This is a genomic window from Faecalibacterium taiwanense, from assembly GCF_036632915.2.
Taxonomy (GTDB): Bacteria; Bacillota; Clostridia; order Oscillospirales; family Ruminococcaceae; genus Faecalibacterium; species Faecalibacterium taiwanense.
Genome location: NZ_CP155552.1, coordinates 2,233,923 through 2,464,608 on the forward strand (window position 1 = coordinate 2,233,923; position 230,686 = coordinate 2,464,608).

The window sequence follows — 230,686 nt, forward strand, 5'->3', positions numbered from 1 at the left end:
GGCAAAGTTTGAGAGTGCGGTTTCCGGCTGCGTCGTCGCTTACGGCGGCATTAACGTCGAGAACGACACCAAGCTCCGTAAGGAGCTGCGTGAGGCAGGCGTCGATTACATGGTCGTGAAGAACACCATGCTGCGTCTGGCTGTCAAGGGTACCTCTCTGGAGGGCCTGGCTGAGCAGTTCAAGGGCGATACCGCTATCGCTTTTGCTCACGAAGCGGATCCCATGTCCGCTGCCCGCATCCTGTGCAAGTATCAGGATGGCGATAAGTCCAAGAAGTTCGTCGTGAAGGCTGGCTTCATGGAAGGCAAGGTCATGGACGCTGCCGAGACCAACGCAATCGCAAAGCTGCCCAACCGCGAAGGCATGCTGTCCATGTTCGCAGGCGCCCTCACCAGCACTCTGTCTGGTCTGGCCGTTGCAATGCAGGCTTATGCCGACAAGCAGGAGGAGCCTGCAGCCTGATTGCTGCATGACCGCTGCTTAAACAAAACAAGAAACTAACAAACAAAACCATTGATATTGGAGGGTTACTACTATGGCTTCTGAGAAGATTACTGCCATCATCGACTCCGTTAAGGAGCTGTCCGTTCTGGAGCTGAAGGAACTGATCGACGCTTACTGCGAAGAGTTCGGTGTTTCCGCTGTTGCTGCTGCTGCTCCCGCTGCTGCTGGCGCTGCTGCTGCCGCTGAGGAAGAGAAGACTGAGTTCGATGTCATCCTGGCTGAGGCTGGCGCTACCAAGATGCAGGTCATCAAGCTGGTGAAGGAGATCACCGGTCTGGGCCTGAAGGAAGCTAAGGCTATCGTCGATGGCGCTCCCAAGGCTGTCAAGGAGAAGGTCTCCAAGGCTGAGGCTGAGGACATCCAGAAGAAGCTGACCGAGGCTGGCGCTAAGGTCGAGGTCAAGTAATTGAACCTCTTCTGAGAGTCGTTCATTCTTGAACAATGAGGTGCCCGTACCGAAAGGTGCGGGCATCTTTTTGTTGTGCAAAATTATTAGCAGCCTCGCCCTCTCCGTCATTGCTGACGCAATGCCACCTCTCCCAAAGAGAGAGGCCTTGGCATGGCGGCAAAGTTTCCGGCTCAACTGCAAAGTGTGCGGGAGAGCTGCCGAACAAAGTGAGGCTAAGATGGCGAGCCCGTGATCCAAATGCAATTCGCCTTTTCTGCATTCAAAAACTATGCTATACTGTTCTCAACAGGAGGAACGGCAGAGCCTTTGTCCCCTCTGCCGCAAAAAGAGAGTTTATGGAACACCGCAACTGGAACAAAAACAACATCCGCACTTCCCTTTTGGGTTACGGCTGTATGCGTTTTCCCACCAAAGCCGACGGCACCATTGACGAAGAGCGCGCCGAAGCTTTGCTGAACACCGCTAAGGCCGCCGGTGTCAACTACTTCGATACCGCCTATCCCTATCACAACGGCCAGAGTGAGCCGTTTGTGGGCCGCGTGATCGCCAAATGGGACCGCAGCAGCTTTTATCTTGCCACCAAAATGCCGCTGTGGAAATGCAAAAGCCTGGACGATGCCAAGCGCATTTTTGAAGAGCAACTGCAGCGGCTGGGCGTGGACTACATCGACTTCTACCTGCTGCACTCCCTGCACAAGGCCCGGTACGAAAAGGCAAAAGCCATGGGCCTTGTGGACTGGCTGTGGCAGCAGAAGGCCGCAGGACGCATCCGGAACTTTGGGTTTTCCTGCCATGACAACTCTGCCGGATTTGAGTATATTCTGCGCGACCAACCGTGGGATTTCTGCCAGCTGCAATACAATTATCTGGACCGGGACGACCGTGCCGAGGAGATCAGCGGTGACCGGGGCTATCAGCTGACCGAAGAATGCGGCGTGCCGCTTATCATCATGGAGCCCATCAAGGGCGGCACTCTGGCATCCCTGCCTGCAGACGCCGCCGCACCGCTGCACGCCCTGCGTCCGGATGCCACCGATGCCTCCTGGGCGCTGCGCTGGGTGGGCAGCCACAAAAACGTGCATGTGATCCTCTCCGGCATGAGTGCTGAGGATCAGCTGACCGACAACCTTGCCACCTTTAACCATTTTGAACCGCTTTCCCCCGCCGAGAATGCCGCTGTGGAAAGCGTAGCCAACGAGCTGCACCGCCGCATCAAGATTGGCTGCACCGGCTGCCGGTACTGTATGCCCTGCCCCATGGGGGTGGACATCCCGGACAATTTCAGCATCTGGAACAAGCTGGGCATGTTCGGCCAGAAAGATGCCATCAAGGCCCAGTGGACCACCTGCTTCCCGGACAGCGAAAAGGCCCTGCACTGTGTGCGCTGTGGTAAGTGCGAAGCCGTCTGCCCGCAGAAGCTGCCCATCCGTGATTCTCTGGCACAACTGCAAAAGGAGCTGGACGCACTGTAACTCCTTCCGTCATCGCTGCGCGATGCCACCTCCCTCAAAGAGGGAGGCTTTAAGGCCCCATCTCTGAGGGGGCTGTCGCCGCAGGCGGCTGGGGGAGTTTCATAACAAAAAAGACCGTCACACGTTTTTCGTGCAACGGTCTTTTTTATGCAGTTCTTACCACAGCCGGATGACCTTGATCACACTTTCAGCCTTATCGCGGGCCAGCTCCAGATGGCGCTGCAGGGAATCTGCCGCACTGTCCCAGTTGTCGGCCAAAGCGGCATCCAGAATTTCCAGATGTTCGTCACAGGTCTGCTCCTGATTGATCATGCTCACCTTGCCGGTCATGATGCGGAAGCGGGTGTTCAGACCGGTGATGCGGTCATACGCCGAACGCAGGTACTTGTTGGGCAAAGTGCTCATGAGCAGTTCGTGGAACTCATCGTCCGACTCGCAGAAGTCGGTGATGCTGTCCGGGTGATGCATCAACTCGGCAAATGTCTCCAGCTGTTCCCGCGGGATGCCGCTGCCATAAGTACGCAGGGCGTAAGGCTCCACCAGCAGGCGCATCTCGAACATGCTGTGCACGTCCTCCTCGGTGATGCCGGAAACCATCAGGCCCTTCTTGGGCAGAATGGTGATCAGGCCTTCCTGCTCCAAGCGGCCAAGAGCATCCCGCATGGGGGTGCGGCTGATGTTGCCCATCTCGGCACAAAGCTTCTGCTCGTTCAAAAACTCGTTGGGCCGGTACTCGCAGTTCAGGATCTTGGTCTTAAGGTACTGGTATGCCTGCAGCTTCAGGCTCGTTTTGGTCTGCGACTCCATTTCTTTCATGTTCTGCACAACTCCTATTCCCTTTTCCCTTGCAAAGGAAAAGGTTCTTCTCCTATAATACTCTGGGGCGCATGCTTTCTAACTTCAAAGCATCTTGTATTCTTGCTGCAATCCAAGTAGTATTCCAGTTCTATTATTTCATAATAGGGCAATTATTACAATACTTTTTTGTGAACTTTAGCGCGTTTTATGTTTTATCTAATTTTTATGTCCCATTTTTGCCAAAATCAACAAGTTTTTTTGTGCTTGTAGCCAATGCCGCTTCTTTTGGCCCGGTTCTTTTGCATCCAATGCAAAAATATGCTACAATGTAAAAAATATTGAAAAGGGTGTGGATCTCTCTTATGGCACGAAGCGACGGCTACAATACCAAGACCCGTCAACTGATTTTAGATTATCTCATCAACAACCGGCAGCACGCGGTGAGTGCTTCCAACATTCTGGAGCATCTGGAAGAGCAGGGCGCAAGCCCCAACCCCACCACGGTGTACCGCTATCTGGACAAGCTGGCCGGGGAGCAGCGCATCATGAAATACGTTGCCGACAAGGGCGAAAAAGCCGTGTTCCAGTACGTGGACGAGGGCCGCCACTGCCGGGAGCATCTGCACCTCAAGTGCGTACAGTGCGGGCGCATCTATCATCTGGACTGCCACTTCATGGACGAGGTGCGCGCCCACCTGATGGCAGAGCATGGCTTTACCCTGCAGTGCGAGGGCAGCGTTCTGTATGGTTTGTGCCGCCACTGCGCCCAAAAAGAGGAACAGTCCGACTCTGATGGTCAAACCGCACAAAAATGCGCCTGCTGTGTTGACACGGACAAAAAGCCGTGATACAATGCATGCAAGAAAAAGCGTTGACCGGGAAAAGTAAGGTTTCAATGTCCTCTTTCAGAGAGTGCGGGTAGGTGGAAGCCGCGCAGAGAGCGAAACCCGAACGAACACCCGCAAGCTTCACCCTGAACCTGTTTGTGCAGCAGTAGGGGCCGACGTGCGCCGCTCGTTATCGCGGCAGTGCTTTCAACGGGGAGAGCGCACAAAAGTGACTGGCATGGTTTTATGCCGGTAATTTAGGTGGCACCACGGATACGGCAGCATATTCGTCCTAGCGATTGGGATGAATGAGCTGCCGTATTTTTTATTTAAAAAGAGGGGTAAGAAATATGTGTTGTGTTATGGGCTATACCGGGCACGATCTGAGTGCCGCCAAATTCAAGGAATACCTGCTGCGCACGGTCATGCGCGGCCCGGACGACCAACGTGTGGTGGAAGGGCCTTTTGGTCTGATGGGCTTTGGCCGCCTTGCCATCATGGGCCTGACGCCGGAAGGCATGCAGCCGTTCTACCGCGGTGCCGACTGTGTGGTGTGCAACGGCGAGCTGTACGGCTTCCGCTTTGAGAAAGAGATCCTCAAACGCCGCGGCTACAAGTTCCAGTCCGACTGCGACTGCGAGATCCTGCTGCCGCTGTACTATGAGTACGGTCTGGATATGTTCCGCCACATGGACTCCGAGTTCGCGCTTATCATGTACGATTCCCGCAAGGACCGGCTCATCGCCGCCCGCGACCCCATCGGCATCCGTCCGCTGTTCTACGGCTACTCCAAGTCCAGCCACCAGATCGCATTCGCCTCCGAGATGCAGAACCTCATTGGCTGGTGCGACGACATCCGGCCCTTCCCCATTGGCAGCTACTACTGCGATGGCCGCTTCGTCCGCTATGAGGACATTGCCGATGTGCCCGCCCCCATGCAGGACGACATGGACACCGTGCTGCGGAACATCCGCGAAAAGCTGATCGCAGGCGTAGAGAAGCGTCTGGACGCAGATGCCCCTGTGGGCTTCCTGCTCTCCGGCGGTCTGGATTCCTCGCTGGTGTGCTCCATTGCCGCCAAGAAGCTTGGCAAGCCCATCCGCACCTTTGCCATTGGCATGGACACCGATGCCATTGATCTGAAATATGCGCGCCAGACCGCAGAATATCTGGGCAGCGAGCACCACGAGATCATCATCAACCGGGATATGGTCATCAACAGTCTGGAAGAGGTCATCCGCCTGCTGGGCACCTGGGACATCACCACCATCCGCGCCAGCATGGGCATGTACCTGCTGTGCAAGGCCATCCACGAGCAAACCGATGTCCGCGTGCTGCTGACCGGTGAGATCTCCGATGAGCTGTTCGGCTACAAGTACACCGACTACGCCCCCACCGCCGATGCCTTCCAGCAGGAGAGCCAGAAGCGCATCCGTGAGCTGTACATGTACGATGTGCTGCGCGCCGACCGCTGCATCTCCTCCAACAGCATCGAGGCCCGCGTGCCCTTTGGTGATCTGGATTTTGTGCGTTACGTCATGGCCATTGACCCGGAAAAGAAGCTGAACAGCTACGGCAAGGGCAAGTATCTGCTGCGCAAGGCCTTTGAGGGCGATTGGCTGCCGCCGGAGATCCTGTGGCGCGAAAAGGCCGCCTTCTCGGATGCTGTAGGCCACAGCATGGTGGACGATATCAAAGAGTATGCCGAAAGCCTTTACACCGACGAGGAGTTCCAGCTGCGCCGGGCAAACTATTCGGCCCACTGCATGCCGTTCACCAAGGAAAGCCTGTTTTACCGTGAAATTTTTGAGAAGTACTACCACGACCAGAGCCGCACCATCGTGGGCTTCTGGATGCCCAACAAGGCATGGCCGAACTGCAACGTCAACGACCCCTCTGCCCGCGTGCTGGCAAACTACGGTGCTTCCGGCGTGTAACGCCAGACCATTTTGAATGTGCTCCGCTTTGCTTTGCGCATGAATAGCGGAAAGAATATTCTATAATTTGTAGATCGGGAAAATCTGCGGATTTTCCCGATCTACTTTTTCACGCGAGGGAACCCTCTCCGTCACCTGCGGTGACACCTCTCTCAAAGGGAGAGGCTCTGGCGAAACTGGAAACCTTGCCGCCATGCCAAGGGCTCTCCCTTTGGGAGAGCTGCCGAGCGGAGCGAGGCTGAGAGGGCTAGCTCTTCCCCCGCTGCGCCGCCGCTTCCATAGGAAGCAGGCGCGGCATCCGCTCCTTGCCGTCCAATCTCCATCTGTGAAAATGCAATGCCGGGCGGTCCGCAGACCGCCCGGCATTGCTCTATTAAAACTATTTTTCCGCTATTCATGCCCAAAGCGCACGCGGCGGGCATTCTAAATTGTTGTGTTACATCCTGATTTTTGCGCCGCCCGGGCAATGGACGCAAGCAGAGCCACCAGCCGCTTTTCGTCCATCTGGCCGCAGTAGCTGGTGAAGGTGTAGTAGCAGCCCTGCACGCAGAAGGAAAGCACGATCTTACGCACCACATCGGCATCAAACGAGGGGTCGCTCTCCGAGATGCATTTGCTCATTGCAGCTTCCACGCGGTTGATGAACAGTCCCTGACGGGAGCCGGAAAACAGAATGCCGATCTCGGTCTGATTCCGGGTAAACGCCCGGAACATTTCCCGGGTCAGCCACTCGGTGCGCTCGCTTACATCACGGGCGGTCAACTGCGGCAGGCTTTCCACCACCACCTCCACCATTTCGTCCTCCATGGCGTTGGCCAGCGCATAGATATCCTGATAATGCGCATAAAAGGTGGACTTATTGATGCAGGCCAGATCGCACAGTTCCTTGACCTTGATCTTTTCCAGCGGTTTCTGCGCCCGCAGCTCCATGAATGCCTGCTTGATGGCACGCTCCGTTTTTTCAATGCGAATATCCAGAAAACCCACCTCTTTTGCTTTTTCGTTGATTATCCAACCATTTTCCTGTTTTGCGGATAGACAAGGCCCTCAGCCTTTTTTATACTGGGTCTGTCCCCATCCGCATCACTCCTTGCGGTACAGGATGCCTTTTTCTTCCAGCTCTTTTTTGATGCGCTCAAAGCTCCCGGCATCCGGGCAGTGCAGGGTGTGCAGATGCACGCCGCCGGTCATGCGGCTCAAAAGTGCTTCCGGCGTGTCCTTGGCCTGCTGGATGAAGTTGTCCACATCGTAGCGGCTGGCAAGGTTCAGGTTGCCGCGCAGCTCGCCATACAGGTTGTTCTCCACGGCCACATCCACCACGATGCCGCCCTGATCCACCACGGTGTACAGCTCGGTGCGCATCTCGTCCTCGGTGCTGTGCACGCAGGCCAGAATGGCGGTATAGCCTTTTTCCGCTGGGTGCAGCTGATAGCCCCGGGGCGTTGCATCGATCTGCGCACCGCCTGCCCGCAGCAGAGCCACATCCCCCACCACGATCTGGCGCGAGACCCCCAGCAAAGCCGCCAGTGCGCTGGCACTGACCGGTGCTTCGGCCCCGCTGAGCCGTTTCAGAATGGATTCTCTGCGCTGCGCTGCATTCATGGTTTTCAAAGCTTCCTTTCCGCTTTACGGTATTATGCTCTTATTGTAGCAAAAGACGGCGGATCATGCAAGAATGCGTTTACTTTTCCAGCTGCAGGATGGTAGCATAATTGGAGGGCAGCTGCACTTTCATGCGGCCCCACTCCATGCTGGTCAAAACGGGCTGTGCGCCCACCGTGTCGGCCAACAGGTCCTTTGCAGAGGATGCCTCCACCGGCAGCTGAAATTCCAGCTGTGCGGGACTGTCGCCGTTGTTCAGCACCACGACGCAGGCCTTTCCATCCAGCACCCGGGCAAAGGCATAGCACTGGGTGGTGAGCTGCAGCTCTTTCACCTCGCCGTCGGTCAGCTCCGGCAGCTCCGCCTTCAGTCTGCCCAGTGCGGCATACACGCTGGTGACAGGGTTGGTGGTCTCAGCGTCCCTGAAGTCGGAAAGTTCCAGGCAGGGGCGCAGCGGCCAATCGCTTCCCCACTCTTTTTTGCCTTCAATGCCAAATTCTGAGCCATAATAGATGGACGGAATGCCCCAAAGCGTATATACTAGAATTGCAATGTGGCGGATGTGCTCCCGGTTGCGCAGCTTGTTGGGCAGGCGCTCCACATCGTGGTTGTCCGAGAACAGATACAGCCGGGTATCGTGGCACAGGCCCTGCAGACGGCGCATGGTGTGGGCGATCTCGAAATAGTTGTGGTCGTTGTGGCCGCTCCACAGGCCCTTGTGCAGCTCGTAGTTGGTCACCGAGTGCAGCATCTCCGGGTTTGCCCAGCGGCTGTAATCGCCGTGGATCACCTCGCCCATGAGCCAGAACTCTGGCTTTACCTCGTTGGCAAGGCGGCGCAGACCGCGCATAAAGTCAAAGTCCAGCACATCGGCTGCGTCCAGACGGATGCCGTCAATGTCAAATTCATCCACCCAGAAGCGGATGGTATCGTAGTGGTAGTTCTGCACCTCCGGGTTGCGCTGGTTCAGCTTGACCAGCAGATTGAAGCCGCCCCAGTTTCCGTAGGAAAAGCCGTCGTTGTACTCGTTGTTGCCCCAGAAATTCACATCGCAGAACCAGTCCTTATAGCGGGCGTTCTCGCGGTTTGCCTTCAGGTCCTGAAACGCAAAGAAATCGCGGCCCACATGGTTGAACACGCCGTCCACGATCACCTTCTGGCCCCGGGCATGGCACCGGGCCACAAAGTCCTTGAACTCTGCGTTCGTGCCAAGGCGGCGGTCTACCAGCCGGTAATCGATGGTGTCGTAGCCATGGGAACCGCTCTCGAACAGCGGGCCGATATAAATGGCCGTGCAGCCGATGTCCGCTGCGTGCTCAGCCCATGCGTTCAGTTTATTAAACGCGCCGGGCACCGCCTGCCCATCGTTCTCATGTGCGCAGCCGCACAGCCCCAGAGGATAGATGTGATAAAATACCGCGTTGTCATACCAAGCCATTGTTCATACCGCTCCCATACAAAAAAATCAGCCTCCGCCCACTGCGGCGGCAGGAATAGTATAGCACAGAATCTGTAAAACATGTTAATTTTTGCTGATTTTTGTCAAGAATCTACAAGAATATCAGCCACTGTGCCCCATTTCGTCTTATTCTTATTGGATATATTGCCCAAACACCTGTGTCACATGCAGTGCCGCCGGGCGCTGCCTATCATAGAATGTAAGGAGATCTTTGCATGAATTACCCCGCCATTCCCCGTGAATTCTTCAATGGAGACTGCTTTGATGCCTACCGCATCCTTGGTGCGCATCCCTGCTCTGACAACGGCACCGAAGGGTGGCGCTTTGCGGTGTGGGCCCCCGGTGCCACGGCAGTGGAAGTCTGCGGCGGCTTCGACGGCTGGGAGGCAGGCGTGCCCATGGAAAAAGCCGATACCGGCGTGTGGAGCGCATTCGTCCCCGGCCTTGCAGAGGGCGACCTTTATAAATACCGGGTGCATGGTGCCGACGGCAGTGTGGTGATGCGCAGCGACCCCTACGCATTTTCCACCGAGCTGCGGCCGGGCACGGCCAGCCGTCTGGCAAAGCTGGACTTCCACTTTGACGACAGCGCATGGATGGAGCGCCGCGACAAATGCCGAAACCGCCCGCTGAACATCTACGAGATGCATGTTGGCAGCTGGCGGCACAAGCCCGGCAGCAAGCAGGAGGACGGCTCAGACGGCTGGTACAACTATGAGGAGCTGGCCAAGGAGCTGATCCCATGGCTGCTGGACCATCACTTTACCCATGTGGAGCTGCTGCCGCTGGCAGAGCATCCCTTTGACGGCAGCTGGGGCTACCAGACCACTGGCTATTTTTCCGTCACCAGCCGCTACGGCACCCCCGCCCAGTTTGCCGGCTTCGTCAACGCCTGCCACCGCATGGGCATTGGCGTCATCATGGACTTTGTGCCGGTACACTTTGCCGCCAACGCCGACGCTCTGGCAAAGTTTGACGGCACCTACCTCTACGAGTACGACAGCGATGTGGGCCACAGCGAGTGGGGCACCTGCAACTTCAACTACTACCGCCGCGAGGTGTGCAGCTTTTTGAACAGCGCTGCCGCCCTGTGGATGGACGTATACCACTGCGACGGTATCCGTATGGATGCCATCTCCCGCGCGCTGTACTGGCAGGGCGACCCGAACCGCGGCGTGAACGAGGGTGCTGTGAACTTTCTGCGCAGCCTGAACCACGGCCTGAACGAGCGCTGGCCCACCGGCATCTACACCGCCGAGGACTCCACCAACTTCCTCAAGGTGACAGCTCCCACCCGCTACGACGGCGTGGGCTTCGACTACAAGTGGGATATGGGCTGGATGCACGACACACTGGACTATTTTGCCACCCCCTTCGGTGAGCGGCCAAATGCCTACGGCAAGATCGTTTTCAGCATGCACTACTTCTACAACGAGCTGTATCTGCTGGCCTTGAGCCACGACGAGGTGGTGCACGGCAAAAAGACCATCATCGATAAGCTGTGGGGCACCTATGCGGAAAAATGCGCCCAGCTGCGCACCCTCTATTTTTATATGTACATGCACCCGGGCAAGAAGCTGAACTTCATGGGCAACGAAATGGGACACTTCCGGGAGTGGGACGAAAAACGGGAGCTGGACTGGGACCTGCTGAAATACCCCTTCCACGATGCGTTCCAGAAGTACTTTGCCCACCTGTGCCGGGTGTATTCCACTGAGCCTGCACTCTACGATGGCGAGTACAACCCCGACTGCTTTGAGTGGGTGGCCTGCGAGAGCCGCAGCGAGGGCGTGTACGCATGGCTGCGCAAGGGCCGGGGCGAAAACCTGCTGTGCATCATGAACACGCAGGACCACGCCCACAAAAAGTTCCCGCTGTATCTGCGCTTTCCCTGCAGTGCCGAGGAGGTGCTGAACACCGAATCCCCCGAGTGGGGCGGTGCACTGAAGGGCCGCCGCAAGACAAAGCTTCACACCACCGATGGCGGTGTGTTTGGTCGGGACTATACCCTTACAGTAGACCTGCCTGCCATGGGCAGCTGCCTGCTGCGCCTTGCGCCGGAGTCCCCGAACCCCGATGCGGCCCGCATCAGCGCCAACAAAGCCCTGAACGCAAAGCGCCGCGCTGCCCGCAGCACAAAGGCCGCAGCCAATTCCAATAAGTAATATTCGTTTCAAAATGTCCCGTCTGCGTTCAAAGCGGCGGGACATTTTGCTGTTTTCCGTGCACAGCGGCTGGACAGTGCAGATTTTGCTTGCTATACTGTAGCTGTGATATTCTGCAGCTGAGAGGTTTTTGGGATGAGTGGAATCGTTTCCCGTCTGTCTGTCCTTGGCAAGGTCTGGCTGGGCCTTGCTGCCGGGGCACTGGCGCTTATTGTATTCGGCCTTGCCGCACCGGGCAGCAGCCTGTTTTTTCCGCTGGTGAGCCTGTGGTGCAATGCAGCACTGTTTGCACTGGCGCTGCTGGTGCTGCGCCGGGCCGGTATGGAGCTGGACCTGTTCCACAAGGCGGTGCTGGTGGGCCTGTGGGCAGCGGCCGTGCTTTACTTTTACTGGACCCTCGGCAGCCGCACCTTCCTCTACCACTGGGACTACGTAAACTACATTCTAAAGCAGTATCATGCCGAAGCCGCCTTTGCCCAGAGCACAGGCGCAGGCTTCCGGTTTCTCCTCGATTCCATCACCGAGGACTATACGAATTTCATCACCCTGTTCACCGAGTTCCCGTTCTGCCTGAGCGGCAAGACCGGCGACGACTACGCATTCTGTCAGGTATTCAGCGTACTGCCCAGCCTGCTGGTGCTGCTGGCGGGCCTGACGGTCAAGGTGGGCCGGATGCTACGGGTAAAGAACCGGTTCTGGTATTTCCTCATCGGCTTTTCGTGGTGCGCTACCTTCCCGTTCGTGCGCATGTCGGCGGTGCTGGGCCAGCCGGACTGGTTCGGGCTGATTTTTGCCTTCATGCTTATGCTGCTCACACTGGACTACCGCTTTGACGGCATCGACCTGCCCCGCTATCTGCTCATCTTCGCCGCCACGGCGGGCATCATCCTCACCCGGCGCTGGTACTTATATTTTGTGGTGGGCTACTGCTTTGCCTACGTGCTGATGCTGGCAGTTTCCAGCATCCGGCTGGCAAAAGATGGCCAACCCAGCCGCGCTGTGCACCGCATGGTACGGCTGGTGGTGTTCGGCCTGTGTGCGGCCGGGGCCATGGTGCTGCTGCTTCTGCCCATGGTGCGCAAAATTTTAAGCTTTGACTACGCCGGGCGCTACTCTTACTACAACTTCGGCGGCATCACGCTGGAGCTGGCCGCACAGACACTGCGCATCGGTTTGCTGAACTTCATCCTCATCGGAATGGGGCTGTGGTTTGCCGCAAAACGCCGTCTGCCTGCCCTGCCCTGCCTTGCAGGGGCAGAGCTGCTGGTGAGCCTTGTGCTGTTTACCCGGGTACAGAACACCGGCTCCCACCAGATGCTGCTGTTCGTGCCGGGGTGGCTGCTGCTGTTCCTCGTTGGTTCCGCCGCACTGGCCGACGGCCTGAAAAAGCACACCGCCGTCAAGCTCTGCTACTGGGGCTTTACCATGGTGTTTGCGGTGTCCGTGCGCTGCTCGCCGCTGACCACCGTTGCTCTGCCGGGCTTTGTGGTGGATCATTTTCCCCTCAAGGCCGTGTCGGAATTCGTCCGGCTGGACAAGCTCACCTACGACCGCACCGACGCCGCCCAGATCCAGCGCGTGGACGACTGGATCGATGCCCACTGCGATGCGGAAAAGGGCGAGTTCGCCTACATGATCCCCCACGATATGCTGTACAACTCGGACATATTCCAGTACGCCGCCCTGCCGGACATCCAGCTGCAGGACAAGCTGGCCGCCGGCATCTCCATCCCGGGCACCCACGAGTTCCCGGTGCGGTTCTTCGAGGCAAAGTATGTGCTCACCGCAGAGCCGCTCCCCCAGACCTTTGTCAGCGGCGGTGAGCTTTCCGGCCGGTGGAATGCCCTCTTCTGCGCCGCGCGGGATGAGCACTTTACGCAGGCCGCCAGCTTTGACATGGGCAACGGCACTGTGTTCACCGTGTGGGAGCGCACCGAGCCTGCCGACCGGGCTGAGGTGGAATATTATCTGGATGCCTTCGCGCAGGAGGATGCCCTCTACCCCGAAATGTTCTCGCAGGTGGCGGAAGCCTGGCTTGCCGGGCATGGACTTTAAATTGCAAACGCTTTGGATATAAAAGGAGTATTTCCCATGGAACAGAATGCAAACGCCCTGCCCAAGGTCACGCTGGGCCAATACAAGGGGCTGGAATTCACCCGCCGGGTGCGCCCGGTATCGGAAAAGGCCGTGGAGCTGGAGGCGGCGAACCTCACCCGCACCCGCGCCCCCTTTGCACCGGTGGAAAAGTCCGCCGCGCGCGGGATGCGCGTCACGCTGGATTTTGAGGGCTTCATGGACGGCGCGCCCATCCCGGAAAGCAAAATGGAAAATGTGACCGTGGTGCTGGGCACCGGTCAGCTGATGCCCGCCGCCGAGGATGCCGTGTACGGCCACAAAGCAGGCGAGAGCTTCCGATTCGATTTTACCTATCCCGCCGAGTTCCGGGTGCCGGAGCTTTCCGGCAAGACGGCGCAATTCGCCATCACCCTGCACACCGTGGAGCAAAAGCAGCCTGTACCGCTGGACGATGCCTTTGCCAAGACACTGGGCTTTGATACGGTGGATGCCCTGAAGGAGAGCATCCGCGAGAAGAAGCGCCGCTCCCACGAGGCCAACGCCGACCGAATTGCCGGAGCCGCCCTGCTGGGCATGGCCGGTGCCAACCTGACGGCGGAGCTGGATAACGCCATTCTGGACCAGAATGCCGACCATGACATGAGCGCCCTGCGCGAACGGTTGCGCCGCAGCAAGATGACCATGGAGCTGTACTGCAAGGCAGGCCAGACCACACCGGACGAGGTGCGCGCCGCCTTCCGCCGGGATGCCGAGCGCAAGATGCGCAGCATCCTTGCGGTGCAGGCCATAGCCAAGGCCGAACAGATCACCGTGTCCAACGCAGAGGTGGATGCCGAGTACGTCCGCCTTTCCAAGCTGCACGATACCCCGGAAGCCGAGATCCGCAATGTGCTCAGCCGGGACGCTGTGGCCTCTGCCGTGATCACTCAGAAGGTGCAGCGTTTCCTGATCGACCACGCAAACATCACTTCGGTTGTGGAAAAGGAGTAAACTATGGGCTTTTTTACACGCACCGCGATGGATATGCTGATGAAAACTACCCATCCCGAGATCAACCGCCGCCAGTGCTGGAACCTGCATCCCCATCGCAAGCCCTGCACCGAGTGCAAGGATATCTGCCCCTATGGCGAACAGATCTTTACCCGCCCGAACCTTGTGAAGGACTGGGACCCCTGTACCGAGTGCGGCCTGTGCGTTTCTGCCTGCCGCAGCGGCTGCATCATCCCTTCGCCGGAGCAGGTGCAGCGGGACACCTCTGCCGCCGATACCGACAATGACACCATCTGGATCGGCTGCGAAAAGTCCACCCGCAAAAATTCCATGGTGCGCACCTGCATCTCTGCCCTCACATGGGAGACACTGGCCTACCTTGCCCTGAACAAAAAGATCGTGCTAGACCTGACCCCCTGCGGTGAATGTGAGAACGACCTGTGCGCCGCCCAGCTGCGCAAGGAGCTGACAAGGCTTGTGGATTTCTTTGGCCAGCCCATGTTCGAGGCACGGTTCACTCTGGCCTACGAGCCGGACGAAGCGCTCTACCACGTAAAGGAACTAAGCCGCCGCGAAATGTTTGAGCAGGTGAGCCACGGCTCCAAAAGTGGCACCAAAAAGCTGCTGCAGATGCTGCCCGGCCTGCACAGCGAGGACGACGGCGGTGTGGATTTCCGCCTTTTGCTGCACCAGCGCACAAAGCAGCTGAAGGCATCCATGGAAACGCCGCTGAAGTACGGCTACTACCTGCCCAACTTTACCGATAAATGCTTTGGCTGCGGCAAGTGCGAAAAGGCCTGCCGCGCCGGTGCGCTGAAGCTGGAGGACCTGCCCGACGGCCAGACCCGCATCGTCATCACGCCGTGGAAGTGCAGCGAGTGCGAGGTGTGCGTGGCCTCCTGCTCCAACCATGGCATCGACGGCATGAAGCTGCGCCAGCTCACCACCCTTGGCCCGGTAAGTGTACACAAATGCACCAAGACCCTGTGCAAGGAATGCGGCAAGCCCATTGCGCCGGGCAGTGTGGATGGTGTGTGCACCGTGTGCCGCATCAAGGCCCGCACCAAAAAGCGGCAGGAAGAAGCCGCTGCCAAGGCAAAGCAGCTGCGTGAGGAGCGGGAAGCCAAAAAGGCTGCAGAGGAAGCCGCCAAGGCAGCAGCCGAAGCCGGTGCCGCCCCCGCAGAAACCGCTGCGGCCGCTGCCGTGCCTGCTGCGGCCGGTTCCGTGATCACAGCACTGACCCCGGAAAAAGCAGTCCCCGCCGCGCTGGACGAAACCCCTGCTGCCGCACCGGAAAACACCGCAGAAAAGGATGTGCCCGACACACCGAAAAACGATTGACGGCGCACAGATTCAATGCTATACTGACCATAAGACCACGCACCGTGGCCACCGACTGTTACAAAGGGGTAACGGAGCTATTTCCGTTACCCCTTTCTTATCCCAAAGCACGAAGCAAGCTTTTGCCAAGATCTTACGAAAGAAGGATTTTACTATGGCTCATTCCATCTCCCGCCGCCAGTTCCTGCAAGGCAGCGGCGCAGCCGCCCTTTCTGTAGCAGCGGCTGGTCTGCTGAGCAGCTGCGGCGGCTCTTCCGCTTCCAATGGCGGCAGCACCGGCGCTGCCGGCAGCAGCTCCACCTACACCGTGCTGTATTCCCGTCAGCCCGCCACCCTGAACTATCTGGTCTGCTCAGCTGATCCGGACCTTTACCACGGCACTCAGTGCATCGACACGCTGGTGGAGTACGACAACCGCGGCAAGATCCGGGAGGGCCTTGCCACTGCTTGGGAGTGGGATGCCGACAGCCTGACATGGACGTTCCACCTGCGGGATGAGAACTGGGTGGACTGCAACGGCGAGGTGCTTGGCCCTGTGACCGCGCAGGACTTTGTGGATGCGCTGGCCTATGTGCTGAACCCGGACTACGCTTCCTCCACTGCAAGCCTTGTCACCCCTTATGTGGCCGGTGCGGACGACTACTATAACTACTGCGTTTACCGCAACAACGCCAATAACGGCACCGTGGCCGAGGACGGCACTACCTACGTCATTGATGCCAACGGCACCGTGACCGCCGCTGCCGCCGACGGCACCACCACCGAATACCCGGCTGTGGATTTTTCCACCGTGGGCGTGAAGGCTGTGGACGACCACACCCTGACCTACACGTTGAACTTCGACTTTCCCGGCTTCCTCAGCCTGTTGAGCTACGCTCCCTACGAGCCTGCCTACGGCCCGCTGCTGGAGGAGTTTGCCGACCAGTTCTGCACCAGCGCCGAGACCGCCTGCAGCTGCGGCGCGTTCTATCTGGCCGAGTACACTCCGCTGGAAAACTGGGTGATGAAGAAGAACCCCGAAAACTACGATGCCGACAGCGTTTACATCGACACGGTGCGCTACATCTACAATCAGGAAGAGCTGATCAGCGGCCCGGAGATGGTCAAGCGCGGCGAGATCGATCAGGCTACCATCAGCTCCGACATTCTGGACAGCTGGCTGGCCGACGACACCACCAAGGACATGGTTTCCATGGAGCGCCCGGAAACCGGCAAGAGCTACTTCTACATCTTCAATTTCCTGCCCTACCGCCACGAGTTCTCAAACTGGACCGTGACCGGCGTGGATGCCCAGTACGAGCCGGACAATTGGGCCAAGGCCATCAACTCCACCAACTTCCGCAGGGCTTTCCTGTATGCCATCAATCCGTCTGTGACGCTGGCCGTCACCGCGCCGGAAGGCTACGATAACTACAAGCTGCACACCATCACCCCGCCGTCCTTCTGTGCCAACAGCAAAGGCGTGGATTATACTGAGTGCGGCGGCCTTGCAAACCTCTCCGACTTCTTTGACGAAGCCAAGGCCAAAGAGTACCGTGATGCCGCCGTGGAAGAGCTGACCGCCGCCGGTGTCACCTTCCCTATCAAGATCCAGTATCCGTACAACCCCGCTGTGGTGGACTGGGACAAGCAGTGTCAGGTGTTCAAGCAGCAGGTGGAAGCCGTGCTGAACGACGGCTTCGACTTCATCAGCATCATCATCACGCAGGGTCCGTCCGACAACTTCCTGAATGCGGTGCGCCGGGTGGGTGCCTACCAGCTGATGTCCTACTACTGGGGTGCCGATTACTCCGACCCCGAGACCGAGGTGTACCCCTTCTATCAGGAAGCCGGCGACCGCGGCACCTGCTACAGCTTCCTGCGCACCGGCGTGGAGGACGGCATCGTGACCGGCGAGACCGCCGACCTCGTGATGCAGTACATGTCCATGGTGGAGAACGCCAAGACCATCACCGAGGATCTGGATGCCCGGTACGAAGCTTTTGCAGATGCAGAAGCTTTTCTGATCGAGAACGCACTGGTCATCCCGCTGGGGATGCCGGTGCCGCCCTACATTGCCACCCGCCTGAACCTGTGGGAGGGCCAGTACGCGCCCACAGGCCTTTCCACCAACCGTCTGAAGGGCGTGCACATCCTCGACCATTACGTTTCCATGGAGGAGTACAACCAGAACCGCGACGCCCGGTAAAAACTGAATCGGAAACTCCCCCAGTCTGCTGCGCAGACAGCCCCCTCTGGGATGGGGCCTCTGGCGAAACCGGAAACTTTCCCGTCATGCCAAGGGCTCCCTCCCCGAGGGAGCTGGCTTTGCGCAGCAAAGGCTGAGGGAGTTTTTGTTTGCTCCCCATTTTTCCCGCAAAAACTCACAAATCACTTTCCAAACGTAAGATTTTGCGTTATTCTATACTTATCTGTATTTATAAAGAAAAGAGAGGTGCACAGCTATGGTGCAATATCTCGCAAAACGCATCGGGCGCTCCATTCTGACCCTGTTCGTCATTGTGACGCTGGTGTTCTGCCTGCTGCGGCTCATGCCGGTGGAAGGCTACTTTGCAAACTACGAAAAAATGACCGAGGCACAGATCCAGGCCGGGCTGCAGTCCATGGGCCTGCTGGACCCGCTGCCGGTGCAGATCGGCCATTTCTGGCGGGATGCGCTGCACGGTGATCTGGGCGTGAGCCACATTTACAAGCTCAACGCTCCCGTGACCAAGATCCTTGCCCAGAAGCTGCCCATTTCCATCGAAATGGGTGTGCTGGCCATGCTGCTGAGCCTTGTGCTGGGCATCCCGCTGGGCCTTGTCATGGGCCGTTATAAGGGTCGCTGGCCGGATAAGCTGGGCACGGCATTCATCGTGCTCATTCAGGCGGTGCCTGCGGCAGTGTACTTTTTGTATATCCAGATGTACGGCACCACCGCCATGGGCGTGGGCCTGCTGTTCGATGCCGCCAACTGGCGCTATTGGGTGCTGCCGGTGTGCAGCATGAGCCTTGCAAACCTTGCGTTCTACGCCATGTGGCTGCGCCGCTATATGGTGGACGAGAGCAACAAGGACTACGTCAAGCTGGCCCGCGCCAAGGGCGTGAGCGAGAACAATATCGCCCTGCACCACGTATTCCGCAACGCCATGGTGCCGCTGGTGCAGTACATTCCCTCCGCATTCCTGAACACCGTCGTCGGCTCCATCTACATCGAAAGCCTGTACAGCATCCCGGGCATGGGCGGTCTGCTGGTCACCTGTGTGCAGCGCCACGACAATACCATGGTGCAGGGCATCGTGCTGCTGTACGCCTGCGTGGGCATCATCGGCCTGATTTTGGGCGATGTGCTCATGGTACTCATTGATCCCCGCATCAACTTTGGCAAGAAAGAAGGTGGACGCTGATGCTCTCTTTTCTGAAACGCGAAAAATCGAAGCAGCTGGAGGACCAGCTGAATGCTGCTCAGGCACAGCGCCGCACCGGCTGGGAAAATCTGCCGGAGGATGAGCTGTTCACCCCCGCCGGGTTCAGTGAGGAACAGGCCGAAGCCACCGCCAGCTCCAACTACAGCTACTGGGGCAGCACCTTCCGTGCCTTTTTCAAGAACAAGTTCGCCGTGGCCCTGCTGATCGCGCTGGTGGTCGTGGTTGCCTTTGCCTTCATCCAGCCCCACCTGCCCGGTCAGGCAGACCCGAACCTGTGCGCCGTGGACCCTGTGACCGGCATCCAGTACCGCAACATCGCCCCTGGGCAGGACGGCTTTATCTGGGGTTCCAACTCCATCGGTCAGGACCTGTGGGCACGCATCTGGGCCGGTGCACGCACCAGTCTGACTATCGCCTTCTTCGTGGCCCTCATCGAAGCTGTGGTGGGCATTACCGCCGGTGTGCTGTGGGGCTATGTGCGCGGGCTGGACTTTGTGTTCACCGAGCTGTACAACATCTTCGATAACATTCCCACCGCCATCGTGCTGATCCTCATTTCCTATGTAGCCACCCCCAGCATCTGGACCATGGTCCTTGGCATGGCCATCAAGGGCTGGATCGAAATGGCACGCTTCATCCGCAACCAGATCCTCATTATCCGCGACCGGGATTATAATGTGGCTTCCCGCTGCATCGGCACGCCCACCATCCGCATCGTGCTGCGCAACCTGCTGCCCTACCTCGTCTCGGTCATCATGCTGCGCATGGCCCTCACCATCCCGGAAGCCATTGGCAACGAGGTGTTCATCACCTACATCGGTCTGGGCCTGTCCGTGGAGACCCCCTCGCTGGGCAACCTGGTCAACGATGGCCGCAAGGTGATGATGCAGGCCGGGCTGCGCTACCAGCTGCTGTACCCCACCCTCATCCTGAGCTTTGTTACCATTGCGTTCTATCTGATCGGCAACGCCTTCTCGGATGCTGCCGATCCGAAGAACCATCTGCAGTAAGGAGGGGATATCATGGAACACAACCAGCTCATTCTCTCCGCAAAAGATGTCAACATCCAGTTCAACCTGCGTGGAAAAGTGCTGCACGCCATCCGTGGCATCGATCTTGACCTCTATCAGGGAGAGGTGCTTGCCATCGTAGGCGAGAGCGGCTCCGGCAAGAGCGTTTTTACCAAGAGCTTCATGGGCCTGCTGGATGCCAACGGCTCCATTACCAGCGGCACCATTGATTACTACGGCATGGCGGACGGCAAGCCGCTGCGCCTTTCTGACCTCAGAACCGAAAAGGACTGGCTGCGGGTACGCGGCCGCGAGATCGCCATGGTCATGCAGGACCCCATGACCAGCCTGAACCCGCTGAAGACCATCGGGGCACAGATCATGGAAGCCGTTGCCCTGCATCAGGGCTTAAAGGGCGCTGCCGCCAAGGAAAAAACGCTGGAATACCTGCGGGATGTGGGCATCTCTGACCCGGAAAAGCGCTTTAAGCAGTACCCGCACGAGTTTTCCGGCGGCATGCGCCAGCGTGTGGTCATTGCCATTGCGGTGGCCTGCAGCCCCAAGATCCTGATCTGCGACGAGCCTACCACCGCACTGGACGTGACCATTCAAGCCCAGATTTTGCAGCTTTTGAAGGAGATGCGGTTCAAGTACGATCTGACCATCGTCATGATCACCCACGATCTGGGCGTTGTGGCAAACATTGCAGACCGCGTGGCTGTGATGTACGCAGGCGACATTGTGGAGATCGGCACTGCTGACGAAATTTATTACGATCCCCGCCACCCCTACACATGGGCACTGCTTTCCAGTATGCCGCAGATGGGCGTGAAGGGCGAGGACCTGTTCAACATCGTGGGCACACCGCCAAACCTGTTTGCGGAAATTCGCGGCGATGCTTTTGCACCCCGCAACCCGCAGGCACTGAAGATCGATTTTGTCAAGCGCCCGCCTTACTTTGAGGTAACGCCCACCCACAAGGCCAAAACATGGCTGCTGGACCCCCGGGCACCCAAGATCGAGCCGCCTGCTGCGGTAAAAATGCTGCGAGAGGAGGGGCTGTAAGATGGAAAATGAACGCGAAGTTCTTTTGGAAGTGAACCACCTGAACGTAACCTACGGCTCCGGCAAAAAAGCATATGAAGCTGTGCAGGATGCCAACTTTAAAATTTATAAGGGCGAGACCTTCGGCCTTGTAGGCGAAAGCGGCAGCGGCAAAACTACCATTGGCCGGGCCATCCTGCGCATCCTGCCAACTTCCGGCGGCGAGATCCTTTATAAAGGCCAGAAGATCAACGGCAGAATTTCCCGCCATCTGGACAGGCAGATCATCAAAGAGATCCAGATGATCTTTCAGGACCCGCAGTCCTCGCTGAACGAGCGCGCCAAGGTGAGCTATATCGTGGGCGAAGGCCTGCAGAACGTCCGGCCTGATCTTTCCACCGCCCAGCAGGAGGAAAAGGTGCGTCAGGCTCTGCTGGACGTGGGTCTGCTGCCGGAATTTGCCTCCCGCTTCCCGCACGAATTTTCCGGCGGACAGCGCCAGCGCATCGGCATTGCCCGGGCCCTGATCGTGGAGCCGGAGTTCATCGTTGCCGATGAGCCCATCAGTGCACTGGATATGTCCATCCGTGCACAGGTGCTGAACCTGCTGCGCCGCCTGCAGAAGGAACGCGGCATCACCTACCTGTTCATCGCCCACGATCTTTCCGTGATGCGCTACATCTCCGACCGCATCGCCGTCATCCACAAGGGCCGCATCGTGGAGCTGGCCGGGGCCGAAGAGTTGACAGCCCACGCCATCCACCCCTATACCCGCAGCCTGCTTTCCTCCATTCCCATGCCGGACCCCCGCCGGGAGCGGCAGAAAAAGCTGCTGGTGTACGACCCCGCCATGCACGACTACTCCAGAGAGGCCCCCCAGTGGCGCGAACTGCGGCCTGAGCATTTTGTACTGTGCAGCGCTGCCGAAGCCGAGCAGTGGCTGCTGCGCTGACCCCCGACATTTCGGGCTGAATCGTTGTTTTACGGCTCTTTTACGCAACATTCAAAGTTTATTTCTTGACATTCTCCGGCAGCTCCACTACAATAGAATCTACATCATTGATTCTGATTTTTGAGTTATTAGCGTGTTCTGACCGGCGGCTTTCATCTTCTTTGCAAAGCTGTCGGCTTTTAGCAATGAAAAGAAGAAGAAAGAAAAGAGGACTTTATTCTATGACTACTGAACAGCATGAACCGCTCTATGCGTCCACTGCGAAGCCCTGGCTGAAGTACTATGACCAGAAATACATCGACATGCCTCTTCCTAAGTGCAGCGCCTTTGAGTATCTCTGCCATCAGAACAAGAACCATCTGAGCGAGACCGCCCTGGAGTATTATGGCCGCAAATTCACCTTTGCAGACCTCTTTGTGAATGTCAAGAAAACCGCTGCCGCCTTCCGTGCTCTCGGCGTGAAGAAGGGCGACATCATCACCGTTGTCAGTGTGATGACCCCCGAGGTGATCTATGCCTTCTACGCTGTCGATATGATCGGCGCAACGCTGAATCTGGTGGACCCGCGCTACAGCGTTGAGGGTATCCACGAGTACATCGAAGAGGTAGATTCCCGCCTGCTGATCTGCCTGAATGTGACCTATGAGCGCTGCCACAAGGCAGAAAAGCGCACCAATGTGGAGCGCGTTCTGGTCATCAGCCCCGCAGACTCTCTGCCGCTGCATCTGGCCGTCGGCTACAAGCTGACCAACCCCGATAAGAACCGCTACAAGTCCAATGTGATCCACTGGAAGGACTTTATTGCACAGGGCAAGGATCAGAGCATGAACGCCGAACCCTACGACCCGCAGCACGCCTGCGTGGTGGTGCACACCGGCGGCACCACCGGTTCGCCCAAGGGCGTTATGCTGACCGACGACTGCTTTAACTCTCTGGCCCACGAATTCATCGCCCAGAGCAACCTGTTCTGCCGCGGCCAGAAGCTGATGAACGTCATGCCTCCGTTCATTGCCTACGGCTATGCCTGCGGCGTGCACATGCCGCTGGTCATGGGCCTGCACGTCGTCATCATCCCCAATCTGGACCCCGACAAGCTGGGCACACTGATCTGGAAGCACAAGCCCGAGCACATGTTCGGCGTTCCGGCCCACTACCAGCAGATGGCAGCTTCTCCGCTGCTCAAGAAGAAGAAGGATCTCTCCTTCATCCGCAACTATGCCGCCGGCGGCGACTCGCTGCCGCTGGGCGCTGAGCTGACTGTGAACGAGTTCCTGAAGGCGCACAACGTGGAATATCCGCTGGCCAAGGGCTACGGCATGACCGAGGTCGCCTCTGCCGCTACCGTTGCCGCCGGCAACGTGACCAAGCCCGGCAGCGTGGGCATTCCCATGCTGAACACGGTGGTGTCCATTTTTGAGCCTGGCACCGAGACCGAACTGCCCATCGGTGAGCGCGGCGAGATCTGCATCTGCACCCCCACCGTCATGAAGGGCTACTACAATAAGCCCGAGGAGACCGACATGATCCTGCGCCGCCATGCAGACGGCCAGATCTGGGCACACACCGGCGATGTCGGCTACATGGACGAGGACGGCTTTGTGTATCTGGATTCCCGCATCAAGCGCATGATCATCCGTCACGATGGCTTCAAGGTGTTCCCGTCCATGATCGAGAACGTCATCAGCCGCCACCCGGCCGTGCATCAGTGCTCGGTGGTGGGCTGCACCGATAAGGACCATGTGCAGGGCCGTCTGCCTTTCGTGTATGTGGTGCTGGACCCGGAAGGCGACAAGAAAAAGCGCCAGATCGTGCGGGAACTGCGCCAGCTGTGCAATGAAGAGCTGCCGGAGTATGTGCAGCCGGTGGGCTACAAGTTCATCTCCGAAATGCCCTTTACCCCTGTTGGCAAGGTGGACTACCGCAAGCTGGAAGAAGAGATCACTCCCCGCGATTACTGATCCTGAACTTCACCCTGTAATTTTTCAGACACTGAGCTCTCCCGAAAGGGAGAGCTTTTTTGTATGGAAGAAACCGCAGAATACGGACGCAGCGATGGCCGCAATTTTTTGAATTTTGTCAGTTGACAATTTTTACTTTCCATTTTATCATAGAGACAACAGCTGTGCCGCACAGGTGCAGTCATTCCAGAAAGAAGGAATTACAATGAAAAACAAAAAGTTTGCCAGCTTTCTGGCCGCAGCGGCAGCGCTTGTGCTGCTGGCCATGCCTGCATTTGCTGCCGACGAACAGACGGAGCTGCCTGCCGCCGAAGCAGCAGAGGTGCAGCAGGAGCAGACCGCAGCGCCTGCCGAGCAGGAGACCGCCCTGCCCGCCGATGCCCAGACAGCCGGCGAACCGGAGCAGCAGCTCACCTATGTGGCGCTGGGCGACAGCATCACCTCCGGTGTCGGCCTTGCCGATATGAAATACAACATCGCCCAGATCGGCTACGATCTGCAGCCGAACTTTGAGGGCTACCCTTCCCAATGCTACACCGCCCTTGTGGGCAAGGGCCTTGGGCTGGACCGCCAGCACGCGATCAATCTGGGCCTGCCCGGCCTGATGAGCCCTGACATGCTGGATATGGTGCAGAACAGCGCCATGCCCAAGATGAATCAGGCTTCCGGCGCATATTACGTCTACCCGGAATATCAGGAGTATCTGCGCAAGGCCGATATCATTTCCATCCAGATCGGCTCCAACGACGCGCTGGTGCCCTGCATCGTGGGTCTGGGCGAGGCCACCAACTGGAAGAGCGAGCAGCTTGCCGCACTGATGGTCAGCGGTGCCCTGCGTGATTTCAACTTCCAGAAGCTTGGGCTCTTCCTCGAAGCGCTGAACCGTATGACCCTTACCTTTGACGAGAGCCGCGCCACCAACCGCCTGCTGTTCCGCGGCATGGATGAGATCTGCGATCAGGCCTATACCAATGTGACCGCCAGCCTGCCGCAGATCGTGGCCAGTATCCGCGCACTGAACCCGGATGCCAAAATCGTGCTGCTGGGTTACACCAACCCCGTGCCTCTGCTGCCCGCATGGAACCGCTATTTCAGCAAATTGAACCGCTTTGCCAAAGACCTTGCCGCACAGGAAGGCTTGATCTATGTGGACATTCCCCGTGCGCAGACCGCTGCCGACGGCCACCCCACCGTTAAGGGCCACCAGTACATTGCACAGCAGATCCTGAATGCGATCCAGTAATTCTTTATGACCAAAAACAGCCGGCCTCCGCGCAGGAGACCGGCTGTTTCTTTGTAGAACCCGTTTTCAGCTCAGCCGGCCGCTTTCCACCGAGAAGCTGATATCTACCGCAGCCATGGTAGACTTGCGGTGGGAGACCAACAGCACCGTTTTGTCTTTGCACTCTGCCCGCACAGCCTTGAGGATCACGCCCTCATTCAGGCTGTCCAGATTGGAGGTAGGCTCGTCCAGCAGCAGGAAGGGTGCATCATGCAGGAAGGCACGCGCCACACCGATGCGCTGGCGCTCGCCGCCGGAAAGTGCACCGCCCAGCTCACCCACCGGGGTATCATAGCCCTTGGGCAGGCTGTGGATAAAGCCGTCCAGCGCAGCCTTTTTGCAGGCTGCTTCCACCTCTTCCCGGGTGGCATCCCGCTTTGCAATGCGGATGTTGTTCTCAATGGTATCGTCGAACAGCTCGGTCTCCTGCGTCACAAGGCTTTCCTGTTCGCGCAGGGCGGCGGTGTTCACGCGGCGGATATCCTCTGCGCCAAAGCGGATGCTGCCGCTGGATACATCCCAGAAGCGCATCAGCAGCCGCAGGAAGGTAGACTTTCCGCTGCCGGAGCGGCCGGTGATGCCCACGATCTTCTTTTCCGGAATGGTCAGGCTCAGGTCATGCAGCACCTCCTCATTGGCATAGGCAAAGTTCACATGCTCTGCCGCAGCACCTGCAAATGCGGTGTCTGTGCCGTCGGTCACATCGGCGGTGACGGGCTGTTCGTCCAGCAGGTCCAGCACGCGGTCTGCGCTGGCGAACACCTGCGTCAGGCTGGCACCAAGGTTTGCCAGCGCCACCACCGGGCCAAAGGAGCTGAGGGCCGAAAGGGTGCACACCAGTACGCCCTCCACGCCCATTTTACCGCTCTGGTAAAGGTTCAGGCTCACACCCAGCACGGCCAGCACCGTGAGCAGGATCAAGGTGTTCGTGATGGCCACGGTCAGGCCCTCGCGGTATTTCATCGCCTTCTGCTTTTCGCCCAGCATCTCACTGTGGGCCGTGATGCCCTCGGCGCGGGCTGCGGTGTCCTGATACTGCAGGGTATCCTTCAGGCCGCGCAGGCTTTCCAGCACATAGCTGTTGGTATCGGCCAGTGCCTGACGGTACTCCCGGGCGGCACGGTCGCCGCGCTTTGCGCTCCACACCGGCAGGGCCACGCCCACCAGCAGATAGCCCGCCAGCAGCACCAGCGCAGGCAGGATGTGCCAGCTGCCCACGAAGCCCGTCATGCCGATGACGCAGATGCACGCGATGCAGATGGGCGAAATGGTGTGGGCGTAGAACACCTCCAGCGCCTCGATGTCGGCCGTGATGAGCGAGATCAGGTCGCCGCGGTCACGGCCTTCCAGCTTTGCAGGGGTCAGACGGCGCAAGGCACCGAACACCTTATCGCGGATCAGGGCCAGCAGCTTGAAGGCGATATAGTGGTTGGATGCCTGCTCTGCGTAACGCAGAACGCCGCGCAGCAGCGCAAACACCAGAATGCAGGCAAAGGCCGTGCCCACGGTCCTCACCGGGCTTGCAAGCCCCAGCGCACGCAGGATGCCAAAGCCGCCGAAGATGGTAATGAAGGTGGCGCAGAAGTGGCCTGCCACCCCCATCACGATCGCTGCCAGCATAACGGGCAGCATGGGCTTTACCAGTACGATCAGCCGTCCCACAATGGCAAAGGGGCTGCGATGATTGATTTTATTCATGATCAGGCATCCTCCTCTTCCAGTGTTTCCAGCTGCCGCTGTGCCAGATACAGGCGGCTGTAAGCCCCCTGCCGGGCCAGCAATTCGGCGTGGGTGCCCTGCTCGATCACACGGCCATTGCTCATTGCATAGATGCAGTCGCTGTGCACCACGTTTGCCAGACGGTGCGAAATGAGGATGATCGTCTTTTTTCCGGCCAGACTGTGGATGGCCTGCATGATGTCGTTCTCGCTCTCGGCATCCACGTTGGAGGTAGCCTCGTCGAAGAGGTAGATGGGCGTATCATGCAGCAGGGCCCGCGCCATGGCAAGGCGCTGGCGCTGGCCGCCGGAAAGATTGCTGCCGCCCTCATGCAGAGCGGTCTGCAGGCCGTTCTGGCTGCGGCAGAAATCGGCCAGATTCACCTGTTCCAATGCCGCCCAGAGCTGTGCCTCGTCCGCGTCCGGCTTTGCCATGCGCAGGTTGCTCTCCACCGTACCCTTGAAGATGGCGGCGTTGTGGGGCACCAGTGTCAGGGTGCGCAGACGCTGTTCCTGCTGCAGCTCCTGCACCGGCACGCCGCCCAGCGTCACGCTGCCGGTATAGCCGGTGCGGCTGCCGGACAGCAGCGCCGCAATGGTGCTTTTGCCGCAGCCGCTCTCACCCACCAGCGAGACAAAGCTGCCCTGCGGAATGGTAAAGGAGACATCGTTCAGGATGGTGCGGTCCTTCTCGTAGCCAAAGGTGACATGCTCAAGCTTCAGAGTCGTATTCTCTCCGGGCACGCGGTCACCATCGGCAGGCTCTTCCGCTGCCAGAAGCTTGAAGATCTTCTCTGCCGAAGCGGCACCGTTCATGGCAATGTGGAAGTAGCTGCCCAGCAGCCGCAGCGGCAGGAAAAAGTCCGCCGCCAGCAGCACGATGGTCAATGTGGCGGTCAGGGTCAGCCGGCCTGCCGCAAATGCAGCCACCGCGCTGATGATGCCAAGGCCCGCACCGCCGTAAGCCATCAGGTCCATCAGTGTCACCGAGTTCAGCTGCATGGTGAGCACCTTCATGGTGATCTTGCGGAAGCGCTCGGCCTGCGCGTTCATCTGCTCGTGCTTCCAGCCGTCGGCCTGATAAATTTTCAGGGTGGTCAGGCCCTGAATGTTCTCAAGGAAGCTGTCGCCAAGGGTGGTGTATTCGCCCCAGTAGTTCGCCAGCAGCTTTTTGGCAAACTTCTGCACTGCCACAATGGACATGGGGATCAGCGGCACGCAGCACAGCAGGATGATGGCCGACCGTGCGTGCACACCCACCAGCAGCACAAACAGGGTAACGGGTGCCAGCAGGCTGTAAAACAGCTGCGGCAGATATTTTGCAAAGTAGGTGTCGATCTGCTCCACACCTTCGCTGGCCAGCATCACCACCTCGCTGGTGGCCGCCGTCTCGGTGTAGTTGGGGCCAAGGCGGGCAAGCTTTGCGTAGATGCTGCTGCGCAGGGTGCGCTTGACATCCTTGGAAGCCTGATCGCTCATGGCCGATGCCAGCATGGTAAAGGCAAAGCGCATGGGCACCGTGGCAAGGCAGAGCACAAGGTTCTGCCACAGCTGTGCACTGGTCAGGCTGCCCGCAAAGGCTGCGCCCACCAGCTGGGCAATGGCCCGCACAAAGATCACGTTGCACAGCATCCCCAGCCATTGGAAAGCCACATTGGCTCCCACATAGCGCAGTGCACCGCGGTCAAAGGACAGCAATTTTTTATTGATCACTGGGCTTTCTCCGTTTCTGCTTTTTCTGCATCACTGCCAAACAGACGCTCATATTCGCCGGTAAAGATGCGCTCCGGCAGTGCACTGGTCATGGCAAGGGCAGCGGTAAAGCGCTCTTCTTCGCTCAGCGGCTCACCGACCGGCGGGAAATGGGTCAGGATCGTTTTCAGCTCCCGATCCACCTGTTTTGCCACCCAGATGCCCCGGTCTGTCATATAGATCTTGCCGTAGTGCTCCTTTACGATCATGCCGCGCTCCATGAGCAGATTCATGATACGCACCACCGAGGGCTTGGTCACGCCAAGCTTTTCGGCAATGCTGCGGGAGCTGATATCCAGATGGGTCTGTGAGACTTCGTAGATCGCCAGCAGATAGCGCAGATGCGCCGACGTCAGTTCCATGCCGATCACTCTCTTGTTCTGATAGATTTTCCAATGTTATCCAAAGCTAACTTTTTGTTTCTGAAAAAAGGGCGCGAGCCGAAACTTCCAGCCCGCGCCCTTTGCGGATCATTTCAATGCTCAGTGACAGCCGCTGCAACCGCTGCAGCTGCCATTGCAGCCGCCTTCGCCGCAGCCGCTGCACCCACTGCAGCCGCCGCCATGCTTGTGGGAGTGCCATGTGATCCAGCCCACACCGCCAAACACGATGACTGCCACAATGATCGTGGGCAGATTAAAATTTGCAGCGAGGAATTCCATCATACAAAACACGCCCTTTCCGTGCAAAGCGTTCTTTTAGATCTTGGAGATGTCGATTTTGACCTCGTTGTCGCCAACATACTTGTTGGGACGGACCAGCAGGTAGATGAAGCCAACCAGAACAACAGCAGCCACGATGGTGAAGAAGTTGAAGCCGACCTCACCAGTGATCAGGCCGCCCAGCTGGTACACCACCAGAGCGGCGCAGTAAGCCAGAGCGCACATATAACCAATGGCGATGGCGGTCCACTTGCCGTTGTTCATCTCGCGCTTGATGGCGCCCATAGCAGCGAAGCAGGGAGCGCACAGCAGGTTGAAGATCATGAAGGCGTAAGCCGACAGAGCGGTGTAGTCCTGCGCAACAGCAGCCCAGATCTCATCGCCGTTCTCAGACAGCTCGCCGCCGAAGTGATACAGAACACCGAAGGTACCAACCACGTTCTCCTTTGCGATCAGGCCGGAGACGGAAGCGACAGTTGCACGCCAGTTGCCGAAGCCCAGAGGTGCAAAGATCCATGCGACCTTGGTAGCGATCGCAGCCAGCACGGAGTTGTCCTGATCCTCGACCATGCCGAAGACACCGTTCTCGAAGCCGAAGCCCTGCAGGAACCACAGCACAACGGTAGCGGCCAGAATGACGGAGCCTGCGCGCTTGATGAAGGACCAGCCGCGCTCCCAGGTTGCACGGAACACGTTGCCCCATGCAGGCACATGGTATGCGGGCAGCTCCATCACGAAGGGAGCGGGATCACCTGCGAAGAGCTTGGTCTTCTTCAGGATCACGCCGGAGCAGATGATGGCAGCCATGCCAATGAAGTAAGCAGAGACAGCCACCAGAGAAGAACCGCCGAACATCGCACCTGCGATGAGGCCGATGATGGGCATCTTTGCGCCGCAGGGGATGAAGCAGGTGGTCATGATGGTCATGCGGCGGTCACGCTCGTTCTCGATGGTACGGGAAGCCATAACACCGGGCACGCCGCAGCCGGTACCGACCAGCACGGGGATGAAGCTTTTACCGGACAGGCCGAACTTGCGGAAGATACGGTCCATGATGAAGGCGACACGGGACATATAGCCCACATCCTCCAGAATGGACAGCAGGAAGAACAGCACCAGCATCTGGGGAACGAAGCCCAGAACTGCGCCGACACCGGCAACGATGCCGTCCATGATCAGGCCGTACAGCCAGCCTGCCACGCCGATGCTCTCCAGCAAGCCGCCCAGAGCACCCGGCACGATCTCAGCGAACAGGACATCGTTGGTCCAGTCGGTGGCAAAGGTACCAATGGCCCAGCCGCCGTCTGCAATGGAGGTGCCCATGGACAGGGAGTACATCAGGAACATGACCAGTGCGAAGATGGGCAGAGCCAGAATACGGTTGGTCACGATCTGGTCGATCTTATCGGAAACGGTCAGGTGCTCCACGCGGGCCTTTTTCTTAACAGCTTTGCCCACGACGGTGTTGATATATGCATAGCGCTGGTTGGTGATGATGCTCTCAGCGTCATCGTCCATCTCAGCTTCGCAGTCCTTGATGTGCTGGTCGATGTGGTCGGTCAGGCTCTTGTCGAGCTTCAGCTCGTCCATGACCTTCTCGTCGCGCTCGAACAGCTTGACGGCATACCAGCGCAGGAAGCGGTCATCCACCTTGCCCTGAATGGACTCTTCGATGTGGGCAATGGCGTGCTCCACGCTGCCGGTGAACACATGGGGCAGCTCAGCAGCCTTGGTAGCCTTTGCAGCAGCCACAGCAGCCTTTGCAGCAGCCTCGGTGCCCTCGCCCTTCAGTGCGCTGATCTCCACCGCCTGACAGCCCAGCTCTGCGCTCAGCTTCTTCAGGTCGATCTTATCACCGTTCTTGCGCACCAGATCGATCATGTTCACAGCCATGACCACCGGGATGCCCAGCTCGATCAGCTGGGTGGTCAGGTACAGGTTACGCTCAATGTTGGTACCATCGATGATGTTCAGGATGGCATCGGGCTTCTCCTTGACCAGATAAGTACGGGAAACCACTTCTTCCAGCGTGTACGGAGACAGCGAGTAGATACCGGGCAGGTCCTGAATGATAACATCCTTATCGCCCTTCAGCTTGCCTTCCTTCTTTTCCACCGTAACGCCGGGCCAGTTGCCGACATACTGGTTGGAGCCGGTCAGATTGTTGAACAGGGTCGTTTTACCGCAGTTCGGGTTGCCGGCAAGTGCAATTTTAATGCTCATTGCTTAATCCTTCCTCCCTTTGGGATCAGACTACTTCGATCATTTCAGCATCGGCCTTGCGCACGCTCAGCTCGTAGTTGCGCACGGTCAGCTCCATGGGGTCACCCAGAGGTGCCACCTTACGGACATAGATCTCAACACCCTTGGTGATGCCCATGTCCATGATGCGGCGCTTGACCGGGCCTTCACCGTGCAGCTTTGCCACAGTAGCAGTCTCGCCGACCTTTACGTCTTTCAGAGTTTTCATACTTAACCATCCTCCTCTGCTTGTCTTTATAGAGAGACTATTCCAGTTTCGGAGCAGCTCCCAAACAGCGCCGGGGCACTGTTCAGCCAATCATGATACGGTTTGCCATGGTCTTGTCTAGCGCGATGCGGCTCTCCTTGACCTGAATGATCAGGTTGCCTGCGATCTCGTTGACGACCGTTACCTCACTGTCCACCACAAAACCCAGCTCTGCCAGATGCAGCCGGATCTCGTCCTTGCCGGTGATCTTTTTGATGGTGACGGTCTCCCCTGCTTTTGCCATTGTCAAAGGCATCATACTTCCGCTTCCCTTCCTGTTTGAATCTGGGATATCGCTGCGGTTAGTCAGCCGCAACTACCAACGTGGATAGTTTACGCTCACTAACCTTTTATGTCAATAGTTTTTTCACAATTAAAAGTTAGTTCATATGAACAAACAATTTTTCTGCCCGATTTTTTCCGTTTTTTCACCACAATCAACAACAACTAACTCAAATTATTGAATCAAAGTTAGCCATTGTTTACATTTTCTTGTTCTTTTTTGGCTGCATCTTGTAAACTATCACAAAGCTTTTTCTCTGCCCTGCTGTGCTCTTTTGCTGCAAATGACACAGCCGCGCGGTACAGTGGTCAGTCTGCACCGCGCGGCCGCGTGTCAAAAGGAGGATTTCTTTCCTGCCAGTGCGTGGACACCAGCAGGTGCCAGGATAAAAAGAGAGTATTTGAAAAGAGAATGACAAATTTTAAGCCGCCACGGCAAGGCGGAGAATCGGTGTTCCGCTGTGGAACAGCCGCAGATAGACTGCTGTGCACTTGCTCAGCTGGTCAAAGTGCTTCTGCGCTGCATCCGGGTCGCCATAGGACTTCCAGCAGCCGCAGCAGGTAAAGTTCTTGCCGCGGTTCTCGATAAAGCCCACAACATCGCCCAGAGGATAGCCAAGGAACACCCCGATCTCATGCGGAAATTCTGCCGAACAGCACAGCTTGCGGGAAAGCTGAGTGAGCATATTGCCCACATCCGGTGCTTCGCCCGCTTCCGGCAGGCGGTAGCCCTCCTGCCGCAGAAAGCTCTGCACCTTTTCATCTGCCAGCACGGCAGCCAGCCTACTTTCGCGGTAGACATACACAAGATACCGGTGGTTGAGCACGCAGCCCTTGAGCACCCGCACACGCAGGCCCTTGGGGTTCAGCTGAGTGTTCCAGTTTTTCACCCGGCGCGCAAGGTCGGCGCAGTCGCGGGTCTCATAGCGGAACAGGCCTGCCGGTTTCAGGCTTGCCAGCACCGGGGCACACTGTTCGATCATGACCGTTTCAAAATTACGCTCCATGTCTGCGCCCTCCCGCCTTGTTTCTCCGGGCTATTGTTCCCCGGATGCGCCGTGGTTATGAGTTAGATATTTCTAACCCCGATTCCAAAAAAGAAGCAGCTTTGCGCGGAGCATTCAAGGCTTCGGCCTGCCGATCTGTTTCTTGTGGTTAGTTATTTCTAACGTGACTGTATCTTACCACAGCGGTGGGCCGTTGTCAACACTTTTCTTGAAAAAAGTTATTCGTGGCAAACCGCAGTTTTCTCCGCCTCGCTTTTTGTGCATTCTACCGTTTTGAGATACGGTATGGTATAATAAGGAAAACTCTCTCAGGCGCTAACGCGCCAGCTCCCCCGAAGGGGGAGCTCTTTATAGAGTCAGCGCATTCAAAAGCTCTCTCCTTCGGGAGAGCTGGCATTGCGCAGCAATGACTGAGAGGGTTCTATCTTATAAAAGGAGCACGCATCCATGCCACAGAACATTGCACCGCCGGGCCTGATCTCCCTTCTTGCCGCCGCACTGGCACAGCAGCCCACAAAGCCGCTGGTGCTGGCGCTGGATGGCCGCTGCGGCAGCGGCAAGACCACCCTTGCAAATACGCTGGCCCGGCAGTTTCCGGCCAGCATCACCCTGCACACCGATGATTTTTACCTGCCGCCTGCACAGCGCATCCGCGGCTGGGAGAAAACGCCCTGCGCCAATATGGACCTTGCCCGCCTGCGGGACGAAGCCCTGCGCCCAGCCTACGAGGGCCAGGCGGTGCAGTACCGTGCCTATTCCTGCCGCGAGGGTGCGTACCTGCCCGCGCGGGAGCTGGCCGCGCAGCCGCTGGTGATTTTGGAGGGCAGCTACAGCCACCACCCGCTGCTGACCGGTTACGAAACGCTGCGGGTGTTCCTGACCTACGCAAAAGAAGAGCAGACCCGCCGCCTGCAGGCGCGGGAGGGGGAGCGATATGCCAATTTTGCCGCCCGGTGGGTGCCGCTGGAGGAGGGCTATTTTGCCCAGTACCACATTGCGGAGACGGCGGATTTTGTGGTAGACACCACCCAAAGCGGGACGATTTGAAATGGCTTTCGCGCCGCCGGTAAGACCAAGGTGCCATATAGCAAAGCGGAAGAGCACCCCTTGAACCGAACAAAGCCGGACAGCTTGCGGGCTGTCCGGCTTTTGGTTTTGCTTGGTTTACAGGCTGTTACTTATTCTTGTACATATCCTGATAGTAGTTCTGGTAATCACCGCTGGTGACATGGTCCATCCACTCCTGATGGTTCAGGTACCAGTCGATGGTCAGCACGATGCCCTTTTCAAAGGGGGTCTCGGGGTACCAGCCCAGATCGTTCTTGATCTTGGTGGGGTCGATGCCATAGCGGCGGTCGTGACCCAGACGGTCGGCCACATGCTTGATGAGGTCCTCGCTGATGCCCTCGTCCTGCAGACGGTCGTGGAGCTGGTTGATGATGGTCTTGACGATGAAGATGTTGGGGCGCTCGTTGTGGCCGCCCACGTTGTACACCTCACCGATCTTGCCGCCGTTGGCTACCATGTCGATGGCCTTGCAGTGATCTTCCACATACAGCCAGTCGCGGATCTGCATACCGTCGCCGTAGACGGGCAGCTGCTTGTGGTGCTTGACGTTGTTGATCATCAGGGGGATCAGCTTCTCCGGGAACTGGTAGGGGCCGTAGTTGTTGGAGCAGCGGGTGATGTTCACGGGCATGCCGTAGGTATCGTGGAATGCCATAACGAACATATCGGCGCTGGCCTTGGAGGAAGAATAGGGGCTGTGGGGGCACAGGGGGGTGGTCTCCATAAAGTAGCCGTCCGCACCCAGTGCGCCGTACACCTCATCGGTGGACACCTGCAGGTACTTCTTGCCCTCTTTCCAAGTCTTGGCATCGGCATCATACCATGCTTCCTTGGCGCGCTGCAGCAGGTTGACGGTGCCCATCACGTTGCTCTGCACAAAAATTTCGGGGTTCTTGATGGAGCGGTCCACGTGGCTCTCGGCGGCAAAGTTGATGACGTAATCGAAATCGTACTTCTGGAACAGGCCTTCCACCAGCTCCTTGTCGCAGATATCGCCCTGCACGAACACATGGCGGGGGTCGCCCTCCACATCCTTCAGGTTTTCCAGATTGCCGGCGTAGGTCAGCTTATCCAGATTGACCAGCAGGATCTCCGGGTATTTCTTGAGCATATAATGCACAAAGTTGGAGCCAATAAAACCGGCGCAGCCGGTGATCAGATAGGTTTTCATAGGTTCAATTTCCTCTTTTCAGTCTTTCATCCCGTTGTCGCCGTCCCAGTGGGCGAAGAAGCAGGCCAGAGCGTCTCTCCAGTCGCGCACATCGTTGCCCACGGTGCAGCGCAGCATCCGGTTGTCCAGTGCGCTCCACTTGGGGCGGTCGGCGCTTTCCGGGTGCTTTGCCTTGTATTCCTCGCTGGTGCAGGGTGCCACAGCGGCATCCACGCCGGACAGGCGGATGATCTCGGACGCAAAATCATACCACGAGCAGATGCCCTCGCCGGTGCAGTGATACAGGCCGTACTCGTGGGTCACGCACAACTGCAGGATCTCGTGGGCCAGATCCACCGCGTTGGTGGGGTTGCCGCACTGGTCATTGACCACTTCCAGCTTGCCAAACTTCTTGCCTGCGTTCACGATGGTCTTGACGAAGTTTTTGCCGTAGTAGCTGTAGAGCCACGCGGTGCGCACGATGAAGTGACGGTGGCAGAACTGCTCCACATACTTTTCCCCCATGAGCTTGGTAGAGCCATAGGCGCTGATGGGGCCGGGAATGGTGGCTTCGTCCTGTGCAACGCCGCCGTTCTCACGGCCGGAGAACACATAATCGGTGGAGACGTGTACCAGTCGTGCACCGGTCTTTTCCGCTGCCTGTGCCAGATTGCGGGGGCCGAGGGCGTTTGCCTTGAAGGCGGCATCATGGTTCACTTCGCAGCCGTCCACATTGGTGTAGGCAGCGCAGTTGATGATGACATCCGGGCGGTTGCGGCGGATGAACTCGTCCACCATTTTGTAGTTGGAGATATCCAGATCCGGCAGGTCCACGGCGATCACCGTGGCATTGAGCAGCTTTTCGGGGATGGGGCCGATCTCGCTGCGGCCTTCGCGCAGCTGCTTGAGGATCTCGGTGCCCAGCTGACCCTTGCAGCCGGTAACAATGATTTTCATATGGGTATGCCTCTCTTTTGCTTAATAGCGCAGCTTGCCGTCTGCAACGTTCTTCAGGTGCTGGCCGTAAGGACTCTTGCCGTAGCGCTCAGCGCTTTCCAGCAGGGTGTCGCGGTCGATCCAGCCGTACTTGAAGGCGATCTCTTCCGGCGCACTGATCTTGATGCCCTGACGCTTCTCGATCATGCGCACAAAATCGGCTGCCTCCACCAGACTGTCCATGGTGCCGGTGTCCAGCCATGCAAAACCGCGGCCCAGCAGCTGAACATCCAGCTCGTCCTTCTTCAGATACATGTCATTCAAGGTGGTGATCTCCAGCTCGCCGCGGGCAGAGGGCTTGACCTGCTTTGCCATCTTCACAACCTCTTTGTTATAGAAGTACAGGCCGGTGATGGCGTAGTTGGACTTGGGATGCTGCGGCTTTTCCTCCACGCTGAGCACCTTGCCGTCCTTGTCGAACTCCACGATGCCAAAACGCTCCGGGTCCTGCACATAGTAGCCGAACACGGTGCAGCGGCCTTTGTTTTCCGCATTGGCGGCGGCGGTCTTGAGGATCTTGGAGAAGCCGTTGCCGTAGAAGATGTTATCGCCCAGGATCATGGCGCAGCAGTCGTCGCCAATGAACTCTTCGCCCAGAATGAAGGCCTGTGCCAGACCGTCCGGAGAGGGCTGAACTTTATACTGCAGATGGATGCCGTACTGGCTGCCATCACCCAGCAGCGCCTCAAAGCGAGGCGTATCGGTCGGGGTGGAGATGATCAGGATGTCCTGAATGCCTGCCAGCATCAGCGTGGACAGGGGGTAATAGATCATCGGCTTGTCGTAGACCGGCAGCAGCTGCTTGCTGGTGACCATAGTCAGCGGGTAAAGCCGGGTGCCGGCACCGCCGGCAAGAATGATACCTTTCATATTTGTGCACTCCTTTAAAATAGATTGAAAAGTTGTGCAGCTGTACGCCGCCCAGACGGGAGACCGCCCGGATGACGTATGGATTCAAAGCGGAGCTGCGTCCGCTGTAAACAAATTCAGGAGCCGCTCTCCCCTGCCCGGAACGGCAAAATGGGAATAACAGTTCACTTTATTTTACTATCAAATCACACAAAAAGCAAGAAAGAACGGCTTTCCCGAAAAATTTTCCGGAAAAGCCGTTCTGAAACTCCTTCAATCTCGCATTTGTTCCGCTCAAAAGGCCCCCTCTCCGAGGGGGCTGGCAATGCCGCAGGCATTGGCTGGGGGAGTTACCACGCAAAGCCCCACTTGGAGAAATAGCGCAGCAGGCTGCGCAGCTGCCACAAAAAGGGCTTCAGACTGCGGTGCGCGGCGCGGTGCCATGCATGGATGGCCGTATACTGGGGCACCAGATACGCTTTGCCCCGGGTGCGCATCTTCTGGGTGAGATCGGCGTCCTCCACATACATGAAGTAGTCCTCATCAAAGCCGCCCACAGCCTTGAACACCGCAGTGTCCACGGCCGAGAAGCTGCCGGTGCAGAACTCGATCTCGGTGGGTTTTGTCAGGTCTTTGTCCGCCATGAGATAGCGCTCGTTGTACTTTGCCCAGAATTTCAGGCAGGGCAGCTGGCGGTACACCATGGCCCGCACACTGCACCGGCGCAGCGGCAGACGCTGGGGCCGCCCGTCCGGGAAGGTGAGCGCGGGCCGCGCCATCACCACGCCGGGGTGCTGTGCCATCCAGTCCGCAAGGTCACTCAGCGTATCCGCAGTGAGCTGGATATCCGGGTTCAGGATAAAGTGCACCCGGCTTTGCAGCAGGCTGAGCACCGTGTTGTGGCCGGTGCCAAAGCCGCCGTTCTCTGTGCGGCAGAGCACCTCCACCTTCTGGTCCTCGCGGATGTGCAGGGTGCCGTCCTTCGCGGCCTTGGCAAGGCGCTGGCCGCTGCCGTCCGGGCTGGCGTTGTCCACCAGATACAGTGTCAGCGGGTGGCGGCGGGTGCAGTCCAGCACGGTCTGTGCCGCCCTGAGCGCTTCATCCGCGCCGTTATAAACTACGATACAAGCAGAAAGTTCCATGTCGTTCACTCCAGCGGTTTGATGTCAAAGCTGAAGTCCTCTTTCATCAGGTCAAAGTTCGGGTTCATGCAGGGGTCGCCTGCGGCCAGCTGCTTTGCCCACCGCTTCTGGAAGCGCTCCACCTCCGAGATGAAGCGCTTGCGCTTGACCGGGTTCTCGTCCAGACCGCGGCTCTTGCTCTCGTAGTGGTACAGCTGTGCAAACGGGGTGAACACGTTGGTATAGCCCGCTTCGCGCACGCGCACGCAGAAGTCCACGTCGTTGAAGGCCACAGCAAAGCTCTCGTCCAGACCATTCACCTGCTCGTAGACGCTCCTGCGCACCATCAGGCAGGCGGCAGTGACCGCATACACATCCTGTGCATAGACCAGACGTCCCATATAGCCGGGGTGGCCCACCGGGAAGTTCTTGTGCATGTGGGCCGCAAGGGTCAAAAAGCCGAAGCCGATGCCCGCGTGCTGGATGGTGTTGTCCGGATAAAGCAGCTTTGCGCCCACGCAGCCCACACGGTCCTGCTGGGCGTACATGAGCATTTCTTCGATCCAGCGCGGAGAAATGACCTCGGTATCGTTGTTGAGCAGCAGCAGATATTCGCCGGTGGCTTCCTTTGCGCCAAAGTTGTTCAGGGCGCTGTAGTTGAAGCCGGTGCCCTGCCATGTGATCACCTTCAGGTTTTTGTGCTCCTTCTGCAGCTTTTCATAGCAGCGGAAGGTGGCAGGCTCCCTGCTGTTGTTCTCGATGACGATGATCTCAAGATCCTCATAGGTGCTCCTGCGGTAGATGGACTCCACGCAGGTGCGCAGGTCGGAAGAATGGTCGCAGCTGGGGATCAGGATGCTGACCCGGCCCGGCTTTGTGATGGTATAGTCCGTCTTATAGAAGCCCGGCGTACCCGGGATCATGGAAACTTCATCCACCGGCACACCCACACGCTCGTAGTGGGCATACAGGGCCTTGACCGCAGCTTCCAGACAGTAGGTTTTGGCCGAAATGTTGCTTGCCACGCTGGTGGGGCTGGAGCGCCAGTAGTACAGCAGGTGCGGGATATGCACGATCTTGTGCGCCTTTTCGGTCAGGCGCAGGTAGAGGTCATAGTCCTGACTGCCGTTGTAGGCTGCACGCTCATCGCCGCCCACAGCGGCCAGCAGCTTTGCGCTGAACACGCTCAGGTGGCAGATATAGTTGTTGGAGCGCAGATTATCCAGCATATAATCCGGCTTGAAATGGTAAACGGTCAGATGGTCGATGTCGCCCTCAAAGGTCACTTCATCCGTATACACAAAGTCTGCGCCCTGTTCGGCAATGGCCTGTGCCACGTACCACAGAGCACAGGGGTGCAGGATATCATCGTGGTCCAGCAGGGCGATGAACTCGCCCGTTGCCAGCGCAAAGCCCTGATTGGTGTTGCCCGCAATGCCCTCGTTCTTTTCCAGCTTCTGGTAACGGATGCGGGGGTCTTCCGCAGCACGGGCTGCTACGGTCTGGCCCACCGTCTCGTCCTGTCCGGCATCCACAAGGCACAGCTCCCAGTTCTGATAGGTCTGGTTCTGCACCGAGTCCAGCAGCTCCACCAGAAACTGCTGCGGCGTATTGTACAGCGGCACCACGATGCTGATGCGCGGCGCGGCGGGCTGGTCGGCCGCCTGCCTTACCAGCAGCTCTGCGCTGGCAAAGCGGTCGGCGCGCATGGTCCTGCCCGGGAACAGCTTCGCATATTCCTTTTTGGCCTTTGCCTGCGCACGCACGCCGGAAATGCCCACCCGGCGCAGCTGGCCCAGAAAGACGAACGGCGGGAAGGTGTGTGCCAGCTGACGGCCCTTGCTGACAAAGTAGCGCAGCGGCCAGCTCATCTTCCAGAAAGTAGAGCTGGTCACATTGTTCAGTGTCTTTTCCAGATCCTGCTCATGGCTGCGGCTCAGCGAAAGATCGCTGCGCAGACGCTCCAGCTGAGCCGTCTGCTCTTCGCCGGTGCGTTCGGCCTGCTGCATCCGCTCTCGCAGATCGTCCAGCGTCATCTCGTAGCCTGCCAGCAGCTGCTGTGCATCCTGCACAGCGGCGCTGCGGCAGAACAGCGCGGTCTGCTGGGCTTTGCCGCGGTTCTTCCACTCAAAATCCCGGTACAGGCCCTGTGCGGCCAGCTGCTTTGCACAGTCAGCCATGGCCGATGCATCGGTGCATACCAGCAGCACCTGTGCACACTGCAGTGCGGGCAGATCCACCCATTCCGGGTCCTCCACCACCAGCAGGGCAGCGGTGCCCTGCTCTGCATTCTCCGGCAGCAGCTGTGCGCCGGCCTTTTCCAGTGCTTCGGCCAGTGCGCCGCTGCCGCCCAGCACCTGAATGCTGGCAGGGGTCAGCTCCCGCACGATGCGCTGCGCCAGTGCACGGCAGCGCTCGGCCTGTCGTTTGGTTTCTTTTTCCTGATCCATTCCGATCTCCGCTCCTATGGAACTTTTTTATCTTAAAATGATCTCTCAAAAAATCACACGATTTATAGTATACCAAATCCGGCATGATTTGAGAAGGTTTTGCGCGCATTTCTTTGCAGTTTTCCACTGCTTACCAGTGGAACAGGCTGTGCAGCCAGCCAAAGAACCCACCGCCGGAGCTGCCGGAAGTGGAAATGCTCACACCCGTGTAGTAGTGGCTCAGGATCTCCCGGTAGCCCATGCCCTGCTCCTGTGCGTAACCCACAGCACCGCACTGGCTCATGCCCACGCCATGGCCAAAGCCGTAATAGGTCATGCAGGGAGTGCCGCTTTCGTCCGCGCCAAAGTCGAAGCAGTAGCGGGAGGAAACGAACTGGCCGATATAGCGGTAGCTGCGGCCATTGGAAACAAAGGTGTTGTACTGCACAAAGCCGCCCAGATCCTTGTGGGTGGTGTCGGCGCTGACGTAGGGCTCGCCGGTGCGGCTGTCGTTATACTCTTTATAGGTATAGTCTTTTCCGATGACCCGGCGCAGCTTGTTGTGGTACTGCTCCTCGTAGGGGCTCTCCACGCTCTGCAGATACGGCACATCGGTGCCCCATGCGTCCCGGCCGGAGCAGGTGCCGTACACGCCGGTCTGGGTGTTGTAGCCCGCACTGGCCGACCACACGGCGTCGCAGACGCTGCCGTTGTAGGTAAGGATCTCATTTTTCACCGGTTCCACCGCCCTGCGGATGGCTTCCCGTGCCGAGGACGGGATCTGATCCACCGGAGTGTAGATAAGCGCATTGGCAGAGGAGCCGTACTGCTTGTGGTATTCCAGATAGGAATGGATGGCCACCGCCTGTGCCTTCCACGCCTGCTGGGCGGCGCTGGCGCTGACATAGCTGCCAATGGAGCCAAGCTCCGTGTAGGTAATGCCCACAAGGCAGTCCACAAGGTTCAGCGTAACATTGCGCTGCAGGCCTTTTCCCTTGATGTTGAGGTAAGGCATGGTGATGGTATCACTGGTGCCAAAGAGCCATGCAAGGCAGTTTTCCTCCTCGGCAGGGATCAGGGTCGTGTCCGCGCCGCCCATAGTGGTGGCTGCCGAAGCCGCCGGGGCCAGCACGCAAACGCACAGCGCTGCTGCCAGCACAAACGCCGCCGCGCGGCGCACAAACCGATGCAGATGTTTCAAAAGTGATCTCCTCCTGTTTTTTGCAGATTTCTGACTGTATTTTTTACAGTGTAACACAGCCTGCGCCTGCGGGCAAGGACTGGACTTTCGTTTTCACATCTGGACAAAGAAGAAACCGGAGGGCCTTTCCCGTTCGGGCTGCTCTCCGGTCTGATTTATAAGGTCTCCGGCCGACGACGCATGGCATCGTCGATCTCGTTCTCGATCTCCCGCAGGCAGTCCAGCAGCACCGGATTGAACGCCCCGGCCTCGCCGGTGCAAAGCATCTGCACTGCAGCCGCGCAGGGTACCGGCGGCTGGCTTCCGCTGCCAGTAGTCAGCGTTTCGTAGGCATCCGCAAGGCCGACCACCTGTGCCGCAATGGGGATCTGTTCGCCAACCAGCTGGTCCGGGTAGCCGCTGCCGTCGTACCGCTCGTGGTGCCAGCGGCAGATCTGATAGGCTACCCGCACAAAATCTTCGTCGCGGTAGGCATCCAGCTCTTCCAGCATCCGTGCACCCAGCAGGGTATGCTGGCGCATGATTTCTTCATCCTCCGGCGTGCGCGGCTCCGGGCTGTTCAGGACCTGCTCCCCGATCTCCATTTTGCCAATGTCGTGCAGCACCGAGGCCATGCTGATGGTACGGCGCATCTCCTGCGTCAGGGGGTAAGTCTCGGTCTTTTGCACCAGATGGTCCAGCAGCATTCCGGTCAGGGTGCTGATGTGCTGCACATGGGTGCGGCTCTCGCCGTTGCGTCGCTCCACCACCCGGCTCAGAATGCCGATCATCATTTGGCTGCGCTTTTCCTTTTGCGACACCTGATCCGCCACCATGGCGCTCAGGCGGCGCTGCTTTGCATACATGCGGATGGTGTTGGTAATGCGCTGATACACCACCCTTGCATCAAAGGGGCGGCTGATATAATCGGACGCACCCAGATCAAAGGCGCGGCGCACCGTGTCCACATTGTCCTCGCTGGAGATCATGATGACCGGGATCTCTTCCAGCATTCCGCGCTGGCTCATGGCTTCCAGCACAGTAAAGCCGTCAATGCCGGTCATGTGGATATCCAGCAGCACAACGGAGATGCCGGTGGGGTTCTGTTCCAGCAGGCGCAGGCAGTCCTCGCCGGAAGCCGCTTCGGCAGTGTCGAACTGGCTGTTCAGCATCTGGCTGAGCAGCATCCGGTTCATGGCCGAGTCGTCCACGATGAGCACACTCTGGCGGCTGTGGGTGGGCTGCAGGGCGTGCGGCTCCGGCTGACGCTCGGTGATCACGGTGTTTTTCTGGATGCGTGCATAGTGCATCAGCCGTTCCGCGTGCTGCACCGCATCGTCCACATTTTCGTCGTCGATCCACACGCCGCCAATGCTGGCCGACATGCGGATGCGGGAGTAGCCCGGCACGCTGGCCGCCTGCAGCTGCAGACGGATCTGTTCCAGACGCGGGCTGAGCTGTTCCTGCCGGATGTCCGGCAGCAGCAAAAGCAGCCTGCCGCCGTCGTAGCGGATCAGGCGGTCTTTTTCCGAAAGGCCGCGCCGGATGGTGCTTACCGCCGTTTCCAGCACGCTGTTGCCCGCACCGGAGCCGTAAACATCGTTGGAGAACTTCAGATCGTCCATATCCAGCATCGCCACACCGGCGGTAATGCTGCGGTAGCGGTAGTTCTCATCATAATAGGTGCGGTTGTAGGCACCGGTCAGCGGGTCGCGGTAGCGCTTTTCCCGCTCGTCGGTAATGCTGTTGAGCAGCCGCTCACCGTTTTCCGGGTCCAGCAGAACGCTGCGGTCGATCTTGCGGGTCAGCTCCAGCACACAGAGTTGGCCATCCACCTGCACACAGCTGGCCGTGATCTCGTACAGTTCCTGCCCAAAGTATTCCAGCCTTGTTTTCCGGGTGTTCTTTTCCAGCGCCTGCCTTGCCACGCAGTTTTCACACGGACGGCTGCGCCGCCACTGGGCATAGCAGGGCGCGCTGCCCTTTTTGCCGCCCTGCACCTCGTCCGCCTTCATCAGGCGCACCGTCATGAACACCTTGCGGAGCTGGCGCATTTCCTCTTCCATCTGCTGGCGTGTTCTGTCTTTTTTGCTCATCATCGCATATCCCCCGCTGCAAAACCGCGCGTTTTGAGCCGCACGGCATTCCTTCACGAATAACATTATACTATTTTTTACCAGAATACGTCAATCTTCACCCCTTGCAGCCCGCGGTGCGGAATGTGTCGTTTTGATCCTGTAAAATCAACGTAAGCTCTTTATTTTTGTCAAATTTCCTCATCAGACACCGTACTGTGCCGCACAAAGCGACGCAAATTGGGGAGTGCAGTTTTCCGGCCGTCTGCTGCCCGCTCTGCCCGGGAACAGTCCACGTGTTTCCGCCGGAAACTCAGTCTTGATTTTGTGCGCAGAATCCGCTATAATAGTAACGTTCTTTTGAATTGTATATCAGCCGGTGTGTCGGAATGGCAGACGAGGGGGACTCAAAATCCCTTGTGCTAATAACACGTGTGGGTTCGACCCCCACCACCGGCATAAAAAGGAAGCCCTCCAGCTTGTCTGGGGGGCTTTCTTTTATCTGCGGCGTGTGAGCGGGTCGAACAGCACGACCCTGCACAGCAGGGGAGCAATCAGCCCTGCGGGCTGTTGCTCAGTGCGCGGGAGACCCCCACCACCGGCATAGCAAGCAGCTCGAAATCGAAAGGTTTTGGGCTGCTTTTCTTTTTCTGCTCAGTTTCTTATACTTTGGTGTTTTCTGGGAAGATGCGGAATCATTTTCAGTTGTTGACCCGCTGACAGCCTGACACATTGCCTGCAAGCACCGATTTCTTTGCGGAAACCGGTGCTTTTTGCAATTGCACTTTCCCCGGGAGATTATTATACTTATAAAAAAGGCCGGGATGCTGCAAGGACAGGAGGGAAAGCGTATGGCACGGAACAAAACCGCACAGGGCGGTATATCCCTGCGCCGCAAGGTCACGGCATGGCTTGCCGCGATTTTGCTGGTCACCATGCTTTCTACTGGCATTGCTACCATGGCAGGTCAGTGGACGGTACGCTCCTTTGATATGCTGCTGGCCGACAACGCCGTCTGCTACACGGTGCAAAACGCCCTCAAGGACGAAACACAGGCCTTTGCACGCTATGTGCGCCAGCCTACTTCTGAAACCGAACAGGCCTATACCGCCGCCTGCACCGCTTCCGAGCAGAGCCTTGCGGCCCTGCCCTTCGATTATGCCCGCATCGGCGAGGAGCGCTATGCCCGCACATGGAACCTTTTGCAAGGGTATGCGGGCTATCGGCAGGAGCGGGATGCCTTTTTGCAGCTTTCCCCCTCGGCAGATACCTATATTGAACAAATGTACCATGTGATGGCACTGCAGGACTACCTTGCCGAGTATGCGCTACGTCTGACACAGGCCACGCTGGAACAGGAAAACGCCCTTTACAGCAGCACGGCGGCTCACATCCGGCATCTGCCGTGGCTGTATCTGGGGCTGTTCCTGACGGCGGCTGTACTGGTGCTGCTGCTCATCCGGGTGCTGAGCCGCGCTGTTGTGCGTCCGCTGCTGCGGCTGGCGCAGGCTTCCCGCAGCATTGCCGAGGGCGATTTTTCCAGGCCGGACCTACCGGTGAAAAGCAGCGACGAGGTGGGGCGGCTGACGGGAACCTTCAACCAGATGAAGCACGCCATGGCGCAGCAGCTGACCACCCAGCAGGCTTTGCACCGGGAAGAGGTGCGGAACCTTGCACTGGAAAAAGATCTGGAGCACACCCGGCTGGAGGTGCTTAAAAGTCAGGTGAATCCGCATTTTCTGTTCAACACCCTGAACATGATCTCCTGCATGGCGCGGCTGGAGGATGCTTCCACCACCGACCAGATGATCGTGCATCTGGGCAGTTTGTTCCGGCACAACCTGCGCACCAAGCGCCAGCAGATCACGCTGGAGGAGGAACTGGACGGGCTGGAGGACTACATTTATTTGCAGCAAATGCGGTTCGACGGACGCATTACCGTAGAAAAAAGCATCCGGGTGCAGCCTGCGGCGGTTTTGGTGCCGTCCTTTATGCTGCAGCCTGTGGTGGAAAACGCTTACTCGCATGGGCTCAAGTCCCGCGAGGAAGGCGGACGCATCCTGCTGCGGGCATGGATGCAGGGCAAGGTGCTGGTGCTCACAGTTGCAGACAACGGCAAGGGGATGACCCCAGAGGAGCTGGATGCCGTGCAGGCAAAAATTGCCCAGAGCGAGCAGACCGGCCGCAGCATTGGCCTTGGCAATATTTCCCGCCGCATCGGGATGCTGTATCCGGGCGGTAAAATGCAGGTATACAGCCGCGCAGACTGCGGTACTGTGGTGCGGTTTGAGCTCCCGCAAACGCAGCAGCCGGAAGAAAAGGAGGAGACGCTCTCGTGAAGTGCAAATTGCTGGTGGCAGAGGATGAATTGATCGAGCGCAAGGTGCTGTGCCGGACCTTGCAGAAGTATCTGGGAGACCTGATCTGCCTGTACGAAGCCAAAAACGGCAGAGAGGCTCTGGAAATTTTTGCCCGCGAAGCGCCGCAGGTGGCTGTGCTGGACATTGAAATGCCGGGTCTCACTGGGCTGGAGGTGGCGCGCAAGATCCGTGAAACAGACAAAAATTGCGCCATCCTGTTCCTGACCGGCTTTGATAAGTTCGACTACGCACGGCAGGCGATCTCTGTGCGGGCGATGGACTATCTGCTCAAGCCTTACAACGAGCAGGAACTGGTATTCGCGGTGGAGGATGCCATCCGGCAGGTGTCGGTGCCGCTGCCTGCCCACCCGGCACAGCCCCCTGCGCCTGCAGAGCCTCTCCGCCGGGAAGAGGACGAGGATATGCGCACCGCCATCATCCGTGCCGAGATCAGCCGCTTCATCGACGCTCATTATAGGGAGGATATCTCCATGCAGGATGCCGCCGCTGCGCTGCGCTACTCGGACGCCTACTTCTGCAAGTTGTTCAAGCAGTGCTTTAAGGTAAACTTTTCGGCCTACCTGAACGAATACCGGGTGGACAAGGCGCGCCAGCTGATTTTGGACCCGCGCCTGAGCCTGAAGGATATCGGCGCTGCTGTGGGTTACAGCGACGCCAACTATTTTACAAGGGTGTTCAAGCGCCTGACCGGCCAGACCCCTTCGGAATACCGCGTAGCCGCAGCGGAAAAAGCGGCACAAGGATAAATCGGATCCAAAAGAAGCGCTCGTTCTTTCCTGCCTGTGAACAGGAGAGGAACGGGTGCTTTTTTGTTTTTGCCAGTTTTTTTCGTCCAAAAAACACAAAAATTGTACTTGGATACAACAAAGACAAAATCGTACTGCGTTTCACAAAATAATCCGGTTTCGCAAAAATGAACGAGTTGTTAAAATACAATCATAGAAAAAACGTGAAAAGAGAGGATGCCATTCATGAAGAGAAGAACGTTTTTGTCGCTGATGGGCGCAGCGGCACTGACCAGCAGCATGATGCTTACCGGCTGCGGTGCCGGCTCCGGTGACGACCGCAAGATCGTGCGCATCGGCCATGTGCAGTCCCAGACCCACCCGGATCATCTAGGACTGGAAGCCTTTGCCAACTACATCAACGAGAAGCTGGGCGATAAGTACCGTGTAGAGGTGTACCCCAGCGAGCTGCTGGGCTCCCAGACCGAAATGGTGCAGCTGACCCAGACCGGTGCCATCGACTTTGTGGTGGCGTCCACTGCCATCATGGAAACCTTCAGTGCCAAATACCAGATCTTCAACCTGCCTTACCTGTTCTCCAGCGTAGAAGCCTACCATGAGGCGATGGACGACCCCGAAGTGACGGACCCCATTTTCAAGACCACTTCCAAGGCCGGTCTGGAAACGGTGGCATGGCTGGATGCCGGCACCCGCAACTTCTACACCATCAAGACCCCCATCAACCAGCCCTCCGACCTGAAGGGTCTGAAGATCCGCGTGCAGCAGTCGCCCACCAACGTGGAAATGATGCGTCTGCTGGGCGGCACCGCTACGCCCATGGGCTTCGGCGATGTGTACACCGCCTTGCAGGCCGGTATTCTGGATGGTGCCGAGAATAATGAGCTGGCTCTGACCGATAACGGTCACGGCGATATCTGCAAGTATTACTCCTACGATATGCATCAGATGGTGCCGGACCTGCTGGTGGCAAACTACGCCTTCCTGAACGAGCTCAGCGACGAGGAGCGCGCGATCTTTGAAGAGGGCTTCCAGATCGTGAAGCGCACCGAGCAGGACGCTTGGGAGGATGCCGTGACCGAGGCCAAGGACAAGGCCGAGAACGAGCAGCACGTCAACTTTATTTACCCGGACACTGCACCGTTTCAGGAGGCTATGGCCCCCCTGCACGATTCCGTGCTGGCAGCAAACCCGGAATTGCAGCCCATTTATGACCTGATCCAGCAGCACAACGCTGCCCACACTGCGGACTGAGGAGGAGCATCATGGAAAAACTGAGAAATACCCTGAACAAGGTGCTCAACCTGCTGGCAGGTCTGAGCATGACGGTCATGGTGGTGCTGACCACCTATCAGGTCATCGTACGTTATATTTTCAACTCTCCCTCCACATGGTCGGAGGAACTGGTGGGTTATCTGTTCGGCTGGAGCACCATGCTGGGTGCCACCATCGTCTCCGGCGAGCGCGGCCACATGAACATCCCCGTGCTGGTGGACCGGTTCAACCCCACCATGCGCAAGGCCTTCAACATTTTTGCCGAGATCATTGCGTTCGTTTTCTCCGCGACCATTCTGGTGTTCGGCGGTTTTCAGGTGTCCCAGCTGGCTATGGGACAGCAGACCTCCTCGCTGGGCGTAGCTGTGGGCGTGTTCTACTGGGTCATGCCCATCTGCGGCGTGATCATTCTGGTGTATTCCGTGCTGAACATTATCGGCATCGCCAACGGCTCCATCTGTCTGGATACCCCGGAGGATGCAGACTTTGCAAAGGTGGAAGCCGAAATGGCTGCCGATGCCGACAAGGAAAATAAGGAGGACTAAGCTGTGGCAATTCAAGCGTTACTCGTAATTCTGGCAGTGCTGCTGGTGCTGCTGTTCCTCGGCGTGCCCATCTCGTACGCCATTGCAGTCTCTTCCCTGACTGCCATCCTTTCTTCCATTGACCTGAACGTGGCCGTGCTGACCGCTGCCCAGCGCACCTTTGTGGGCATGAGCAAGTTCAGTCTGACCGCCATCCCGTTCTTTATTCTGGCCGGCAACATCATGAATCAGGGCGGCATCGCCAAACGTCTGGTGGATTTCGTCATGGCTATTCTGGGCAAGATGCCCGGCGCACTGCTGGTGACCAACATCGGCACCAACGCTCTGTTCGGCGCCATCTCCGGCTCTGCATCCGCTGCGGCTGCCGCCGTTGGCTCCATGATCCGCGACGGTGCCGAGGAGCAGGGCTACGACCCCGCCGTGACCGCTGCCACCAATGCCGCTTCCTCCTGCTCCGGTTTGCTGATCCCACCGTCCAACGCCCTGATTACCTACTCTCTGGCATCCGGCGGCACCTCTGTGGCTGCGCTGTTCATGGCCGGTTACATTCCCGGCATCATCTGGGCGCTGTGCTGCTGCGTGGTGGGCGTGCTGCTGGCGGTCAAGCTGGGCTATAAAGGCACCCCCGGCAAGTTTGACTGGAAAAATCTCGGCATCTGCACCCTGCGCGCCCTGCCTTCCCTGTCCCTGATCATCGTGGTCATCGGCGGCATCATCGGCGGTGTGTTCTCTGCCACCGAAGGCTCTGCCATTGCCGTTGTCTATGCGCTGATCCTTGCTTTCTGCTACCGCTCCATCAACCTGAAGAGCCTGTGGAAGATCCTCGTGGACTCTGCCAAGATGTCCGGCATGGTGGTGTTCCTTGTAGGCGTTTCCAACATTCTGGGCTGGGTCATGGCCTTTTTGCAGATCCCGGATGCTGTGGCGGCAGCTCTGCTGAGCCTGACCAGCAATAAGTACATCATCCTGCTCATCATGAACGTGATCCTGCTGGTGTCCGGCACCTTTATGGATGTGACTCCGGCCATCCTCATCTTCACCCCGCTGTTCCTGCCCATCTGCCAGAGCTTTGGCATGAGCACCATCCAGTTCGGTCTGATCCTCGTGTATAACCTGTGCATCGGCAACATCACCCCGCCTGTGGGCAACGCACTGTTCGTGGGCATCAAGGTGGGCCGCACCTCGCTTTCCAAGGTCATGCCGTACATGCTTATGTACTATGTGGCCATCATCGGCGGCCTGCTGCTGGTCACCTTTATCCCGGCAGTGTCTACCGCACTGCCGCAGGCAATGGGCCTGATGTAACTGAGACATTCCCTTCTTCTCCTAAAAGGCGGTACCTGCTTTGCGGCGGGCACCGCCTTTTCCTGTCTCTTGCACAAAGGCAGTCTTATGCGCTATACTATCTGCAAAGGGAGGGAGACACCATGCGCAGACGGACTTTTTTAGCCGGGCTGGGCTTTGCAGCCTTGCAGCTGGCAGGCTGCAGCGCAAAGTCGCAGACCACACCGGACTATGTGCTGACCTATGCCGACAACCAGCCCGCCGGGTACCCCACTACGCAGGGCGCGCAGTATTTTGCAGACCTTGTGCAGCAGCAGACCGGGGGCAAGGTGGTCATTCAGGTCAAGGCGAACGGCGAGTACGGCTCGGAACAGCAGGTGTGGGAACAGCTTGCCATTGGCGGCGTAGATTTTGCCCGTGTGTCGCTCTCGGTGGTCACGGACGATCTGCCCCGGCTCAACGTGCTGCTGCTGCCGTATCTCTACCGGGATGCCGACCACATGTGGCGCGTGCTGGACGGCAGCATCGGGGCTGAGTTTTTGCAGGACTTTACCGCGCAGGGGCGCGTGGGCCTGAGCTGGTACGACGCGGGTGCCCGCTCGTTCTATGCCCGTCAGCCGGTGCGCAGCCTAAGCGATCTGCAGGGCAAGACCATCCGCGTGCAGGATTCGCAGATCGTGATCGACATGATCCGCCTGCTGGGTGCAGTGCCGGAGACCACGGCGTACAGCGATGTCTACTCGGCGCTTGAGACCGGGCAGATCGATGCCGCCGAAAACAACTGGCCGGCCTACTATTCCATGGAGCACTACAAGGTGGCACGGTACTACATGGCCGATGAGCACAGCCGCGTACCGGAGGTGCAGCTGGCTTCCGGCCGCACATGGGATGCACTGCCGGAGGAATATCGGCAGACCCTGCAAGCGTGCGCCCGGGCATCGGCGCAGTACGAGCGCCAACTCTGGGCACAGGAGGAAACAGCTGCCCGAAAAGCGGCATTGGCTGGCGGGTGCCGGGAACTGCCGCTGCCCGAAGAAGAAATGCAGAACTTCCGGCAGCTGGTGCAGCCGCTGTACCGAAAATACTGTGCCGACTATCTGCCGCTGGTGGAAGAGATACAGGCAGAGTGACAACCGAAAAGGGACGAGTCAAATAAAAAGGCTCACAGCTTTGAGGTTATGCTGCGGAGCACTTTTCCTCCACGTCCCCACTCCGTGGAACAGCAAACAAGCCAGACCCGCCGGTCTGGCTTGTTTGCAATATCAAAATAAATGTTTCCGCTGAATATACCCAAGGTGCAGCGGAGGACCTTCTGAATCAAAAACTCTCCCTTAGCTCACATATTCATCGGTCACGCTGATGATGTTGGCATTGCCTTCCAGACTTTCATACACGTTCACGACGGCATAGTGCATCTCAGCACCCGGATAAACCGTGGTTGCTTCGCACAGGATGCGGTAGTTCGTGCCTGCCACGGTCTGGGTGCTCAACAGAGCCACCGGCACATAATCCACACCTACAAGGCCCTCGGTGGCCTTGTTGAACGCCGCCGTGGCTTCCTCCGTCATGGCGGGGGACTCCGCTTCCTGCCAGGTGCCCACAGCGTCTTCCTTGTAGTCCAGATTTGTCAGGCACAGCGGGTCGCCGATGTCCAGAATTTCTGCCTTGCCCAGCCAGCCGCGCTGCAGCGTGACCACAACATACTCTTCCTGTGCGCCCGGTACGACGACAGTCGCCTTGCACAGAATGCGGTACTGGATACCGGAGCCGGTGGTGCGGCTTGCCAGCAGGGCCACGGGCGTGTAGGAAACGCCCTCCAGACCTTCAAAGGCCTTGTCGAACACTTTGCGGACTTTCTCGGTCAGTGCCGGGTCGGAAGCACGCTTCCAGCTGCTGGAAATACAGTTTTCCTCAGCCACAGCAGAAACTGGTTCCACCGTCTCTGCCGAAAGTGCGTATGCCTGTACCGCGCCGCCTGCCAGCAGGGAAAGAGCCATCACAGCCGTCATGCAAACAGAAACCGTCTTTTTCATAATAATATATTCCCTCTTCTTATTGTGTGTCGCTGCCGGGGTGTGCACCCGGTTTTGTCGCTTCATTCTGGATACAAATGAGCCGCCCTCGGAATTGCACGGGTTTGAAATATTTTCCAAAAAAAGAAAAAAGCCTGTGTGCACAGTCCTGAATGACAGGCTCTGCATCCCTCCTGAACATCCCTCCAATTTCCATTTGGGCGATCCAAATCGAAAAAACAGAGTAGAGGGAAAACGCATCGAAAAATCGTGGATATTTCAAATTATTGTTCATTGAGGCGTGAATTTTGCCTTTGTGAAGTGGGAACCAGATATCACTAGATATCACTGGATGACACCAGATGGAAGATGAGGATAAAAACTCAAAATTCCTTGTGCTAATAACACGTGTGGGTTCGACCCCCACCACCGGCATAAAAAGGAAGCCCTCCAGCTTGTCTGGGGGGCTTTCTTTTATCTGCGGCGTGTGAGCGGGTCGAACAGCACGACCCTGCACAGCAGGGGAGCAATCAGCCCTGCGGGCTGTTGCTCAGTGCGCGGGAGACCCCCACCACCGGCATAAAAGCCCATCAGGCATTCGCCCAATGCCGTTAAGTTAAGAGGCTAAAGAAAAATAGACTTCATCGAAAAGATGAGGTCTATTTTTTTTGAAAAAGATCAGAAACAGATTTTACGCACCCTTTGCCGGATATGCCAAGGCCCCCACAGAACACGGGCTCTGCAGGGGCCTTGCGGGCAATATTTTACAGCATTTTGACCGCCAGTGCTTCACTGGTGCGATCCTGTGCGGCGTTGGCATTTTCGGGGTCGTCCATGGTGTAGCGCAGCACCAGCACTTCAGCCACATACAGCAGCGCCACCTTGACCGGGATGTTGCCGGAGTCCAGCGGGCTTTCCTGCGCACCACACAGCAGCACGATATCCGCCAGCTTTGCGCCGGGCGAATCCTCATAATGGGTGAGCAGAATGATCTTTGCGCCCGCCGCCTTGGCCGCGCGCAGCGTTTCCAGCATATCGCGGGTAGCGCCGGAATAGGAAACGAACAGCACCACATCCTCCGGGGTCATCAGGCTGGCCGTGATCAGCTGCATATGGCTGTCGCCTGCCGTGCGGAACTTGGTGGAGAAGCAGGCAAAGCGGGCGCAGATATCATTTGCAATATACATGCTGCCGCCCTGACCAAGGCAGTACACCTGCCGGGCCTTGTGCATCAGCTCCGAAGCCTTGTCCACCGCCTCCGGCGAAAGATTGTTCTGGGTGCCGTTGATGGTAGTCATCAGCAAGGCGCTGGCGTGCTCGCACAAAGTTGCCGTGTCGGCATCCGGCTCCGGCACATGCTGGTTGACCAGTGCACCGGTGGCGTTGGCCTGCGCCAGCGCAATGCGCATTTCATGATAGCCCTCAAACCCCAGCGCCCGGCAGAAGCGGAACACCGTTGCCTCTGCCACACAGCACTCCTTTGCCAGCGAGGAGATGGACAGATACTGTGCCTCTGCCGCGTGCTGCACAAGATAGTCCGCCACGGTGCGGCCCGATTTTGTCAGGTCGCCCTGATGCTGCTGCAGCAGCTCCCAAAAATTCGTTGCCATTTTTCTTTTTCCTCTTTTCCGGCGCAGCAGTCCACCGACCCGGATCAGCTGCCGACCGTTTCATTCACCTTTATAAAAAGTATAAAAGAATCGTCCCCGCTTCGCAAGAGACGCATTGCCCACATTTTGGCCCGCAGTTCTGTGCAGAGCACACAGTTTTGGCGGAAAAACTGGCCATTTTGTGAAAATATCTTTCAATTTTACATTTTTGTTTAGAAAAACATTTTCACTATCGTTTTGGTGGGTTTGTACCATTTTGTAATAGTTTCAGAAGAGTAAAGCAAGATTTTCTTTGCATTTCAACATATATCCCACACTTTTGTGCACAATGCACACTGTCATTCTGAAAATTTATGAAAACCATGAATGGACAAAATGAAAATATTTTTCTATAATGGAGCCATCAAGAGCGGCCGCTGGCACGGCAGGCCGCCAACAACGTGAAGCATCTTGAATGCGAAGGAGAAACTACTATGAAAAACTGCATTTCCCGCCGTTCGTTCCTGAAGGCCGCTGGCATTCTGGGCGCAGCCGGCGCTCTGGCCGCATGCGGCGGCTCTTCTGCAAGCACCAGCACTGCTGCTTCCACCGCAGGTTCTACTGCTGCAAGCGCAGCTGCTTCTTCCACCAGCATCAAGCTGTGGACATACCCCATCGGCGGCTGGGGCAATGACGACACTGTTCAGGGTCTGGTTTCCAGCTTCAACGCAAAGTATCCTGACATCAAGGTCACTGTGGAGTATCTGGACTACACCAACGGCGACGATCAGGTGAACACCGCCATCGAGGGCGGCAGCGCACCTGATCTGATCATGGAAGGTCCCGAGCGTCTGGTTGCAAACTGGGGCGCAAAGGGCGTTATGGCTCCGCTGAACGACCTGTGGACCGATGATGCCAAGAAGGACATCTACGAGTCCGTTGAGTCCGCCTGCAAGGACACTGCCGGCAACTACTACGAGTATCCCCTGTGCATGACCGCACACTGCATGGCCGTGAACATGACCAAGGTCAAGGAAGTGGGCGCTGACCAGTACATTGATACCGACAAGCACACCTGGAGCACCGACGGCTTCCTGAAGACCGTTGACGCCCTGTACAACGGCGGTTACGAGAACGTTGCAGCCATCTACTGCGCAGGTCAGGGCGGCGACCAGGGCACCCGCGCGATCATCAACAACATGTACGGCGGCACCTTTACCGATGCAGCCCACACCAAGTACACTGCCGACTCCGCCGAGAACATCAAGGCGATCCAGACCCTGCACGACACCAAGGGCATCAACTTTGACGCTTCCATCGCAGGCGGCGACGAGATCACCCTGTTCCGCAACGGCACCCTGCAGATGGCATTCTGCTGGAACATTGCACAGCAGGCCAACAGCGACAACAACGCCGCCGGTCTGACCAACGATGGCGACGAGATCTTCCCCATGGCCTTCCCCACCGACAGCGGCGACCCGAAGCTGTGTGGCGGCATCTGGGGCTTCGGCATCTTTGATAACGGCGACGAGGCCAAGATCGAAGCAGCCAGGACCTTCATCGACTTCATCGCTGCCGACCCCGATCAGGTCAAGGACAGCGTGCTGGCTTCCACCTACTTCCCGGTCCGTACCAGCGTGGGCGACATCTACGCCGACAACGAGATCATGAGCGAGTACAGCAAGTTCATGGCTTATCTGGGCGACTACTACCAGATCACTCCGGGCTGGGCAACCGCACGCACCGAGTGGTGGAACATGCTGCAGCGCGTCGGCTCCGGTGAGGATGTCGAGACTGCCGTCAAGACCTTTGTGGACAACGCAAACGCTGCCGCACAGGCATAAGCCCATCCACTCTGCCGGGGGCAGATAATTATTGACGCTTCGCCCCTTCCTCGAAGATCCCGACGAGGGAGGGGCTTTATTTGTAAAAAAAATCATAACCGAAAGGAACGGTGATTCTCTTGGCTGCAAAAACGGCGATCAAAGAGCCTAAGCGCAGCAGTGCGCTGGTACGGCGCGAGACCTTCGCTTCCTATTGCTTCCTGCTGCCCAGCCTGATCTTCTTCCTGGGCTTCGTCATCTATCCCATGGTGCTGTGCGTGGTGACCAGCTTCTTCGATTCCACCATGAACCGTGCCGACATCTTTGTGGGGCTTGCAAACTATAAGGAACTGTTCACAGACCCCATCTTTCTGGGTGCCTTAAAGAACACCTTCATCATCGTGGTGGTGTCTGTGCCCGTCACCTGCGCCTTCTCGCTGTGGGTCTCCTCTGCCATCGTAGACCTGCCCGAGTGGGCTACCAGCCTTTTCCGCTGCGTGTTCTACCTGCCCGTGGTCACCGGCTCCGTGGCTGTTACCGTGGTGTGGAAGTGGATGTACAACAACTACTACGGCATCTTCAACTATCTGGGCAAGACTCTGGGCCTCATTGACAAGAACATCAACTGGCTGGGCGATGAGCGCTTTGCTCTGGGCTGCATCATCCTGATCCTGCTCACCACCTCTGTGGGCCAGCCCATCGTGCTGTACGTTTCCGCTCTGGGCAATGTGGACCAGTCCATCGTGGAAGCTGCAGAAGTGGATGGTGCCACCGATTTCCAGTGCTTCTGGAAGATCAAGTGGCCCGCCATCATGCCCACCACTCTGTACATTCTGGTCATTACCACCATCAACTCCTTCCAGTGCTTTGCGCTGATCCAGCTGCTGACTTCCGGCGGCCCCAACCACAGCACCGATACCATCATGTACTACATCTACTACACCGCCTTCAAGCTGTACCGCTACGGCTACGGCAACGCAATGGGTGTGGTGCTGGCAGTCATCATCGCCATTCTGTCGGCTGTCCAGTTCAAGCTGGGCAACCAGGATAATTAAAGGAGGTGCCGGACAATGAGTGCAAATGCCGCTGCAAAAAAGCAAAAACCGTTGAAGCGTCACCCCAGCAAGCTCAAGAAGATGAGCGCCTACATGATCCTGACGCTGATCCTCATCAGCATCGTTGCGGTGCTGTTCGCCTTCCCGCTGTACTGGATCATCACCGGTTCCTTCAAGACCGGTGCCGCCATCAATGCCACCACCCCCGAATGGTGGCCCAGCCAGTGGGTGCTGACCAACTACCAGAAGCTGTTTTCCGGCAAGAGCGCCCCGCTGTGGCAGCTGGCTGTGCCCTTTGGTTCCAAGTTCAGCGCTAACGGCGAGCCCATCTACTTCTCGGTAGGCCCCACCGCTCCCGCTGCCATCCGCTGGATGCTCAACACCGTGTTCATGGCCGTCATGTCTATGATCCTCACCTGCATCACCGCCGCCATGGCCGGCTATGCACTGGCAAAAAAGCGCTTTGTAGGCCGCAAGCTGCTGTTCACCCTCATCGTGTGTGCAATGGCTCTGCCCAAGCAGGTCATTCTGATCCCCTGCTGCGCGAAATGAGCAGCCTGAACCTGTACAACACCATCTGGGCCGTCATCTTCCCCATCGTGGGCTGGCCCTTTGGTGTGTTCCTGATGAAGCAGTTCAGTGAGGGCATCCCCACTGAGATGCTGGAAGCAGCCCGCATCGACGGTGCAAGCGAGGCCAAGACCTTCATCGACATCGTGCTGCCCATGGTCAAGCCGGGCATCGGTGCACTGGCCATTTTTACCTTCATCAACAGCTGGAACGACTACTTCATGCAGTTGATCATGCTGTCCAGCACCAGCAACCTGACCATCTCGCTGGGCATTGCAAAGCTGCAGGCTGAGAACAGCACCGACTTTGGCCTGATCATGGCAGGTGCCGCACTGGCTGCTGTGCCTATCATCATCATCTTCCTCATTTTCCAGAAGTACTTTACCAAGGGCATCGCTATGGGTGCTGTTAAGGGCTAAAATCCCGACCGCCGCCTGCGGCGGAAACAGGAGGATTTTTGGCGCAGCGGTCTGCAAGACGCAAGGCCCGCCCAAGGGCCGAAGCGGATGCAGGGCACCGCAAGAGGGCATTGAACCCGTTACCCGAAACAGAAAGCGTACGAGCTTGATGCAAAATCATTTCATCTGTATTTATTACTATTTTTAAAGAAGGGTTTGGAACATGAAAGATATCAAAAAATATCAGGGTGTCATCCCCGCCTTTTACGCCTGCTACGACGCAGAGGGCAATATTTCCACCGAGGGCGTCAAGGCCCTTACCCGCCATCTGATCGCCAAAGGCGTCAAGGGCGTGTATGTAGGCGGTTCCTCCGGCGAGTGCATCTACCAGCACGTGGATGAGCGCAAGGCCGTTCTGGAAGCCGTGATGAGCGAAGCCAAGGGCAAGCTGACCGTCATTGCGCATGTCGGCTGCAACAATACCGCCGACAGCGTGGAGCTGGCCCGCCATGCCGAGAGCGTGGGCGTAGATGCCATTGCATCCATTCCTCCCATCTACTTCCACCTGCCGGAGTACGCCATTGCAAAGTACTGGAACGATATGTCCGCTGCTGCTCCCAACACCGAGTTCGTCATCTACAATATCCCGCAGCTGGCAGGCACCGGCCTGACCATGAGCCTGCTGAAGGAAATGCTCAAGAACCCCAATGTAGTGGCTGTGAAGAACAGCTCCATGCCCACGCAGGACATCCAGATGTTCAAGGATGCCGGTATCGCCGCCCGCGGCGAGGGGAATTTTGTGGTGTTCAACGGCCCCGATGAGCAGTTCGTTTCCGGCCGCGTCATCGGCGCAGACGGCGGCATCGGCGGCACCTACGCCGTCATGCCCGAGCTGTATCTGGCCATGAACAACCACATCAACAAGGGCGAGATCGAAGCCGCCCGCGCCATCCAGTACGATGCCGACCGCATCATCTACAAGATGTGCGAAGCCCACGGCAACCTGTACGCCGTGCAGAAGGAGATCCTGCGCCGGATGTACGGTCTGGAGCTGGGCGGCGTGCGTGAGCCGATGCCCGGCCTGATCCCGGAAGATGAAGCCATCGTGGCCGAAGCACAGGCCATGATCGAAGCTGCCATCGCAAAGCTGTAAAATTGAAGCAGCGCCCCTCTCCGTCTCTTTTCAGAGGGGAGAGCGGGCGCTTGTTTTTGGAGGGACGTTTTATGATCTGTGATACCCTGCAGCACCTGACGCGCTACAAGGGCCTTTGCAAAAATCTCGACACGGCCATTGATTACCTGCTGACCCACGACCCTGCCAGCCTGCCTCTGGGCCGCACCGAGGTGGATGGCGAGGAAGTATTCATCAACACGATGGATGCCACGCTCCATTCGGACGATGGCTACCACCCGGAATATCACAAAAAGTACGCCGACCTGCAGCTCGACATCACCGGCAGCGAGGGCTGGGGCTTTACCACAAATCCCGGCAGGGAGATCGGCGATTTTACCGGCGACTGCGGTTTTCAGGACAGCGCCAGTGTCGTGACCGGCACACTGGGCGAAGGACGCTTTGTGCTGTTCTTCCCCACGGAGCTGCACAAACCCGGCCTTGTACAGCACGGCTGCGTGGGCGTGCGCAAGGCTGTTGTAAAGATTCGGATGGAGGATTGAACGATGGATAAGGAAAAGCTGTTTGCTCAGATCAAGGGTGGTCTGATCGTCTCCTGTCAGGCACTGGAGACGGAGCCCCTGTACACGAAAGAAGGCGGCGTGATGCCGCTGATGGCAAAAGCCGCCGCCATGAGCGGTGCTGTGGGCATCCGTGCCAACACCGTGCGCGACATTACCCAGATCAAGCAGGTGGTGGATCTGCCGGTCATCGGCATCATCAAAAAGGACTACCCCGGCACGCCCATGTACATCACCGTTACCATGAAGGAAGTGGACGAGCTGGTGGAGTGCGGCGTGGACATCCTTGCCGTGCAGGGCACCGGTGCCCTGCGCCCGGACGGCTCCACCTCTGCCCAGTTCATCCGCGCCATCAAGGCAAAGTACCCCGACCAGCTGGTCATGGCCGACTGCGACAACTTTGAGAATGCCATGGCCTGCGCCGAAGCCGGTGCCGACTTTGTGGGCACCACCATGCGCGGCTACACCCCGGAGACAAAAGGCATTGACGATATCGACTTTGATTTTGTCCATAAGCTGGCCGCAGAGTGCCCGGCAAAGGTCATTGCCGAGGGCCACATCCACTACCCGGAGCAGGCGGTCAAGGCGCTGGAAGCCGGTGCATTCGCACTGGTGGTGGGCGGTGCCATCACCCGCCCGGCAGAGATCACGGCCCGCTTTACCGGTGCCATCAACGCCGCAAAAAGTAAAATGGAGTGTGCCGGATGAAACAGTATTTTGGCATTGATATCGGCGGCACAGCCGTCAAGCTGGGCATCGTGGACGAGACCGGCAGGGTGCTGCTCAAGGGCGAAGAGAGCGTGAGCTTTGACGGCTACCAGACGCCTGTTCTCACCACCGTGCGCAGGGCCGCAAAGGAGTTTTTGACTGCAAATTCCATCCCGGTGGAAAGCCTTGCGGGCATCGGCGTTTCGGCCACCGGTCAGATCGACAGCCGCAAGGGCATCGTGGCCGGTACCTGCGGCAACTTTCCCAATTACATCGGCAGCCCTATCAAGTCTGCGCTGGAAGAGGACTTCGGCCTGCCCGTCACAGTGGCCAACGACGCCAACTGCATGACACTGGGTGAAGTGTGGGTCGGCGCTGCACAGGGCTATACGGACGTGATCGGTGTGACCCTTGGTACCGGCGTGGGCGGCGGCATCCTGACCGGAGGCCATTTGTTAGAGGGTGCACGGGGCCTTGGCGGTGAGCTGGGTCACTACCGCACTCACGCGCTGGACGGTGTGGACTGTACCTGCGGCGCAAAGGGCTGCTGGGAACGCTACGCTGCCACCACCGCGCTGGTGCGCGCCGCACAGGAAAAGAACCCCGATTGGAAGGATGGCCGCGCCATCTTTGCCGCAGCCGAAGCAGGCAACGAGACAGTTCTTGCCCTGCTGGACCACTGGACGGACGAGATCGCACAGGGCCTTGCAGGCATGGTGCACATTTTCAACCCGCAGCTCATTCTGATCGGCGGCGGCGTGAGCGCGCAGCAGAAACTGCTGATCGAACCCATTGCCGCAAAGGTGAAAGCATCGGTCATGCCCGCCTTTGCAGAGGGGCTGGAAGTGCGCGCCGCTCAGCTGCACAACGATGCCGGTATGGTGGGCGCAGTGTACTACTTCCGACAGACCATGGAAAAGGAGTAATCATATATGAAAACACATATCCTCTGTCTGGGCGATTCCAACACCCACGGCTACTGCGCCGACCCCAACGACTGCGCCGACCACGGCATCCGCTTCAATGAAGAGGAGCGCTGGACCTGCCGCCTGCAGAAGGCGCTGGGCGACGAATACCTTGTGACCGAAGAGGGACTTTCCGGCCGCACCACCGTATTTGTGGACCCCATCCACGAATCCATGGATGCCCTCAGCGTCATCTATGCCCTGCTCAAGAGCCACGAGGTCATCGACCTGCTCATCATCATGCTGGGCACGAACGATGTGAAGGAGCGCTTTGGTGCCAATGCCGCCTGCATTGCTGCAGGCATGGAGCGGCTCATCCTCAAAGCAAAGAGCGTGGACTGCTGGGGCACCAAGCAGCCCAACATTCTGGTGGTGGCACCTCCTCCCATCGGCGCAGGCTTCCACGACGCTGTGATGGGCGATGGCTGTGTGGAAAAATCTGCCGGTGTGGCAGAGCAGCTCCGCATCATCTGCGAGCGGCAGGGCGTGCACTTCCTGGACGCAAAGGACTGCGAGTTCAACAAGGTGGACTTCATGCACCTGACCCGCAAGGGCCACGCACAGCTGGCGGAGCTGCTGGCAAAAGAAGTGCCGGGCCTGATCTGAGCACGATTTTAAATGCTCTCCGCTTCGCTCTGAGCATCTTTAGCGGAATTATTATTTTTATTGGGTTCTCAAAAAGCCTGCGGGCTTTTTGAGAACTTTTTTCACGAAATAGGGTCATAACCACAAACGGCATCAAACTCACAAGCAGCCTATATTTTATTTTTAATTTCCGTTTTGTTCATCTTGTAAAACATAGCAGAATCGGCTATACTTTCCGCAGAAAGATCCATTGAAAGGAACTGTGCCATGCCTGAACTTTTAAAAGTGCCTGTCACCCCTGCTCAGCAGGCAAGAGATGCCCTTCTCGGTGCCCTTGTGGGCCTTGCCCGGGCCACCACCAGCGAGCCCAAAACGGACGACACCGACGAGGTGCTGAACGCCGGTCTGCGCCTTGCCGCGCAGCCGGATGCACCGGAGGAAAGGCTGCAGCGGATGCTTGCCATCGTCCAGACTGAAAAGCACCGCGTTGCCCCGGGCTGCGCCACCTGTGCCATGCCCTGCGGCAACACGAACGATTACGATTTTGTCCGCCTGTGGGCTGCGCCCGAGAGTATCCGCACCCTCAAGCTGCAAATGCTTTCTGCCGCGTTTGCGCTGGCCCAAAAGCGCCCGCAGGGTCAGACACAGGCCGCCGTTTATCAGCTGCTGTTCACTCTTGCCGAGGACTGGGACGAGGAGCTTCTTGCCCCTGTTGTGCAACGCGCCAAGGAGCTTTGCCGGGAGTAAATCCGGGCCGGAAAGCCGCCGCTTTTACCCGCCGGGTTTGTAGCGGGAGCGTTCCCGGCGCAAACCAGAAAGGTCCGCCTTTTTTGCGTGTTTTTGTGGCAGTTCCGTAATACTGTTGCATCAAAATGCATTCCAGTGAGTTTCACACCCGATTTCCTGCCTTTTTCCGAAAGTTTTTTGCAAAAAAGACTTTACAAACCATTTCTAAAAACTTATTATATAAGTAATATATTTCATGGAGCCAATGCTGTGCAGCCCCCTGTGCAGCATTCAAATACGATCAAGGAGGGGTTTATCTATGCCCGAAAAGAAAAAGACCGCAGCGGCTGCTCCTGCTGTGGAAGCTCCTGCCGCTGAGGCCAAGGAGTCTAAGACCCGTAAATCTGCCAAGGCCCCTGCACGCCGCGGCCGTCCCCCGCTTGCACCGGAGCTGTACGTGGAGTTCAGCGGCAAGCAGTATAACGTGACCGATATCATTGACCGTGCCAAGGCCGATTACCGCGCTACCCACAAGGTTGGCGTGCAGTCCTGCAAGGTATACGTCAAGCCCGAGGAAGACGCTGCTTATTACGTGATCAACAAAGTCTCCGGCAAGCTGGAGCTGTAACTTTTCCTGTATTCTTTTCTCCTGCTGCAAAGCACTCCGCACCTGTTTTGCGGCAGGTTGTCCGTTCCCACACAAGGCTCCATTTTAAACCGTAAAAAAGCTGCCCTGCATCCAAAAATGCAAGGCAGCTTTTCATTTTACATCAAACCATCTTTTCCAGAGCGGATAATGCTGGATCACTGGGTCCGGGTCCGGGATCTCGAACACATAGCGCTCGGTAGCGTTGATCACGGTGGTCTTGCCGCGGGTGCATACGCGCGGCAGCTTTGCATCATAGTTCAGGTGCACATGGCCGTGCACGAACCACTGCGGCTCGTATTCATCCATCAGATCATTGAAGCACGCAAAGCCCTTGTGAGCATGATCCGTGCTGTCGTTCAGGCCAGCCGCCGGGGAGTGGGTGAGCAGCAGATCGATGCCGCCCACATGATGGGCCTTGCGCCAGAGTTTGCGCACACGGCGGCGCATTTCCCTTTCCGTATACTGGAAGCTGTCCTCCCGATTATTGTAGCGGATGCTGCCGCCCAGTCCCATAATGCGCAGGCCCTTCCACACATACACGCTGTCGTCCACACAAATGCATCCGCCAGGTTCATTTTCCCTGTAACTGCCGTCGTGGTTGCCGTGGACATACAAGATGGGCGCAGCCGTAAAGTTCGTAAGATATTCCAGATACTTCTGCGGCAGATCCCCGCAGGAAAGGATCAGGTCGATGCCTTCCAGATGTTCGCGGGTACCGTAGTCCCACAGTGCTTTAGAGGGCACATCCGAAATTGCAAGAATTTTCACATCGGTTTGCTCCGTTCTCTCTCGGCCTGAGGGCCGCTTATTTCACAAACCCTTTCAGGGTATTGAGGCCGTTGATCGCCATAAGCACATGCGTTTTTACATCCAGTTCATCGTAGTGCGGCAGCGCACCTTCCACGCATTCGTCCAGCCAGTCCATCTCCATCAATTCCTTGGGACTGTAGACCACGGCCTCCGGCGAGTGCAGCACATGCCCCTGCGCGTACAGGTCTTCCGGGAAGATGCGCAGGTCATCCTCGTGCAGCATCTTTTCCATCAGGTCCAGCAGCTGTAAAGTGCCTGCGGGCAGGTCTTTGCTGTAATCGATCTCCTCTGCGCCGCTGCGCATGCCCCACCAGTAATTCACGGCTCTGGCTCCCGCTGCATCGCTGTCCCATGCACCGTCAAAAATGGAACGCACAATCTCGATATAAAACGTATCCCACCGCCACACGGGCAGGCCCAGCGGCTGCAAACTGCCGTCCGGCATGCGGCGCACAAGGCCGTAATCCCGGTGAGTGCCTTCCGGCTCCCGGTTATCCCGGGCATAGAAGATCTCCACATCCGGCCTGTCAGAGAAATCCAGCGGATGTGCCGGGTCCGGCAGGCAGGCCCAGCGCAGCACCACCTTTGCGTCCGGGCGCACGGTCTTCAGGCCCTGCGCATAGGCGTTTACTGCCGCCGGGATGCCGTACACCGGGTTTGCCGCCACATAGCCTACGCGGTCGGTCTTGGTCAGTACACCGGCCAGAATGCCCAGCAGATAGGTCACTTCATACGTGCGGGGATAGTAGGTGCGCACCAGCGGGTGCGGCGCGTTGAGCGAGCAGTTCAGGATGCGGGTCTTGGGGTGCTGGGCCGCCACCTTCAGGCAGGCGGTATGCATCCGGGCACTTGAGGTGAACACCACATCGGCATTGTCGTGAGCCACATCCTCCAGCACCTGCTCCGCGTCCACCTCAGGCTCGATGTTCTCTTTGCGGGTGATGAATACCCGGTCCGGGAACGCCTGTTGCAGCGCTTCGATGCCCTTGTCGTGGGCACGCACCCACGCGCTGCTCTCGGCATTGTACTCGTGCAGGAACACCACCTTCAGCTCGCTGGGCTTTGTAAAGATGTTCAGCTTTGCCAACAGCGGTTCGCCGGGGCCCTGCTTCGGCTCCAGCGAAAGGGCCACGGCCTGCGGCTCGGTGAGCACCTTCACCTCATCCCACAGCTTTTCCAGATTCTGCTTCATCTGGCTGGGCGTACTCTCGCAGGCATCCGCGTAACGGTAGACCGACAGATACACCAGCATGGCATCGCCGGCAGTCAGATTCAGTCCGCCGCCGCCCAGAGCCAGAAACTGCTGGCGGAACATGGTATAGAAGGCGGAAAAGCTCAGCCGGTCATCATCCGTCCAGCTTTCTCCGCTGGCCTTGCACACCAGCGTCTGCAATTTTGCGTAACCCCCCAGACGGGAGAAATGCACATCGTTGACCTTGGAGAGCTTGTAAAAATCCAGAAATTCGTAGTAGATACGGTTTTCCAGACTGTCGTTCCGTTCCGGGACGAGCCGCGTGACCGTGCCCGCGATCCTGACCGCATCAAAATACTTGAGCACCGATACCCGCTTGTTGCCTTCCTGCACATAGAATTTGTTCAGGAACTCGTAGGCGATGATGGGGGTGTGGATGCCCTCTTCCAGATGTGCATCGCAGAGGTTTGACCACTTGCCTGCAAACTCGGTGTCCGGCTCCAGCAGGGGCATAAAGTTCGGTGCAAAGGCGGTGTGACGGCCGCTGGTCTTTGTGCCGACGATGCTTTCCGCCGGGATCTCCACAAGGCCCAGCGGCTCCTGCGCCACGATGTTCACATTGACCAGAATATCGTCCAGCACCGCAAGATACGGCGACTGGCCGCGCGCCACACAGGCACGGTAAGCACGCTGGCCGCTCTTCAATGCGTTCTTGTAATCTTCCAGCATAGTTGCTCCTTTTTCTCAGCTGCAATGCGCTGCAGCCAGCTGCCGCAGCGTCCTTCTTTAGTATACCATGAAATTTGATTTTATGGGAGGATTTTCCGCACAAAAGAGTTGATTTATCCTGCAGTTTCAGGTACGATAATAGAAAGCAAACAATGATAGGAGCATTCTTTCCATGCAGACCGAACAGATCCCCGTACTCAAGGCCGACGAATACCCCGGCGGCATCTGGTATTACGAGCCGCATACATATCAGCCTTACCGTTACGTACTGGGCCGCGTTGGCACCCACCCGCTGGTATGCATTGGCATCAACCCCAGCACCGCCCAGCCCGGCGCACTGGACCCCACCCTGAAAAGCGTGGAGCGTCTTGCCGCCGCCAACGGCTTTGACAGCTGGATCATGTTCAACGTGTATCCCCAGCGCGCCACCGACCCTAACGATATGGACCGTGTGCCGGACCGCGCCCTGTGTGACGAAAACCTGCGCTGGCTCAAAGCCGTTCTGGCCCAGACCGAACCCACCATGTGGGCAGCGTGGGGCACGCTGATCGAAAAGCGGGACTATCTGCCCGGCCTCATGCGGGAGATGGTGGCCCTGACGCGGGAGCGGGAGATCCCGTGGGTCACCTTTGGCAGGCGCAGCAAAAAGGGCCACCCCCACCACCCGCTGTACCTGCGCAAGGATTCCACCCCGGAACCCTTTGATGTGGAAAATTATCTGGACACCTGCTTTTAATTTTTCAGGTGCCCGATGCGGAGGGATCTTTTTTGACCGCAGAACATTATCACGCCCTGCACAGCTGGATGGATGCCCACCCCACAGCCAAGCGCTGTGTGGTGGCACTGGACCGCTGGCTGCCGCTCATCCCTTTTGTATGTTATCCGGTGCTGCTCTGCCTGCTGAACGTCCGGCTGTTTCGGCTGCTGGGCAGTCAGCGTCAGGCCGCGCTGGACCTCACCGCCGTCATTGCGCGGACGGTGTTCGTGCCGGGGCTTACCTTCTGGGGCGGCACCATCCTGCGGGACAGGCTGAACCTGCCGCGTCCCTATGAACAGCCCGGCTTTGAACCGCTGCGGCACAAGGAGACCCGGGGCCACTCCTTCCCATCCCGCCACGCGCTGAGCGCTTCCGTGCTGGCCATGGTATGGATGTATTTCTACCCGAAGGCGGGCTGGGCGATGGTGGGCATCACGGTGCTCATCTGTGTTGGCCGTGTGCTGACCGGCGTGCACCATATCCGCGATGTCGTGGGCGGAGCCGCGCTTGGCTTTGCTTTGGGCTTTGCGGGCATGTGGCTGCTGTAAAGCAGTGCTTTGCGGGCTTTGAAAAAAGAAAAAAGATTTTTGCATTTTTTGCTTGACAGAATGGGGCCTGTATGGTATTATACTTCTCGCAGCGTGTGCCGACACACAGCTGCCGCCATAATGGAACCCATGGGATTACAACGTGCGCCCGTAGCTCAGGTGGATAGAGCAACTGCCTTCTAAGCAGTGGGCCGGGGGTTCGAGTCCCTTCGGGCGCATCTATGTGGTGCCCATAGCGTAGTCGGTTAACGCGCCAGATTGTGGATCTGGAGACCGTGGGTTCGAGTCCCACTGGGCACCCCACCAAAAATCCGCTGATGCTTTGCATCGGCGGATTTTTTTATTTGGCGGGGGTATCCCAGTGGGACTCGAACAGCAACGACGACGACCGCGGCCTGCGGCCGAAACAGGGAGGAGTTGTTGGGGCCGTGTTCTGATTTTTCAAAGCCCTGCCAAGGGGCTGCGGAAAAATCAGCAAACACAACCCGTAAGGCCCTGACCGTCAGATTCTGCTGCGGGTTCCATCCCTTAGGAATGTCTACCGGGGAACCTTCTGCCGCTGTTCAAAACAGCGGATTTTTTTATTTGGTAGGGGTATCCCAGTGGGACTCGAACAGCACGCCATTATTTTCTGCTAAAAAAGCATGTGCAGAACACCTCTGGCCGGAACGGCTCCTGTGTGCTCTGCACATGCTTTTTATTGTTTGATATCCACCCGCACGGTCAGCGCCTCATCTGCTGCAGGATCTGTGCGATCTCTGCGCTGGAATAGCCATCCTGCCGCAGTGCGGTGCTGATGCTGGTATCGCTCTTGCCCTGGCTGCGCATCAGCATGGCCATGTAGGGTACCGTTACATTCCGGGAGGTGTCACTGCCCAGACGGGTGACAGTGCCCGTGCTGCGGCTGGCTGTACCGGAGGACGTACTGCCCGTGCCAGTACTGCCAGTCTTACTGCCTGCCGCCGTGCTGCCAGCGCGGCTTGCTTTCTGCGCTGCATTGGACTTTTTCAGGTTCCACTCGCCCAGTGCGATGTTCAGCTTCTGGCTTGTGACATCGTTGTTGAATTTCTGCTGGTTGAGTTTGTCCTGATACTCCCGCTCGCTCGTCTCGTTCTCGTAGCGCTGCTGGTTCAGGCTGTCCTGATACTGACGCTCCTGCAGCTTCTGGTTCCACTGAGTGTCCGCACGGTCTGCCTCGTACTGACGGTTGCCGGAGTAGATGTTGTAGCCGGTATTCAGCAGGCCGCTCAGCATGGAGCCAACGCCCGTGGTGCCGCTGAGAACGATCTGCACCGCATCGCCCAGCACACCCAGCACGGTCATCACATTGCTGAACACCTGCTGGCGGCGTGCTGCCTGCTGCTGTTCCTGCGCGGAGTAATAATCGTGCAGGGTGCCCAGCTGGCTCAGATAATCCTGATACGCGCCGTAGTCCTGCGCATAGGCGTTGTTGTATGCTTCGCCCTTCTGCTTCAGCTGGGTGTAGTAGTCCGAGAGCTTGTTGTTGTACTGCTGCTGGGCATCCTGTTCGCTGTTGTTCAGCTGATCCAGCTGGCTCACCAGCTCGTTGCCGCCGCTTGTATACGTATCCAGTGCCAGACTGTACAGCGTGGGGATGGCGCTGCTCAGCGCACCGATCTGCTGCTGATACGCCTGCTGGGCGGCGCTCGTGGCATAGCTGGAACCATAACCGCCGGTCAGGGCTGCAGCCTGCGCCGCAGCATCTGCGCTGGCATTGTGGGCGTTCTGCAAATAGTTCTGCTCGTACTGGCGGTAGAGCGGATCCTTGGTGTAGCTGTACTGGAAGCTCTCACGCTGCAGCAGCTGGTTCAAAAGCTGGTCGATCCGCTCCTGATAGCTGCTCTGATAATCGCCCGGGCGGTTTGCCTGCCACTCCTTCAGCGCATCTGCGGCATCCGTCACGGTCTGGCTGGGCTTGTAGCTGGAATTTGCCAGCGCGTTTTCCACCTCCGAGCGGCTGTCCAGTCCTGCCGCCGAATAGCCGCTCTGCACGGCAGGCTGGCCGCTGCCCTCCGTCTGCGCCTGCACAGCGGCAAGCGCTTCGTCCTTTTTCTTTCTGTTTGCCATATATGATCCTTTCCTTATAAATTCTGCAGTTTCGTGCGCATCTCGTCGGACATGTTCTCAACGTCCAGATTGCTCAGCACATACTGCAGCTGTTCCTGCATCTGGTACAGGTAGCTGCGCAGGGCGCGGGCATCCTCCGGGTCCATGTTCTCGCTAAGCTTGGGCAGGCCGATCTTGTTAATGCCCATCACGCTTGCCATTCGTCACACCTCCCCGCCTGCAATGCCGCCCTTGGCAGCGGCCATTGTTTTTGCAATGCTGCGCAGGGTGATCTGTCCCCTGCCCTTCAGGCGCAGCCGCAGGGTGCCGTGCCTCCGGGGCACGAACGGCAAATCAAAGCTGCGCCGCTTGTCCTGTGCCGTCAGGCTTGCCACCGTCTCCCATGGGCCGCCGTCATAGCTGGCGGCCACCTCCACCGTACTGCTGCACTCGGCATCCAGCCGCAGCGTCAGTCGGGAAAGATATCGGTCCTCGGCCCCGTCCAGCCCAATGTCACCAGTGGTCAGCTCAAAGTTCAGCTTTTCCTCCACACCGTCGGTGGCCTGCCAGTCCGCTTCACGGCTGGGATCTGCGGCCCACAGTGCCTGCCCGTCCCACAGATAAAGCTGTCCGCCGGTGCTGGTCATCTCGTAGGAGCACACGTCTTCTTCGCTCCAGAGCGCGCGCTCGGTATCGTACACCAGCAGCCTTGCCGTATTTTCGCCTGCCGCCGTGCGGGCCACATGCAGGTAATAGCGGCCATCCAGCGCACTGCCCACCGCGCTCTGCACATTGGCCAGTCGGCCCGAATCCAACGCGCCGGACACTTTTGTTGGAATGCTGCCGTCCCATGCCATCACACCGTCCGGCGAAAGATAATAGAGCGTCTCGTTCAGCACACACAGGCTGCGCGCCGCGTTTTTGGCAACGCCCCGGCAGCGCAGCGAGGTGAGCTGAAAATCCGAAGGCTTGGAGCCATAGAGCTTGTGCAGTGTGTTCTCCTTAAAGAACAGCGCATAGCCCATGCATGTGGCCGCGCCGGTAAACGCACCATCGCTGCCCACCGTCACTGCGTAGCTGTCTGCCGCAATGCCCCGGTAGGAAAACCAGTTGGTGGGGTCGCCTAAGCGGCAGGCATAGATCACGTTTTCCTTGCTGCTGCAGCCCCATACCCGGTTGTCGCACTCGGTAACGTAGTCCAGATCCGGCACGCGGCGTTCCATCCGTACCGGCGTGCTCACCGCAAAGCTGCGTGTCTCCTTGCCGTCCAAGCTGGTCCACTGGGCGCTCTCGGCGCTCTGCACCAGCGTGCCGTAAACATGATCTCCCTCCGGGCTTACCCGCACGCGCAGCCCGTTTTCCAGCACATCGTAAACTACCAGATCCCCGTCCAGCTTTGTCCACATGCCAGCCTGCTGTGCTGCCGTGCCCTGCACGGTCACGGTGTCCCACTGGGCAAATAGCCTCTGCGCGCCCGCCGCTGTGATGCGGCAGTATTCCAGCGGCACTGCCGTCCAGCTGCCGGAGGATGCGCTGTACTCTTCCAGCGTGCTGGTGCTGGCCCATGGGTGCTCCTCGTCCTCCACCTTCAAAAAGAGCTGTCCGTCTGCAGGCTTCTCCGGTTCCTCCTTGCCGTAACCGCTCACCTCGTAGGCCTTGCCCGCGGCATCGCAGGGTGCAAACTGCACGCTCTGTCCCTCTGCCTGCCATACAGCTCCCAGTGCCGAAACACTTCCGTCCGCTGTATCAAAGGCTACCTTGTCCGGGAAGATCAGGATTTTTGTACCAATGCCCACCAGTGCCTTTTTGCCGTCGGTCACTGCCTCGGTGCAGGTCACCGGGTTCGCGCCGTCGGCATCCGGCGTGTAGATCAGATCCTTCCCGCAGACGGTCAGCAGCCCGTTCAGGTGATACATGCCGTTCAGCCCGGTCAACTCCCTCAGCTTGCGGCGCGGCTTGCGGGTGCTCAGCGCCGGGAAATCCCGGGCAGAAAAATTCACGCCCGCGCTGTACTCTGCTTCCGAGCAGGCATAGGTCTCGTTCAGCCCGCCGAATACCCGCACAAGACTGCGGCTGTTCTGCAGCTTCGCTCTGTTTGCCAGAACCATGCTCTCACCTCCTTACCAGCGCCACTGGGCACCCGTCAGGGTCGGGTAGCTGCGCCGCAGCCACGCCGCCAGATCTGCCAGCAGACTGTTGTACTGGGCCTGCTCCCCGACGTAGCGGTCGGTCTCACCAAGGGCCGCATCGGTCATGGCACACAGATAATGCGGATACAGCGCATCAAAAGGTGCCGGTGCCAGCAGCACATCGTCGTCCTGCAGGCTGTCATCCCATGCAAGGTCTGCGCCCACATCGTCGTATGCATCTGTGATGCTGTTTTTAAAAAAGCGTTCCCGCAGCATCGCGTCTGCTTCTTTCAGCCACGCCTGCCGGGTGGCCAGCGCAATGCGGCTGCCCGGGCGCAGCTCTTCGGCGCGTTCCAGCGCCTGTCCTACGGTCATATGCTCACTCTCCTTTTTATAAAGGCCCGGCCGGGCAGGCTTCCCAGCCGGGCTTTTTGTCTGTTTCGGGTTTACTGGGCGGCGTTCTCTGCCGCCGCAATGCGGGCGGCGGTCAGCTCATCCTGCATCTGGCTGTGCTCCAGCACCTCGGCCACTTCGGGCGGCACTTCCACCTCCACGCCGCGGCGGATCTTATAGTTCACACCGTTCACGCTGACGAACAGATCGCCCTTGTAGCGGCTGTTATCCTTGAACAGCCGGATGCGCACATTTTTCTTTTCAGCCATGGTTCACGCCTCCTCAGTTTGCAGCAGCGGTGGCGGAATAGCTGGACGCACTTTCAATGCGCACCATGTACTGCTCCACCAGACGCTCTGCCGCACGCATGCCCTTCCAGCCCACGGAAGCGCGCTGGTTCAGCGGGTCGTCGCCGTAGCCCAGCTGCTTGACGATGTGCTCCAGACCGCCGCCTTCCAGCTCGGTCACGCCGTAGGCGTGGGCACCCAGCACCAGCGTGCCGAACACAGCCAGACCGTCCGGGCAGGTGGAATCCTTCCAGATCTTGGCCTCGCTGGTCTCGATGAAGCGGATGTTGCCCAGCTTGCCGATCTCGCCGCGGAACATGGTGTCCGGGTCGGCGTACTTGTGCACCTCAATGAACTCCTTGCTGGTCTTCAGGTCGTAGGCAGCGTAGGGATGGATGATGGCAATGTAGCTGTCGCCGATGGGGTCGGCGTTCATCGCGCCCAGCTGTGCCGCCGCCTGAAAGAACAGCTTCGGGGTCAGGGTGCAGGTCTTGTCCAGTGCCTTGCGGCTGGCAACGGCAGTCTCGGTGCCGCCTGCGGCCAGCTTGGGCGCATAGATCACATTGGTGCCGCCCGCCAGCACATCGCGGGTAATGCTGTCCATGGTGCGGCCTGCCTGACTTGCCAGCACACGGGTGGCCTGTACCACATTGTTGTCAATGGCGGTCATCTGCAGCACGTCGGTCAGCGGAGTCCAGCCGCCGTACTGGTGCAGATCGCTGGTGATGGTGGTCACATTCAGTGCCTGACCGTTCGGGGTCACGCCCTCGGTCAGCGGAGTGGATGCCTTGGGCAGGCTGTCGTACTTGCGGAACTCAATGGTCTTGCCGCCGTTCTGGGGCACAGGGTAGTAGTCCGCAAACTGGTCGTGCACCAGACGCGGCTCTGCCTGATCGATGAGACGCTTCTCGTAGAAGGTCTTCATCTCTTTCGACATGGTAGCGGTGGTGTTCAGGTTTTCCGCAAACAGCTGGATGTTGAAATTCTTGTTCATGCTCATATTCCTTTCTCTTGTAAAATATTCACAATTCGATCTGTGCCCCGTGGAGCACACGGCGTTCCAGTGCTTCTCGCTGGGCGCGGGTCATGCTGGCTACATCCGGGCGGACGGTAGCCGCGCCGCCGGGCCGGATGCCGTTTTCGGTGGGCCGTGCGGCCCGCTGCTGAATACGTTCCACCACGCCCTGCTCCACAGCCTGCGCTGCAGTGCGCAGGTTTTCGTCGTAGTGGGCCAGACGGTACGCATCCCGCACCCTCATGCCGGGCAGCTGCATCAGGCGGCGCATCTCCGGGCTGCGCAGCTCGTTCTGCAGATCAAAATCCGGCTGGCTGCGGCGCATGGCCGCTTCCTCTGCCGCCCAGCGGGCATGCAGGCTGTGCACAGCAGCCTGTGTGCTGCGGGCAAAGCTGGACAGCGGCGGCAGTTCCGGGCGCTGCACAGGCAGTTCCTGCCGGGGCTTTTCCGGCTGCAGCTCTACGGTTTTCTCTGCCGAAGCCTGCGGCGCAGCGGGTACTTTTGCTTCGTCCGGCTTCATGGTGCCGGAGGCCACCGCCTGCCGGGTCTGCGCTTCGCTCAGGGCAGGGGAGCGGCTTCTCCCTCTGCAAAGAGCTGTAGCATAAAGGTTCCCCACGGGTTGCGGCTCCCAGCGTCCACTTCGTGCCTTGAGCGGCACTCGTGTTCTGCTGGCCGCTGCCCCAGCCTCGGCTCCCTGTTTCCGCCGCAGGCGGCGGTCGCCTCCGCTGCAAACAGCTGCAGATCCATCATGCTCTCCTTTCCTCTGCGGCTCACATCTGCAAAGCGGATATTCTCCGGGTAGCGTTCGGCCATCAGTGCAAAGCAGGCTTTTGCCAGCTCAAAGGCACCGCGCACCCATTCTTCGCAGGGCGCATCCACGCTCACTGCCAGACGCGGGCCGTCCGGCTCATCAAAGGCTTCGCTGTGGGCGTTCTCTTCCCCGGCCAGCAGGTACACAAGGCCCTGCATCACGGTGCTGGCTCCTGCACAAACGATGTCCTGCCCGGCAGGCGCATAGCCTGCATGACCGGCAGCTTCCAGCCGGCAGCTCAGCCCGGCGGGGGTATCCATCTCGCTGTAACAAACTTTCATCATAAAATTCACCTCCTTTTTAATGGATGTTCATGGCACGTGCAGCGGCGGCCACCGGCAGGGCATTGCCAAGGCCCGCCAGCTTTACCGCCTGCCCGTCCTTCTGCGCAGACGCACCGCCTGCACTGCGGGCCGGTTCGTCAGGCCCGGTGCCCTGCTGGGCGATCACCGCCGCCATCTGTGCCATCTGCTGCTGCATCCTAGCCAGCTGCTGGGCAAGGGTGCCGTTCTGCCGCACCCTCTGACGCACCTTCTCAATGCCTTCAAAGTCCATCATTTCCAGTGCCGCAAGGGCGGCATCGGCATTTTCAGGCTTGAAAAATCCCAGCTGATAGCACTCCTTGGCCGTCTCGTTCTGGGAAAGGCGGCTGAAGGTGCTCTTCTTGGCGGCGCTCACCACGATGTCAAAGATCGGCTCCCGGCTGCCCAGTTCCACGCCGCCCACGCTGCCGCCGGGCACCGCCCGCAGCGCCTGCGCCGAGAAGGGCACGAACCGGCTCTCGCCGCTTTCGCCCACGATACGGAACACCCGCTGCTCGTCGTAGAACTGGCGCATCAGCTCGATGATGAGATAGCACTGCTTTGCAAAAGCACGGTAGGCGCTCTTGAGCATATCGCGGCTGAGTTTGCTGCCTGCCTCCTGCAAGGCCGCAATGGCGCTGGCTGCGGTCACACCTCCGGCAGTGCCGCCCTGCGTCATGTCCCGGTTGCCGCTGATCTCCTTCAGCTCTTCAATGCGGCTCTGGCGGTAACTCAGGCTGTTGCCCTGCAGGCCCGCCGTCTGCAGCGGACGGAAACTGTCGTCGTTGAGCCGTCCCACCACATGCACGATGTCCCGGCTGAAATCGGCCAGCTCTTCCTCGTTGACCCCTGCCGTGTCGCTGAGCACATACCGCTGCTTTGCACTCAGCAGCACGTTCTCGTCCATGGCATGGTTCATCTTATCAATGGCCGTCTGGCAGTCCTTCATCACATCGATGTAGCCAAAGCCCGCCGGGCTGTCCTCCTCCACGAACAGTGGGTCAAATACAAAGGGGTACTGTCCGTGGTCATACAGGCCGCTTTCTGCCAGCGCCGGGTCGTTCTGGCTGGCGTACAGCACCACGCCGTTGCAGAACTTGCAGTAGTGCAGCACCATGCGCCCCGTTTCATCCGGGCGCTTGTAGTACCAGTCCACCACCACGCTCTTGGAGCTGGTGTCCTGCCCTTCATCGTGGATGTACCGGGGCACGTCCAGCACGCTGGCGGTGTGTCCTGCCAGCTGCGGGTACTGCGCGCACAGCCGGGCCGTGTCCTCAAGGCTCAGGCTGAAAAAGTCCGGCGATGCCTGAATATCCGCCACGCCCGGCTCCCAGTAGAGCATCAGCAGGTTCACGCTGCGCACCGCAATGTCGCCAATGCCGCCGCGCATTGCAGGGTCCCAGAAGATGCCGGTCACGCCGGTGCCCTGTTTGAGCTTGCGCCACCAGCAGTCACTGTACACCTGCTCGTAGTCGGCCTGTTCCAGCACCACCGGCAAAACGCTGGAAAGTGCCCGTGCGGTGTCCTCGTCATCTGCCTCTCGGGGCAGCACGTTCGGTTCCGGGTAGTTGTCCATGGCATCGGCGTGCTTGTTGGCAATGCTGTTGAACAGCCACCCGCTGGAAGGCTGAGCCTTGCCGGGCATCATGGGGTTCTGGTAGTTCTTCCAGTGGCCCATGCGGAACCACAGCTCGTTATCCACAATGCGCTTGTCCAGCGCAGCCTTGCCCGCCTTGTACCGCTGCAAGGTCTGCATGGCCTCGGCCACCTGTGCTTCACCCACGGGCAAAGCTTCGTTCTCGTAATCGTCCATTGCGTTTCTCCTTTAAATTCTGTAAAATCTTGCCCGCTTGTGCAGGTTCAGCGGGTCGTCGGGCATGGGCGGCGCAGCACAGCGCACCGGCGGGCTGATAGGGTTCTCCATCAGCACATAGCGGCACTCGTCGTAAATGTGATCCTCCTGCCGGGTGTCGATGTCCTCCACGTTGCTTTCGTCGTACACAAGGTTCGGGATCGTGCGGATAAAGTGCTTGCAGGTATTGAACACCTGAAACATCGGCCTGCCGTCCGCATCAAAATTCAGCCGGTAGTGGAACTGCATCTTGCCCGCAAGCCGGGTGTTGTCGCCGGGGGACCAGCGCAGGAAGTTCGGGCTGCGCTCCATCATAGCGGCAATGCTCTCGCCGCGGCTCTCATCAAAGATGGCCGGATCGGCAATGCCGTGGATCACCCTGCCGCGCAAAAGCGGGTCGTTCTGCTCTGCCTCCCGGATGCGCCGGGCCTGTTCCACCGGGTCGATGCGCAGGCCCTCGTTCGGCCTGCCGGTGCAGCCGTACAGCTCCTTGATGCGGTACAGCCGCCCCTCCTCGTCCGCTGCGTACCACCCCACCGAGAACGGCTTGGAAAAGCCAAAGTCGAACCCGCGGTAGAGCTGCCAGTGCTTCGGGATGGTGAACGGTGCGATCACATGGGTCCAGCGCTGGTCTTCGTAGTGGGCCGGGTCGTTGCGCCATTCGGTAAACACCTGCCCGGAAAAGCTGTCCCAGCTGCCGTAGAGCAGCGCCTGCTTTTCCGCTTCCGGCATACTGGCAAGGCTTGCAAGGTAGCCGGGGTCGTTTGCCAGCAGGGCGGGGTTATCAAAAATGCTGGAAGGGATGAACACCCGCGCCCGCTGCAGCTTCTGTTCGGTGCCGTCCGGCAGCTTTACCGTGTATTCTTCGGTGATAGGCGTGCCGGGCGGTGCAGGCGTGATGAACCGTGCCTTCACCCACCCGTGGCCGATGCCGCCGGGATTGGTGGTGGCCCGCATGTACACCCGGGTGCCCGGGCCTGTGGGACGGTTGCGGCTCATCATGTAGCTGTACTCTTCCCATTCAAAGTGGGTCAGCTCGTCAAAGCCGATAAAATCGAAGGCCTTGCCCTGATAATTGGTACGGTCCTTGGTGTACTGCATGGAGCCAAAGTAAATTTTTGCCCCGCTGGGGAAGTTCCACACATGGGCCGTGGCGTTGTACTGTGCCTGCGGGAACGCCCTGTGGTAGTACACCTGGCTCTTGTCCACCAGATCAGAAAGCTGCGGGTAGGTCTTGCGCAGGATCAGCGCCCGGTAGTGTGGAATGTGCACCTGCCGCAGCGCTTCGATCACCAGCGCGTCGCTCTTGCCGCCGCCTGCTGCACCGCCGTACAGCGCTTCCGGTTCCGGGCGGCTCATAAATTCGGCCTGCCGCGGCTGGGGCCGCCAGACCACCGGCACTCTTGCTTGTACAATGCTCATGGTTCTTCCTCCACCGTCGGCAGCAGCACCACGCCGCACTCCGCTCCTTCTGCCTGTGCCCCCTGATCGTTCAGGGTCTTGGCTACACCGGCCAGATCCTTGAGCACCGCCGTGGCCTCCTTGAGGTCTTTCATGGTGCCTGCTTCCGATGCGCCTTCCTTTTTTGCCGCCTTCTGCCGGGCATTCAGTTCCCGCACCTGCTGTGCCAGCAGGGTGCTCAGGGTGTCCGTGGCTCGGCTCAGGCTGGCCAGCCCTCTGGCCTGTTTTGTCTGCCCCATGGTGTTGGGTATCAGCTCCTTTCCGCCCTGGTGTGCTGGGCTATGGCAAAAGGATACCACTGGTGCTGCTTTCCCAACAGTGTGCACTTTTGCAGGGCCATAGCGTATATTTTAAATTTAAGAATCCGATTCGTATACTTTTGTCCCTTGTAATTCATCGCTGTTTCGTATCTTTTCAAAAGCAGTGTTTTTTCTCCATCAAAATTTGTGGCAGACCCGCAGAAAACCTTCAAAGTCATACTCATTTGCGATTTTTGGACAGAAAATGAAAAAAGTGTGTTTATTCTGTGGACAAATGCTTTTGTAAAATGTTACAATAGGTTCTGTTCTTTCTCGTCCCACGCACGGACGGGATGTTTTATCTGAATCAGGAGGTTCCTCATGTTAGAAAACATCTTTCATCTGAAGGAGAACCACACCGATGTCAAGACCGAGATCATGGCAGGTATCACCACCTTCATGACCATGGCTTACATCCTTGCGGTCAATCCCAACATCCTTTCTGCTTCCGGCATGGATTCGGAAGCCGTTCTGATCGCCACCGCGCTGGCATCCTTTGTTGGCACTGCGCTTATGGCTCTGCTTGCCAACTATCCGTTTGCACTGGCACCCGGCATGGGCCTGAACGCCTACTTCTCCTACACGGTCGTTCTCACCATGGGCTACAGCTGGCAGTTGGCCCTGATGGCCGTCTTTGTAGAGGGCATCATCTTCATCGTGCTGTCCCTCACCAATGTCCGTGAGGGCATCTTCAATGCCATCCCCATGACCCTGAAGAGCGCCGTCAGCGTGGGCATCGGCCTGTTCGTTGCTTTCGTTGGCCTGCAGAATGCAAAGCTGATCGTCAACAGCGATTCCACCCTCGTCACCTACCAGCACTTCAAGGGCGAGACCTTCTCCAGCGTGGGCATGGGCGCGATCCTTGCCCTGTTGGGTATCGTGATCACCGCCATCCTGCTGGTAAAGAAGGTCAAGGGCGGCATCCTGTACGGCATTCTTATCACCTGGGTGCTGGGCATCCTCTGCGAGATCGCCGGCATCTATGTTCCCAACCCCGACGCAGGCATGTACTCCGTCATTCCCACCGCTTTTGTCAGCTTCGACTTCTCCGCGCTGGGCAAGACCTTCGGTCAGGTATTCAAGACCGATTTCTCCGGCGTTGGCATCCTGAACTTCTTCGCCGTCATGTTCTCCTTCCTGTTCGTTGACCTGTTCGATACTCTGGGCACCCTGATCGGTGTTGCCTCCAAGGCCGACATGCTGGACGAGGACGGCAAGCTGCCCCACATCAAGGGCGCACTGATGGCCGACTCCATCGCCACCTGCGCAGGCGCTGTGCTGGGCACTTCCACCACCACCACCTTCGTCGAGAGTGCTTCCGGCGTTACCGAGGGCGGCCGCACCGGTCTGACCGCTATGACCACCGGCATCCTGTTCCTGCTGGCCACCATCTTCAGCCCTCTGTTCCTCACCATCCCGTCCTTTGCAACGGCTCCGGCCCTGATTATCGTGGGCTTCTACATGATGGGCTCTGCCGTCAAGATCGACTTCAATGACCCCAGCGAGGGCATCCCCGCCTTCCTGACCATTCTGGCCATGCCCACCGCTTACAGCATTTCCGAGGGCATCGCCATCGGCGTGATTTCCTGGACCCTGATCAATCTAGTCACCGGCAAGGCCAAGGAAAAGAAGATCAGCCCCCTGATGTATGTGCTGACCGTGCTGTTCATCCTCAAGTACGTGTTCCTCTAAGCCGCCGATCTTACCGCAAGCAAAAAAGCTCCCGTCCTGATGATGGACGGGAGCTTTTCTGCTTCCTATGATCCGGAACAGCCTGCGCATTCGCTCCGGGCTGTCCGGCGTGGAACTATTCTTTTTTAGCAATCGGGGTTATTTGCGCCGCGGGTGGATATGCACTTCCGGGATAGCCACGTTATCATAGTGGATCGGCTTATCTGCCGCCGGAGTGCCGTCCGCATCCGTATGATGTGCCACCTTGCCGGTATGGATCTCCGGCACGGCCACGGTTTCTTCCTCATGGGGATGCTCCCGCTTTTTTCCGAGCCACGTTTTCAGATGGTGATAAAGCGACATTTCACGTCTCCTTTCCCGGTGCGGAAGCCCGCCCGAACTGTAAAGATCAGCTTCAGATAAAATTGATGAACACCGTAATGACCAGACTGTTCAAGAAGTCCGCAAACAGACTGCCCACCAGCGGGATCAGCAGATACGCCTTGACCGAGGGCGAATATTTATCGCAGATGGCCTGCATGTTGGCCATAGCGTTGGGCGTTGCGCCCATGCCAAAGCCGCAGGTGCCGGATACGATCACCGCCGCGTCGTAATCGCGGCCCATGATGTTGAACACTACCAGCACCACATACAGGATCATGAACAGGGTCTGTCCGGCCAGCAGCACGATCAGCGGCAGGGCCAGCTCTGCCAGCTGCCACAGCTTCAGGGTGATCATGGCCATACCCAGGAACAACGAAAGGCAGATGCCGCCAATGTCATTGATCTCGCCCATATACACGGTGTAGCCGCCTCCATACTCACCCACATTGCGGATGATGGCCGCCGCGATCATGGCACCGATATAGATGGGGAAGGTCATGCCCGTCAGGCTCAGAAGTCTGGACAGCACCGTGCCGATGCCCATGGCGACGATCAGCTGGAAGCTTGCCGCCGGGTACATGGTGGTGTGGCGCTCGTGCTTCATTTCTTCTTCCACCAGCAGGCTGTCATCCTCCGGTACCACCGTGGCCAGCAGGTTGTGCCGCTCAATGAGCATCTTACCGATGGGGCCGCCCATCATGCTGCCCGCGATCAGGCCATAGGTGGCCGCTGCCGTACACAGGGTGGTGGCCCCCTGAATGCCAAAGTCCTCCAGCACCGGGCCAAAGGCACCGGCGGTGCCGTGACCGCCCACCATGGGGATGGAGCCGGTGCAAAGGCCCACCAGCGCATCCACGCCCAGCAGCTTTGCCAGCCCCACGGCTACAAAGTTCTGGCTGACGATCAGCACGATGACCACGCCCAGAAACACGATCATCGCTCTTCCACCGCTTTTCAGCACCTTGAGGTTTGCCTGGAAGCCCACCGAGGTGAAAAACATCACCATGCAGACTTCCTTTAGAATATCATCAAATGCAAACTCGGCAACGCCGGTCACATAGCATACACAGGTAAAAATGGCGAACAGCACGCCGCCAATGACCGGAGCCGGAATGCAGAAACGTTCCAGCACCTGCACCCTTGCCCGCAAAAATTTGCCCAGCATCAGCACCAGCACAGCAACGGCCAGTGTCTGATACATATCCAATTCGATCTTCATTGCTCTACTTTCCCTCAGTTCCCAGCCGCTTCATCGACCGTAATTCCTGCCGCCATATAATATGCGGCCGCGCCCGCATGGAACGGGATGCCAACGCCCTCTACTGCGTTTTCCTCCGGGTCCAGCGGGATGCCCAGCTGCTCTTCCAGCCCTTCCCGGCTGGAGAACAGAAGCTGTGTCAGCTGCTGCACCTGCTTTGCAGGCAGCGCGTTGCTGGCCAGCAGAACGGCTTTCACGCCCACCGTCTGCACTTCCTCCGTCTGGCCGGGATAGGTGCCTGCCGGCAGCGTAACGCCGCTGTAGGCGCTGTAAGCGCTCTGCAGGCGCTGTGCTGCCGCACCGTCCACGTTCAGCAGCCGGATGCCGCACTCGCCTGCCAGAGCGGTCAGCACCGAGCTGGGCGCGCCCACCGTCATAAAGATGGCATCCACCCTGCCCGCCTTCAGCTGGGCAGCGGCATCCTCATAGTTCAGGTTTACCATGCTCACCATCTTGTCGTTCAGACCATAGGCAGATAAGATCTGCCGTGCGTTCTGCTCCGAACCAGATTCCTCCGCGCCGATGCTCACTGTCCTGCCATGCAGGTCCTCAATGGACTGGATGTCGGAATCCGCCCGCACCACCACCTGACAGGTCTCGGTGTACAGCGCTGCCACGGCACCAAAGCCCCGGCTTTCCTCCTCGTCGGCAAAGATGCCGGTCTGGTCATAGGCATCCTGCACAAGGTCTGCCTGTGCAATGGCCAGCTGCAGATATTCGCCGGCCAGCAGACGCAGGTTCGCTGCGGAACCGGCGGTAGCCTTCAGCTCCACCTGCCCGTTGTCCGTCTCATTTTCCAATGCCGCGAACCGCTCACCGAACTCCCGGTAGATGCCGCCCTCGCCAGCCACGCCGAAGCGCAGCCGTTTAACGGTCTCCACCGACGAGCATCCGCTCAGCAGTGCTGCTGCCAGCAAAGCTCCGGCCAGCACCGCCGCGAGCCATTTCTTTTTCAAGATCACCACTCCTCTTCCTGCCGCCGCAGTGCGGCAGAGCTTTTATCCTAAATTATACGCACATTGCGGATGAAATGCAATCACCTGCTGCAGAAAAGGAATGCACTTACCCTCCGAACAGCCCGAAGAAGCTGGTATGGGTCACCCCCAGCACAAGGAACAGTGCGATCAGTGCAAACAGCACTCCGATGATAATATCCATCTGGTGCACGGTCAGCGGAAAATGATCATACATCTTTTCTTTCGCATTCACAAAGTTTTTGTCGCCGTTGTTGAGCAGGCTCTTTTTGCCTTCCTCAAAATCCACCTTCTGCGCGGCCAACTCTGCCTGCTCCTGTGCAAGCTGTTCTTCCCGGGCCGCAAGGGCAGCTTCCCGCCGGGCAAGCTCCTCTGTGAACTGCTCCCTTGTTCGGTTTTCCTGTGCCATAAGCACACCTCCTGATGGTGTTTTTCTTTATGATACCACACAAATGCAAATAAAAAAAGCGGGCCGTCTGCCCAAAAGCAGACGACCCACAGAAAAAGCTCTTACTTCTTTGCCAGATACTTGCGGATATCGATAGCCACAGCCACGATAATGACCAGGCCCTGAACGATGTAGGTGTAGGAGGAGTTCACGTTCATGAACTGCAGCGCCACCTTCATCAGCTCAAAGACCAGAACGCCGACCAGAACGCCGGGCACAGTGCCGACACCGCCGGTGGTGGAAACACCGCCGATGGTGCAGGCTGCGATGGCGTCCAGCTCATAGCCCTGTGCGGTGTTGACGGATGCGCCGCCGGACTTTGCAGCCAGCAGGCAGCCTGCCAGACCGAACATGCAGGAAGCCAGGATGTAGATGCGGATCTTGGTGGCGTTGACGTTGACACCGGCCACCTCAGCAGCAGCCTCGTTGCCGCCGATGGCGTACATGTACTTGCCGTGACGGGTCTTGTTGTACAGGAACCAGAAGCACCCGGCCACGATCAGAGCGATCCAGATCAGCACAGGCACACCGATGATAGTGTTGGAGGCCAGAGAGGTGAAGTTTTTGTTCAAAGAGCCGATGGGGGTACCGCCGGTGTACACAAGGCAGATACCGTAGACCACCTGCTGCATACCCAAGGTAGCAATGAAGGGCTGCACCTTCAGGTAGCTGACCACCAGACCATTGCACAGACCCACGATGGCGCAGATGGCAATGACCAGAATGAACACCACCGGGGTGGACAGGGTGGGCATATTGGGGTAGAACTTGCCGGAAGCGCCTTCGGTCTGCGCAAAAATGCAGGCCAGACATGCGGCAAAACCAGCCAGACGGCCAGCGGACAGATCGTTACCGGTGGTGATCAGGCAGCCGGAAATGCCCAGCGCGATGATGTAGCGGATGGACACGTTCTTGAACAGGTTGATCATGTTGGTGCCGGAGAAGAAGTTGGGGTGAATGATGCCAACGATCAGAGTGATGGCCAGCATCATCATGATAATGGCGTTGTTGCTGAGCCACTTGCCCACAGCCTTGCCATTCAATTTTTTGGTAGCTTCCACGATAGACAGCCTCCTTAATTACTGATTTGCCGCAGCTGCGTCAGGTGCGGTCTCGAACTGGGTAGCCAGCGCCATGATGTTCTCCTGCGTGGCATCCTTGCCGTCGATAAAGCCGGTGATACGGCCATCGCACATGACCATGACACGGTTGGACATACCGATGATCTCGCTCATTTCAGAGGAAATCATGATAATGCTCTTGCCCTGCTTGGCCAGATCGGCGATGATGCAGTAGATCTCGTACTTTGCACCAACGTCGATGCCACGGGTAGGCTCGTCCAGAATGAGAACATCGGGGTTGTTGGCCAGCCACCGGGCGATCAGCACCTTCTGCTGGTTGCCGCCGGAAAGGCTCTTGATCTGGGTCTTGGGGCTGGGCACCTTGATGGCCATCTTTTCCTTGTTGGTAGCCACCAGATCCAGGATCTTCTTGTCGTCCAGCATGATGGGGCCCTTGCGCAGGGCATCCAGCGATGCAATGGAGATGTTATCCGCAACACTCAGCACACCCATGATGCCGGTGGCACGGCGGTCCTCGGTCAGCAGAGCCACGCTCTTCTGGATGGCGTCGCGGGGCTGCTTGATGTTCACCTCTTCGCCCTTGATCCACACCTTACCGGAGGTATGGGCACGCAGGCCGAAGATGCCTTCCATCAGCTCGGTGCGCTGTGCGCCCACCAGACCGGCCACGCCCAGGATCTCGCCTTTTTTGACCTCGAAGCTGCAGTGGCGGAAGGAGCGCGGATGGATGGAGGTGAAGTCCTCCACCTTCATCATCACCTCGTCCGAGGGATGGTTCTCCAGCGGGGGATACAGGTTCGACAGCTCACGGCCGACCATCTTTGCAATGATCTCTTCCTTGGTCATGTTGGCAACGTCCCACTTGCCGATGTACTGGCCATCGCGCATGATGGTGACTTCGTCCGCGATCACCTTGATCTCGTCCATCTTGTGGCTGATATAGACCAGTGCCACGCCCAAAGCCTTCAGCTCGCGCATGATGCGGAACAGCGACTCAACTTCGTTTGCGGTCAGTGAGGAAGTGGGTTCGTCCAGGATCAGCACCTTGCAGTTTGCGGAAACAGCCTTTGCAATTTCCACCATCTGCATCTGTGCGATGCTCAGAGAGCCAAGCTTTGCACGGGGATTGATCTCCAGCTTCAGCTTTTTCAGCAGCTCCTCCGTATCCTTGTACATTTTGGCGTGATCCACCACCGTAACAGGGCCGTACTTTTTGGTGGGGTAGCGGCCCAGCCAGATGTTCTCGGCCACGGTGCGTGCCGGGATCGGCTGCAGTTCCTGATGCACCATGGCAATGCCGCGGTTCAGTGCATCCAGAGGGGTGGTGATGGTAACTTTTTCGCCCTCGTATTCAATTTCGCCCTCGTCCATCTTGTAAATGCCAAACATGCATTTCATCAGTGTGGACTTACCGGCGCCGTTTTCACCCATCAGCGCCATGACCTTACCGGGGCGAAGCTCCAACTGGGCGTGATCCAGCGCTTTGACGCCGGGGAAGGTCTTGACCACGCCTTTCATTACCAGACGGTATTCTGACATTCCGCAGAGCCTCCTTGTCGTTTATTATAAGGCCGCAGAAAAACCTTTTTTCAAAACAAGGCGCGTGCGCGGAGAATATTTCTCGCACGCACGCGCTTTATAGCTTTGCTCAAGCCGTCAAGGTCCACTGCGCACCTTGCATTGTTTCAGGAAAACTTTGGTCTTACTTCACGTACTCGGAAGCGTTGTCCTTGGTCACCTTCACATAGTCGACCCAGTAGTACTGCTCGACCTTGGAGCCTTCAACGTACAGCTTGGTAGCCTCAGCAGCTGCGGTAGCCTGACCCACGTCGTCGTTCAGCACGGTACCGGTCATGTTGCCATCCAGAACGTCCTGAACAGCCTCTGCCAGAGCATCGACGCCGACCAGATAGATATCCTTGCCGACGGTGCGGCTTGCCTGCTGGATGGACTGCAGAGCGCCCAGTGCCATTGCGTCGTTGTTGCAGAAGACAACTTCGATCTTGTCGCCGTACTGAGACAGAGCGTTTGCAACGTCCTGCTGAGCGGTGGTCTGATCCCAGTTGTCCAGGTACTCGTACAGGCACTCAACTTCCTTGCCTGCATCGGTCAGGGCCTTGATGGAGTACTCGGTGCGGTACTGAGCATCGATGTTCTCGGGGTCGCCCTTGCACATAATGTAGGTGATCTTGCCGTCGCCGTTGATATCGCCCTGAGTCTCGGTCTCCAGGATCAGCTCGCCCTGATAAGTACCGGACTGACGTGCGTCAGCACCAACGTAGCAGCACTTGTCTGCGTAGGAGTCCAGAACGCTCTTGTCGGGCTCACGGTTGATGAAGACGATAGGAGTCTCAGAGGGCTTGACGGTATCAACGATGGTCTGTGCGGAAGTGGTCTGCACGGGGTTGATGACCAGCACGTCCACGCCCTGCTGCAGGAAGGTGTTGATCTGCTCGGTCTGGGTGTTCTGGTCGTTCTTGCCGTCCATGATGGTGACGGAGTAGCCCATGTCCTTCAGGTACTCTTCCAGATCGGAGCGGTACAGGGTCATGAAGTTATCAGCAAACTGATAGATGCACACGCCGATGTTTGCGGAACCGTTGGTTGCAGCAGCGCTGGAAGCAGCAGCAGAAGATGCAGCAACAGAAGAAGCAGCAGTAGAAGTGCTGGAAGAGCCGCCGCAGGCGGTCATAGCAGCAGTTGCACCAACAACAGCAGATGCCTTCAGGAAGTCACGACGCGAAATCATTTTCATAATAATGTTCTCCTTCAATTCGTATCTCAGCATTTTCACAGGAGCAATCTTGCATGCACCTGTAATTCCTGTTCGTATTATACCCTTGCAGCACCCCACTGTTCAAGAGAACAAGTTCACAAGATTGAAGGAGTTCTTTTGTGCTATTTCAACAAATGCTTTTTGGGCTCGCCAATTTCTTTTCTCGAAACATCACAATTTTTCATACATTTGCAACCTCCCTACAAAAGCAAAAAAATTATGTCATTTTTCTCTCAAAAAGATTACAAAATGTTGCATCGTCCGGTTTTTGCAGCTTTTTCATTTCTTGTATATCTTGAAAAATATTTTCAGGAATAGTTCATCCCTGTTCTTCCGCATTTTTTCGCTTCATTTCTGCAATTTTCTGCAAATCGCCTGCCATTCCCGGTTCCTGCCGCCCGCCTTTTGCAAAGAAAATGCCCGGAAGCTTTCCTGAGCCTCCGGGCATCTCGATCCGAGTATCTTTTACAGATGCAGCAGCATCTTTGCAATGTTGAAGTAGATCAGCAGCGTGGTGGTATCCACAATGGTGGTGATCAGGGGTGAAGCCATCACGGCCGGATCCACATGCAGCTTTTCTGCCGCCACCGGCAGAATGCCGCCGATGATCTGCGAGAGCAGGATGGTGCAGATCAGGGTCAGACACACCACCAGTGCCACCGGAGCCGCAATGCGGTCAAACACCAGCAGCTTTACAAAGTTGCATACGGCCAGCGTGCCGCCGCACAGCAGGGCTACGCGGCTCTCGCGCCAGAGGATGCGTGGCAGGTCGTGGGGCTGGATATCGCCCACTGCCATGCCGCGGATGATGGTGGAAGTGCTCTGGCTGCCCGCGTTGCCGCCTGCGTCGGTCAGCATGGGGATGTATGCAGTCAGCACGGTCACAGCGGCCAGTGCATCCTCGTATCCGCGGATGACCATGCTGGAGAAGGTGGCGCTGATCATCAGGAACAGCAGCCACGGCGCACGGCTCTTATACAGATCCCACATGCTCTGCTTGAAGTAGGGCTTGTCGGAGGGGCCGATTGCGTTCATCTTTGCAATATCTTCGCTGGCCTCGTCCTGCAGGATGCTGATAGCATCGTCAATGGTCACGATGCCCACCAGCCGGTTCTCGGCGTCCACCACCGGAATAGCCAGAAAGCCATATTTCTCGAACAGGTTGGAAACATCCTCCTGATCGGTGGTGGTGCTCACGCTGACCACATTGGAATCCATCAGGTCCTTGATAGGCTCTTCTGTGTTCTTTGCCAGCACCAGCGCCCGCAGGGACACCACGCCGATCAGCCTGCGGCTGTCATCGGTCACATAGCAGTTGTTGATGGTCTCCTTGTCAAAGCCATTCCTGCGGATGGCCTCCATGGCCTGTGCCACGGTCATGTCCGGCCGCAGCTCCATCAGCTCGGTGGTCATCACGCCGCCGGCCGAGTCCTCCGGGTACTTGAGCAGCTCGTTGATCATGCGGCGGGTGGTGGGGTCGGCCTGACCCAGAATGCGCTTGACCACGTTGGCAGGCATTTCCTCCACAAGGTCGGTGGCATCGTCCACGAACAGTTCGTCCACAACAGCCTTCAGCTCGGTATCGGTCAGGCCGTCGATCAGCTTCTGCTGGGTCTCAGGGGTCAGTTCGGTGAACACATCTGCGGCCAGATCCTTCGGGCACAGACGGAACAGCACCGGGAGCTTTTCTGCAGGCAGATCCTCAAATACCGCCGCAAGGTCGGGCGCGGGCAGAGTTTCCATCACATCCCGCAGGCTCTGGTATTTCTTGGCATCGTCCAGATTTGCCAGCATGGTCTTGAGGGTATCGATCGAGATTTCAGACATAAAAAAGCTGCCTCCTTTTCAGTGGCAGCTCTCGTTTCTTCTTTTCAGGGAACACAAACACGCACCGTGTGCATTCACACACAGCAGGGTCTGCACAAAGCAGAAACGGCGGCTGCCATCATATAAAATAATCGGGGAGAAAGACTGCTGCTACTGCCAGCAGGTTCCATGACAACCACCTCGTTTTCCTGTTGTAAAAAGACACTTTTTGCCTTTTCCGCCCATTACTTTACCACTGCTTTTTTGCCGCGTCAACCCTGCTTTTTAAATTTTTCCGTTTCTTTACAAAAAGTAAAAGTGCCCGATGACATTTTTCGTATCATCAGGCACTTTTATCCTGTCAGAGCATGTCCCGGGCGGGATGGAAGGCTCTTTGCTTACAGGGTCTCTACCGTATCAAACAGGTCTTTTGCGGCTTCCACAGCATCCTTGCTGCCAAACACCACCCGCACGCCGTTTGCCATGGCGGCACCCAGCTCTGCGGCCTGCTCCTTCAGCAGTGCGGCATCCACCGCACACAGGGCCTTGCGGTCTGCCGCCATCATTTCATCAGTGATGCCGCAGAAATACCGACGGTCCGTCTCGCGGGCCTCAGCACGCGGCTTGCGGGGGGTGTCCAGCTTGGCCACAGTACCCACAATAAAATCGTTCAGGTCTTTTTCGGTGTACTCCCGTGCTGCCAGTTCTGCCGGACCTTTTGCAAAGGTGTCGTAGCTTTCCTTTACATGGGGGTCGCGGTAGGTGTACAGGTATTCCACGCCGTCCGAGGAGAGCATTCCGGTGCCGTAAGCGCCGCCCACCTCACGGATGTTGTGCCACAGGTATTCGTAGCTCATCACGCGGGCCAGCGCCTTGCGGTCGCTGCGGCGCTCCATGGGCCATACCTGTACATCGTAGTTCACACCGCCGTCAATGATAAACGCTTCGTTCACCGGCGGTGTCAGCGGCTCCACATAGGGCTTTGCCGCAGCGCGGCCCTCGGCAGCAAAGCGGCTGTCCGGCAGCAGAGTGCGCAGCTTTGCAAGGGCATCCTCGCTGCCGTACAGGCTGACCGTCAGCTCCGCGTGCTGCAGCACCTCTGTGCGCAGGGCATCCAGCTTTTCGCCCAGTGCTGCCCAATTGCCGCGCTCCTGCACGCCGCACAAGAACTTGTAATAGCTCACACCGCTGCAGCGTTCACTCACCGCACCGTCCACCGTGTAGTGGGCACTGGCGCGGGTGGCTGCGTATACATTGCCCTGCTGGATGAACTGCTGTTCCATGTTCAACTTCTGCTGGCTCAGCACCCGTGCAAAAGCAGCTTCTGCCGCCGGGCCGGTAAGGGTGGTATCATACAGCCATTCGCCGCCCAGCTCCACAGCCTTTTCCAGACTGCGTTCCAGCAGGCTCAGGCACAGGCTCAGCTTGGCATGGCAGGGTGCACCCTCCTGCCGCCCAGTCCAGATGTCCAGCTGGGTGCGGCTGTCGCCCAGCCATGTGCTGCGCAGAGTGTTCAGTTGCTGAGCGGTGTGTTCGGTGCTGTCCAGCTCGTCCAGCACATCGGTCAGCAGGTCCAGATACGGCATGTCCTCAGGCTTCACATTACCAAGGTCATAGTAGAAGTTCAGGTACAGGCTGCCTGCCGAAGGGTGATGCACCAGCTGCGCACCGGCCAGAAGTTCCCGCTCGCCTGGGGCCGTCCTTGCTCCGTCGCCAAGGTCGGCAACGGTCAGCGGGTGCTCCAGCACAAGCTTGCCGTCGGTGCGGATGGGTTCGCCCTCCTCTTTTTAGGCAGGGTGGGCACCTGCACCACCTGCACCGGAGCCGGTGCAAACAGCTCACGCAGCAGCTCATCGAACCAGCCATCGGCCATCTTTTCCCGCAGGGAAGCAAACAGCCTGTCCGTGTGCAGCAGCAGGGCGGGGTCGCCGGTGTGCAGCCAGCCAGTAGAAGCGTTGATGGCATCCAGCACGCCGTCTGGCAGGGTGCCCGGGCGCTCCAGCGATGCAAACTCTGCTGCGTTCAGCGAAGCCAACAGCAGTTCCTGCGGGATGCCCTCGGCCAGAATGCCGTCCACCGCCTTGCGCACAGCGGCAGCAAACTTGCGGGCGCTCTCCTCGGTGGCACCGCGCAGCACCAGTTCCAGCACCGGCTGCAGGGTGCTGTCGTCAAAGCCAATGTCAATATCTGCGCCCAGCTTTTCGGCCAGCAGCGCCGCCTTCAGCGGGGAGTTATTGGTGCCAAGCAGGGCATCCAGCAGGATCTCCACGCCCAGCTGACGCTCCCGGTCTGCAAAGGCACCGGTGTACCATGCCAGAGCACACTGCACCTCGTCCGGCTCCGGGTTTTCGGTATAGTAGGGCAGTTCCACGCAGGCACCCGCCTGCTCGTGCTGCACGGTCAGCTGCGGACGGCTGGTGCCCTTGGGCATTTTTGAAAGATAATCCCTGTCCAGCAGTTCCAGCTTTTCAGCCATATCCATTTTGCCATAGAGGGTAATGCAGCAGTTGTCGGCGCTGTAGTGGCGGTGATATACTCGCTTATACTTTTCATAGGTCAGCGCCGGGATGCTGGCCGGGTCGCCGCCGGAAACAAAGCCGTAGGCCGTATCCGGGAACATGGCCCGTTCCAGTGCATTTTCCAACTGAGCATCCGGTGCAGCCAGAGCGCCCTGCATCTCGTTGTACACCACTCCGCTCACGGTGCCGTCGGCACTGCGGTGCCAGCCCTCCTGCTCAAACACGCTCTTGTCCACCATGGCCAGCGGGCAGAACACCGCGTTCAGGTAGACATCCATCAGGTTTTTGAAGTCGGTCTCATTGGGCGTAGCGAACGGGTAGACCGTCTTATCCGGGAAGGTCATCGCATTCAGGAAAGATGCCATGCTGCTTTTGAGCAGCTGCAAGAACGGCGAGGTCACCGGGTATTTTTCGCTGCCTGCCAGCACCGAGTGCTCCAGAATGTGGAACACGCCGGTGTCATCGGACGGGAAGGTGCCAAAGCCGATGCCAAACGCCTTGTTGGTATCCTCATTTTCCACCAGCAGCACCGTGGCACCGCTCACATCGTGGGTAAGCACGGTCAGGGTTCCGTGCTGTTCAGGGCAGTCCTCGGTACGCACGAGGGTATAACCGGGAAATCGTTCCATTTCGTTTTCTCCTTTGTGGTTTTGAAATCGTTTGACACTATTGTATCATTCGAGGGCAAAAAACACAATTACCGGTTTGTTAATAATAACCAGAAGGACGATTTTCAACCATTTGCTTCCCGTACAGAGCGTTTTCGCGTAGATTGAGTTTAATGCCTTTTGTAAAAAGCATTACCGCCAGGTATGTTCTCTTTTGGTTGCAAAAGAGAACCAGAAAGGACGGCGGTGCCCGCAGGGCATGAAAGCCCCAGTGGGGCTTTTAAGCCGCAGACCGGTTTGCGCAGCAAATGCTGTGTGTTCAGCACAGCAAGGTCACAGCGATTTCAACGCGCTGGATCCATGAAAAAGGGGCTGCTCGCCCCTTTTAGACCCCAAAGCAGTTAGGCTCCATACAAAAAATCCAAGTCGCTGCGCTAAAGGATTTTTTGTGTTCCGCCGATTTTGAGTCGCTTACGCGACGAGCTGTACGGGTAAGTTTGTGCTTTATCTGCTGCGCGGCTGACAGCGGCAATATGCCGTTTGCCATTGCGCCCTTCCCGTGAAAAAGGAAACAGGCCGGCCCCGCAGGACTGGCTTGTCTGCAAAATTATAAAATAATATTTCCTCTGATATTGCCAAAGCGAAAGCATCGGCAATTTTAAATCGTATTTTTTACACCTGTTTTGCACCCTCAGTCCGGCAGGACACCCGGAACAGCACAAAGCCCACTGCAAACAGCAGCGCCAGCATCCCAATGCCCACATTGGCGCTGCCGGTCAGCTGGCTGCCCACGCTCACGATCATGGTGCCAAGGAAGGACGCACCCTTGCCGCAGATGTCGAACAGGCCAAAGTATTCGCCGGATTTTTCAGCCGGGATGATCTTGGCAAAGTGGCTGCGGCTCAGTGCCTGCACGCCGCCCTGGAACATGCCCACCAGCACGGCCAGTACCCAGAACTGCCACTGGCTGGTCAGGAAGAAGGCAAACACCGCAATGCCGGTGTAGGCTGCGATGCAGACCGGGATAAGCTGGCTGGACGGATATTTTGCGCTCAGCCGACCAAAGATCAGCGCCGAAGGGAAGGCTACGATCTGCGTTACCAGCAGGGCCAGCAAAAGGCCGGTGGTCTCCAGCCCCAGTGCCGTGCCGTAGGCGGTGGCCATATCGATGATGGTATACACGCCGTCGATGTAGCAGAAGAAGGCCAGCAGGAACCAGAACACCTGCTTATCCTCGCGCAGATGCTTGAGGGTGTGGCCGATGCGCACAAAGCTCTGCCGGATGGCGTGCTGCTCTACCTCCACATAGTTGATCTGCTTATAGTTCCGCAGCAGCGGCAGGGTGGTGCCCAGCCACCACACAGCGGTGATGAGCAGCGCCACGGAAAGGGCGGTCATCTGGCTCAGGCCGATGGCCCCGCTGCCCAGCACCAGCGCCAGACACACCACAAAGGGCACGCAGCTGCCAATGTAGCCCCATGCATAGCCCTGCGAAGACACAACATCCATGCGTTCCGGGGTGGTCACATCGCCCAGCATGGAATCGTAGAACACCAGACTGCCCGAAAAGCCGATCTTTGCAAGGATGAAGATAATCAGGAACGGCAGCCATGTAGTGGCAAGGCCCATAGCACAGCAGCCTGCCACGCCCACGAACAGGCAGAGCATGAAGATGGGCTTTTTAAAGCCTCTGGTATCGGCCAGCGTGCCCAAAATCGGCCCCAGCACTGCCGTGATCACCGTGACCACCGAGCTTGCATAGCCCCAGTAGGCCAGATAGTTCACCGGACTCAATCCCCCGGCCTCGGCCAGCGCATTAAAGAAAATGGGCACCAGTGTGGCGATCATCAGCACAAAGGCCGAGTTGCCCACATCGTACAGGATCCATGACCGCTCCAGCGGGGTCACCTTGAATTTTTCATGTTTCATCTTGTTTCCTCTCGCACCGCCGGGCGGTGCCCCCTCTTTTAGATTTCACCATTTAAAATGGCCGCCGCATTCGCTTTGGCCATCTACAGCGGAAATTTTGTTTTTATTTTCGTGTTTGTCGCGCTCTGCGGAGCGCTCCAAACACATTTTCACCAAAAGGGTCGTAGCGGGAAACAGCATCTTTCCCTGCTGGCCTGCATCGACTTGCTCAGAACTCCCCGAAGGTGTGGTCAAAGGCCTTGCTCAGGGGCTGGTCCGTGTCCAGCTTTGCCACAAACTCCAGGATCAGCGTTTCTGCCAGCGGAAGCGCCTGCGCATACAGTTCTTCCAGCCGCTTGCCGCTCTCCACGCACTTCGGGTTCGGCTGCGGATCTGCCACAAGGCCGTGCAGCATGTCGTATTTGCCCACCACCTTCATGCCGGTCAGCACCACCCATCGCTTGACAGGATTGGATGCCTGCAGCAGCCTGTGCACTGAGATCATGCCCTTGAGCGAGTCCAGCGCCACCTGCTCCGAGATGCCCTCGTAAAAGGGCGCGATCGCCTTTGCATTCTGTTCCGACGGATGGATATGGCTGGCTGTGAAAAACTTCAGCGGGTCGTATCCGTCCCGGCGCAGCAGCATGTTGTCAAACTCGGTCTCGATCTCGCAGTGGGTCACACCGCTTTCCCGGGTGAACTGCTCCACATACGGGTGGCAGGTGCTGTCCAGCGCAAAGTGGCACACAAAGCCCAGTGCATAGGCCAGTGCAGCATCCCGGTCTGCCTCACAGTGCACCACCCTGCGCGCCCGGTCAAAAAAGACCCGCCCCGGCTCCTCGTGCATGGCGTTGCCCAATGCACCCACCGGGTTGGACTTGGCAGCATGGTAATAAAACAGCAGGTCCGGCCCGTGCAGGCCGATATCGTAAAGCTCACGGTTCTGTTCCAGCTGAGCACGCAGTTCATCCGGCAGATGTTCCAGCACATTGGTGCCAAAGCGGCGGTGTGCATAAGTTGACGGCATGGCAGATTCCTCTCTTTCTCTCCGACAGGGTGCACAAAACGTCCCCCGGTTTTTGCGTTCTGTTTCAGTATAGCAGAAAGTTTCCCGACCTTCTACCCTTTTACGTCTGATTTTGGTAAAAAATTTGAATTATTTTGTGTTTTCGGCCAGTGGGCAGGCCGCGCAGCAAAAAAGGCACAGCCATCTGCAGACAGCTGTGCCTTCTCCCTTAAAATTCAGACTTTTTCGTAGCCCTGCGGCATCTCGTTCTTCCGGTTGCGGTCCATCAGGGTGCGCAGCGCGTCGCTGGCGCTCATGCCCTCCTTCACGATGGCGTTCACCGTCTGCACAATGGGCATTTCCACATTGTACTTTGCTGCCAGCTCCATAGCGGCAGGCAGTGCATTGATGCCCTCCACCACCATGCCGACCTCCTTCACGGCCTGCTCCGGGCTTTTGCCCTTGCCGATCAGAATGCCCGCACGATTGTTGCGGCTGTGCATACTGGTCGCCGTCACGATCAGGTCGCCGATACCGGCCAGACCCGCAAAGGTGTGGATGTTGCAGCCCATGGCCACGCCCAGCCGGGCGATCTCGGCAATGCCGCGGGTGATGAGGGCTGCGCGGGCGTTGTCGCCGTAGCCAAGGCCGGTGGAGATGCCAACACCCAGCGCAATCACATTCTTCAGCGCGCCGCTCAGCTCCACGCCCTTGATGTCGGCGTTGGTGTACACACGCATACAGGTGTTGCTGAACACATCCTGCACATACTCGGCAGCGGCTTCATCCGGGCAGGCCGAAACGATGGTGGTGGGCAGATCCAGCGCCACCTCTTCGGCGTGGGTGGGACCGGAGAGCGCTACCAGCTTTACCCCTTTGGGGCCGCCCTCACGGTTCAGCTCGTCGGCGATGACCTCGGTCATGGTATATAAGGTGTCCGGCTCCATGCCCTTTGCAACGTCCACAAGGATCTGGCCGTCCGGGATGTAAGGCCGGGCCTTTGCCGTGGTGGAGCGCACAAATACCGACGGCACTGCAAACAGCAGCACGTCCTTGCCGGTGCACACTTCCTCAATGCTCTTGGTAAACTGCAGCTCTTCCGGGATCTTCATGCCCGGCAGATTGGGGTGCACCCGCGTAGCGGAAAGGTTCTCCACCTCAGCCGGAAGCGCCGACCACACCTGCACATCATTGCCGCTGACACACAGCATCCGTGCCAGAGCCATGCCCCAGGTACCTGCACCCAGAACGCCAATTTTTTTCTTCGTCACGTTCGTGTCCTCCGTGTCTGCACCGCGCAAAGGGCACTGCACCCTCTGCGGTGAATTTGCGCCTGTGCCGGGCCAAGCCCGGTGCGCGTTGTTATGTTCATTGTACACGAAAGCCGGTGCGCCGTCAACCGCTTGCCGCATTGCACAAAGTTTTCCAGATGGGTCGTCCGTTTTTGTACACATCACGCGTTTTGAGCAAACCGTTTGCACTCCATCCGGATTCATGCTATAGTATTCTGGTAGGTTTTGTAGGAATTTTAGAAAAAGCCCTTGACTTCAAGCGCACTCCAAGCCTTATAATACCTTTGTTCTTACGATTTACAAAGTATTTGAATACCGTTCTGAGGGAACATTTTTCATGTTTGAAGCATTTCTTTCCAACCGTACGGTCAGCGTGCTGGCGGAGGCCCTGCCCCGTATCCTTACGGCAGGCCTTACCATGACCATCCCGCTCACGCTGGTCTCCTTCTTTTTTGCCATGATCATTGCCGTGGCCGTTGCGCTGGTGCAGTACGCCAATGTGCCGGTGCTGCGGCAGATCGCGCGGTTCTACATCTGGGTCATCCGCGGCACACCGCTGCTGGTGCAGCTGTTCATCATCTTTTATGGTCTGCCCAGCGTGGGCATCATGCTGGACGCTTTCCCTGCTGCGGTCATCGCCTTTGCCTTCAACGAGGGTGCCTACTGTGCCGAGACCATGCGCGGCGCACTGGAAAGCGTGCCGCAGGGCCAGCTGGAAGCCGGTTACTGCGTGGGCATGAGCTGGTGGCAGATCATGCGCCGCATCGTGCTGCCGCAGGCCCTGCGCACCGCAGTGCCCGCCCTCTCCAACTCGCTCATCGGCATGATCAAGGACACCTCGCTTGCGTCCAATATCACAGTAGCTGAGCTGTTCATGGCCGGTCAGCGCGTGGCCGCCCGCACCTACATCTTCCTGCCCATCTACTGTGAGGTGGCCGTGGTGTATCTGCTGTTCTGCACGGTCATCACCAAGCTGCAGGCACTGCTGGAGCGTCGGCTCAACGCCCACGGCTTCCAGTAAGAAAGGAGTGTGGCAACCATGTCCATGTTAGAGATCAAAAACGTCCACAAATCCTTTTTCACCTACACAAAGCCCCGCCTGCAGGCAAGCATCTTCCACCGGCCCGGTGCACGCAAAGTGACCAGCGAGCTGCAGGTGCTGCGCGGCGTGGACCTGACCGTGGAAAAGGGCGATGTGGTGGCCATCCTCGGCCCCTCCGGCTCCGGCAAGACCACCCTGCTGCGCTGTCTGAACTTTCTGGAGACTGCCGACGCAGGCCAGCTCACCTTTGACGGTGAGACGTTCGACCTTGCCCAGGCCAGCCGTGCCGACATTGCCCGGCTGCGCAAAAAGACGGCCTTTGTGTTCCAGAGCTACAATCTGTTCCGCAACAAGACTGCCCTGCAGAACGTGACCGAGGGCCTCATCATTGCCCGCAAAATGCCCAAAGAGCAGGCGGATACCGTTGGCATGAAGATGCTGGAAAAGGTGGGCCTTGCCGACCGAGCCGACTACTATCCGCGCCAGCTTTCCGGCGGCCAGCAGCAGCGCGTGGCCATTGCCCGGGCACTGGCCTCCGACCCGGAGATCATCTATTTTGACGAGCCGACTTCGGCCCTTGACCCGGAGCTGACTGGCGAAGTGCTGGCCGTGATGCGGCAGCTGGCCGAAGAGGGCATGACCATGCTGGTTGTCACCCACGAGATGGGCTTTGCCCGCAATGTTTCCTCCAAGACCGTTTTCATGGAGAACGGCGTGGTAGTGGAGCAGGCTCCCTCGCATGAGTTTTTCGCCAACCCCAAAGAGGAGCGTACCCGCGAATTTTTGCGGAAGATCGCTCACACCGAGTGAGGTTTAACCAACTCCCCCAGTCTGCTTCGCAGACAGCCCCCTCCGGGATGGGGCCTTTGGCAAAACCAGAAAGTCTCCCTCTTTGCCTGAAGGAGTTTATTTCACAAATATTTTTATAGAGAAAAGGGAATCCAACTATGAAACGCAGAACTTTTATTTCTCTTATGAGCGTCATGGCCGCTGCCGGCGTGCTGACTCTGTCCGGCTGCTCCAATTCTTCCGGCAGCACCGCTGCTTCCGGCACGGCCGCCTCTGTGGCTCCTGCTGCCGGCGACCAGCTGTCCAACATCCAGTCCAGCGGCAAGCTGATCGTCGCCCTGGAAGGCGCATGGCAGCCCTGGAGCTACCACGACGAATCCGATACTCTGGTGGGCTACGATGTGGAAGTCTCCCGCGCCATTGCCGAAAAGCTGGGCGTGGAGCCGGAGTACGTCGAAAGCGACTGGGACAGCCTGTTTGCCGGTCTGGACGCAGGCCGCTACGACATCGTGTGCAACGGCGTGGAAGTGACCGACGAGCGCGCCAAGACCTATGATTTCACCGAGCCCTACGGCTACATCCACACTGCCCTTGCCGTCCGCAAGGATAACGACGAGATCACCAGCTTTGAGGACCTGAAGGGCAAGACCACCGCCAACAGCCTTGCTTCCACCTACATGGAACTGGCCGAGAGCTATGGTGCCACCGTACAGGGCATCGACACGCTGGAAGAGACCATCCAGCTGCTCACCGCAGGCCGCATCGACGCCACCCTGAACGCTGATGTTTCCTTCTACGATTACCTGAACGTCCATCCGGACGCAGATTTCAAGCTGGTGGCCCAGACCGAGGACGCCTCCCACGTTGCCATTCCTCTGCGCAAGGGCGATGCCAGCGCCACCCTGCTGGATGCTATCAACACCGCCATTGAGGAGCTGCGTGCCGATGGCACCCTGAAGGAGCTGAGCGAGAAGTATTTCGGTCAGGATATTTCTGCGGAGAACTGAATCATTTGAATGCCCTCCGCTTTGCTCTGGGCATTTTCAGCGGTAAATTTATTTTAATATTGCAAACCCCGGCAGACTGCGGTCTGCCGGGGTTTGCCTTTTCACGGGAAGGGCCATAACTGGCAAATGCATCAATCGCGTTTTTTCAGCTCTGCACATTCATTGCATCTGAATGCAAAAAGCTCTCCCTTTCGGGAGAGCTGGCATCGCGCAGCGATGACTGAGAGGGTTTTATGCGTGAAAATATGCGTAGATGATCTGTGCCGTCTGTTTGCCCACGCCGGGGGTATTTTCCAGCTGGTCAGGCGTGGCTTCCTTCACCGCGCCCACGCTCTTGAACTGGGCCATCAGTGCCTTTGCCGTTTTGGGGCCGATGCCGGGGATCTCCGTCAGGGTGGAGGAATAACTCTTCTGCTTCATCTGCTGCTTGCGATAGGCATTGGCAAAGCGATGGGTCTCGTCCTGAATGGCCGTGATAAAGGTAAAGGTGCCCCGGTTCATGTTGATGGCAATTTCCCGGCCGTCGCTGTCCACAATGGCGCGGGTGCGGTGGTGGTCATCCTTCACCATGCCGTAGAGCGGCACATCCGCAAGGGCAGTCCCGGCCAGTGCATCTTTTGCCGCGCTCACCTGCCCCCTGCCGCCGTCCATCAAAAGCAGATCCGGCTTCTGCCCGAACCAGTTGCTGCAGGGTTCTCCCTTTTTGCAAGCTCTGCGTACTTTTCGTACTCTGCTGCCCGCCGGGAGACAGTCTCTGCCAGTGATGCATAGTCGTCAGTGCCCGCAACGGTCTTCATCTTGAACTTGCGGTAGCCCGCCTTGTAGGGCTTGCCGTCCTTGAAGGTGACCATGCCGCACACGCTGGAGCCATCGCCCCAGTTGGAGATATCGTAGCTCTCAATGGCACGGGGCGGCTTTGCAAGGCCCAGCACCTGCGCCAGCTCGTCCAGCAGCTTTTCCTCCCGGGCATAGCGGCCGCTCTCCCGGGCAAGACGCTCCACCGCATTGGTGTGGGCCATCTCCACCAGATGGGCCTTATCGCCGCGCTGGGGCACGTACAGCTGCACCTCATTGCCGCGCTTTTCGTTCAGCGCCTGCTGCAAAGCGTCGCTGTCCGGCGGCAGCTCGTCCACCGCAATGATCTTGGGGATCTGTTCGTCATCCAGATAATACCGGGGCAGAAATTCCTCCCGCACGGCGGCAATGTCCGAGGTATCGTGGAACAAAAACTCCCGCTTATCGGTCAGCCGTCCGTCCCGGAAGCGCAGCACCGCCGCACACACGCTGTCCGGCGTGCCTGCCAGCGCCACCACATCCATCTCCACATCCGGGTCCACAATGACCTTCTGCCCGGCGCTCACCTTGGTGATGGCTGCGATCTGGTCCCGCAGCAGGGCCGCCGTCTCAAATTCCAGCCGGTCCGAGGCCTCCTGCATCCGCTCGTTGAGGATCTTCAGGATGTCCTTTTTGCCATAGCGAATCAGGTGCACGGCGCTCTTGACGGCCTGATTGTAGTTTTCGCAGCTGATCCTGCCGCTGCACACTGCCATGCACTTGCCGATGTGCGCATTCAGGCAGGGGCGTCCTTTGCCGATCTCCTGCGGGAAGCGCTTATTGCACCTTGGCAGCAGAAAGGCATCCATGGCGGTTTCTGCCATCTGCCGCGCCGCAAAGCTGGAGGTATAGGGGCCGATATACTCGGCATCGTCCTCCTCCTTTTGCAGCACGAAGGAGAGCCGGGGCCATGGCTCCTTTGTCACCTTGATATAGCTGTAGCCTTTATCATCCTTGAGCAGGATGTTATACTTCGGCGTGTGGGCCTTGATCTGGCTGGCTTCCAGCACCAGCGCTTCAAACTCGCTCTGGCAGACGATCACGTCAAAGGCATAGGCATGGGCGATCATCTGGCTGACCTTGTTGTCGTGGGGCACGCCCTCGCGGAAATACTGGCTCACCCGGATGCGCAGCCGCTTTGCCTTGCCTATATAAATGATGGTGTCCGTCTTATCCCGGATGATATACACGCCGGGCAGCAGCGGCAGCATACAGGCTTTCTGATACAGTTCAGCTTTGGTCATGGATTCTCCTTGAAAAACAAAAAGCGGCAGGTTCCCCCGCCGCTCCATTTATAGACACAAATTACTCAGCAAAACCGGACTCCACCAGCTTGATCAGGCCGTCAACAGCAGCCTGCTCATCAGCGCCGTCAGCGATGATGCGGATGGTGGTACCGCCCACGATGCCCAGAGACAGAACGCCCAGCAGGCTCTTTGCGTTCACGCGGCGTTCTTCCTTCTCGACCCAGATGGAAGACTTGAACTCGTTAGCCTTCTGGATGAAGAAGGTAGCCGGACGAGCGTGCAGACCAACCTGATTTTCAACGGTAACTTCTTTCACGTACATAGTAAAGCGCTCCTATCTAATATCGTTTTGGGTATAGAATCTGTATCCTGTGCCTGTTGCGTTACGATTATTTTAGCGCAAGTCGAAACGGTTGTACAGCCCCCCGGCGCATTTTTGGCGGTTTCTCCAATGAAAAGCGGCCCATTTTTCATTATTTATACAAAGATAATAAAATTATTCCCCGAAGGTTAGAGGGTAGATACAAAAGTTTTCAACATTTTTTCGACCGTCGGGCAATATCTCGGCCGTTTTTGTGCGTTTCCAGCACCATACCCTCTGGCCCGAGCATCCATTTTCGTGCCTTTTTCGCTGTCCGATGCACCTGCAGCTGCCGCCCGGAGTTACTTCTGTGCGCTGCCCTCGTACCGCATCCAGACCAGAGCACACTTTTTCACCACAGCCGGATATTGCTCCGGCGTGAACTCCAGCTCGGTGCCGCTGGTCAGCTTCCAGCCCATGCGGGTGTAAAGCGCTATGGCGCGGGTGTTGGTGTTCAGCACGCTCAGCACCGGGTGCGGGTGCTCCGGCAGCTTCCTGCGGGCAAAGTCCAGCATCTTCATGCCAATGCCCCTGCCGCGGGCTTTTTCAGTGACGAACAGATGTTCGATGTGCCCCACCTTGTGGTTGATGCTCACGATGCCGTCCGGCACATCCTTGGTGGTGTGCAGGTAGCACACCCAGCCTGCGGCCTTTTCCTGCCGCAGCTGCAAAAGATATTCTTCCTCGTTGAGGCTGGCACAGTATTCCGGGGTCCAGTTCTCGGCACAGGTGGTGCGGCGGCCCTCCACAAAGATGCGGGCGGCAGCAGCAAACTGCTCGTCGGTCTTGACAAGGCGCATGTTCTCGCCGCGCTTCCACTTGGGCAACTCGGTCACAGGGTGGGTCTCACACCACTTCTCGTACAGCTCCGGGCGGCGCAGGCGGGTGCGCTCCCGGCTCCGTTCCCCGCGCCATGCATCGATCTTCTGGTGGTCGCCGCCCAGCAGCACCTGCGGCACGGCGCGGCCTTCCCACACCTCGGGGCGGGTGTATTGGGGATACTCCAGCAGGCCGTCCCAGTAGCTTTCTTCCTCGTAGCCCTTCTGCTCAGCCAGCACGCCGGGCTTCAGGCGCAGCACACTGTCCGCCACCACAAGGCTGGCCAGCTCGCCGCCGGTGAGGATGTAGTCACCGATGGAGATCTCTTCATCCGCAAAAGCATCGATCACACGCTCGTCGATGCCCTCATAGTGGCCGCATACCAGTGTCAGGTTATCGTACTGGGCCAGCCGCTTTGCGTGCTCCTCGGTGTAGCGCTGGCCGCCTGCCGTCAGGAACACGATATGCGGGGCCGGACGGCCCTGTGAAGCCACTTCCTGCTGCACAGCACGCAGGCAGTCTGCGATGGGCTGAGCGTACAGCACCATGCCGCAGCCGCCGCCGTAGGGGTAATCGTCGGTCTGCTTCTGTTTGTTCAGGGTGTAGTCCCGGATCTGGTGGCAGTGGGTCTCAATAAAGCCCTTCTTTGCCGCGCGCCCGATGATGCTGGCATCCAGCACCTGCTGGCACATTTCCGGGAACAGGGTCACGATGTCCACACGCATTCCCATGGCTCACTCTTCCTCCCGTTCGCTGTCAAAGTCATCGTCCAGCAGGCCCGGAATGGGGGTAACGAGGAGATAGCCCTCCGGCGGGTTGCGCTCTTTCAGAAAAGCATCCACGCCCGGGAACATGTATTCCTTGCCGTTCGATGCTTTGACGGTGTAGATATCCTGTGCACCGGGGTGATCCACGCTGGTCACAACGCCGTACACCCTGCCGGTGTCAGCATCCCGCACTTCGCACCCGATCAGGTCGGCCACATACCAGCGGCCTGCGGGCAGGGTGGCATCATTGCGGTCAAAGTAGAACACCTGCCCCCGCAGCGCACGGGCAGCATCCATATCGTCCACGCCTTCCAGCTGCAGCAGAGCCATCTGGCCCTGTGCGCGGATGGACACGATCTTATAGGCCCTGCCGCCCTGTGCCGAGGGGTACAGCCTGCCCACCTTTTTCAGAAAGTTGACGCCGTCGCACCAAAGCTCCAGCTTCATTTCGCCGCGCACGCCGTGGGTGGTCACGACCTTGCCCGCTTCCAGATATTGCTGCATAATCTTGCTCCTATAATCAAAAAGGCCCCTTGCCGCAAGGGCAAAGGGCCTGTAGGGTGCTCAGTCGATCTCAACAAGGACCTTTTCATCGACCCGCACAGCAGCCGCGCGCATCACCACACGAATGGCTTTTGCGATCCGGCCCTGCTTGCCGATGACACGGCCCATATCTCCCTCTGCCACGCTCAGGTGGTAGACGATGGTGCCGTCCTCGCGAGGCTCGTCCACCGTGACCTTAACGGCTTCCTTATCCTCCACGAGACCGCGGGCAACTGCCAGCAACAGCTCCTGCATGAGTCAGCCCTCCCTACTTACAGAACGTTGGACTTCTTCAGCAGGACGCGAACGGTATCAGTGGGCTGTGCGCCGTTGGCGATCCACTGCTTTGCCTTCTCAGCGTCGATCTTGATCTCGGAAGGCTCCTTGTTGGGATCGTAGGTGCCGATCTCTTCGATGAAACGGCCGTCACGGGGGAAGCGGCTGTCAGCAACAACAACACGATAGAAGGGAGCCTTCTTGGCGCCAACGCGGCGCAGACGAATCTTAACTGCCATGGTAAATATCCTCCAAAAATTGTTTTGTGCGGCCCTTGCGGGCGCATGTTGATTATATTGTACAAACCCGCAAGGGGGTTGTATCACAAAAATTATTTCAGTCCGCGGAAGGCATTGGGGTTGCCCATCATGCCGCCCAGGCGGCGAGCAAAGCCCTTGGGGCTTTTCTTGAACTGCTTCATCATCTTCTGCATCATTTCAAACTGCTTGAGCAGCTTGTTCACGTCGGCCACGGTGGTACCGCTGCCTGCTGCAATGCGGCGCTTGCGCTTGGGGTTGATGATGGAGGGCTTCTCGCGTTCTTCCTTGGTCATGGAATAGATCATGGCCTCGATGCGGTCGAACGCCTTTTCATCGACCTGACTGGGATCGATGCCGCTGCCGCCAGGCAGCATGCTCAGCATCGCGCCTGCACCGCCCATCTTGCGGATCTGTGCGAACTGGTCCAGCATGTCGTTCATGTCGAACTTGTTCTCCATCATCCGCTTTGCGGTCTCTTCGGCTGCCTTTTCGTCGGCCGTCTCCTGCGCACGCTCGATCAGGCTCAGCACATCGCCCATGCCAAGGATGCGGCTTGCCATGCGGTCCGGGTGGAACACATCCAGATCGTCCAGCTTTTCGCCGGTGCCCTGGAACTTGATGGGCTTCCCGGTGACGGCCAGCACCGAAAGTGCCGCACCGCCGCGGGTATCGCCGTCGGTCTTGGTGAGGATGATGCCGTCGATGCTCACCTTCTCGTTGAAGGTCTTGGCAACGTTCACGGCATCCTGACCAGCCATGGCATCCACCACCAGCAGGGTCTCGTCCACAGGAACGGCTTCCTTGATATCCACCAGCTCCTGCATGAGCACATCGTCGATCTGCAGACGGCCGGCGGTATCCAGGATCACGATATCATTGCCGTAATCCTTGGCGTGTGCCAGCGCCTTCTTTGCAATTTCCGGCGGCTTTGCGCCCGGCAGGGTGAACACCGGTGCGCCCGCCTGTTTGCCCACCACCTGCAGCTGATCGATGGCCGCAGGGCGGTAAATATCGCAGGCCACCAGCATGGGGCGGCGGCCCTGTTTGATAAAGTACTTTGCCAGCTTTGCGGCGTGGGTGGTTTTACCGTTGCCCTGCAGGCCGCAGAGCATGATGATCGTCTGGCCCTTGTTCTTGATGTTCAGGCGGGCCGCTTCGCTGCCGCCCATCAGAGCAACCAGCTCTTCGTTGACGATCTTGACCACCTGCTGTGCCGGGGTCAGGCTTTCCATGACCTCCTGACCCATGGCGCGCTCGGACACCTTTGCACAGAAGTCCTTGGCAACCTTGTAGTTGACATCGGCTTCCAGCAGGGCCATGCGCACCTCACGCATCGCGGCCTTGATATCTGCCTCGGTCAGCTTGCCGTGACCGCGCAGCTTTTTGAACACACCGGCAAGGCGGTCGGTAAGGGATTCAAATGCCATTGTACGGTGCTCCTTTCACAGGTTTCAGCTCTCGTTTGCTTCGTCGATGGAGCGGATGAGCTTTAACATTTTGGTCAGCTGGTGTTCGTACTCTGTGGTGGTCAGGCCCTGCGGGCCGGTGCACTCGAACCGTGCATCGATCACCATTTGCTCCAGCTCTTCCAGCTTCTGCTGCACGCGGCGGTAACGCGCCGCAAAGCCGACCTTTTCCTCCAGCTCCTTCAGCGCGTTCTCGCCATGCTTGATGGCATCCCGCGCACCCTGACGGGTGATGCCGAAGTTCTCGCCGATCTCGCTCAGCGAAAGGTCATCGTTGTAATACTGGCGCAGCATTTCGCGCTGTTTCTCGGTGAGCACCTCGCCGTAAAAGTCCAGCAGATAGCCCATTTCCAGATCTTTTGCCATCCTCTGATCCCCCGGTTTTGTGCCTGTACTTTCGAGAAGTGATGTAAAGTTCATTTGCTTTACGGATGAAGTATAGCAGATGCACCGCATCCTGTCAAGAGCCTTTCGGAGATTTTTCCAGAAAATCTGCCAAAAATTCGCCGTTTTTGCTAAAACGCATCTTGACGCGCGCAGTCCTTTTGCGTTAGGATAATATTGTTGTATCCCATGAAAGGAGGGTCTTCGTGCCGATCTACCCCAATTTTTACCAGACGCTCAGCGCCTGCCCCATCGTGGAGCTGCGCGGCTATGCTGCCGCCTGCGGGCTGAAGGGACGGCTGTATGCCTATCTGGACTTTGCAGGCCCCACCGGCACGGCCCGGGACGGCCTTGCCGAAGGGATGCTGGCCCTTGCCATTGAAAAAAAGAAGCTGATCTCCGGTCAGCCCATCATTGAAGCGGCCTCCGGCCCGTTTGCCGCTGCGCTCACGCTGGCGGGCCTGACCGCCGGTCACCCGGTGGTTCTGGTGATGCCGGAGGATGCCCCCGCCCTGCGGCAGGAGACCCTGCTGCGGCTGGGTGCGCAGATCCGCCACAGCCCGGCCCGCAGCGGTGTGAACGGTGCCCGCCGTCTGGCGGCACAGACCGCCGCCGCCAACGGCTGGTACTACATGGACTGGCTTGCCAACGATGATAACCCGGAGTACCACCGCCGCGTTACCGGCCCTGCCATTGTGCAGAGCATCGCGCGGGAGGGCAAAAGCGCCGTGGATGCTATCGTGATCGGCGTGGGCAGCGGCGGCACCGTGACCGGTGTGGGCGAGACCATCAAGGCATGGACGAACGATGTGCGCATCGCCGCCGTGGAGCCTTACGAATCGCAGGCGCTGGGCGGCGGCCTGACCGGCCCCCACGGCATCAGCGATCTGGGCTACGGCTTTGTGCCGGAAAACTTCAACGCCTATGTGGTGGACAACGTGGTGGCGGTGAACACCACCGACGCGCAGCGGGCCGCGCAAAAGGTGCTGCGCACCGATGCCATCCCGGCTTCGGTGGCATCCGGTGCCGTTTTGCAGGCGGCCGCACAGCTCATCCATGTAGGTGCCAGCCGCTCTGCCCTTGCCATCCTGCCCGGACGGCAGATCGTAAATACATTATAAGGAGAAATCATAGCGTTCCCATGACAAACGACATGACAAAGGGAGCCATTACACCGCTCCTGATCCGTTTTACCATTCCGCTGGTACTTGGCAACCTGTTCCAGCTCACCTACAACGCCGCCGACAGCATCATCGTGGGCAAGTTCGTGGGCGAGGAAGCTCTTGCCGCCGTCGGCACTTCCAACCCGCTCATGACTCTGGCCATCCTGTTTATCAACGGCATGTGTCTGGGTGCCGGCATTCTGGTCAGTACCGCATTCGGTGCCGGTAATGCCCAGCTGATGGAGCGTCAGGTATCCACCACCGCCATTGCAGGCACCGTGTTCTCGCTGGCATTCTCGGCGCTGTGCGTCATTCTGGCCACGCCCCTGCTGCAGCTGATGCAGGTGCCCGCCGATATCCTGCCCATTGCGGTCAGCTACCTGCGCATCGTGTTTGCAGGCCTGATCTTCACCTTCTTCTATAACTTCCTTGCCGCCACCATGCGTGCACTGGGCGACAGCAAGAGTGCCTTGTATTTCCTGATGATCAGCTCTGTGCTGAACATCGGCGGCGACCTGTTCTTTGTGCAGGTGCTGAACTGGGGCAGCAACGGCTGCGCCCTTTCCACCGTGGTCAGCGAAGCACTGTGCTGCGTGCTGTGCGTACTGTACATCCGCTGGAAGGTGCCCATCCTGCAGCTGGGCAGGCGCTGGCTGGTGTTTGACGGCAAGCTGCTGCGCAAAACGGTCAGCTACGGCTGGGCCAGCGCCATGCAGCAAGCCACCGTGCAGCTTGGCAAGATCGCGGTGCAGGCCATCGTGAACACCATGGGTGTCAACGCTATGGCTGCCTTTACCGCTGCTTCCCGCATTGACGACTTTGCCTATACCCCGCAGCAGAACATCGGCCACGCCATGACCACCCTCATGGCGCAGAACCGGGGTGCCGGCAAGCACGACCGTGTGAAGCAGGGCTTCCACTGCGGTATGCGCATCGAGGCCGCTTACGGCGTGCTGATCGCCGTTGTATGCTTTGCCGGTGCGCCCTTTATCATGAAGCTGTTCGTCACCGACCCGGAGGTCGTCCATCTGGGCGTGCGCTTCCTGCGCACGGTTTCCCTGTTCTACCTGATGCCCGCTTTCACCAACGGCATTCAGGGCTTCTTCCGCGGCATTGGCGATCTGAAGGTCACGCTGGTGTCCAGCACCTTCAACATGGTGTTCCGTGTGGCGGCAGCTGCGGTGTTCGTGCTGGTGTGGAAAATGGAGATCGAAGCTCTGCCTTACAGCTATGCGGTGGGCTGGGTCGTCATGCTGCTCTACGAGCTGCCCATGCTGGTTCGGTATCTGCGCAGCCATGGAGACGAATTATAATCGTTTTATTTGATTTGTGATACGAAAAAGGCTCTGCATCGCAAGGATGCAGAGCCTTTTTTCGTATTAAACTTACTTGCGGCTTGCCAGCAGATTCTCGATCTTCTTCAGCGGGTCGATAATGCTGGAAACAGACATGTCGTGGTTCAGAGCCACCACAAAGTATGCAGCGTACTTGGAAACATCCACATCCACATACCAGTCGCGGGTGAGCAGCTCAGGCATCCGGTAGGTCAGGTTGGTGCCCACAACATAGGTCAGCTTGCCCTCGGCCACAGCCTTGTCGAACTTGTCCAGACCGCTGGTGAACAGGGGGAAGGTGGCGTTGGCGATGATGTTGGCAGCGCCGCGCTCCTTCAGGTTGCTGGCGACCTCCAGCATGCTCTCGCCGGAAGCAATGATGTCGTCTGCGATAAAGACGGTCTTGCCTTCCACGCTCTCGCCCAGATACTCGTGGGCAACGATGGGGTTACGGCCATTCACCACGCGGGTGTAATCGCGGCGCTTGTAGAACATGCCCAGATTGCAGCCCAGCACGCTGGAGAAGTACATGTTGCGGTTCATGGCGCCCTCGTCCGGGCTGACCACGGTAAACTTGCTCTTATCAAAGGACAGGTCCGGGTCCTTCTTCAGCAGGCTCTTCAGCACCTGATAGGTGGGCATTGCGTTATCAAAGCTCATCAGCGGCACAGCGTTCTGCACGCGGGGGTCATGAGCATCAAAGGTGATGATGTTGCGCACACCCATGGTCTGCAGCTCCTGCAGGGCCACAGCGCAGTCCAGACTTTCGCGCACCACACGGCGGTGCTGACGGCCGCCGTACAGGCTGGGCATAATGACCGACACACGGTGTGCCTTGCCGGCCACTGCCTGGATCAGGCGCTTCAGGTTGGCGAAGTGATCGTCCGGAGACATGTGGTTCTCGTAGTTGAACAGCTTGTAGGTCACACTGTAGTTGCCGGGATCGACCACGATGAAGATATCGTCGCCGCGCACCGACTCCTTCACCAGACCCTTGGCATCGCCACTCTGGAAGCGGGGGCAGTCGCAAGGAATAATGAAGGTCTCTTTGTCAATTCCGGCAGCCTTGGCCCAGCGGACCAGATGCTTGTCGATCAGGCCGGTCAGTTCCTCTGCACCGGGGCAGGAGATCAGCCGCATATCTGCCACGCTGGGCTGCTCAAAGAACGACTTCGGGGAAATTTCAATAGACATAGTCATAACTCCTTATTGCTGTTTACGATCCGTATCATGCACACAAGAGCGCATATCTGGTTTTATTTTATCACATTTCGTCGATTCTGCCATATCAATTTGTTTCATGTCAGGATTTTCTGCGCCTTGCACAGCTGTTTTTCTTTTTTCTCAAAGAGAATGTGTGTTTTCGACAAAAAGACAGCCGATTCTTTGCCATTTCGCAAATTTCGGCTGATTTCCGTGGAAAAGTAAGACTTTTCTTTGTCTGAGCAGTCTCCCGGGATCGCTCTTCCGGGAGATAAAAATGCAGTGTGCCGGGCAGCGGAGATGCTGCTGTTTTCGCTCGTTCGCCCTCCCCGGCAGAGCCGCAAAAACAAAGGCATCTGCAACAAATTTGCTGAGCTTCAGAAGCTCAGCAGCGATCGTTGCAGATGCCTTCTTATTTTATATGATTGCGATAGATGCTTTGTGTTCCGCTTACAGGGCAGCGACCGCAGCCTTCAGGGCATCCATGCGGTCGGTGTTCTCCCACTTCACGCCCAGATCCTCGCGGCCCATGTGGCCGTATGCGGCCAGCTTGCGGTAGATGGGCTTGCGCAGGTCGAGTTCGCGGATGATGGCGGCGGGGGTCAGGTCGAACACCTTCTCCACAGCCTGCTCGATCTTCTCATCCGAGACGGTGCCGGTGCCGAAGGTGTCCACCATGATGGACACAGGCTTTGCCACGCCGATGGCGTAGGCCACCTGCACTTCGCACTGCTTGGCAAGACCTGCAGCCACAATGTTCTTTGCCACCCAGCGGGTCGCATAGGCAGCGCTGCGGTCCACCTTGCTGGGGTCCTTGCCGGAGAAGGCACCGCCGCCGTGACGGGCATAGCCGCCGTAGGTGTCCACGATGATCTTGCGGCCGGTCAGGCCGGTGTCACCCTGCGGACCGCCCACGACGAAGCGGCCGGTGGGGTTGATGTAGTACTTGGTGTTCTCGTCCAGCAGCTCGGCGGGGATGGTGGCCTTGATGACCTTCTCCATCACATCGGCACGCAGCTGTTCCATGCTGACGCTGTCGCTGTGCTGGCTGGAGATGACCACAGCATCCACACGCACGGGCTTGTTGTTCTCATCGTACTCCACAGTGACCTGGCTCTTGCCATCCGGACGCAGATAGTCCATCTCGCCGTTCTTGCGCACCTCGGTCAGGCGCTTTGCCAGCTTGTGAGCCAGACTGATGGGCATAGGCATCAGCTCCGGGGTCTCATCGCAGGCATAGCCGAACATCATGCCCTGATCGCCTGCACCGCCCACCTGATCGTTGGTGCCCAGTGCGATGTCGGGGCTCTGGCCGTCGATGTTGGAGATGACGGCACAGGTGTCGGCATCAAAGCCGAACTTTGCGCGGGTGTAGCCGATATCTGCCACCACCTCGCGGACGACCTTCTGGAAATCCACATAGCAGTTGGTGGTGATCTCGCCCATGATGTGCACAAGGCCGGTGGATGCACAGGTCTCGCAGGCCACACGGGCATCGGGGTCGTGGGTCAGAATTTCGTCCAGAATGGCATCCGAGATCTGGTCGCAGATCTTGTCGGGATGTCCTTCGGTGACGGACTCAGAAGTAAACAGGTGTCTTGCCATTTGTTTTGCCTCCTAAAGTTTTTACAGCAGGGTGTGTATTTCTTGCTCCAACATTCCGTTCAAGCTTTTTTGCGCGAAAAACAAAAGCGCCCAGAGCCCGAAAGCTCTGAGCGTTGCACTCTTATCTCTCGGTTTCCCGCAGGATTTGGCACCTTGCGCTCACGCGCAGGTTGTCGGGCTTCACAGGGCCTATCCCCTCAGCCGCTCTTGATAAGTCGGTATTCAGTTGGTACGTTCAGTATTCTATCATTGCTTCGTCAGATTGTCAAGAAGAGTATCACTCTTTTTAGACATTATTCTGAAATTGATGGAGCGTTCCCCTGCTCCGGTACGGCATAGCCGTTCCGGGCGGCGTGGAAGGCGCGCTTTTCCGCATACATCCGCTCGTCCAGTTCCGCCAGAAATTTCTCCACGCTGCCGCCCTCATACTTTGCCACACCGGTGGAGAAAGACAGCTGAAAGCTGCCCGCCGGGGCGGCGGCGTTATAGCGCTGCACCCGCTGCTCGATGGCGGCACAGATCTTATTCAGGATCTCCTCCGAGCCGTGCCGGATCAGCACCATGAACTCATCGCCGCTTATGCGGATAGCTACCGAGTTTGCCGCCAGCGCTCCGGACAGGATGTGACCGATCTCCTGAATGGCGCGGTCGCCCGCACCATGACCGTAGGTGTCGTTGATCTCCTTGAAGCAGTTCACGTCCATCATGATGCCGTAAACATCCTTTTCCTGCGTGGCGTGGATGCGCTCCAGACAGTAGTTCATGTACTTGCGGCCAAACAGACCGGACAGCTCGTCGAGATAGCTGCGCAGACTGCGGAGCTGACTGTCCACAAACACAAAGGCGATGGCCACCGACAGCCAGCCGAAGGCCATACCGTAGAACGCACCCTGCAGCACCGTGCCCACCGCACAGGTGATCACAAAGTAGTACACCGAGAAAAACTCCACCGTAACGCCATCGCGCTTGGCCTTATGCACCTGCCACACGCTCTCGGCATAATAGCCGAACAGCAGCAGGTAAAGCAAACTGTTCAGCGGACCGCGATGGTAAACGTTGTCCGCGGAGATGGTAAAGATCCATCCTGTGCCGAAAAGGTTCGCCGCCAGCAGCGCCAGAACAGCCAGCAGCGGCGCGCCCAGAAACAGATGCCTTCTGCGCAGGCGTCCGGTGCTGCGGTAGACCCGGAAGTCCACATACAAACACCACGCAAAGCCCACGCTCACGGTAGCGCCGGTGCAGACGGTGTTCATGAGGTACAGCCAGAACCGGCTTGCCGCACCGGGCACGCCGTCCAGCAGAAAGCTGATCGTCTCTGTCGCCTGTGCCAGCAGAGTCACCACCAGCATCTGGCAGAACAGCTCACTTCCAACACTGTTTTTACTCTCGCCGCGCACCCGCAGCAGAAACAGAAAGCATACCAGCACCGCCCCTGTGCCATTGGCCACAAGGATCTCGGGTATATTCATTGCATTTCCTCCCCTGCCCGCCTTATCCCACAAGGCAGACAGCCCCTGTTTTATACAGTATCTGTTTGTATTATATACCCTGCCGCGCCCCGCTTGCAAGGCTTGGCATCAAAAAGGGCCGCTGCACAGCAATTTGTGCAGCGGCCCTTGGGAAAACCAGACGATCCAGAACAGCCTTCGCGTGCGCTCTGGTTCTGTTCTGCGGAAATATTATTTATAATTGCTTTTTTCGCAGAAAGATCAATAGCCCTTTGCCTGCTCGCCGTTCAGAATTTTGACAGCGCGGGAGGTGCCCAGACGGTCAGCACCCAGCGCAAGGAAGGTCTCCATGTCCTCCACGGTAGAAATGCCGCCGGCAGCCTTGACCTTGCAGCGGCCATGCACGCCCTTGACCATCAGCTCCACATCGTGGAAGTTTGCGCCTGCGGTGGAGAAGCCGGTGCTGGTCTTGATGTAGTCCGCGCCTGCCTCGCAGACGATATCGCACATCTTTTCCTTTTCCTCGTCGGTCAGCAGGCAGGTCTCGATGATGACCTTCAGGACCTTGTCGCCCACCGCCTGCTTCACGGCGCGGATGTCCTCGCGCACGGCATCGTACTCCTTGTTCTTCAGGCGACCGATGTTGATAACCATATCCACCTCGGCGGCACCATTCTCAATGGCAGTCTTGGCTTCAAACGCCTTGCTGGCGGTATCCATGGCACCCAGAGGGAAGCCTACCACGCAGCATACCGGGATGCGGCCCGCCATATACTCCACCGCCTGCCTGACGTAGCAGGTGTTGATGCAGATGGATGCGGTGTGGTTTGCAATGGCTTCGTCACACAGGGTCTGGATCTGGGGCCAGGTGGCCTCCGGCTTCAGCAGGGTGTGATCGACATGGGAGAGAATTTCTTCACGAGTCATGTTTTTTCTCCTTTTTACTTGCTGGCACGGCGCACCTTTGCCATGCCGACAGCACTCAGGGCAATTGCAGTTGCAGAGACCGTTGCACCAATGATGCCCAGCACCAGACCGGAGACCAGAAATGCAAAACCTTTCAGACCACGCTTCATAAAACCGTACCTCCTAAATTATATTGGATATTTTCTCCGCCTGCGGCGGAGAGAATATCTCACTTGCGATTTTTAAAGATGATCAGCTTGCTGAACACATAGTTCAGCACAATCACCAGTACATTGGAAAAGACCTTCACGGCAAGGCCCCACAGTGCCTGCGCATTGTAGCGGCTGGTAACGAAGATCGCCGTGGGGCCGTCTGCACCGCCGATGACGGCAATAGCGGCAGAGCCATCCGTGACCCCCGCCGGTGTGCCGGCATAGGAGGCTGCCATCTGGATGGCCGTATCCGGGCCAAGCCAGTGGGCCACCACGCTCAGCACCCCCTGCATCAGCTCGTCCATCAGCGCTGCACCCTGCGCAGCCAGCAGATTGCCCAGCACCAGCATAATTGCAGTGTCCAGCAGCATTGTACCCAGACGACAGGTGACGAATGCACCAAATTCTCTCGCCATGGCCTTGCCCTGCGTTTTGCTGCGGAACACAAAGGCGCGGTTGGTGCAGTAGGCAAACAGGATGCAGATGATGTTATCCAGTACATTGCCCCAGCTGTTGGCGGCTGTATAGCCAAACAGCTTGTTGAACAGCGCATACAGCACAATGTTCAGCAGGGTGCACAGCACGCCGAAAACCAGATAGCTCAGCACTTCCCAGTGTTTCTTGAAAAAATTTATCATAGTTCGTCAAACCCTCTCCGTCCGCTCGCGCTGCTCGCGTCCACCTCTCCCGAAGGGCGAGGTTTTATTGCGGGCGCGGCGAGCCTGCCCTCTTTTGCCAAAAGCTCTCCCCTTCGGGGGAGCTGTCACCGCAGGTGACTGAGAGGGTTCTCTCCTTAACAAAAACAGCCCCGCCGCCGTTTTCCCGGCAACGGGGCTGTTGATCGCATTGTGTCAGAAGCTTTTCTTCCGAACGAAAGGCTGATTACTCAGCGTCGTCGTTCAGCAGGGCCTTCATAGACAGGCTGATGCGCTTCTTGTCGAAGTCGACATCCAGCAGCTTCACATCGACCATATCGCCGACCTTCAGTACGTCAGAGACCTTCTCAACGCGGTCATTGCTGATCTCGCTGATGTGGACCAGACCATCAACACCCGGCAGGATGCGGACGAATGCACCGAACTTGGTCAGGGAGACGACCGGAGCATGGAAGGTGCTGCCGATGGGGTAGTTGTTCTTCAGCTGCTCCCAGGGGTTGTCCTCGGCCTTCTTGTAGCCCAGAGAGACCTTGTGGTTCTCGGTGTCGATGTCCTTCACATACACTTCGATGGTGTCACCAACGGAGACGACCTCGGAGGGATGCTTGATGCGGTTCCAGCTCAGCTCGCTGATGTGGCACAGACCGTCCACACCGCCGATATCGACGAATGCACCGTAAGAAGTCAGGCTCTTGACAACGCCGGTGTAGGTCTTGCCCACCTCAACGTTTGCCCAGAACTCTTCACGCTTTGCCTTGTTCTGCTCAGCGGTCACCTTGTTGATGCTGCCGACGATCTTGCGGCCGGAGCACTCGGTGACAACCAGCTGAACGTGCTGGCCAACCAGAGCGGTGTAGTCCTCATCACGGCGCATAGTAGCCTGAGAACGAGGAACGAACACCTTGACGCCCTTGACGTTGACCACAACGCCGCCCTTGTTGAACTCGGTGACATCGCCTTCGACGACCTCGCCGGACTCAGCGGCCTTAGCGATCTCTTCCATGCCCTTGCGAGATGCGAGCTTCTTGCGGGAGAGCTGGATGACGCCATCCTGATCCATAACCTTCTCGACGATGAGGTCCAGCTCATCGCCAACCTTCACCAGGTCTTCGACCTTGGCGGAGGAATCATCGGTCAGCTCGCTCAGCTTGACAAAGCCGGTCTGCTTCGCTCCGATATCCACCTGGATCTCGTTGGCAGAGATGCTGGTCACGATTCCTTTCACAATACTGCCTGCATGAACACGCTTTTCCTCGGATGCATTCAGCATCTCCTCAAAGCTCATGCTGTCATTGATTTCTGCGCTCATACTGTTAAGTACCTCCTCAATAATAGACGATGGCGTTGAAGCCCCGGCTGTCACGCCCGCCACTTTAACATCTGCAAACCATTCCGGCCGAAGTTCGCTCGCTGTCTCGACCGTTACGGCACGCGTGTGTTTTGCGGCGACCTGTACCAGCTTTTGGGTATTGGAAGAATGATGACCGCCAATGACAACAATGATGTCGCATTTTTGGCTGAGGTCTTCCGCTTCCTGTTGCCTCGCCCACGTCGCATTACATATTGTATCAAAAATTCGGGCGTTTGTATAGGCTTTTTTGAGAAACTCCGAACTTTCTTGCCATTTTGTAACCTGAAATGTGGTCTGTGCAACTGCAAACAGGGGTTTTTGCGGGTCAGAGGGGCCTTTCCATGCCTTCAACTCGGCCAGATCGGCAAAAACGAACACCTCTCCGCGGGTGTGGCCCACGATTCCCTGCACCTCCGGATGGGTCTTGTCGCCTGCCACCAGCAGCACCGCCCCCGCCTTTTCGGCCTCGGCGGCAATGCGCTGGATCTTCTGCACGAAGGGACAGGTGGCATCATGGTAGGTGATGCCGCGCGCATCCAGCTCGTCGTACACGGTGCGCGGCACGCCGTGGCTGCGGATGACCACCTCGTACCCGGCGGGCACATCGGCGATGGCATCCGCCACAAGGGCACCCTTTTTCTGCATATCCTCCACAGCCTGCGGGTTATGGATCAGCGGGCCGAGGGTGGCCACCTTGCAGCCTTCGTTCAGCAGGCCATAGGTCAGATCCACCGCCCGCTTGACACCAAAGCAGAACCCCGCCGTTTTGGCAACTCGGATCTCCATCTTTTACGCCCCCATCTTTTCCCACGCATCCAGCAGGGCCTGCTTGTTGGCACGCAGCTTTTTGGTGTCGCGGCGGCTCTCCATGGCAAACTGCTCTGCAGGCATCGGCTCGCCGTAGATCACCCGTACTTTGCAGAACAGGTGCATTTTTCCATCCGGCGTATCGTACAGGATGCGGCAGGGCACTACGTCCACCCCGGCCCCCGCCGCAATGACAAACAGTCCGCTCTTGGGCGGCAGAAGCTTCCCGTCCTTTTCGCGGGTGCCCTCCGGGAAGATGAGCAGTGTTTCGCCGTTTCTGCACTTTTCTACGGTCTGCTCAATGGCAGCCATTTCATCCTTTGTGCCGCGCACGCACACCGCGCCGCAGCACCGGAAGAACCATGTCAGGAAGCCGTTGATCTCGAACAGTTCCTTCTTGGCAAATACGACCATCCGCCTGCTCCACCGGGTGACCACGATGAACACCGGGTCGATGGCGGAGACATGGGTGGGCGCAAGGATGCAGCCCTTTGTCTGCACCTTTTTCAGGTTTTCGCGTCCCTCTACATGGATGCGGAAACCGATATGCCACAAAAGCCACGCAAAGGGTACTAAGATGTAATATAATATCATTTTATCGTTTTATTCACTTTCTCCGCAATGATCTTCTTCATTGCAGCAAGGCTCTGTTCAAAATCCAGCTCCGAAGTATCCAGCAGCACGGCATCGTCCGCCTGCTTCAGGGGCGCAGCGGCACGGTGGGTGTCCTGATAGTCCCGCTGCTTCACGTCGGCCAGCACCTCTTCATAGGGAGTATCGATGCCCTTGGCCTGATACTCTTTCCACCTGCGTGTGGCGCGGGCTTCCGGCGTGGCGGTGAGGAAGATCTTCACCGTGGCATCCGGCAGCACCACCGTGCCGATGTCGCGGCCGTCCATCAGCACGTCCTGCTTTTTGGCCATATCCCGCTGCAGTTCCAGCAGAAAGGCGCGCACAGCCGGGTTTGCGCCCACGGCAGAGGCAGCCATACCTGCGGCCTCGGTGCGGATGGCGGTGCTCACATCCTCTTCCTTTAAATAAATGTGCTGCTCGCCCTCAATGGAGGCCAGCCGCAGCTCGATCTGGGGAAGCAGCGCGTTCACTGCGTCGTTGTCCTTGGGGTCCTTGCCTGCGCGCAGGGCATACAGGCCGATGGCGCGGTACATGGCACCGGTATCCACATAAATATAGCCCATTTCAGCCGCCAAACGGCGTGCCAGCGTAGATTTGCCTGCACCTGCAGGCCCGTCGATCGCAACAGATACCATTTTATATCTTCTCCTTTTTTGAACTGAACGATTTAAAATGGCCTCTGCTCACGCTCTGGCCATCTTCAGCGGAAAATCATTTTAAATATTTACAAATCTGGAAAATCTGCGGATTTTCCAGATTTGATTTTTCACAAGCGGGGCCGCAACGGCCAACTGAATTTGCTGCTCGTTCCCTTTGGGAACAGTTGCGCAGTGGTCTGTGAGACTATCCCGGCAACAACCCTTTTTGTGAAAACGTATTTTGAAAACGACCGCAGTCGTTTTCAAAATACAAATCAAAAAAATCTATTCCTATAAATATGCCCAGAGCAGCGCGGAGGGCATTTAAAATTGTTTTATCTGTAATTACAGATTATTTGCAAACGCCTGTGCGGTGCAGAAGGCGATCTGCAGGTTGTAGCCGCCGGTATAGGCATCCACATCCAGCACTTCGCCTGCAAAGTAAAGGCCCATCGCCTTTTTGCTCTGCATGGTTTTGGGGTCCACCTCCCGCACGGACACGCCGCCGCTGGTGATCACCGCGTGGGCCAGATCGCCCCGGGCATCAATGGACACCCGCCAGTGCTTCATCAGCTGCACCAGCTCCCTCTTCTGCTCCCGGGTGATTTGGTTTGCCTTGGTAGCCGGGTCGATGCCCCAGCGCGCCACCATCACCGGCTGCATACTGGACGGCAAAAGCTTTACCAGCGCGCCCTGCGCCGCATGGTTTGCCAGCAGGGCAAAATCCCGCGTGATTCGGTCATAAAGCTGCTCCTCGCTGAGAGCGGGCTTGAGGTCGATCTCCGCATGATACTTGTGTTTTTTCATGTCGCCCAGATGGCTGGATGCGCTCAAAGTCAGCGGGCCGCTGATGCCAAAATGAGTGAACAGCATTTCGCCCTGCTCGTCAAAAATGGCCTTGCTGTCCTCGAACAGGGTCAGGGTGACGTTTTTCAGCGCCAAGCCCATCATCTTTTTGCAGTCCGCGTCATGGCTCACAAGACTGACCAGACTGGGCACCGGCTCGATGAGGGTGTGCCCGGCCTGCTGGGCCAGTTTGTAGCCGTCGCCGGTAGAGCCGGTGGTGGGATAGCTCACGCCGCCGGTGGCCACCAGCACGGCATCCGCCCGGTACTCCCGGCCGGAGGTGCCCCGCACACCGATGCACCGCAGTGCCGGGCCTGCCTTTTTCTTTTGGGGTGGCGCGGGTTTTCCGGTGCGGCGGGAGCTGCTTCCGGCTCCGGTGTTACCTCTTCCAATAGCAGCTTTTTCGCGCCGTCATGCACGAGTTCAGCATCCTGCGCATAGCGCAAAAGAGCCTGCCGGATCTCCTCGGCCTTGTCCGATACTGGAAACACCCGGCGGCCGCGCTCCACCTTCAGCTCCACGCCAAGGCCCTCGAACAGTTCCATGGTCTTTGCCGGTGGAAAGGCCCCCAGCGACGAATACAGAAAGCGCGGGTTCGTGCGCACATGGCGCAGAAATTCCTCTGCCGGGCAGTCGTTGGTCACATTGCAGCGGCCCTTGCCGGTGACAAGGATCTTCTGGCCGGGCTTGTCCATGTGTTCCAGCACCGTCACCTGATGCCCCTGACGCACGGCGGCACCCGCCGCCATCAGTCCTGCCGCGCCTGCGCCGACGATCAATACTTTCGCCATCCGTTTTCTCTCCCATCGCCTAATAATACGAGTATATCATACCAGAATCGACACTCAAAAGCAATGTGTTGCCGTATTTCTGCCAATTACAACAGCTGGGCAAGGATGCTGTTCTGCACGATGAGGCCCGCCGGGGTCAGGGCAAGGGTGCGGCCGTCAAAGCTTGCATAGCCCGCCCGGACGCAGTTTTGCACAAAGGCCAGCTGTGCGGTGGAGAATTCTTTCCCGTAAAGTTTTTTGTATGCATCCAGCGAAAGGCCTTTGCGCAGACGCAGCTGTAAAATAAGGTAGTCCTCTGCGCCGCAACTGCCGTCCATCACCGGGGCGGCGGCATCGTTCAGGAAAGCGGCGGTGTCCGGCGGGTAGTAGAACCGTCTGCCGCCCATGCAGGAGTGCGCCGCCGGGCCAAGGCCCAGATAGTCGCCGCAGTCCCAGTAGATGAGGTTGTGTCTGCCCTCATAGCCGGGCTTTGCAAAGTTGGAGATCTCGTACTGTTTGTAGCCGTGGTGTTCCAGCTGTTCCACTGCATAAAGGTAAAAATCGGCGGCTTCATCGCCGGTGGGCAGGCCTTCGGGCGGATGTTTACCAAAGGCCGAATCCGGCTCGATCTTCAGCAGATATGCCGAAATATGGGTAGCCCCACCACCCTCGATCAGTTCCAGCGTTTCGTCAAACTCGGCTTCGGTGTAGTGCGGCAGTGCCAGCATGATGTCGCCGCTGATGTTCGCAAAGCCTGCGCGCCGCGCGGCGGCAAATGCAGCCCGCGCCTGCTTTGCCGTGTGCGGCCTGCCCAGTGTGCGCAGCTGGGTATCCCGGGCAGACTGCACCCCGAAAGAGATGCGGTTCACACCCGCCTCCCGGAAGCCTGCAAGGCTTTCTTCCGTCACCGTCTCCGGGTTTGCTTCCAGTGTGATCTCGGCCCCCGGCATCGGCCGGGCCGCATCGATCAGCCGTTTTGCCTGCTCCGGGCGCAGCAGGCTGGGCGTGCCGCCGCCAAAATAAAGGGTGTCCGGCTGCAGAGGTACTTCCGGCGCAAAGCGGGAAAGCTCCCGCACAAGAGCATCCACATAAGCTTCCGGTACGCCGCGCTCACCGGGATGGGAATAGAAATCGCAGTATCTGCATTTGGAAAAACAGTAGGGTATGTGTAAATAAAGCCCAAGAGACATACAATATCACAGCCTTTTTCATGAAACGTTCATTTCTATGCAGTATACTATATTCCGTAGACCGGAGCAAGGAAAAAGTGTTCCGGCAGAAAGAGACTGGAGGAGTCCCATATGGATTACAATTACAATGGTTACGATCGAGGATACACGGAGCCTGCCATGACCTCGGCTGACTATATGAACCGCACCTACCGCTGGATGGCGGTAGGCCTGCTCATCACCTTTGCCGCGGCGTTCGTTACAGCCGCTACCCCGCTGCTGTACGTTGTCAACTCGCTGTATCTGGTGTTCACCATCGCAGAGTTGGTGCTGGTGTATGTGCTCAGCTCCCGCGTGCAGAACATGTCGGTGGGCGGTGCAAGAGCCACATTCTTTGCCTATGCGCTGCTCAACGGCATGGTGCTGAGCTACTACTTCCTGATATTTGATCTGGGCACTCTGGTGCTGGCCTTCCTTGCCACCTCGCTGTACTTCGGCCTGATGGCGGTCTACGGCACTACTACCCACAAGGATCTGTCCGGTTGGGGTCCCAAGCTGATGATGGGCCTGTTCGCGCTCATCATCACCGGCTTTGTGGGCATGCTGTTCGGCATGAGTTTCCTCACCACGGTGCTGTACAGCGCTGTCGGTCTGGTGGTGTTCATGCTGCTGACCGCCTACGACACCCAGAAACTGAGCCAGATGTTCTCCTACTACGCCTATGACGGCGAGCTGGCTGAGAAGGCTTCCATCTACGGCGCACTGACGTTGTATCTGGACTTCATCAACATCTTCCTGTATGTTGTGCGCCTGCTGGGCATGAACAGCCGCCGCCGCAACTGATTTTTGATCTGCAAAGGCTCTCCCGAAAAGGGAGAGCCTTTTTGTTTGGTAATATCATTTAGAATATCCTCCGCTTCACTCTGGGTATCAGCACAGAAGGCCACAGAGGGAAGATGCATTTTCCGGCTGCGGCCCTTCCCGTGAAAGTGCAGGCCAGCCAGACCCGCAGGTCTGGCTGGGCTGCTATATTACAAAATATCATTTCCTCTAAATATGCCCAGAGCAACGCGGAGGGCATTTAAATAAAAGAATGCATAAAACCTGCCCTGCTGTCCCACACTAAGCCCAGAAGCAATGCGTACACAATGCAGCAGATGGGAGTAACGACAATGGAGCAGATCAAAAAGTTTTTGCGCAGCAGGGGCTTTACACTGGCACTGCTGGCCTGTCTCGTCGCAGCCGCAGCGGCGGGCGTGTGGGCAGTGCGCACCGTGCGGGATGAACTGAAAAAGAGCTACGACGACCTGACGACCCCGCAGGAAGAACCTGCACCGGAGCCGCAGCTCACCCTTGACCCACAGGAGGACGATGTATGGCAGCAGCCCGTGACCGACGCCGCAGAATCTGCGGCAAATGTACCCAAGCCCGCATCCTCTGCGTCCTCTTCTGGGGCGCAGTCTGGCTCTGGTTTGGTGCACGAACCCTCCGCACTGCAGGGCGCATCCTCGCCTGCCAGCAGTTCAGCTGCGCCTGCCTCCACGCAGCCCGTCTCGGGCAAGGTCTTGAACGCCTACAGCGGCGATGAGCTGGTGTACAGCAGCACCCTTGGCGACTGGCGCACCCACAACGGTGTGGACTACGCCTGTGCGCAGGATGCACAGGTGTGTGCTCCCGCCGCCGGTAAGGTGACCGCCGTGGACACCGATAGCCGCTGGGGCAGTGTGGTGTGCATCGAGGACAGCGCCGGGCACCTGTGGCGGGTGTGCGGCACTGCCGACCCCACGGTGCAGACCGGCGATGAAGTGAGTGTGGGTCAGATACTTGGCCGTGCAGGCAGCATTCCCAACGAATGCGCCGAGGAGACGCATATCCATCTGGAAGTACTGCAGGGTGAGCAGTATCTTGACCCGGCAAAGCTGCTGAACTGATGCAGTTCGCCGTATCCCCTGCGTATTTTTCAGTAAAATATTCCAAGCAGCAAAAAATCGGAAAGGCCGTTCTGGTCTTTCCGATTTTTCATTCTATAGGATAGATGCAGGCTCAGGCATTTTCCAGCTCAACCACCGGCCAGCCCAGAAGGCGGATGGCTTCGCGGTCGTGGGTAGCCAGCAAGACAGGCTTTTCTCCGCGGCGCTCCCGCAGCAGCGCCGCAGCAGCGGCAAGGGTGTCCGGGTCCATTCCGGTAAAGGGTTCGTCTAACAGCAGCGTATCGCTGGCGGCCCACAAAGCCCGCAGCAGAGCCGTGCGGCGCTTCTGTCCGCCGGAAAGCCGTGCTGCAGGCAGGGCCAGTGCGGCAGCATCCATGCCAAGCTGTTGAAAATCTTCTATAATTTGCTCCTTGTATTGTTCTGCACTGCCGGGCAATACCAGCGTCACGTTCTGCACAGCTGTCAGCTGCGGGCAGAGCCGGTCTTCCTGAAACACTGCTGCCACCCGGCCAACGTCCTGTACTATGCCAGAAGTGGGTTCTTCCAGCCCCATGAGGATGCGCAGCAATGTGGTCTTGCCCCAGCCGCTGGGTGCCCACAGCACCGCCGGGCCTTTCACCGTGAGGCACAGGTCCCGGAACAGCGTTTTCTTCCCGAACTGTTTTGTCAGATGCTCGATGGTCAGCATTGCGGCACCTCCCCGGTCACGGCGCGGGTCACGCAGTCCAGAAGCAGCAGGAACAGCTTTTCAAACCCGGCGCTGAGCAGGATGATCACAAACGTCCATGCGAACAGCTCCCCGGTGGAAAGGGTGATCTTGGCCCGGTAGAGTGCATCGCCGATGCTGCCATTGGGCAGGCCGATCACCTCAGCGGCAACGCCGCTCTTCCAGCAGATGCCAAGGGCCACGCTGCATCCCTGCCGGAAGGCTGGCAGCACCGCAGGCAGCCACACCGCCCGCAGCCGTCGGCCCAGCGGAAGGTGAAACACCTTCGTCATCTCCAACAGCTGTGGGTCTGCGCTCTGGATGCCGGTGCGCACCGCACCGTACAGCACGGGCAGCACCATTAAAAAGCTGATGAGCACCGAAAGCGATGCCCCCCGCACCCACACCAGCGCCAGAATGATAAAGCTTGCCACCGGCGTGGCTTTGACCAGCTGCAGCACCGGAGCAAGCAGCACATCTGCCGTGTGCCACGCCTGTGCGGCCACAGCCAGCACGATGCTTACGGCCACGCCCAGCCCAAAACCCAGCAGAATGCGCCCGGAGCTGAAACCCACCCGCTGCCAGAACTCTGCCTGCGGCAAAAGCTGCAAAAGAGTGCGCACCGCCTGCACCGGCGAAACAAGGAACACCTCCTGTCCCACCGCCATGGCGGCGCACTGCCACACCGCCAGCCAGAAGGCCGCAGCGCCCAGCCGCTGAAAAAATTGTTTATGTCGCTTCATAAACTTACCTGCTCCTGATTACAAATAAATGCAGGACGGCAGGGAATTTCTTCAGCGAATGATCCGAGGATAGGACCCTGTTGCCATAAGGCAACAGGGCGGGAGCTGGAAGCCCCGAATTTCGCGGAGAAAGCGCCCTGATGGCCTGCCCAGTTCTACATTATACATTATAATACCATATCTCTTTCCAAACGCCAATGACCCGTGCATCATGATGCATAAGAGCTTATCATGCCTGTCATTACTTTTCTTCATGTTTTTCTTTCTTGACATGAAATCAATAAAACGATAAACTGAACTGTATGAATCTCTGTCATCTTTGATGCAAGAAAGAAATGAGGTGTCTGTCCTATGCAGAAGCTTTCCGGCAAAAATCTGCTTCTGGTCGGCTTTACACTGTTTTCCATGTTTTTTGGTGCAGGCAATCTGATCTTCCCGCCGCATCTGGGCGCACAGGCCGGTACCAGCCTCTGGCCTGCCTTTGCGGGCCTTGCCGTCAGCGCCGTCGGCCTGCCCATTGCGGGCGTGGTGGCTGTGGCACGGGCAGGCGGTCTGGACAGGCTTGCCGGCCGGGTGCATCCGGTGTTCGCCATGGTGTTCACAATTTTAGTGTATCTTTCCATCGGCCCGTGCCTTGCCATCCCCCGCACCGCCAGTACCTCCTTCCAGATGCTGGTGCCGCTGATAGGCGGCGGTACCGGGCTGCAGCTGGCCTACTCGGTGCTGTTTTTTGCAGCGGCCTTTCTGGTGGCGCTGCGGCCGGAAAAGCTTACCGACTGGCTGGGCCGCATCCTCTGCCCCTGCCTGATCGTGCTCATCGTGGTGCTGTTTGCCGGGTGTCTCATCCATCCGCTGGCGGCACACTACGGCACACCCAGTGCAGAGTACGCAGCCCTGCCCGCTGTGCAGGGCATCCTGTACGGCTACCAGACCATGGACACGCTGGCCGGGCTGAATTTTGGCGCGGTCATCGCCCTGAACATCCGCGCCCGGGGTGTCACAGAAAGCCGTGCCGTGGAAGGCGGCACCATCCGGGCCGGTTTTATTGCAGGCGGGCTGATGCTGGTGGTCTACGCCATGCTGGGCCACGCCGGGGCCGAGACCGGCACGGTGTATCCGGGCCTTGCCACCGGTGCCGAGGTGCTCACCGCTCTGGCACAGCAGCTGTTCGGCCGGGCGGGCCTTGTGCTCATTGCGGCCATTTTTGTGATCGCATGCTTCAACACCTGCGTGGGCCTGATCGCCTGCGTGGGGCAGTATTTTCATCAGCTTCTGCCCCGCATCCCCTACCCTGCCCTTGCCGCTTTTTTTGCTGTGGCCAGTATGCTGGTATCGAACCTCGGCCTTGCTGCCATCATCCGGCTGTCCACTCCAGTGCTGAACGCCATTTATCCCGCAGCCATCGTGCTGATCCTGCTTTCCTTTATGCCGGGCCTTGAAAAGCACCGGGCGGTGTATCCGCTGTGCATGGGCCTGACCGCCCTGCAGAGCATCGCCGCTGCGCTGCCGCTGGGGGCAGTATCTGCCGCCGCCAACGCTCTGCCGCTGGGCAGCATGGGCTTTGGCTGGGTGCTGCCTGCGCTGGCCGGGCTTGCAGGCGGGCTGCTTTTAAACAAATCTGATCTGCAATAAAATAACCTGAAAGGCCCGGTTCCCATGTTACAGGGAGCCGGGCCTTTGCTATTTACTGCAGTTTTTTGCGTTTTTCGTAGTCGTTCAGGGCGGCAAGTGCTTCCTTTGCCATGGGCACCAAGGCTATCATGTTGAAAATGGTCATCAGGCCAATGCCCACGTCGCCCAGATCCCACACCACCGTGTAGGCCTGCATACCGCCGATCACCAGCATGGCCAGCGCGATCAGCTTATACACGGTCTGGCTCCACCAGTTGTCGCCGCACAGATAGGCCACATTGCCGCGGGCATAGTACAAAACGCCCAGAAAGGTGGAAAAGCTGAACAGCGCCAGCGTGGCCGCAATGAACACGACACCAAAGCCGCCCAGATGGTACTGCAGGGCAGTCTGCAAAAGGTCCATGCCCGCAAGTCCTTCCGTGATCTCCTGCGGCACCAGCAGCATCAAAAAGCCGTGCAGCTGCAGATCACCACCGTATCGATCAGCACGCCCAGTGCCTGCACAAAGCCCATCTTGACCGGGTCGTCGCACTCTGCGGCGGCAGCTGCACAGGGTGCCGAACCGCTGCCCGCTTCGTTGGAGAACAGGCCGCGCTTGACTCCGTTCATCAGCACAGCACCAAAGCCGCCAGCCACGGCCTGCCGCAGACCGAACGCTTCCGCAAAGATGCGCCCGAACACCGCCGGGAGCTTGGGCAGGTTGAACAGCACGATGCCCACGGTGATGACAAAATAGCACACCGCCATGATGGGCACCATCACGTCCAGACTTTTCACGGTGGCATTCTTGCGCAACACGATCACCGCCGCAATGGCCGTGAGCACCAGTGTGGTAGTAAGCGGCGGAATATGGAACGCATTTTCAAACGCAGAACTGACCGAGTTGGAGATCACCTGACTGATGCCGCACCAGCAGATGAGACCAGACACCGCAAACAGTGCCGCTACCACAGAGCGTTTGAGCTTTTTGCCGCGCCTGCGCTCCGCCAGCACATGCAGATAGTAAGCCGGTCCGCCGCGCCAGCCGCCGTACAGCGGGTCGGGCTGGCGGTATTTCTGGGCAAGGGTGGATTCGATAAAGGAGGTGGACGCACCCAGAATGGCAGTGACCCACATCCAGAACACCGCACCGGCACCGCCTGCAGAAACAGCGGCCACCACGCCCACCAGATTGCCCATGCCCACGCGGGTGGCGGTGGAAATGACCAGCGTCTGGAAGGAGGAAAGGCCGTCCCTGCCCTGCTTTTTCTCGCACACGGCGGCGATCATATCCCGGAACAGCCGCACCGGCAAAAGACGGGTGCGGCAGGTGAACCAGATGCCCGCCGTGAACAGCAGCACCACCATGAAGGAAATGCCGATGCCGCCGCCCAGCGGGATGGTGAACAGGTCGCCCCACAGCAGACGATAGACGGATTCGATAAGATTTACCAGCAAGGCAGATTCCTCCTGTAGATCAATGGAATGAAGACGATAACTTCATTATAGTACAGTACAGAAGAATTGTAAATTCTAAAAAATCGATAGAAATAATCGATAGTAAAAAAGAGATCCGTAAGGGACCTCTTAAAACAGGAACGGGGAACGGCATTTGAACCGTTCCCCATCGAGTAGCATTTGGCGGGTGTGCCCTTTCCCGCATTTCTTTTGGCCCAAGGGGCGTGTAGCAGCACATTCTCTACTTCAAACGCTACCTTATCCTACCCATATTATAGCAAATTTATTCCCGCGTGTAAAGCAACTGGTTCTTCTCCAGAAGTTTTTTCAAGTTACGTTCGCGGAGCCTGTAAAATGTCATGACAGAATTCTTAAATCCCGCTTCATCGGTTTCCAGCACAAGCCTTACAACAACATTCAGGTTCGTATCCGGCAGTTTTTTCACGGCAAAAACTGTTCCAATATGCTTGCCGTCCCGAATGATCAAATCAGGAGAAAGCACAGCCTCCCGTCCATATTGCTCAAACAGAAGAAGATCCTCCGGATGGCGCTCTTTGATGTGTGCAATGCGCTCGTCCGTATTGATTTATTGTAACATATTTTTCGCCGTATTACAACAAAAGCCGCCCGGCGGTCATACCGGGCGGCGGAGGAAGATGCACGCTGCTGCGCGCAAAACAGAAGATTTTTACAGAATGTCGATGTACTCACCGGCCAGCGCCTTGTTCATGCTGCGCACAGCACAGAACTTGCCGCACATGCTGCAGGTGTCGCTGTGGTCGTCCTCCGGCAGGCGGGCATCGCGGATGGCCTTTGCGGTCTCCGGGTCCAGTGCGCAGGCGAACTGCGCATCCCAGTCCAGCACACGGCGGGCATCGCCCATCTTATCGTCGATGTCCCGGGCGTGGGGGATGCCCTTGGCGATATCGGCGGCGTGGGCAGCGATCTTGGAGGCCACGATGCCCTGCTTCACATCGTCCACATTGGGCAGAGCCAGATGCTCGGCGGGGGTCACATAGCACAGGAAAGCTGCACCGCTGGCTGCAGCCACAGCGCCGCCGATGGCAGCGGTGATGTGGTCGTAACCGGGGGCGATATCGGTGACGAGGGGTCCCAGCACATAGAAGGGTGCGCCCATGCAGATGCTCTTCTGCACCTCCATGTTGGCAGCCACCTGATTCAGGGGCACATGGCCGGGGCCTTCCACCATCACCTGCACGTTGTGTGCCCATGCGCGCTTGGTCAACTCGCCCAGACGCACCAGCTCCTCGATCTGGCACACATCGGTGGCGTCAGCCAGACAGCCGGGACGGCAGGCATCGCCCAGCGAGATGGTCACATCGTGCTCGGCGCAGATCTCGCAGATCTCGTCAAAGTGCTCGTAGAAGGGGTTCTCGTTGCCGGTCATGCTCATCCATGCAAACACCAGAGAGCCACCGCGGCTGACAATGTTCATCTTGCGCTTGTGCTTGCGGATCTGCTCGATGGTCTTGCGGGTGATGCCGCAGTGCAGGGTGACAAAGTCCACACCGTCCTCTGCATGCAGGCGCACCACATCGATGAAGTCCTGTGCGGTCAGCTCAGCCAGATCGCGCTGGTAGTGGATGACCGAATCGTACACCGGCACGGTGCCGATCATCACCGGGCACTCGTGGGTCAGCTTCTGGCGGAAGGGCTGGGTGTTGCCGTGGCTGGAAAGATCCATAATGGCTTCGGCACCCATGTTGACGGCGCTCATCACCTTCTGCATCTCCACGTTGTAGTCCTTGCAGTCGCGGGAGACACCAAGGTTCACGTTGATCTTGGTGCGCAGCATGGAGCCGACACCCTCGGGGTTCAAACACTCGTGGTGCTTGTTGGCGGGGATGGCAACCTTGCCCTCGGCCACCCACTGGCGGATCTCCTCGGTGGTGCGGTATTCCTTCTTTGCCACGATCTCCATCTGCGGCGTGATGATGCCCTTGCGGGCAGCATCCATCTGGGTAGTATAAGTCTGCATACGCTCTGTTCCTCCAAATGACAGTTTATCTCTGAACAGCAGGGTGCTGGTCATACAAGGGTAGGGAAAGGCAGCCGTCATTCAGAAAAAACAGAACGTTCTGGATGTCGGCACCTGCGCAAAATACGCTTTTCATGTTGGTTTTCTCCATGAATTTTATAACGCGGCCCAAGGTGGTGTCCCCGGTTTGCCGCGGGATCGGTCAGATGATCTGCTCCGACAGGGCTTTCAACTCTTTGCACTCGGTCTCGATGTCGTCTGCTGCAAAGATGGCGCTCACAAGGGCCACGCCATCCACACCGGTGCCCTTGAGCTGCAGGATGTTCTCCTTGTGGATGCCGCCAATGGCCACCACCGGGATGTCCACGGCATCACAGATGGCCTTCAGGGTCTCGTGGGGCAGAACATCCACATCGGTCTTGGTATGAGTGGCAAAGGCCGCGCCCACGCCAAGGCAGTCTGCGCCGTGCTTGACGGCTTCCCGTGCTTCCTCCACACTGTGGACGGAAACGCCGATCATCATTCCCTCGCCCACACGGGCGCGCACCTGCGCTGCGGCCATATCCTCCTGCCCCACGTGCACACCCTCGGCGTGGCAGCGGATGGCAATGTCCACATTGTCGTTCACAAAGAACGGCACGCCGTAGCGCTGGCACAGAGCATGGATCTCCACAGCCTCTTTCAGAAAAGCTTCGTCGTCCAGCTCTTTTTCACGCAGCTGCACACAGGTGACACCGCCCTTCAAGGCGCTCTCCACCTGTTCATAGAGGGTCTGCTTTCCCACCCATGCGCGGTCGGTGACGGCATACAGAAGCATGTTCTGCTTATCGCACTTCATAGTTTGCTCCTTCTTCCAGCTGATCCGGGGTCATATTGTAAATGGCATCGATGATATAATTACGGTAGGTGGAGTTGCCGTCCAGCGGGGTCAGGCGCTTGTGGGCGGTCTCGCCCGCAAGGCCCATGGCGCACACTGCGGCTGCAGCGGCTTCCAGCGGATGTCCGGGGTTGGCGGTGACGAACGCCGCCGTCAGGGCCGAAAGCTGGCAGCCCGTACCGGTGATGCTGCTCATCATGGCATTGCCGTTGCGGATGCAGTAGGCTTTTTCGGCATCGGCCACAATGTCGATGGCACCGGTAATGGCAATAACGGCACCCGTCTGGGCTGCAAAGGCCTTGGCAAAGGCCACGGCAGAATCCAGATTTTCCTCAGTAACTTTATCGGCCACATCGGCATCCACGCCCTTGGTGGTTCCCGCGCCGGAGGCCAGCGTTTTGATCTCCGAGATATTGCCGCGGATCACGGTGAACTTTACGTCCCTGAGCAGGCGGAAAGCCGTGTCGGTGCGCAGGCGGGATGCACCCGCACCCACCGGGTCCAGCACCACAGGATGGCCCAGCTGGTTTGCCTTTTTGCCCGCCAGCAGCATGCTGGTGATGGTGCGGCTGTTCAGGGTGCCGATGTTGATGTTCAGACCGCCGCAGATGGTGGTGATGTCCTCCACCTCGGCGGCATCGTCGGCCATGATGGGCGAAGCACCGCAGGCCAGCACCATGTTGGCGCAGTCGTTCACGGTGACGTAGTTGGTAATGTTATGGATGAGCGGGCAGGTGCGGCGCAGGTTCTCGAATTCTGTTTTGAACATTCGGGTGCCCCTCCGTCAGGAAAGACTGTTCTGCATGGAGCGCAGTGCGCCGGAGCGCTGCAGGCTGTACACCAGCACGCCCGCAATGATGGAACCCACTGCAGTGGAGATGAGGAACGGCACGATGTAGGCATAGAACGCGATGTCGCCGGCGCTCTTGCCCATGAGGAAAATGGCCACCGGGTAAGCGCACAGGCCGCCCAGAATGCTGGTGCCGAACACCTCGCCCACCATGGTGGCAAGGATGTTTTTGGTCTTATGGTACACAAGGCCGCACAGCAGTGCGCCGAACATGCTGCCGGGGAAGGCCATCAGGCTGCCCAGACCCAGCAGATTGCGCAGCAGCGAGGCCACAAAGGCCACGCCCACGCCCCACCACGGGCCAAGCAGCACCGCGCAGGTCACATTGACCATGTGCTGGATGGGTGCACATTTGCTGCCGAACATGGGGAAGCTGAATACGCTGCCCACCACGCACAGAGCGCACAGCATACCGGCCAACGCCAGCTTTTTCACAGAGAGTTTTTTCATAAGGCAAGGCTCCTTTCCAAACCTGCGGAAGCAGCAAAAACCATACAGCGCCTCCGCAAACAGCCCGCACCCGGTGCCAGACCCGGCGCAGGAACTATAAGAAGCGGTCGAGACTTTCTGGTCTCCTCTCACGCCGGAACACGGCTTCCCATCGCTGACGGTCACAAAGCTCAGGGCGCTCCCCCTCAGCCCGCTGCGGCACTTCCGCAGAAAAGTACAAGGCATCCTCCTTAATGGTAATCGGTACACAACAAAAAAACAGGAGACACCTTCCGCGGTGCCTCCTGCAAAAAATCATCCATTCTGACTTCCTACGGCGGCATTATCCGCATCAGGTAAAAGGGTCGAAGTTTGGATACTTCCTCTCAGCCTGCTTCACAAGCTCCCCTGTATTTGATTGTGACTGTATTCTACACCCTTTGCGCACAAATTGCAAGAGGGGGCAAAGGCGCGCACAGCGGTTCAAAACGTTTTTCACGCAGTTTTTGGGGCGTTTCACGCAGGTTTTATTGAAAAAGAAGGTGAAATATGGCCTTTTTAAGGCGGACGCATCCCCCCTTGTAAGCAAAAAGGAGGAATTCCATATGAAGCAGACGACCCTGACCCAAAGGCTGCTTTCGGCCCTCGTGGCGCTGTGCATGGTGCTGAGCGTGTGCGCACCCGCCTTTGCGGATGTGACCGACCCTGATATGGCCAAGGCCGCACAGTGGTGCACCGAGCAGGGCACCATGGGTGCCAAGGGCGACCGCTTTGAGCCCGAAGGCTGGACCCCGAAGTTCAAGGTGATCGAAGTGTGGAACAAGACGTTCCCCGCAGCCTGATGCCGGCAGTGTGGATGCCGTGCTCGGTTCGGACCTTTTCCGTGAAAATGGGGCTGTTGCAAAATAGCTCTCTGAAAAAATCATGAACAAAACCCGGAACCTTTTCTCGGCCAAAACGGCTCAAAAAGGGTTCCGGGTTTTTGATGTTATGCTGTTTCCGCCTTATCCGTTCCACCCTCTGGCAGAGGGGTCCAGCATTTCGGCGGCAGAGTAAATGAGGGCGTTGCAGATGGCTGCAGCCACATTGCTGCCGCCCTTGCGGCCCATGGCGGCGATGGCAGGCACGCCGTATCGCTCGCAGGCAGCAAACAGTACTTCCTTGCTTTCCACCACATTCACAAACCCCACCGGCACGCCAATGACCAGTGCAGGCCGCAGACCGGCTTCCATTTCCTCCGCAATGGTCAAAAGGGCCGTGGGCGCATTGCCAATGGTCAGAATGGCCCCCGGGTGCTCCCGGGCAGCACGGTGCATGGCGGCAACGGCACGGGTGGTGCCCGCCTGCTTTGCGGCTTCGGCCACAGCGGGGTCTGCCATGTAGCAGATGGCTTCACCGTTCAGTTTTTTCAGGCCCGGCTTTGTGATGCCCGCCAGCGCCATATTGGTGTCGGTAACGATGAAAGCACCCGCGTGCAGGGCCTTGACTGCGGCTTCCACCGCGCCGGGTGTAAAGCGCAGATTTTTGGCATAGTCGAAATCCGCGGTGGTGTGGATGACCCGCTTGACCACCGCAGCCGTCTCCGGCGGCGGGGTCAGGCCCAGCTCGTCCAGTTCCCTTGTGATAATGGAGATGCTCGTCCGTTCAATGTCGGCGGGCAGATGATGCTGCGGTGTCATGTGTTGTCTCCTTTTTGCATTCCCATGGCGGCATAGATGGCGGGCATATCCAGTGCCGCGCGCACACCATCGGCAAGCAGATCAAACTGCTGCTGACGGTACTGCTCCATGGGGATAAGCTCGGCCCCGGCCGGATCGATGCCCTTCCGTTTGCACAAAAATGCGGTCAGTTTTTCGGTCAGTTCGCCGGTGTCGAACAGGCCGTGCAGGTAGGTACCGAATACACTGTCCTGCACACAGCCCTCCGGCGTGCCGTCTGCAAGGATGCAGAACGCACTGCCCCACACCTCGGTGCGGCCTGCGTGGATCTCGTAGCCCGTCAGCTTTGCGCCTGCAAAGGGTTCTGTGGTCACACAGGCTGCGGTCTGGGTCAGGTGCTTTTCGGTGCCGAACACCGTCGTGGTGGGCAGCAGGCCAAGGCCCCGCAGGGTGCAGGGGGTACCGCTCTCCTCCCCTGCCGGGTCGCAGAGCTGTTCGCCCAGCATCTGATAGCCGCCGCACACGCCCAGCACCGGCGTACCGGCTGCCGAAAGCCTGAGCACCGCCGCTTCCAGTCCGCTTTCCCGCAGCCAGCGCAGGTCGTCCATGGTGTTCTTGGTGCCAGGCAGGATGACGAGATCCGGTGCACCCAGCTGGCGGGTGCGCTGCACATACCGCACGCCCAGCAGCGGGTGCTGTTCCAGCGGGATAAAGTCGGTGAAGTTGGATACATGCGGCAGGCGCAGGATGGCGATATCCAGCGGCTTGACCGCAGCTTTTGTATCCAGCCGGTCGGAGAGAGAATCCTCGTCCTCGATCTCCACCCGCAGGTACGGCACTACGCCCAGCACGGGCAGGTGTGTTTTTTCTTCCAGCATGGCAAGGCCGGGCCGCAGGATCTCCACATCGCCCCGGAACTTGTTGATGATCAGGCCCCTGATGCGGGCACGCTCGTCGGCTTCCAGCAGCTCCACAGTGCCGTACAGCTGGGCGAATACGCCGCCCCGGTCGATATCGCCCGCCAGCAGCACCGGCGCATCCACCAGCTTTGCAAGGCCCATGTTGACGATATCGTCGGCTTTCAGGTTGATCTCCGCCGGGCTGCCCGCGCCTTCGATCACGATAATGTCGTTCTCGGCGGCAAGGCTGTTGTAGGCTTCCAGAATGTCCGGGATAAGGCTGCGCTTCATCCTGAAATAATCGGCGGCAGACATCTGGCCCCGGGCCTTGCCGTTCACGATCACCTGACTGCCCACATCGCTGCTGGGCTTGAGCAGGATGGGGTTCATGCGCACATCCGGCTCCACGCCTGCAGCCTGTGCCTGCACCACCTGCGCACGGCCCATCTCTGCACCGTTGCGGGTGACGAAGCTGTTCAGGGCCATGTTCTGGCTTTTGAAAGGGGCCACGCGGTAGCCATCCTGCGCAAAGATGCGGCACAGCGCCGCGCACAGCAGGCTTTTGCCCGCACCGCTCATGGTGCCCTGCACCATAATGCATTTTGCCTTGCTCATTGTGCCACCTCCGGCAGGGTTTCGGCCAGCAGTACAAGCAGCTGCCGGTTCTCGTTTTCTGTGCGCACGGCGGTGCGGTACCAGCTGGCATCAAGGCCCGGATAATTGCCGCAGCTGCGCAGTACTGCACCCTTGCGGCGCAGCGCTTCGCCCAGCGCTTCCGGCGCGCGGAACAGCAGATAGTTAGCCCGGCCCTCGATCACCCGCAGGCCCAGCGCCCGCAGGCCGTCTGCCAGCACAGGCCGCTGTGCTTCGATCAATGCACGCACCTTCGCCACATATTCCGTCTCGTCCAGCGCAGCAATGCCCGCCGCCTGTGCCAGACTGGAAACCGCCCACGGCTGGCCCGCTGCCTGCATCCGGGCAAGCAGCTCTGTATCAGAGCACAGGCAATAGCCCAGACGCACGCCTGCCATGCCGTAAAGCTTGGTGAAGGCTTTTAAAATAATCAGTTTTTTGCTGTTTTTCAGCAGATGCTTTGCCGAAAGGCCTTCGCCCTCCGGCAGAAAATCCAGAAAGCATTCGTCCACGGCCAGCACCGCACCCACGGCTTCGCATCTGCGCAGCAGCGCTTCCACAAGGGCAGGCTCTGCCAGCTGGCCGGTGGGGTTGTTGGGCTGACAGAGGAATACCATATTTGTACCCGGGTGCACCGCGTTCAGGAGATCTTTCGTCACCGCAAAATCGTTTTCTTCCCGCAAAAAATGCCGTTCCACCGTGCAGCCTGCCGTTTCAAGGGCGGTGGCGTACTCGGCGAAGGTGGGTGCCGTCACAAGGGCGGTACGGGGCTTTGCAGCCAGCGCCAGCCGGAAGATGAGGTCTGCCGCGCCGTTGCCGCACAGCAGCCATTCGGCGGGCACTCCCTCAGCCACCGCCAGTTTTTCAAGCAGGGCCCGGCACAGCGGGTCGGGGTAGCGGTCTGCCGTGGCAAGCGCTGCCGTAATGGCCTTTGCCACCCCTTCCGGCAGGCCCAGCGGGCTGACATTGGCCGAAAAATCCAGCGGGTCGCGGCCAAACTCGGCGCGGTAGCCCGCCCAGTCGCCGCCATGGGTCAATTGTTTCATGCAAGGAACCCCCGTATTGCTGCACCCCATGCCAGCGCAAAGCCGCTTGCCACATACATCATGCGGTTGGCGCGCAGGATGTCCTGCGGTTCAATGGGGCGCAGGGCATCACCGATGGTAGGCTTGGGGTAATATTCGCCAAAATAGTAAGCCGGGCCGGCCAGCTGCACGCCCAGTGCACCGGCGCAGGCGCTTTCGGTCTGGGCGCTGTTGGGGCTGGCGTGGCAGTGCCGGTCCCGCCGCCAGATGCGCCATGCACCTTTGGCATCGTTTCCGGTAAAGGCCGCAGCCGCCACCCACAAAAGGGCGGCAAGGCGGCTGGGGATGTAGTTGGCCACATCGTCCAGCTTCGCGGCTGCACGGCCAAAATAAAGGTACTTCTCGTTCTTGTAGCCCAGCATGCTGTCCATGGTATTGATGGCCTTGTAGGTCAGCGCCAGCGGTGCCCCGCCGATGAGCATATACAGCAGCGGCGCAATGACGCCGTCGCTGGCATTTTCGGCCACCGTTTCCACCGCGGCCTTGGTCACGCCCTCGGCGGTCAGGTCCTGGGTGTCGCGGCCCACGATGCGGCTCACGGCTTTGCGAGCGGCGGGCAGGTCGTTTTTAATAAGCTGAGCGTACACATTCCTGCTCTCCTGCGCAAGGCCCCTTGCCGCCAGCGCCTGCCCGCACCAGAACATCTGCACCGCAAGGCCCAGCCACGGGCTGAGCTTTGCCGCCGCCAGACACACAAGGCTGGTGACCAGAAAGGTGCCCACCGGCAGGCAGAACGCCGTTACGGCACCGCCCAGCAGCTCGCCCTGCGGGGTGCCGGGCAGGCGGGCGCGCAGGAATTTTTCCAACCGGGAGATGCATCTGCCCATAAGCACCACCGGGTGCGGCAGCCACGCCGGGTCGCCGAAGAGCGCGTCCAGCACAAAACCGCCGACAACTGCCTGAAGGATCATGCCCTGCTCTCCTTTGTGTACTGGACGGTCTTTACGAGATACAGCAGATGCTTTTCCGTCCAGTCCTTTGCATCCAGCACAAAGCCGCCCGCGTTGGGCCCGCACCATGCGTAATAGTCCCTGTGGGGGACGGCAAACCGCTCCATGGCGGCCATCTGGGTGCCGCCGTGGGCCAAAATGACCAGCCGCTCTTCGCCTGCGGCAAGAGCTTTATCGATCAGCTCTGCCACGGTGCGGCAGATGCGGTCTGAAAAATCCGTCTTGCGCTCTCCATCCGGGCAGGGGCTTTCGCAGTTGGCCTTCACCCATGCCTGATACTCGGGGTCCTTTTCCATCTCGATGAAATTGCGGCCCTCAAAGCTGCCAAAGCACATCTCTTTCAGGCCGTCCACCGGCACAAGCTTTGCCTCCGGGAACAGGATGCGCGCCGTCTGGCTGGTGCGTTGCAAGGTGGAAACATAGACCACATCGGGGTCAAAATCTGCCCGGCGCAGCTGAGCAGCGCCTTCGGGTGAGAGCGGGATGTCGCGCTGGCCCTGATAACGCTTCTGGGCGTTGTATTCCGTCTGGCCATGACGCAGAAGATAGATCAGCATTGAGACAATTCTCCTTTCAAAACCGTGGGGATGCCGCAGAACATCTGCACCACGCACTCTGCCCGTGCGGCCAGCAGGCAGGCAAGCCTGCCCGCCGCCTCGCGGTCTGCGCGCTGTTTGACATCCATCGGCACAACACCGCCGCCTACCTCGGTGGCGATGAGGATATCGTATTCATGGGCAAGCTTGTCTGCCAAGGCAGGCAGGTCGGCGGCATCGGCAGCCAATACCTGCACGTCCGAAAGACGCTTGCCGGGAAGTGTTTGCGCAAAGGTGCGCTTGCCGCTGTAGAGCGGCCCGGTAATAAAGATCATAGCAGCCCTCCCCACTGGCAGGCACACAGTGCCGCCAGCATCCAGAGCTCGGCCTTTTGCAAAAACCACCCGGCAAGGTCGCCGGTGATGCCGCCGAACTGCTTCCGGCTCACGGCATAGTAGCGCCAGAGCACCGCCAGCGCTGCCAGCACCAGCGCCCAGCCGCCCAGCGCCGCCATGCCCACGCACAGCACTGCGGCCAGCACCGCCAGCACCCGGCGCACCACAGTTTTGTCTGCTGCAGTGGCAAAGGTGTGTGCAAGACCGGTGTTTTTTGCCATGGGGAACGATGCCACCGCAAGGCCCGAAAGCGCCCGTTCCAGCACCAGTGCCAGAACCCACAGCACACCCACGCGGGGTGTAAAACTCACACAGGTGCACAGGGCAAAATAGGCCAGAAAATAGCTGCACAGTCGGATGACCGCAAAGGCACCGCAATGGGGGTCTTTTAATATTTCCAGCTTCTTTTCTCGGTCGCCGTAGCTGGAAAGGGCATCGCAGGTGTCGGCATAGCCGTCCAGATGGATGCCGCCGGTGATCCATACCGGGATCAGCGCAAAGCCCGCCGCCTTGGCAAAGCCCGGCAGGGGCAGCGCGCCACACACACACCATGCCGCCCCAATCACCACACCGATGAGCGGGAAGGCGCACATGGCATAACGCATATTTTTTCGTTCCAGTCGAACTGCGGCACCGGGATGGCCGAAAACATGGCAAAGGCCACCGCAATGGTCTGCAAAACGATCATTTTTCCACTCCTTTATAGTACACGGGGATGCCGCATACCACCCGCACCACCGCATCTGCCCGGGCGGCAAAGGCATTGTTCACCTGCGCCAGTGCCAGCAGATAGCGGCCTGTGTCACCGGCATAGTCGGCCCCGCCGCTGAACACCTCGTTAGAAACAACGATGAGGTTTTCGCACTGGGCTGCAAGGCTTTCCAGCCCGTGCAGGATGGCTTTGGCCGCGTTTTCCCCTGCTCCCGCCGGGTCGTACAGCTCGTTGGCGGCAAGGTTGCCAAGGTCTTCCAGCAAGGCGGTGCCCCGCGCAGGCAGGCGCACATTGTCCAGATGCAAGGGGCACTCCACCGTTTCAAACTGCTTTGCGGCCCGCATTTTGCGGTGCTTTTCTACCCGGGCGGCACACTCGGCATCCCACACCTGCATGGTGGCAAGATAGTAGCGCGGGCCGGTGGTTTTCAGCACAAGGCTCTCGGCGTATTCACTTTTGCCGCTGGCCGCGCCGCCCAGAACCAGCGTCAACATTGGGGCGTATACGGCGCAATGCCGCCCTCCGCAAAGGAGTAGCACCCGCCGTATACGGCCAGCGCCATATCCCACAGCGGGATGCTGGCCACCGCGCCGGTGCCCTCGCCCAGATGCAGCCCCGCCGTAATGATGGGTGCCTTGCCCAGTGCTTCCAGCACGATGCGCGCGGCAGGCTCTGCCGAGCAGTGGCTTGCAAACACAGCCTTTGCCGCCGCCGGGCACAGCCGCACGGCGCACAGCGCGGCCACTCCGCTGATAAAGCCATCTGCCAGCACCGGCACACCGGCCAGTGCACCGCCCAGAAACACACCGCACAGGCCCGCGATATCAAAGCCGCCAAGCTTTGCAAGAACATCCAATGTGTCTTCCGGGTCCGGCTCATTGCAAAGGATGCCGCGGCAGATGGCATCCACCTTACGGGCAAGCCCTTCGTCCGAGAGGCCCGCACCGCGCCCGGTCATAAGCTCCACGGGCTGGCCCAGCAGCACTGCCGCCACCGCGCTGGAGGTGGTGGTATTGCCAATGCCCATTTCACCGGTGGCGATGAGCCTGTAGCCATCCTCTGCCAGTTCCCGGGCAAGGGCAATGCCCTCCCCAACGGCCTGCACGGCCTCGGCCCGGCTCATGGCAGGGCCTTGGGTAAAATCCGCCGTGCCTGCGGCAATGCGGCAGCTGCGCACGCCGGGCACCGGTTCGCCTGCCATGCCCATATCCACGGGCAGAACATCGCAGTGGGCCGTGCGGGCCATCTGGCACACACTGGTGCGCCGCATGGCAAGGTTTTCGGCCACGGCACGGGTCACTTCCTGCCCGGTCTGGCTCACGCCCTGCGCCACCACGCCGTTATCCGCGCAGAGCACCACCACCACCCGGCGGGAAAGATCAAGCTCCGCACTGCCGGTAAGGGCGGCGGCATCCTCCAGCATGGTCTCCAGCCGGCCCAACCCGCCCAGAGGCTTTGCAAGGCTGGCCCAGTGGGCGTGTGCCGCCGCGCGGGCAGCTTCGTTGGCAGGGGTGATACCCGCCAAAAGTGCATTCAGTTCCGTTTCGGTCATTTAGGTCATCCTTTTGTTTTGCTGTATCGTTCTGCCGCGCGCACAAAGCGGCCCGGCAGGGGCGTGCCCGCCCAGTATAAATGCGGGAACCCCGCATAGAAATTCTCGTTTGCAAAGCCGCATTCCCACTGCATTTTTTCGCTTTTGCAGGCAGTAAATGCAGTGCCGTTTGCGGTGGAATCCCAGTGGTGGAATTCGTGGATAGGCAGCGTTTCTCCGGCGCAGAAGAGCATACTGTCCGCCTTGGCGGTCATTTCGGCATAGCCAAAGCGCACCAGCCTTCCCACCCGGATGCCATCGCCCGGCAGAACATCTGCCATGGGCCACGCCTTACCGTCGGCATCCTCAAGGCTCCGGCCCAGATACAAAAAGCCGCCGCATTCGGCTGCTGTGGGCAGGCCCGCCTGCACGGCCTGCCGGATGGAAGCCAGCATGGTTTTGTTTTCACTCAGAGTTTTGGCGTACAGCTCCGGGTAGCCGCCGGGCAGATACAGCCCACCTATATTTTCCGGCAAAACCGCATCCTGCACCGGGCTGAAAAGCACAAGCTCCGCCCCGGCATCCCGCAGTGCGTCCAGCGTTTCGGCATAGGTAAAGCAGAACGCCTCGTCCTTTGCCACCGCAATGCGGACGGATGTGGGTGCAGCTGCTCCCGGCAAAGCTTCCGGCGCAGGCTTTTCGGTCAGCACGGCAAGGCGCTGCCAATCCAGCACCAGTGCATCGGCCAGCAGGGCGATCTTTTCCTGCAGGTCGGCAATTTCATCTGCAGTCTTCAGGCCGAGGTGTCGGCTTTCTACCGCTGCCTGCGGCAAATGGGGCAGATAACCCAGCACCGGCAGGCCGGTCTCCCTTTCCAGCAGGGCCTTGAGCATTTTATACAGCTTTTCGGAACAATCATTGAGCAGGATGCCCGAAACATGGCTGTTTTTGCGGAAGTTCACAAGGCCCTGAATTTGCGCGGCCAGCGTCACGCTGGCACCCTTGGGCTGTACCACCAGCAGCACCGGCAGGCCCAGCGTATCCGCCAGTTCCCAAGCGCTGGCACGGGTGGTCAGGCCCTGACCATCATAAAAGCCCATAGCGCCCTCGCACACGGCGGCACCATGCCCGGCGGCATAACGGGCAAAAATGGCCCGCACCATATCCCTGTTGGAAAGAAACAGATCCAGATTGTGGCTGTCCACCTGCAGAGCCGAGCGGTGGAACATGGGGTCGATGTAGTCCGGCCCGCTTTTGAACGCACAGGGGTCGGCCCCGCGCTTTTTCAGCGCCGCCAGCACTGCACAGGCAACAGTGGTCTTGCCGCTACCGGAAGAAGGCGCGGCGATGAGGAATTGCATCATTTACGTGTACCCGTAATGAGGAAGATGGGGTTATTGGCCATGAGCAGGTGCAGTCGGCCCGCCGGTTTTGTGCGGCTGACGGCGATCTGCGTTACCTCTGCGGTCAGGCCCCGGGCCGTGAGGGCGGCAATGGCAGCGCCCAGCGTTTCCAGCGCAATGGCCGAAATGCAGATGCGTGCGTTCGGATTCTTGCCGAGCACTTCATCCAGCACGGCTTCCATGCCGCCTTTGGTGCCGCCGATGAACACGGCATCCGGCGCAGGCAGGTCTGCCAGCACATCCGGTGCGCGGCCCTCGATGAGGATGAGGTTGCAAGCATGGAACTTTGCCCGGTTTTTACGGATCAGTTCACAGGCATCCGGTTCACACTCCACGGCGTAAACGCGGCCTTTGGGTGCCGCCAGCGCAAGCTCCACGCTCACACTGCCGGTGCCTGCGCCCACATCCCACAGAGTGTCGGTGGGCATTACCGCCAGCTTTGCCAGCGCAGCAGCGCGCACCTCCTGCTTGGTCATGGGCACCTCGCTCCGAATGAAGCTTTCGTCCGGGAAGCCCGGCGCACGCAGCTGCGGCAGATCAAAGTTTTCCACCAGAAGCACGCTGAGTGGTGCAAAGCTCTGCCCCGCCAGCTCTGCAGCAGAACCGTAGCGGATGGCTTCCGCCTCGGTGCCAAGGTTTTCGCCCACCACGCCGTGGGCTTCGCCCATACCGGCATCGGTCAGCTTCTGGCACAGAGAGGCGGGCGTTTCCGTGCCGCCGGTGAGGAAGAACACCGAACGGTTCATCATGCACTCGGCCACCGGGTCGCAGGCGCAGCCATGGGCCGAGACCAGCTTCCAGTCCTGCCACGGTCGGCCCAACGCCGCTGAAAGCAGCTGGATGCTGGAAACGCCCGGATACACCCGCGCGGGGATGCCCAGCGCCCGCAGCGGCGTGAGCAGACCGGACGCACCGGAGTAAAATCCGGTATCGCCGCTGTAAAGCACGGCAGCATCCTGCCCGGGGTTTTGTGCCAGTGTTTCCAGAATGTCAGCGGGCTGGTAGAGCGCGAACTGCCGGGCCGTGCAGTCTGCAGGCAGGCCCGCCAGCAGCCGCTTTGCACCGAACACAAGGCCCGCACTGCGCACAGCCTGCTGCGCCTGCGCCGAAAGGGCTTTCCATTTTCCGCTGCCCATGCCGATCAGTGTGACCATTGCAAAATCTCCTTGCAATACGCTAAAATTTGTGTTTCCGTCTCGCCAGTTTCCGGCGGGCGGCGCAGCACCACCAGCTGTGCGCCGGTATCGGCAGCGGCCTGCACCTTCTCGGCAAAGCCGCCCGCTGCGCCGCCGTCCTTGGTGACGAGGTACCGGATCTGGAACTGTGTGATCAACGCCTTATTCAGCGCCAGACTGAACGGCCCCTGCATGGCAATGATGTTCCGGTGCGGGACATTGGCCGCTTCACAGGCGGCAATGCCCTCCGGCGTGGGCAGGACGCGCGGGTAAAGCCGCGCCGGTTCCAGCCCGGCAAACACAGCCAGCTCCTTGGCACCGGTGGCAAGCAGGATATTGCCCTCTGTCCCGGCCAGATATTCTGCAGTCTGCGCTGCTGTTTCAAACACCGCACAGCCGGGCGGCAAGGGGCTTTGCGCACGCAGCAGGCGGCGGTATTCCACGCCCGCCTGCACCGCTGCAGCGCGGATGTTCCTGGTGGCATCCACTGCATAAGGGTGGGTGGCATCCACGCAGAGATCAGCTCCCGCCAGCAATGCCGCCATGGCATCCGGCTGCAGCCGCCCGGCGTGCACCGTGATGCCCGCCATTTCGCCCTGCTCCTCGGCCCCCAGCGGCGTTGCCACGCACACCGTTACCGCAACGCCAAGCTCTGCCAGCTTTTGGGAAAAGCGACGGCCCTCGGTGGTGCCGCTGAACACGACCGCCTTCACTTACGGTACCCCCGCGGCGTGACCATCCGGCCCGAAAGGGCGCGGGTATTGCTGTTGCCGATATACACGGTGGTGAACATATCCACCGGCGTGTTTTCCAGCTCGGCCAGCGTCAGCACCCGGGCGCTCTGGCCCTCGCGGCCAATGTTGCGCACAAGGCCGCAGACCGTCTCCGGCCCCTTGCCGTTTGCGCGCAGGATGCGCACCGCCTTTTGCAGGTAGTCCGGCCTGCCCTTGGAAGAGGGATTGTACAGTGCCACGCAGAAATCGCCCTGCGCGGCGCAGGCCAGCCGCTTTTCGATGACCTCCCACGGGGTAAGCCGGTCGGAAAGGGAGATCACGCAGAAATCGTGGGCCAGCGGCGCGCCCAGCACAGCCCCGCCGCTGAGGGCGGCCGTAAGGCCGGGCACCACTTCTACGGCAACGTCCGGGTAATCCTGCGCCAGTTCCAGCACAGGGCTGGCCATGCCGTAAACGCCTGCGTCGCCGCTGCACACCATCACCACGCGCCTACCGGTATTCGCCTTTTCCAGCGCCCAGCGGCAGCGGTCGATCTCCTTGGTCATGCCGGTGGAATAATATTCCTCACATGGGAACTCCGGCTCGATCAGATCAAGATAAAGTTTATAGCCGCAGATGGCATCTGCGTGTTCCAGAACGTTCTGGGCTTCCTGCGTCAGGTAGTAAACATCTCCGGGGCCAATGCCCACCACGTAGACTACCTTTTCCGGTTCGTCGATTTCAAATTTCATCGGATCAAACATTCTGCCACCTCCAGTCCGGGGCATAGGGCCGCACGGCCAGCGCAAAGGTCACGCCGGTATGGGCATATTTGTGAAAAACGAGTGTCCCGTCTGCGGCCAGCACTGCCGACCGTTCACAGACATTGTCCACGCCGGTAACGCTCTGCACAAAGGCCGAAGGCGTAAAGCTGCCGGGGGCGGCACGCAGCTGTTCCGCTGTGAAAAACTGCACCGGCCAGCTGTGGCTCTTACAGAAGGTCAGCAGGCCCGCCTCGTTTTGTTTTAAGTCGATGCTTGCCGCCGCCGTGATGCATTGCGGCGCAAGGCGGTTCTGGGCACAGAAAGCTGCAAAGGCTTCGGCCAGCGTTTCGGTGCTGGTGCCGCGTTTGCAGCCCACGCCCAGCACGCCGATGCGCGGCACCAGATGCAGCGCATCCCCCGCCGGGCAGAGGGTGAGGGCAAAGTCCGGGTCATCTCCCGCCGTGATCCCATCAGGCGGTGCACCAGCAATGGGCCAGTCGGATGCAAACTGCACCGTTTTGCCCGCCAGCAGTGCACCGCTGACAAGCTTGATGCGCTCCGGCTCCAGCACGGTGCAGTTCTGGTGCTTTGCCCACTCGTCCACCGCAAACACACCGTTTGCGTCGGTGGCTGTGGTGATCACCGGCACCGCACCGCACACAGCGGCAAGCGCCCGGGCAAGGTCGTTGGCACCGCCCAGGTGGCCTGAGAGGATGGGCACGGCAAAGCGGCCGCACTCGTCCAGCACCACAACGGCAGGGTCCTGCGCCTTGCTTTGGCAGTGGGGCGCAATGGCCCGCACCGCAATGCCCACAGCACCTACAAAAACAAGGGCATCGCTCCCGGCAAACTGGCGGGCCGTCCAATCGGCAAGGTGCACCTGCCCGGCTTCATGGCCGCAGCGGGCCACGCTGCCGGGATATGCCGCCGCCAGTTTTTGGGCCAGTGCAAGGCCCTTTGCCGTAAAGGCCAGATAGGCGCGGGTCACTGGTCTGTCCCCTTGCGGAACTCGGTGGTAAAGGCCGGGTCGTAGAGCTTGCTGCGCTCATAATTCCGCCCCAGAAAGCCGCCTGCCACGATGAGCGCCGTTTTGGTGATGCCCGCTGCATGAACGCTTTCCGCCAGCGTACCTACGGTGCAGCGCACCGTTTTTTCCTCCGGCCATGTGGCCTTATACACCACCGCTGCCGGGGTATCCGGCGTATAGGCACCGCCTTCCAGAAGCGCCTGCTGTACTTTGTCCACAAGGCCGATGGATAGGAAAATGACCATCGTTGCCCCGTGGGCGGCAAGGCTTGCCAGCTTTTCTTTTTCCGGCACCGGGGTGCGGCCCTCCATGCGGGTGATGATGACGGTCTGGCTGACGGTGGGCAGCGTGTACTCTGCATTCAGTGCCGCCGCTGCGCCGCAGAAGCTGGACACACCGGGGGTATCATCGTAGGGAATGCCCTCGGCGTCCAGCACATCCATCTGCTCCCGGATGGCACCGTAAAGGCAGGGGTCGCCGGTGTGCAGGCGCACGGTGATCTTACCCGCAGCTTCCATCTGCCGCATCACATCCAGCACCTGCTCCAGCGTCATTTCAGCGCTGTTATAAATGGCGCAGTCTGCCTTTGCAAGGCCCAGCAGGGCCGGGTTTACCAGACTGCCCGCATAGATGATGCAGTCGGCTTTCTGCAGCAGGGCCGCGCCCCGCCGGGTGATGAGGTCCGGTGCGCCGGGGCCTGCACCAACAAAATGTACCATAACGTTACTCCTTTACCAAAACGGTGGCAAAATAACCGGCCTGTTCCTGCGGCCGCTCAAGGGAAAGATCCGGGTAGACCCGCTCGTCCGGCAGACCGCAGTTGCACACAAGTGCGCTTTTTTTCAGCTTATCTGCCTGCTGCAGGGCATCCAATAAGACAGGCAATTGCCTTCCGGTTTTCATCAATACCTTGGTGCCGGGCATTTCCAGCACGCGGTCTGTCCAGCCGCCGGGCGCAATGGTAAGCGGCGTATCCATGCCGCCGGTCAGCGGCACATTCAGCCGCGCCGCCGCCGCACAAAAGCTGGGCACGCCTGCCGCCATGGCGGTGGCATAACCCCCGGCCTGCAAGATCTCCTGCAGGTAACCAAAGGTGGCATAGATGGAAACATCACCGATGTTCAGCATGGCAACGTCCTGCCCGGCATCCAGATACTGCTGCACCGCGGCGGCTGCTTTTTCGTGCGAAGCCGCCAGCGCAGCCGGGTCACGGCTCATGGCAAAGTACAGCGGGACGATGGTCTTGCCGTCCAGCGCTTCTCCCAGCGCACTGCGGGCGATGTCCAGCGCCAGCATCTGGCCGGAAGCAGTCTGCGGCGCGGCCAGCACCGGGCACTGCCGGATGAGCCGCACAGCCTGCAGCGTCATCAGCTCCGGGTCGCCGGGGCCGACGCTGACACCGTAAAATGTACCTTTCAGTTCTGCCATTCCTGCATCAGCTCCTTTGCCGTTTTTGTCTCGCCCAGCGGGCCGTGCTGGTTGGAGAACAGCACCGCGCCCACCCGGAACGCCCCGCCTGCCCGTCGGTCCAGATGCATCTGGATGGCGGCAAGGATGCTTTCCAGCACCGGTGCACGCAGCTGCGCGCCGTCCAGAATGTCAAGGCAGGCATCGGTGGTGGCGGCATCCATCAGGGCGGCGCACACCTCATGCGCGGCACCGCACAGCGCCGCATGGGCGCAAAACACTTCAGCGCGGCCATCCGCCGTGTGGGAGTGGGTGTTCATGACCCCTGCTGCCAGCTTGCAGAGCTTGCCCACGTGGCCTACCAGAAGCACTTCCTCAAATTTGGCCGTGGCAGCCATATCCAGCGTATCCCCGATAAAGTTGGAGGTCTTGACCACCGGGAACCGCTCGAACTGCGGCAGAGCGCTGGCCAGATAATCCAGCCCGTAGTTGCCGGGGGCCAGCACCAGCCGCCGGGGGCCGGGGGCATTTTTTGCACGCAGTGCGGCCTGATTCATTTCCAGCTGGATGGTATCCAGAATGGCCTGCTGGCTCATGGGTTCCACGATGCCGCTGGTGCCCAGAATGGAAAGCCCGCCCTCCACCCCGATGTGCGGGTTGAAGGTGCGCTTTGCCGTCTCGGCACCGCCTTCCACAGAGATGGTCACCGCAAAGCCGCCGGTGTAGGCAGCATTTTCAGCTTCCCGTTCCAGCGCTTCGGCAATCATCTGGCGGGGCACATGGTTGATGGCGGCCTCGCCTACGGGTTGGTCAAGGCCGGGCTTCGTCACCCGGCCCACCCCCTCGCCGCCAAGGATGCGCACGCCGGGGGCATCCGGTTCCAGTACCACTGATGCGACCACCGGCAGGCCCGTAGTCACATCCACATCGTCGCCGCCGTCCTTGCGGATGGCACATGCGGCACCTGTGTCCGTGCTGCGGCACCAGAGGGGAGCCACCTCCACCACAATGCCCTTGGGCGTGCGCAGAGCCACCGTTTCCGGTTCGCGGCCGGTCAGCAGCAGACGCGCCGCCCCTGCAGCCCCCAGCGCGGCACAGGTGCCGGTGGTATAGCCGCAGCGCAGCAACTTCTGCCCGCTGCGGACGTAATGCTCAAACTGAGGTTTTCCGGCGGGTGCCTTTTCGGCTTCCGGCTCCGGTGTGCCGAACAGAGCCGTGTACTGCTGTTCGGTCAGGCCGTACAGGGTGCGGATGTTCTCCGGCTGAAACGCCTGTTCCGGGGTCAGCACGCCGGAAACACCACCGGGCGAAACGCACACCACCGTGTCCGCTATTTTTTCAGCCAATTCCAGCTCGTGCAGGCTCAGGATCACCGCCAGCTGACCGGTATGGGCCAGCTCCTTTAAAATGGTGAGCAGCTCGATCTTGCCCTTGATATCCAGAAAAGAGGTCGGCTCGTCCAGCAGGATCACTTCCGGCTGTTGGCACAGTGCCCGGGCCAGCAGGATGCGCTGGCGCTGGCCGTCGCTGATGCGGTTAAAATCCCGGTCTGCAAGGTGTGCCGCACCCACCAGCTCCAAAGCTCTGTGCACCTGCTGCCTGTCCTCGGCAGACAAAATGCCCAGCCGTCCGGTGTAGGGATAGCGCCCAGCCGAAACAAAGTCAAAGCAGGTGGTCAGCTCCATCCGGCGGCTATGCGGGGCCATGAGGGCCAGCTTCTGCGCCCGCTGGGTACCGGTGTAATCGGCAAGGTTTCTGCCTTCCAGCAGCACTGTGCCGCCCATGGGGGCCAGCTGGCCCGCCAGTGTGCGCAGTAAGGTGGATTTGCCTGCGCCGTTGGGGCCAATGAGAGTCAGGATCTGGCCCGGCTGCACCCCGAGGCAAATATCCGAGAGCAGCGGTGTCTTGCCGTAGCCGATGGCAAGCTCCCGCGCAGTGCAAAGTGCTTTTTCGTTCATCATGCGCCCTCCCGCTCTGAATTGCGCCGCACCAGCAGCCAGATGACCACCGGCGCGCCGAACACGGCCGTGACCGAGCTGATGGACAGCTCCGTGGGCGCGAACAGACTGCGGGCCAGCAGGTCGCAGAACAGGCAGAAAGCCGCACCGCCCAAGCAGCACCCCGGCAGCACATACAGCGGCTTTGCGCTGCCCAGCAGCTGCTTGACAAGGTGCGGCACCGCGATGCCTACAAAGGAGATCGGCCCCGCAAAGGCAGTGACACAGGCCGCCAGCAGGCTGGATAGCAGCACCAGCGCTGCCGAGAAAGGCTTGACATTCACGCCCACGCTGCGGGCGTACTCCTCGCCCATCTGATAGGCGGCCATGGGCTTGGAAAGCAGAAAGGATGCCGCCAGCGCAGGCAGCACCACCAGTGCCGCAGCCTGTACATTGGCCCATGTCACGCCGGAAAAGCTGCCCTGCGACCAGTTGTGCAGATTGACGATGTTGGAGTCCTGTGCAAAGGCCACCACGATATCGGTGATGGCGGAGCAGATATAGCCGATCATCACACCGCAGATGACCAGAATGCTCATGCGCTGCACCCGCCGGGCCACCGCCAGCACAAAGGCCATGGAAGCCATGGCACCCGCAAAGGCAGCCGCGATCATCGTGGCCGAGCTGGTCAGCATCCCGCGGTCCAGAAACACCACCATGGTCAGGGCCACCGCCAGCTTTGCGCCGCTGGAAACGCCCATAACAAATGGCCCGGCAATGGGGTTTGCAAAAAAGGTCTGCAGAAGGTAGCCTGCCGCGCTGAGGGCTGCCCCCAACAGCGCCGCCATGACCGCGCGGGGCAGGCGCAGCTGCAGGATGATGTTCCCCGCAAGCGCATCGCCGCCCTTGCCCAGCAGCGCCGTCAGCACCGCACCCGGTGCAAGGGATACGCTGCCCCAGAACAGGTTCAGCGCAAAAAGCACAGCCACGGCTGCCGCAAGGGCAATATAGGCGGCTGCAAGGCGTCTGGTACGGGTCATAGGCTTTCCTTTCTGTAAAATTTTCCTTCTTTAATCCACATGGGTGAGGAATTTCAGGGTACTGGCGGCAGGTGTGCCCTTGGTAAACACCCGGTTCATGTCCACGATCAGGTCTGCTAGCTCCATGCTCTGCTGGAACAGGCTCTGGGTGGTGCACCACACCTGACCGTTCTGCACCGCTTTGAATTCGTTCAGCAGCGGGAAACGCTCGGTCAGCTGGCTCACCGATGCGATCATGCCCTCGATGGCGCTGTTGTAGATGAGCACATCGGCATCCTTTGCACCTGCATAGAAGTCCTCAAGCGGCAGGTTCATGGTAGCAAGGCTGTTACCATTGTCCGTCAGGTCCGCAAAGACATAGCTGCCGCCTGCCATTTCGATCATGCGGGCCACATAGTCACTGCCCTTGCGCACAGTGGCAAGGTTGTTGGTGGTCAGCGAGAAGAAGGCACAGCTTTTTCCCGTGGGTTCCTGCGAGAGGATGGGCTGAACGGCTGTCTCCTGCGCGGAAAACACCTGCTCGGCCTGTTCTTCCCTGCCCAGCAGGATGCCGTAAAGCTTGATCCACTCCATGCGGGCCAGCGGGTCGCTCTCGTAGCTGGAACGCTCCACCAGCACCGGGATGCCAAAGTGTTCCAGCTGCTCCTTTACCTCCGGCGTGTGCAGGATCATGGTATTCTCAATGGCAAGGCGGCAGCCCGCTGCCAGGATCTGCTCGTAATCCGGGGCGCTGTACTTGCCTGCATACGCGATTTTTCCCTCTTCCATGGCCTGCTTCACCTCAGGCAGATACCAGCCCTCGGCCTTGGTGCCGGAAAAGGCCACGCTGTCCAGTGCGTCCAGATGTAAAAGCAGATCCATCACCGAGGTGGAGACCAGATAAATATTCTCCACCGGCTGGCGCAGCACAGTCACATCAGCAGGCAGACCGTCCACCTCCGCAGCATCTTCCGGCACAACAAGGAACCGTGCATCTGACTCCGCGATGGTCAGCATGGTATAGCCGCCCTCATAGCAGTCCGCTGTGAACTGCTGTGCATAGTCCAGCTTGTAATGATGGGAAAAAACAAGACTTTCCGTATTGGCAGGTTGAGTCTTGCTGCCGCAGCCGGTCAGCGTCAGCGCCGCAGCAGGGATCAGTTTCAGAAATTGGTTGCGAGTGATTTTCATTCAAATATCCGGACGTTTGTCGTTCCGACCCCTCTTGTGAAAAGGCGTTTGGAGCGGCCCTGCGGTTGCGCAGCAATGAAAGCCCCAGTGGGTCTTTCAAGCAGGCGAGCGATCTGCGATAGCAGATGGAAGGGCTTTGCCCTGACAAGCGTCGGGGCCGCGACAAACGCGAAATAAAAAATTGATTTTCCGCTGAGTATGCCCAGAGCGTGAGCGGAGGGCATTCTCAATCGTTAGCCTTCAGACTTGCAGAATCAAAGGTCAGCGTATACTCGATCTCGTGGGGGGTGCTCATGGCAACGGTATCGGCGGTGACATCCAGTGCGGTATCCAGCGCCGATACCGGAATTTCAAAGGTGGAATTGCCCTCGGTGTTAGTGGGCAAATACTTCTCGCCGTCCACGATCATATAATCATAGTTCGGGCTGCTCCACACGATGGTAGCAGTCATTTTGCCGTCTGCCACGGTCAGGGCGGCGGGGCTCTCCACGGTGGCACGGCCGGAGCCGCCCTCCAGCGTCACATCACAGGTGTAGGTGCCGTCTGCCGGGGTCTCGGCTTCCGCAGCCTTTTCCACGGCATCACGCACGCTGACGACATGGTCGTACCACTTGCCCTTGGTGCCCAGAATGGCAAGGTCAAAGTCCGTATCCACCGCAGTGACCGGAATGTCAAAGCCGTACACCTCCTCCGAGGTGCCGTCGGAATAGGTGACGGTATCTGTGGTGGGCTGCAGCCAGTCGGCCTCGTGGTCGGCGGCATCGGAAGCCTTGCCCAGATACAGGTTGACGATATGGGTGGAAGCAAGGCTGACATGGAAGGTCATCTGGCCGTTCTCCACGGTCAGGGTGCCCTTGCCGTCGCAGGCTTCGTTGGCGTGGAACATGCTGCTGTCGGTGTCAAACTCGGCGGTATACACGCCATCCGGCAAAGCGGCGGTCTCAGCGGCAGAAGAAGCCACGGAAGAAGCAGCCTCCGAGCTGGCAGCACTGGAAGCTGCAGAAGATGCCGTGGAAGAAGCGCCGCAGCCCACCAGCAGACTCAATGCCAGAGAAGCAGCGACAACACAGGAAAAAACGCGTTTCATAGGAAATACCTCTACATTATAAAAAATCAGCTTTTATTATACCATTGTTCAGATAAAAAATGAACCCTCTCCACCGGATGCCGCAAAGCGGCCGCGAGACGGAGAGGGTTCGTTTGATCAACCGTTCAGAGAATCGATCGCCGCCTTGGTGTGGGCGACATACAGCTTCTGGACATCCTCGATCCCACCCAGACCAGCGATCTGGCAGTCGATGCTGTCGAAAGCACCGGAAGCCTTGAACTGGCTCAGCCAGGAATCGGCATCCTCACCGGCCATATCGTTGTTGGCGTGATCGCCGGCAACCACCATCAACGGGCGCAGAATGACCTTGGTGTAGCCCGCAGCCTTAACAGCCTCGATGACGTTCTCGCAGGCAGTCTCTTCCGGCTTGCCCTCAACGGTGCCAATGAACACATTGTCGTAGCCCAGAGTCTGCATAGTGGTCTGCATCTGGCTGTAGCTCACCTTTGCGGTGTGCGAGGTGCCGTGGCCCATAAAAACAAAGGCGACCTTGTCCACAGCAGCGGCATCCAGACTGTCGTAGCCGGCTTCCTTCACGGCAGCAGCGGTGACAGCCTTGGCAACGTCTTCCTTATCCTGATTGATGATGGTGGCATCGGAACCGACCTCGCCCAGCAGGGGCTCAGCCACAGCGACAGATTCAAACTTGTCGCGGTAGGTGTCGATCATTTCCATCATCTCGTCGTACTCAGCACCGTGCATCAGGTGGGTGGGCTGGACGACCAGATTCTTCACGCCGTTTTCCACAGCGCGGTCCATGGCCTGCTGCATGTTGTCGATCTTTTCGCCGTCACGAGCCTGCACATGGTTGATGATGATCTGTGCGGTGAATGCGCGGCGCACAGACCAATCCGGGTATGCGGCCTGCAGAGCATCCTCGATGCCCTTGATGTCCTTCACGCGGCTGTCGTTGAAGGAGGTGCCGAAGGAGACCACCAGCAGCTCGTTGTCGCCAATGTCGTCCTGATTGCGGGCATCGTCCTTGGAAGCATCACCGGTGTCACGGCCAAAGTAGTCGGGGTCGGCGTTCTCACCTTCCACCAGTTCCTTCTGGGTGTCGGTCAGGGCATCCCATGCAGCCTTGGCGGCTTCGCACTGGGCATCGGTATCCTCATTGCGCTCCTGCACATAGATGGCATCGATCAGGTCTGCCACGTTCTTTGCTGCCATTTCGTCAGCCTCCTCGCTGCTCGCTTCGCTGGAAGCGGAAGACGCAGCGGTGCTGGATGCAGTGCCGGAAGCAGCCCCGCCGCAGCCGGTGAGCACGCCGGCGCACAGAGCCAGAGCCGTAACAGCTGCGGCCAGCTTTTTGGTTTCGATCTTTCTCATTGTTCTTGTCCTTTCCTGCTGGATAAATTGCGGTTTGAACCAAACAAAGGGTACAGGAAAGAGAGATGAAAAAAGAGGCCCTTCTGTCCTGCGGATGGCATGACAAAAAGACCTCTGTTGTTTCAGGGCTTTTTGGTACAACCAATTCCTCGTGATCTGGGGTTTGCACCCCCGTACCAACAGCAGGCAGGTTTCCTGACTGAAAGATCGCCGCCCGTCATCTCCTTCCCAGAGCAAAAGCTCCAGTGGCTGGTGCAAAGCACCCTGATGCGGACTCCCTTATCACAGTGACGAGATCGTGCGGGATCTGCACCCGCTTCCCTTTTACCCTTTCCGCCGTGCAGTGCATCGGCAAAAGGCACCTGCTGTTTTTCTGTTCAGTTCGTCCGGCATTATATCATAAAACTGCGCAGAATGCAATAAAAAACGACATCCTGCCTTTTATAAGGAAGGATGCCGTTTGGAGATCGAGCCAAATGCGGAGCTTACTGGAGCGCACGGATCGCATTGATGGTGATTTTGTACTGGCAGGTCACGCTGTCAAACAGCTCCTTGGTACCTTCCAGTGTGCCTGTGCGCAGCACCTCGGTCAAATCGTAGGTGGGCTGATACAGGTTGGTAAAGCCCAGGTTCTGGCACACGCCCTTGAGCGTGTGTGCCGCACGGAATGCTTCCTTCACATTTCCTTCCTTCAATGCCTGCTCCAGTTTCGGATAGCTGTCGTCGTTCAAAAACATCAGCGTAAATTTGCAGATCATGCCTTCGTTGTAAAGCCGCTTGAGCACGTCCTCATAATTTGCGCCCATCTGTCTATAACATTCCTGAATCGTCATGGTTTGTCGCTATGCCTTTCTTTTTCTACTTATCCCGCCTGATTTGCCACAGAGTGACAAAAGCGCCATCCATTTTGTTGCACTTTGTTGCGTTTTTAATATATCACGCCTTACTGCGTTTTTCAATGCAGAGACAAAAAGTCTTGCACTTTTCACATATTGTCCCGAGTTTTTCTTGCAATTTGCCTATCAATTTCTTCCGGCTGGCTTTTTTCTCCGACTTTGCCGTGCCTGCATGGCTGCAGGGCTTATCCTGCCGTTTCTCTGCACGGAAAACGCATTTGAAGAAAAAGGTAAAAAAACAGTTGACAAAAGCCTTTTTGCATGATAGAATAAACAAGTCGTCCGGCGAAGGACACAAAAAGTGAATATGGGCGTGTTCCCGAGTGGCCAATGGGGACAGACTGTAAATCTGCTGCTTTCAGCTTCGGTGGTTCGAATCCACCCGCGCCCACCAAAAGAACCAGCGTAGAAATTACGCTGGTTTTTGTTTTGCCCGGCATCTTAAGTCTCACTCTCGAGGGTGGATTCGAACAGCTGCGGCGACATCGCTGAAGATGGCGCAAAAACAGCCCGGTGGGCTGTTTTCAGCAGCGCGGCTCGCGACATCCACCCGCGCCCACCAAAAACCTCAACGTATGCAAGTACGCTGAGGTTTTTGTTTTGCGATAAGGCTAAACTCATCGGGCGGGTGGATTCGAACAGCTGCGGCACCGTTCAGCAGGACGATCTCCAGCAGTGCAAGGATCAGCAGAACAATAAGAACCGTAGTAACCATCGTGTCCCGTGCATCATAATATTTTGCAACGGTATTCAGGTTGGTACTCTGTGCATTGATTTTTTAAATTTTTCTTCAAAAAAATCATTGACAACGCTTTCTGTGCATGATAAAATCACATTTGATTTTGAGAGACAAAGCATAGCAGAGTCTTTTCAAAGCAATTTACCATGGACCGCCCAGCGGGGCTAAGGCCATACGGACAGCCGGGTCCACTGCCGACCGGCGGCACAGCCGCCATTATTGATTGAGCGTAGCAGCTCGAATTTTATAAGTTGGTTCCTTTACAACCATGAAATTGCGCAGTCAGTGTGCAGACTTGTGAAACGGTCAATAAAGAGCAGTAAAAGCAGAATTGCTATATAGACTCTCATAATCCCGTCTTTTTTGAATCATGCGAAGCGGCCTTTGTACTCTGGTGTTTCTTCCGGGGGTCTTTGGCGGCGCATTCAAATGCTTTTCAAAGCGCAAGTCTGCACTTTTTGTGCGGTACTTGCGCTTTTTTGTTTGCATCGGGATCAGGGACGGAGGAAAAACATGAGTGAGAACCGAACACGGTTCCGGCTGAACCAGAACCGTGCGCCCATCTATGAAGCGCTGGAACAGTTCCGCAAAATGCGGGTGGTGCCCTTTGATGTGCCCGGCCACAAGCGAGGCCGCGGCAACCCGGAGCTGACCGCCTTTCTGGGCCAGCAGTGCGTGGGCGTGGATGTGAACAGCATGAAGCCGCTGGATAATCTCTGCCACCCGGTATCGGTCATCCGGGAAGCAGAGGAGCTGGCCGCAGATGCCTTTGGCGCTGCCCACGCGTTCCTCATGGTGGGCGGCACCACCAGCAGTGTGCAGAGCATGGTGCTTACCGCCTGCAAGCGCGGCGATGAGATCATTCTGCCCCGCAATGTGCACCGCAGTGTGCTGAACGCACTGGTACTGTGCGGCGCGGTGCCGGTGTATGTGAACCCCGAGGTGGACAAGCGCCTTGGCATCTCGCTGGGCATGAAGCGGGAACAGGTGGAAAAGGCCATTAAAGAGCATCCGAATGCCGTGGCTGTTCTGGTGAATAACCCCACCTACTACGGCATCTGCTCTGACCTGCGCGCCATCGTAAAAATGGCCCACGATGCCGGGATGCTCTGCCTTGCGGATGAAGCCCACGGCACCCACTTCTACTTTGGCGGCGGCCTGCCGGTGTCTGCCATGGCGGCAGGGGCTGATATGGCATCCGTCTCCATGCACAAGAGCGGCGGCAGTTTAACGCAGTCCAGCCTGCTGCTCATCGGCCCCAATGTGCACCCGGGCTATGTGCGGCAGATCATCAACCTGACCCAGACCACCTCCGGCAGCTACCTGCTCATGTCCAGTCTGGATATCTCCCGCCGCAACCTTGCGCAGCGCGGGCGGCAGGTATTCCACCAAGTGGCCGACATGGCCGAGTATGCCCGCGAGGAGATCAACGCCGTGGGCGGCTACTACGCCTTTGGCAAGGAGCTGTGCAACGGCGACTCCGTTTTTGACTTTGATACCACCAAGCTCAGCGTCCACACGCTGGATATCGGCCTTGCAGGCATTGAGGTGTACGACATCCTGCGCGATGAGTACGACATCCAGATCGAGTTCGGCGACATTGGCAACATCCTTGCCTATCTTTCCATCGGCGACCGCCCGCAGGAGGTGGAGCGTCTGGTCAGCGCATTGGCCGAGATCAAGCGCCGCTACCAGACCGACGGCTCCGGCCTGCTGAGCCAGGAATACATCGACCCTGTTGTGGCTGCCAGCCCGCAGGAAGCGTTCTATGCGCCCAAAAAGAGCCTGCCGCTCCGGGAGACCGAGGGCATGGTGTGCAGCGAGTTCGTCATGTGCTACCCGCCGGGCATTCCCATTCTGGCCCCGGGCGAGCGCATCACCAAGGAAATTTTGAACTACATCGAGTACGCCAAGGCCAAGGGCTGCAGCATGACCGGCCCCGAGGACCCGGACATCGAGCGGCTGAACGTTCTGGCATAAGGAGGGAATGCAGATGGAATTTTGGTTTTCCGAGTTTCACACCCCGGACGTGAAGCACAGCATCCGGGTGAACAAACAGCTCTACTCCAAGCAGAGCGATTACCAGCGCATCGATATTTTTGAAACGCCGGAGTTTGGCCGGGTGCTCACATTGGACGGCAATGTGATGCTGACCGAGCGCGACGAATTCATCTATGACGAGATGATCGTGCATGTGCCCATGGCGGTGCACAAGCAGGCAAAAGACATCCTTGTCATCGGTGCCGGTGACGGCGGCGTGGTGCGGGAGCTGACCCGCTACGACCGGGTGGAGCGCATCGACCTTGTGGAGATGGACCCGCAGGTGGTGGAAGCCTGCCGCGCCTTCCTGCCCAGCAACGCCTGCCGCATGGATGACCGCCGGGTGCACATCTATTTTGAGAACGCCCTCAAGTATATCCGCCGCTGCGAGGAGGAGTACGACCTCATCATTGTGGACTCCTCCGATCCCTTCGGCCCATCCGAGGGTCTGTTCACCCGCGAGTTCTACGGCAGCTGCTTCAATGCCCTGAAAGCGGACGGCATCATGGTGAACCAGCAGGGCAGCCCCTTCTATGCCGAGGATGCCAGCGCCATGCAGCGCAGCCACAAGCGTATTGCGTCCACCTTCCCCATCAGCCGAGTGTATCAGGCACACATTCCCACCTTTGCGGCTGGGTACTGGCTGTTCGGCTTTGCCAGCAAAAAGTATCATCCCATCGATGATCTGGATGCAGACGCATGGAAGGCGCTGAACATGCGCACCCGCTATTACACCGCCCGGCTGCATGTCGGCGCATTTTACCTGCCGGCATTCCTTGAGGAAATGCTGCGGGAAGTGGAGGAACACTGATGCAACCCAACATTGAAAACTTCATCGGCTGTGACAGCAGCTACCGCGCCGCCAGCATCGTGCTGTACGGTGCGCCCTACGATTCCACCACCAGCTACCGCCCGGGCGCACGGTTCGGCCCGGCGGCCATCCGACACGAAAGCTATGGTCTGGAGACCTACAGCCCCTATCAGAATGCCGACCTGACCGATTTTGACATCTTCGACAGCGGCGATCTGGAGCTGTGCTTCGGCTCCAGCGAGAGTGCCCTTGCGGACATCGAAGCCCGCGCAGAGGAGATCCTGCAGGACGGAAAGTTCCCATTGCTGCTGGGCGGTGAACATCTGGTGACGCTGGGTGCCGTGCGGGCTGCTGTGAAGAAATATCCGGATCTGCACATCGTGCACTTTGATGCCCACGCCGACCTGCGGGACGACTACCTTGGTGCAAAGCTGAGCCACGCCTGCGTGCTGCGCCGCTGCCATGAGCTGGTGGGCGACGGCCGCATCCATCAGTTCTGCATCCGCAGCGGCGACCGCGCCGAGTTCGAGTTTGCAGCCCAGCACACTGAGATGCACAAATTCGATTTTACCGGCCTTGCCGAGCTGACGGAACAGCTGTGCGAGAGCAAGGTGCCCGTCTACCTGACCATCGACCTCGACTGTCTGGACCCCTCCTGCTTCCCCGGCACCGGCACGCCCGAAGCCGGCGGCGTGAGCTTTTTGCAGCTTCTGGATGCCATCCGCACCGTGACGAAAGCCAACATCGTAGCCGCAGACCTCAACGAGCTGGCTCCCACGCTGGATACCACCGGCGTTTCCACCGCCACCGCCTGCAAGGTGCTGCGCGAAACACTGATCGCGCTGGACAAGGGCTGGCCCGGCTTTCAGGTCTGACCGAATTTGCACACATTGACATAAAGGAGAAAAATCATGAGCAAAGTTCTGATCATCGGCTGCGGCGGCGTGGCCTCCGTTGCCATCCACAAGTGCTGTCAGGTACCCGAGGTGTTCACCGAGATCTGCATCGCCAGCCGTACCAAGTCCAAGTGCGACAAGCTGGCTGCAGAACTGGCCCCCAAAACCGCTACCAAGATCACCACCGCACAGGTGGATGCCGACAAGGTGGACGAAGTGATCGCCCTCATCAAGGCTTATCAGCCCGACCTCGTGATGAACATTGCCCTGCCCTATCAGGACCTGACCATCATGGATGCCTGTCTTGCCTGCGGCGTAAACTACATGGACACCGCCAACTACGAGCCGGAGAACACCGACGACCCGGAGTGGCGTGCCATCTACGAGAAGCGCTGCAAGGAAGCGGGCTTCTCCGCCTACTTTGATTACAGCTGGCAGTGGGCCTACGCAAAGAAGTTTGAGGAAGCCGGCCTGACCGCCCTGCTGGGCAGCGGCTTCGACCCGGGCGTGACCCAGGCTTACTGCGCCTACGCCAAAAAGCACGAGTTCGACACCATTGACACCATTGATATTCTGGACTGCAACGGCGGCGACCACGGCTATGCCTTTGCCACCAACTTTAACCCCGAGATCAACCTGCGCGAGGTGTCCGCTCCCGGCAGCTACTGGGAGAATGGCCACTGGGTGGAGATCCCGGCTATGAGCATCAAGCGGGAATACAACTTCGATCAGGTGGGCGACAAGGATATGTACCTGCTGCACCACGAGGAGATCGAGTCCCTTGCCAAGAACATCCCGGAGGCAAAGCGCATCCGCTTCTTCATGACCTTTGGCCAGAGCTATCTCGACCACATGCGCTGTCTGGAGGATGTGGGCATGCTGTCCACCACCCCGGTCAACTTCAACGGGCAGGAGATCGTGCCCATCCAGTTCCTCAAGGCTCTGCTGCCGGACCCCGCCAGCCTTGGCCCCCGCACCAAGGGCAAGACCAACATCGGCTGCATCTTCACCGGCAAGAAGGACGGCAAGGAAAAGACCTACTATATTTATAATGTGTGCGACCATCAGGAGTGCTACAAGGAGGTCGGCTCTCAGGCCATCAGCTACACCACCGGCGTACCGGCCATGTGCGGCGCACTGATGCTGCTCACCGGCAAGTGGACCACCAAGGGCGTGCACACTGTGGAAGAGTTTGATCCGGACCCGTATCTGGACGCTCTGGACAAGTACGGCCTGCCCCGTTCCGAGAGCCACAGCCCGGCGCTGGTGGACTGATGCGGCTGGCCGATACCCGCCCGCCCTTTGCGGGCCTTACAAACCTTTCTTGGGAAGCGCTTGCCTCTCTGCCCACCCCCTGCTACCTGCTGGACGAAGGGCAGCTGCGCCGCAACGGCGAACTTCTGCTGGGGGTGCAGCAGCGCACCGGCTGCAAAATTCTGCTGGCGCAGAAGGCTTTTTCCAACTTTAATGTTTACCCGGTGCTGGCCCCTTATCTGGCGGGCACCGAGGCCAGCGGCCTGTACGAGAGCCGCCTTGGCAAAGAAGAGCTGCCGGAAAAAGAGAACCATGTGTTCTGCGCGGCCTACCGGGCAGACGAGTTCGCGGAGCTGCTGCAGTACGCCGACCACATCGTGTTCAATTCGCCCAGCCAGCTGGCAAAGTTCGGCCCGGCAGCAAAGGCGGCGGGCAAGAGCGTGGGCCTGCGGCTGAACCCGGAGTGCTCCACGCAGGAAGGCCATGCAATTTACGACCCCTGCGCCCCGGGCAGCCGCCTTGGCACCACCCGCACCCAGTGGGATGCCGCCGTGCAGGCAGACCCGGCCCTGCCCGAATTACTGGACGGACTGCACTTCCACACCCTGTGCGAGCAGGATGCCGATGCACTGGCCCTGACGCTGGCGGCGGTGGAAGCAAAGTTCGGGGGCTTCTGCCCCGGATGAAGTGGCTCAACTTTGGCGGCGGGCACCATATCACCCGCCCCGGCTACCGCCTTGCCACGCTGGAACAGTGCATTACCGAAACACAGAAAAAGTACGGCGTGCAGGTGTATCTGGAGCCGGGCGAAGCATGGGCGCTGAACGCCGGGTATCTTGTTACCACTGTGCTGGATACTTTGCAAAATGGCGAGACGAGCCTTGCCATTCTGGACATGTCTGCGGCCTGCCACACCCCGGATGTGATCGAGATGCCCTACCGCCCGCCGCTGCTGGATGCCGGAGACCCCGGCGAAAAGCCGTACCTCATCCGCCTTGGCGGCCCCACCTGCCTTGCCGGGGATGTGGTGGGCGACTACAGCTTTGCCTCCCCGCTCACCGAGGGGCAAAGGCTCATTTTCGGCGATATGGCCATCTACACCACCTGCAAGAACAACACCTTCAACGGGATGCCGCTGCCGCCCATCTGGGCAATGGACGAAAGCGGCACCTGCCGGGAGCTGGTGAAGTTCGGCTACAGCGATTTCAAGATGCGGCTGGGACGTGCAGCGGATTAAAGTATGACCCTTACGGCAAATCTGTATTCATTCAAAAGACAGCCTGTATCAAAACCGCCCAAAATGCACGCTGTTCAAGTACAGTTTCTTTTTATCATCTGACGAAAATAAAAAAAAATTCATATTCAGCCTAGACAAGTTCCTTTTCATGTGCTAAAACAATGCTAAGAAACCCGCAACGATGCAGGATCTGAGGATCACTGCGCCGTTGCGGGTTTTTCTTGTTTTATCTGGGAAAGTGTCAAGAAATAATAGAGGAGGCAATTCTTATGAAAGCATTCATTTCGCGTCGTGATTTCCTGAAAGCGGCAGGCATCACCGCCGCAGCAGCAGCTTTGGCAGGCTGCTCTTCTTCTGGCGGTTCCGCAAGCGGCTCTTCTGCAGGCGGCAAGACCATTAAGATCGGCGTGTTTGAACCGGCTTCCGGTGATAACGGCGCAGGCGGCAAGCAGGAAGTGCTGGGTGTCGAGTATGCCAACAGCCTTGCTCCCACCGTGGAGATCGGCGGTGAGACCTATAACGTGGAGCTGGTGGAAGTGGATAACCAGTCCAGCACCGATAAGGCCGTGACCGCTGCACAGGAGCTGGTCTCCAAGAAAGTCTCTATCGTGCTGGGCAGCTACGGCTCCGGTGTTTCCATTGCAGCCGCTCCCACCTTCCAGTCCGCTTCCATCCCGGCCATCGGCTGCTCCTGCACCAACCCCGCCGTGACCGAGGCCAACCCCTACTACTTCCGTGTCTGCTTCCTTGACCCGTTTCAGGGCTCGGTCATGGCAAACTTTGCAAAGGATGAGTTCAGTGCTGCCAACGCCTACGTGCTGAGCATGCTGGGCGAGGACTACGGCTCCGGTCTGGCCACCTACTTCGTCAACGCTTTTGAGGATCTGGGCGGCACTGTTACCAGCGAGCAGTTCCCCGAGGGCACCTCGGACTTCTCCGCCTACATCCAGAACGCCATCAACGCCGGTGCAGATGTGATCTTTGCTCCCTGCGCTACCACCTACGCAGCCCAGATCATCACACAGGCTGCTTCTACAGGCTTCGATAAGCCCATTACCGCAGGCGACACATGGGAGTCCAGCGTTATTCTGGATGCCCAGAAGGGCACCAGCGTGCAGGTGTATTGCTCCACCTTCTTTGATGAGAACGATGATTCCGGCGCAGCCAAGGAGTTCGTGACCGGCTTTAAGGAGTGGCTGAACGCCGACAGCCAGAAGCTGACCAACAACGGCGGCAATGACATCGTGGCAGCTGTTTCTGCACTGGGCTACGACGGCTACATGGTGGCTCTGGAAGCCATCAAGGCAGCAGGCAGCACCGACGGCACCGCCATCCGCGATGCCCTGTACGGCGTAAACTACGACGGCGTGACCGGCAACATCACCTTTGACCAGACCACCGGTGATGCCAACAAGGATATGGCTTACATCAAGAAAGCTGCCGACGGCGCATTTGAGTTCGTCAAGACTCAGAGCGTGGAAGGCTGATTTGAACCTGTAAACTCCTTCAGTCAACGCCTGACGGCGTTGCCAGCTCCCTCATTGATGGAGCCTTTTTATAGCTTTCCGGCAAGTTTGGCCCTCTGGGAGGGGGCTGTCACCGGAGGTGACTGAAGGAGTTTATTTTATTAAAAGTTGTAAGAAATGGAGGGTCCCACTTATGGCTGCAAAGTTTCTGCCCTATTTGCTGGCAGGTATCTCGGTGGGCGGCCAGTATGCATTGATCGCCATTGGCTACACGATGGTGTACGGCATCCTGCGCCTGATCAACTTTGCCCACGGCGATATCTTTACCGTAGCCGGTTTTCTGATGGTGTACGCTACTGCTTCCTTCCGCTGACCATTTCCATCCCGCTGGTGGTGGTGGCAACGGTACTGCTGGGCATCGCAGTGGAAAAGATTGCCTACAAGCCCCTGCGCACTGCGCCGCGCATGTCGGTAATGATCTCCGCGATCGGTATGTCCTACCTTTTGCAGAACTCGATGTGGTATGTCACCGGCGGTCTGGCCAAGCAGTACCCTGCCCTGCCGTGGATCAGCGACACCGTCACGGTGCTGGGCTGCCAGACCAAGCGGGTGACGGTGGTAACGCCGTTCCTCGTCATTGTGCTGGTGGCAGCACTTGTTACCCTGATCCAGAGGACCAAGATCGGCATGGCCATGCGCGCCGCTTCCCGCGATTTTGAGACCGCTCAGCTGATGGGCATCAAGATCAACAATGTCATCTCCTTTACCTTTGCGGTGGGCAGCTTTCTTGCGGCCATCGGCTCCATGATGTATTTTTCCAACTACACGGCAGTCACCCCCACTGTGGGTGCGATGCCCGGCCTGAAAGCTTTTGTGGCTGCGGTGTTCGGCGGCATCGGCTCCATTCCCGGTGCGGTGATCGGCGGCTTCATCATCGGCATCTGCGAGAGCCTTATTAAAGGTGCAGGCGCTACCACCTTCAGTGATGCGTTCACCTTTGCACTGCTGATCGTGGTTCTGGCCGTCAAGCCTACCGGCCTGTTCAGTGAAAACCTGACCGAGAAAGTGTGATGACCATGAAACAAGAGAAAAAACGCATCTATCTCCGGGCCGCACTGGCGCTGGCCGCTCTGCTGGTGGTGCTGCTGGCACTGGATAACCTTAGCTTTGTGCCCTCCATGCTGCTCACCGTGCTGCGCAAGGGTGCCATCTATGCACTGGTGGCTGTCTCCATGAACCTGCTGAACGGCTTTACCGGCCTGTTCAGTCTGGGTCAGGCAGGCTTTATGCTGCTGGGTGCCTACACCTACGCCATCCTCACCATTCCCGCCGCTTCGCAGAAGTCCATCTATCAGCGCTATGCAAACGGCGGCATCGGCTTCTCCATCCCGGAGCTGCTCTCCAAACCTCTGGGCGGCTTCGGCCTGCTGCTGGGCGTTGTCTTCTGCCTGATCCTGGCCGGTTTTATCGCAGCGCTGTTCGCCTTTCTCATCGGCCTGCCGGTGCTGAAGCTGAAGAGTGACTACCTTGCCATTGCCACACTGGGCTTTGCAGAGATCATCCGTGCCGCCGTGGTTTACGAAGGCTTTGGCCCGCTGACCAACGGTTCCAACCTTCTGTACGGTTTCACCAGCTTTGCCAGCTTCAACCTTTCGCTGGGCGGCACGACCCTGCATCTGGAAACGGTGATGCCCTTCCTCTTTTCCGGTGTGTGTATCGCCATCATCCTGCTGCTCATCAACTCCACCTATGGCCGTGCCTTCAAGGCCATCCGTGACGATGAGATCGCTGCCGAAGCCATGGGCATCAACCTTGCCAGCCACAAGCGCATTAGCTTTATCATCAGCAGCTTCTTTGCCGGTATCTCCGGCGCAATGCTTGCCATGTATCAGGCCAGCGTGCAGGCCACCACCTTCAAATCCAGCATGACCTACGAGATCCTGCTGATCGTGGTCATTGGCGGCATCGGCTCGGTGTCCGGCTCCATCATCGCGTCCTTCCTGTTCATCGCCAGCTCCGAATGGCTGCTGCGCTTCCTCGACAATGAGACCTGGATCGGCGGCTTCCGTGTGCCGCTGCTGCGTTCCGGCTTCCGCATGGTGGTGTTCAGCATCATCATTATGGCGGTGGTGCTGTTCTTCCGCAAGGGTATCATGGGCGACCGTGAATTGTTCCAGAAAAAGCCCGCATCCACTGCAAAAGCTGCCAAAAAGGAGGCGCGTTCCAAATGAGTGAAAACGTATTGACCATTGAAAACGCCACGATGCAGTTTGGCGGCGTGGTGGCTGTGGACAATCTGAACCTGAAGGTGGATAAAGATCAGATCGTCTCCCTCATCGGCCCCAACGGTGCCGGCAAGACCACCGCGTTCAACGTTGTCACCGGCGTGTATGCGCCCACCAACGGCGCGGTGTGGTTCGAGGGACGCAAGATCATTGAGAACACGCCCCACGGCAAGATGAAAAAGCTCTATAAGGGCCAGAACGCGAGCAAGTATTCCCACATGATCGCCCCCACGCCCGATAAGATCACCCAGATGGGTATTGCCCGCACCTTCCAGAATATCCGTCTATGGAAGAGCCAGACCGTGTTTGAGAACGTGCTCATCGCCAAGCACTGCCGCCGCTCGGCCAACCTGCTGAGCGCTACCTTCCGGCTGAATGCAGACGAGGAAAAGCGCCAGCGCGAGGAGTGCGAAAACCTGCTGCATGTGCTGGGACTTGAGGATGTGCGCAATGAACTGGCTACTGGCCTGCCCTACGGCCTGCAGCGCCGGGTGGAGATCGCGCGCGCGCTTGCCACCGAGCCGAAGCTGCTGCTGCTGGATGAGCCTGCTGCCGGTATGAACCCGCAGGAGACCGAAGAACTGACCGCCTTTATTGACCGCATCCGCACCGATTTCAGACTGACTGTGTTCATGATCGAGCACCACATGGATCTGGTGATGGATATTTCCGACCGGGTCTATGTGCTGGACTTTGGCCGCTTGATCGCCGAGGGTACGCCCGCCGAGGTGCAGAACGACCCGCGGGTGATCGACGCTTATCTGGGGGTGGACGAAGATGCTTGAGATCAAGGATTTACATGTTTCCTATGGCGGCATTCAGGCCTTGCGCGGTGTGTCGCTGAACGTGCCGGACGGCAAGATCGTTACCCTGATCGGTGCCAACGGCGCAGGCAAGTCCACCCTGATGCGCACCATTTCCGGCCTTGTAAAGGCACAGAGCGGCTCCATTTTGTGGAACGGGCAGGAACTGCTGGGCAAGCCCATCGACCAGATCGTGGCCAGCGGCATTGCCATGTCGCCGGAGGGCCGCCGGGTGTTTGCCGACCTGACTGTGCTGGAAAATCTGAAGATCGGCGCATACCTGCGCAAGGATAAGGCCGAAACCGAAAAAGACCTTGAGTGGGTGTACAGTCTGTTCCCCCGCCTGAAGGAGCGCAGCTGGCAGAGCGCCGGCACCCTTTCCGGCGGCGAGCAGCAGATGCTGGCCGTGGGCCGCGCCCTGATGAGCAAGCCGAAGCTGCTCATGCTGGACGAGCCAAGCCTTGGCCTTGCGCCCATCGTGGTGCGGGAGATTTTTGATATCATCCGCACCGTGAACCAGCAGGGCATCACCGTGCTGCTGAACGAGCAGAACGCCAACATGGCCCTGAAGGTGGCCGATTACGCCTATGTGCTGGAGACCGGCACCCTGACCCTTTCCGGCACGGGTGCTGAACTGCTGACCAATGAACAGGTCAAGGCCGCATACCTCGGCAAAAAGCGCGTTGACCGCACCTGAAACTTTATAAGAACCGCTAACGGCAGAGAGGGGCTGCTGCAAAACAGCTCCATGAAAAAATAACGCAAAAAAATGTCTCCGTATGGCAGGCGGAACAGGCTCATCACACTACCAACAAAGAAAAACAGGGCGTTCCCGACGGGGAACGCCCTGTTGTACATATCGCTTGTCTGTGGTCTTTTGCAGGGTGCGTCCGCAGGGCGCACCCTGTTTTTTTACTATGCTTCATCGTTTTCCACACGAAGCATCCGGTATCCGACACCAACATGGGTTTGGATCAGATGCGGCGCATCCGGGTATCGTTCCAATTTTTTGCGCAGGGATGCCATATAAACACGCAAGGAAGCAATGTCATTTTCCTGCGTGCTTCCCCATATTTGCTGTGTGATGGATGTATGCGTCAGCACCTTGCCCACATTATGCGCCAGCACACACAGCAGTTTGTACTCGATGGGGGTCAGATGCAATTCATTCTCACCCAGCCAGACGCACCCGGCCGAGAAGTCGATCTTCAAAGGACCATTGACAAAAACCGGACTGTTTATGCCGTCAGAAGCCAGCAGATTCAATCGGCGCTGCGTTACACGCAGTCTTGCCAGCAGCTCGTCCACGGAAAACGGCTTTGTCAGATAATCGTCAGCGCCGTTGTCCAGTGCCTCGATCTTATCAGAATCCTCGCTCCGGGCACTCAGGACAATGATGGGCAGGTTCGACCATGTGCGGACGCTGCGGATGACCTCGATGCCGTCTATATCGGGCAGCCCAAGATCCAGCAGCATGATGTCCGGATTGTGGCTGGTAGTCATCATGATCGCCGTTTCCCCATTGGAAGCAGTCAGATATTTATAGCCGTGGGTCTTCAGGGTCGTTGTGATCAGACACCGTACAGGAACATCATCCTCTACGACCAGAATGGACGGCTTATTCATGAATGTTCACCTCGCTTTGCGGCAATGCAAAGGAAAAGACACTGCCATTGGGAATGTTGTCACGCAGGGTCAATGTTCCGCCGTGAGCCGTCAAGATTGCACGGCAGAGGGGCAAGCCCAAGCCAAGGCTGCGGTGGCTGTCTGCGATGCGGCTCTGCCCGGTATAAAACATCTCGAACACCTGTGCTTTTGCGCGATCCGGAATACCGGGGCCGTTATCTGCCACTTCCACTACGACCTGATGGTCTTTCCGGTAAGCCGAAATCTGAATGACCGAGCCCACGGGGGTGTATTTGATGGCGTTATCCACCAGATTGACAACGACCTGCATGATCAGCCGTGCATCCACATTGACCAAGAGGATCTCGTCCCCATACTGTGTTGTGATGGTGTGTTCGCAGCTTTTCCGGTTGACATGATGCAGCGCTTCTTCGATCATTTCGTCCATCAGCTGCGGTGAGATCTGCAGATTCATCCGTCCATCTTCAATGCGGGTGATGGAAAGCAGATTTTCCACCAGACCGATCAGCCATTGTGCATCGTCAAAAATATCGGTGCAGATCTTGTTCCGGGTCTCTGTATCCAGCGTTTCTCCGTTGGAAAGCAGATTGCTGGCATTGCCGGAAATGGAGGTCAGCGGGGTGCGCAGGTCATGCGAGATCGTGCGCAGCAGGTTTGCCCGCAGCTCTTCATTTTTTGCCTGCACGGTTGCCTGCTCTTTTTCCAGCGCATTTCTGCGGTTTTCGATGGCCAGCGCACCTTCGCCCAGAATGGAAAGCAGCACACTGTTTTCAAAGGCATCCAGCGGTTTTTCGGACAGATCGATCCCGATCACTCCAAACACGCCGCCTCCGGTCCGAAGTGCAAGATAAAGTCCCTTTGCATCCGGGTAGCTATCCGTGCCTGCACCGGAACGCTTTTTGTTGGCAAACGTCCAGTTTGCTGCATCCCGTTCTTCCGGTGCAGAAAAGATGTTTTGCGCCGTTTCCCCGTCAACTCCAAAAACCTGTTCTGCCCCAAGACCTCCGTTTTGTTCCAGGTAGACGATCAGACTCCGGTTCAGCAGCTTCATCAGCTGGGAAGCTGTCAGCGAAAAGATTTCTTCTTCACTTTTGGCTTTCTGTAAAAGCTGATTCGTATCAAATAGTACTTTTGTCCGGAATGCTGCCTGCGCAGACATTTTTGCATGGTCTTTCAACCGTGTCGTCAACGTACAGGTAATCATTGCAGAGGTCAGCATCAGGGCAAACGTAACCTGATAACCGGGGTCATACGCATGGAATGTCAGGTATGGCTCGGTCAGGAAGAAATTGTACAATGCTACACTGGCAACGGACCCCAGCACACCGCAGGTATAACCGCTGGTACACAATGCGGTGAACAGCATCCCCAGCATATAGAGCATAATAATGTTATAACGCGCAAAGTCCAGCTGCAGGAAAAAGAAGCCGATGAGCGTGATGCAGCTCAGGATGCCTGCGGTGATCAGAAGATCACGGACAGACGGCAGAAGCGGACGGGTGAACAGCTTTCGTCCTGAACCGTAGCCGTTCTCTGCAGAAGCATCCGGGATGATGTAAATATCCAGATTAGGCGCAGTCAGCGTCAATTTTTCAGTCAGTGACGGTCCACTCCAGAAATGGCGGCGATGTACGCTGGAGCTCCCCAGTACGATTTTTGTAATGCCGGAGATGCGGGCAAACTCTGCGATCTGCTGCGGAATGTCATCCCCATAGATCGTAGAAATGTCGGCACCTGCCTGCTCTGCCATACGAATGTGCTGCTGCAAGCGCCGACGATCTTCTTGTCCCATCTGATCCGAATCCGGAGTCCGGACATACAGAGCTGTAAAGGTCCCTCCAAACGCCTTTGCCATTGTTGCTGCCGTCCGCACGATCTTTGCATTGGAGGGAGAGGACGACAGACACGCCAGAATATGTTCAGTGGGTGGGTCGTTCTGATTCATAAAAATCACCTGCCTTGCCCACAGTATAGCACAATTTGATGGTCACGACCACCAGCCACGTCTTTTTCCTTCCTGTTGAAGGATCTCCTTCCGCATGTGATCCAGCGCATCTGCTGCCCAAAAACCACTCAACATGACTCCAAGAACCATCAGTAACAAAACGACATCCATATGATCCGTCCTATCTTTTCAGAGCCGGAAACACTTCTGGATCGATGCGTATTTTCCCAAAACCAGCATACTTTCATCCCGGCACAGCTGCGTATCCGGCGTGATGCTCATATCGAGCTTTCCGTCTTTTTTCAGCGCAAGAATGTTGATGTTATACTTTTTTCGGATATTGATCTCACCGATCGTGCGATCCATCCATTCCGGCGGAATGGTCACTTCCATGATAGCGTGGTCGTCCTGCAGCTCGATATAATCCAGAATGTGTTCGGAGCTGTATCGGATCGCCGCCCACTTTGCCAGCTGCTTTTCCGGGTAGACCACTTCATCCGCACCGTTGCGCAGCAGAAACTTGGCTTGTACATCCCGCTCTGCACGCGAGACCACAAGCTTTGCCCCCAATTCTTTGAGCAGTGAAGTGGTTTCCAGCGAGTTTTGAAAATTACCGCCGATGGTTACGATGCACACATCAAAATTGCCGACACCAAGGGAGCGCAGAAAGTATTCGCTGGTGCTGTCACCGATCTGTGCATTCGTCACATAGGAAAGCACAGCGTTCACACGGTCTTCGTTGCTGTCGATTGCCATGACCTGATGACCCAGCTCATTCAGTTCCTGCGCAATATGGCGGCCAAAACGGCCAAGCCCAATCAAAAGAATCGATTTCATACTTGTCTCCTTTATCCGATTGCGATCTTCTCCTGCGGCAGACGAGAGTGGGCAGGGCTGCTGCCAAATGCCGCATAGATCAACGTCAATCCACCAACACGTCCCAAAAACATCAGTGCGATCAGCACCCCCTGCGAAAGGACCCCCAACTGCGGCGTGATGCCCAATGTCAGACCCACCGTTGCCACAGCCGAAGCAGTCTCATACAGACAGACTGACATCGGCAGCTGCTCGGCCGCAGCAATGACAAAGGCTCCGAGGAAGAACAGCGTCAAATACATCCCTGCGATCGTGGCAGCATTCTTGACCGCAGAACCATCTATGCGCCGCCCGAAAAATTCGGCATCTTCTCTGCGGCGGAAGGTCGCCCACATATTGGCCAGCAGAACGGCAAATGTTGTGGTTTTCATGCCGCCTGCCGTAGAGCCGGGCGAACCGCCCAACAGCATCAGAACCACCATCAATGCCTGTGAAGTGCTGCCCATCGCAGCAAGATCGGCGGTGTTAAAACCGGCAGTACGGGGGGTAACGGATTGAAACATCGACAATAAAATGCGCTGCCGGGCAGAGCCTGCCGTGAACTCGAAGCAATAAAAGTACAGCGTCGGCAATACCAGAAGAAATGCCGTTGTGACAAGGATCACCTTGCTCTGCATCCGGTAACGGTGAAAATCAAGGCGATATGTACAAATATCCTCCCATGTCAGAAAGCCAAGTCCGCCAAAGACGATCAGGGCCGCGATCACTGTGGTAAGCAATGGGTTACCTGCATACCGTGTCAGCGAAACAAATTTTGCCCCCTCTGTTCCCAGCAGGTCAAAGCCGGCATTGCAGAACGCCGAAATGGAATGAAACAACGCGTACCAGATCCCGCGCAAACCATAATCGGCGCAGAACGTCGGCAGCAGCAGTGCAGCACCGACCAATTCAAACAGGGCGGTGATCCGCAGAATAAAGCCTGTCAGCCGCACGATGCCGCCCATCTGCGGGGCAGCAGTAGCTTCCTGCATCGTGCTGCGCTGCTTGAGGGAGATCTTTCGCCCGGAAAGCAGCGCAAAGGCAGCGCCCACCGTAATGACACCTAATCCTCCGATCTGGATCAGAAGAAGGATCACGCTTTGCCCAAAAGCCGACCAGTAGCTGCCGGTATCCTGAACCACAAGTCCGGTCACGCAAAGGGCGGAGGTGGAGGTAAACAGTGCCTCATGGAACGGTGTGACGCACCGCTGCTGTGCAGCGATCGGGAGCATCAGAAGCAATGCGCCCACCAGATCGACTGCCGCAAAACCTGCAATAATAACCTGAAAAGAAGAAAAACGGTGCCGCTTGTAACGAGGATATTGAATCATAAAAGCTCCTTTACCTATCCGTGTGCATAAAGATTAGCATGGAATAGATAAAAGAGCCGTAAAGAAAATTGTAGAAATATAAAGATTCCATTAAAATTGATCGATCAACACCAAATAATAAATGTAGGAGATCGAGCCGACCACGACAACATCCTTGAACTGAATATACGCACCAAAAAGTACCCATGCAGCTTCAGCGCAAAATCTCCAGCAGACGCCTGCCGGCTTCCTGCTGCGATTCCCCAAACGCCACCGCCAGCTCCTCCCGCAGGACGCGCTCTACCATCTGGTAGAAGTAGGTATCCATAGCGTTGATCTTCCGGCCACGGCTTTGCTGCTGGGTCTGCTTTTGTCCCAGCTCCTTGAACAGGGTCAGGTACTGGTAAAAATCATTGGTGTGGAGCAGTGCCTGATAGTGTTCTGCCAGCGCCGTCTGAATTCCCGTAGGGATGGGCAGCGTCTCCGCTTTGATCCGTGCAAGGTCGGCTGCTGCCTGCTGTGCCGGGGTCACCGGGCGCAGAACACCCTCTTTTGCCGTGGGGATATAGCTGCGGTCGTGGGAATCCGAAAAATAGGGCCGGAGGGTGTAATACTCTCTGGCGGGCTCATCGCAAAAGTGCCGCAGCCCGACCCTTTCCACCTCGTGCACTCCCAGATTTCCGTAGACCACCAGCGCTCCCGCCTGAAACCGTGACATGGTATTGCCTCTTTCCCTTGTATGAAAAGGCTGCAAAAACAGACTTTCCAGCGTAATTTTACTCTTTACTTTATTGTACCACGGTAGGTTGGCGGGCTTCAAAGGGCATCTTTCACAAAGTTTTCCTCGTGCAATCTGCGCAGAATGCCCAGTACAATTCTTGTGCAAAACTGCCTTTGCAAATTCCAGACAGGCAGGCTATAATGATTTCGTACAACGAGTAGCACTCATGCGTAAAACCGGTTGCATGAGGGCTGCCCGTTGTTTTTGTTTGCCCCAAAATGGAAAGGTAAAGGTGAATCCCATGGAAAGCTCCAATCAATTTCTCGGCACGGAGCGCATCAGCAAGCTGATGCAGAAGTATGCGATCCCGTGCATTATTTCGCTTCTGGTCGGCGCACTGTATAACATCGTGGACCAGATCTTTATTGCAAACGCCAGCTATCTTGGCTCCTACGGCAACGCCGCCAATACGGTCGTTTTCCCGCTGACGGTGGTGGCACTGGCTATTGCCGTGATGATCGGTGACGGCTGCTGCGCCTTCGTCAGTATCAGCCTTGGGCAGAACGAGGTCCCCAAGGCAAAGCGGAGCGTCGGCAATGCGGTGGTGATGTGTCTGGTCAGCAGCATTGTGCTGGCGGCGCTCTATCTGGTTTTTGCGGACAACATTCTCGCCATGTTCGGCGGAACGGTCAACGCCGAGACCTACCACCACTCCCAGGAGTATTTCTTTTATATCACGCTGGGCGTGCCCTTTTATATGTTTGGGCAGGCCATGAACCCCATCATCCGCGCGGATGGCAACCCCCGGTTTGCCATGATCTCCACCCTTGCGGGTGCGGTGCTGAACATTATTCTGGACCCCGTTTTCATTTTCGGCTTGCGCTGGGGCATGATGGGCGCGGCGGTGGCTACTGTGATCGGTCAGCTGGTCACCGCAGCGCTGGCAGTGTGGTATCTGCTGCACATGAAGATCATCCGTCCTGAAAAGGGCGACTACCGGCTGAAGGGCTCCATCTGCGGCCGCACCCTGACCCTTGGCATGACCAGCTTTCTGTCCCAGATCAGCCTTGTGGCGGCTATGGCAGCCATCAACAACATGATCCGCAAATACGGCGCACTGGACACCGTGTTCGGGCAGGAGCAGTATGCACAGATTCCCATGGCAGTTGTTGGCATCGTGATGAAGTTCTTCCAGATCGTCATCTCCATCGTGGTGGGCATGGCGGCTGGCTGCATCCCCGTGGTGGGTTTCAACATGGGCGCAAAAAAGCCTGCCCGTGTGAAGGAGCTGTTCACAAAACTGCTGCTGGCAGAAGCGGCCGTGGGCGTTGTTGCGCTGGTGCTGGTGGAGGGCTTCCCGCGGCAGCTGATCGCCCTGTTCGGTGCTGCCAACGAGAGCGTCTACTACACCGATTTTGCAGTGCGCTCCTTCCGCATCTACCTGTGCATGATCATTCTGGCCTGTGTCAACAAGGCCTGCTTCATCTTTTTGCAGGCCATGGGCAAGGCAGTGGAATCCACCGCCCTGTCCATGGTGCGTGAGGTGGTGTTCGGCGTGGGCTTTGCCCTGCTGCTGCCCCGGTTCTTCGGGCTGGACGGCGTGCTGTACTCCATGCCCATGTCGGATATCCTCACCTTCCTGATTGCAGGCTATCTGATCTGCAAAACCTACCGTGAACTGAACCAGAAAGGAGAAGTCTAATGGAAAAACATATCATTACCATCAGCCGCGAGTTTGGCAGCGGCGGCAGAACCATCGGCAAACTGGTGGCAGAGCATCTGGGTATCCCATGCTACGACGCCGAACTGCTTCAGAAGCTGGCTGCAGAAAGCGGCTTTGACGAAAACTACGTCAGGGAGGCCGGAGAGTACACCCCCGGCGGCTTCCTTGCTTCTGCCTTCACCGACCGCAGCTTCGGTCTCACTAACGAGGACCTGCTTTGGAAGCTGCAATACCGGATCATCCGGGAACTGGCAGAAAAAGAGTCCTGCGTCATCGTGGGGCGCTGCGCCGACTTCATCCTGCAAGACCGCACCGACTGCTTGAAGGTCTTTGTCCACGCCGACCTGAAGTTCCGGGCAGACCGCATCGTGCGAGTCTACGGCGAGCGGGAGAAATCTCCCGAATCCCGGCTGAAGGAGAAGGACAAGCGCCGCGCCGCCTACTACCGCTTCTACACCGATATGAACTGGGGCAATGCCGCCAACTATCATATTGCGCTGGATAGTGGGGTCATCGGCATTGAAAAGAGTGCGGAGATCATTGAAAGTCTTTCATAAGCTGTAATTTCCGGCAGTCTCAGAGCCGATAGTGCAAAACGCCGCCCGCCTGCGTTCCGTTACGCAGGTGAGCGGCAGTTTTTGTCAATGGAAATTTTTCTCCCATCCCGGAGCAGCAGTTCCACGCAGCCGATATCCATGTTATCCACTGTTACTACGAAAGGGGAATTATTGGGTGAAGCAAAAAAGACAGTAGACAGTCTGCCTCCCGGTAGACATTCCTACGGGTTGGGCACCGCAGCGGAATCTGGTGGTCAGGGCCTTACGGGTTGCGTTTGCTGATTTTTCTGCAGCCCCTTGGCAGGGCTTTGAAAAATCAGAACGCGGCCCCAACAACTCCTCCCTGTTTCAGCCGCTGGCTGCGGTCGTCGTCGTTGCTGTTCAAGTCCTCTTATCCGCAGTTACTGCTAAAGGGAAACTGCCGTGTAAAACAAAAAAGACAGTAGACAGTCTGCCTCCCGGTAGACATTCCTACAGGTTGGGAACCGCGCACTAACAAAAGCCCCACTGGGGCTTTTGTTGCCCCGCCTGCGGTGGGGCCGTGCTGTTCAAGTCCTCTTATCCGCGGTTACTGCTAAAGGGAAACTGCCGTGTAAAACAAAAAAGACAGCTATCAAAAGCTGTCTTCCTTGTGGTGCAGTAAAGCAATCCAAATCCGAACCATTTCCCTTTGATGCGGCTTCTGCCGCTTCCCCAAAGGTGACGGTCTGTGTTCCTTCTTTATAGTTGAAGGTTATCAAAACCTTATCATCATACAGGTAAATCGCATTGATGAAGGTATCCACTAGTGCCTGCCGCTGGTCTTTCAGGCTCATGTCCAGCTTACGGAACCGCAGCAGCCAAAACCTGATAAATTCTTCGGTCACTTTCGGCTTCGCCAGCTTTTCTTCCGCAATGCGTGCTTCAAGCTCACGCTTGGTTTCTTCCAGCTGCTCCAACCGCTCCTTGGTGGAGCTGGTCAGGATACCGGCCTGAATCGCATTGAGCATATTCTGGATACCGGATTCTGCATCCCGGAGCTGCTTTTTATAAAGGGGAATGTTGGTATTCTCCTTGTTTTGCAGTTCCATCACCTTGGCGATGATGGATTCCATAGCGGCATCGTCTTTCACAAGCTGCATGGTCTGGTTGACCACCAGATCTTCCAGCCACTGTTTGCGGACGGTCTTTTTCTTGCAGCCCTTGTGCTTTTTGGCAGTGGCACATTTATAGTAGCGGTGGACTTCACCCGTCCGGCTTGTGCCGCTTTCGCCAAACATCAACGCCCCACAGTAGCCGCAGAACAGCTTGGTGGTGAGCAGGTAGTCATCCTCTGCCTTTCTACGGGCAGGGGCTTTTTTGTTTTTGGCGATCTTTTCCTGCACATCGTTGAAAAGCTCTGCGGACACAATGGAGGGAATCGCATCGGGAATCAAAACATCACGATATTTCAGCTCCCCGATGTAGCGGCGATTGTTCAGCATATGCTGAATGGTGTTGAAGGTCATCAGCCCGCCACGCTGGTTCTTGACGCCCTTTTCGTTCAGCCAATCCCGAATTTCCCGCATGGTCTGGCCATCGTTGTACCGCTGGAAGGTTTCTGCCACAAAGGGAGCAGTCAACGGGTCGATTTCAAAGCGGTGGTCTGCGTTGATGATGTAGCCAAAGGGAATGGCACCGCCAGTGAACTTTCCCTTCAGTGCGTTTTCGGTCATGCCACGAATGACCTTTTCAGACAGGTCAGCGGAATAATACTCGGCATAACCTTCCAGCACCGATTCCAGAATGATGCCCTCCGGTCCCTCGGAGATGATCTCGGTGGCAGACATGAGCTTGACACCGTTCTTCTTCAGCTGGGTCTTGTACCGGGCACTGTCGTAGCGGTTCCGGGCAAAACGATCCAACTTCCAGACCAGCACGATGTCAAACAGCTTCTTGTCACTGTCCTTAATCATCTGCTGAAACTCCGGGCGGTTGTCCGTCTTGGCAGAGATAGCACGGTCAATGTAGTGCTTGACGATGGTGATGCCGTTCTTTTCCGCATAGGCAGTGCATTCACGAATCTGGCCTTCAATGGATTCTTCGCGCTGGTTATCCGATGAATAGCGGGCATAGATCACGGCGGTCATGGCAGGCACCTCACTTTACACATCATTGAACGGTGGAGTGTTCTTTTAAAGCAATGTTTCGTATAATGGATATACCACATTTTACAGATGATTGCAAGCTTTTTATACGCTTTTCACGAGATTCAGTAAAAAACATGAACTCCTATGAAAGCAAAATATTCACATTCCATGGTTCTATGAAGGTGCCCGGAGCAATTGTGTCATTTTGACACAATTCCTTATTTCTCCATAAACCATAAAAATTCAACTTTTTAATGCAGCAGCTACAACGTTGGATTGCATATCGCAAATATACTATTTGAATATTGCGCTGATTTTTGTCTTGTTACGGTTTCGCAATAAGACCAAAGTGGTGGGTATCACGATGATACCCACCACTTTAGCCAAGTAAATTTTTATTTTTGAATCGTAAAACGGAACGAGGTTCCCTTCTCCACCGCAAAGCAGGCGTCTGCATGGGGCTTTGCGCCCCAGCTGTTGTCGCCGCCCACGCCGCGCTGGAAAGCAGCGCAGCGGACGACCGTCTTATTGTCGTCCCGGGGCAGCTCGTAAAGGTGGCGGGCGTTTTCCAGTTCATGGGGCGTGTAGGGCAGCGCCGAGAAGGTCATGCCGTCCCCTGCAAAGCCGATGCCTATATTCAATCCGCTGCCGGTGACAGTTGCACTGTACACGCCGGTGCGGCTGCCGCACTCCTGCGGGTAGACCGGGGTGTTCTGGGCAAAATCCTGCCGGACGTTGTAGTTCCACGCACCCATCTTGCCGCCTGCAGTGCGGTCGGCGGTGGTCTCCCGGGGGCCAAGACCCAGATAGGAGACTTCCGTCAGCTCCCGACGCAGCGGGAAGAGCAGACCGAACTCCGGCAGCTCAGTGCGCGTGCCCTGCCATGTCATGGTGATATCACAGCGGCCTGCGCCGTCAATGGCAAAATCAATGGGCAGCGTCTGCCCATCTGGCAGGGTGTAGTTTGCGCGGGCGATGACGAAATCGCCCTTTGTTTCAGCGGTCAGGTTATCGCAGCGGGCGTAGAGACCGGCGGTTTTCCAGAAGGCAAATGTAAACGGCTCTGCACAGCCCTCGTCGTTGTTGGTGGGCGCACGCCAGAAATTGGGGCGCACGGTATCGTCCAGCAGCTGCACGCCGTTATAGCGGATGGACACCAGCCCCTTGCCTCGGCCAAAGATGTACTCGAAGCCCTCGCCCTTTACGCCGACGTTGCAGTCCATCTCCACCAGCTGCGGGGCGGGCAGGGTCAGCCGGGCGACGGCGTAGTTGTGCCATACCTGCCCCAAAGCGGCTTCATAGCCCGCCGGGATGCCGGGCAGTGCAGCCCGCTGGATGGCGGTAACGGTCATGCAGGCAAGCCCAGCCTCCGGTAAGGCAAAGGGAAACGGGATGTGCTCCGTCCCGCCCGGCTTGCAGTCTGCCCGCAGCACCGCCCGGCGCTCCGGCTTGCCGTTGACCGAGGACGCAAACACAAGGTCGTAGGCGTTCAGGTCGGTAAAGAGATTCCGGTTTTCAATCACGGCTTCCGTGTCGGTCAGGGTGATCTTCAGCGGTGCGTAGGCCGCCTTGACGGCGTCCATTTTGGGGGTGTTACGGCGGTCGGGCAGCACAAGGCCGTCCACGCAGAATTCCCGGTCGGTGGGGCGGTCGCCGAAGTCGCCGCCATAGGCAAAGCCGGGCTTGCCGTCCGGGCTTGTCACTGCAATGCCGTGGTCCATGTACTCCCAGATAAACCCGCCCTGATACAGGGGCTCTTCGTAGGCATACTCGGTGTAGTCGGTGATGCCGCCGCAGCTGTTACCCATGGCGTGGCTGTACTCGCACATGATAAAGGGCTTTTCCGGGTGCTCTGCCAGAAACTTTTTGATGTCTGCCACCGGGGTGTACATCTGGCTTTCCATATCGGAGGTGGCGGGGTACTCCCGGTTCCAGAAAATGCCCTCGTAGTGCACAAGGCGGCTGGGGTCGGTGTTGCGGAAATACTCGCTCATCTCCCACAGGGTCTTGCCGCCGTGGCTCTCGTTGCCGCAAGACCAAATGAGGATGGCCGGGTGGTTTTTGTCCCGTTCCAGCATGGCTTCGGCGCGGGCAAGCACATTTTCCCGCCACTCCGGGCGGGCACCGGGCAGCGTCCACTCGTCCGAGCCGTCCGCACCCAGCTTCTGCCATGTGCCGTGGGTCTCCAGATTGGTCTCCCCGATGACATACAGGCCGTATTCATCGCAGAGGGACAGGAAATAGGGGTCGTTGGGGTAGTGGCTGGTGCGCACGGCGTTGACGTTGTGGGCCTTCAGGTTCTTTACATCCCACAGCATCTCTTCCCGGCTGACGGTGCGGCCGGTGCGGCAGCTCCACTCGTGGCGGTTGACACCCTTGAACACGATACGCTTGCCGTTCAAAAGCATCTGGCGTTCTTTCAGCTCAAACTTACGCAAGCCGACTTTCAATCCGGTGCGCTCCACGAGAGCACCCTCGTTCAGCAGGGCAATTTCTGCTTCGTACAGGTTCGGCTGCTCGGCGCTCCACAGGGTGGGATGCTCCACCGTAAAGGTGAAGGAGACATCCTGCACGTCCTCTTCCACGTCCGGGTCGGCCTCGCCCTTGCCGAACACCACACCGCTGTCGTATTCGGCAGGTTCGCCCACCTCAGCAGACTGCTCCTCGCCATCAAACACCACCGAGATGGTGCCCGCGCCGCTGACCTTGCAATCAAAGGTGACAGTGGCACTGGAAAAGTCCGGGGCAAAATCCTGCTTCACAAAGACATCCTCGAGGTGAATTTCCGGCTTTGTGAACAGCTCCACAGAGCGGAACAAGCCGCTCATGCGCCAGAAATCCTGATCCTCCAGCCAGCTGCCGGAGGAGAAACGGTACACCTGTACCGTCAGGGTATTTTCGCCGGGGTGGACGGCGGCGGTCATGTCAAATTCAGCGGGAGTGAAGGTATCCTCGGTGTAGCCGATGTAAACGTCATTGCACCAGACGGCGGCAGCGCTGTCCGCGCCGTTCAGGTGCAGATAGCAGCTTGCCCAGCTTTCCGGCAGGGTGAAACTGCGCTGGTATTCCCCGATGGGGTTATAATCCTGCGGAATCTGACCGGGGTGCAGCTTTTCATGGCCGTCCCACGGGTACTGGGTGTTGACGTAATGGGGCGTGCCGTAGGGCTGGCCGGGCTTTTGCAGGCTCTGCATTTGGATGAAGCCGGGCACGGTCAGGGTGTCCCAGTCTGAGAAAGGCGCAGTCAGGTTTTCCGCATAGTGGAAAGCCCATTCGCCATCCAAGCTGACGGCCAACGGCATTTCCGGGCTTGTCTGGTCTGCAAAATGAGCGTGGAAGGGCAAACGGTTCTGCTGGAAAATTTCCGGGTCGGCCAGAAGCGCCGATGTGATAGGATTATTTAAAGGCATAAATGTCACCTCGCAGCATTTTCTGCTCTCATTATAGCACAGAATATAAGAAAAACAGCCGCACAAAAACGACTGTTTTTCTATCGCAATTTTCAAAAATAGTGCCTATCAAAACGGCATATTTGCGATATGCAGTTTGCGGATGTTGCTTGTGCATTAAAAACGCAAACTGCTATAGAAAGAAGCGGCATCAGTTTGCTTCGTCAAAGACCTCGGTGTCCAGCACCGTGTGTCCCTTGGGGATGTGGTACTTCACGGCGGGCAGATGGACATTGGTGAAGTACAGGCTGGTGTTAGGGTCGCAGCCGATGACCACTGCTTCTCCCCTGCCGCGCACGGCGCAGCACAGGGTGTCGCAATGGGCTTCGGCGGTATCGTTTTCCGCGCTTTCGGCGTAGCCCGGTGTAAAATTGGGCACGGCAAAACCGCAGTCATAGGCTTCGCAGTCGAAACTGCTGTCAATTTCATGGTGGCGGCGGTGGCCGGTGGCCGTGGGAGTGATAGTGGTGGTCACCTCAATCCCGGGGAAGGGCGACCACTGCGCGGTCACAGCCCCGGCTTCAATTTCCCACGTTTTGCTCACCTTGCGCACAAACACGTTGTCGTCGATGACAAAGGCCAGCATACTGTCCGGCGCGGCCTGATTGAGCACCTCCCGGCTGCGGGAGGCGCAGAAGCCAAAGCGGGTATCGTAGGCAAATTTTGCATACTTTTCCGGGAACTGTCCGTGACCGTGGCCCTCGTTGACACCGGCGGCATAGGCCGTTACCCGCCCCGCCCGGCGCTGCACCAGCATATTGGCGTATGGCATGGGCTTGAGCCGCTCCAATGCGGGCATGGGCGCGGCTTCGGCAGACCAGAAGGGGTGGTCATCCGGCAAAGCAAGCAGCAAAAAGCTCTTCATGCCCCAGTAGGGGCTGCCGGGGGCGTTGTACCGCTCGGCCATGTACATCTGCGGGTAGCAGTAGCCGATGGTCAGGATGCCGTCCCGGTCGAACATTTTCTGCCCCAGCCACCAGTTGAAGTTGCGGACGATAAGGCCCTTCATTACCGGCAGGGGCAGCGGCTCCAGCCCTGCCCAGATGCAGGCCGCCCAGAAGCTGTTCTGGGCAAAGCGGTAGGTCAGGCTGCGGCCAAAGGGCAGGGCTGCGCCGTTGGCATCGAACCAATAGACGAACTGCTGCGCGAACAGCTGGGCGCGCTGGCGGTAGAGTGCAGCACGCCGGGGGTCGGTGTCGGCGGCAAATTTAGAGTAGAGCAGTCCGTAATACTGGATGGCCCACGGGATGTAGTAATCCTTTTGCACGGAGGCGCCATCGGTGGACCAGCCGTCGCCGCTGTAATAGCTGTCAATTTTGCAAAGGCCATCCTCCAGCAGTTCCGGGCTGTAAGGCATCCCCACGCTTTTCAGGGCAAGGTTTACAAGGATGCGGAAAAACTGCCAGTTGCAGTCCGGGATGGTGTGGGCGTTGATCTGCCCCAGCCATGCGGCAAGGTTCTGTTTTTCGGTATCAGAAAGCGGGGTCCACAGCTTTTCCGGTGCGGTGAGGATGCCGCAGGCAATAGCCGCCATCTCCACATAGCACTGGTCGTACTCCCCGGTGGTGCCCCAGTATTCGGGGTTTTCCGGGTCGGTGCCGGCGGCAAGACCCTTGCGGTAGATTTTTTCAAATTCCGGGTCGGAACCGCCGCCCACCCAGAAGGGCACCAGCGCCCACAGCGGGCGGCTGAAGGCTTCCAGCTCAATGGCATTTTGGTTGTAGGTCACGCCCGTCTCGCCCAGATGCAGCCGGGCACAGCCTGCGGAATAATAAGGCTTGAGCGGGTCGAGAAATTTGTGCATCAGTGCGGTAAAATCCGCTTTGGTCTGCAAGTTCATTACCAGTACATCTCCCAGTCTTTGGTCAGGCGGGTCAGCGCCTCCATGTAAAAATAATCGCCCCAGCTCGTGCATTCATCCACGCCCTCCGGGGTGCAGGTGTTGTAGGGGCTTTTTTGCTGTAAGTGCCATGCAGCAGCTGGCCGGAGCCGAGGGTGCCGGGCTTTACCGCATAGTTTGCGGTCAGACTAGCCAGCATCTGCCGGGCCAGCGTGCGCCACTGGGCAGCTTCAGCCTCGCCGACATATTTGGCGGCTTCCAGCAGGCCGCAGGCCACGATGGCCGCGGAGGAGGAATCCCGGGGTTCGCCGCTTTCCGGGGCAAAGAGCATATCCCAGCAGGGGATCATATCCTCCGGCAGGCGGGAAAGGAAAAATTCCAGCGCCTTGCGGAACACATCCAAAAACTTTTCGTCGTGGGTGTAGGTGTAGCCAATGGCGCTGCCGTACACGCCCCACGCCTGTCCCCGTGCCCAGAAGCTGTCGTCCTTATAGCCCTGACAGGTGCGGCCGCCCTTGGGGGTGCCGTCCGGGTTCATAAAGAAGGTGTGGTAGGTGCTGCCGTCCGGCCGGAAGGAGTTTGCCAGCGTGGTAGCGGTGTGGGCGGCGGCGATCTCACGGTAGTGGTCACTACCAGTCACCTGCGCTGCCCAGTACAGCAGCGGCACGTTGAGCATACAGTCAATGATATAGCGGTAGTTGCCGGGGTCATCCATAGTGCCCCATGCCTGCAAAAACTTTCCGCTGGGCTGGTAGCGGGTCAGCAGCTGGTCGGCGGCGGCAATGGCGGCGTTTTTGCCGGTTTCGCTGCCCACCAGCTTCCACGCTGCCACGCAGGTGGGGCTGTACAAAAAGCCCATATCGTGGTGGTCCACCTCCACCTTGCGGGCAATGCGATCCGCAAAGCTGTCCACTTGAATGAGGGCGGCGGTCTTGAATTTTTCCTCCCCGGTGGCCTCATAGGCCAGCCAGATCTCACCGGGCCAAAAGCCGCAGGTCCACTGGTTATTGGCGCAGCCGGGGTAGATATCGTTCACACTGGAATGGTTCTGGCACTGGTAGGTGTACAGGGGCAGATTGGTCTCCACCTGTTTGCAGGCATCGGCCAGTGCCTGCCGTGCCTCGGCGTCGGTCATGGCGTGATTCTGGTAGATTTTCATCGTGATTACTCCTTAAATCCAAAGTTTGGGATATCGTGCCAACGCTGGCGCAAAAAGTGCATACCCAGCTTGGGACGGCGGTCCCGGGTGAACAGGCCTTTTTTGTTGCCGTCCACCCGCATGGGGCCCTGCACGGTGTCGTAGTCTGCAAAGTTCCAGACAAATTCTCCCACAAACCACGGGCGCTTGTCAAACTCTGCATCCAGACGGTGGTAGAACTCCACCTGAAACTCCTCACTGAACATCTCGGCTCCGGCGGTGTGCAGACCTGCCACAGTGTCTGCGCCGTACTCGCTCATCATCACGGGCTTGTGCTGCTCTGCCCAGAAATCCAGTTCCTGATTCAAGCCGTAGCAGGCAGCGTCCATGTCGCCGGAAAGGTTGTACCAGCCGTAGTAGCGGTTGATGCAGACGATATCCATGGTGCGGGTGGTAATATCCTTCGTATAGTCGTTCTGGCAGCAGACGAGGGTGACCGGGCGGTTCTGCGGGTCCAGCTGATGCGCCAGTTCATACAGCGGGTGCCAGTAATCGTAGGCATCCTGCGGGAAGTGCTCCAGATCCGGCTCGTTGCCAAGGCTCCACAGCACCACGCAGGGGTGGTTTTTGTCCCGATGGATCATCTCGGCAAGCACCTGCCGGTGATGCTCCGCAAGGGGGTATTCCTTATAGGGGTTCACCGCTGCCCCGCCGCCGATGCCCACCGCCGGGGTCTCGTCCATGACCAGAATGCCCTCCCGGTCGCACAGGTCGTAGAACTCCTCGGCGTAGGGATAGTGGCTGGTGCGCACGGCATTGGCGTTTGCCCAGTGGATCAGGTTCACATCCTTCACGTTCAGCACCGGGTCAAAGCCTCGGCCATGGGCGGTAAAGTCCTCGTGCTTGCAAAAGCCCTTGAAATAGAGCGGCTTGCCGTTCAAAAGCACCTGTGTGCCCCGCACCTCAATGCTGCGCACACCAAAGGTCTGGTCGTAGACATCTGCCCCGCAGGTGGCATGCAGGGTGTACAGGTAGGGCGTGCCGGGTCTGGGCTCCCAGAGATGCACTTCCGGGATGGTGATCGTGCCTTCTGCACTCTCGGCGCTTGCAACGGCGTTGCCGTCAGCATCCAGCACCGTGACACGGACAGGTGCGCTGCCGGTGGTTTTTACCGCGTACTGCACCGTGCCGTCCACGGCGGGCACTATGGTCACATCCTCGATGTACTCTTTAGGGGTGGTGTAGAGCACCACCGGGCGATGGATGCCCGCATAGTTGAAAAAGTCAAAGTTGGGGCGGTTCTGGGGTGCGGCGGCACGCTTGGCAGCCTCCACACTGGGGATACCCGCGTTGTCCGAGCCAAAGAAGGCCAGCTGCCCGTCCTCGTTGCCCACAGGCAGGGTGCTGTGGTTCACCCGGTTGTCACAGGCTACGGTCAGCAGTGCGGTCTCGCCGGGTTGCAGCAGAGCGGTGACGTCCGCTTCAAAGGGGGTAAAGCCGCCCTTGTGCTGCGCAATGAGCTGGCCGTTCAGCCAGACCTTGGCCGTGTGGGTCACCGAGCCGAACCGCAGCACCACCCGCTGCCCGGCGCAGAAGGCGGGCAGGGTGACCTTGCGCTGATACCACACCCAGCCGTAGTGGCGGCGCAGGGCGGTGGTCTGGTCGTTCTGGTCGTTGTAGCTGGCAGGTACCGCGATGGGCTGGGCGTCCGGCAGGGGCTTTGCGGGGTCGAACTGGGTTTCCGCGCAGCTGCCCAGCGCAAACGCCCATGTGCCGTCAAGGCTCAGCTTCAAGCGCGCTTCATTCTGTTCAGGATATAACATAACGCTTTCCCTCTATTTCTGCAAAAAATGCGGGGCGCGGGTACTGCCCACGCCCCGCTTACGGGTGATTTGTTTAGCCCTTGATGCCGGTGGATGCCACGCCCTGCACAAAGTACTTTTGCAGGGAGAGGAACACGATCAGCACCGGGATCAGTGCCACCACAGAGGCCGCCATGATCAGGCCGTACTCTGCAGAATACTGGGTGATGAACATACGCAGACCAATCTGGATGGTCTTGAGTTCGGTCTTGGTCAAGTAGATCAGGGGGCCAAGGAAGTCGTTCCATGTGTTCACGAAGGTGAAGATGGTCAGGGTGGACAGGGCGGGCAGGCTGAGGGGCAGCATGATGTGCCACCAGATGCCGTACTCGCTCAGGCCATCAATGCGGGCAGCCTCACACAGCTCGGTGGGCACGCCCTCGTAGAACTGCTTCATCAGGAACACGCCGAAGGCGCTGAAGGCCTGCAGGCACATAATGGCCAGATGGGTGTTGTTCAAATGCCACGAGCTCATCATCATGAACTGGGGCACCATGTAGGCCTGCCAAGGCACTGCAATGGTGGCAATGTAGCCGAGGAAGAGCACGTTTTTGCCCTTGAACTGCATCTTTGCAAAGGCGTAGGCTGCAAAGGAGGAGGTAAACAGCTGCAACAGGGTGACCACCACGGTGATCTTGACCGTGTTTTTCACAAAGGTCAGCAGCGGGATCTGGGTCCAGATGTCCACATAGTTCTGCCAGCGGGGATTTTTGGGGATCCACTGGATGGGGAAGCCGAACACGTCCTTATTCAGCTTAAAGGAGGAGGACAGCATCCACAAAAAAGGCAGTAGCATACAAGCTGTGATGACGATGAGGAAGAAATAGATCAGGAACTTGGAGATGAAATTGCGGCGCTTCTGGGAAGCGTGGTCTTTAATAACAGCGGTTGCCATGGTTTCTTCCTCCTTTCTCAGTTATCGCCCTTGGAGCCGCGGAACTGGATGATGGTAACGATCAGCACCAGTACGAACAGCACCATGGCAATGGCACTTGCGTAGCCGTATTTCGGGGTATTGACGAAGGCCACATTATAGATGTAGTACACCAGCGTCATGGTAGCAGTGCCGGGGCCGCCCTGCGTGATCATGTACATCTGGTCGTAGACCTTGAAGCCGGAGATGGTGAGCATAATGACCACAAAGAAGGTGGTGGGGCGCAGCTGCGGCAGGGTGATGTGCCAGAACTGCTGCCAGCGGTTTGCACCGTCCAGCTCGGCGGCTTCGTTCAGGTCCGGGTTGCAGCCCTGCAGGCCTGCCAGATAGATGACCATGTAGTAGCCCATGTTCTTCCACACGCTGAACAGGATGACCGTGATCATAGCGGTGTCCTTACCGGCAGCCCAGCGGGGCAGGTTTTCCACCGCCACGCCAAAGAACTGGTTCAGGATCATGTTGATGGGGCCCATGGAGGGGTTGAAGATCATGTTCCACACCGCTGCCACCGCCACCAGCGAAGCAACGTAAGGGAAGAACGCCACGGTGCGGAAGAAGTTGCGCAGCTTCACGTTCTGGTTCAGCAGCACAGCCATGGCCAGCGAGCAGGCCAGCGTCAGCGGCACCGTGCCAATGACGTAGACGATGGTATTTTTCAGCGCCGCCTGAAAAATTTTATCGGTGGTAAAGAGTTTTACAAAGTTCTTCAGACCGATAAACTCGATGGCGTGGCGGCCGTCCCATGCGCAGAAAGCCAGCGCAATGGCAAACACCATGGGCACCAGCGTAAACACGCAGAAGCCAATGAAGTTTGGCGCAATGAAGGAATACGCGATCAGGGAATCGCGGGTCGATTTTTTTAGCACTTTACGGGGAGTTTTATTCTGGACAGCAGCACTCGCCATAAAAGAGCCTCCTTTCCCGGAAGTATAACAGTTTTTCCAAAAAATGAGCGGGGCGGGCGCTGTGCATACCCGCCCCGCTCGGACAGGGCTTTTTTCCGATGCTCGTCCATCGGAAAATGAATGGGGATTGAAAACAATGAAGAAGGAGAACCGCAAACCATTGCGGAAAACGCTTTATCAGCCGAGAACTGCGGGAACCTGATCGTTCATGTTCTGGATGCCCTCGTCCACGGTCTCGCTCATGGTCATAATGGCATCGTGCTCGGCGTTCAGAATGGTCTCGATATCAGATGCGTACTGGGTGTAGGGCATCTCCAGATAAACGTTGCTGGTGGTCAGTGCATCCACAGAGTTGCTGTCCTCGGGGAAGCCTTCGGTGGACTTGATGATCTCGGCGGTAGCAGCGGAGCCGCAGGCCGGGAAGGTGCCGGTCTTGGCAATGGCCTGTGCGCCCTCTTCAGAGACACACCAGTTGATGAAGTCGGCAGCGGCCTCTGCCTTGGGAGAATCGGCGTTGATGGCCAGGCTGGTCACAGTGCCCAGCGTAGAACCAGCCTCTGCACCAGCGGGGTGCGGATACTTGACGATGCCCCAGTTGAACTTGGTCTCAGCATCCTTCATGTAAGCTTCCAGCGTGGAAATGAACCAGCTGCCCATGTTGACCATTGCGCACTGCTGGTTCTCAAAGGCTGCGGAGTAGTGCAGAGAAGAGGTCTTGAGGTAGCCGTAGTCCATGCAGATGCCGTCCTTCTGCTGGGCAATGACCATATCGTAGGTGGGCTTCATGAAGTCGTATTTGCCGTCGATGATGGTGTTCTTGCCGTCCAGAATGGAGAACAGAGAAGCGGCGGAGCGCCAGGTGTGGTAGTGGCAGCCATAGACCTTGGTGTCGCCGGAGCCGCTGGTCATCTTGCGTGCCAGAGCATCGTAATCTTCCATCGTCAGGTCATTGGAGGGATACTCCACACCGGCCTTATCGAACAGATCCTTGTTGTAGTACAGCACCCAGAAGTCGCTGCGGAAGGGCACGGCGTAGAAGTTGCCGTCGTCGGTGGTCAGCTGCTCGATGGTGCCGTTGAAATCGCCAGTGTCGCGGGTCAGTACCTCGTTCAGGGGCTTGAGGTAGTCCAAATTGATCAGGTTTGCGTAGCCGGGGATATCCTTGATGGTCACGATATCCAGATCGGCGCTGCCAGCCAGCTGGGTGGCCAGAACGGTCATGTAATCGCTGGAGCCCAGATCCACCATCTCGATGGTCACGTCCTTGTGGCTTGCCATGTAGCCGTCGGCCATGGCCTGCCAGTAGGGGGTGGACTCCTTATCCCACACCGACCACTGCAGGGTAACAGGGCCTGCGGCTGCGGAAGCAGCGGTGGAACCGGCAGTGGAGGAAGCAGCGGTGGAGCTTGCAGAAGAGCCGCCACAGGCGCTCAGGGCAGCAGCTGCGCCGCAGGCAGCGGCAGCGGTAAGGAACGAACGACGAGAGATCTTTTTCATAAGTGTGTCCTCCTTCAGGGCAGTGTGTTTGTTCTGTGCAGCGGCCTCCCCCGTGCCGGGGAGCCGCTCGCTTTTGTTGACACTAGGATACCGCACAAACGCAAAAACCGGAATGGAAAAATTCCGGGAAGAGTTGCAGTTTTTCTGTATCTTTTAAAAAAAGATGTACTTTCTTACACTGGAGTCTGCACTTTCTTGTTCTCTTGCACAGTTTGCATCCGTGACGAGAGAAAGAAGCATATAAAGTACACAATTCTCATGAAAAAAGCCGTTGACAAACCGCGCCGGAATCAGTACTGTATAAAGGAAAGAATGCAAACTGTCACCAGAAAGGAGGCACCGTTATGAAGAGCAGCCACCGTTTCCCGCTGCGGCGGCAGATCGTGTGGGGAATGCGCTTTTTTACCTTTCTTACCTCTCTGGCCGTGGGCGCGGCGCTGTTCATTCTCTCCAACCAATATGTGCGTGCCAACTCCCTGCAGGCGGCAGAGTTCAACCTGCGGCTGGTGGCTACCTCCATCGAGACCAGTCTGGAAAGCGCCGATGCTCTTTTGAACTGGGCTTCCATTGACAGCACCGTGCGGCGGTACATCTCGCAGGAAAATATCAACGGCACCCAGACCATTGCCGCCTACGAAGCCATGCAGGAAAAATACTATTCCAGCACCCTGTACAGCCATATCCTCCGCTTTTTTGTTACCAATGAGAACGACCGGCATTTGCAGTTTGGCCCGCTGAACTCCTCGGCGGCGCTCAACCGCACCAGCGTAAAGCAGTTTCTCACCAAGGGGTACGGGATGCAGTTCGCCACCGACCCGCTGCTGCCCGGCAGTCCGAGCTGCATCGCCATCAGCCAGCCTGTCCGCTGCGGCAAGGGCACCTTGCACCGGGGCAGCACCTACCTTGCGCTGGATACCGCCATTATCACCGACCCGGCAGCAGGTTACAGCCTGACCGACGGCAGCGCGTTGTACTGGGAGATGGGCAGCCGCCTGTGGCAGATCGAAAACGGCAGCCTGACCGAGATTGAAAATCCGCTGCGGGAGGTGGACTACACCCTGCGCACCGGCAGCAATAACGGCGTGACAGAGCAGACCGCATGGCAGGGCAAGGTGCAGCTGGACGGCCAGAAGTATTATGTAGTCAAGGTAACACTGAACGGCCGCAGCGCGGCACTGGTACAGCTTTTGCCCGCAAATACCTTTTTGCTGCACTACGGCGTGTACCTGTGGCTGGTCGCCCTTGGCACTGCCATCATCTGGGGACTGAGCTTTTTGATGCAGCACTGGCTGGAGCGGGTCATCACCCGCCCGGTGGAGGCGCTGCAAAAGCGCATCGAAACCGTGGGCAGCGGCAACTTTGCCCCCGACCGCACGGTGGAGTGGAACAACGAGCTGGGCGACATCGGCCGGGGCATCAACCAGCTGGCTGAAAACGTGGACAGCCTGATGACCCGCCGGGTGGAGGACGAACGTCGCAAGCAGGAGCTGGAATACCGGATGCTGCAAAACGAGGTGAACCCGCACTTTATCTACAACACCCTCAACAGCATCCGCTGGATGGCTACCATCCAGCACGCGCCCGGCATTGCCGAGATGGTCACCGCCTTTGCACGGCTGACCAAAAGCATCTCCAAAGGCACCCAGAAGCTGGTGCCTTTGCAGGAGGAGCTGGCATTGCTCAACGATTACTTTACCATCCAGCAGTACCGCTACGGCGGCGACCTGGAGATTGAGGTCTCCCGCATTGAAAGCGAGACCCTTTGCCGGGACTGCATGATTCCCCGGTTCACCTTGCAGCCGCTGGTGGAAAACGCCATCTTCCACGGGCTGGAACCCAAGGGCGGCCACGGCAGCGTGCTGCTGGATATCTCCACCGACCCGGATACCGGGGACGTATTGCTGCGCATTACCGATGACGGCGTGGGCATGCCGCCGGAGCAGGTAGCTCACCTTCTGGACGAGCCCGCCGAGGGTGCCGAAAAGGCTGAAAAGTTCCGTCATGTCGGCCTGTGGAACGTGAACCGCCGCATCCGGTATTCCTTTGGCGAGGGTTACGGCCTGACCATTGAAAGTGAAGAGGACGTGGGCACCGAGGTCACCATCCGGCTGCCCTATCAACAGAAAGGAGACACCCATGCTGCGGATATTACTGGTGGATGATGAGCCGCTGGTGCTCATCGGCCTGCAGGGGATGCTGGAATGGGAAAAGCTGGGCTATACCGTCTGCGGCACCGCCCGCAACGGAAAGCTGGCGCTGGAACTCATTGAGCGGGAGAAGCCGGATATCGTCATTGCCGACGTAAAAATGCCGGTGATGGACGGGCTTACCCTTGCCCGCACCTGCCGGGAGCGCAACGCCCTGCCCGCCTTTATCATGCTGACCAGCTTTGAAGAATTTGATTACATCAAGCAGGCCATGGGTGCCGGAGTGGTGGATTATCTGGTCAAGCTGGACCTGACCCCCGAAAACCTGCAAACCGCCCTTGCCAAGGCCGCCGAAAAGGTAAAAAAGGAGCGTGCTTTGCTGGGCGAATTGTCAGCACAGGAAAATCTTGCCGAGAGTGTGCGCAGCTATCAGGAGCGTTTTTTCGTGCGGTTGTACGCCGGGCTGTTCCCGGACGAAGCCGCATTGGAGCAGCCTTTGCAGCACATGGAGCTGAACCTTGCAAGCGACGCCTACCTTGTAGCCAGCTGCGAGATCATCGCCAACACCGCCCTTACCCCCGCCCAGCAGCTGAAGCTGAGTTTTTCCTGCGGGCGGATGCTGGAGACCACCCTGCAAAACTACCTGCCCTGCTATGTGACCGGGGCGGATGCCATGCGCTGCAATGTGCTTTTCTGCCTGACCGATGCCCAGTGCCAAAAATACCGGACGGTACTGCGCCCGCTGCTGGAACGCGCCAGCCAAATTCTATACAACTATTTCACGGTACGGCTGCTCTGGGCGGTAGGACGCCCCACCGGCTCCCTGCTGGGGCTGGCGCGCCGCTGCCGGGAAAACGCCCACCTACAGCCCCTGCTCACGGTGGAGCAGCCCATCCAGTTCGTGGAGGTCAACGAGGGCGACGCCACCGCCGGGAAGATGCAGGTGGTGGCACAGGTGCAGGAGTATGTTAAGAATCATCTTTCGGAAAAACTGACGCTGGCCGATGTGGCGGCTGTATTCAATTTTTCGCCCAACTACCTCAGCCAGCTGTTCGGCAAATACGGCGACAGCGGCTTTGTGGAGTACATCACCGAGACCCGCATCGCTGCGGCAAAAGAGATGCTGGAACAGGGCGATTTGAAAGTATACGAGATCGCTGAGAAACTGGGGTACGAGAGCGCTTTCTATTTTTCCAAGGTATTCAAAAAGGTCACGGGGCTCAGCCCGCGGGAATACCAGCAAAGTATTTAAAATCGGAGGCTTTTATGATACAGGAACAGCTTGCTCATCTGCCGGAATTTCTTCCCGATTACCGGCCCTTTCCCCCTGTCAAAGAGCACACCGCATGGCAGGGGCTGCCCCTGCGGGCAAAGCAGCGCTTTTTGCAGGCGGGGGAAGCCGCGCTGCAAACGCCCATTGCGCCCCTGCCGCTCTCGCTCTGGCTGGATTTCACCCACACTGGGCGGCGCACCCCATGGGAGACGGCTTACTTTTCCCGCCGGGCGCGGCTGTGCGCGCTGGTAAGTGCCGAGTGTGTGGAGCACAAAGGGCGCTTTCTGGATGAAATTGCCGATACCGTATGGGCGATCTGCGAGGAAAGTGCATGGCAGCTGCCCGCCCACAACAGTTATGTGCGAGACACCCCGCAGCTGCCCCTGCCGGACACCACCCGCCCCATCGTGGATTTATTTGCCGCCGAGACCGGCGCGCTTCTGGCGCTGACCCGGTACTTACTGCCCGATGAGCTGGATACTGCCGCGCCGGGCATCACGGCGAGGATGGAGCGGGAGCTGGACGCCCGCATCCTGACGCCTTATTTTACAAGCCACTTCTGGTGGATGGGCAACGGCGAAGAGCCTATGTGTAACTGGACGAGCTGGTGCACTCAGAATGTGCTGCTCACCGTTTTTCTGCTGCCCACCACCCAGCAGCAGCGAAAAGCTGCCGTCAAGCAGGCAGCCTACAGCCTCGACTGCTTTTTGAAGGACTACGGCGCGGACGGCTGCTGCAACGAGGGTGCGCAGTATTATCGCCACGCCGGACTGACCCTGTGGGGCTGTCTTGAAATTTTATCCAACGTTGCGCCGGAGGCCTTCCGCCCGCTATTCAGAGAAACAAAGATCAAAAATATCGCGGAGTACATCTGCAATGTCCATGTGGAAGGACCTTACTATCTGAACTTTGGCGATTGCAGCCCCCTGGCCGGGCGCTGCGGTGCACGGGAATACCGCTTTGGACAGGCCGTAGGCAGCGATGCTTTGCAGGCCCTTGCGGCGGCAGATTTCCGCGCCGATGCCGACCCCGACCATTTGCAGAACCCGGACGGCAGCACCCACATCAACCTGTGGTACCGGCTGACCACCGCCTTTGCCGAGCAGGAACTGATGGAATACGCCGCAGTTCCCCAGCATCGTTCTGCAGTATGGTACCCCAGTGTAGGCATTTATGCCGCACGGCAGGGCAGCTGGGTGCTGGGTGCAAAGTTTGGCTCCAACGGCGACAGCCACAACCACAACGATACCGGCAGCATTACCGTGTACAAGGACGGAAGACCGTTTCTCATCGATATCGGAGTGGAGAGCTACACCAAAAAGACCTTCAGCCCTCAGCGGTATGAGATCTGGACGATGCAGAGCGCATGGCACAACCTGCCCACCTTTGACGGCGTGCAGCAGCTGCCCGGCGCGGAATACGCTGCCCGGGAGGTGTGCACCGAGGAAAATAGCATCACCGGCGAACTGGCGGGCGCGTACCCGCCCATCCCGGGGCTTACCACCTACCGCCGCAGCGTATCTGTCAGCGAACAGGGCATCACCCTGCGGGACGAAACAGACTATCCCGGCACAGTAGACCTGACCCTGCTCACCGAGCAGCAACCCGTCCCCACTGCGGACGGCTTTGCGGTGGGCACACTGGGCGGCATCCGCTTTGACCCGGACGCCGCAACGGCTGCTGTTACGGCGGTGCCTATCACCGACCCGCGCCTGCGCACCGCATGGCCGGAAACGATCTATAAGATCACCCTGCATTTCCAAAAAATGCTGAAGCTCGAACTGTACTAAGGAGAACTGCCATGGAAACCATCAAGCTGAAAATTCTGGACGAAGCCGGCCACACCCTGATGACCTGTGACGCTGACACCGCCGTATCCCTTGTTTACACCAACTGCTACAAGCCCGGCGACCGGGTGGCGCTGGAGATCGACCATCCCGGGCAGTACTGCGTCATCCAGTTCGAGGACACCATGCCCGAAGCCCTTGTGTATGTGGTCAAGCGGGAGATCAACTTCCACATTCCCTTCGGGGAGCAGGCCATCACCTACTCGCCCAAGAGCTTTGCGGGCAGCCGTCACGTTATCCGGGCACGGCTGGCACTGCCGGAAGAGATTGCCGCCCGGCGGAATCTGGCCTTCAACTGCTATGACGAGCATGGCGACACCGGTTTTTATCCCCACGCCAGCGCCAACGTAGAAACGCGCGGCGAGGCGGTGTTTGCCGCCCGCAACGCCATCGACGGCATTTTTGAGAACAGCGCCCACGGCGAGTATCCCTACCAGAGCTGGGGCATCAACCGCGACCCGAACGCAGCCCTGACGCTGGATTTTGGCCGGGAAGTACTGCTGGATGAGCTGCGCATCACCGAGCGGGCAGATTTCCCCCACGACAACTACTGGGTAAAGGCCACGGTGGAATTTTCTGATGGCAGCCAGCTGGACATCCCGCTGGTGAAAAGCGCCAAACCCCAGAGCGTGGCCTTTGAGCCCAAGCGGGTGCGCAGCCTTGTGCTGAAGGATCTGATTCAGGCCGAGGGGACTTCCCCCTTCCCGGCGCTGACCCAAATCGAAGCCTTTGGCACCGAGGTGAAGTAAAATGAGCATCTACAATGCCCTTTATGGGCGGGACGGCCACGGCGTAGGCCCAAACGAGCCGGAGAAAAAAGGCTTTGCACGCTTTTGCCAGATGGTCGGCCGCGACCTCGGCCAGCTGCTGGGCACGAACCTGATGGTCTGCGTGCTCTGCCTGCCTGCCGCACTGGGGGTCTCGCTGGGCGTAACCCTGCTCTCCCTGCCGCTGACGGTGGTGTGCAGTGCGGTCACCGGTCTGCTGACCGGCCCTGCCATGGTGCTGCTGGCAGACTGCGCTCTGCGCAGCTTGCAGAACGACCCCTCCCAGTGGCTGCCCCGGGCAAAGCAGACCCTAGCCGCCCATTGGAAAGCCGCCTGCGGCTTTGGCTGCATTGGCACGCTGGTGCTGGGGCTGCTGTGCTTTGTATCGGCCTTTGTGTTTGAAGCCGCCGCGCAGCAGGGGTATTACCCCGGGCTTGCCATTCTCGTTTTTCTGGCGCTGGATTTTCTGGTGCTGGCGGTTCTGGCTACGCTTTGCGCTGCCGTTCTGCCGCTGCAACTGCCCGCCCCGGACAGCTTGCTGCGCCGGGCGGGCAGGCTGCTGGCTGTCGCCCCGGCGCGCTGCGTCCTGGCAGGCGTTCTCATGCTGGCGGGCATCGGCGGCATGATCTTGCTGTTCCCGGTCAGCGTGTTCTGGGCGGTGCTGTTCGGCTTCTGGCTGCCGGGGCTGGCAGCGATGCAGACCCTGTTCCCGGTTTTGCGGCAGGAATACGGCGTAGAGGTGCGCAGCATCCCGCGCCCGGCAGCGCCGGATAAGCCCCTGACCGCACAGGAGCAGAAAAAGCGCTCCCGCGCCAACTGGTGGTATTACAACTGGGGCATCGTGGCGGTGGCGGCAATGGTCATTGTGGGCGTAGCGTATGTGGCGCACGGCCTGCTGACTACCGTAGACCCGGACTACACCGTGGCGGTAGTCACGGCGGAGGCCCTGCCGGACGAGGCCGTGCAGCGCCTGCAGACTGCGCTGGCAGACTATGCGGAGGACGCCAACGGCGACGGGACTGTGGTGGTGCAGGTGAACAACTACACATGGAGCGCCGATGCCGCCCTGACCGACATGAACGGTCAGATGGCCGGTGCCACCCAGATGAACACCGACCTTGCCAACGGCGAGAGCAAAATCTGGATCTTGGATGACCCGGAGGGCTTCGAACAGGCCTATGGGGCACTGAGCGAAAAGCTGGGCGCGGAATGGCAGACAAAGCTTATCCCGTGGCGCAGCCAGCCCGCCCTTTCCGGGCTGGAACTGGGCAGCTACAACACTGCCGCCGATGGCAGCCAGACTGTTGATATCCAGAGCCGCTTTGCCGGGTACAGCGTGGCAGTGTTTGATGCTTCAGATGCGTTGTGGCAGGCGCTCAATTCGTAAACAGAAACGACCGTCCGTTCTCTTTTTGTTTATGTGGTATTCTATACACAGAAAAATAGACGGAGGCATACCGCCATGAATCCCCATACCACGCTGAATCTTGCCAAGATTGCTCTGTGCGCGGTGGAAACCGTACTGAGGAATACTTCGCCCGATGCAGAGGACTATCCCCCAGCCAGTTGAATAAAATAACAACGCTGCAAGTGCTTATCGTCAGGCTGTTACAGATGCAGCAGCATAAAACGGACATCTCTTCAATAAAAAAGTCAAGTAGACTTCAATTTGAGCCAAATAGTAAGACTTCTTATGCTTTACCGTCATAAATTTTTCAAAATCATCTTGACGCACCTTGCGAAACATGATATTCTCTGTCACAAATCTCACTGATTTTGTGGATTGGTTTGAAACCATCCACAAGATGTGGTCGTGTTCATTTTGAACACAGCCACAGAAAGTGGTTGGTTATCACCGTGAGACCCACCACTTCCGTGAGGAAAAGTCCACGAAGAATTTACCGCCCCGCAACACACCCGATTCATTTTGCCGCCGATTCACCCGACAAAATCCATCGCTGCGCTGCGTGGGCGGTATTTTTCTTTTTCACAAATAAAATCTTATGTAGTTGTTCAATCTTCCAAAATTTGTTTTTAGTTGTTGACTGTACAACTTCAAAGTGTTATTCTTGTGTTTGAAAGAAGTAGGACGTAGTGTCCGCGCTGTGCCCGGCTTTCTTCATACCGAACCTTGAATCCTTCATAAGCCGTCTGAACGTGATACTGCGCCACAACCTCACACTTTCTGTGGGCGAGCCGGACAACGCCGCTGCACAAACAGGGGCAGGAACTTCGTTCGGAGCAAACGGTGACCCCATTACATGAGCAGCGGAACTCTCTACTTATTTTTGCGTCTTAACAATTCGGAAACATTTGTTGAACTTGTCGGGGCTAGGCCCCTCCATCTGCTATCGCAGACCGTTCTGCCGCTTAAAAGCCCCACTGGGGCTTTCATTGCTGCGCTGCGCTTCGCAAACGCGGTCCCACCCCAAACCCTGCTCATGGTTCGCACCTGACGGTGCGAACAGCAACGGCGTGTCGTGTTTTACATAACTTCACCGAGGAGTTATCGAACAGACAGGAGGTACAATGAACAAAACGAATGTTCAATCGACCCCTAGCAATTCCCAGCACCACGACACGCCGAACAACAAAACGCACGTCATCAAGTTCCGTGTGACAACGGAGGAAAAAGCGTCACTGGAACTCACTTGCAAACTCCTGAATCTCTCCCTCTCCACTTTTATCCGCCGTGCCATTCACAACGTCAAGATCGAGAAAACAGTCATCGTTGCTGGTGGCGGAGAAGAAACCCTGACCGCTGTTTCCACTTTGCTTGCCCAGTGCAGCAAGGTGGGCAGCAATCTCAACCAGCTTGCAAGGCACTTCAATTCCGGCGGTGCAGACACCGAGCAGATCCGGGCGAAACTCCTTGACGAACTTGCAGACCTGACTGCATTCCGGCTGCACGCCGAGAAAGTTCTGGGTGAACTGTATGGCAACGCTCAAGCATATCGCCTCTAAAAACTCGGACTACACCGCCATCGAAGCGTACCTCGTTTACCAGCACGATGAATTTTCCGGCAAGGTAATTCTGGACAAGCAAGGCCGCCCCATGCTGCGAGAATCGTACATCCTCGACACCCTTGAGTGTGGCGATTTCTCGTTTGCAACAGCCTGTCTGCTGGCAAACCGCAAGTATGGTAAGAATACCCAGCATGGTGATATAGGCATGTCACCAGTCTTGTCTCCGCTTTACAAATGGATTTTCCTAAAAAGACACGATTATCTGGCCGATATTATTTAATCGTTTTCATCATCTGTATTTGCGTTATCTGTGTCGATTTGCTGAAAGTTGGTATTTGTTCCCAGAACACTCCCTAGTACCGCTGCAACACCAACTACAGTAACTCCTGCTATCATCGCCATCTTAGTCAACCATTTTTTATTTTCAGAGTCTTTTTTATCCACAGCATTGGCAATATCTTTCATTTGTTCGATAATATATTTTCGCTCATCGAAAGATAAGGTATCTTTGTCTAATTCTGTTTGTAGTGCCATTATTATTGAGTTGTATGTTTCATATGTACTTCTTAGACTCTCGTTATCTGAATCTATAGCTCGATTCAGCAATTCCTTGTAATCAAGGAGAATTGTTTTAACTGTCCCAGAAAATTCAGGGAACTGCTCCAATGCTTTTTGGCAACTTCCGGCTCCATTTTATCTACCATCGACGCCAACTGAACAACATTTGCTTTCGTAAGATGTCTGAAATCATCTATACCTAGCTTTTTCAGAGCACGCTTTTCGCTTATCCGATAGTCCATTTCGTCATCCTCCACATATGCGACGGCCACTTTTGACCTAATAATAACATACTCCAAAAACATTTTCCATCCTAACTATTTATTTGACCTTAAACATTGTTATCCCAGCGTTTTAGCAACACCGTGCAGAGCTGACAGCGTACCGGGCGGCAGCAGCCTATTTCAAGGCAAACAACATTACCAAGCTGCCCAGCCCGAAAAAGCTGGAAGCCGAGTATGCGCAGTTGGCATCCGAAAAGGCGAAGTTCTACGAGCAGTACAAGGAAGCCAAGGAAGAACTGCTCAAGCTGAAAACCGCAAAGCAGAATGTTGCGTCCTTTTTCCGGGAGGAAGAACAGGCGCAGCAGGAGAGATAAAGGAGTGTGCGTATGATCAACTTGAAAATCGACCCGGAGTTTCAGTCCCAGATTTCCCCTCTGACCGATGATGAATTCAAGCAGCTTGAAGAAAATATCCTGAAAGCGGGCAAGCTGCTCTCTCCTTTGATCGTGTGGAACAATACACTTGTTGACGGTCACAATCGTTATGCGATTCTTCAGAAGCATCCCGAAATCTACTTTTCTACCATGCCGCTCCGCTTTGCAAATCGTGAGGAAGCTCTCGCTTGGATCTGCAAGAATCAGCTGGGGCGGCGCAATTTAACCCGGAGCAGAAGAAGTTCCTCATTGGAAAGCAGTACAGTGTGGAGCATCGAAAGCCCGGTGGAAACGGCAACAACCAGTATACGGTTACTACCGAAGAACCTGTTCAGGAGGAATTGTGTCAAAATGACACAATTCCTCCCACTGCTACGGAAAACAGCGTCCGTAAGCAGATTGCGGAGCGGAACAATGTCAGCGAATCCTACGTTGCCCGTTCTGAAAAGTTCATGCGGGGCGTGGAGATCATGGAGCAGATGATGCCCGGTACAAAAGAAAAGATCCTGTCCGGGCAATTCAAAGTCCGTGATGCCGATATGCACCGCCTCGCCAGAGCTGATTTTCCGAACCGCAAGCAGATCGTGCACGAGATTCTGCACCCGGAAGACCGTTCGGCTCCGCAGTCGAGCTACTCACACTACTCTGGAATCAACTACTCAGCGCTGGAAGTCGCTGTCCGGCGGATTCAGCAGGACTTTGATTTTTTGACGAGATACTTGCCTAAGCTACCGGACGATTCCTACGCCAAAACTGAAACGCTAAAAATCCTCAAGCAACACAAAGCGTATATGGCACAGTTTGAAGAAATGCTGAACGATAAAGAAATCGCATAACGACAGGCACTTGTAAGCCATCAACGAGCCACCAGCCGCAAGTGCAGGGCGGAAAACATCCGCGCTCTTGCGCCTGATAAAAATGGAACTTTGATTTTCTCGCCTGGCTTTGCCACGGTGGGACGATCAAAGGAGCGTGCGTTTGAACAAAAAGAAAAAGTCCACAAATACTTCCCCTTATCCCGATGAAGTCATCGACCGTCTGGCGCGGGCATTCTACCCGGCCATCCTTGCCTGCTGGAACAGTGAGGAAGGTCAGCGGGAGTTTGCCGCGTGGCAGGCGGAACAGGCTCATATCTCTGGCAAAGAAAAACAGGAAGTTCCCGCTAGCAGAGTTCCCATAAAACAGTATTTGCAAAAGTTCCCTAAATGGGGAAGATTTGGCGTGACTTCGGTCACGCCTTTTCTTTGCTTCCAGTTCATCCAGAGGATGTACCCCAGCCCATCGTACTTGATATGGATGTGCTGCACCCGCTTTCCGCTGGACTTATCCGGGGCATCCACATAGATAGCGGACACCAGTTCACGGAGAGCATAGGGGTGAGTTCTTCAATATGGACGTACTTGTGCGCTTTCTGGACGAACTTTTCAATATTCTCGATTTGCTGTTCCTGTACTTCGATTTCCTGCTGGATAGAGAGGACGTCCTCTTCCAGCTGCTTCTGCTCGGCATCGTAACTCTGGCTCATCATGTCAAAACGTTCATCGCTCAGCTTTCCACTGGCGTTGTCCTCGTAGATCTTCATGAACAGCCGTTTGAGATCTGCGATCCGCTTCTCATTCCGGGCAAGCTGCTTCTTCAGGACGGTCAGCTTTTCGGTGCTTTCCACCCGAAGCTGCTCCTCCATGACCTTGCGGAAGTAGTCTTCATGGCAAAGGATGTAGTCCGTTACCTGCTGGATATGGTTCAGCACACGGCCTTCCAGAACCTTTACCCGGATGAAGTGTCCCTTGCACTTGCTCCCGTTCTTCTTGTGCAGAGAGCAATCAAAGAAGTCTTGACTGAAGTCCCTGTTATTGGACGAACCATATTGCATCTTGGAACCGCAGTCAGCGCAGTAGACCATACCGGAGAAAATGCTGCTCTTGCCTGTCCGGGTCATGCGGTGACGCTGGTTACGAATCTCCTGAACCTTTTCAAACACATCATCGTCAATAATGCGCTCATGTGTATCCGGGAAGATAGCCTGATTTTCCACAGGATTCAGATGTCTCTTTTTATCCCAGATAGAGTTAGTATAGGTCTTGAAATTGACTGTGCAGCCAGTGTACTCCCGGCGTTCCAGAATCAAACTTACTGCTCTTTTATCCCAGCGATAAGGGTCTTCCGGGGCAGGTGCGTTTGTACTCCGGCCATGGCTCAACTTGTAGGCGGTAGGGGTCAGAACCTTATCTTCCCACAGTTGGTTCGCAATTTGGGTCGGCCCACGGCCTTCCATGCACATGGAGAAGATGCGCTTCACGACCGCAGCCGCTTCCAGATCAACAAGCCAATGCTTCGGGTTCTCCGGGTCTTTTACATAGCCGTACGGCACATTGACCGTCAGCGGTACGCCACGCTCTCCCTTGGCCTTCTGAACGGCCCGAATCTTGCGGCTGGTATCGCGGGCGTAAAACTCGTTGAACCAGTTCTTAATGCCCGCAAAATCGTTGTTTACGCTGTTCGGGTCAATGGTGTCGTAGTTGTCGTTAATGGCAATGTAGCGAACGCCATACTGGGGAAAGGTGAAGTTGGTGTACAGACCTGTCAAGGCAGAATTGCGCCCCAGTCGGGATAAATCCTTCGTGATAACGATTCCTACACGCCCTGCTTCGATCTCGACCAGCATACTCTGAAAGCCGGGACGGTCATAGTTCGTGCCGGAGTAGCCATCATCCACAAAGAACACCGGGTTCGGGAAGTAGTTCTTCTTGGCGTATTCCAGAAGGATGGCCTTCTGGTTCTCAATGGACAGGCTTTCGCCGAGCCGTGCGTCCTCTTGCGACAGTCGGCAGTAAAGTGCGGTGATTTTATTCGTTGCTCCAGACATTGTTGTGTCCTCCTTACTCTGTGGAGCAACTGTCAGTACAGGATTGGTTACCGGGTCAAGTATAGCAGAATTGGGCGCAGTTGTCATTCGTCTGCACCCTCATCTTCAAATTTTTGCTGGGCGTTCTTGGCAACAATGCGCTCCAGCTTCTTCAAAAAGGATTCCTTGCCCTCATAGCTGCCGGTCACGGTGTAGGTGGTGTGACCGACTTTCTCCGTGGTGGTCAGTTCTGGAATCCAGAAAGCGGACAGGTTCTTGACATGGAGGTTGCCGTTCTCGTCCACATAAGAGCCGTGTTTCTTCTGCTCTTCGGTCAAGGGCTGCCGCTTGAAATAGATTTCATTTTCGGAGATGCTCACGGTTTCGCTGGCTTGCTCCTTCGGGGTGTCGTCATACAGCTGGGCAAAAAATGCCAGTGCATCCTCGGGTGAGTCTTCCTCCATGAGCTGCTCGAAAACTCGCTGCTCCTCTGCCGAGAGGTTGTTCCATGCGGCATCCAACTCCTGCTCGTTGGCCGCGTTGACAAAGGCTTCGATTTCTTTTTTCATGGTGCATCCTCCTTTGGCTGCGGAAAGCGGTTTTTCAAAAAGTATGGGTTTTCGTGAGAGCAAGAATCGTCCCGTGGCCACAAATTTTCAATACTTGAAAATTCCTGCCCCTTTGGGACTGCTTCTTGTTGGGGCGTGCCTGCCCCAAACCCTGCCAGATAAAAGCAAAGGGGCATTATCTGCCCCGATGCTTTTCCTTTCGCTTCTGCTGTTTCAGTTCAAACTGACGCTGCTTTTCTGCTTCGCGTTGTTTACGGCTAAGTGCTTTTCGCACCAGCTTATTTTCTTCTCGCTGCATTTGCAACGCCTGCTGTGACTTTGTACCGATTCCTGTGGCAACTGTTTCCTTTCGGATTTGTCGTTGCAATCGCTTTGGGTTCACAGACTCTTTCTTTACAACTGTCTCAACAGATGGACTGAAGCGCAGCCGACTGTAATTTTTGAGCAGATACTCCCAGACTTCATAGTCCTTTGGTTCTGGACCAAACACGACTTTACACACTGAAAGCTTTCTTCTCTCAATACGTTCAAATACTCCGATCCAGAATGGATCCTCAAAAAATACAGTCAGCTTTGTAGAATCAATGTCCATAACGAAACCCTCCTGAAATAAATCCTTACAGGAACGGACAACCCGGAGGGAAGGTTACTTACCTACACCGTGCGGTGTAGACGGCTGGGCTACCTACCAGCTCTGGCATCTCTCAGAAAGAAATGCGTTGCGTTTTTATCCTGCTTTTATTATATAAAGCACATCCCTGTGCATTATATCTGCCTTAATTGGTTTTCCAAGTGAAGTATACCACACTCGTGGTCAAATGACCACCCATATATACGAGAATTTGGCCGTTTTACTGCGTACGTGCGTACCAACCTTCCGTACGCACGTACGCAGCGATTCGCCCGAAACGTACCTTATACAACCGTTCCCCTCGGAGAGCCCACGGCACTTTGCAGGCCGCAGGGATGAAAGTGTCATAGTGGGTTATTACACTTCCGCAGAAGTGCCTTTTCCTCGCCGCAAACAGCCGGGGTGCGCCTTTGTGGAGCTTTCTATGCGGCGAATCCACATCGTCCACAGGCGATGTGAGCAGGGATTCTAAGGGGCGCAGCACCTTTGGCACACGACTTTGGTACAAAGTCTAGTGTGTTACACCTTGCCAGAGGTGTACACGTTCCTGAAATGCAAAAAGCCCCATACCCAACACCTTGACGGTGCGGACATGGGACTTGATGCTTCCTCGGCCTAGCCGGGTACTCGTAACCAATCCTGACAGGCAGTTGCCGTGTCATTTCTCGAAAACTGTTTTACGAATACCCAGCACTGGGGAACTCCCTGCCTTACTTATCGTGTGTGGATTTTTGCAGGGTGCGTCCGGGTGGGCGCACCCTGTTTTTGTTTGTGCTTATTTCTTCAGAATCCGCATTGCGTTCAGAACAGCGATGATCGTGACACCCACATCACCGAACACGGCTTCCCACATACCGGCCATGCCGAGTGCGCCCAGAACAAGGAACACGCTCTTGATGCCAAGAGCAATCACGATGTTCTGCATCACAATCCGTTTCGTAGCCTTTGCAACATCAATGCAATCGGCAGCCTTTTCACGGTTTTCTGATAAAGAGGGAAATTGGAACGGATTAAGTGTTTCTGATGTATTTGGCAATGAAGAAATCAAAATTGGCTATGTGGACGGTTGGCTTTCCACCAGCCGAAACATGGTGCGGGTTTTTGTCGCGCTTGCTCTTGCGGTTATCATCATGCTTGCTCCGATTTTCTCCGGCGAGTATGAAGGTGTTGATAATATCATATTGACAAGCAAGTACGGTAAAACCAAATGCGCTACTGCAAAGGTGGTTGCAGGTATTATCACCGCCATTCTCACTACCACGCTGATTGCAGCATTTAACCTGCTTCTTGCTTTTGTTTTTTATGGAACAGAAGGGTTGGATTGCAGTATTCTATTTGCCCCCAGTGACTATGTGGAAGCGTTTATCCCTTTTAATATCACCTGCGGTACGCTGCTCAAATATCAAATTCTGCTGGCATTTACCTGTACGCTTAGCGTTACGGGAATTACACTGTTCCTATCTGCAATCAGTAAAAATCAGATTGTAGCTTTGGTTGCGGCGATGGCAATTTTTCTTTTTCCCGTTTTGCTGCCGATCACCGAAGTAAATCCATTGTTCCGATTGGTTGGACTTCTTCCGATCTATCATGTACTAGCCATTTCGCTCCTGTCGGTGGAACAAATGAGTAACGGGATGCTGTATGCGATATGGGCAATCCCGGCAGCACTGCTCTTTTTGGGAGTTGGTGCAGGTATCTCTCGCCGTGTATTTGCAAAGCATCAAGTTTTATAAATCATTCGCACAGAGCCGCTAACAGCAGATTTGCGCGAAATAAAAAACGGCGGCTTTAATACGAAATCAAAGCCGCCGTTTTCTTTTCGAAAAATAAGAATACGGGGGTGTGTTAAAGTCGCCCTTTTTAAGGACACGGCGGTATCTGGGAGGTATTGCCGTGTCCTTTTTGCTTTTTCGCAACGTCCATGATCTGCACCAGTTAAAAAAAGCGTAGCCCCTCCATCGGACTATCCCGGCTATGAGTATGAACACAGAAATCATGTAAATAGATTTTATAATTCTTCTGCTCCTGTCTGCGTTTTGCAGACAGGCGCTTTTTGTCGTTATCGGGGATGTTTCTACTGTCCCCGCGCTCCGCCCTTTGCCTGATCCGGCCACCCACCCGATCAGGACGAAAGGAGCGCACAAATGAGCGACAGAAAAAAATAATTTTGATTTTTCCCGGCAGAGCTGGCCAAAACAGCCTTCCGCAGAACGAGTAGTGGGCGAAAGGGGAAGAAAAGAACTGCCTCCCGGCACGAAGGGAGGTGAGAACATGAAACCTGATCGCCACGCCGAACACAAGCAGCACGCCTTTGACAGCTTTTGCAAAAAGGTCTTGAAGTGCGAGGCCTGCAATGGCTATCGAGAGATCAGCCGCAGGAAGAAGCACAGCATCCCTTTCAGCGAACTGCCGGAGGACGCAATGGAGCAGCTTGCGGCCTATGACCGTTATCCCTGGGAGTACAACACCTTCATTCTTGGCGGTGATGTGATCCTGATCGAAAACGATCTGCTGGCCGATGCGCTGAACGCCTTGCCTCAGGACAACCGGGATATCCTTCTGATGTACTGGTTCCTGGAAATGGCGGACCGTGAGATCGCGGAGCGTATGAACCTGGCCCGCAGGACGATCAACAACCGCAGGCTGAAATCCTATCGGCTGCTGAAAGAGCTGATGGGAGGTGATACGGATGCGTGACACCGCAGCTTCCCGGAATAATCTTCTTCCTTATCCGGTCATTACCGCCGCTGTCCAGGGCGACCCTGACGCGGTAAACCGTGTGATCGGCCACTACTCCGGCTACATAGCGGCGCTTTCCACAAGGACAAGCTATGATCCTCAGGGCTGTCCTCATTCTCAGGTGGACGATGATCTGCGCCGCAGACTGGAAACGAAGCTGATTATTGCGATTCTGGATTTTGACCTGACCTGATTCAGATGACCGCCGTGCGTTCCCCTTTCCGCATGGTGTGTTCCGCACCTTGACAAAGAAAGCCCGTTGGGAGGCCAGCGCCGCAGTATAAGGCAAACGGATACATTCCTGTTTGTGCCGAGCCATACGGTCGGTGCGCCATGACCTCCATGCGGAGAGAGCGAGAAACACCAGACCGCAAAGCAAGCGTGGCAGCTTGCGGGCGATGACACACGGGCAGGGTCAAAGATACTCGCGCATTGAACGCCCAAAAAGCATTGTGCGCCGCACCCATCAGCATGGGCCGGGGTTAGACTCCCGTGGAGCTGTGCCAGCAGCCGTCCGTTTTGCCTCTTTCATTGCTATCTTTATGCTTTATGAAAGGGGATTTTATCATGCAAGATAAAGCTACAAATCCCGGCAAGACCAGCAGACCAGAGAAAAATCCTCTGGATGCAAAAACGACCTATCACATTGGCAATCGGTCGTTCGTTGTTGAGCCGGTTTTCAAAGAAGAAAGCCCGGATACCCTGGGTAGCGTTCTCCTTCGCCTGATGAAGTCCGAGAGTGAAAAGCTGTAAATAGCTTTCAAACCCGGCTGACAGAGGCAGCAAATGGCGGTATAATGTGTTCGTACAAGTATATTTGCTATTCGACTGCCTTGACGGAAGGAGGACTTATGAAACAGTCGAATAACAAAAAATCCCGTGACGTGACCGCCTTTCTCTATGAAAGGCTTTCCCGTGACGATAATCTTGAAGGCGAAAGCTACAGCATCGGCAATCAAAAGAAACTGCTTGCCAAAGTCGCAAAGGAAAAGGGTTACACAAATCTGGTTCATTTTCTGGATGACGGCATTTCCGGCGTGACGATGGATCGCCCTGGTTTTGTAGAAATGATCTGCCAGTTGGAACAGGGAAAAGCCGCCGCCGTCTTTGTCAAAGACCTTTCCCGCCTGGGGCGAAACTACATTGAGGTCGGACGGCTGACGGAAGAATTTTTCCCGAACCATGATATCCGCTTGGTGGCCGTTTCGGATAACATCGACACGGCAGAGGGCGAAAATGAGCTTGCCCCGATCCGCAACCTGTTCAACGAGTGGTATGCCCGCGATATCAGCAAAAAGCGGCGCATCAGCAATAAGATCAAGGGCAATGCCGGTGAGCCGATGGGCCAGCCTCCCTATGGTTACATCAAGGACCCGAATGATCCGAAGCATTGGATCGTGGATGACGAGGCAGCCCAGGTTGTGCGCCGCGTTTACAGCATGACTTTGGAGGGTTCGGAACAGAGCAGATTGCCGCCCAGCTTGAAAAGGACGATGTCCTGACCCCGCGGGCCTACTGGCTCACGAAGGGCATCAAACGCCCCGGCAAGGGCAAACAGCAGCCGCCTACCAAGTGGAACAGCTCCACAATAACCAAAATTCTCTCCCTGCAGGAATACTGTGGTGACATTCTCAATTTCAAAACTTATTCCAAATCCTACAAGAATAAGAAGCGAATCGACAATGACCGTGAGAATTGGGTGGTGTTCCAGGACGTCCATGAGGCGATCATCGAGCGTGCTGTGTATGAGCAGGTGCAGCAGAAGCGGGGCAAAATCCGTAAGCGCCGCACCAACAATGGAGAACACAATATGTTTTCCGGCCTGCTGGTCTGCGCTGATTGCGGCAGCAACCTTCACTTTCATTTCAATCAGGGCAATCCGGAGATCAAGTATTTCAACTGCTCCAACTACAAGGGCAACCGCGGCACCTGTACTTCTACCCATTATGTCCGTGTGGACTTCCTGGAGGAAGTGGTGCTGGGAGAGATACGGCGCTTAACGAAATTCGCCAGCCTCTATGAGGATGAGTTTGTAAAAGCGGTGATCGGACATTCTCAGCAGGCGGAACAGACAGACCGCAAGCTGAAGGAAAAAGAGCTGAAAACGCTCCTTGCCCGTGACGAAGAATTGGACGGTCTCTTTGAGCGCATCTATGAGGACAATGTTTCCGGCAAGCTCTCCGATGACCGCTTCGCAAAAATGTCCCGGCGGTATGAGGACGAGCAAAAGGAGCTGTCGGAGAAAATAAAAAGCTCCGCTCCGAGATAGAGAAGCAGAGCAGCCGTTCCATGACAACGGATATGTTTATCGGTCTTGTTCGCAAGTACACCAGAGCGAGGAAACTGACGCCCCGGATGCTGAACGAACTGGTTGAGAAGATCGAAGTGTTTAATGCTGAGAAGATCGACGGCGTTTGGGAGCAGCGGCTTCGCATCCACTATAACTGCGTCGGAACGATCGAGATCCCAACGGTACTGCCCCTGCCGATCCCGGAAGTGTCCGTAAATACAAGAAAAGGCGTAGTCGTCAACTACGCCCCCTGTGAACTCGCTGTATAAAAGCGAGTGTTCTTACAGCTTTTCAAATGCTGTAAGAACACTCGCCATGGTGCGGATAAGAGGACTTGAACCTCCACCGAGTTGCCCCGATTAGAACCTGAATCTAACGCGTCTGCCAATTCCGCCATATCCGCATATTCTGTTGTATTCGTGAGCTGTGACGCTCGGAACGATAGTTATTATACCAGATATGGCAGAATTGTCAAGCATTTTTTCAAAAAAACTTTTTCCTCACTACAAAACGTCATACTTTCGCGAAAAAAGCCCTTTGCAGGCCGATTTTCCGGCGGTGCGGAGGGTCGGAGTTTCTTTGTTTTTTCTTCAGCAGGCAGCCGTTCCGGAGGCCAGAAGATCAGACTTTGCCCCACACCAGCCACAGGTACGCATAGCCTGCCAGCACGGCAGCCAGCGTAAAGGGCACGCCGATGCGCAGGAAGTCGCGGGTGGTGACGGTCTCGCCGTTTTTGCGCAGAATGCCAATGGCCGCGATATTGGCCGAAGCACCGATGGGGATCAGGTTGCCGCCCAACGTTGCACCGGTGAGCAGGCCGAAGTAAAACACATAGGGTTCCACGCCCACGCCATCGTTCATCAGGGCGGCGATGCTCTGCACCACCGGCAGCATGGCGGCCACGTAAGGGATGTTATCGATGAAGGCCGAAAGCACCACCGACACCACCACCAGCAGGGTGAACAGCCGGAAAGGGCTTTCCCCTGCCACGGCATGGAACAGCCGGGCTGCTGCGTCGATAACACCCGCCGCGTGGATGCCCGCGATCACGATGAACAAGCCAAACAACAGCAGCAGGGTATCGCAGTCCAGCTCGCCCAGCACATGCGCCAGCGGCTTTGCCGACCCTGCCCGCAGGCAGGCGCGCGCCACGCCAAACAGGCACAGCCCCATGCACACAAGACCGCTGCGCAGCTCGTACACCGTGTGCAGCGGCCCGGCTGCAGGCTCCGGCAGGAAAGATGCCGCAATGAGCAGACCCACCGTCAGCAGCATCAGGGCAGTGGGCACATCGTCCTCCACCTCAGTCTCCACCTTTGCGGCGATAGGCTGGGTCTCGCGGCGGAACAGCCACAGCAGCACTGCCAGCGAAGCAAGTGCGCCCAGCTCTACGCCCCAGAAGATGCCCGGACGGCCCCGCATCCAGAAGAAATCGAAGAAATTCATGTCGGCAAAGCTGCCCAGCAGGATGCTGGTGGTGTCGCCCACCAGCGTGGCCGCGCCCTGCAGGTTAGAGGACACCGCAATGGCAATGAGCACCGGCACCGGCGAGATCTTCAGCTTACGGGCAATGGCAAGGCCCACCGGTGCCACCATGAGCACCGTGGCCACATTGTCCACAAAAGCACTGATGACACCGGCGAACAGCGCCAGCATACACACCGCCCACTTGACATCCGGCACACGGACGATAAGCATTTCCGCCAGGCGGGCAGGCATTTTGCTCTCGATGAACAGTGCCACCGTACCCATGGTGCCCGCCATCATGAGCAGCACATTATAATCCACGGCCTGCAGCGCGGCGCGGAGTGAAAACTCGTAGACCCCTGCCTCGCCCAGCACAATAAAGAGCACCGCACTGCACAGTGCCACCCACGGGCGGTACTGCTGCAGCCGCAGCATCAATACATAGGTAACAGCAAACAGGATCAGTGCAAGTATCATTCGTTGATCTCCCCGCTGCGGGCATCCTCGTCGATCATGCGGTAGCCCACGCCCAGCTCATTGAGGATATAGGCATTGCTGCCCGGACGGCTGCCCAGCTTTTTGCGGATATTGGCCATGTTCACCTGCAGCTTTTTGGTGCTGCCGATGTCGGTATCGCCCCAGATGGCCTTGACAATGGCCGCATAGGTCATCACGCGGCCCGCATGCTGGGAAAGGAACGCCACGATGTTGTATTCGGTCTGGGTCAGCTTGATCTCCTGCTCGTCCACAAACACCTTACGGCGGTCATAGTTGATGCGCATTCCCTGTGCGCGGAACTCACCCGCCGGGGCATTGCCGCCGTGCATGGCACTATAGCGGTTCAGCCGCAGGGCAGCGCGCACGCGGGCCAGCAGTTCGCCGGTGCTGAAGGGCTTGGTGATGTAATCATTGGCACCCAGATCCAGCGCTTCGATCTTATCCATCTCGTCGGTGCGGGCCGAGAGCACCACGATGGGGGTCATATACTTCTGCCGCACGGTGCGGATGAATTCCAGCCCGTCCCGGTCCGGCAGGCCCAGATCCAGAATGACCAGATCCGGGTTGTGGGAGGCGAACAGGGTCAGGCCCATGGTACAGGTATGAGCCACCAGAGCCTGATAATCGTTGGTGGTGAGCAGCGTTTCGATAAAGCTGCAGATATTTGCCTCATCCTCTACGATCAGGACCTTGAATTTGTTATTGCTCATCTTCTGCATCCTCCATTTCAATTTCTTCGGTCTCCAGCCAGAAGCGGATGGTCGTTCCCTCACCCAGACGGCTCTCGGCCTTGATCTCGCCGCCGTGCGCCTTGATGATGGCCGCACACACCGAAAGGCCGATGCCCATGCCGTGCTTGCGGCTGTCTGCCGGTACATCCGGGTCGGTGCCGGAGAACAGCGTTTTCAGCCGTTCTCTGGGGATGCCGCAGCCATCGTCCGTCACCTCGAACACCGCACGATTGCCCACCGTGAACACCTTCAAGGTCAGTTTTGTCATGCCCTCGGCGTGCAGAGCGGCATTTTCCAGCAGGTTCATCAGCACCTGCTGAATCAGCATGGAATCCATGGGGATCACGATAAAGGCATCCGGCGTTTCCAACTCCACCGGGATCTCCGGGTAGCGCTTGCGGAACTTGACCAGCACCGTATCCAGCAGTTCGTCCAGCACAGTGGGGGTCTTTTGCACCGTCACCTTCTCGCTGTCGATGCGGGTGACGGAAAGCAGATTCTCCACCATGCGGGTCAGCCACTGGGCATCACTGCAGGCTTCGCCAAGCAGTTTAATGGTCTTTTCCTTATCCAGCGAGTCATAATTTTCGATCACAGTGGAGCAGGCACCGTAGATGGAGGTGAGCGGGGTGCGCAGATCGTGAGAAACCGCGCGCAGAAGGTTTGCACGCATCTTCTCCTTCTCGCTTTCCATACGCAGCTGTTCCTGCTTTTTGATGCGGGTGGTGAGGGTGCTGGTCATGATGGACACCACCAGCATCACAAGGCCGGAGAACAGGTTTTCCGACAGGGTAAAGTTGAAGGCGAAATACGGTGAGAGGAAGGCAAAGTTCACAGCCAGCACGCTGATGAGCGAAGCCGCCACGCCCCACGCATAACCTTCTGTATACATAGAGGTGACGAATACCGCCAGCATAAAGATAAGCATTGCTACGCCCTCAATGCGGCCCATAACGGCCTGTGTAAGCATCACCATGGCATAGGCGGCGAACAGAGCCAGCAGCATTACGGTGGCATCCCGCACAAGCGTCTGTTTTTTCATGCACATTCCCCTTCCCAAATAATATATTCCGTTTCCCGCATTATACCATAGAAAAACTAAAGATACAGTAAAAATCCTTTGCCGTAAAGAGGGACGTGATTTGACACTCCCTCTCCCCCGTAGTAGAATAGCCCTATCAACACTTTATCTCACTGGATCAGGAGTAACGATATGCTGTATTTCGAGAACGACTACTGTGAGGGTGCACACCCTGCCATCCTGCAAAAGCTGGCCGAGACCAACTTTGAAAAGGTGCCCGGCTATGGCACCGACCCCTACTGCGCCAGCGCCAAAGCAAAGATCTGCGCTGCCTGCGGCTGTCCGGATGCAGACGTGACCTTCATCTCCGGCGGCACCCAGACCAACGCCATCGTCATTGCGTCCATGCTGCAGCGCTGGCAGGGCGTGATGGCTGCTGCCACCGGCCATGTGGCTGCACACGAAGCCGGTGCCATTGAGTATACCGGCCACAAGGTCATTGCCCTGCCCGCCCACGAGGGCAAGGTGAGCGCCGCCGATGTGCGCGACTGGTGCGCCACCTTCTATGCCGATGCCAACCACGACCACATGGTGTTCCCCGGCATGGTATATATCTCTCACCCGTCCGAGTACGGCACCCTGTACACCAAGGCTGAGCTGGAAGAGCTGCACGCTGTGTGTCAGGAGTACCACATGCCCCTGTTCATGGACGGCGCACGCCTGGGCTACGGTCTGATGGCCAAGGGCACCGATGTTACCCTGCAGGATATCGCCCGCCTGACCGATGTGTTCTACATCGGCGGCACCAAGGTGGGCGCGCTGTGCGGCGAGGCCGTGGTGTTCCCCCACGGCGCACCGGCCCACTTTATGACTATGGTCAAGCAACAGGGCGCGCTGCTTGCCAAGGGCCGTCTGATGGGCCTGCAGTTCGATGTGCTGTTCACCGACGATCTGTACACCCGCATCAGCCGGAACGCCATCGAAACCGCAGACCGTCTGAAGGAGGGCCTTGCTGCCAAGGGCTACCGCTTCTATATGGAGTCGCCCACCAATCAGGTGTTCCCCATTCTGGAAAACAGCCAGCTGGAAGCGCTGGAGCCACTGGCAAAGTTCGGCTTCTGGGAGAAGTACGACGACACCCACACCGTGATGCGCATTGCCACCAGCTGGGCCACCCGCATGGAGGAGATCGAGCAGCTGATCGACCTGATGTGACCCTGCCGAAGATTTTCTGCCGGTTTTATGCGGGATACCAATTGCAATTCCTTTCACAATGTGGTATCTTTTGGGTAGACCAATGGGTTGGAGACGGTGGGCCTTGCAGGACAGCGTTCCGGCCAGCTGGCTCTATGAAATGATCGGAAAGAAGGTATTTTAACATGGGCTTTTTTGATAAGCTGTTCGGCGGCAAGACCGAGCAGGAAGAGACTGTCAAATTCTTCGGTCAGAGCAAGACCGTTCTGACCCCCATCCGCGGCAAGGTGCTGGCACAGGCCGACATCCCCGACGAGACCTTTGCACAGGGCATCCTTGGCCCCGGTTGCGGCATCGAGCCCACCGGCAAGACCGTGTATGCTCCGTTTGACGGCACCGTGGAACAGGTGGCTTCCACCCTGCACGCCGTGGGCCTGACCAGCGAGGACGGCATCGAGATCCTGATCCATGTTGGCATGGACACTGTGGAGATGCAGGGCAAGGGCTTCAAGGCACTGGTCAAGGTGGGCGATAAGGTCAAGGCCGGCACCCCGCTGCTGAAGGTGGATCTGGACGCCATCCGCGCCGCAGGCCATCCCACCGCTACCGCCATCATCGTGACCAACGGCGATGACATGGGCGAGCTGAAGATGCTGGCCGAGGGCGATGTGCTGGCCGGCACCCCGCTGTTCAAGTTCTGATCGTAATCGTAAAAGGCGTGAGCTTCCATTCGGAGGCCCACGCCTTTTTTGTTATTCCTTTTCTTGTTTATATTTCAGCGCCTTCTGGGAGAAATGTCCATCGAAGAACTGGATGAAGGGGCCAAAGGCGATGATGATAACACCCACCACCATGCCGATGATGTGCCGTGCTGAGGGAGCCTGCCGGGTCTTGTTCATGGCCTTCTTCTCTTTCTCCTTCTGTTTTTCACCATTCTGTTGTTTTTGTGTTGAAAATTCAGGCCTTGAGCCGGGCTTCAATGGCCGCTTTGTCCAGTCCTTCGCCAATGACGATGAGCACATCCTGCCCCTGCGGGATGGGTTCCAGCGTTCTGCCGGCAGCGGTGGCGTTCAGCTCCAGCCAACCGGTGGTGCCCTGCGGGTCCGGTGCAAAGCCCTTCACCCGCAGCACATGGCCGCAGGCGGCATCCGCAAACAGATGGTCGGCAGCGGCCTTCAGCTGCTGCAGCGTCAGGTGCTGCTCCAGAAAGCACAGAGAGCTGAAGGCTTCGTGCTCATCAAAATGCAGCTTTTCGCAGCTGGCCTGCCTGCAGCCGCAGGCCGCAATGGCGGCAAGGTCGGCATCGGTAAGCCGTGCCCAGTCCTTGGTGATGATCTCTTCCGGCGCAAAGTGGCGGGAGCACTTGCAGCCCTCCAGCGCACGGGTCAGGTGGGCCACGGCGGCAGCGGTCTGCTGCTGCCCGGCCAGCTGGGTACGGCTGACCAGCACCCGGCCCGCGTTGGCTGTCTCGGATGCCAGCACGTACTCAGCCTGCGGCGAAAGCGTTTCCGGCAGCATGGCATCCACTATGGCGATCACATTGCCGATGTGATACCAGCGGTCCAGCGGGTCGTCCCGCAGCACATCAAAAAACTCGTCCACATCAAAGATGCCGCTGGGTTCCACCACCACCCGGTCAAACCCGCGCATGGCCATGGCAATGAGCTTGGTGCGCATCCGGCGCTGGTGGGTGTCGCAGTCGCATCCGCCGCTGATGGTCTCAAGGTCGCAGTTCGGGCCAAGAAGGTCCTGCACCAGCATGGCATCCACGTTCACTGCGCCGAAGTCGTTTTCCAGAATGCAGACATTGTGGCCCTGTGCCACCAGATACCGGACATACCGACGCAGAAAGGTGGTTTTGCCTGCGCCCAGAAAGCCGGTGATAAGGTCTACCTGTACCATAATAAAAAAGCACCTCCTGTGCTGTTGTTTGCCCGGTTCCAGTATACCGCAGCAAACTGTAATACGCCAGTGGCAGATGCAAAAAGCCCCGCATTTCTGCGGGACTTTTTATGTTCGTATTCAGCCGCTGTCGGATGCAGAGCTGTACTCGGCAATGACCTTGCGGGCGGCAGGTGCCATTTTGGCCGGTACGGCGGCAGGTTTTGCAAGGAAGTAGCCCTGCAGCGCATCCGCGCCCAGCTCGATGACCTTGCGCAGCTCGGCGGCGGTCTCCACGCCCTCGGCAATGATCTGCATGCTGCGCGGGTGGGCGAAGGTCTCCAGCGATTTGAAGAAGGTCAGCCGCTCGATTTCATACAGTGCGCCCTGCTCCTGCGCCAGCTTCATGATGGTAGCGGGTGAGCGCAGCGCTTCCATATCGGAGCGCATCAGGGCTTCGTAGGCCATCACCTTGCGGGCGCTGCTGCCGCAGCCCACGCAGCCAAGGGCCAGCGCCGCGGCGCACAGCCCGGACACGACCGCTTTGAGATATTTTTTCATCGATTTTCTCCCCTGAGGGCGCTCACGCAGCAGGACGTTCCGGCTACCATATCACCCGATTATACCTAGTTTATCATACCATCTTTTTCCGGGTGCGTAACCAAAATCCGGCAAAAACCTTCACGATCACAAGAAAGCGGAAGAACTTTCCACCCATCGGAATAAAAAGCACAGCCCTTCCCATTGACTGGGAAAAGCTGTGCTTTGCTGCTGTTATTCGTTTTTTTTGCCGGGACGGTGGACACAGTGATCTGCTCATAATCCGCACTGTGTGCAAGATAAACGCTCAGGTCACCGGTGTTGGTGGTCTCCATGCCGTCCAGCTTTGTGCAGGCGCAAAGGCCAAAGGCCAGCACATCCATGCCGGCAGCAGCGCCCTGCCAGAATTTATCCTCGCAGCCAGGCTTTGCCCAGCGCCGCGGCAGATACTGCACAAAGCCCACAGCCGTCAACAGTTCATCCGCCTCGGCCAGCTGGGCCTCGGCAGCGGCATCGTCCAGCATATCCCTGCCCGCGCAGCGCTGCAGGATGACATGGCACACCGGGCGGCGTGTGGCCTCCAGCACCGAGTGACGGAAGCCGTAGCGGGAGACGTTCTTTTTGCCGTACAGCAGGATAAAGCCCATGCTGTTGCGGCTGTCCGCCCGCAGGAAGCCATGGGTGATGTAGGGCATCTTCTGGCCTTCGGGCATCATGTCCAGATAGCCCACGGAGCCGTGGCGGGTGATGGTCTCATTGAAGAAGCGCTTGCCGTCGTTGCCAAAGATGGGCCAGATACCGCCGAAGGGGAAGGACGGACGGCTGTTGATGTCGGCTGCCTGACCTGCACGGGGGCCTGCCTCCATGGTAGCGCCTGCCCACATCATCATGCGGATGCCGGAGCCATCACGGCCCATGGAAGAAACGTTGTTCACATCGGTGCGGGCCTTGTGGGCAGCTACCATTTCAACGGCGAGTGGGTGTATATTTTTGATACAGTAAGAGGGGCTGCTGCACTTTCGGCTAAAACGATGTGCAGCAGCCCCTTCTTCGTATCGGATCCAGACAACAAAAAAGCGTTCTGAGAGATCTCAGAACGCTTGGTGGTTGCGGGGGCCGGATTTGAACCAACGACCTTCGGGTTATGAGCCCGACGAGCTACCAGACTGCTCCACCCCGCGATATTTACTTTGTGCTCTCAGCGGTTCTCGCTGACTGCTCAAGTATAATACCACAAGGGCGGGCGGATGTCAAGTATTTTTTTGATTTATTTTTTCTTCTTTTTCCAAACCACGAACCCTGCGCAGGCGGCGGCTGCGATCACCACCACCGGCCATGCACCGGCAAGGGCAACGATGACCTGCTGCAGGCCACCCACAAAGTTCTGCCAGCCAGCGGAAAGGGCGCTGACAAAGCGGCTGCCGAAGCCCTCGCTGGGCGGCGAGTAGGTGCTCACCTCGCTCAGGCTCACGTACACGGTGCACTCTTCCACCTGATCGTTGTACCAGTCCATCTGGCTCTGCCAGCTCTCGATCTGGCTCTGCACATCCGTCAGGCTGGACTCGATCTCAAGCAGGTCGGAGAGGTTGTCGGCCTGCTGCTGCAGCTGCTGCAGGCGGGTTCGCTGGTTCTTGAGATTCTCAAGCCGGGTCTCCACGTCCATGTACTGGGCGGTCACGTCGTCGGCCTGCTGGTTTTTGTAGGTCACGTTGCCTGCTTCGGCCACGGCGGCAAGAAAGTTCTCGTAGTTCTGCTGCGGCACCCGGTAGGTCAGGCTGACACTGCGGCTGTCACCGGCATCCGAGTATTCACTGCTGGATTCCAGATAGCCGCCCGCTTCAGCAAGGGCAGCATCCAGCGCGGCGCGGGCTGCGTCGTAGTCCTTGCTTTCCAGGCTGAGGTTCGCGGTGTAGATGATCTTTGCGTGGTCGGTGCTATGGGCCGCTGCTGCCGCGTCGTCCTCCGAATAAACAGCGGTGCCGTTGTCTGCGCCGCTTTCCAGCGCCATGGTGTTCAGACTGTAATCGGCTGCCATGGGGCTGTCCACAGCGGCGCGGTCCGCGCCGCCTGCCGCCATCGCCGCCGCAGTGCTGTCCGCAGAATAATAGACCGCCGGGCTGCTGCTCTTTGCGCCAAGGCCGATTTGTCCGGTGGCAAAAGCACCATAGCCTACCACGCACACAGCAAGGCAGGCCGCCAGTGCGCCCACCCGCTTTGCGGGGAAGCGGATCAGTTTCTTCTTCGGCTGCACCGGGGCGGACTGAGCCGGTACCGGTGCGGCGGTTTTCATCATGGGCTGGGCCTTTTCTTCTTCGGTCAACTGGTCGGTCATGGCCAGCAGCTTTGCCTTCAGATCGTCCGGGGCGTAGAGGTCGTCCGTCTCCATCTTGTACTCATACCACCTCATCTTCGATCTCCTCCTTCAGCATCGTATGTAACTGCGCCCGGGCACGCCGCAGCCAGCTCAGCACCGTGTTGGACGGTGCGCCCATCATCCGGCCGATTTCCGCCGCCGTGTACCCCTCGTAGTAATGCAGATAGATGGCATTGCGGTAGTTTTCCGGCAGGGCGCGCACTGCGTCCAGCACACTGCCGTCCTCAAACGCATCGGGCGCGGGCAGGTTCTCGTCCAGCTCGGTGTCCTTCTGATGGGCTGCGCGGGTCAGGTCCCGGCAGCGGTTGATGGCCACCCGCAGCAGCCACGCCTTGAGGTGCTCCTCACTCTCAAACGTACCATTATAATGCAGGAGCTTCTCGTAGACATCCTGCACCACGTCCTCGGCATCGGCTGTGCATCGGCTGTTGTGTATGGCAGCGCGGTAAACAGCATCGCTGTATTTCTGCACTGCCAGCGTAAATACTTCGTTTCTGGTCAGCTGTCCCATAGTTTCAAGCTCTCCTTTACCGCCTGTACAGGGCTGGTGGAATTCGTGTTCCACGGGGGACATTCACCCTATACACGGCTGAACGCCCCCGAAGATTGCATTGCTGGAAAAATTTATGAAAATCACCTTTTATATACTCTCTGCAGCAGGGCCACCCGTTCTGCAAGGAAGGTCTCGGCCTTCGGATGGTGCAGCCAGCGCTTGTTCGCCGCTGTGCCAGCCAGCTTTCTGCCCAGCGCTGCCGGGTCGGTATCGGCCTGCATCACATCCTGCATGGTCAGCTGCAGCGTCAGCGCCGCAGGGGTGTCCGGCAGCGGCGGCAGCGGGTCCTCCCACACAAAGGGCGGCAGCAGCTGCACCGCCACCGTGGCGCGGGTGCACTCCTCGGTGAGCAGCAGGGCTGCAGGCGTGCCGTCCGGCTGGACGTGCAGGGTGCTGTACAGCAGCTGCAGACTGCCCTCGGCCAGCAGGCGGATATCCCCCTCCCGCCCGGTAGGCGAAAGGCTCAAATATTCCCGCGCCTCGTCCAGATAGATGTGCCGGGCCGGTGCCTGCACGCGGGCATACAGCGCAGGCAGCGCAAAGCGGCCCGCTTTGTCCAGTGCGTGCTGCAAAAGCAGGTAGAACTCGGTCAGTGGGTAGGCCGGGTCCGGCTGCGGCATCCCGAAATCGGGGCGCGATACGTGTCCTCCACCCATAGGGAACCTCCTTGACAAATAACGCTGATGCGGTATAATAAATACAGAAGGGGCGCTGACTGCAAGGGTCAGCTTTCCATCCCGCTTGTCAAAAAGATTGACCGCACAGTTTGGAAGCAGGGCGGTCAATCTTTTTGTTATCATCGTCTTTCTTCTGGGAAAACTTTGCCACGACCTCAATGGTCAGGCGGATCACATCCACGATCAGGCTCAACAGTGTGAGAATGAACGTGAGCAATGCGAGAGTCTCCAAAAGAGTCATCCGACATCCCTCCCTTCGCCTTCAAGGCTCCGGGCAGGGCACTTGCAAAAAAGTTTCCTCCCGGAACCTCTGCTTCATCCTAAGTAGAAAACTAGATAAGAAGAATCAGCGATAACGGGACAGAAAGCATGACCACCAACTTTGCAATCAGCGCCTTATTGACAGTATATCACATTTCCCGACTCGACACAATGTGTTTTGTCCCCCGGTCAGTGTGCCGGGAGTTTTTATTGTAAACCCCCTCGAAACTTTATTGTTGACCATCTGTCTCCCGCTGCGCTATACTCGAGCACAGATGCCTTGTAAATTTTTAACAGAGGGGAATTCTATTCTATGAAAAACAAAAAACTGACCACCTATCAGATGGCTGTCACTGCGCTGATGGCCGCCGCGCTGTGCGTGCTTGGCCCGCTGAGCGTGCCCATCGGAGCCATTCCCATTTCGCTGTCAAACTTTGTCATCTGCCTGACCGCATGGCTGCTGGGGCCCAAGTTCGGCACCCTGAGCGTGGCGGTGTACCTTCTCATCGGCCTTGTGGGCGTGCCGGTGTTCTCCGGCTACGGCGCGGGCATTGCCAAGCTGGCAGGCCCCACCGGCGGCTATCTGGTGGGCTACCTGCTGCTGGCCTTCATCGGCGGTCTGTTCATCGAAAAGAGCAAGGGCCAGCCGGTGATTGCCGGCATCGGCCTTGTGCTGGGCGATGCCGCCTGCTACGTGCTGGGCACCGCATGGTTCGTGTTCCAGATGCAGTGCGAGCTGGGCTATGCGCTTTCTGTGTGCGTGTACCCGTTCATTGCGCTGGACCTCGCCAAGATCGTGGTGAGCTGCATCGTGGGTGCACTGCTGCGCAAGCGTCTGGTACAGGCTGGCGTGCTGAAGCTGAAGGAAGCCTAACAGGCAAAGCAAAAGGGAGACTGCAAACGCAGCCTCCCTTTTTTATTTGTGATCCGTTATTTTACATAGCCAAGGGTCGCAGCCATCACGGCCTTGATGGTGTGCATCCGGTTCTCGGCTTCGTCGAACACGATGCTCTGGGGGCCTTCAAACACTTCATCGGTCACTTCCATGGCATCGCGGCCAAAGCGCTCGCCCATCTCCTTGCCCACGGTGGTCTTGTGGTCGTGGAAGGCGGGCAGGCAGTGCATGAACACAGCGTGCAGGCCTGCAATGTCCATCAGCTGCTGGTTGATCTGGTAGGCGGCAAGGTCGTTGATGCGCTCAGCCCACACCTCCACCGGCTCACCCATGGACACCCACACATCGGTGTACAGCACGTCGGCACCCTTGGCGGCCTTGGCGGGGTCCTCCTCAAAGGTGAGGGTGGCACCGGTCTCGGCAGCGATCTTCTGGCACTCGGCCACGAGGGCAGCGTCCGGCTGGTACTTCTTGGGTGCACAGGCGGTGAAGTTCAGGCCCATCTTGGCGCAGCCCACCATCAGGCTGTTGCCCATGTTGTAGCGGGCATCGCCGAAGTAAACGAAGTTGATGCCCTTCAGGTGACCAAAGTGCTCCCGGATGGTGAGGAAGTCGGCCAGGATCTGGGTGGGATGGAACTCGTTGGTCAGGCCGTTCCACACCGGCACACCGGCGTAGTGGGCAAGGTCTTCCACGATCTGCTGGCCATAGCCGCGGTACTCGATGCCATCGAACATGCGGCCCAGCACACGGGCAGTGTCGGCGATGGACTCCTTCTTGCCGATCTGGCTGCCGGACGGGTCAAGGTAGGTCACTTCCATGCCCAGATCGTGGGCAGCGACCTCGAAGCTGCAACGGGTGCGGGTGGAGGTCTTTTCAAAGATCAGGGCGATGTTCTTGCCTGCCAGCTGGTCATTGTGGCGGATGCCGGCCTTCTTTTTTGCCTTCAGGTCTGCGGCAAGGTCCAGCAGTTCTTCGATCTCGGCAGGGGTGTAGTCCAATAGCTTCAAAAAGCTGCGGTTCTTCAGACTCATTGTATATTTCCCTCTCTATGCAAATTTCATTGTATATTTATACTTATATTATATATTATACTGGGATTCTGAAAAAATTGCAATACCCTGTCGGATATGCTATACTGGCTGTGCTGCCCTTCTCCATTCTGGCAACAGAAGGGGGTGGATACCGTGGACACCATTCTAACCAATTTTCTGGTGGCTGTCGCAGCACAGGTAGCTGCACACTTCCTGTGCAAGTGGCTTGAGAGTCACCGCAAGGGCAAGTAAGCACAAAAAGAACCCTCTCGGAGCTGCAACTCTGAGAGGGCTCTTTTTTGTGCGTGGATACAATGGAATGTTCTAACCAACTTCCTACCCTTAGTATATGCAATCCCACACAAAAGTCAAGATGCTATGAAAAAAGTTCACAGCTCCAGCTCTGCCTTCCGTCCGGTGGACTGATAGGCAGTCAGCTTCACGCCGGCCTTTTTGAACATGAACCGCGCCGCCACGCTGGAATCGCTGTCGTGGTACTTGTCGCCGTAGTACACCACCTCGGCAATGCCCGACTGGATGATGGCCTTGGTGCACTCGTTGCAGGGGAACAGCGTCACGTACACCCGCGCACCTTTCAGGTTATTGTGGGCGCTGTTGAGGATGGCGTTCAGCTCGGCGTGGCACACGTACATATACTTGGTGTCCAGCGGTGCGCCCTCCCGCTCCCAGGGCATCTCGTCGTCGCTGCAGCCAATGGGCATACCGTTGTAGCCCAAGGACAGAATTTTGTTTTCCGAGCTGACGATGCACGCGCCCACCTGACTGTTGGGGTCCTTGGAGCGCATGGCCGTGAGCAGCGCAATGCCCATGAAATATTCATCCCAGTTGATGTAATCCGTGCGTTTCATTTTGGTATGCTCCTTGTGCCTTTATTCTGCCTTTTATTATAGCGTATCGCTGTGGATTTTACAATAAACTTTGGCACTGCCGTGCAACTTGCACAAAACCTTGCCCCGAAGTTTGGCGCTTGATTCGTCAGAATTTTCAAACGAAATATTTAAAAATCATTTTAAGTGTGGTATTATCTTTGTAAAATATGCCACAAAAGCGGAGAGAATGCTCCGTGCGGCGGAAATGAGGGAAAAACCGATATGAAATACGCAAGCAACAACATCCGCAATATCCTGATTGCCGGTCATGCCGGCAGCGGCAAGACCACGCTCACCGAGGCGCTGGTCTATTTTTCGGGCGCTGCCGAGCGTATGGGCCGGGTCGAGGACGGCACCACGATTTCGGACTTTGACCCCGAGGAAGCAAAGCGCAAGGCCAGCCTGTCTGCATCGGTCGTCCCCGTGGAGTACGAGGGCATCAAGTACAACCTGATCGATGCGCCGGGCCTGTTCGACTTCGAGGCCGGTGAGTACGAGGGCATCCGTGCCGCCGAGAGCGTGCTGGTGGTAGTGTCCGGCCGCAGCGGCGTGACTGTGGGCGCGGAAAAGGCGTTCCAGCTGGCCCGCAAGAATGGCAAGGCTACCATGGTGTTCGTCTCCAAGTGCGATCTGGAGAATGCCAACTACTTCAAGATCCTTGAGGATATGAAGATCAAGTTCGGCTCCACCGTCTGCCCCTGCGTGGTGCCCGCCAAGCTGGACGACGGCACCCTCGTGTACATCAACCTGTTCAGCCAGAAGGCCTTCAAGTACGAGGGCGGCAAGCAGATCCAGGTGGACCTGCCGGACATCGGCCACCGTTTTCAGGGCCTGATCGAGGCCATGAGCGAAGCCATCGCCGAAACGGACGATGAGCTGATGGAAAAGTTCTTCGGCGGCGAAGCCTTCACCACCGAGGAGATCGTGGAAGGCATGCGCAAGGGCGTCAAGGACGGCCTGATCACCCCCGTGTTCTGCGGCAGCGCCGTGAACCAGCAGGCGCTGGATATGCTGCTGTTCAACATGCACAAGCTGCTGCCCAGCCCGGAGCACGAAGCCAGCACGCTGGCCGAGGATGCCGCCGGCGAGCCGGTGGAACTGCACTGCACCGTGGACGAGCCTACCGCCGCCTACGTGTTCAAGACCGTGGCCGACCCATTCGTGGGCAAGCTGAGCTACCTGCGCGTGGTCAGCGGCAAGGTGACTGCAGGCGAACCCCTCACCAACGCCCGCACCGGCGATGTGGAGAAGATCTCCAAGCCCCTCACCGTCATTGGCAAAAAGCAGGTGGACTCCGACGGCATCATTGCCGGTGACATCGGCGCAGTGGCAAAGCTGGTGAGCGCCAAGACCGGCGACACCCTGTGCGACGCTGAGCGCGTGGTCAAACTGCCCGCCCCCGTGTTCCCCAAGCCCAGCCTGTTCATGGCCGTCACTGTGGCCAAGAAGGGCGACGAGGGCAAGATCAGCAGCGCGCTGGCCCGCCTGATGGAAGAAGACCCCACCCTGAGCTACGAGAACAACGCCGAGACCCATCAGCAGGTGATCGGCGGTCTGGGCGAGCAGCATCTGGACGTGGTGAAGGCCAAGCTCAAGAACAAGTTCGGCGTGGAGATCGGGCTGGAAGCACCCCGCATCGCCTACCGCGAGTCCATCCGCAAGGCCTGCCAGAAGCAGGGCCGTCATAAGAAGCAGACCGGCGGTCACGGCCAGTTCGGTGATGTTATCATCAACTTCGAGCCCTGCGACAGCGAGCAGGTCGTGTTTGAGGAGAAGGTGTTCGGCGGCAGCGTGCCCAAGAACTTCTTCCCGGCTGTTGAAAAGGGCGTGCGCCTTGCCGCCGAAAAGGGCGTGCTGGCAGGCTACCCCGTAGTGGGCCTGAAAGCCACCCTGCTGGACGGCAGCTACCACCCGGTGGACAGCTCCGAGATGGCCTTTATTATGGCCGCAAAGCTGGCTTACAAGGCCGCTATGCCGGAGGCCGGCCCGGTCATTCTGGAACCCATCCACACCCTGAAGGCTCATGTGCCAAACGACAACACCGGCGATATCATGGGCGATGTGACCAAGCGCCGCGGCCGCGTGCTGGGCATGGAGCCGGACGATGACGGCCTGCAGACCATCATCGCTGAAGTGCCGCTGGCAGAGCTTGCAAACTTTACCACCTTCATCCGGCAGACCACGCAGGGCCGCGGCTGGTTCACCACCGAGTTTGCCCGCTACGAGGTTCTGCCCGAGATGCTGGTGCCTGCCGTTGTGGAGCAGGCCAAGAAGCTGGGCAATCTGGACGAGAGCGCAGACGATTGATTCTCTAACTGAATAGGACATTTTCCCGACCCCCGTTGACACTTTTCCCTCTGTCAGCGGGGGTTTTTGTTGTTATTTTTCTCAGATCCTCTAAAATCTCTGCCATTTTTAGGCATCCTTCCAATCTTGTCTAAAATCCTTGATTTCTGTTGGGGGGGGTAGAATAAGGAATTGTGAATCTTTTTTGTCCACGATCCGCGCAGACAAGATCCACCCGCAAAAGTCGTATCAAGGAGGAATTTATATGAAAACGCGACTTATCAGCCTGCTGCTGGCATTCAGCATGGCACTGACATTTCTGCCTGTCGGGGCAGTCTCTGCATTTGCGGCGGAGACGGGCGATACATTTAACTTTAACGGTCTTACATACGAGATAACAAGTGACACAACCGCCAAAGTCAAAGGACCCGAAGCAACCACCTTATTGACCCAAGTAACTATTCCAGAAAAAGCAACAAATTCCTTGAATGGAGAATCCTACACTGTAACAGCCATTGCGGATAAAGCTTTTCGCAACACAAGATTTAACGGCGAAATCACATCCATCACACTTCCCGATAGTTTGAAGGAAATCGGTGATTTCGCTTTCTTTTCTTGCCTCAAACTCGAAGACATCAATCTTCCCGATGGGCTTACTAAAATCGGGTATCAAGCTTTTCAGAACTGTTATAGTTTAACAGAAATCACCATTCCAAGCAGTGTAACTACTATGGGTTCACATGTGTTCAACCGCTGTACCGGACTAAAAGAAGTTACCTTTGAAAAGAATTCGCAGCTAAGCGCGCTTCCTGATGCAACCTTTGCCAACTGTATAAGTCTGGAGTCTTTTACCCTTCCCAATGGATTCACTTCCATCGGCGAAAATGCTTTTTATAAATGCGGAAAACTCACCACATTAAACATCTCGGATGATGTTACTGAAATCAAAAAAGATGCTTTTATTGATTGCGCAAAATTCAACACTATCAATTATGACGGTACCAAATACTCTTGGAACGCTCTACTAAAAAGCGGCAGCGTAGATAACACAGTTTTGGAAAAAATTCAAGCGGACGGCTTCACCGTGAATTACTGGGTACAGCCTTTGGTCGTCAGCGGCGGCATTTTCACAGTAGATGGCGATCCTGTAGTTGGCGATACAGCTATTGTGCCCGTCGGTGCTACAGTTGAAATCACTTTTGATCAGCAGTCTTTCGCTGACAGTGGTCTCTCTTTTGGTAGTTGGGAGATTGATGGTTTAAGCAATTCAGAATACTACAAAAATAAAGAAAGCTTCACCTTTACTATGCCTAAGAATCGCGTAGCAGTCACAGCTTCAACAATGGATATTCCCAGCGCCCCCACGATCGACGACGCCCCTGTTGACCCTGCCATCAGCACTGCGGTAACGATCATTGGCGGTGCACTGCTGGTGGGCGGGCTGCATCAGCTGGGCACCGAGCTGTGGCTGATCCATCATCTGCCCAAGGGTACCGCCATCCCGGAAACTCGCATCGAACTGGCCGAAGTGCTCTGGAAGGATGCCGGACAGCCTGCTCCTGCTGCCGAAGCCGCTTATACCGATATCGACACCGACGACACCGATGCGCAGCAGGCTGCACAGTGGGCAATTGAAAACGAGCTGATGACGCTGCGCAGCAGTGAGCATCCGGACAAATTCGACCCCCATGTGCCGGTCTCCACCGTAAAAGCCATTCGCGCGTGGAAAAAGGCACAGCAGATGAAACCGTCTACCAAGTAACACCCAATGGAATCAAAACAGCCCGTTCTCCTTTTTTGAAGAGCGGGCTGTTCCGTTATTTGCTCCAGCCGACACATTTTTCTGCCCTACCGCCGCCTTTTTTGTTGACAAAGCAGCCGCCTGCTATTATAATAATGTAGTCAAAATGGCATTCTTGTGCGGCTTTGCGGCTGCACAGCACAAATAGAGACAAGGAGAGATTCTCAAATGGCACAAGAGATCAAGATGTCCGCTGCCGGTCTGAAGGCAATGCAGGAGGAACTGGAATACCTCAAAACGGTGCGCCGCAAGGAGCTGGCCGAAGAGATCAAGGAAGCACGCAGCCACGGCGACCTTTCCGAGAACAGCGAGTACGACGAGGCCAAGAATACGCAGGGTCTGGTGGAGAACCGCATCACCGAACTGGAGCAGATGATCAAGAACGCCGTCATCATTGATGAGAGCGAGCTGAGCGTGGACAATGTCTCTGTGGGCACCCACGTCACCATCCTCATGACCGGCGAGGACGAGAACGAGGAGTACGACATTGTGGGCCGCACCGAAGCCGACCCCCTGAACGGCAAGATCAGCGACGAAAGCCCCGTGGGCCACGCTCTGCTGGGCAAGGCTGTGGGCGACAAGGCCGAAGTGCTGCTGCCCACCGGCCACACCGTGGAGTACACCGTGCTGAACATTACCCACGCTGCAGGCTGAGCAGGCCAAACGAATAGGAGAAACCATGGAAGAACAAAAGAAGAACCCGGCGCAGGGCCTGTCCGAGAGCGAGCAGGTGCAGGTGCGCCGCCAGAAACTGGCCGACCTGCAGGCTGCAGGCCACGACCCCTTCACCCTGACCAAGTACCCGCAGGATTCCTACTCTGCCGATCTGAAGGCCGAGTTTGCCGACCTGCCCAACGAGACCGACAGCGGCAAGACCGTGGCGCTGGCTGGCCGTATGATGTCCAAGCGCGTAATGGGCAAGGCAAGCTTTGCCCACCTGCGGGACGATAAGGGCGACATTCAGCTGTACGTCCGCCGCGATGAGCTGGGCGAAGAGCCTTACGCCGCCTTCAAGAAGCTGGACGTGGGCGATATCATCGGCGTGAAGGGCGAGGTGTTCCGCACCAAGACCGGCGAACTGAGCGTGCGCGCCACCGAGCTGACCCTGCTGGCCAAGAGCCTGCGCCCCCTGCCTGAGAAGTTCCACGGCCTGACCGACACCGAGATGCGTTACCGTCAGCGCTACGTGGACCTGATCGCCAACCCCGAGGTGAAGGACACCTTCGTGAAGCGCAGCCAGATCCTGAAGGAGATCCGCGCCTATCTGGACGAGAAGGGCTTCCTGGAGGTGGACACCCCCATCCTGACCCCCTTCGAGATCGGCGCCTCTGCACGCCCCTTCTACACCCATCACAACAGCCTGAACATGGACATGGTGCTGCGCATTGAGACCGAGCTGTACCTCAAGCGCCTGATCGTGGGCGGCATGGACCGCGTGTACGAGGTGGGCCGCATCTTCCGCAACGAGGGCATGGACCCCAAGCACAACCCGGAATTCACCAGCATCGAGCTGTATCAGGCCTTCACCGACTTCCACGGCATGATGGATCTGGTGGAGGAGCTGTACAAGCGCCTTGCCCAGAAGATCTGCGGCAGCATGGTCATCCCCTATCAGGGCAAGCAGATCGACATGGGCCACTGGGAGCGCCTGACCATGGTGGAAGCCGTGAAGAAGTATTCCGGCGTGGACTTCAACGACTGGAAGTCCGACGAGGATGCCATCGCCGCCGCCAAGGAGCACCACGTGGAGCTGCCCGAGGTGCCCACCAAGGGTTCCATTCTGGCCGAGTTCTTTGATGCCTTCGTGGAGGACAAGCTCATCCAGCCCACCTTCATCTACGATTACCCCGTGGAGATCAGCCCGCTGGCAAAGCGCAAGCCGGACGACCCCGCCTTCACCGAGCGCTTTGAGTATTTCATCGACTGCACCGAGTACGGCAACGCCTTCAGCGAGCTGAACGACCCCATCGACCAGAAGGGCCGCTTCGAGCGTCAGGTAGCCGAGCGCAAGGCCATCGAGCCCGACTGCAAGGCACAGGTGGACTACGACTACGTGAATGCGCTGGAGTACGGCCTGCCCCCCACGGGCGGTCTGGGCTTCGGCGTGGACCGTCTGGTGATGCTGCTCACCGACAGCGCCTCCATCCGCGATGTGCTGCTGTTCCCCACGATGCGCCCGGAATCTAACTGAGCTACGTGGTAATCTTTGTGTCTCCGACAATGAAATACATCGCGGATTCCGACACGGAAAGTGTCAGAAAGCTGACATCCTTGACGGATTTCCGCATGGACTGACGGAGATGCAAAAAAATCCCTGTTAGTACAGACAGATTTTTACTTCTGGCTACCAGCAGAGAACTGTAAACGAGAAAACAGCCGAGAGGACATTTCACCATCAGCGATTGCTGAACGTGAGGTGTCCTCTTTCTATATCCTGATAATGCAATTATACCATTACCCTTGACAAAGGAGAAGAATGTCATGGAACATAAAGCTGCTTCGTTTGAAGTTCCCGAACTGGAAAAAATTCTGGCCAAGAAGAAAAAGAGATACGTTGGCTACGAGGAAGGAATGGTTCTCTATTCGATGGGCAAGATTTCGTTCCGAAAGCTGGCGCAGGACGCTCATGCACTACTCCGCATAAAAAAGATAGCGATTGTTGATTTGGACATGCTGGACGATTATCTGGAACAGCATCGCAGCAACAACTGAATCAGAGTTTTCTTACATAGCGCACTTTTCATCCGAAGGTGCGCTTTTTCTTTTACTCTATAGCAAACCAACTTTTTAATGCAACAGCAACAACGTTGGTTTGCATATCGCAGATATGCTGTTGCGATTGCGCTAATTTCTAGCCTTGCGATAAAATAGTCAAAGGAGGTTTCCACATGAACAAGCACTCACAGTTGAAAATTCGAGGACACACCAAATGACGCTCGACTATTTCTATGGGCAGTCGGGTGAGCTGTTTTCCTACTTCCGCATCCCCAAGGCATTGTTTCAGGACAGCCGTTTCCGGCAGCTTTCCACAGATGCCCGGACGCTGTACGGTATCCTGCTCGACCGCATGAGCCTGTCGGTCAAGAACGGCTAGATGGACAAGCAGGGACGGGTGTATATCATCTACACCGTCCGGGAAGTGCAGGAATCGCTCTGCTGCGCCGAACACAAGGCGGTCAAGCTGTTCCGGGAACTGGAGCAAATCGACCTGATCGAGCGCAAGCGGCGCGGTCTGGGCAGACCCAGCCTGATTTACGTCAAAGACTTCACCACAGGGCTGTCAAAAACGCACAATCTGAATTGTGCAAACAGCAATTCAGGCGTTGCCCAAAGCGCAGTTCAGGAGCGGCCAAAACCGCAAGCAAATAAGACTGATAAGAATAAGACAGAGATGAATAAACCTGATCCTATCCACTCAGGGGATATTCGGGAGCAACTTGAGGATTATTTTTATCAGGCGTTGGAGGTCGAACTGCTGCTTCGGCTTTTCCCGGATGATGAGGACACCATCTATCAGATCGTGGATTTGCTGGTGGACACCTGTGCCACCAAGCGAAGGATGCTCCGAATCGCCGGGGATGATAAGCCTGCCGAGGTGGTGCGCAGTCGGCTGAAAAAGCTGAATGCCGACCACATCCGCTTTGTGCTGAACAGCCTTGCCGAAAATGCGACCCCCGTGCGGAACATGAAACAGTATCTTCTGGCATCGCTCTACAATGCGCCCACGACCATGAATCTACACTATCAGAACTTAACGAACCATGACTTTGCGCACGGTTCCCGGAAGGCGGGGTGATGTTATCGCAAAGAAAGCAACGATTATCGCAGTCACGAACCAGAAAGGCGGTGTCGGAAAAAGCACCACCTGTGAAAATCTGGGCATTGGGCTGGCAATGGAGGGCAAGAAAGTTCTGCTGGTGGACACCGACCCGCAGGGCAGTCTTACCATCAGCATGGGCTGGCAGCAGCCGGACGAACTGCCCACCACACTGTCTACGCTGATGCAAAAGGCAATGAACGACCAGCCCATCCAGCCCGGTGAGGGCATCCTGCATCATGCAGAGGGCGTAGACCTTATCCCTGCCAACATCGAATTGGCGGGACTGGAAGTGGCTCTTGTAAACAGTATGAACCGTGAGAAAATGCTCAAACAGGTGCTGGACGGAGCAAAACGGGAGTACGATTATATCCTGCTGGACTGTATGCCCTCTCTGGGGATGCTCACTATTAACGCTTTGGCGGCGGCTGACACCACGCTGATTCCCGTTCAGGCACAATACCTGTCCGCCAAAGGTCTGGAACAGCTTTTGCGGACTGTCGGCAAGGTGCGGCGGCAGATCAACCCGAAATTAAAAATCGAGGGTATCCTGCTCACCATGACGGACAGCCGCACAAATTACGGAAAGCAGATTGACACCCTGATACGCCAAGCATACGGCAGTAAAATCAAAGTGTTCGACCAGACCATTCCCCGGTCTGTCCGTGCCGCCGAAACCAGTGCCGCAGGCAAGAGCATTTTCCAGCACGACCCCAAGGGCAAGGTGGCAGAAGCCTACCAATCTTTAGCGAGGGAGGTGTTGGCGGATGCCGAAAAACGGATTAAACGTAGCTCTGAAAGGGCTAGATGACCTGTTCAGTTCGGAGGAAACCCGGCAGGAGGAACAGCGAGAACAGGTACAGCAGATTCCCGTCAACGAGTTGTTTCCGTTCAAGAACCACCCGTTCAAGGTGCTGGACGATGATGCAATGACCCGGACGGTGGAAAGCATTTCGCAGTTTGGTGTCCTTGCGCCGCTGATTGCCCGCCCCAGACCAGAGGGCGGCTATGAGATTATCTCCGGGCATCGCCGGAAACACGCTGCGGAACTTGCGCATCTGGATACCTTGCCTGTCATTGTACGCAATATGGAGGATGATGCAGCCACGATACTGATGGTCGATTCCAATTTGCAGCGAGAACACATCCTGCCCAGCGAACGGGCGTTCGCGTATAAAATGAAGCTGGATGCGATAAAAAATCAAGGTGCTAGGTCGGATTTAACTTCATCCCAAGTTGGGATGAAGTTGCAAGCACTCGATATCGTCGGTCAGGAAGCAGGAGACAGCCGTAATCAAGTCCACCGTTTTATCCGCCTGACAAACCTTGTTCCTGAACTGCTGGACATGGTAGACGAGAAGAAAATCTCGTTTAATCCTGCGGTTGAATTATCTTATCTGGATGAAAATCAGCAACGGGATTTTCTTGAAGCCATGAACGACACGCAGAATGCCCCCTCTCTTTCACAGGCACAGCAGCTGAAAAAGCTGGCACAGCAGGGCGAGTTCAGTTACGATGCAGTCTACGACATTATGAACGAGGAAAAGAAAAGCGAACTAGACACCGTGACCATCAAAAACGAGACCCTGCGGAAATACTTTCCGCGCAACTACACGCCTCGGCAGATGGAAAGCATCATCATCAAGCTCCTCGACCAGTGGCAGATGAAAAAGCAGCAGGCAAAACAGAAGAAACAGGAAGAAGCGCGTTGAGCGCAGACTGAACCAAGAGACCCAATTCGGGTCTTTTTATTTTTCAAAAATAACGGAGGAAACGCCTATGAATAAGACGATAGATTTCAAGACCGCAAAGACCATCGACACCATGAGAAAGAAGATCGACCACATCGACGACGCAGTGACTGGCTTCTTTTCGTTCATGCACATGGCAATGCAGAACGAGCTTGCCAGCACGGATGTCTATTTCGCCGCTGTGTCACCCGTTCTGGATTTGACCGTGATCCAGCCGGAGGAGGCTCCGCACATCCTGCCCTGCTTTGACGAGGACGATGCCGGCTACGGCATCTCCAAGGAGGAGCCGCTGGGTTTCCGCTATAACCCGAAGCAGGTCATCAAGCTGATGGGCAAGCGGTATCTGACCGGGTCGGTGATTTTCCACCGCTATACGGACGATGGCAAGTTCGCACCCCTGACCATGAGCGATATGTTTGCCATCCAGAAGTATCTGGAAACCGCCAGTGTCACGCTGATGGTCGATGAGGATGCGCTGACCTGCATCTGCATCGACTGAGGGGAAGCGGAATGGAAGAAAACACTCTTTCTGTCCTGCAAATCGCGCCGGGGCAGTACCCGAAACAGGTCGAGATTGACAACGATCTGAAAGCATTGCAGCAGGCAGTCGGTGGCAGCATCGGTGCCAGCTACCCGTTTAGCGACCCGGTTGCCATCGTCTACAACGATGATGGCAAGCTGATGGGTTTGCCCCTGAACCGCGCCCTGCGGGATGAGCATGGCGAAGCCTACGATGTGGTTGCCGGAACCTTTCTGGTGGTCGGTCTGGGTGAGGAAG

Annotated in this window: 204 protein-coding genes, 6 tRNA genes, 11 pseudogenes, 3 riboswitches and 1 other annotated feature (2 of these 225 only partly in view); of the genes and pseudogenes, 89 read left to right on the forward strand and 132 right to left on the reverse strand. The window is 57.7% G+C overall.

Annotated elements, in window-relative coordinates:
• From rplJ to PXT33_RS11065, 3 genes are all read left to right on the forward strand, one after another.
• Nucleotides 1–463, forward strand: the 3' portion of a protein-coding gene (gene rplJ, locus PXT33_RS11055) for a 50S ribosomal protein L10 (protein WP_005944524.1). It extends 53 nt beyond the left edge of the window; only the last 463 of its 516 coding nucleotides appear in the window; the start codon falls outside the window, past its left edge; it ends in the stop codon at nt 461–463.
• A gap of 73 nt (nt 464–536) precedes the next feature.
• Nucleotides 537–911 carry a 50S ribosomal protein L7/L12 gene (gene rplL, locus PXT33_RS11060; RefSeq protein ID WP_005944525.1) on the forward strand — a complete coding sequence of 125 codons (375 nt, stop codon included), beginning with the start codon at nt 537–539 and terminating at the stop codon, nt 909–911.
• A gap of 338 nt (nt 912–1,249) precedes the next feature.
• On the forward strand, nt 1,250–2,386 hold the full coding sequence (locus PXT33_RS11065) for an aldo/keto reductase (RefSeq protein ID WP_332376545.1): 1,137 nt from the start codon (nt 1,250–1,252) through the stop codon (nt 2,384–2,386).
• A gap of 156 nt (nt 2,387–2,542) precedes the next feature.
• Here the strand turns inward: PXT33_RS11065 and PXT33_RS11070 are convergent, their stop codons facing one another.
• Nucleotides 2,543–3,202: a GntR family transcriptional regulator gene (locus PXT33_RS11070; RefSeq protein ID WP_005944527.1), complete on the reverse strand. Its 660-nt coding sequence runs from the start codon at nt 3,200–3,202 to the stop codon at nt 2,543–2,545.
• A 344-nt stretch (nt 3,203–3,546) separates the two neighbouring features.
• Here PXT33_RS11070 and PXT33_RS11075 point away from each other — a divergent pair, with 344 nt between their 5' ends.
• The gene (locus PXT33_RS11075; protein WP_097775183.1) at nt 3,547–4,032 is read left to right on the forward strand and encodes a Fur family transcriptional regulator; all 486 of its coding nucleotides are present in this window, start codon (nt 3,547–3,549) and stop codon (nt 4,030–4,032) included.
• 14 nt (nt 4,033–4,046) lie between these two features.
• Nucleotides 4,047–4,309, forward strand: a binding site (T-box leader).
• Between the two features lie 52 nt (nt 4,310–4,361).
• Nucleotides 4,362–5,948: an asparagine synthase B gene (gene asnB, locus PXT33_RS11080; protein WP_044954057.1), complete on the forward strand. Its 1,587-nt coding sequence runs from the start codon at nt 4,362–4,364 to the stop codon at nt 5,946–5,948.
• Between the two features lie 423 nt (nt 5,949–6,371).
• Here the strand turns inward: asnB and PXT33_RS11085 are convergent, their stop codons facing one another.
• From PXT33_RS11085 to PXT33_RS11095, 3 genes are all read right to left on the reverse strand, one after another.
• Nucleotides 6,372–6,935 carry a TetR/AcrR family transcriptional regulator gene (locus PXT33_RS11085; protein ID WP_347070324.1) on the reverse strand — a complete coding sequence of 188 codons (564 nt, stop codon included), beginning with the start codon at nt 6,933–6,935 and terminating at the stop codon, nt 6,372–6,374.
• 96 nt (nt 6,936–7,031) lie between these two features.
• The gene (locus tag PXT33_RS11090; RefSeq protein ID WP_332376687.1) at nt 7,032–7,550 is read right to left on the reverse strand and encodes a transcription repressor NadR; all 519 of its coding nucleotides are present in this window, start codon (nt 7,548–7,550) and stop codon (nt 7,032–7,034) included.
• 79 nt (nt 7,551–7,629) lie between these two features.
• Nucleotides 7,630–8,988: an alpha-amylase family glycosyl hydrolase gene (locus PXT33_RS11095; RefSeq protein ID WP_154255608.1), complete on the reverse strand. Its 1,359-nt coding sequence runs from the start codon at nt 8,986–8,988 to the stop codon at nt 7,630–7,632.
• 236 nt (nt 8,989–9,224) lie between these two features.
• On the opposite strand from PXT33_RS11095, the gene glgB reads away from it, so the two are divergent.
• From glgB to PXT33_RS11150, 11 genes are all read left to right on the forward strand, one after another.
• Nucleotides 9,225–11,174, forward strand: coding sequence for a 1,4-alpha-glucan branching protein GlgB (gene glgB / locus PXT33_RS11100; RefSeq protein ID WP_298638634.1), 1,950 nt, complete (start codon nt 9,225–9,227; stop codon nt 11,172–11,174).
• Nucleotides 11,175–11,309: 135 nt separating this feature from the next.
• Complete coding sequence (locus PXT33_RS11105) at nt 11,310–13,229, forward strand: hypothetical protein (RefSeq protein WP_332376546.1); 1,920 nt, start codon at nt 11,310–11,312, stop codon at nt 13,227–13,229.
• Between the two features lie 36 nt (nt 13,230–13,265).
• Nucleotides 13,266–14,240: a trigger factor gene (tig, locus tag PXT33_RS11110; RefSeq protein ID WP_332376547.1), complete on the forward strand. Its 975-nt coding sequence runs from the start codon at nt 13,266–13,268 to the stop codon at nt 14,238–14,240.
• Between the two features lie 3 nt (nt 14,241–14,243).
• Complete coding sequence (locus tag PXT33_RS11115) at nt 14,244–15,581, forward strand: 4Fe-4S dicluster domain-containing protein (RefSeq protein WP_332376548.1); 1,338 nt, start codon at nt 14,244–14,246, stop codon at nt 15,579–15,581.
• A gap of 154 nt (nt 15,582–15,735) precedes the next feature.
• Nucleotides 15,736–17,769 carry an ABC transporter substrate-binding protein gene (locus PXT33_RS11120; protein WP_332376549.1) on the forward strand — a complete coding sequence of 678 codons (2,034 nt, stop codon included), beginning with the start codon at nt 15,736–15,738 and terminating at the stop codon, nt 17,767–17,769.
• Nucleotides 17,770–18,025: 256 nt separating this feature from the next.
• Nucleotides 18,026–18,967, forward strand: a complete 942-nt coding sequence (locus PXT33_RS11125; RefSeq protein WP_097776451.1) for an ABC transporter permease — start codon at nt 18,026–18,028, stop codon at nt 18,965–18,967.
• Nucleotides 18,967–19,998, forward strand: coding sequence for an ABC transporter permease (locus PXT33_RS11130; protein ID WP_005944541.1), 1,032 nt, complete (start codon nt 18,967–18,969; stop codon nt 19,996–19,998). Before PXT33_RS11125 ends, PXT33_RS11130 begins: the two co-directional genes overlap by 1 nt.
• A gap of 12 nt (nt 19,999–20,010) precedes the next feature.
• Nucleotides 20,011–21,063 carry an ABC transporter ATP-binding protein gene (locus tag PXT33_RS11135; protein ID WP_005944542.1) on the forward strand — a complete coding sequence of 351 codons (1,053 nt, stop codon included), beginning with the start codon at nt 20,011–20,013 and terminating at the stop codon, nt 21,061–21,063.
• Nucleotide 21,064: 1 nt separating this feature from the next.
• On the forward strand, nt 21,065–21,994 hold the full coding sequence (locus PXT33_RS11140; protein ID WP_332376552.1) for an ATP-binding cassette domain-containing protein: 930 nt from the start codon (nt 21,065–21,067) through the stop codon (nt 21,992–21,994).
• Between the two features lie 221 nt (nt 21,995–22,215).
• Nucleotides 22,216–23,952: a class I adenylate-forming enzyme family protein gene (locus PXT33_RS11145; RefSeq protein ID WP_332376554.1), complete on the forward strand. Its 1,737-nt coding sequence runs from the start codon at nt 22,216–22,218 to the stop codon at nt 23,950–23,952.
• Nucleotides 23,953–24,157: 205 nt separating this feature from the next.
• Nucleotides 24,158–25,195 carry a GDSL-type esterase/lipase family protein gene (locus PXT33_RS11150; RefSeq protein WP_332376555.1) on the forward strand — a complete coding sequence of 346 codons (1,038 nt, stop codon included), beginning with the start codon at nt 24,158–24,160 and terminating at the stop codon, nt 25,193–25,195.
• Nucleotides 25,196–25,261: 66 nt separating this feature from the next.
• Here PXT33_RS11150 and PXT33_RS11155 read toward each other — a convergent pair whose 3' ends face one another.
• The 8 genes from PXT33_RS11155 to PXT33_RS11190 form a co-directional block, all read right to left on the reverse strand.
• Nucleotides 25,262–26,932 carry an ABC transporter ATP-binding protein gene (locus PXT33_RS11155; protein WP_332376556.1) on the reverse strand — a complete coding sequence of 557 codons (1,671 nt, stop codon included), beginning with the start codon at nt 26,930–26,932 and terminating at the stop codon, nt 25,262–25,264.
• Nucleotides 26,933–26,934: 2 nt separating this feature from the next.
• Complete coding sequence (locus tag PXT33_RS11160) at nt 26,935–28,665, reverse strand: ABC transporter ATP-binding protein/permease (RefSeq protein WP_332376557.1); 1,731 nt, start codon at nt 28,663–28,665, stop codon at nt 26,935–26,937.
• Complete coding sequence (locus PXT33_RS11165) at nt 28,662–29,066, reverse strand: metal-dependent transcriptional regulator (RefSeq protein WP_097781549.1); 405 nt, start codon at nt 29,064–29,066, stop codon at nt 28,662–28,664. Before PXT33_RS11165 ends, PXT33_RS11160 begins: the two co-directional genes overlap by 4 nt.
• 120 nt (nt 29,067–29,186) lie before the next feature.
• Nucleotides 29,187–29,369 (reverse strand): FeoB-associated Cys-rich membrane protein, encoded by a 183-nt coding sequence (locus tag PXT33_RS11170; RefSeq protein ID WP_044954063.1) that lies wholly within the window; start codon nt 29,367–29,369, stop codon nt 29,187–29,189.
• Between the two features lie 33 nt (nt 29,370–29,402).
• Nucleotides 29,403–31,589, reverse strand: coding sequence for a ferrous iron transport protein B (gene feoB, locus PXT33_RS11175; protein ID WP_332376558.1), 2,187 nt, complete (start codon nt 31,587–31,589; stop codon nt 29,403–29,405).
• A 25-nt stretch (nt 31,590–31,614) separates the two neighbouring features.
• Complete coding sequence (locus PXT33_RS11180) at nt 31,615–31,836, reverse strand: FeoA family protein (protein ID WP_005944554.1); 222 nt, start codon at nt 31,834–31,836, stop codon at nt 31,615–31,617.
• An 82-nt stretch (nt 31,837–31,918) separates the two neighbouring features.
• The gene (locus PXT33_RS11185) at nt 31,919–32,134 is read right to left on the reverse strand and encodes a FeoA family protein (protein WP_005944556.1); all 216 of its coding nucleotides are present in this window, start codon (nt 32,132–32,134) and stop codon (nt 31,919–31,921) included.
• A gap of 445 nt (nt 32,135–32,579) precedes the next feature.
• The gene (locus PXT33_RS11190; protein WP_005944560.1) at nt 32,580–33,164 is read right to left on the reverse strand and encodes a DUF3793 family protein; all 585 of its coding nucleotides are present in this window, start codon (nt 33,162–33,164) and stop codon (nt 32,580–32,582) included.
• A 447-nt stretch (nt 33,165–33,611) separates the two neighbouring features.
• Here PXT33_RS11190 and PXT33_RS11195 point away from each other — a divergent pair, with 447 nt between their 5' ends.
• Nucleotides 33,612–34,211, forward strand: coding sequence for a uridine kinase (locus PXT33_RS11195; protein ID WP_005944562.1), 600 nt, complete (start codon nt 33,612–33,614; stop codon nt 34,209–34,211).
• 127 nt (nt 34,212–34,338) lie between these two features.
• Here the strand turns inward: PXT33_RS11195 and rfbB are convergent, their stop codons facing one another.
• The 7 genes from rfbB to PXT33_RS11230 form a co-directional block, all read right to left on the reverse strand.
• On the reverse strand, nt 34,339–35,403 hold the full coding sequence (rfbB, locus tag PXT33_RS11200; RefSeq protein ID WP_005944564.1) for a dTDP-glucose 4,6-dehydratase: 1,065 nt from the start codon (nt 35,401–35,403) through the stop codon (nt 34,339–34,341).
• An 18-nt stretch (nt 35,404–35,421) separates the two neighbouring features.
• Entirely contained in the window at nt 35,422–36,339 is a 918-nt protein-coding gene (rfbD, locus tag PXT33_RS11205; RefSeq protein WP_097775168.1) for a dTDP-4-dehydrorhamnose reductase, read from the reverse strand.
• Nucleotides 36,340–36,360: 21 nt separating this feature from the next.
• Nucleotides 36,361–37,248: a glucose-1-phosphate thymidylyltransferase RfbA gene (gene rfbA / locus PXT33_RS11210; protein WP_005944568.1), complete on the reverse strand. Its 888-nt coding sequence runs from the start codon at nt 37,246–37,248 to the stop codon at nt 36,361–36,363.
• A gap of 329 nt (nt 37,249–37,577) precedes the next feature.
• The gene (locus tag PXT33_RS11215) at nt 37,578–38,369 is read right to left on the reverse strand and encodes a glycosyltransferase (protein ID WP_332376559.1); all 792 of its coding nucleotides are present in this window, start codon (nt 38,367–38,369) and stop codon (nt 37,578–37,580) included.
• Between the two features lie 5 nt (nt 38,370–38,374).
• Nucleotides 38,375–40,798, reverse strand: a complete 2,424-nt coding sequence (locus PXT33_RS11220) for a glycosyltransferase family 2 protein (RefSeq protein ID WP_097775165.1) — start codon at nt 40,796–40,798, stop codon at nt 38,375–38,377.
• A 130-nt stretch (nt 40,799–40,928) separates the two neighbouring features.
• The gene (locus PXT33_RS11225; protein WP_332376560.1) at nt 40,929–41,978 is read right to left on the reverse strand and encodes a SpoIID/LytB domain-containing protein; all 1,050 of its coding nucleotides are present in this window, start codon (nt 41,976–41,978) and stop codon (nt 40,929–40,931) included.
• Between the two features lie 155 nt (nt 41,979–42,133).
• Entirely contained in the window at nt 42,134–44,056 is a 1,923-nt protein-coding gene (locus PXT33_RS11230; protein ID WP_332376561.1) for an HD domain-containing phosphohydrolase, read from the reverse strand.
• 351 nt (nt 44,057–44,407) lie between these two features.
• On the opposite strand from PXT33_RS11230, the gene PXT33_RS11235 reads away from it, so the two are divergent.
• The 7 genes from PXT33_RS11235 (at nt 44,408) to PXT33_RS11265 (ending at nt 51,390) form a co-directional block, all read left to right on the forward strand.
• A tRNA-Leu gene (locus PXT33_RS11235) sits at nt 44,408–44,491 on the forward strand.
• Nucleotides 44,492–44,883: 392 nt separating this feature from the next.
• The gene (locus PXT33_RS11240; protein WP_332376562.1) at nt 44,884–46,371 is read left to right on the forward strand and encodes a sensor histidine kinase; all 1,488 of its coding nucleotides are present in this window, start codon (nt 44,884–44,886) and stop codon (nt 46,369–46,371) included.
• The gene (locus PXT33_RS11245; RefSeq protein WP_332376563.1) at nt 46,368–47,159 is read left to right on the forward strand and encodes a helix-turn-helix domain-containing protein; all 792 of its coding nucleotides are present in this window, start codon (nt 46,368–46,370) and stop codon (nt 47,157–47,159) included. The genes PXT33_RS11240 and PXT33_RS11245 overlap by 4 nt, the downstream gene beginning before the upstream one ends.
• A gap of 216 nt (nt 47,160–47,375) precedes the next feature.
• The gene (locus PXT33_RS11250; protein ID WP_298638596.1) at nt 47,376–48,410 is read left to right on the forward strand and encodes a TRAP transporter substrate-binding protein; all 1,035 of its coding nucleotides are present in this window, start codon (nt 47,376–47,378) and stop codon (nt 48,408–48,410) included.
• An 11-nt stretch (nt 48,411–48,421) separates the two neighbouring features.
• Nucleotides 48,422–48,976 (forward strand): TRAP transporter small permease, encoded by a 555-nt coding sequence (locus PXT33_RS11255; RefSeq protein WP_298638594.1) that lies wholly within the window; start codon nt 48,422–48,424, stop codon nt 48,974–48,976.
• Between the two features lie 3 nt (nt 48,977–48,979).
• On the forward strand, nt 48,980–50,281 hold the full coding sequence (locus tag PXT33_RS11260; RefSeq protein ID WP_005939307.1) for a TRAP transporter large permease: 1,302 nt from the start codon (nt 48,980–48,982) through the stop codon (nt 50,279–50,281).
• Nucleotides 50,282–50,403: 122 nt separating this feature from the next.
• A complete protein-coding gene (locus PXT33_RS11265; protein WP_332376565.1) occupies nt 50,404–51,390 on the forward strand; it encodes a TRAP transporter substrate-binding protein in 987 nt (328 codons plus the stop codon).
• A gap of 201 nt (nt 51,391–51,591) precedes the next feature.
• Here the strand turns inward: PXT33_RS11265 and PXT33_RS11270 are convergent, their stop codons facing one another.
• Both PXT33_RS11270 and PXT33_RS11275 read right to left on the reverse strand, forming a co-directional pair.
• Nucleotides 51,592–52,293, reverse strand: coding sequence for a hypothetical protein (locus tag PXT33_RS11270; RefSeq protein WP_332376566.1), 702 nt, complete (start codon nt 52,291–52,293; stop codon nt 51,592–51,594).
• Nucleotides 52,294–53,036: 743 nt separating this feature from the next.
• Nucleotides 53,037–53,882 carry a MurR/RpiR family transcriptional regulator gene (locus PXT33_RS11275; protein WP_332376567.1) on the reverse strand — a complete coding sequence of 282 codons (846 nt, stop codon included), beginning with the start codon at nt 53,880–53,882 and terminating at the stop codon, nt 53,037–53,039.
• A gap of 473 nt (nt 53,883–54,355) precedes the next feature.
• Between PXT33_RS11275 and PXT33_RS11280 the strand changes: the two genes are divergently transcribed.
• From PXT33_RS11280 to PXT33_RS11325, 10 genes and pseudogenes are all read left to right on the forward strand, one after another.
• Nucleotides 54,356–55,705: an ABC transporter substrate-binding protein gene (locus PXT33_RS11280; RefSeq protein ID WP_332376568.1), complete on the forward strand. Its 1,350-nt coding sequence runs from the start codon at nt 54,356–54,358 to the stop codon at nt 55,703–55,705.
• A gap of 110 nt (nt 55,706–55,815) precedes the next feature.
• Nucleotides 55,816–56,739: a carbohydrate ABC transporter permease gene (locus PXT33_RS11285; protein ID WP_005944588.1), complete on the forward strand. Its 924-nt coding sequence runs from the start codon at nt 55,816–55,818 to the stop codon at nt 56,737–56,739.
• 15 nt (nt 56,740–56,754) lie between these two features.
• Nucleotides 56,755–57,728 (forward strand): annotated as a pseudogene (locus PXT33_RS11290) (carbohydrate ABC transporter permease).
• Between the two features lie 202 nt (nt 57,729–57,930).
• Entirely contained in the window at nt 57,931–58,860 is a 930-nt protein-coding gene (locus tag PXT33_RS11295; RefSeq protein WP_332376572.1) for a dihydrodipicolinate synthase family protein, read from the forward strand.
• Nucleotides 58,861–58,931: 71 nt separating this feature from the next.
• Nucleotides 58,932–59,381, forward strand: a complete 450-nt coding sequence (locus PXT33_RS11300; protein WP_005944594.1) for a YhcH/YjgK/YiaL family protein — start codon at nt 58,932–58,934, stop codon at nt 59,379–59,381.
• A gap of 3 nt (nt 59,382–59,384) precedes the next feature.
• Nucleotides 59,385–60,107, forward strand: a complete 723-nt coding sequence (locus PXT33_RS11305) for an N-acetylmannosamine-6-phosphate 2-epimerase (protein WP_347070325.1) — start codon at nt 59,385–59,387, stop codon at nt 60,105–60,107.
• Nucleotides 60,104–61,033: an ROK family protein gene (locus PXT33_RS11310; RefSeq protein ID WP_332376574.1), complete on the forward strand. Its 930-nt coding sequence runs from the start codon at nt 60,104–60,106 to the stop codon at nt 61,031–61,033. Before PXT33_RS11305 ends, PXT33_RS11310 begins: the two co-directional genes overlap by 4 nt.
• A gap of 6 nt (nt 61,034–61,039) precedes the next feature.
• Nucleotides 61,040–61,678 (forward strand): GDSL-type esterase/lipase family protein, encoded by a 639-nt coding sequence (locus tag PXT33_RS11315; RefSeq protein WP_005944601.1) that lies wholly within the window; start codon nt 61,040–61,042, stop codon nt 61,676–61,678.
• Between the two features lie 246 nt (nt 61,679–61,924).
• Nucleotides 61,925–62,404 (forward strand): hypothetical protein, encoded by a 480-nt coding sequence (locus tag PXT33_RS11320; protein ID WP_332376575.1) that lies wholly within the window; start codon nt 61,925–61,927, stop codon nt 62,402–62,404.
• Nucleotides 62,405–62,702: 298 nt separating this feature from the next.
• Nucleotides 62,703–63,011 carry a DUF6465 family protein gene (locus PXT33_RS11325; protein WP_005944609.1) on the forward strand — a complete coding sequence of 103 codons (309 nt, stop codon included), beginning with the start codon at nt 62,703–62,705 and terminating at the stop codon, nt 63,009–63,011.
• Nucleotides 63,012–63,143: 132 nt separating this feature from the next.
• Here PXT33_RS11325 and PXT33_RS11330 read toward each other — a convergent pair whose 3' ends face one another.
• On the reverse strand, nt 63,144–63,800 hold the full coding sequence (locus PXT33_RS11330; RefSeq protein ID WP_120080891.1) for a metallophosphoesterase family protein: 657 nt from the start codon (nt 63,798–63,800) through the stop codon (nt 63,144–63,146).
• Nucleotides 63,801–63,837: 37 nt separating this feature from the next.
• Nucleotides 63,838–65,763 (reverse strand): BMP family ABC transporter substrate-binding protein, encoded by a 1,926-nt coding sequence (locus tag PXT33_RS11335; RefSeq protein ID WP_332376577.1) that lies wholly within the window; start codon nt 65,761–65,763, stop codon nt 63,838–63,840.
• A 172-nt stretch (nt 65,764–65,935) separates the two neighbouring features.
• Between PXT33_RS11335 and PXT33_RS11340 the strand changes: the two genes are divergently transcribed.
• The 4 genes from PXT33_RS11340 to PXT33_RS11355 all read left to right on the forward strand — a co-directional run bounded on the left by PXT33_RS11340 (nt 65,936) and on the right by PXT33_RS11355 (nt 67,371).
• Nucleotides 65,936–66,499, forward strand: a complete 564-nt coding sequence (locus PXT33_RS11340; protein WP_005944615.1) for a DUF1643 domain-containing protein — start codon at nt 65,936–65,938, stop codon at nt 66,497–66,499.
• Nucleotides 66,500–66,531: 32 nt separating this feature from the next.
• On the forward strand, nt 66,532–67,068 hold the full coding sequence (locus tag PXT33_RS11345) for a phosphatase PAP2 family protein (RefSeq protein ID WP_223388933.1): 537 nt from the start codon (nt 66,532–66,534) through the stop codon (nt 67,066–67,068).
• 144 nt (nt 67,069–67,212) lie between these two features.
• Nucleotides 67,213–67,286 (forward strand) — tRNA-Arg (locus PXT33_RS11350).
• 8 nt (nt 67,287–67,294) lie between these two features.
• A tRNA-His gene (locus PXT33_RS11355) sits at nt 67,295–67,371 on the forward strand.
• Between the two features lie 420 nt (nt 67,372–67,791).
• On the opposite strand, the gene PXT33_RS11360 is transcribed toward PXT33_RS11355, so the two are convergent.
• The 11 genes from PXT33_RS11360 to PXT33_RS11410 all read right to left on the reverse strand — a co-directional run bounded on the left by PXT33_RS11360 (nt 67,792) and on the right by PXT33_RS11410 (nt 77,624).
• Nucleotides 67,792–69,156 carry a cell envelope biogenesis protein TolA gene (locus tag PXT33_RS11360; RefSeq protein ID WP_332376580.1) on the reverse strand — a complete coding sequence of 455 codons (1,365 nt, stop codon included), beginning with the start codon at nt 69,154–69,156 and terminating at the stop codon, nt 67,792–67,794.
• 14 nt (nt 69,157–69,170) lie between these two features.
• Entirely contained in the window at nt 69,171–69,356 is a 186-nt protein-coding gene (locus tag PXT33_RS11365; RefSeq protein WP_005944623.1) for a hypothetical protein, read from the reverse strand.
• A gap of 3 nt (nt 69,357–69,359) precedes the next feature.
• On the reverse strand, nt 69,360–71,243 hold the full coding sequence (locus tag PXT33_RS11370; RefSeq protein ID WP_332376581.1) for a hypothetical protein: 1,884 nt from the start codon (nt 71,241–71,243) through the stop codon (nt 69,360–69,362).
• A 12-nt stretch (nt 71,244–71,255) separates the two neighbouring features.
• Nucleotides 71,256–71,639 carry a hypothetical protein gene (locus PXT33_RS11375; RefSeq protein WP_005944627.1) on the reverse strand — a complete coding sequence of 128 codons (384 nt, stop codon included), beginning with the start codon at nt 71,637–71,639 and terminating at the stop codon, nt 71,256–71,258.
• 71 nt (nt 71,640–71,710) lie between these two features.
• Nucleotides 71,711–71,926 carry a hypothetical protein gene (locus tag PXT33_RS11380; protein ID WP_097775085.1) on the reverse strand — a complete coding sequence of 72 codons (216 nt, stop codon included), beginning with the start codon at nt 71,924–71,926 and terminating at the stop codon, nt 71,711–71,713.
• A gap of 13 nt (nt 71,927–71,939) precedes the next feature.
• On the reverse strand, nt 71,940–72,944 hold the full coding sequence (locus PXT33_RS11385; protein ID WP_154256053.1) for a N4-gp56 family major capsid protein: 1,005 nt from the start codon (nt 72,942–72,944) through the stop codon (nt 71,940–71,942).
• A 22-nt stretch (nt 72,945–72,966) separates the two neighbouring features.
• Nucleotides 72,967–73,575, reverse strand: a complete 609-nt coding sequence (locus tag PXT33_RS11390; RefSeq protein WP_347070326.1) for a hypothetical protein — start codon at nt 73,573–73,575, stop codon at nt 72,967–72,969.
• Nucleotides 73,518–74,054, reverse strand: coding sequence for a ribosomal-processing cysteine protease Prp (locus PXT33_RS11395; RefSeq protein WP_347070327.1), 537 nt, complete (start codon nt 74,052–74,054; stop codon nt 73,518–73,520). Before PXT33_RS11395 ends, PXT33_RS11390 begins: the two co-directional genes overlap by 58 nt.
• A 16-nt stretch (nt 74,055–74,070) precedes the next feature.
• The gene (locus tag PXT33_RS11400) at nt 74,071–75,885 is read right to left on the reverse strand and encodes a hypothetical protein (protein ID WP_154259005.1); all 1,815 of its coding nucleotides are present in this window, start codon (nt 75,883–75,885) and stop codon (nt 74,071–74,073) included.
• A gap of 12 nt (nt 75,886–75,897) precedes the next feature.
• Nucleotides 75,898–77,346 (reverse strand): phage terminase large subunit, encoded by a 1,449-nt coding sequence (locus PXT33_RS11405; RefSeq protein ID WP_005944636.1) that lies wholly within the window; start codon nt 77,344–77,346, stop codon nt 75,898–75,900.
• Complete coding sequence (locus PXT33_RS11410; RefSeq protein WP_332376583.1) at nt 77,343–77,624, reverse strand: chemotaxis protein; 282 nt, start codon at nt 77,622–77,624, stop codon at nt 77,343–77,345. The genes PXT33_RS11405 and PXT33_RS11410 overlap by 4 nt, the downstream gene beginning before the upstream one ends.
• 381 nt (nt 77,625–78,005) lie before the next feature.
• On the opposite strand from PXT33_RS11410, the gene PXT33_RS11415 reads away from it, so the two are divergent.
• Entirely contained in the window at nt 78,006–79,376 is a 1,371-nt protein-coding gene (locus PXT33_RS11415) for an NCS2 family permease (RefSeq protein WP_120020513.1), read from the forward strand.
• Nucleotides 79,377–79,514: 138 nt separating this feature from the next.
• Here the strand turns inward: PXT33_RS11415 and PXT33_RS11420 are convergent, their stop codons facing one another.
• The 13 genes from PXT33_RS11420 to PXT33_RS11480 all read right to left on the reverse strand — a co-directional run bounded on the left by PXT33_RS11420 (nt 79,515) and on the right by PXT33_RS11480 (nt 95,350).
• Nucleotides 79,515–79,718, reverse strand: a complete 204-nt coding sequence (locus tag PXT33_RS11420; protein ID WP_097776394.1) for a hypothetical protein — start codon at nt 79,716–79,718, stop codon at nt 79,515–79,517.
• 52 nt (nt 79,719–79,770) lie between these two features.
• Complete coding sequence (gltS, locus tag PXT33_RS11425; protein WP_097775078.1) at nt 79,771–80,958, reverse strand: sodium/glutamate symporter; 1,188 nt, start codon at nt 80,956–80,958, stop codon at nt 79,771–79,773.
• A gap of 14 nt (nt 80,959–80,972) precedes the next feature.
• Entirely contained in the window at nt 80,973–81,959 is a 987-nt protein-coding gene (locus PXT33_RS11430) for a TAXI family TRAP transporter solute-binding subunit (RefSeq protein WP_332376584.1), read from the reverse strand.
• A 100-nt stretch (nt 81,960–82,059) separates the two neighbouring features.
• A complete protein-coding gene (locus PXT33_RS11435; protein WP_291014248.1) occupies nt 82,060–82,380 on the reverse strand; it encodes a hypothetical protein in 321 nt (106 codons plus the stop codon).
• Nucleotides 82,381–82,481: 101 nt separating this feature from the next.
• Nucleotides 82,482–83,480, reverse strand: a complete 999-nt coding sequence (locus PXT33_RS11440; protein ID WP_298638246.1) for an ABC transporter permease subunit — start codon at nt 83,478–83,480, stop codon at nt 82,482–82,484.
• A gap of 18 nt (nt 83,481–83,498) precedes the next feature.
• Nucleotides 83,499–85,040 (reverse strand): sugar ABC transporter ATP-binding protein, encoded by a 1,542-nt coding sequence (locus PXT33_RS11445; RefSeq protein ID WP_005944656.1) that lies wholly within the window; start codon nt 85,038–85,040, stop codon nt 83,499–83,501.
• A 163-nt stretch (nt 85,041–85,203) separates the two neighbouring features.
• On the reverse strand, nt 85,204–86,256 hold the full coding sequence (locus PXT33_RS11450) for a substrate-binding domain-containing protein (protein ID WP_097781525.1): 1,053 nt from the start codon (nt 86,254–86,256) through the stop codon (nt 85,204–85,206).
• A gap of 486 nt (nt 86,257–86,742) precedes the next feature.
• Complete coding sequence (gene mgtE, locus PXT33_RS11455) at nt 86,743–88,104, reverse strand: magnesium transporter (protein WP_097775072.1); 1,362 nt, start codon at nt 88,102–88,104, stop codon at nt 86,743–86,745.
• A 377-nt stretch (nt 88,105–88,481) separates the two neighbouring features.
• On the reverse strand, nt 88,482–89,831 hold the full coding sequence (locus PXT33_RS11460; protein ID WP_347070328.1) for a hypothetical protein: 1,350 nt from the start codon (nt 89,829–89,831) through the stop codon (nt 88,482–88,484).
• Nucleotides 89,813–91,231, reverse strand: coding sequence for an insulinase family protein (locus PXT33_RS11465; RefSeq protein ID WP_347070329.1), 1,419 nt, complete (start codon nt 91,229–91,231; stop codon nt 89,813–89,815). The genes PXT33_RS11460 and PXT33_RS11465 overlap by 19 nt, the downstream gene beginning before the upstream one ends.
• Nucleotides 91,232–91,882: 651 nt before the next feature.
• Nucleotides 91,883–93,139 carry an MFS transporter gene (locus PXT33_RS11470; protein WP_332376590.1) on the reverse strand — a complete coding sequence of 419 codons (1,257 nt, stop codon included), beginning with the start codon at nt 93,137–93,139 and terminating at the stop codon, nt 91,883–91,885.
• Between the two features lie 208 nt (nt 93,140–93,347).
• Nucleotides 93,348–94,145 carry a zinc dependent phospholipase C family protein gene (locus PXT33_RS11475; protein ID WP_097781521.1) on the reverse strand — a complete coding sequence of 266 codons (798 nt, stop codon included), beginning with the start codon at nt 94,143–94,145 and terminating at the stop codon, nt 93,348–93,350.
• Nucleotides 94,146–94,360: 215 nt separating this feature from the next.
• Nucleotides 94,361–95,350 (reverse strand): NAD(P)H-dependent glycerol-3-phosphate dehydrogenase, encoded by a 990-nt coding sequence (locus tag PXT33_RS11480; protein ID WP_343252055.1) that lies wholly within the window; start codon nt 95,348–95,350, stop codon nt 94,361–94,363.
• Between the two features lie 403 nt (nt 95,351–95,753).
• On the opposite strand from PXT33_RS11480, the gene PXT33_RS11485 reads away from it, so the two are divergent.
• The 3 genes from PXT33_RS11485 (at nt 95,754) to PXT33_RS11495 (ending at nt 98,254) form a co-directional block, all read left to right on the forward strand.
• A complete protein-coding gene (locus PXT33_RS11485; RefSeq protein ID WP_097775067.1) occupies nt 95,754–96,437 on the forward strand; it encodes an amino acid ABC transporter permease in 684 nt (227 codons plus the stop codon).
• Nucleotides 96,438–96,455: 18 nt separating this feature from the next.
• Nucleotides 96,456–97,268: an amino acid ABC transporter ATP-binding protein gene (locus tag PXT33_RS11490; RefSeq protein ID WP_223388895.1), complete on the forward strand. Its 813-nt coding sequence runs from the start codon at nt 96,456–96,458 to the stop codon at nt 97,266–97,268.
• A gap of 137 nt (nt 97,269–97,405) precedes the next feature.
• Nucleotides 97,406–98,254: a transporter substrate-binding domain-containing protein gene (locus PXT33_RS11495; RefSeq protein ID WP_294648061.1), complete on the forward strand. Its 849-nt coding sequence runs from the start codon at nt 97,406–97,408 to the stop codon at nt 98,252–98,254.
• Between the two features lie 231 nt (nt 98,255–98,485).
• On the opposite strand, the pseudogene uvrC reads toward PXT33_RS11495, so the two are convergent.
• From uvrC to PXT33_RS11535, 8 genes and pseudogenes are all read right to left on the reverse strand, one after another.
• A pseudogene (gene uvrC, locus PXT33_RS11500) lies at nt 98,486–100,332 on the reverse strand (excinuclease ABC subunit UvrC).
• 61 nt (nt 100,333–100,393) lie between these two features.
• Complete coding sequence (locus PXT33_RS11505; RefSeq protein ID WP_005920365.1) at nt 100,394–100,657, reverse strand: HPr family phosphocarrier protein; 264 nt, start codon at nt 100,655–100,657, stop codon at nt 100,394–100,396.
• Nucleotides 100,658–100,998: 341 nt separating this feature from the next.
• The gene (trmD, locus tag PXT33_RS11510; RefSeq protein WP_332376598.1) at nt 100,999–102,246 is read right to left on the reverse strand and encodes a tRNA (guanosine(37)-N1)-methyltransferase TrmD; all 1,248 of its coding nucleotides are present in this window, start codon (nt 102,244–102,246) and stop codon (nt 100,999–101,001) included.
• Between the two features lie 3 nt (nt 102,247–102,249).
• Nucleotides 102,250–102,786, reverse strand: a complete 537-nt coding sequence (rimM, locus tag PXT33_RS11515; protein ID WP_332376599.1) for a ribosome maturation factor RimM — start codon at nt 102,784–102,786, stop codon at nt 102,250–102,252.
• Between the two features lie 60 nt (nt 102,787–102,846).
• The gene (locus PXT33_RS11520; protein ID WP_005934928.1) at nt 102,847–103,080 is read right to left on the reverse strand and encodes a KH domain-containing protein; all 234 of its coding nucleotides are present in this window, start codon (nt 103,078–103,080) and stop codon (nt 102,847–102,849) included.
• 17 nt (nt 103,081–103,097) lie between these two features.
• Complete coding sequence (gene rpsP, locus PXT33_RS11525; protein WP_005944692.1) at nt 103,098–103,340, reverse strand: 30S ribosomal protein S16; 243 nt, start codon at nt 103,338–103,340, stop codon at nt 103,098–103,100.
• 92 nt (nt 103,341–103,432) lie between these two features.
• Nucleotides 103,433–104,788 (reverse strand): signal recognition particle protein, encoded by a 1,356-nt coding sequence (ffh, locus tag PXT33_RS11530; RefSeq protein WP_120080934.1) that lies wholly within the window; start codon nt 104,786–104,788, stop codon nt 103,433–103,435.
• Nucleotides 104,789–104,812: 24 nt separating this feature from the next.
• Complete coding sequence (locus PXT33_RS11535) at nt 104,813–105,193, reverse strand: sigma factor-like helix-turn-helix DNA-binding protein (protein ID WP_097775061.1); 381 nt, start codon at nt 105,191–105,193, stop codon at nt 104,813–104,815.
• Nucleotides 105,194–105,417: 224 nt separating this feature from the next.
• Between PXT33_RS11535 and PXT33_RS11540 the strand changes: the two genes are divergently transcribed.
• Entirely contained in the window at nt 105,418–106,332 is a 915-nt protein-coding gene (locus PXT33_RS11540; RefSeq protein ID WP_097781517.1) for a pyridoxal-phosphate dependent enzyme, read from the forward strand.
• A gap of 20 nt (nt 106,333–106,352) precedes the next feature.
• Nucleotides 106,353–107,687, forward strand: coding sequence for an MATE family efflux transporter (locus tag PXT33_RS11545; RefSeq protein WP_332376600.1), 1,335 nt, complete (start codon nt 106,353–106,355; stop codon nt 107,685–107,687).
• 72 nt (nt 107,688–107,759) lie between these two features.
• Here PXT33_RS11545 and PXT33_RS11550 read toward each other — a convergent pair whose 3' ends face one another.
• From PXT33_RS11550 to hemW, 12 genes are all read right to left on the reverse strand, one after another.
• The gene (locus PXT33_RS11550) at nt 107,760–108,902 is read right to left on the reverse strand and encodes a ribose-phosphate pyrophosphokinase (protein ID WP_207698383.1); all 1,143 of its coding nucleotides are present in this window, start codon (nt 108,900–108,902) and stop codon (nt 107,760–107,762) included.
• A 459-nt stretch (nt 108,903–109,361) separates the two neighbouring features.
• A complete protein-coding gene (metK, locus tag PXT33_RS11555) occupies nt 109,362–110,516 on the reverse strand; it encodes a methionine adenosyltransferase (RefSeq protein ID WP_332376601.1) in 1,155 nt (384 codons plus the stop codon).
• A gap of 118 nt (nt 110,517–110,634) precedes the next feature.
• Nucleotides 110,635–110,733: riboswitch (SAM riboswitch) on the reverse strand.
• 76 nt (nt 110,734–110,809) lie between these two features.
• Nucleotides 110,810–111,985 carry a GGDEF domain-containing protein gene (locus tag PXT33_RS11560; protein WP_332376603.1) on the reverse strand — a complete coding sequence of 392 codons (1,176 nt, stop codon included), beginning with the start codon at nt 111,983–111,985 and terminating at the stop codon, nt 110,810–110,812.
• 240 nt (nt 111,986–112,225) lie between these two features.
• Complete coding sequence (deoC, locus tag PXT33_RS11565) at nt 112,226–112,891, reverse strand: deoxyribose-phosphate aldolase (protein WP_005944715.1); 666 nt, start codon at nt 112,889–112,891, stop codon at nt 112,226–112,228.
• 14 nt (nt 112,892–112,905) lie between these two features.
• Entirely contained in the window at nt 112,906–113,040 is a 135-nt protein-coding gene (locus tag PXT33_RS11570; RefSeq protein ID WP_005944717.1) for a hypothetical protein, read from the reverse strand.
• A 59-nt stretch (nt 113,041–113,099) separates the two neighbouring features.
• Nucleotides 113,100–113,720: a GtrA family protein gene (locus tag PXT33_RS11575; RefSeq protein WP_154258975.1), complete on the reverse strand. Its 621-nt coding sequence runs from the start codon at nt 113,718–113,720 to the stop codon at nt 113,100–113,102.
• Between the two features lie 244 nt (nt 113,721–113,964).
• Nucleotides 113,965–115,875, reverse strand: a complete 1,911-nt coding sequence (locus PXT33_RS11580; protein WP_097775054.1) for a bifunctional 4-hydroxy-3-methylbut-2-enyl diphosphate reductase/30S ribosomal protein S1 — start codon at nt 115,873–115,875, stop codon at nt 113,965–113,967.
• 3 nt (nt 115,876–115,878) lie between these two features.
• Nucleotides 115,879–116,490, reverse strand: a complete 612-nt coding sequence (locus PXT33_RS11585; RefSeq protein ID WP_332376604.1) for a lysophospholipid acyltransferase family protein — start codon at nt 116,488–116,490, stop codon at nt 115,879–115,881.
• Nucleotides 116,487–117,164, reverse strand: a complete 678-nt coding sequence (cmk, locus tag PXT33_RS11590) for a (d)CMP kinase (RefSeq protein WP_097775052.1) — start codon at nt 117,162–117,164, stop codon at nt 116,487–116,489. The genes PXT33_RS11585 and cmk overlap by 4 nt, the downstream gene beginning before the upstream one ends.
• Nucleotides 117,165–117,512: 348 nt before the next feature.
• A complete protein-coding gene (locus PXT33_RS14840) occupies nt 117,513–118,304 on the reverse strand; it encodes an aminoacetone oxidase family FAD-binding enzyme (protein ID WP_405002382.1) in 792 nt (263 codons plus the stop codon).
• A complete protein-coding gene (locus PXT33_RS14845; protein ID WP_405002383.1) occupies nt 118,241–118,804 on the reverse strand; it encodes an NAD(P)/FAD-dependent oxidoreductase in 564 nt (187 codons plus the stop codon). Before PXT33_RS14845 ends, PXT33_RS14840 begins: the two co-directional genes overlap by 64 nt.
• 86 nt (nt 118,805–118,890) lie before the next feature.
• Nucleotides 118,891–119,973: a radical SAM family heme chaperone HemW gene (gene hemW, locus PXT33_RS11600; RefSeq protein ID WP_332376606.1), complete on the reverse strand. Its 1,083-nt coding sequence runs from the start codon at nt 119,971–119,973 to the stop codon at nt 118,891–118,893.
• A gap of 111 nt (nt 119,974–120,084) precedes the next feature.
• Here hemW and PXT33_RS11605 point away from each other — a divergent pair, with 111 nt between their 5' ends.
• Nucleotides 120,085–120,795 carry a Bax inhibitor-1/YccA family protein gene (locus PXT33_RS11605; protein ID WP_097775049.1) on the forward strand — a complete coding sequence of 237 codons (711 nt, stop codon included), beginning with the start codon at nt 120,085–120,087 and terminating at the stop codon, nt 120,793–120,795.
• A 329-nt stretch (nt 120,796–121,124) separates the two neighbouring features.
• A complete protein-coding gene (locus tag PXT33_RS11610; RefSeq protein ID WP_180806654.1) occupies nt 121,125–121,883 on the forward strand; it encodes a M23 family metallopeptidase in 759 nt (252 codons plus the stop codon).
• Between the two features lie 112 nt (nt 121,884–121,995).
• Here PXT33_RS11610 and PXT33_RS11615 read toward each other — a convergent pair whose 3' ends face one another.
• Both PXT33_RS11615 and PXT33_RS11620 read right to left on the reverse strand, forming a co-directional pair.
• Nucleotides 121,996–122,571 carry an ATP-binding cassette domain-containing protein gene (locus PXT33_RS11615; protein WP_332376607.1) on the reverse strand — a complete coding sequence of 192 codons (576 nt, stop codon included), beginning with the start codon at nt 122,569–122,571 and terminating at the stop codon, nt 121,996–121,998.
• Entirely contained in the window at nt 122,565–123,332 is a 768-nt protein-coding gene (locus tag PXT33_RS11620) for an ABC transporter permease subunit (RefSeq protein WP_332376608.1), read from the reverse strand. Before PXT33_RS11620 ends, PXT33_RS11615 begins: the two co-directional genes overlap by 7 nt.
• A gap of 351 nt (nt 123,333–123,683) precedes the next feature.
• On the opposite strand from PXT33_RS11620, the gene brnQ reads away from it, so the two are divergent.
• Entirely contained in the window at nt 123,684–124,964 is a 1,281-nt protein-coding gene (brnQ, locus tag PXT33_RS11625; RefSeq protein ID WP_332376609.1) for a branched-chain amino acid transport system II carrier protein, read from the forward strand.
• A 52-nt stretch (nt 124,965–125,016) separates the two neighbouring features.
• On the opposite strand, the pseudogene PXT33_RS11630 reads toward brnQ, so the two are convergent.
• The 6 genes and pseudogenes from PXT33_RS11630 to thiW form a co-directional block, all read right to left on the reverse strand.
• Nucleotides 125,017–126,401, reverse strand: a pseudogene (locus tag PXT33_RS11630) (alanine/glycine:cation symporter family protein).
• Nucleotides 126,402–126,684: 283 nt separating this feature from the next.
• Nucleotides 126,685–126,903 carry a hypothetical protein gene (locus PXT33_RS11635; RefSeq protein ID WP_332376610.1) on the reverse strand — a complete coding sequence of 73 codons (219 nt, stop codon included), beginning with the start codon at nt 126,901–126,903 and terminating at the stop codon, nt 126,685–126,687.
• A 186-nt stretch (nt 126,904–127,089) separates the two neighbouring features.
• Nucleotides 127,090–128,400: a phosphomethylpyrimidine synthase ThiC gene (thiC, locus tag PXT33_RS11640; protein WP_044953845.1), complete on the reverse strand. Its 1,311-nt coding sequence runs from the start codon at nt 128,398–128,400 to the stop codon at nt 127,090–127,092.
• Nucleotides 128,401–128,602: 202 nt separating this feature from the next.
• Nucleotides 128,603–129,238, reverse strand: a complete 636-nt coding sequence (thiE, locus tag PXT33_RS11645; RefSeq protein ID WP_097775043.1) for a thiamine phosphate synthase — start codon at nt 129,236–129,238, stop codon at nt 128,603–128,605.
• Entirely contained in the window at nt 129,225–130,046 is an 822-nt protein-coding gene (thiM, locus tag PXT33_RS11650; RefSeq protein ID WP_207698394.1) for a hydroxyethylthiazole kinase, read from the reverse strand. The genes thiE and thiM overlap by 14 nt, the downstream gene beginning before the upstream one ends.
• 15 nt (nt 130,047–130,061) lie before the next feature.
• Nucleotides 130,062–130,577, reverse strand: coding sequence for an energy coupling factor transporter S component ThiW (gene thiW / locus PXT33_RS11655; protein WP_118528981.1), 516 nt, complete (start codon nt 130,575–130,577; stop codon nt 130,062–130,064).
• 291 nt (nt 130,578–130,868) lie between these two features.
• A riboswitch (TPP riboswitch) is annotated at nt 130,869–130,976 on the reverse strand.
• A gap of 185 nt (nt 130,977–131,161) precedes the next feature.
• Here thiW and PXT33_RS11660 point away from each other — a divergent pair.
• Nucleotides 131,162–131,398 carry a hypothetical protein gene (locus tag PXT33_RS11660; RefSeq protein WP_154256027.1) on the forward strand — a complete coding sequence of 79 codons (237 nt, stop codon included), beginning with the start codon at nt 131,162–131,164 and terminating at the stop codon, nt 131,396–131,398.
• A gap of 162 nt (nt 131,399–131,560) precedes the next feature.
• Here the strand turns inward: PXT33_RS11660 and PXT33_RS11665 are convergent, their stop codons facing one another.
• From PXT33_RS11665 to PXT33_RS11770, 23 genes and pseudogenes are all read right to left on the reverse strand, one after another.
• On the reverse strand, nt 131,561–132,235 hold the full coding sequence (locus PXT33_RS11665) for a precorrin-8X methylmutase (RefSeq protein WP_332376611.1): 675 nt from the start codon (nt 132,233–132,235) through the stop codon (nt 131,561–131,563).
• Complete coding sequence (locus PXT33_RS11670) at nt 132,232–133,728, reverse strand: cobyric acid synthase (protein WP_332376612.1); 1,497 nt, start codon at nt 133,726–133,728, stop codon at nt 132,232–132,234. Before PXT33_RS11670 ends, PXT33_RS11665 begins: the two co-directional genes overlap by 4 nt.
• Nucleotides 133,725–134,792 carry a threonine-phosphate decarboxylase gene (locus tag PXT33_RS11675; RefSeq protein WP_332376614.1) on the reverse strand — a complete coding sequence of 356 codons (1,068 nt, stop codon included), beginning with the start codon at nt 134,790–134,792 and terminating at the stop codon, nt 133,725–133,727. The genes PXT33_RS11670 and PXT33_RS11675 overlap by 4 nt, the downstream gene beginning before the upstream one ends.
• Nucleotides 134,789–135,742 carry an adenosylcobinamide-phosphate synthase CbiB gene (gene cbiB, locus PXT33_RS11680; RefSeq protein ID WP_298638202.1) on the reverse strand — a complete coding sequence of 318 codons (954 nt, stop codon included), beginning with the start codon at nt 135,740–135,742 and terminating at the stop codon, nt 134,789–134,791. Before cbiB ends, PXT33_RS11675 begins: the two co-directional genes overlap by 4 nt.
• The gene (locus PXT33_RS11685) at nt 135,739–136,338 is read right to left on the reverse strand and encodes a histidine phosphatase family protein (RefSeq protein WP_005943240.1); all 600 of its coding nucleotides are present in this window, start codon (nt 136,336–136,338) and stop codon (nt 135,739–135,741) included. The genes cbiB and PXT33_RS11685 overlap by 4 nt, the downstream gene beginning before the upstream one ends.
• Complete coding sequence (locus tag PXT33_RS11690; RefSeq protein WP_005943245.1) at nt 136,332–136,652, reverse strand: bifunctional adenosylcobinamide kinase/adenosylcobinamide-phosphate guanylyltransferase; 321 nt, start codon at nt 136,650–136,652, stop codon at nt 136,332–136,334. Before PXT33_RS11690 ends, PXT33_RS11685 begins: the two co-directional genes overlap by 7 nt.
• Nucleotides 136,649–137,400: pseudogene (locus tag PXT33_RS11695) on the reverse strand (adenosylcobinamide-GDP ribazoletransferase). The gene PXT33_RS11690 and the pseudogene PXT33_RS11695 overlap by 4 nt, the downstream one beginning before the upstream one ends.
• Nucleotides 137,397–137,918 (reverse strand): bifunctional adenosylcobinamide kinase/adenosylcobinamide-phosphate guanylyltransferase, encoded by a 522-nt coding sequence (locus tag PXT33_RS11700; RefSeq protein WP_154256023.1) that lies wholly within the window; start codon nt 137,916–137,918, stop codon nt 137,397–137,399. The pseudogene PXT33_RS11695 and the gene PXT33_RS11700 overlap by 4 nt, the downstream one beginning before the upstream one ends.
• The gene (cobT, locus tag PXT33_RS11705) at nt 137,912–138,976 is read right to left on the reverse strand and encodes a nicotinate-nucleotide--dimethylbenzimidazole phosphoribosyltransferase (RefSeq protein WP_097781493.1); all 1,065 of its coding nucleotides are present in this window, start codon (nt 138,974–138,976) and stop codon (nt 137,912–137,914) included. The genes PXT33_RS11700 and cobT overlap by 7 nt, the downstream gene beginning before the upstream one ends.
• Before the next feature lie 5 nt (nt 138,977–138,981).
• Nucleotides 138,982–140,319: a cobyrinate a,c-diamide synthase gene (locus tag PXT33_RS11710; protein WP_298638199.1), complete on the reverse strand. Its 1,338-nt coding sequence runs from the start codon at nt 140,317–140,319 to the stop codon at nt 138,982–138,984.
• On the reverse strand, nt 140,316–141,512 hold the full coding sequence (gene cbiE, locus PXT33_RS11715) for a precorrin-6y C5,15-methyltransferase (decarboxylating) subunit CbiE (protein ID WP_097775030.1): 1,197 nt from the start codon (nt 141,510–141,512) through the stop codon (nt 140,316–140,318). The genes PXT33_RS11710 and cbiE overlap by 4 nt, the downstream gene beginning before the upstream one ends.
• The gene (cobK, locus tag PXT33_RS11720) at nt 141,500–142,246 is read right to left on the reverse strand and encodes a precorrin-6A reductase (RefSeq protein ID WP_332376615.1); all 747 of its coding nucleotides are present in this window, start codon (nt 142,244–142,246) and stop codon (nt 141,500–141,502) included. The genes cbiE and cobK overlap by 13 nt, the downstream gene beginning before the upstream one ends.
• Complete coding sequence (gene cobJ, locus PXT33_RS11725) at nt 142,243–143,010, reverse strand: precorrin-3B C(17)-methyltransferase (RefSeq protein ID WP_332376616.1); 768 nt, start codon at nt 143,008–143,010, stop codon at nt 142,243–142,245. Before cobJ ends, cobK begins: the two co-directional genes overlap by 4 nt.
• Complete coding sequence (locus tag PXT33_RS11730; protein WP_332376617.1) at nt 143,003–143,998, reverse strand: cobalamin biosynthesis protein; 996 nt, start codon at nt 143,996–143,998, stop codon at nt 143,003–143,005. The genes cobJ and PXT33_RS11730 overlap by 8 nt, the downstream gene beginning before the upstream one ends.
• A complete protein-coding gene (cobM, locus tag PXT33_RS11735; RefSeq protein WP_005943270.1) occupies nt 143,995–144,756 on the reverse strand; it encodes a precorrin-4 C(11)-methyltransferase in 762 nt (253 codons plus the stop codon). Before cobM ends, PXT33_RS11730 begins: the two co-directional genes overlap by 4 nt.
• Nucleotides 144,757–144,760: 4 nt before the next feature.
• Nucleotides 144,761–145,465 (reverse strand): precorrin-2 C(20)-methyltransferase, encoded by a 705-nt coding sequence (cobI, locus tag PXT33_RS11740; RefSeq protein WP_332376618.1) that lies wholly within the window; start codon nt 145,463–145,465, stop codon nt 144,761–144,763.
• Entirely contained in the window at nt 145,453–146,916 is a 1,464-nt protein-coding gene (gene cbiD, locus PXT33_RS11745; protein WP_405002407.1) for a cobalt-precorrin-5B (C(1))-methyltransferase CbiD, read from the reverse strand. The genes cobI and cbiD overlap by 13 nt, the downstream gene beginning before the upstream one ends.
• Before the next feature lie 33 nt (nt 146,917–146,949).
• Nucleotides 146,950–147,324, reverse strand: a pseudogene (locus tag PXT33_RS14850) (ABC transporter ATP-binding protein); the annotation flags it as partial.
• Nucleotides 147,325–147,401: 77 nt separating this feature from the next.
• Nucleotides 147,402–148,421: an iron ABC transporter permease gene (locus PXT33_RS11750; protein ID WP_294648134.1), complete on the reverse strand. Its 1,020-nt coding sequence runs from the start codon at nt 148,419–148,421 to the stop codon at nt 147,402–147,404.
• Between the two features lie 30 nt (nt 148,422–148,451).
• Nucleotides 148,452–149,591, reverse strand: coding sequence for an ABC transporter substrate-binding protein (locus tag PXT33_RS11755; protein ID WP_332376620.1), 1,140 nt, complete (start codon nt 149,589–149,591; stop codon nt 148,452–148,454).
• A 226-nt stretch (nt 149,592–149,817) separates the two neighbouring features.
• A complete protein-coding gene (locus tag PXT33_RS11760; RefSeq protein ID WP_332376621.1) occupies nt 149,818–150,678 on the reverse strand; it encodes an iron transporter in 861 nt (286 codons plus the stop codon).
• Nucleotides 150,679–150,795: 117 nt separating this feature from the next.
• Entirely contained in the window at nt 150,796–152,028 is a 1,233-nt protein-coding gene (locus PXT33_RS11765; protein WP_332376622.1) for a sirohydrochlorin cobaltochelatase, read from the reverse strand.
• Nucleotides 152,029–152,195: 167 nt separating this feature from the next.
• Nucleotides 152,196–152,409, reverse strand: a riboswitch (cobalamin riboswitch).
• 104 nt (nt 152,410–152,513) lie between these two features.
• Nucleotides 152,514–152,834: an Hpt domain-containing protein gene (locus tag PXT33_RS11770; RefSeq protein WP_242961870.1), complete on the reverse strand. Its 321-nt coding sequence runs from the start codon at nt 152,832–152,834 to the stop codon at nt 152,514–152,516.
• Between the two features lie 399 nt (nt 152,835–153,233).
• On the opposite strand from PXT33_RS11770, the gene PXT33_RS11775 reads away from it, so the two are divergent.
• The 11 genes and pseudogenes from PXT33_RS11775 to PXT33_RS11825 all read left to right on the forward strand — a co-directional run bounded on the left by PXT33_RS11775 (nt 153,234) and on the right by PXT33_RS11825 (nt 165,152).
• A tRNA-Tyr gene (locus tag PXT33_RS11775) sits at nt 153,234–153,318 on the forward strand.
• An 858-nt stretch (nt 153,319–154,176) separates the two neighbouring features.
• A complete protein-coding gene (locus PXT33_RS11780; protein WP_097775018.1) occupies nt 154,177–155,643 on the forward strand; it encodes an aminotransferase class I/II-fold pyridoxal phosphate-dependent enzyme in 1,467 nt (488 codons plus the stop codon).
• A gap of 13 nt (nt 155,644–155,656) precedes the next feature.
• Nucleotides 155,657–156,514: a polyamine aminopropyltransferase gene (gene speE, locus PXT33_RS11785; RefSeq protein WP_044953854.1), complete on the forward strand. Its 858-nt coding sequence runs from the start codon at nt 155,657–155,659 to the stop codon at nt 156,512–156,514.
• A complete protein-coding gene (gene speB / locus PXT33_RS11790; protein ID WP_005943304.1) occupies nt 156,514–157,389 on the forward strand; it encodes an agmatinase in 876 nt (291 codons plus the stop codon). The genes speE and speB overlap by 1 nt, the downstream gene beginning before the upstream one ends.
• A 36-nt stretch (nt 157,390–157,425) precedes the next feature.
• Entirely contained in the window at nt 157,426–158,685 is a 1,260-nt protein-coding gene (locus PXT33_RS11795; protein WP_005943308.1) for a saccharopine dehydrogenase family protein, read from the forward strand.
• A pseudogene (locus PXT33_RS11800) lies at nt 158,685–159,901 on the forward strand (carboxynorspermidine decarboxylase). Before PXT33_RS11795 ends, PXT33_RS11800 begins: the two are co-directional and overlap by 1 nt.
• A 269-nt stretch (nt 159,902–160,170) precedes the next feature.
• Nucleotides 160,171–161,388 (forward strand): ABC transporter substrate-binding protein, encoded by a 1,218-nt coding sequence (locus PXT33_RS11805; RefSeq protein WP_332376625.1) that lies wholly within the window; start codon nt 160,171–160,173, stop codon nt 161,386–161,388.
• Between the two features lie 172 nt (nt 161,389–161,560).
• Nucleotides 161,561–162,438 (forward strand): annotated as a pseudogene (locus tag PXT33_RS11810) (branched-chain amino acid ABC transporter permease).
• A complete protein-coding gene (locus PXT33_RS11815) occupies nt 162,438–163,598 on the forward strand; it encodes a branched-chain amino acid ABC transporter permease (protein WP_405002384.1) in 1,161 nt (386 codons plus the stop codon). The pseudogene PXT33_RS11810 and the gene PXT33_RS11815 overlap by 1 nt, the downstream one beginning before the upstream one ends.
• Entirely contained in the window at nt 163,595–164,437 is an 843-nt protein-coding gene (locus tag PXT33_RS11820) for an ABC transporter ATP-binding protein (protein WP_005943322.1), read from the forward strand. Before PXT33_RS11815 ends, PXT33_RS11820 begins: the two co-directional genes overlap by 4 nt.
• Entirely contained in the window at nt 164,430–165,152 is a 723-nt protein-coding gene (locus PXT33_RS11825; RefSeq protein ID WP_097775012.1) for an ABC transporter ATP-binding protein, read from the forward strand. The genes PXT33_RS11820 and PXT33_RS11825 overlap by 8 nt, the downstream gene beginning before the upstream one ends.
• Before the next feature lie 218 nt (nt 165,153–165,370).
• Here the strand turns inward: PXT33_RS11825 and PXT33_RS11830 are convergent, their stop codons facing one another.
• From PXT33_RS11830 to PXT33_RS11850, 5 genes are all read right to left on the reverse strand, one after another.
• On the reverse strand, nt 165,371–166,081 hold the full coding sequence (locus PXT33_RS11830) for a response regulator (RefSeq protein WP_249236351.1): 711 nt from the start codon (nt 166,079–166,081) through the stop codon (nt 165,371–165,373).
• Nucleotides 166,074–168,047: a DUF4118 domain-containing protein gene (locus tag PXT33_RS11835; RefSeq protein WP_155115887.1), complete on the reverse strand. Its 1,974-nt coding sequence runs from the start codon at nt 168,045–168,047 to the stop codon at nt 166,074–166,076. Before PXT33_RS11835 ends, PXT33_RS11830 begins: the two co-directional genes overlap by 8 nt.
• 189 nt (nt 168,048–168,236) lie before the next feature.
• Nucleotides 168,237–168,884, reverse strand: coding sequence for a TrkA family potassium uptake protein (locus PXT33_RS11840; protein ID WP_249237700.1), 648 nt, complete (start codon nt 168,882–168,884; stop codon nt 168,237–168,239).
• An 11-nt stretch (nt 168,885–168,895) separates the two neighbouring features.
• Entirely contained in the window at nt 168,896–170,233 is a 1,338-nt protein-coding gene (locus PXT33_RS11845) for a TrkH family potassium uptake protein (RefSeq protein WP_097781474.1), read from the reverse strand.
• Nucleotides 170,234–170,426: 193 nt separating this feature from the next.
• Nucleotides 170,427–170,930, reverse strand: coding sequence for a CarD family transcriptional regulator (locus PXT33_RS11850; RefSeq protein ID WP_332376628.1), 504 nt, complete (start codon nt 170,928–170,930; stop codon nt 170,427–170,429).
• A 304-nt stretch (nt 170,931–171,234) separates the two neighbouring features.
• On the opposite strand from PXT33_RS11850, the gene PXT33_RS11855 reads away from it, so the two are divergent.
• A complete protein-coding gene (locus PXT33_RS11855) occupies nt 171,235–172,635 on the forward strand; it encodes an MATE family efflux transporter (protein ID WP_347070553.1) in 1,401 nt (466 codons plus the stop codon).
• On the forward strand, nt 172,635–173,213 hold the full coding sequence (locus PXT33_RS11860; protein WP_120081030.1) for an AAA family ATPase: 579 nt from the start codon (nt 172,635–172,637) through the stop codon (nt 173,211–173,213). The genes PXT33_RS11855 and PXT33_RS11860 overlap by 1 nt, the downstream gene beginning before the upstream one ends.
• Before the next feature lie 548 nt (nt 173,214–173,761).
• Here PXT33_RS11860 and PXT33_RS11865 read toward each other — a convergent pair.
• The 8 genes from PXT33_RS11865 to PXT33_RS11900 all read right to left on the reverse strand — a co-directional run bounded on the left by PXT33_RS11865 (nt 173,762) and on the right by PXT33_RS11900 (nt 186,946).
• Nucleotides 173,762–175,321, reverse strand: a complete 1,560-nt coding sequence (locus tag PXT33_RS11865; protein ID WP_332376629.1) for a recombinase family protein — start codon at nt 175,319–175,321, stop codon at nt 173,762–173,764.
• Between the two features lie 395 nt (nt 175,322–175,716).
• Nucleotides 175,717–178,731 carry a glycoside hydrolase family 2 TIM barrel-domain containing protein gene (locus PXT33_RS11870; protein ID WP_332376630.1) on the reverse strand — a complete coding sequence of 1,005 codons (3,015 nt, stop codon included), beginning with the start codon at nt 178,729–178,731 and terminating at the stop codon, nt 175,717–175,719.
• A 190-nt stretch (nt 178,732–178,921) separates the two neighbouring features.
• Nucleotides 178,922–180,610 carry a DUF2264 domain-containing protein gene (locus tag PXT33_RS11875; RefSeq protein ID WP_332376631.1) on the reverse strand — a complete coding sequence of 563 codons (1,689 nt, stop codon included), beginning with the start codon at nt 180,608–180,610 and terminating at the stop codon, nt 178,922–178,924.
• Nucleotides 180,611–180,644: 34 nt separating this feature from the next.
• The gene (locus PXT33_RS11880) at nt 180,645–181,769 is read right to left on the reverse strand and encodes a glycoside hydrolase family 88 protein (RefSeq protein ID WP_405002385.1); all 1,125 of its coding nucleotides are present in this window, start codon (nt 181,767–181,769) and stop codon (nt 180,645–180,647) included.
• Nucleotides 181,770–181,774: 5 nt separating this feature from the next.
• On the reverse strand, nt 181,775–183,571 hold the full coding sequence (gene uidA, locus PXT33_RS11885; RefSeq protein ID WP_332376634.1) for a beta-glucuronidase: 1,797 nt from the start codon (nt 183,569–183,571) through the stop codon (nt 181,775–181,777).
• A 73-nt stretch (nt 183,572–183,644) separates the two neighbouring features.
• On the reverse strand, nt 183,645–184,505 hold the full coding sequence (locus tag PXT33_RS11890; RefSeq protein WP_097778345.1) for a carbohydrate ABC transporter permease: 861 nt from the start codon (nt 184,503–184,505) through the stop codon (nt 183,645–183,647).
• A 17-nt stretch (nt 184,506–184,522) separates the two neighbouring features.
• Complete coding sequence (locus PXT33_RS11895) at nt 184,523–185,449, reverse strand: carbohydrate ABC transporter permease (protein ID WP_112090881.1); 927 nt, start codon at nt 185,447–185,449, stop codon at nt 184,523–184,525.
• A gap of 177 nt (nt 185,450–185,626) precedes the next feature.
• A complete protein-coding gene (locus PXT33_RS11900) occupies nt 185,627–186,946 on the reverse strand; it encodes a sugar ABC transporter substrate-binding protein (protein ID WP_223388700.1) in 1,320 nt (439 codons plus the stop codon).
• Nucleotides 186,947–187,290: 344 nt separating this feature from the next.
• Between PXT33_RS11900 and PXT33_RS11905 the strand changes: the two genes are divergently transcribed.
• From PXT33_RS11905 to PXT33_RS11935, 7 genes are all read left to right on the forward strand, one after another.
• Nucleotides 187,291–189,108, forward strand: a complete 1,818-nt coding sequence (locus PXT33_RS11905; RefSeq protein WP_015565853.1) for a sensor histidine kinase — start codon at nt 187,291–187,293, stop codon at nt 189,106–189,108.
• The gene (locus PXT33_RS11910; RefSeq protein ID WP_015565852.1) at nt 189,083–190,345 is read left to right on the forward strand and encodes a response regulator; all 1,263 of its coding nucleotides are present in this window, start codon (nt 189,083–189,085) and stop codon (nt 190,343–190,345) included. Before PXT33_RS11905 ends, PXT33_RS11910 begins: the two co-directional genes overlap by 26 nt.
• Before the next feature lie 14 nt (nt 190,346–190,359).
• Complete coding sequence (locus PXT33_RS11915; protein WP_015565851.1) at nt 190,360–192,156, forward strand: heparinase II/III family protein; 1,797 nt, start codon at nt 190,360–190,362, stop codon at nt 192,154–192,156.
• A gap of 11 nt (nt 192,157–192,167) precedes the next feature.
• The gene (locus tag PXT33_RS11920; protein WP_015565850.1) at nt 192,168–192,962 is read left to right on the forward strand and encodes a hypothetical protein; all 795 of its coding nucleotides are present in this window, start codon (nt 192,168–192,170) and stop codon (nt 192,960–192,962) included.
• Nucleotide 192,963: 1 nt separating this feature from the next.
• Nucleotides 192,964–194,367: a hypothetical protein gene (locus PXT33_RS11925; RefSeq protein ID WP_015565849.1), complete on the forward strand. Its 1,404-nt coding sequence runs from the start codon at nt 192,964–192,966 to the stop codon at nt 194,365–194,367.
• A 1,142-nt stretch (nt 194,368–195,509) separates the two neighbouring features.
• The gene (locus PXT33_RS11930; protein WP_332376636.1) at nt 195,510–195,944 is read left to right on the forward strand and encodes a plasmid mobilization protein; all 435 of its coding nucleotides are present in this window, start codon (nt 195,510–195,512) and stop codon (nt 195,942–195,944) included.
• Nucleotides 195,916–196,227, forward strand: a complete 312-nt coding sequence (locus PXT33_RS11935) for a hypothetical protein (protein WP_405002386.1) — start codon at nt 195,916–195,918, stop codon at nt 196,225–196,227. The genes PXT33_RS11930 and PXT33_RS11935 overlap by 29 nt, the downstream gene beginning before the upstream one ends.
• Here PXT33_RS11935 and PXT33_RS11940 read toward each other — a convergent pair.
• Nucleotides 196,224–196,613: a hypothetical protein gene (locus PXT33_RS11940; protein ID WP_347070330.1), complete on the reverse strand. Its 390-nt coding sequence runs from the start codon at nt 196,611–196,613 to the stop codon at nt 196,224–196,226. The two genes, PXT33_RS11935 and PXT33_RS11940, sit on opposite strands and share 4 nt — an antisense overlap.
• A gap of 223 nt (nt 196,614–196,836) precedes the next feature.
• On the reverse strand, nt 196,837–197,265 hold the full coding sequence (locus tag PXT33_RS11945; protein ID WP_347070561.1) for a hypothetical protein: 429 nt from the start codon (nt 197,263–197,265) through the stop codon (nt 196,837–196,839).
• On the opposite strand from PXT33_RS11945, the pseudogene PXT33_RS11950 reads away from it, so the two are divergent.
• Nucleotides 197,164–197,999 (forward strand): annotated as a pseudogene (locus PXT33_RS11950) (hypothetical protein). The gene PXT33_RS11945 and the pseudogene PXT33_RS11950 sit on opposite strands and share 102 nt — an antisense overlap.
• Nucleotides 198,000–198,290: 291 nt before the next feature.
• Here the strand turns inward: PXT33_RS11950 and PXT33_RS11955 are convergent.
• The 4 genes and pseudogenes from PXT33_RS11955 to PXT33_RS11970 form a co-directional block, all read right to left on the reverse strand.
• A pseudogene (locus PXT33_RS11955) lies at nt 198,291–200,116 on the reverse strand (recombinase family protein).
• A complete protein-coding gene (locus tag PXT33_RS11960) occupies nt 200,113–200,577 on the reverse strand; it encodes a hypothetical protein (protein ID WP_156074783.1) in 465 nt (154 codons plus the stop codon). The pseudogene PXT33_RS11955 and the gene PXT33_RS11960 overlap by 4 nt, the downstream one beginning before the upstream one ends.
• A 175-nt stretch (nt 200,578–200,752) precedes the next feature.
• Nucleotides 200,753–201,169, reverse strand: a complete 417-nt coding sequence (locus tag PXT33_RS11965) for a YjdF family protein (protein ID WP_156074781.1) — start codon at nt 201,167–201,169, stop codon at nt 200,753–200,755.
• A gap of 814 nt (nt 201,170–201,983) precedes the next feature.
• Nucleotides 201,984–202,175 (reverse strand): annotated as a pseudogene (locus PXT33_RS11970) (cadmium-translocating P-type ATPase); the annotation flags it as partial.
• Here PXT33_RS11970 and PXT33_RS11975 point away from each other — a divergent pair.
• The 7 genes from PXT33_RS11975 to PXT33_RS12005 all read left to right on the forward strand — a co-directional run bounded on the left by PXT33_RS11975 (nt 202,123) and on the right by PXT33_RS12005 (nt 206,506).
• Entirely contained in the window at nt 202,123–202,941 is an 819-nt protein-coding gene (locus PXT33_RS11975; protein WP_332376692.1) for an ABC transporter permease, read from the forward strand. The pseudogene PXT33_RS11970 and the gene PXT33_RS11975 sit on opposite strands and share 53 nt — an antisense overlap.
• A gap of 538 nt (nt 202,942–203,479) precedes the next feature.
• A complete protein-coding gene (locus PXT33_RS11980) occupies nt 203,480–203,905 on the forward strand; it encodes a sigma-70 region 4 domain-containing protein (RefSeq protein WP_227622937.1) in 426 nt (141 codons plus the stop codon).
• Entirely contained in the window at nt 203,898–204,140 is a 243-nt protein-coding gene (locus PXT33_RS11985) for a helix-turn-helix domain-containing protein (RefSeq protein ID WP_113992623.1), read from the forward strand. Before PXT33_RS11980 ends, PXT33_RS11985 begins: the two co-directional genes overlap by 8 nt.
• A gap of 374 nt (nt 204,141–204,514) precedes the next feature.
• Nucleotides 204,515–204,700 (forward strand): hypothetical protein, encoded by a 186-nt coding sequence (locus tag PXT33_RS11990; RefSeq protein ID WP_113992624.1) that lies wholly within the window; start codon nt 204,515–204,517, stop codon nt 204,698–204,700.
• 98 nt (nt 204,701–204,798) lie between these two features.
• Entirely contained in the window at nt 204,799–205,449 is a 651-nt protein-coding gene (locus PXT33_RS11995; RefSeq protein WP_347070332.1) for a recombinase family protein, read from the forward strand.
• Complete coding sequence (locus PXT33_RS12000) at nt 205,446–206,216, forward strand: recombinase family protein (RefSeq protein ID WP_347070554.1); 771 nt, start codon at nt 205,446–205,448, stop codon at nt 206,214–206,216. Before PXT33_RS11995 ends, PXT33_RS12000 begins: the two co-directional genes overlap by 4 nt.
• A 32-nt stretch (nt 206,217–206,248) precedes the next feature.
• On the forward strand, nt 206,249–206,506 hold the full coding sequence (locus tag PXT33_RS12005; RefSeq protein WP_347070555.1) for a DUF4368 domain-containing protein: 258 nt from the start codon (nt 206,249–206,251) through the stop codon (nt 206,504–206,506).
• 47 nt (nt 206,507–206,553) lie between these two features.
• Here PXT33_RS12005 and PXT33_RS12010 read toward each other — a convergent pair.
• The 4 genes from PXT33_RS12010 to PXT33_RS12025 all read right to left on the reverse strand — a co-directional run bounded on the left by PXT33_RS12010 (nt 206,554) and on the right by PXT33_RS12025 (nt 209,975).
• Nucleotides 206,554–206,640 (reverse strand) — tRNA-Leu (locus PXT33_RS12010).
• Nucleotides 206,641–206,858: 218 nt separating this feature from the next.
• The gene (locus tag PXT33_RS12015) at nt 206,859–208,181 is read right to left on the reverse strand and encodes an SLC13 family permease (RefSeq protein WP_332376642.1); all 1,323 of its coding nucleotides are present in this window, start codon (nt 208,179–208,181) and stop codon (nt 206,859–206,861) included.
• Complete coding sequence (locus PXT33_RS12020) at nt 208,178–208,912, reverse strand: response regulator transcription factor (protein ID WP_044954127.1); 735 nt, start codon at nt 208,910–208,912, stop codon at nt 208,178–208,180. Before PXT33_RS12020 ends, PXT33_RS12015 begins: the two co-directional genes overlap by 4 nt.
• Nucleotides 208,902–209,975, reverse strand: a complete 1,074-nt coding sequence (locus tag PXT33_RS12025) for an ATP-binding protein (RefSeq protein WP_097775006.1) — start codon at nt 209,973–209,975, stop codon at nt 208,902–208,904. The genes PXT33_RS12020 and PXT33_RS12025 overlap by 11 nt, the downstream gene beginning before the upstream one ends.
• 171 nt (nt 209,976–210,146) lie before the next feature.
• On the opposite strand from PXT33_RS12025, the gene PXT33_RS12030 reads away from it, so the two are divergent.
• Nucleotides 210,147–211,169, forward strand: coding sequence for a low specificity L-threonine aldolase (locus PXT33_RS12030; protein WP_005944946.1), 1,023 nt, complete (start codon nt 210,147–210,149; stop codon nt 211,167–211,169).
• A 164-nt stretch (nt 211,170–211,333) separates the two neighbouring features.
• Nucleotides 211,334–211,849, forward strand: a complete 516-nt coding sequence (locus tag PXT33_RS12035; protein WP_005944949.1) for a PTS glucose transporter subunit IIA — start codon at nt 211,334–211,336, stop codon at nt 211,847–211,849.
• A 51-nt stretch (nt 211,850–211,900) separates the two neighbouring features.
• Here PXT33_RS12035 and PXT33_RS12040 read toward each other — a convergent pair whose 3' ends face one another.
• From PXT33_RS12040 to PXT33_RS12080, 9 genes are all read right to left on the reverse strand, one after another.
• The gene (locus tag PXT33_RS12040; protein WP_207698449.1) at nt 211,901–212,047 is read right to left on the reverse strand and encodes a hypothetical protein; all 147 of its coding nucleotides are present in this window, start codon (nt 212,045–212,047) and stop codon (nt 211,901–211,903) included.
• Nucleotides 212,048–212,105: 58 nt separating this feature from the next.
• Nucleotides 212,106–213,050: a GTP-binding protein gene (locus PXT33_RS12045; RefSeq protein WP_332376643.1), complete on the reverse strand. Its 945-nt coding sequence runs from the start codon at nt 213,048–213,050 to the stop codon at nt 212,106–212,108.
• 120 nt (nt 213,051–213,170) lie between these two features.
• Complete coding sequence (locus tag PXT33_RS12050; RefSeq protein ID WP_242702879.1) at nt 213,171–213,590, reverse strand: EAL domain-containing protein; 420 nt, start codon at nt 213,588–213,590, stop codon at nt 213,171–213,173.
• 65 nt (nt 213,591–213,655) lie between these two features.
• Complete coding sequence (locus tag PXT33_RS12055) at nt 213,656–214,504, reverse strand: hypothetical protein (protein WP_207698451.1); 849 nt, start codon at nt 214,502–214,504, stop codon at nt 213,656–213,658.
• A 169-nt stretch (nt 214,505–214,673) separates the two neighbouring features.
• Nucleotides 214,674–214,750: transfer RNA gene (locus tag PXT33_RS12060), tRNA-Met, on the reverse strand.
• Between the two features lie 86 nt (nt 214,751–214,836).
• A complete protein-coding gene (locus PXT33_RS12065; RefSeq protein ID WP_332376645.1) occupies nt 214,837–215,976 on the reverse strand; it encodes a DUF4349 domain-containing protein in 1,140 nt (379 codons plus the stop codon).
• Nucleotides 215,963–216,454 (reverse strand): RNA polymerase sigma factor, encoded by a 492-nt coding sequence (locus PXT33_RS12070; RefSeq protein WP_044954130.1) that lies wholly within the window; start codon nt 216,452–216,454, stop codon nt 215,963–215,965. The genes PXT33_RS12065 and PXT33_RS12070 overlap by 14 nt, the downstream gene beginning before the upstream one ends.
• Before the next feature lie 122 nt (nt 216,455–216,576).
• Nucleotides 216,577–217,152 carry a hypothetical protein gene (locus tag PXT33_RS12075; RefSeq protein WP_118526853.1) on the reverse strand — a complete coding sequence of 192 codons (576 nt, stop codon included), beginning with the start codon at nt 217,150–217,152 and terminating at the stop codon, nt 216,577–216,579.
• A gap of 88 nt (nt 217,153–217,240) precedes the next feature.
• On the reverse strand, nt 217,241–217,414 hold the full coding sequence (locus PXT33_RS12080; protein WP_347070333.1) for a hypothetical protein: 174 nt from the start codon (nt 217,412–217,414) through the stop codon (nt 217,241–217,243).
• A 333-nt stretch (nt 217,415–217,747) separates the two neighbouring features.
• Here PXT33_RS12080 and PXT33_RS12085 point away from each other — a divergent pair, with 333 nt between their 5' ends.
• Complete coding sequence (locus tag PXT33_RS12085; protein ID WP_332376647.1) at nt 217,748–218,308, forward strand: biotin transporter BioY; 561 nt, start codon at nt 217,748–217,750, stop codon at nt 218,306–218,308.
• Between the two features lie 56 nt (nt 218,309–218,364).
• Here PXT33_RS12085 and argF read toward each other — a convergent pair whose 3' ends face one another.
• Both argF and PXT33_RS12095 read right to left on the reverse strand, forming a co-directional pair.
• Nucleotides 218,365–219,363: an ornithine carbamoyltransferase gene (gene argF, locus PXT33_RS12090; RefSeq protein WP_332376648.1), complete on the reverse strand. Its 999-nt coding sequence runs from the start codon at nt 219,361–219,363 to the stop codon at nt 218,365–218,367.
• A gap of 389 nt (nt 219,364–219,752) precedes the next feature.
• Nucleotides 219,753–220,232 (reverse strand): dCMP deaminase family protein, encoded by a 480-nt coding sequence (locus PXT33_RS12095; protein WP_005944992.1) that lies wholly within the window; start codon nt 220,230–220,232, stop codon nt 219,753–219,755.
• Between the two features lie 243 nt (nt 220,233–220,475).
• Between PXT33_RS12095 and PXT33_RS12100 the strand changes: the two genes are divergently transcribed.
• The 10 genes and pseudogenes from PXT33_RS12100 to PXT33_RS12145 all read left to right on the forward strand — a co-directional run.
• Nucleotides 220,476–222,560 carry an elongation factor G gene (locus tag PXT33_RS12100; protein WP_005944998.1) on the forward strand — a complete coding sequence of 695 codons (2,085 nt, stop codon included), beginning with the start codon at nt 220,476–220,478 and terminating at the stop codon, nt 222,558–222,560.
• Between the two features lie 244 nt (nt 222,561–222,804).
• Entirely contained in the window at nt 222,805–224,301 is a 1,497-nt protein-coding gene (locus PXT33_RS12105; RefSeq protein ID WP_332376649.1) for a leucine-rich repeat domain-containing protein, read from the forward strand.
• A 207-nt stretch (nt 224,302–224,508) separates the two neighbouring features.
• The gene (gene greA, locus PXT33_RS12110; protein ID WP_005945007.1) at nt 224,509–224,994 is read left to right on the forward strand and encodes a transcription elongation factor GreA; all 486 of its coding nucleotides are present in this window, start codon (nt 224,509–224,511) and stop codon (nt 224,992–224,994) included.
• Between the two features lie 25 nt (nt 224,995–225,019).
• Nucleotides 225,020–226,531, forward strand: coding sequence for a lysine--tRNA ligase (lysS, locus tag PXT33_RS12115; protein WP_332376650.1), 1,512 nt, complete (start codon nt 225,020–225,022; stop codon nt 226,529–226,531).
• A gap of 290 nt (nt 226,532–226,821) precedes the next feature.
• On the forward strand, nt 226,822–227,052 hold the full coding sequence (locus tag PXT33_RS12120; protein ID WP_291018206.1) for a DUF6462 family protein: 231 nt from the start codon (nt 226,822–226,824) through the stop codon (nt 227,050–227,052).
• A gap of 217 nt (nt 227,053–227,269) precedes the next feature.
• Nucleotides 227,270–228,136: pseudogene (locus tag PXT33_RS12125) on the forward strand (DUF6017 domain-containing protein).
• Nucleotides 228,102–228,968: a ParA family protein gene (locus tag PXT33_RS12130; RefSeq protein WP_291018202.1), complete on the forward strand. Its 867-nt coding sequence runs from the start codon at nt 228,102–228,104 to the stop codon at nt 228,966–228,968. Before PXT33_RS12125 ends, PXT33_RS12130 begins: the two are co-directional and overlap by 35 nt.
• Entirely contained in the window at nt 228,925–229,869 is a 945-nt protein-coding gene (locus tag PXT33_RS12135) for a ParB/RepB/Spo0J family partition protein (protein ID WP_291018199.1), read from the forward strand. Before PXT33_RS12130 ends, PXT33_RS12135 begins: the two co-directional genes overlap by 44 nt.
• A 67-nt stretch (nt 229,870–229,936) precedes the next feature.
• Complete coding sequence (locus tag PXT33_RS12140; protein ID WP_291018196.1) at nt 229,937–230,407, forward strand: hypothetical protein; 471 nt, start codon at nt 229,937–229,939, stop codon at nt 230,405–230,407.
• An 11-nt stretch (nt 230,408–230,418) separates the two neighbouring features.
• Nucleotides 230,419–230,686: the 5' portion of a DUF3846 domain-containing protein gene (locus PXT33_RS12145; RefSeq protein ID WP_291018193.1), read on the forward strand. The gene runs 173 nt beyond the window's last position; only the first 268 of its 441 coding nucleotides appear in the window; the start codon lies at nt 230,419–230,421; its stop codon lies off the right edge, out of view.

Coding starts and splice junctions, on each gene's coding strand:
- feoB (WP_332376558.1), bottom strand. CDS start 31,589: ATGAGCATTAAAATTGCACTTGCCGGCAACCCGAACTGCGGTAAAACG.
- uidA (WP_332376634.1), bottom strand. CDS start 183,571: ATGTTATATCCTGAACAGAATGAAGCGCGCTTGAAGCTGAGCCTTGAC.
- PXT33_RS11190 (WP_005944560.1), bottom strand. CDS start 33,164: ATGGAGCGTAATTTTGAAACGGTCATGATCGAACAGTGTGCCCCGGTG.
- cobJ (WP_332376616.1), bottom strand. CDS start 143,010: ATGTTTGATCCGATGAAATTTGAAATCGACGAACCGGAAAAGGTAGTC.
- PXT33_RS11070 (WP_005944527.1), bottom strand. CDS start 3,202: ATGAAAGAAATGGAGTCGCAGACCAAAACGAGCCTGAAGCTGCAGGCA.
- mgtE (WP_097775072.1), bottom strand. CDS start 88,104: ATGTCTGAAATCTCGATCGATACCCTCAAGACCATGCTGGCAAATCTG.
- PXT33_RS11835 (WP_155115887.1), bottom strand. CDS start 168,047: ATGAATCAGAACGACCCACCCACTGAACATATTCTGGCGTGTCTGTCG.
- rplL (WP_005944525.1), top strand. CDS start 537: ATGGCTTCTGAGAAGATTACTGCCATCATCGACTCCGTTAAGGAGCTG.
- PXT33_RS11505 (WP_005920365.1), bottom strand. CDS start 100,657: ATGTACGTGAAAGAAGTTACCGTTGAAAATCAGGTTGGTCTGCACGCT.
- PXT33_RS11405 (WP_005944636.1), bottom strand. CDS start 77,346: ATGAGCATTGTACAAGCAAGAGTGCCGGTGGTCTGGCGGCCCCAGCCG.
- PXT33_RS11750 (WP_294648134.1), bottom strand. CDS start 148,421: ATGACCCGTACCAGACGCCTTGCAGCCGCCTATATTGCCCTTGCGGCA.
- PXT33_RS12105 (WP_332376649.1), top strand. CDS start 222,805: ATGAAAACGCGACTTATCAGCCTGCTGCTGGCATTCAGCATGGCACTG.
- PXT33_RS11960 (WP_156074783.1), bottom strand. CDS start 200,577: ATGAAAAAAGAAATCGAAGCCTTTGTCAACGCGGCCAACGAGCAGGAG.
- PXT33_RS11915 (WP_015565851.1), top strand. CDS start 190,360: ATGATACAGGAACAGCTTGCTCATCTGCCGGAATTTCTTCCCGATTAC.
- PXT33_RS11845 (WP_097781474.1), bottom strand. CDS start 170,233: ATGATTCAATATCCTCGTTACAAGCGGCACCGTTTTTCTTCTTTTCAG.
- PXT33_RS11875 (WP_332376631.1), bottom strand. CDS start 180,610: ATGAACTTGCAGACCAAAGCGGATTTTACCGCACTGATGCACAAATTT.
- PXT33_RS12140 (WP_291018196.1), top strand. CDS start 229,937: ATGAATAAGACGATAGATTTCAAGACCGCAAAGACCATCGACACCATG.
- PXT33_RS11090 (WP_332376687.1), bottom strand. CDS start 7,550: ATGAATGCAGCGCAGCGCAGAGAATCCATTCTGAAACGGCTCAGCGGG.
- PXT33_RS11925 (WP_015565849.1), top strand. CDS start 192,964: ATGAGCATCTACAATGCCCTTTATGGGCGGGACGGCCACGGCGTAGGC.
- PXT33_RS12045 (WP_332376643.1), bottom strand. CDS start 213,050: ATGGTACAGGTAGACCTTATCACCGGCTTTCTGGGCGCAGGCAAAACC.
- glgB (WP_298638634.1), top strand. CDS start 9,225: ATGAATTACCCCGCCATTCCCCGTGAATTCTTCAATGGAGACTGCTTT.
- PXT33_RS11115 (WP_332376548.1), top strand. CDS start 14,244: ATGGGCTTTTTTACACGCACCGCGATGGATATGCTGATGAAAACTACC.
- PXT33_RS11860 (WP_120081030.1), top strand. CDS start 172,635: ATGGAAAAACATATCATTACCATCAGCCGCGAGTTTGGCAGCGGCGGC.
- PXT33_RS11300 (WP_005944594.1), top strand. CDS start 58,932: ATGATCTGTGATACCCTGCAGCACCTGACGCGCTACAAGGGCCTTTGC.
- thiE (WP_097775043.1), bottom strand. CDS start 129,238: ATGAAGTGCGATAAGCAGAACATGCTTCTGTATGCCGTCACCGACCGC.
- PXT33_RS11830 (WP_249236351.1), bottom strand. CDS start 166,081: ATGAATAAGCCGTCCATTCTGGTCGTAGAGGATGATGTTCCTGTACGG.
- PXT33_RS11965 (WP_156074781.1), bottom strand. CDS start 201,169: ATGGACATTGATTCTACAAAGCTGACTGTATTTTTTGAGGATCCATTC.
- PXT33_RS11375 (WP_005944627.1), bottom strand. CDS start 71,639: ATGACCGTAGGACAGGCGCTGGAACGCGCCGAAGAGCTGCGCCCGGGC.
- PXT33_RS11445 (WP_005944656.1), bottom strand. CDS start 85,040: ATGTCAGAATACCGTCTGGTAATGAAAGGCGTGGTCAAGACCTTCCCC.
- PXT33_RS11400 (WP_154259005.1), bottom strand. CDS start 75,885: ATGGACGATTACGAGAACGAAGCTTTGCCCGTGGGTGAAGCACAGGTG.
- rfbD (WP_097775168.1), bottom strand. CDS start 36,339: ATGAAAATCATTGTTACCGGCTGCAAGGGTCAGCTGGGCACCGAGATC.
- PXT33_RS11470 (WP_332376590.1), bottom strand. CDS start 93,139: ATGAAACATGAAAAATTCAAGGTGACCCCGCTGGAGCGGTCATGGATC.
- deoC (WP_005944715.1), bottom strand. CDS start 112,891: ATGACTCGTGAAGAAATTCTCTCCCATGTCGATCACACCCTGCTGAAG.
- brnQ (WP_332376609.1), top strand. CDS start 123,684: ATGCAGAAGCTTTCCGGCAAAAATCTGCTTCTGGTCGGCTTTACACTG.
- PXT33_RS11495 (WP_294648061.1), top strand. CDS start 97,406: ATGAAACGCAGAACTTTTATTTCTCTTATGAGCGTCATGGCCGCTGCC.
- PXT33_RS11250 (WP_298638596.1), top strand. CDS start 47,376: ATGCCATTCATGAAGAGAAGAACGTTTTTGTCGCTGATGGGCGCAGCG.
- cobI (WP_332376618.1), bottom strand. CDS start 145,465: ATGGCAGAACTGAAAGGTACATTTTACGGTGTCAGCGTCGGCCCCGGC.
- PXT33_RS11760 (WP_332376621.1), bottom strand. CDS start 150,678: ATGAAACGCGTTTTTTCCTGTGTTGTCGCTGCTTCTCTGGCATTGAGT.
- PXT33_RS11435 (WP_291014248.1), bottom strand. CDS start 82,380: ATGGCACAGGAAAACCGAACAAGGGAGCAGTTCACAGAGGAGCTTGCC.
- PXT33_RS11975 (WP_332376692.1), top strand. CDS start 202,123: ATGTTCTGCATCACAATCCGTTTCGTAGCCTTTGCAACATCAATGCAA.
- PXT33_RS11610 (WP_180806654.1), top strand. CDS start 121,125: ATGGAGCAGATCAAAAAGTTTTTGCGCAGCAGGGGCTTTACACTGGCA.
- PXT33_RS11670 (WP_332376612.1), bottom strand. CDS start 133,728: ATGAGCAAGGCAAAATGCATTATGGTGCAGGGCACCATGAGCGGTGCG.
- PXT33_RS11295 (WP_332376572.1), top strand. CDS start 57,931: ATGAAAGATATCAAAAAATATCAGGGTGTCATCCCCGCCTTTTACGCC.
- cobT (WP_097781493.1), bottom strand. CDS start 138,976: ATGACCGAAACGGAACTGAATGCACTTTTGGCGGGTATCACCCCTGCC.
- PXT33_RS11685 (WP_005943240.1), bottom strand. CDS start 136,338: ATGCTGATCTATCTTCTGCGTCATGGCCAGACGGAATACAACGCCCAG.
- PXT33_RS11570 (WP_005944717.1), bottom strand. CDS start 113,040: ATGAAGCGTGGTCTGAAAGGTTTTGCATTTCTGGTCTCCGGTCTGGTG.
- PXT33_RS11980 (WP_227622937.1), top strand. CDS start 203,480: ATGAAACCTGATCGCCACGCCGAACACAAGCAGCACGCCTTTGACAGC.
- PXT33_RS11480 (WP_343252055.1), bottom strand. CDS start 95,350: ATGGCTCTGGCACGGATGCTGTGTGTCAGCGGCAATGATGTGCAGGTG.
- PXT33_RS11305 (WP_347070325.1), top strand. CDS start 59,385: ATGGATAAGGAAAAGCTGTTTGCTCAGATCAAGGGTGGTCTGATCGTC.
- argF (WP_332376648.1), bottom strand. CDS start 219,363: ATGAGTCTGAAGAACCGCAGCTTTTTGAAGCTATTGGACTACACCCCT.
- PXT33_RS11770 (WP_242961870.1), bottom strand. CDS start 152,834: ATGGGCGCAAATTATGAGGACGTGCTCAAGCGGCTTTACAACGAAGGC.
- PXT33_RS11485 (WP_097775067.1), top strand. CDS start 95,754: ATGTTTGAAGCATTTCTTTCCAACCGTACGGTCAGCGTGCTGGCGGAG.
- PXT33_RS11125 (WP_097776451.1), top strand. CDS start 18,026: ATGGTGCAATATCTCGCAAAACGCATCGGGCGCTCCATTCTGACCCTG.
- PXT33_RS12070 (WP_044954130.1), bottom strand. CDS start 216,454: ATGGGACAGCTGACCAGAAACGAAGTATTTACGCTGGCAGTGCAGAAA.
- PXT33_RS11155 (WP_332376556.1), bottom strand. CDS start 26,932: ATGAATAAAATCAATCATCGCAGCCCCTTTGCCATTGTGGGACGGCTG.
- greA (WP_005945007.1), top strand. CDS start 224,509: ATGGCACAAGAGATCAAGATGTCCGCTGCCGGTCTGAAGGCAATGCAG.
- rfbB (WP_005944564.1), bottom strand. CDS start 35,403: ATGAAAACCTATCTGATCACCGGCTGCGCCGGTTTTATTGGCTCCAAC.
- PXT33_RS11870 (WP_332376630.1), bottom strand. CDS start 178,731: ATGCCTTTAAATAATCCTATCACATCGGCGCTTCTGGCCGACCCGGAA.
- PXT33_RS11135 (WP_005944542.1), top strand. CDS start 20,011: ATGGAACACAACCAGCTCATTCTCTCCGCAAAAGATGTCAACATCCAG.
- PXT33_RS11220 (WP_097775165.1), bottom strand. CDS start 40,798: ATGGATCAGGAAAAAGAAACCAAACGACAGGCCGAGCGCTGCCGTGCA.
- PXT33_RS11170 (WP_044954063.1), bottom strand. CDS start 29,369: ATGATGGAATTCCTCGCTGCAAATTTTAATCTGCCCACGATCATTGTG.
- PXT33_RS11930 (WP_332376636.1), top strand. CDS start 195,510: ATGAACAAAACGAATGTTCAATCGACCCCTAGCAATTCCCAGCACCAC.
- PXT33_RS11765 (WP_332376622.1), bottom strand. CDS start 152,028: ATGAGAAAGATCGAAACCAAAAAGCTGGCCGCAGCTGTTACGGCTCTG.
- tig (WP_332376547.1), top strand. CDS start 13,266: ATGGAACAGAATGCAAACGCCCTGCCCAAGGTCACGCTGGGCCAATAC.
- PXT33_RS11385 (WP_154256053.1), bottom strand. CDS start 72,944: ATGAGCATGAACAAGAATTTCAACATCCAGCTGTTTGCGGAAAACCTG.
- PXT33_RS11550 (WP_207698383.1), bottom strand. CDS start 108,902: ATGTCTATTGAAATTTCCCCGAAGTCGTTCTTTGAGCAGCCCAGCGTG.
- PXT33_RS11895 (WP_112090881.1), bottom strand. CDS start 185,449: ATGGCGAGTGCTGCTGTCCAGAATAAAACTCCCCGTAAAGTGCTAAAA.
- PXT33_RS11560 (WP_332376603.1), bottom strand. CDS start 111,985: ATGAATATACCCGAGATCCTTGTGGCCAATGGCACAGGGGCGGTGCTG.
- PXT33_RS12030 (WP_005944946.1), top strand. CDS start 210,147: ATGCTGTATTTCGAGAACGACTACTGTGAGGGTGCACACCCTGCCATC.
- PXT33_RS11310 (WP_332376574.1), top strand. CDS start 60,104: ATGAAACAGTATTTTGGCATTGATATCGGCGGCACAGCCGTCAAGCTG.
- PXT33_RS11475 (WP_097781521.1), bottom strand. CDS start 94,145: ATGCCGTCAACTTATGCACACCGCCGCTTTGGCACCAATGTGCTGGAA.
- PXT33_RS12015 (WP_332376642.1), bottom strand. CDS start 208,181: ATGATACTTGCACTGATCCTGTTTGCTGTTACCTATGTATTGATGCTG.
- PXT33_RS11815 (WP_405002384.1), top strand. CDS start 162,438: ATGACCATGAAACAAGAGAAAAAACGCATCTATCTCCGGGCCGCACTG.
- PXT33_RS11340 (WP_005944615.1), top strand. CDS start 65,936: ATGCAGACCGAACAGATCCCCGTACTCAAGGCCGACGAATACCCCGGC.
- trmD (WP_332376598.1), bottom strand. CDS start 102,246: ATGGGAATGCGTGTGGACATCGTGACCCTGTTCCCGGAAATGTGCCAG.
- PXT33_RS11370 (WP_332376581.1), bottom strand. CDS start 71,243: ATGGTTCTGGCAAACAGAGCGAAGCTGCAGAACAGCCGCAGTCTTGTG.
- lysS (WP_332376650.1), top strand. CDS start 225,020: ATGGAAGAACAAAAGAAGAACCCGGCGCAGGGCCTGTCCGAGAGCGAG.
- PXT33_RS12095 (WP_005944992.1), bottom strand. CDS start 220,232: ATGAAACGCACGGATTACATCAACTGGGATGAATATTTCATGGGCATT.
- PXT33_RS11410 (WP_332376583.1), bottom strand. CDS start 77,624: ATGGGGCAGACAAAACAGGCCAGAGGGCTGGCCAGCCTGAGCCGAGCC.
- PXT33_RS11065 (WP_332376545.1), top strand. CDS start 1,250: ATGGAACACCGCAACTGGAACAAAAACAACATCCGCACTTCCCTTTTG.
- PXT33_RS11275 (WP_332376567.1), bottom strand. CDS start 53,882: ATGGCAACGAATTTTTGGGAGCTGCTGCAGCAGCATCAGGGCGACCTG.
- PXT33_RS12135 (WP_291018199.1), top strand. CDS start 228,925: ATGCCGAAAAACGGATTAAACGTAGCTCTGAAAGGGCTAGATGACCTG.
- PXT33_RS11865 (WP_332376629.1), bottom strand. CDS start 175,321: ATGACCGCCGTGATCTATGCCCGCTATTCATCGGATAACCAGCGCGAA.
- PXT33_RS12020 (WP_044954127.1), bottom strand. CDS start 208,912: ATGAGCAATAACAAATTCAAGGTCCTGATCGTAGAGGATGAGGCAAAT.
- PXT33_RS11215 (WP_332376559.1), bottom strand. CDS start 38,369: ATGGAACTTTCTGCTTGTATCGTAGTTTATAACGGCGCGGATGAAGCG.
- PXT33_RS11580 (WP_097775054.1), bottom strand. CDS start 115,875: ATGGAGATCCGAGTTGCCAAAACGGCGGGGTTCTGCTTTGGTGTCAAG.
- cbiB (WP_298638202.1), bottom strand. CDS start 135,742: ATGATCCTTCAGGCAGTTGTCGGCGGTTTTGTGCTGGACGCGCTCTTC.
- thiW (WP_118528981.1), bottom strand. CDS start 130,577: ATGAAAAAACTCTCTGTGAAAAAGCTGGCGTTGGCCGGTATGCTGTGC.
- PXT33_RS11995 (WP_347070332.1), top strand. CDS start 204,799: ATGAAACAGTCGAATAACAAAAAATCCCGTGACGTGACCGCCTTTCTC.
- PXT33_RS11145 (WP_332376554.1), top strand. CDS start 22,216: ATGACTACTGAACAGCATGAACCGCTCTATGCGTCCACTGCGAAGCCC.
- PXT33_RS12005 (WP_347070555.1), top strand. CDS start 206,249: ATGTTTATCGGTCTTGTTCGCAAGTACACCAGAGCGAGGAAACTGACG.
- PXT33_RS12035 (WP_005944949.1), top strand. CDS start 211,334: ATGGGCTTTTTTGATAAGCTGTTCGGCGGCAAGACCGAGCAGGAAGAG.
- PXT33_RS11465 (WP_347070329.1), bottom strand. CDS start 91,231: ATGGAACGATTTCCCGGTTATACCCTCGTGCGTACCGAGGACTGCCCT.
- PXT33_RS11615 (WP_332376607.1), bottom strand. CDS start 122,571: ATGCTGACCATCGAGCATCTGACAAAACAGTTCGGGAAGAAAACGCTG.
- PXT33_RS12050 (WP_242702879.1), bottom strand. CDS start 213,590: ATGAAAAAATATCTCAAAGCGGTCGTGTCCGGGCTGTGCGCCGCGGCG.
- PXT33_RS11910 (WP_015565852.1), top strand. CDS start 189,083: ATGCTGCGGATATTACTGGTGGATGATGAGCCGCTGGTGCTCATCGGC.
- PXT33_RS11890 (WP_097778345.1), bottom strand. CDS start 184,505: ATGGCAACCGCTGTTATTAAAGACCACGCTTCCCAGAAGCGCCGCAAT.
- thiC (WP_044953845.1), bottom strand. CDS start 128,400: ATGCAGACTTATACTACCCAGATGGATGCTGCCCGCAAGGGCATCATC.
- cobM (WP_005943270.1), bottom strand. CDS start 144,756: ATGGTACATTTTGTTGGTGCAGGCCCCGGCGCACCGGACCTCATCACC.
- PXT33_RS11335 (WP_332376577.1), bottom strand. CDS start 65,763: ATGCTGGAAGATTACAAGAACGCATTGAAGAGCGGCCAGCGTGCTTAC.
- PXT33_RS11545 (WP_332376600.1), top strand. CDS start 106,353: ATGACAAACGACATGACAAAGGGAGCCATTACACCGCTCCTGATCCGT.
- PXT33_RS11920 (WP_015565850.1), top strand. CDS start 192,168: ATGGAAACCATCAAGCTGAAAATTCTGGACGAAGCCGGCCACACCCTG.
- PXT33_RS11150 (WP_332376555.1), top strand. CDS start 24,158: ATGAAAAACAAAAAGTTTGCCAGCTTTCTGGCCGCAGCGGCAGCGCTT.
- PXT33_RS11360 (WP_332376580.1), bottom strand. CDS start 69,156: ATGGCAAACAGAAAGAAAAAGGACGAAGCGCTTGCCGCTGTGCAGGCG.
- PXT33_RS11265 (WP_332376565.1), top strand. CDS start 50,404: ATGCGCAGACGGACTTTTTTAGCCGGGCTGGGCTTTGCAGCCTTGCAG.
- PXT33_RS12085 (WP_332376647.1), top strand. CDS start 217,748: ATGAAAAACAAAAAACTGACCACCTATCAGATGGCTGTCACTGCGCTG.
- PXT33_RS11700 (WP_154256023.1), bottom strand. CDS start 137,918: ATGTTGACGCTGGTTCTGGGCGGCGCGGCCAGCGGCAAAAGTGAATAC.
- hemW (WP_332376606.1), bottom strand. CDS start 119,973: ATGTCTCTTGGGCTTTATTTACACATACCCTACTGTTTTTCCAAATGC.
- PXT33_RS11840 (WP_249237700.1), bottom strand. CDS start 168,884: ATGAAATCGATTCTTTTGATTGGGCTTGGCCGTTTTGGCCGCCATATT.
- rimM (WP_332376599.1), bottom strand. CDS start 102,786: ATGCAGCAATATCTGGAAGCGGGCAAGGTCGTGACCACCCACGGCGTG.
- PXT33_RS11395 (WP_347070327.1), bottom strand. CDS start 74,054: ATGATGAAAGTTTGTTACAGCGAGATGGATACCCCCGCCGGGCTGAGC.
- PXT33_RS11195 (WP_005944562.1), top strand. CDS start 33,612: ATGCCACAGAACATTGCACCGCCGGGCCTGATCTCCCTTCTTGCCGCC.
- PXT33_RS11620 (WP_332376608.1), bottom strand. CDS start 123,332: ATGAAGCGACATAAACAATTTTTTCAGCGGCTGGGCGCTGCGGCCTTC.
- PXT33_RS11935 (WP_405002386.1), top strand. CDS start 195,916: ATGGCAACGCTCAAGCATATCGCCTCTAAAAACTCGGACTACACCGCC.
- PXT33_RS12065 (WP_332376645.1), bottom strand. CDS start 215,976: ATGAGGTGGTATGAGTACAAGATGGAGACGGACGACCTCTACGCCCCG.
- PXT33_RS11490 (WP_223388895.1), top strand. CDS start 96,456: ATGTCCATGTTAGAGATCAAAAACGTCCACAAATCCTTTTTCACCTAC.
- ffh (WP_120080934.1), bottom strand. CDS start 104,788: ATGGCATTTGAATCCCTTACCGACCGCCTTGCCGGTGTGTTCAAAAAG.
- PXT33_RS11900 (WP_223388700.1), bottom strand. CDS start 186,946: ATGAAAAAGATCTCTCGTCGTTCGTTCCTTACCGCTGCCGCTGCCTGC.
- thiM (WP_207698394.1), bottom strand. CDS start 130,046: ATGTTCAAAACAGAATTCGAGAACCTGCGCCGCACCTGCCCGCTCATC.
- PXT33_RS11880 (WP_405002385.1), bottom strand. CDS start 181,769: ATGAAAATCTACCAGAATCACGCCATGACCGACGCCGAGGCACGGCAG.
- PXT33_RS12100 (WP_005944998.1), top strand. CDS start 220,476: ATGAAATACGCAAGCAACAACATCCGCAATATCCTGATTGCCGGTCAT.
- asnB (WP_044954057.1), top strand. CDS start 4,362: ATGTGTTGTGTTATGGGCTATACCGGGCACGATCTGAGTGCCGCCAAA.
- PXT33_RS11855 (WP_347070553.1), top strand. CDS start 171,235: ATGGAAAGCTCCAATCAATTTCTCGGCACGGAGCGCATCAGCAAGCTG.
- gltS (WP_097775078.1), bottom strand. CDS start 80,958: ATGAAGATCGAATTGGATATGTATCAGACACTGGCCGTTGCTGTGCTG.
- PXT33_RS11520 (WP_005934928.1), bottom strand. CDS start 103,080: ATGCAGGAGCTGTTGCTGGCAGTTGCCCGCGGTCTCGTGGAGGATAAG.
- PXT33_RS11325 (WP_005944609.1), top strand. CDS start 62,703: ATGCCCGAAAAGAAAAAGACCGCAGCGGCTGCTCCTGCTGTGGAAGCT.
- rpsP (WP_005944692.1), bottom strand. CDS start 103,340: ATGGCAGTTAAGATTCGTCTGCGCCGCGTTGGCGCCAAGAAGGCTCCC.
- PXT33_RS12080 (WP_347070333.1), bottom strand. CDS start 217,414: ATGACTCTTTTGGAGACTCTCGCATTGCTCACGTTCATTCTCACACTG.
- PXT33_RS12040 (WP_207698449.1), bottom strand. CDS start 212,047: ATGAACAAGACCCGGCAGGCTCCCTCAGCACGGCACATCATCGGCATG.
- PXT33_RS11820 (WP_005943322.1), top strand. CDS start 163,595: ATGAGTGAAAACGTATTGACCATTGAAAACGCCACGATGCAGTTTGGC.
- PXT33_RS11270 (WP_332376566.1), bottom strand. CDS start 52,293: ATGAAAAAGACGGTTTCTGTTTGCATGACGGCTGTGATGGCTCTTTCC.
- PXT33_RS11380 (WP_097775085.1), bottom strand. CDS start 71,926: ATGGCTGAAAAGAAAAATGTGCGCATCCGGCTGTTCAAGGATAACAGC.
- PXT33_RS11320 (WP_332376575.1), top strand. CDS start 61,925: ATGCCTGAACTTTTAAAAGTGCCTGTCACCCCTGCTCAGCAGGCAAGA.
- PXT33_RS11825 (WP_097775012.1), top strand. CDS start 164,430: ATGCTTGAGATCAAGGATTTACATGTTTCCTATGGCGGCATTCAGGCC.
- speB (WP_005943304.1), top strand. CDS start 156,514: ATGCAACCCAACATTGAAAACTTCATCGGCTGTGACAGCAGCTACCGC.
- PXT33_RS12130 (WP_291018202.1), top strand. CDS start 228,102: ATGACTTTGCGCACGGTTCCCGGAAGGCGGGGTGATGTTATCGCAAAG.
- PXT33_RS11105 (WP_332376546.1), top strand. CDS start 11,310: ATGAGTGGAATCGTTTCCCGTCTGTCTGTCCTTGGCAAGGTCTGGCTG.
- PXT33_RS11795 (WP_005943308.1), top strand. CDS start 157,426: ATGAGCAAAGTTCTGATCATCGGCTGCGGCGGCGTGGCCTCCGTTGCC.
- PXT33_RS11805 (WP_332376625.1), top strand. CDS start 160,171: ATGAAAGCATTCATTTCGCGTCGTGATTTCCTGAAAGCGGCAGGCATC.
- PXT33_RS11180 (WP_005944554.1), bottom strand. CDS start 31,836: ATGAAAACTCTGAAAGACGTAAAGGTCGGCGAGACTGCTACTGTGGCA.
- cmk (WP_097775052.1), bottom strand. CDS start 117,164: ATGGTATCTGTTGCGATCGACGGGCCTGCAGGTGCAGGCAAATCTACG.
- PXT33_RS11165 (WP_097781549.1), bottom strand. CDS start 29,066: ATGGAACTGACGTCGGCGCATCTGCGCTATCTGCTGGCGATCTACGAA.
- PXT33_RS11665 (WP_332376611.1), bottom strand. CDS start 132,235: ATGACACCGCAGCATCATCTGCCCGCCGACATTGAACGGACGAGCATC.
- PXT33_RS11905 (WP_015565853.1), top strand. CDS start 187,291: ATGAAGAGCAGCCACCGTTTCCCGCTGCGGCGGCAGATCGTGTGGGGA.
- PXT33_RS11675 (WP_332376614.1), bottom strand. CDS start 134,792: ATGAAACAATTGACCCATGGCGGCGACTGGGCGGGCTACCGCGCCGAG.
- PXT33_RS11780 (WP_097775018.1), top strand. CDS start 154,177: ATGAGTGAGAACCGAACACGGTTCCGGCTGAACCAGAACCGTGCGCCC.
- cbiE (WP_097775030.1), bottom strand. CDS start 141,512: ATGGTCACACTGATCGGCATGGGCAGCGGAAAATGGAAAGCCCTTTCG.
- PXT33_RS11985 (WP_113992623.1), top strand. CDS start 203,898: ATGCGTGACACCGCAGCTTCCCGGAATAATCTTCTTCCTTATCCGGTC.
- PXT33_RS11450 (WP_097781525.1), bottom strand. CDS start 86,256: ATGAAAATGATTTCGCGTCGTGACTTCCTGAAGGCATCTGCTGTTGTT.
- speE (WP_044953854.1), top strand. CDS start 155,657: ATGGAATTTTGGTTTTCCGAGTTTCACACCCCGGACGTGAAGCACAGC.
- PXT33_RS11660 (WP_154256027.1), top strand. CDS start 131,162: ATGAAGCAGACGACCCTGACCCAAAGGCTGCTTTCGGCCCTCGTGGCG.
- PXT33_RS11415 (WP_120020513.1), top strand. CDS start 78,006: ATGTTAGAAAACATCTTTCATCTGAAGGAGAACCACACCGATGTCAAG.
- PXT33_RS11280 (WP_332376568.1), top strand. CDS start 54,356: ATGAAAAACTGCATTTCCCGCCGTTCGTTCCTGAAGGCCGCTGGCATT.
- PXT33_RS11140 (WP_332376552.1), top strand. CDS start 21,065: ATGGAAAATGAACGCGAAGTTCTTTTGGAAGTGAACCACCTGAACGTA.
- PXT33_RS11095 (WP_154255608.1), bottom strand. CDS start 8,988: ATGGCTTGGTATGACAACGCGGTATTTTATCACATCTATCCTCTGGGG.
- PXT33_RS11230 (WP_332376561.1), bottom strand. CDS start 44,056: ATGATGAGCAAAAAAGACAGAACACGCCAGCAGATGGAAGAGGAAATG.
- PXT33_RS12120 (WP_291018206.1), top strand. CDS start 226,822: ATGGAACATAAAGCTGCTTCGTTTGAAGTTCCCGAACTGGAAAAAATT.
- metK (WP_332376601.1), bottom strand. CDS start 110,516: ATGGCAAGACACCTGTTTACTTCTGAGTCCGTCACCGAAGGACATCCC.
- PXT33_RS11075 (WP_097775183.1), top strand. CDS start 3,547: ATGGCACGAAGCGACGGCTACAATACCAAGACCCGTCAACTGATTTTA.
- PXT33_RS11185 (WP_005944556.1), bottom strand. CDS start 32,134: ATGATGCCTTTGACAATGGCAAAAGCAGGGGAGACCGTCACCATCAAA.
- PXT33_RS11240 (WP_332376562.1), top strand. CDS start 44,884: ATGGCACGGAACAAAACCGCACAGGGCGGTATATCCCTGCGCCGCAAG.
- PXT33_RS11850 (WP_332376628.1), bottom strand. CDS start 170,930: ATGTCACGGTTTCAGGCGGGAGCGCTGGTGGTCTACGGAAATCTGGGA.
- rfbA (WP_005944568.1), bottom strand. CDS start 37,248: ATGAAAGGTATCATTCTTGCCGGCGGTGCCGGCACCCGGCTTTACCCG.
- PXT33_RS11120 (WP_332376549.1), top strand. CDS start 15,736: ATGGCTCATTCCATCTCCCGCCGCCAGTTCCTGCAAGGCAGCGGCGCA.
- PXT33_RS12075 (WP_118526853.1), bottom strand. CDS start 217,152: ATGGGTGGAGGACACGTATCGCGCCCCGATTTCGGGATGCCGCAGCCG.
- PXT33_RS11755 (WP_332376620.1), bottom strand. CDS start 149,591: ATGAAAATCACTCGCAACCAATTTCTGAAACTGATCCCTGCTGCGGCG.
- PXT33_RS11420 (WP_097776394.1), bottom strand. CDS start 79,718: ATGTCGCTTTATCACCATCTGAAAACGTGGCTCGGAAAAAAGCGGGAG.
- PXT33_RS11365 (WP_005944623.1), bottom strand. CDS start 69,356: ATGGCAAGCGTGATGGGCATTAACAAGATCGGCCTGCCCAAGCTTAGC.
- PXT33_RS11605 (WP_097775049.1), top strand. CDS start 120,085: ATGGATTACAATTACAATGGTTACGATCGAGGATACACGGAGCCTGCC.
- PXT33_RS11130 (WP_005944541.1), top strand. CDS start 18,967: ATGCTCTCTTTTCTGAAACGCGAAAAATCGAAGCAGCTGGAGGACCAG.
- PXT33_RS11315 (WP_005944601.1), top strand. CDS start 61,040: ATGAAAACACATATCCTCTGTCTGGGCGATTCCAACACCCACGGCTAC.
- PXT33_RS14845 (WP_405002383.1), bottom strand. CDS start 118,804: ATGGCGAAAGTATTGATCGTCGGCGCAGGCGCGGCAGGACTGATGGCG.
- PXT33_RS11710 (WP_298638199.1), bottom strand. CDS start 140,319: ATGATGCAATTCCTCATCGCCGCGCCTTCTTCCGGTAGCGGCAAGACC.
- PXT33_RS11575 (WP_154258975.1), bottom strand. CDS start 113,720: ATGATAAATTTTTTCAAGAAACACTGGGAAGTGCTGAGCTATCTGGTT.
- PXT33_RS11535 (WP_097775061.1), bottom strand. CDS start 105,193: ATGGCAAAAGATCTGGAAATGGGCTATCTGCTGGACTTTTACGGCGAG.
- PXT33_RS11255 (WP_298638594.1), top strand. CDS start 48,422: ATGGAAAAACTGAGAAATACCCTGAACAAGGTGCTCAACCTGCTGGCA.
- PXT33_RS11585 (WP_332376604.1), bottom strand. CDS start 116,490: ATGATATTATATTACATCTTAGTACCCTTTGCGTGGCTTTTGTGGCAT.
- PXT33_RS11690 (WP_005943245.1), bottom strand. CDS start 136,652: ATGATCTTTATTACCGGGCCGCTCTACAGCGGCAAGCGCACCTTTGCG.
- PXT33_RS11990 (WP_113992624.1), top strand. CDS start 204,515: ATGCAAGATAAAGCTACAAATCCCGGCAAGACCAGCAGACCAGAGAAA.
- PXT33_RS12025 (WP_097775006.1), bottom strand. CDS start 209,975: ATGAAAAAACAGACGCTTGTGCGGGATGCCACCGTAATGCTGCTGGCT.